General features: G+C 45.9%; 156 protein-coding genes, 5 tRNA genes, 3 rRNA genes, 2 pseudogenes, 2 CRISPR repeat arrays and 1 riboswitch (1 of these 169 cut by a window edge). Of the genes and pseudogenes, 89 read left to right on the forward strand and 77 right to left on the reverse strand.

Annotated features, from left to right (window positions below; translation table 11 throughout):
• The 4 genes from dnaA (at nt 1) to NQ542_RS00020 (ending at nt 8,486) form a co-directional block, all read left to right on the forward strand.
• The gene (dnaA, locus tag NQ542_RS00005) at nt 1-1,389 is read left to right on the forward strand and encodes a chromosomal replication initiator protein DnaA (RefSeq protein ID WP_005637083.1); all 1,389 of its coding nucleotides are present in this window, start codon (nt 1-3) and stop codon (nt 1,387-1,389) included.
• Between the two features lie 253 nt (nt 1,390-1,642).
• Nucleotides 1,643-4,186: an adenosylcobalamin-dependent ribonucleoside-diphosphate reductase gene (locus NQ542_RS00010; RefSeq protein ID WP_036724401.1), complete on the forward strand. Its 2,544-nt coding sequence runs from the start codon at nt 1,643-1,645 to the stop codon at nt 4,184-4,186.
• 105 nt (nt 4,187-4,291) lie between these two features.
• Complete coding sequence (locus NQ542_RS00015; protein ID WP_005637072.1) at nt 4,292-6,976, forward strand: 4-alpha-glucanotransferase; 2,685 nt, start codon at nt 4,292-4,294, stop codon at nt 6,974-6,976.
• Nucleotides 6,977-7,232: 256 nt separating this feature from the next.
• Nucleotides 7,233-8,486, forward strand: coding sequence for a DUF6383 domain-containing protein (locus NQ542_RS00020; protein ID WP_005637069.1), 1,254 nt, complete (start codon nt 7,233-7,235; stop codon nt 8,484-8,486).
• A gap of 94 nt (nt 8,487-8,580) precedes the next feature.
• On the opposite strand, the gene NQ542_RS00025 is transcribed toward NQ542_RS00020, so the two are convergent.
• Nucleotides 8,581-8,937, reverse strand: coding sequence for a bactofilin family protein (locus NQ542_RS00025; protein ID WP_005648064.1), 357 nt, complete (start codon nt 8,935-8,937; stop codon nt 8,581-8,583).
• Nucleotides 8,938-9,029: 92 nt separating this feature from the next.
• Between NQ542_RS00025 and folB the strand changes: the two genes are divergently transcribed.
• The 4 genes from folB to NQ542_RS00045 all read left to right on the forward strand — a co-directional run bounded on the left by folB (nt 9,030) and on the right by NQ542_RS00045 (nt 12,917).
• Complete coding sequence (gene folB / locus NQ542_RS00030; RefSeq protein WP_005637062.1) at nt 9,030-9,392, forward strand: dihydroneopterin aldolase; 363 nt, start codon at nt 9,030-9,032, stop codon at nt 9,390-9,392.
• A gap of 125 nt (nt 9,393-9,517) precedes the next feature.
• Nucleotides 9,518-10,963 (forward strand): monomeric [FeFe] hydrogenase, encoded by a 1,446-nt coding sequence (locus NQ542_RS00035; protein ID WP_005637059.1) that lies wholly within the window; start codon nt 9,518-9,520, stop codon nt 10,961-10,963.
• Nucleotides 10,964-10,969: 6 nt separating this feature from the next.
• Complete coding sequence (locus tag NQ542_RS00040) at nt 10,970-12,214, forward strand: PNGase F N-terminal domain-containing protein (RefSeq protein WP_005637057.1); 1,245 nt, start codon at nt 10,970-10,972, stop codon at nt 12,212-12,214.
• Between the two features lie 58 nt (nt 12,215-12,272).
• A complete protein-coding gene (locus tag NQ542_RS00045) occupies nt 12,273-12,917 on the forward strand; it encodes a MarC family protein (protein WP_005648061.1) in 645 nt (214 codons plus the stop codon).
• Nucleotides 12,918-13,241: 324 nt separating this feature from the next.
• On the opposite strand, the gene NQ542_RS00050 is transcribed toward NQ542_RS00045, so the two are convergent.
• The 4 genes from NQ542_RS00050 to NQ542_RS00065 form a co-directional block, all read right to left on the reverse strand.
• Nucleotides 13,242-14,306, reverse strand: a complete 1,065-nt coding sequence (locus tag NQ542_RS00050; RefSeq protein WP_005637051.1) for a glycosyltransferase family 2 protein — start codon at nt 14,304-14,306, stop codon at nt 13,242-13,244.
• Between the two features lie 23 nt (nt 14,307-14,329).
• Nucleotides 14,330-15,238, reverse strand: a complete 909-nt coding sequence (locus NQ542_RS00055; protein ID WP_005637050.1) for a lysophospholipid acyltransferase family protein — start codon at nt 15,236-15,238, stop codon at nt 14,330-14,332.
• A gap of 388 nt (nt 15,239-15,626) precedes the next feature.
• The gene (mtaB, locus tag NQ542_RS00060; protein ID WP_005637049.1) at nt 15,627-16,949 is read right to left on the reverse strand and encodes a tRNA (N(6)-L-threonylcarbamoyladenosine(37)-C(2))-methylthiotransferase MtaB; all 1,323 of its coding nucleotides are present in this window, start codon (nt 16,947-16,949) and stop codon (nt 15,627-15,629) included.
• Nucleotides 16,950-17,002: 53 nt separating this feature from the next.
• On the reverse strand, nt 17,003-18,202 hold the full coding sequence (locus NQ542_RS00065; protein ID WP_005637048.1) for an acyloxyacyl hydrolase: 1,200 nt from the start codon (nt 18,200-18,202) through the stop codon (nt 17,003-17,005).
• 152 nt (nt 18,203-18,354) lie between these two features.
• Between NQ542_RS00065 and NQ542_RS00070 the strand changes: the two genes are divergently transcribed.
• The 3 genes from NQ542_RS00070 to NQ542_RS00080 all read left to right on the forward strand — a co-directional run bounded on the left by NQ542_RS00070 (nt 18,355) and on the right by NQ542_RS00080 (nt 22,591).
• The gene (locus NQ542_RS00070; protein ID WP_005637047.1) at nt 18,355-20,019 is read left to right on the forward strand and encodes an AMP-binding protein; all 1,665 of its coding nucleotides are present in this window, start codon (nt 18,355-18,357) and stop codon (nt 20,017-20,019) included.
• A gap of 156 nt (nt 20,020-20,175) precedes the next feature.
• Nucleotides 20,176-20,406 carry a hypothetical protein gene (locus NQ542_RS00075; protein WP_005637046.1) on the forward strand — a complete coding sequence of 77 codons (231 nt, stop codon included), beginning with the start codon at nt 20,176-20,178 and terminating at the stop codon, nt 20,404-20,406.
• A gap of 85 nt (nt 20,407-20,491) precedes the next feature.
• Nucleotides 20,492-22,591 (forward strand): outer membrane beta-barrel family protein, encoded by a 2,100-nt coding sequence (locus NQ542_RS00080; RefSeq protein WP_005637045.1) that lies wholly within the window; start codon nt 20,492-20,494, stop codon nt 22,589-22,591.
• Between the two features lie 31 nt (nt 22,592-22,622).
• Here the strand turns inward: NQ542_RS00080 and NQ542_RS00085 are convergent, their stop codons facing one another.
• The 6 genes from NQ542_RS00085 to NQ542_RS00110 all read right to left on the reverse strand — a co-directional run bounded on the left by NQ542_RS00085 (nt 22,623) and on the right by NQ542_RS00110 (nt 28,768).
• The gene (locus NQ542_RS00085) at nt 22,623-23,588 is read right to left on the reverse strand and encodes a Rossmann-fold NAD(P)-binding domain-containing protein (protein ID WP_005648048.1); all 966 of its coding nucleotides are present in this window, start codon (nt 23,586-23,588) and stop codon (nt 22,623-22,625) included.
• 119 nt (nt 23,589-23,707) lie between these two features.
• Complete coding sequence (locus tag NQ542_RS00090; protein WP_005637043.1) at nt 23,708-24,952, reverse strand: glutamate-5-semialdehyde dehydrogenase; 1,245 nt, start codon at nt 24,950-24,952, stop codon at nt 23,708-23,710.
• 19 nt (nt 24,953-24,971) lie between these two features.
• The gene (proB, locus tag NQ542_RS00095) at nt 24,972-26,096 is read right to left on the reverse strand and encodes a glutamate 5-kinase (protein WP_005637042.1); all 1,125 of its coding nucleotides are present in this window, start codon (nt 26,094-26,096) and stop codon (nt 24,972-24,974) included.
• On the reverse strand, nt 26,074-27,744 hold the full coding sequence (locus NQ542_RS00100) for an AMP-binding protein (protein WP_005637041.1): 1,671 nt from the start codon (nt 27,742-27,744) through the stop codon (nt 26,074-26,076). The genes proB and NQ542_RS00100 overlap by 23 nt, the downstream gene beginning before the upstream one ends.
• Before the next feature lie 18 nt (nt 27,745-27,762).
• A complete protein-coding gene (locus NQ542_RS00105) occupies nt 27,763-28,317 on the reverse strand; it encodes a helix-turn-helix domain-containing protein (RefSeq protein ID WP_005637039.1) in 555 nt (184 codons plus the stop codon).
• A 262-nt stretch (nt 28,318-28,579) separates the two neighbouring features.
• Nucleotides 28,580-28,768, reverse strand: a complete 189-nt coding sequence (locus NQ542_RS00110) for a ferredoxin (RefSeq protein ID WP_005637036.1) — start codon at nt 28,766-28,768, stop codon at nt 28,580-28,582.
• Between the two features lie 196 nt (nt 28,769-28,964).
• Here NQ542_RS00110 and pruA point away from each other — a divergent pair, with 196 nt between their 5' ends.
• Together pruA and NQ542_RS00120 are read left to right on the forward strand one after the other, a co-directional pair.
• A complete protein-coding gene (gene pruA, locus NQ542_RS00115) occupies nt 28,965-30,596 on the forward strand; it encodes an L-glutamate gamma-semialdehyde dehydrogenase (protein WP_005637034.1) in 1,632 nt (543 codons plus the stop codon).
• Nucleotides 30,597-30,740: 144 nt separating this feature from the next.
• Entirely contained in the window at nt 30,741-31,919 is a 1,179-nt protein-coding gene (locus NQ542_RS00120) for a proline dehydrogenase family protein (RefSeq protein ID WP_005637033.1), read from the forward strand.
• Nucleotides 31,920-32,471: 552 nt separating this feature from the next.
• Here NQ542_RS00120 and proC read toward each other — a convergent pair.
• The gene (proC, locus tag NQ542_RS00125) at nt 32,472-33,278 is read right to left on the reverse strand and encodes a pyrroline-5-carboxylate reductase (RefSeq protein WP_005637029.1); all 807 of its coding nucleotides are present in this window, start codon (nt 33,276-33,278) and stop codon (nt 32,472-32,474) included.
• 134 nt (nt 33,279-33,412) lie between these two features.
• On the opposite strand from proC, the gene NQ542_RS00130 reads away from it, so the two are divergent.
• The gene (locus tag NQ542_RS00130; protein ID WP_005637027.1) at nt 33,413-34,630 is read left to right on the forward strand and encodes a C1 family peptidase; all 1,218 of its coding nucleotides are present in this window, start codon (nt 33,413-33,415) and stop codon (nt 34,628-34,630) included.
• Nucleotides 34,631-34,741: 111 nt separating this feature from the next.
• Here NQ542_RS00130 and NQ542_RS00135 read toward each other — a convergent pair whose 3' ends face one another.
• Nucleotides 34,742-35,311: a copper resistance protein NlpE gene (locus NQ542_RS00135; protein ID WP_005637025.1), complete on the reverse strand. Its 570-nt coding sequence runs from the start codon at nt 35,309-35,311 to the stop codon at nt 34,742-34,744.
• A gap of 87 nt (nt 35,312-35,398) precedes the next feature.
• On the reverse strand, nt 35,399-37,708 hold the full coding sequence (locus NQ542_RS00140) for a S9 family peptidase (protein WP_005637023.1): 2,310 nt from the start codon (nt 37,706-37,708) through the stop codon (nt 35,399-35,401).
• 144 nt (nt 37,709-37,852) lie between these two features.
• Here NQ542_RS00140 and NQ542_RS00145 point away from each other — a divergent pair, with 144 nt between their 5' ends.
• The 3 genes from NQ542_RS00145 to NQ542_RS00155 all read left to right on the forward strand — a co-directional run bounded on the left by NQ542_RS00145 (nt 37,853) and on the right by NQ542_RS00155 (nt 42,124).
• Complete coding sequence (locus NQ542_RS00145; protein WP_227945703.1) at nt 37,853-39,127, forward strand: hypothetical protein; 1,275 nt, start codon at nt 37,853-37,855, stop codon at nt 39,125-39,127.
• Nucleotides 39,128-39,256: 129 nt separating this feature from the next.
• Complete coding sequence (locus tag NQ542_RS00150) at nt 39,257-41,545, forward strand: alpha-L-rhamnosidase-related protein (RefSeq protein ID WP_005650410.1); 2,289 nt, start codon at nt 39,257-39,259, stop codon at nt 41,543-41,545.
• A gap of 72 nt (nt 41,546-41,617) precedes the next feature.
• A complete protein-coding gene (locus NQ542_RS00155) occupies nt 41,618-42,124 on the forward strand; it encodes an FKBP-type peptidyl-prolyl cis-trans isomerase (RefSeq protein WP_005637017.1) in 507 nt (168 codons plus the stop codon).
• A 147-nt stretch (nt 42,125-42,271) separates the two neighbouring features.
• On the opposite strand, the gene NQ542_RS00160 is transcribed toward NQ542_RS00155, so the two are convergent.
• The 5 genes from NQ542_RS00160 to argR form a co-directional block, all read right to left on the reverse strand.
• The gene (locus tag NQ542_RS00160; protein ID WP_005637015.1) at nt 42,272-43,399 is read right to left on the reverse strand and encodes an aspartate aminotransferase family protein; all 1,128 of its coding nucleotides are present in this window, start codon (nt 43,397-43,399) and stop codon (nt 42,272-42,274) included.
• Between the two features lie 178 nt (nt 43,400-43,577).
• Nucleotides 43,578-44,546: an N-acetyl-gamma-glutamyl-phosphate reductase gene (gene argC, locus NQ542_RS00165; protein WP_005637011.1), complete on the reverse strand. Its 969-nt coding sequence runs from the start codon at nt 44,544-44,546 to the stop codon at nt 43,578-43,580.
• Nucleotides 44,543-45,742 carry an argininosuccinate synthase gene (locus NQ542_RS00170; protein ID WP_005637008.1) on the reverse strand — a complete coding sequence of 400 codons (1,200 nt, stop codon included), beginning with the start codon at nt 45,740-45,742 and terminating at the stop codon, nt 44,543-44,545. Before NQ542_RS00170 ends, argC begins: the two co-directional genes overlap by 4 nt.
• 42 nt (nt 45,743-45,784) lie before the next feature.
• Nucleotides 45,785-46,366: a GNAT family N-acetyltransferase gene (locus NQ542_RS00175; RefSeq protein WP_005637006.1), complete on the reverse strand. Its 582-nt coding sequence runs from the start codon at nt 46,364-46,366 to the stop codon at nt 45,785-45,787.
• Between the two features lie 72 nt (nt 46,367-46,438).
• Nucleotides 46,439-46,882 carry an arginine repressor gene (gene argR / locus NQ542_RS00180; protein ID WP_005637004.1) on the reverse strand — a complete coding sequence of 148 codons (444 nt, stop codon included), beginning with the start codon at nt 46,880-46,882 and terminating at the stop codon, nt 46,439-46,441.
• Between the two features lie 182 nt (nt 46,883-47,064).
• Between argR and NQ542_RS00185 the strand changes: the two genes are divergently transcribed.
• On the forward strand, nt 47,065-47,862 hold the full coding sequence (locus NQ542_RS00185; RefSeq protein WP_005637001.1) for a M48 family metallopeptidase: 798 nt from the start codon (nt 47,065-47,067) through the stop codon (nt 47,860-47,862).
• Nucleotides 47,863-48,333: 471 nt separating this feature from the next.
• On the opposite strand, the gene NQ542_RS00190 is transcribed toward NQ542_RS00185, so the two are convergent.
• Nucleotides 48,334-50,127 carry a MutS family DNA mismatch repair protein gene (locus tag NQ542_RS00190; protein WP_036724263.1) on the reverse strand — a complete coding sequence of 598 codons (1,794 nt, stop codon included), beginning with the start codon at nt 50,125-50,127 and terminating at the stop codon, nt 48,334-48,336.
• Between the two features lie 155 nt (nt 50,128-50,282).
• Here NQ542_RS00190 and NQ542_RS00195 point away from each other — a divergent pair, with 155 nt between their 5' ends.
• The 3 genes from NQ542_RS00195 (at nt 50,283) to map (ending at nt 53,121) form a co-directional block, all read left to right on the forward strand.
• Entirely contained in the window at nt 50,283-51,143 is an 861-nt protein-coding gene (locus NQ542_RS00195; RefSeq protein ID WP_005636995.1) for a phospholipase A, read from the forward strand.
• A 73-nt stretch (nt 51,144-51,216) separates the two neighbouring features.
• Nucleotides 51,217-52,227: an AI-2E family transporter gene (locus tag NQ542_RS00200; RefSeq protein WP_005648014.1), complete on the forward strand. Its 1,011-nt coding sequence runs from the start codon at nt 51,217-51,219 to the stop codon at nt 52,225-52,227.
• Nucleotides 52,228-52,260: 33 nt separating this feature from the next.
• A complete protein-coding gene (gene map / locus NQ542_RS00205) occupies nt 52,261-53,121 on the forward strand; it encodes a type I methionyl aminopeptidase (RefSeq protein WP_005636990.1) in 861 nt (286 codons plus the stop codon).
• A 121-nt stretch (nt 53,122-53,242) separates the two neighbouring features.
• Here map and mscL read toward each other — a convergent pair whose 3' ends face one another.
• Both mscL and NQ542_RS00215 read right to left on the reverse strand, forming a co-directional pair.
• Nucleotides 53,243-53,665 (reverse strand): large-conductance mechanosensitive channel protein MscL, encoded by a 423-nt coding sequence (gene mscL / locus NQ542_RS00210; protein ID WP_005636988.1) that lies wholly within the window; start codon nt 53,663-53,665, stop codon nt 53,243-53,245.
• Nucleotides 53,666-53,737: 72 nt separating this feature from the next.
• Nucleotides 53,738-54,123 (reverse strand): annotated as a pseudogene (locus NQ542_RS00215) (hydroxylamine reductase); the annotation flags it as partial.
• Between the two features lie 574 nt (nt 54,124-54,697).
• Here NQ542_RS00215 and NQ542_RS00220 point away from each other — a divergent pair.
• The 5 genes from NQ542_RS00220 (at nt 54,698) to rrf (ending at nt 59,779) form a co-directional block, all read left to right on the forward strand.
• A 16S ribosomal RNA gene (locus NQ542_RS00220) occupies nt 54,698-56,228 on the forward strand.
• Nucleotides 56,229-56,383: 155 nt separating this feature from the next.
• A tRNA-Ile gene (locus tag NQ542_RS00225) sits at nt 56,384-56,460 on the forward strand.
• Between the two features lie 10 nt (nt 56,461-56,470).
• Nucleotides 56,471-56,544, forward strand: a tRNA-Ala gene (locus NQ542_RS00230).
• Nucleotides 56,545-56,693: 149 nt separating this feature from the next.
• Nucleotides 56,694-59,569 (forward strand): 23S ribosomal RNA (locus tag NQ542_RS00235).
• A gap of 99 nt (nt 59,570-59,668) precedes the next feature.
• Nucleotides 59,669-59,779, forward strand: a 5S ribosomal RNA gene (rrf, locus tag NQ542_RS00240).
• Together the 16S, 23S and 5S rRNA genes with 2 tRNA genes alongside form the textbook arrangement of a ribosomal RNA operon.
• A gap of 642 nt (nt 59,780-60,421) precedes the next feature.
• Here the strand turns inward: rrf and NQ542_RS00245 are convergent.
• The 3 genes and pseudogenes from NQ542_RS00245 to NQ542_RS00255 form a co-directional block, all read right to left on the reverse strand.
• Complete coding sequence (locus NQ542_RS00245) at nt 60,422-60,874, reverse strand: GNAT family N-acetyltransferase (RefSeq protein WP_227945712.1); 453 nt, start codon at nt 60,872-60,874, stop codon at nt 60,422-60,424.
• 138 nt (nt 60,875-61,012) lie between these two features.
• Nucleotides 61,013-61,366, reverse strand: a pseudogene (locus tag NQ542_RS00250) (GNAT family N-acetyltransferase); the annotation flags it as partial.
• A 23-nt stretch (nt 61,367-61,389) separates the two neighbouring features.
• A complete protein-coding gene (locus NQ542_RS00255) occupies nt 61,390-61,743 on the reverse strand; it encodes a nitrous oxide-stimulated promoter family protein (RefSeq protein ID WP_005641598.1) in 354 nt (117 codons plus the stop codon).
• 104 nt (nt 61,744-61,847) lie between these two features.
• Between NQ542_RS00255 and NQ542_RS00260 the strand changes: the two genes are divergently transcribed.
• Nucleotides 61,848-62,609: a hypothetical protein gene (locus NQ542_RS00260; protein ID WP_005641596.1), complete on the forward strand. Its 762-nt coding sequence runs from the start codon at nt 61,848-61,850 to the stop codon at nt 62,607-62,609.
• A gap of 3 nt (nt 62,610-62,612) precedes the next feature.
• Here NQ542_RS00260 and NQ542_RS00265 read toward each other — a convergent pair whose 3' ends face one another.
• Entirely contained in the window at nt 62,613-64,154 is a 1,542-nt protein-coding gene (locus tag NQ542_RS00265; RefSeq protein ID WP_005641594.1) for a family 43 glycosylhydrolase, read from the reverse strand.
• A 125-nt stretch (nt 64,155-64,279) separates the two neighbouring features.
• Between NQ542_RS00265 and NQ542_RS00270 the strand changes: the two genes are divergently transcribed.
• A complete protein-coding gene (locus NQ542_RS00270) occupies nt 64,280-65,914 on the forward strand; it encodes an RluA family pseudouridine synthase (RefSeq protein ID WP_005641592.1) in 1,635 nt (544 codons plus the stop codon).
• A gap of 149 nt (nt 65,915-66,063) precedes the next feature.
• On the opposite strand, the gene NQ542_RS00275 is transcribed toward NQ542_RS00270, so the two are convergent.
• The 3 genes from NQ542_RS00275 to NQ542_RS00285 form a co-directional block, all read right to left on the reverse strand.
• On the reverse strand, nt 66,064-66,900 hold the full coding sequence (locus tag NQ542_RS00275) for an SDR family NAD(P)-dependent oxidoreductase (RefSeq protein ID WP_005641589.1): 837 nt from the start codon (nt 66,898-66,900) through the stop codon (nt 66,064-66,066).
• An 88-nt stretch (nt 66,901-66,988) separates the two neighbouring features.
• Nucleotides 66,989-67,798 (reverse strand): TrmH family RNA methyltransferase, encoded by an 810-nt coding sequence (locus NQ542_RS00280; protein ID WP_005641587.1) that lies wholly within the window; start codon nt 67,796-67,798, stop codon nt 66,989-66,991.
• A gap of 12 nt (nt 67,799-67,810) precedes the next feature.
• Entirely contained in the window at nt 67,811-68,842 is a 1,032-nt protein-coding gene (locus tag NQ542_RS00285; protein ID WP_005641585.1) for an alcohol dehydrogenase, read from the reverse strand.
• Nucleotides 68,843-68,953: 111 nt separating this feature from the next.
• Here NQ542_RS00285 and NQ542_RS00290 point away from each other — a divergent pair, with 111 nt between their 5' ends.
• Nucleotides 68,954-69,982, forward strand: a complete 1,029-nt coding sequence (locus tag NQ542_RS00290) for an HU domain-containing protein (RefSeq protein WP_005641583.1) — start codon at nt 68,954-68,956, stop codon at nt 69,980-69,982.
• 99 nt (nt 69,983-70,081) lie between these two features.
• On the opposite strand, the gene NQ542_RS00295 is transcribed toward NQ542_RS00290, so the two are convergent.
• Both NQ542_RS00295 and NQ542_RS00300 read right to left on the reverse strand, forming a co-directional pair.
• Nucleotides 70,082-70,288 (reverse strand): type II toxin-antitoxin system antitoxin, encoded by a 207-nt coding sequence (locus tag NQ542_RS00295; RefSeq protein ID WP_005641581.1) that lies wholly within the window; start codon nt 70,286-70,288, stop codon nt 70,082-70,084.
• Nucleotides 70,289-70,309: 21 nt separating this feature from the next.
• Nucleotides 70,310-71,185, reverse strand: a complete 876-nt coding sequence (locus tag NQ542_RS00300; RefSeq protein ID WP_005641579.1) for an SPFH domain-containing protein — start codon at nt 71,183-71,185, stop codon at nt 70,310-70,312.
• Between the two features lie 134 nt (nt 71,186-71,319).
• On the opposite strand from NQ542_RS00300, the gene NQ542_RS00305 reads away from it, so the two are divergent.
• The 3 genes from NQ542_RS00305 to NQ542_RS00315 all read left to right on the forward strand — a co-directional run bounded on the left by NQ542_RS00305 (nt 71,320) and on the right by NQ542_RS00315 (nt 77,828).
• A complete protein-coding gene (locus NQ542_RS00305) occupies nt 71,320-73,323 on the forward strand; it encodes a tetratricopeptide repeat protein (protein ID WP_005641577.1) in 2,004 nt (667 codons plus the stop codon).
• A gap of 113 nt (nt 73,324-73,436) precedes the next feature.
• Nucleotides 73,437-76,619 carry a TonB-dependent receptor gene (locus NQ542_RS00310; protein ID WP_005641573.1) on the forward strand — a complete coding sequence of 1,061 codons (3,183 nt, stop codon included), beginning with the start codon at nt 73,437-73,439 and terminating at the stop codon, nt 76,617-76,619.
• A gap of 6 nt (nt 76,620-76,625) precedes the next feature.
• Complete coding sequence (locus NQ542_RS00315) at nt 76,626-77,828, forward strand: alkaline phosphatase family protein (protein ID WP_039850222.1); 1,203 nt, start codon at nt 76,626-76,628, stop codon at nt 77,826-77,828.
• 379 nt (nt 77,829-78,207) lie between these two features.
• Here NQ542_RS00315 and NQ542_RS00320 read toward each other — a convergent pair.
• Nucleotides 78,208-78,280 (reverse strand) — tRNA-Glu (locus NQ542_RS00320).
• 263 nt (nt 78,281-78,543) lie between these two features.
• Between NQ542_RS00320 and mutA the strand changes: the two genes are divergently transcribed.
• The 21 genes from mutA (at nt 78,544) to NQ542_RS00425 (ending at nt 105,978) form a co-directional block, all read left to right on the forward strand.
• Nucleotides 78,544-80,409: a methylmalonyl-CoA mutase small subunit gene (mutA, locus tag NQ542_RS00325; RefSeq protein WP_005641569.1), complete on the forward strand. Its 1,866-nt coding sequence runs from the start codon at nt 78,544-78,546 to the stop codon at nt 80,407-80,409.
• A gap of 95 nt (nt 80,410-80,504) precedes the next feature.
• Nucleotides 80,505-82,655: a methylmalonyl-CoA mutase gene (gene scpA / locus NQ542_RS00330; protein ID WP_036724666.1), complete on the forward strand. Its 2,151-nt coding sequence runs from the start codon at nt 80,505-80,507 to the stop codon at nt 82,653-82,655.
• 90 nt (nt 82,656-82,745) lie between these two features.
• On the forward strand, nt 82,746-83,045 hold the full coding sequence (locus NQ542_RS00335) for a hypothetical protein (RefSeq protein ID WP_005641564.1): 300 nt from the start codon (nt 82,746-82,748) through the stop codon (nt 83,043-83,045).
• A 257-nt stretch (nt 83,046-83,302) separates the two neighbouring features.
• Nucleotides 83,303-84,826, forward strand: a complete 1,524-nt coding sequence (locus NQ542_RS00340; RefSeq protein ID WP_005641563.1) for a S41 family peptidase — start codon at nt 83,303-83,305, stop codon at nt 84,824-84,826.
• Between the two features lie 139 nt (nt 84,827-84,965).
• Nucleotides 84,966-86,432: a glycosyltransferase family 2 protein gene (locus tag NQ542_RS00345; protein ID WP_005641559.1), complete on the forward strand. Its 1,467-nt coding sequence runs from the start codon at nt 84,966-84,968 to the stop codon at nt 86,430-86,432.
• Between the two features lie 100 nt (nt 86,433-86,532).
• Nucleotides 86,533-87,468 (forward strand): DUF4922 domain-containing protein, encoded by a 936-nt coding sequence (locus NQ542_RS00350; RefSeq protein ID WP_005651087.1) that lies wholly within the window; start codon nt 86,533-86,535, stop codon nt 87,466-87,468.
• Nucleotides 87,465-88,772: an MFS transporter gene (locus tag NQ542_RS00355; protein WP_005641554.1), complete on the forward strand. Its 1,308-nt coding sequence runs from the start codon at nt 87,465-87,467 to the stop codon at nt 88,770-88,772. The genes NQ542_RS00350 and NQ542_RS00355 overlap by 4 nt, the downstream gene beginning before the upstream one ends.
• Before the next feature lie 15 nt (nt 88,773-88,787).
• Nucleotides 88,788-89,639, forward strand: coding sequence for an ATPase (locus NQ542_RS00360; RefSeq protein WP_005641552.1), 852 nt, complete (start codon nt 88,788-88,790; stop codon nt 89,637-89,639).
• 29 nt (nt 89,640-89,668) lie between these two features.
• Complete coding sequence (locus tag NQ542_RS00365; RefSeq protein WP_005641550.1) at nt 89,669-90,949, forward strand: acetylxylan esterase; 1,281 nt, start codon at nt 89,669-89,671, stop codon at nt 90,947-90,949.
• A 30-nt stretch (nt 90,950-90,979) separates the two neighbouring features.
• Nucleotides 90,980-92,098, forward strand: a complete 1,119-nt coding sequence (locus NQ542_RS00370) for a lactonase family protein (protein WP_005651088.1) — start codon at nt 90,980-90,982, stop codon at nt 92,096-92,098.
• Between the two features lie 46 nt (nt 92,099-92,144).
• Nucleotides 92,145-92,960 carry an N-acetylmuramic acid 6-phosphate etherase gene (murQ, locus tag NQ542_RS00375; protein ID WP_005641542.1) on the forward strand — a complete coding sequence of 272 codons (816 nt, stop codon included), beginning with the start codon at nt 92,145-92,147 and terminating at the stop codon, nt 92,958-92,960.
• A 63-nt stretch (nt 92,961-93,023) separates the two neighbouring features.
• Nucleotides 93,024-93,220: riboswitch (cobalamin riboswitch) on the forward strand.
• Nucleotides 93,221-93,503: 283 nt separating this feature from the next.
• Nucleotides 93,504-94,259: a BFO_2992 family lipoprotein gene (locus NQ542_RS00380; protein WP_036724676.1), complete on the forward strand. Its 756-nt coding sequence runs from the start codon at nt 93,504-93,506 to the stop codon at nt 94,257-94,259.
• 31 nt (nt 94,260-94,290) lie between these two features.
• Nucleotides 94,291-94,857: a YIP1 family protein gene (locus tag NQ542_RS00385; RefSeq protein ID WP_005641535.1), complete on the forward strand. Its 567-nt coding sequence runs from the start codon at nt 94,291-94,293 to the stop codon at nt 94,855-94,857.
• A gap of 12 nt (nt 94,858-94,869) precedes the next feature.
• Nucleotides 94,870-95,331 carry an SsrA-binding protein gene (smpB, locus tag NQ542_RS00390; protein ID WP_005641532.1) on the forward strand — a complete coding sequence of 154 codons (462 nt, stop codon included), beginning with the start codon at nt 94,870-94,872 and terminating at the stop codon, nt 95,329-95,331.
• Nucleotides 95,332-95,340: 9 nt separating this feature from the next.
• A complete protein-coding gene (metH, locus tag NQ542_RS00395) occupies nt 95,341-99,036 on the forward strand; it encodes a methionine synthase (RefSeq protein ID WP_005641530.1) in 3,696 nt (1,231 codons plus the stop codon).
• Nucleotides 99,037-99,089: 53 nt separating this feature from the next.
• Complete coding sequence (locus tag NQ542_RS00400; RefSeq protein ID WP_370686446.1) at nt 99,090-100,070, forward strand: DUF3810 domain-containing protein; 981 nt, start codon at nt 99,090-99,092, stop codon at nt 100,068-100,070.
• 85 nt (nt 100,071-100,155) lie between these two features.
• Nucleotides 100,156-103,581, forward strand: coding sequence for an isoleucine--tRNA ligase (ileS, locus tag NQ542_RS00405; RefSeq protein WP_005641527.1), 3,426 nt, complete (start codon nt 100,156-100,158; stop codon nt 103,579-103,581).
• A gap of 140 nt (nt 103,582-103,721) precedes the next feature.
• On the forward strand, nt 103,722-104,102 hold the full coding sequence (locus NQ542_RS00410) for a TraR/DksA family transcriptional regulator (protein WP_005641525.1): 381 nt from the start codon (nt 103,722-103,724) through the stop codon (nt 104,100-104,102).
• Nucleotides 104,103-104,717, forward strand: coding sequence for a lipoprotein signal peptidase (locus NQ542_RS00415; RefSeq protein ID WP_005641523.1), 615 nt, complete (start codon nt 104,103-104,105; stop codon nt 104,715-104,717).
• Nucleotides 104,718-104,725: 8 nt separating this feature from the next.
• Nucleotides 104,726-105,535 carry a DUF4296 domain-containing protein gene (locus NQ542_RS00420; RefSeq protein WP_005641521.1) on the forward strand — a complete coding sequence of 270 codons (810 nt, stop codon included), beginning with the start codon at nt 104,726-104,728 and terminating at the stop codon, nt 105,533-105,535.
• A gap of 8 nt (nt 105,536-105,543) precedes the next feature.
• Nucleotides 105,544-105,978 (forward strand): hypothetical protein, encoded by a 435-nt coding sequence (locus tag NQ542_RS00425; RefSeq protein ID WP_005651096.1) that lies wholly within the window; start codon nt 105,544-105,546, stop codon nt 105,976-105,978.
• On the opposite strand, the gene NQ542_RS00430 is transcribed toward NQ542_RS00425, so the two are convergent.
• On the reverse strand, nt 105,898-106,668 hold the full coding sequence (locus NQ542_RS00430; RefSeq protein WP_005641520.1) for an RNA methyltransferase: 771 nt from the start codon (nt 106,666-106,668) through the stop codon (nt 105,898-105,900). The genes NQ542_RS00425 and NQ542_RS00430 overlap by 81 nt on opposite strands.
• A 141-nt stretch (nt 106,669-106,809) precedes the next feature.
• On the opposite strand from NQ542_RS00430, the gene tamL reads away from it, so the two are divergent.
• The 3 genes from tamL to speA all read left to right on the forward strand — a co-directional run bounded on the left by tamL (nt 106,810) and on the right by speA (nt 111,636).
• Nucleotides 106,810-109,158: a translocation and assembly module lipoprotein TamL gene (gene tamL, locus NQ542_RS00435; RefSeq protein WP_005641519.1), complete on the forward strand. Its 2,349-nt coding sequence runs from the start codon at nt 106,810-106,812 to the stop codon at nt 109,156-109,158.
• Between the two features lie 110 nt (nt 109,159-109,268).
• A tRNA-Arg gene (locus NQ542_RS00440) sits at nt 109,269-109,342 on the forward strand.
• 401 nt (nt 109,343-109,743) lie between these two features.
• Nucleotides 109,744-111,636 (forward strand): biosynthetic arginine decarboxylase, encoded by a 1,893-nt coding sequence (speA, locus tag NQ542_RS00445; RefSeq protein ID WP_005641518.1) that lies wholly within the window; start codon nt 109,744-109,746, stop codon nt 111,634-111,636.
• Here the strand turns inward: speA and dinB are convergent.
• Genes dinB through NQ542_RS00460 form a run of 3 tightly spaced genes read right to left on the reverse strand, consistent with a single transcriptional unit; the run spans nt 111,624 to nt 115,572 of the window.
• Nucleotides 111,624-112,718 carry a DNA polymerase IV gene (gene dinB / locus NQ542_RS00450; RefSeq protein ID WP_005641516.1) on the reverse strand — a complete coding sequence of 365 codons (1,095 nt, stop codon included), beginning with the start codon at nt 112,716-112,718 and terminating at the stop codon, nt 111,624-111,626. The genes speA and dinB overlap by 13 nt on opposite strands.
• A complete protein-coding gene (locus tag NQ542_RS00455) occupies nt 112,718-114,301 on the reverse strand; it encodes a YfcC family protein (protein WP_005641514.1) in 1,584 nt (527 codons plus the stop codon). The genes dinB and NQ542_RS00455 overlap by 1 nt, the downstream gene beginning before the upstream one ends.
• Complete coding sequence (locus tag NQ542_RS00460; protein ID WP_005641512.1) at nt 114,298-115,572, reverse strand: DNA recombination protein RmuC; 1,275 nt, start codon at nt 115,570-115,572, stop codon at nt 114,298-114,300. Before NQ542_RS00460 ends, NQ542_RS00455 begins: the two co-directional genes overlap by 4 nt.
• Nucleotides 115,573-115,732: 160 nt before the next feature.
• Between NQ542_RS00460 and tpx the strand changes: the two genes are divergently transcribed.
• Entirely contained in the window at nt 115,733-116,236 is a 504-nt protein-coding gene (tpx, locus tag NQ542_RS00465; RefSeq protein ID WP_005641510.1) for a thiol peroxidase, read from the forward strand.
• A 269-nt stretch (nt 116,237-116,505) separates the two neighbouring features.
• Here tpx and NQ542_RS00470 read toward each other — a convergent pair whose 3' ends face one another.
• Nucleotides 116,506-117,198, reverse strand: a complete 693-nt coding sequence (locus tag NQ542_RS00470) for a response regulator transcription factor (protein WP_005641507.1) — start codon at nt 117,196-117,198, stop codon at nt 116,506-116,508.
• On the reverse strand, nt 117,167-118,684 hold the full coding sequence (locus NQ542_RS00475) for a sensor histidine kinase (protein ID WP_005641505.1): 1,518 nt from the start codon (nt 118,682-118,684) through the stop codon (nt 117,167-117,169). Before NQ542_RS00475 ends, NQ542_RS00470 begins: the two co-directional genes overlap by 32 nt.
• Nucleotides 118,685-118,836: 152 nt before the next feature.
• Between NQ542_RS00475 and NQ542_RS00480 the strand changes: the two genes are divergently transcribed.
• The 4 genes from NQ542_RS00480 (at nt 118,837) to NQ542_RS00495 (ending at nt 126,255) form a co-directional block, all read left to right on the forward strand.
• Nucleotides 118,837-120,981, forward strand: a complete 2,145-nt coding sequence (locus NQ542_RS00480) for an outer membrane beta-barrel family protein (RefSeq protein ID WP_005651100.1) — start codon at nt 118,837-118,839, stop codon at nt 120,979-120,981.
• A gap of 300 nt (nt 120,982-121,281) precedes the next feature.
• A complete protein-coding gene (locus NQ542_RS00485; RefSeq protein WP_005641501.1) occupies nt 121,282-121,668 on the forward strand; it encodes an HU family DNA-binding protein in 387 nt (128 codons plus the stop codon).
• A gap of 158 nt (nt 121,669-121,826) precedes the next feature.
• Nucleotides 121,827-123,902 carry a BT4734/BF3469 family protein gene (locus NQ542_RS00490; RefSeq protein WP_036724679.1) on the forward strand — a complete coding sequence of 692 codons (2,076 nt, stop codon included), beginning with the start codon at nt 121,827-121,829 and terminating at the stop codon, nt 123,900-123,902.
• A 127-nt stretch (nt 123,903-124,029) separates the two neighbouring features.
• The gene (locus NQ542_RS00495; protein ID WP_005651105.1) at nt 124,030-126,255 is read left to right on the forward strand and encodes a CRISPR-associated helicase/endonuclease Cas3; all 2,226 of its coding nucleotides are present in this window, start codon (nt 124,030-124,032) and stop codon (nt 126,253-126,255) included.
• Nucleotides 126,256-126,378: 123 nt separating this feature from the next.
• Nucleotides 126,379-128,188: direct repeats of the CRISPR family, unit length 32 nt; unit sequence GTTTCAATCCACGTACCTATATAAGGTACGAC.
• A gap of 171 nt (nt 128,189-128,359) precedes the next feature.
• Here NQ542_RS00495 and cas2 read toward each other — a convergent pair.
• The 6 genes from cas2 to cas5c are packed head-to-tail and all read right to left on the reverse strand — an operon-like array spanning nt 128,360 to nt 133,668.
• Nucleotides 128,360-128,650, reverse strand: coding sequence for a CRISPR-associated endonuclease Cas2 (gene cas2 / locus NQ542_RS00500; protein WP_005651106.1), 291 nt, complete (start codon nt 128,648-128,650; stop codon nt 128,360-128,362).
• Between the two features lie 4 nt (nt 128,651-128,654).
• A complete protein-coding gene (cas1c, locus tag NQ542_RS00505; RefSeq protein ID WP_005641478.1) occupies nt 128,655-129,689 on the reverse strand; it encodes a type I-C CRISPR-associated endonuclease Cas1c in 1,035 nt (344 codons plus the stop codon).
• Nucleotides 129,690-129,692: 3 nt separating this feature from the next.
• On the reverse strand, nt 129,693-130,361 hold the full coding sequence (gene cas4 / locus NQ542_RS00510) for a CRISPR-associated protein Cas4 (RefSeq protein ID WP_005641476.1): 669 nt from the start codon (nt 130,359-130,361) through the stop codon (nt 129,693-129,695).
• On the reverse strand, nt 130,358-131,224 hold the full coding sequence (cas7c, locus tag NQ542_RS00515; RefSeq protein WP_005641474.1) for a type I-C CRISPR-associated protein Cas7/Csd2: 867 nt from the start codon (nt 131,222-131,224) through the stop codon (nt 130,358-130,360). The genes cas4 and cas7c overlap by 4 nt, the downstream gene beginning before the upstream one ends.
• 12 nt (nt 131,225-131,236) lie before the next feature.
• On the reverse strand, nt 131,237-132,991 hold the full coding sequence (cas8c, locus tag NQ542_RS00520) for a type I-C CRISPR-associated protein Cas8c/Csd1 (protein WP_005641472.1): 1,755 nt from the start codon (nt 132,989-132,991) through the stop codon (nt 131,237-131,239).
• Nucleotides 132,988-133,668: a type I-C CRISPR-associated protein Cas5c gene (cas5c, locus tag NQ542_RS00525; protein WP_005641470.1), complete on the reverse strand. Its 681-nt coding sequence runs from the start codon at nt 133,666-133,668 to the stop codon at nt 132,988-132,990. Before cas5c ends, cas8c begins: the two co-directional genes overlap by 4 nt.
• A gap of 200 nt (nt 133,669-133,868) precedes the next feature.
• Nucleotides 133,869-135,474: a CRISPR direct-repeat array (repeat unit 32 nt; unit sequence GTTTCAATCCACGCATCTGTAAAAGATGCGAC).
• A 263-nt stretch (nt 135,475-135,737) separates the two neighbouring features.
• Between cas5c and NQ542_RS00530 the strand changes: the two genes are divergently transcribed.
• A complete protein-coding gene (locus NQ542_RS00530; protein WP_005641456.1) occupies nt 135,738-137,033 on the forward strand; it encodes an MATE family efflux transporter in 1,296 nt (431 codons plus the stop codon).
• A gap of 527 nt (nt 137,034-137,560) precedes the next feature.
• On the opposite strand, the gene NQ542_RS00535 is transcribed toward NQ542_RS00530, so the two are convergent.
• The 7 genes from NQ542_RS00535 to NQ542_RS00565 form a co-directional block, all read right to left on the reverse strand.
• Entirely contained in the window at nt 137,561-139,267 is a 1,707-nt protein-coding gene (locus tag NQ542_RS00535; protein WP_005641449.1) for an acyl-CoA dehydrogenase family protein, read from the reverse strand.
• A 4-nt stretch (nt 139,268-139,271) separates the two neighbouring features.
• A complete protein-coding gene (locus tag NQ542_RS00540) occupies nt 139,272-140,291 on the reverse strand; it encodes an electron transfer flavoprotein subunit alpha/FixB family protein (protein WP_005641447.1) in 1,020 nt (339 codons plus the stop codon).
• Between the two features lie 48 nt (nt 140,292-140,339).
• Nucleotides 140,340-141,245 carry an electron transfer flavoprotein subunit beta/FixA family protein gene (locus NQ542_RS00545; RefSeq protein ID WP_005641445.1) on the reverse strand — a complete coding sequence of 302 codons (906 nt, stop codon included), beginning with the start codon at nt 141,243-141,245 and terminating at the stop codon, nt 140,340-140,342.
• Nucleotides 141,246-141,571: 326 nt separating this feature from the next.
• Nucleotides 141,572-144,424, reverse strand: coding sequence for an aminomethyl-transferring glycine dehydrogenase (gcvP, locus tag NQ542_RS00550; protein ID WP_005641440.1), 2,853 nt, complete (start codon nt 144,422-144,424; stop codon nt 141,572-141,574).
• Nucleotides 144,425-144,467: 43 nt separating this feature from the next.
• Nucleotides 144,468-145,106: an MBL fold metallo-hydrolase gene (locus tag NQ542_RS00555; protein ID WP_005641438.1), complete on the reverse strand. Its 639-nt coding sequence runs from the start codon at nt 145,104-145,106 to the stop codon at nt 144,468-144,470.
• A complete protein-coding gene (rsmG, locus tag NQ542_RS00560) occupies nt 145,103-145,774 on the reverse strand; it encodes a 16S rRNA (guanine(527)-N(7))-methyltransferase RsmG (RefSeq protein WP_005641436.1) in 672 nt (223 codons plus the stop codon). Before rsmG ends, NQ542_RS00555 begins: the two co-directional genes overlap by 4 nt.
• Before the next feature lie 37 nt (nt 145,775-145,811).
• Nucleotides 145,812-146,672, reverse strand: coding sequence for a DUF3298 and DUF4163 domain-containing protein (locus NQ542_RS00565; RefSeq protein ID WP_005641434.1), 861 nt, complete (start codon nt 146,670-146,672; stop codon nt 145,812-145,814).
• A gap of 443 nt (nt 146,673-147,115) precedes the next feature.
• Here NQ542_RS00565 and NQ542_RS00570 point away from each other — a divergent pair, with 443 nt between their 5' ends.
• From NQ542_RS00570 to NQ542_RS00585, 4 genes are all read left to right on the forward strand, one after another.
• Nucleotides 147,116-147,922, forward strand: coding sequence for an FAD:protein FMN transferase (locus tag NQ542_RS00570; RefSeq protein WP_005651120.1), 807 nt, complete (start codon nt 147,116-147,118; stop codon nt 147,920-147,922).
• Nucleotides 147,919-149,241, forward strand: a complete 1,323-nt coding sequence (locus NQ542_RS00575; RefSeq protein WP_005641430.1) for a Gfo/Idh/MocA family protein — start codon at nt 147,919-147,921, stop codon at nt 149,239-149,241. The genes NQ542_RS00570 and NQ542_RS00575 overlap by 4 nt, the downstream gene beginning before the upstream one ends.
• Before the next feature lie 2 nt (nt 149,242-149,243).
• The gene (locus tag NQ542_RS00580) at nt 149,244-149,474 is read left to right on the forward strand and encodes a hypothetical protein (RefSeq protein ID WP_005651122.1); all 231 of its coding nucleotides are present in this window, start codon (nt 149,244-149,246) and stop codon (nt 149,472-149,474) included.
• A 163-nt stretch (nt 149,475-149,637) separates the two neighbouring features.
• Complete coding sequence (locus NQ542_RS00585) at nt 149,638-151,656, forward strand: beta-L-arabinofuranosidase domain-containing protein (RefSeq protein WP_005641424.1); 2,019 nt, start codon at nt 149,638-149,640, stop codon at nt 151,654-151,656.
• A 30-nt stretch (nt 151,657-151,686) separates the two neighbouring features.
• Here NQ542_RS00585 and NQ542_RS00590 read toward each other — a convergent pair whose 3' ends face one another.
• From NQ542_RS00590 to NQ542_RS00625, 8 genes are all read right to left on the reverse strand, one after another.
• Nucleotides 151,687-155,640, reverse strand: coding sequence for a hybrid sensor histidine kinase/response regulator transcription factor (locus tag NQ542_RS00590; RefSeq protein WP_005641422.1), 3,954 nt, complete (start codon nt 155,638-155,640; stop codon nt 151,687-151,689).
• A 195-nt stretch (nt 155,641-155,835) separates the two neighbouring features.
• Nucleotides 155,836-157,875, reverse strand: coding sequence for a beta-L-arabinofuranosidase domain-containing protein (locus tag NQ542_RS00595; RefSeq protein WP_005641420.1), 2,040 nt, complete (start codon nt 157,873-157,875; stop codon nt 155,836-155,838).
• 20 nt (nt 157,876-157,895) lie between these two features.
• Nucleotides 157,896-159,749 carry a glycoside hydrolase family 127 protein gene (locus tag NQ542_RS00600; RefSeq protein WP_005641418.1) on the reverse strand — a complete coding sequence of 618 codons (1,854 nt, stop codon included), beginning with the start codon at nt 159,747-159,749 and terminating at the stop codon, nt 157,896-157,898.
• A gap of 17 nt (nt 159,750-159,766) precedes the next feature.
• The gene (locus NQ542_RS00605; RefSeq protein WP_005641416.1) at nt 159,767-161,323 is read right to left on the reverse strand and encodes an MGH1-like glycoside hydrolase domain-containing protein; all 1,557 of its coding nucleotides are present in this window, start codon (nt 161,321-161,323) and stop codon (nt 159,767-159,769) included.
• Nucleotides 161,324-161,387: 64 nt separating this feature from the next.
• Nucleotides 161,388-163,001 (reverse strand): RagB/SusD family nutrient uptake outer membrane protein, encoded by a 1,614-nt coding sequence (locus NQ542_RS00610; RefSeq protein ID WP_005641414.1) that lies wholly within the window; start codon nt 162,999-163,001, stop codon nt 161,388-161,390.
• A gap of 16 nt (nt 163,002-163,017) precedes the next feature.
• Nucleotides 163,018-166,245 carry a SusC/RagA family TonB-linked outer membrane protein gene (locus NQ542_RS00615; protein WP_005641412.1) on the reverse strand — a complete coding sequence of 1,076 codons (3,228 nt, stop codon included), beginning with the start codon at nt 166,243-166,245 and terminating at the stop codon, nt 163,018-163,020.
• A 141-nt stretch (nt 166,246-166,386) separates the two neighbouring features.
• The gene (locus tag NQ542_RS00620) at nt 166,387-167,358 is read right to left on the reverse strand and encodes a FecR family protein (RefSeq protein ID WP_005641410.1); all 972 of its coding nucleotides are present in this window, start codon (nt 167,356-167,358) and stop codon (nt 166,387-166,389) included.
• A gap of 130 nt (nt 167,359-167,488) precedes the next feature.
• On the reverse strand, nt 167,489-168,058 hold the full coding sequence (locus NQ542_RS00625; protein ID WP_005651130.1) for an RNA polymerase sigma-70 factor: 570 nt from the start codon (nt 168,056-168,058) through the stop codon (nt 167,489-167,491).
• Nucleotides 168,059-168,392: 334 nt separating this feature from the next.
• Here NQ542_RS00625 and NQ542_RS00630 point away from each other — a divergent pair, with 334 nt between their 5' ends.
• The 16 genes from NQ542_RS00630 (at nt 168,393) to rseP (ending at nt 193,622) form a co-directional block, all read left to right on the forward strand.
• On the forward strand, nt 168,393-168,944 hold the full coding sequence (locus tag NQ542_RS00630) for an RNA polymerase sigma-70 factor (protein ID WP_005641404.1): 552 nt from the start codon (nt 168,393-168,395) through the stop codon (nt 168,942-168,944).
• Between the two features lie 874 nt (nt 168,945-169,818).
• Nucleotides 169,819-171,564, forward strand: a complete 1,746-nt coding sequence (locus tag NQ542_RS00635) for a DUF6057 family protein (RefSeq protein WP_036724619.1) — start codon at nt 169,819-169,821, stop codon at nt 171,562-171,564.
• Between the two features lie 9 nt (nt 171,565-171,573).
• Nucleotides 171,574-173,028, forward strand: a complete 1,455-nt coding sequence (locus NQ542_RS00640) for a TolB family protein (protein ID WP_005641393.1) — start codon at nt 171,574-171,576, stop codon at nt 173,026-173,028.
• Between the two features lie 124 nt (nt 173,029-173,152).
• Complete coding sequence (locus NQ542_RS00645) at nt 173,153-174,148, forward strand: FecR family protein (RefSeq protein ID WP_005641389.1); 996 nt, start codon at nt 173,153-173,155, stop codon at nt 174,146-174,148.
• A gap of 96 nt (nt 174,149-174,244) precedes the next feature.
• Nucleotides 174,245-177,673: a TonB-dependent receptor gene (locus tag NQ542_RS00650; RefSeq protein ID WP_005641386.1), complete on the forward strand. Its 3,429-nt coding sequence runs from the start codon at nt 174,245-174,247 to the stop codon at nt 177,671-177,673.
• A gap of 6 nt (nt 177,674-177,679) precedes the next feature.
• A complete protein-coding gene (locus NQ542_RS00655; RefSeq protein WP_005641384.1) occupies nt 177,680-179,512 on the forward strand; it encodes a RagB/SusD family nutrient uptake outer membrane protein in 1,833 nt (610 codons plus the stop codon).
• Nucleotides 179,513-179,528: 16 nt separating this feature from the next.
• The gene (locus NQ542_RS00660) at nt 179,529-180,203 is read left to right on the forward strand and encodes a DUF3823 domain-containing protein (protein WP_005648397.1); all 675 of its coding nucleotides are present in this window, start codon (nt 179,529-179,531) and stop codon (nt 180,201-180,203) included.
• A gap of 200 nt (nt 180,204-180,403) precedes the next feature.
• Nucleotides 180,404-183,361: a glutaminase domain-containing protein gene (locus NQ542_RS00665; RefSeq protein ID WP_005641375.1), complete on the forward strand. Its 2,958-nt coding sequence runs from the start codon at nt 180,404-180,406 to the stop codon at nt 183,359-183,361.
• 36 nt (nt 183,362-183,397) lie between these two features.
• Nucleotides 183,398-185,209, forward strand: coding sequence for a glycoside hydrolase family 2 protein (locus NQ542_RS00670; RefSeq protein ID WP_005641372.1), 1,812 nt, complete (start codon nt 183,398-183,400; stop codon nt 185,207-185,209).
• A gap of 4 nt (nt 185,210-185,213) precedes the next feature.
• A complete protein-coding gene (locus NQ542_RS00675; RefSeq protein ID WP_005651134.1) occupies nt 185,214-187,067 on the forward strand; it encodes a glycoside hydrolase family 2 protein in 1,854 nt (617 codons plus the stop codon).
• A 598-nt stretch (nt 187,068-187,665) separates the two neighbouring features.
• On the forward strand, nt 187,666-188,268 hold the full coding sequence (locus NQ542_RS00680; RefSeq protein WP_005641367.1) for a DUF4290 domain-containing protein: 603 nt from the start codon (nt 187,666-187,668) through the stop codon (nt 188,266-188,268).
• A complete protein-coding gene (murA, locus tag NQ542_RS00685; RefSeq protein WP_005641366.1) occupies nt 188,265-189,569 on the forward strand; it encodes a UDP-N-acetylglucosamine 1-carboxyvinyltransferase in 1,305 nt (434 codons plus the stop codon). Before NQ542_RS00680 ends, murA begins: the two co-directional genes overlap by 4 nt.
• A gap of 11 nt (nt 189,570-189,580) precedes the next feature.
• Complete coding sequence (gene rimM / locus NQ542_RS00690) at nt 189,581-190,102, forward strand: ribosome maturation factor RimM (protein WP_005641365.1); 522 nt, start codon at nt 189,581-189,583, stop codon at nt 190,100-190,102.
• Nucleotides 190,103-190,117: 15 nt separating this feature from the next.
• On the forward strand, nt 190,118-190,990 hold the full coding sequence (locus NQ542_RS00695; RefSeq protein ID WP_005641364.1) for a M23 family metallopeptidase: 873 nt from the start codon (nt 190,118-190,120) through the stop codon (nt 190,988-190,990).
• 5 nt (nt 190,991-190,995) lie between these two features.
• Nucleotides 190,996-192,147: a 1-deoxy-D-xylulose-5-phosphate reductoisomerase gene (locus NQ542_RS00700; RefSeq protein ID WP_005641363.1), complete on the forward strand. Its 1,152-nt coding sequence runs from the start codon at nt 190,996-190,998 to the stop codon at nt 192,145-192,147.
• Nucleotides 192,148-192,287: 140 nt separating this feature from the next.
• A complete protein-coding gene (rseP, locus tag NQ542_RS00705) occupies nt 192,288-193,622 on the forward strand; it encodes an RIP metalloprotease RseP (protein WP_005641362.1) in 1,335 nt (444 codons plus the stop codon).
• Nucleotides 193,623-193,766: 144 nt separating this feature from the next.
• On the opposite strand, the gene bioD is transcribed toward rseP, so the two are convergent.
• The 12 genes from bioD to NQ542_RS00765 form a co-directional block, all read right to left on the reverse strand.
• Nucleotides 193,767-194,444, reverse strand: coding sequence for a dethiobiotin synthase (gene bioD / locus NQ542_RS00710; RefSeq protein ID WP_005641361.1), 678 nt, complete (start codon nt 194,442-194,444; stop codon nt 193,767-193,769).
• A gap of 8 nt (nt 194,445-194,452) precedes the next feature.
• Entirely contained in the window at nt 194,453-195,217 is a 765-nt protein-coding gene (gene bioC / locus NQ542_RS00715; RefSeq protein WP_005641360.1) for a malonyl-ACP O-methyltransferase BioC, read from the reverse strand.
• Nucleotides 195,205-195,870: a DUF452 family protein gene (locus NQ542_RS00720; RefSeq protein WP_005641359.1), complete on the reverse strand. Its 666-nt coding sequence runs from the start codon at nt 195,868-195,870 to the stop codon at nt 195,205-195,207. Before NQ542_RS00720 ends, bioC begins: the two co-directional genes overlap by 13 nt.
• Nucleotides 195,871-195,932: 62 nt before the next feature.
• Nucleotides 195,933-197,072, reverse strand: coding sequence for an 8-amino-7-oxononanoate synthase (locus NQ542_RS00725; protein ID WP_005641358.1), 1,140 nt, complete (start codon nt 197,070-197,072; stop codon nt 195,933-195,935).
• 1 nt (nt 197,073) lies between these two features.
• A complete protein-coding gene (gene bioA / locus NQ542_RS00730; RefSeq protein WP_005641357.1) occupies nt 197,074-198,354 on the reverse strand; it encodes an adenosylmethionine--8-amino-7-oxononanoate transaminase in 1,281 nt (426 codons plus the stop codon).
• Nucleotides 198,351-199,331: a biotin synthase BioB gene (gene bioB / locus NQ542_RS00735; RefSeq protein ID WP_005641356.1), complete on the reverse strand. Its 981-nt coding sequence runs from the start codon at nt 199,329-199,331 to the stop codon at nt 198,351-198,353. The genes bioA and bioB overlap by 4 nt, the downstream gene beginning before the upstream one ends.
• Nucleotides 199,328-199,756: a hypothetical protein gene (locus NQ542_RS00740; RefSeq protein ID WP_005641355.1), complete on the reverse strand. Its 429-nt coding sequence runs from the start codon at nt 199,754-199,756 to the stop codon at nt 199,328-199,330. Before NQ542_RS00740 ends, bioB begins: the two co-directional genes overlap by 4 nt.
• 4 nt (nt 199,757-199,760) lie before the next feature.
• Nucleotides 199,761-201,287 (reverse strand): peptide MFS transporter, encoded by a 1,527-nt coding sequence (locus tag NQ542_RS00745; RefSeq protein ID WP_005641353.1) that lies wholly within the window; start codon nt 201,285-201,287, stop codon nt 199,761-199,763.
• A 20-nt stretch (nt 201,288-201,307) separates the two neighbouring features.
• A complete protein-coding gene (locus NQ542_RS00750; protein WP_005641351.1) occupies nt 201,308-202,375 on the reverse strand; it encodes a DUF4831 family protein in 1,068 nt (355 codons plus the stop codon).
• A 294-nt stretch (nt 202,376-202,669) separates the two neighbouring features.
• Complete coding sequence (locus NQ542_RS00755; protein WP_005641347.1) at nt 202,670-204,205, reverse strand: tetratricopeptide repeat protein; 1,536 nt, start codon at nt 204,203-204,205, stop codon at nt 202,670-202,672.
• 748 nt (nt 204,206-204,953) lie between these two features.
• Nucleotides 204,954-206,465: a bifunctional ADP-dependent NAD(P)H-hydrate dehydratase/NAD(P)H-hydrate epimerase gene (locus NQ542_RS00760; RefSeq protein WP_005641343.1), complete on the reverse strand. Its 1,512-nt coding sequence runs from the start codon at nt 206,463-206,465 to the stop codon at nt 204,954-204,956.
• A gap of 181 nt (nt 206,466-206,646) precedes the next feature.
• Nucleotides 206,647-206,719, reverse strand: a tRNA-Gly gene (locus tag NQ542_RS00765).
• Nucleotides 206,720-206,796: 77 nt separating this feature from the next.
• Between NQ542_RS00765 and argB the strand changes: the two genes are divergently transcribed.
• The 4 genes from argB to NQ542_RS00785 all read left to right on the forward strand — a co-directional run bounded on the left by argB (nt 206,797) and on the right by NQ542_RS00785 (nt 212,535).
• Nucleotides 206,797-207,564, forward strand: coding sequence for an acetylglutamate kinase (argB, locus tag NQ542_RS00770; RefSeq protein ID WP_005641341.1), 768 nt, complete (start codon nt 206,797-206,799; stop codon nt 207,562-207,564).
• 263 nt (nt 207,565-207,827) lie between these two features.
• Nucleotides 207,828-209,297, forward strand: coding sequence for an ATP-binding cassette domain-containing protein (locus NQ542_RS00775; RefSeq protein WP_005641339.1), 1,470 nt, complete (start codon nt 207,828-207,830; stop codon nt 209,295-209,297).
• Between the two features lie 11 nt (nt 209,298-209,308).
• Nucleotides 209,309-211,060: a DUF6057 family protein gene (locus NQ542_RS00780; protein WP_005641338.1), complete on the forward strand. Its 1,752-nt coding sequence runs from the start codon at nt 209,309-209,311 to the stop codon at nt 211,058-211,060.
• A gap of 11 nt (nt 211,061-211,071) precedes the next feature.
• Complete coding sequence (locus tag NQ542_RS00785; RefSeq protein WP_005651162.1) at nt 211,072-212,535, forward strand: TolB family protein; 1,464 nt, start codon at nt 211,072-211,074, stop codon at nt 212,533-212,535.
• 88 nt (nt 212,536-212,623) lie between these two features.
• Here the strand turns inward: NQ542_RS00785 and NQ542_RS00790 are convergent, their stop codons facing one another.
• The 6 genes from NQ542_RS00790 to NQ542_RS00815 form a co-directional block, all read right to left on the reverse strand.
• Nucleotides 212,624-213,496 (reverse strand): hypothetical protein, encoded by an 873-nt coding sequence (locus tag NQ542_RS00790; RefSeq protein ID WP_005641333.1) that lies wholly within the window; start codon nt 213,494-213,496, stop codon nt 212,624-212,626.
• Nucleotides 213,497-213,525: 29 nt separating this feature from the next.
• Nucleotides 213,526-215,064 carry a RagB/SusD family nutrient uptake outer membrane protein gene (locus tag NQ542_RS00795; protein ID WP_005651166.1) on the reverse strand — a complete coding sequence of 513 codons (1,539 nt, stop codon included), beginning with the start codon at nt 215,062-215,064 and terminating at the stop codon, nt 213,526-213,528.
• 29 nt (nt 215,065-215,093) lie between these two features.
• On the reverse strand, nt 215,094-218,015 hold the full coding sequence (locus tag NQ542_RS00800) for a SusC/RagA family TonB-linked outer membrane protein (RefSeq protein ID WP_005641329.1): 2,922 nt from the start codon (nt 218,013-218,015) through the stop codon (nt 215,094-215,096).
• Between the two features lie 255 nt (nt 218,016-218,270).
• Nucleotides 218,271-219,416 carry an AAA family ATPase gene (locus tag NQ542_RS00805; RefSeq protein ID WP_005641327.1) on the reverse strand — a complete coding sequence of 382 codons (1,146 nt, stop codon included), beginning with the start codon at nt 219,414-219,416 and terminating at the stop codon, nt 218,271-218,273.
• Between the two features lie 219 nt (nt 219,417-219,635).
• Entirely contained in the window at nt 219,636-221,054 is a 1,419-nt protein-coding gene (locus tag NQ542_RS00810) for a RagB/SusD family nutrient uptake outer membrane protein (protein WP_005641325.1), read from the reverse strand.
• A 31-nt stretch (nt 221,055-221,085) separates the two neighbouring features.
• Nucleotides 221,086-223,899 carry a SusC/RagA family TonB-linked outer membrane protein gene (locus tag NQ542_RS00815; RefSeq protein ID WP_050760754.1) on the reverse strand — a complete coding sequence of 938 codons (2,814 nt, stop codon included), beginning with the start codon at nt 223,897-223,899 and terminating at the stop codon, nt 221,086-221,088.
• Between the two features lie 1,046 nt (nt 223,900-224,945).
• Here NQ542_RS00815 and NQ542_RS00820 point away from each other — a divergent pair.
• From NQ542_RS00820 to NQ542_RS00830, 3 genes are all read left to right on the forward strand, one after another.
• Complete coding sequence (locus NQ542_RS00820) at nt 224,946-228,128, forward strand: SusC/RagA family TonB-linked outer membrane protein (RefSeq protein ID WP_227945705.1); 3,183 nt, start codon at nt 224,946-224,948, stop codon at nt 228,126-228,128.
• Between the two features lie 21 nt (nt 228,129-228,149).
• Complete coding sequence (locus NQ542_RS00825) at nt 228,150-229,736, forward strand: RagB/SusD family nutrient uptake outer membrane protein (RefSeq protein WP_005641319.1); 1,587 nt, start codon at nt 228,150-228,152, stop codon at nt 229,734-229,736.
• A 214-nt stretch (nt 229,737-229,950) separates the two neighbouring features.
• A protein-coding gene (locus NQ542_RS00830) for a site-specific integrase (RefSeq protein ID WP_005651174.1) crosses the window boundary here: on the forward strand, nt 229,951-230,686 show its 5' portion. The gene runs 434 nt beyond the window's last position; only the first 736 of its 1,170 coding nucleotides appear in the window; it begins with the start codon at nt 229,951-229,953; its stop codon lies off the right edge, out of view.

Below are 230,686 nucleotides of genomic sequence, written 5' to 3' on the forward strand. Positions count from 1 at the left end.
ATGCAGACTGAATATCAAACTTTGTGGAATAAATGCCTCGCAGTCATTAAGGACATTGTCCCTGAGGCCGCTTTTAACACATGGTTCAAGCCTATCATACCATTATCATACGAGGATAATAAATTTACGATTCAAGTACCCAGCCAGTTCTTTTACGAGTATCTGGAAGAGAAGTATGTGAACGTATTGAAAGTTACTTTATATCGTGTGATAGGACAGGGTACGATATTGAACTATCGTATCAAAGTCGTTGATAAGGTAAAGGAAGATGGCATGATTACTTTACCTACCGGTAATGACGCTCCCCGTACCGGTAAGAAAAGTGCGGATATCCCTTCTCTATTCGAGTCTAAAGCTCGTCAGGATTGGGATTCTCATTTGAACCCTAAATACAACTTCGACAATTATTTTGAAGGGACAAGCAATCGTCTGGTCCGTTCTTCGAGCGAGGCTATCGCACAGGAACCGGGAAAGACCTTTAACCCGATGTTTGTATTCGGGGCGTCCGGTGTGGGAAAGACCCACTTATGCCATGCGATCGGTAACCGCATTCAGGAGATTCATCCGGAAAAGAAGGTGCTGTATATATCAGCTCACCTTTTTACCGTACAATATACGGAAGCCATCCGGAAAAATACGACGAATGATTTCATGTATTTTTATCAAGGCGTGGATGTGCTGATTCTGGACGATATCCAGGAACTGATCGGTAAAGATAAGACACAGAATACATTTTTCCATATATTCAATCACTTGCATCTGCTGGGCAAACAGTTGATCCTTACTTCCGATAAAGCTCCCGTCGATTTGCAGGGAATGGAGGAACGTTTGATTACCCGTTTGAAATGGGGGCTGACGGCAGAGCTGGATCGCCCGGATTTGGATTTGCGCAAGAAAATCCTGAAGAATAAGATCAGCCATGACGGTGTGGTGATTCCGGATGACGTGTTCAATTTTATTGCAAGCAACGTGACGGAGAATGTACGTGATGTGGAAGGTATCGTTGCGTCCTTGCTGGCTTATTCTACGGCGTTCAACCGGATGATCGACCTGCCATTGACCAAACAGGTGGTGAGCCGCGTCGTGAAACTGGAAAAGAAGCAGGTGTCTGTGGAATCGATTCAGGATGTAGTCTGTAAATACTATAATCTGGAACTGGCCGCTATCCAGACCAACTCACGCAAGCGGGAAATCGTGCAGGCACGTCAGGTTACGATGTACCTGGCGAAGAAGTATACCGACAGTTCTTTTTCTCATATCGGGAAGATCGTCGGGAAGCGTGACCATGCAACCGTCCTGCATGCCTGCAAGACGGTAAGGGACCAGATCGAAACGAATAAATCTTTCCGTTCTTCGGTAGAAGAGATCGAGGCTTTGCTCAAGGCTTGATTTGATGATATATTTATATGAAAGGATGCGCTTCCGGGTTGCGTCCTTTTTCTATTTTGAGAAAATCTTATTGTAGTGTCGGTTCTCTTTTTGGAAAACTTTTTGAACTGAAGGAAAAGGTAAATTGTTGATAAATAACACAGTTAGTCTGTGAAAGAGGAAACTTGTCAACAATGTATATTTTCTTTGTTGAATAATTTGGCTAATCCATAAACAATGCTTAAACTTGCACATCATTAAACTTAAAACAATCGTGAATCGTAAAACTTACACCTTCGATGAAGCGTTTAAAGCTTCACTGGACTACTTTACCGGTGACGAATTGGCCGCAAAAGTATGGGTAAATAAGTATGCCTTGAAGGATGCATTCGGAAATATCTATGAGGAGTCTCCCGTAGACATGCATCACCGCTTGGCAAGTGAAATTGCCCGTGTAGAAAAGAAGTATCCTAACCCTCTGTCGGAAGAGGAACTCTTTGCCCTGTTTGATCATTTCCGTTACATCGTGCCGCAAGGAAGCCCGATGACGGGAATTGGCAATGATTTTCAAATTGCCTCACTCTCTAACTGTTTTGTAATCGGATTGGATGGAGATGCCGATTCATATGGTGCGATTATTCGAATTGATGAGGAACAAGTGCAGTTGATGAAACGTCGTGGCGGTGTTGGTCACGATTTATCACATATTCGTCCGAAAGGATCTCCTGTTAAGAACTCGGCGTTGACATCGACCGGATTGGTTCCTTTTATGGAACGTTACTCAAATTCAACCCGCGAAGTGGCCCAGGACGGCCGTCGTGGTGCCTTGATGCTTAGTGTTTCCATCAAACATCCGGATTCGGAATCGTTTATCGATGCCAAGATGACGGAAGGGAAGGTGACGGGGGCTAACGTTTCTGTGAAGATCGATGATGAATTTATGCAGGCCGTAATCAACGGAACTCCTTATAAACAACAATATCCGATCGACTCGTCGGAACCTACCAATGTGAAGGAAATCAATGCGGCCGAACTTTGGAAGAAAATCATTCATAATGCATGGAAGTCGGCTGAACCCGGTGTGCTTTTCTGGGATACGATCTTGAGAGAGTCTGTTCCCGATTCGTATGCGGATCTCGGATTCCGTACGGTTTCGACCAACCCTTGCGGTGAGATCCCCTTGTGCCCGTATGATAGCTGCCGTCTGTTGGCAATCAACTTATATTCGTATGTTGTCAATCCTTTCACAAAAGAGGCTTATTTCGATTTTGACCTGTTCCGGAAGCATGTTATCCTAGCGCAACGTATCATGGATGATATCATCGACTTGGAATCAGAAAAGATTGAAAAGATTCTGGAGAAGATCGATGCCGATCCCGAATCATTGGAAGTAAAACAGAGCGAACGCCACCTGTGGGAGAAGATACAGAAGAAAACATTGCAGGGACGTCGTACAGGTGTGGGCATCACAGCCGAAGGCGATATGATTGCCGCCTTGGGATTGCGCTACGGCACGGAAGAAGCGACAGAGTTTGCCGAGAAGGTACAGAAGATGTTGGCTTTGGCAGCCTATCGTTCTTCTGTGGAAATGGCCAAAGAACGTGGTGCATTCGATATCTATGATGCAAAGCGCGAAGAAAAGAATCCGTTTATCAACCGTCTGCGTGAAGCCGATCCGGAGCTGTATGACGACATGGTGAAATACGGTCGCCGTAATATCGCCTGTCTGACGATAGCACCGACGGGAACGACCAGCTTGATGACGCAGACTACTTCGGGTATCGAACCGGTGTTCCTGCCCGTTTATCGCCGTCGCCGCAAGGTGAACCCGAACGATGCGGAAGCTCGTGTTGACTTTGTCGACGAAACAGGTGACGCATTCGAAGAATATATCGTATTCCATCATAAATTTGTAACTTGGATGTTGGCCAACGGCTTCTCTGCTTCCAAAAAATATACACAAGAAGAAGTAGAAGAACTGGTTGCCAAGTCTCCTTACTATAAAGCGACGTCAAACGATGTCGACTGGTTGCAGAAAGTCCGTATGCAGGGACGTATTCAGAAATGGGTGGACCACTCCATCAGCGTAACAATCAACCTGCCGGCCGATGTGACGGAAGACCTTGTGAACTCCCTGTATGTGGAAGCCTGGAAGTGCGGTTGTAAGGGCTGTACGGTTTACCGTGACGGTTCCCGCTCAGGTGTATTGTTGTCTACGGATAACAAGAAGAAGAAAAAAGAAGATTGCAACTGTATGGAGCCGCCGGTTATCGTGGCTACCCGTCCGCGCGAACTGGAAGCCGACGTGGTGAAATTCCAGAACAACCGTGAGAAGTGGATTGCATTTGTCGGTCTGCTGAATGGTCGCCCGTACGAAATCTTTACCGGTCTTGCCGATGACGATGAAGGTATCATGTTGCCGAAGAACGTTTCGAAGGGTAGCATTATCAAGAGCTATGACGAGGACGGCCAGAAGCATTACGACTTCCAGTTCAAGAATAAGCGTGGTTACAAGATGACGATCGAAGGTCTGGACGGCAAGTTCAATCCGGAATTCTGGAACTATGCCAAGCTGATCTCCGGTGTCTTGCGCTACGGTATGCCGATCGACCAGGTGATCAAGCTGGTTCAAGGTATGGAACTGAATAACGAATCTATCAACACTTGGAAGAACGGTGTGGAACGCGCTTTGAAGAAATACCTGCCGAACGGTACGGAGGCAAAAGGCCAGAAATGCCCGAATTGCGGACATGAGACACTTGTCTACCAGGAAGGTTGTCTGATCTGTACCAATTGCGGTGCTTCGAGATGCGGATGAAAAGATTTATGGTTTATGATTTATGATTTATCATTGACGCTAAATGATAAATCATAAATCGTGAATAATATCCCATGAATCATAAATCATAAATATAAAAGTACCATGAAAGTCACCTTTAATATCAACTTCCATACCGTTTGGGGGCAGAAGTTATGTGTTGTAGGGTCGATTCCTGAGCTGGGTTCCTGGGAACCTGCTTTGGCAAAAGAAATGAGTTATAAGGGAGATGGAAACTGGCAGCTTGAACTGGAAGTGACCTCTCCTGTCAAGGATATAGAATACAGATATTTCCTGAGTGTAAACGACAAGCAGATATTCGAGGAATGGGAAAAGAACCATCAGGTATTCTTTATCGGCCAGGCAGACCAATATACACTATATGATTATTGGCAGGTTCGTCCTGCTAATCTGGCCTTTTATTCCTCAGCATTTACTAAAAGTTTGTTTGCACATCCGTGTAATACGCATGAGCGGGTGGTGAAGAGCGGTAAGAGACTTACGATCAAGATCTCTGTTCCGCGTGTCGAAAAGAACCAGCGCGTGGCTATCACCGGAAATCAGGACTGTTTGGGCAATTGGCATCCTGATAAAGCGTTAATATTGAGTTGCGACACCTTTCCCGTCTGGCATATAGACTTGGATGCGGGGGAGATTTCCTATCCGTTGGAATATAAGTTTCTGATCTGCGATGATCAGCAGCAGCCTTTATATTGGGAAGAAGATGAGAACCGTGTCTTGAATCTGCCTTCGCAACAGGTGGGAGAGACGGTGATCGTTTCGGGCCTTTATTTTCGTGATAACCTGCCTTTATGGCGGTGTGCCGGTTCGGTGATCCCGGTCTTTTCCTTACGTTCGGAGAAGAGCTTCGGAGTCGGTGACCTGGGGGATTTGCGTATGTTGGTGGATTGGGCCAGGAAAACGTGTCAACGTATCATCCAGGTGCTTCCTATGAACGACACGACGACGACGCATACCCGTACCGATTCGTATCCTTATAGCGCCATTTCGATTTACGCCCTTCATCCGATGTATATCAGCCTGCCCGATCTGGGAGAGCTGGCAGATCCGGAAAAGGCGGCCTTTTTTGCCCGGAAACAGGCAGAGTTGAATGGACTGGATGCCGTCGATTACGAACAGACGGTTCGATATAAGCTGGAATATTGCCGGGAATACTTCAGGCAGGAGGGCGAGGCGATCTTGTCCACCTCTGAATATCGGGAGTTTTTCGCGCAAAACGAGTCCTGGCTGATGCCTTATGCCGCCTATTGCTACTTGCGTGACATGTACCGGACTTCCGACTTCACGCAATGGAAAGAGAACTCCGTATTCGATAAGAACACTATTCGTGAACTTTGTTCCGTGGGAGGCAAGGCATATCCGGAAATATCTTTCTTGTATTTCCTGCAATATGTCCTGCATACCCAGTTTAAGGGCGTTTCCGATTATGCCCGCAAGAACGGGATCGTGCTGAAAGGCGATTTGCCTATAGGAGTGAACCGTACGAGTGTCGAGGCATGGATGGAACCGAAATACTTTAATATGAACGGTCAGGCCGGTGCTCCGCCCGACGATTTCTCCGTAAATGGTCAGAACTGGGGGTTCCCGACCTATAATTGGGATATGATGGAGAAAGATAATTTCTCCTGGTGGAAGAAACGTTTCCGTAAATTGGAAGATTATTTCGATAGTTTCCGTATCGATCATATCTTAGGCTTTTTCCGTATCTGGGAAGTACCGTCGGAGTATGTTCAGGGACTTTGCGGGCATTTTAACCCTGCTTTGCCGCTTACCCCGAACGAAATCGAACAGTATGGCTTGGATTTCAATGAAGCGCGCCTGACTACCCCTCATATCAACCGCGAGTTCCTGCCCGAATTGTTTGGCGATCAGACGGAAGAAGTGATCGGTGCGTTCCTGGCCCAGTCATCATCGCGGCATTTCGTGTTGAAACCTTTCTGCGATACGCAACGCAAGGTGGAAGCTCTGTTTGCCGGAAAGACGGATGAGGCATCCCTTCGGATTAAGAAAGGACTGTTTGCCATAGCCAATGAAGTGCTGTTCCTGCGCGATCCGCGTGAGCCGGATAAATTCCACCCGCGCATTTCGGCTAGCCAGTCCTACTTGTATCGCGAGTTGAGCGCTTCTGACCAATATGCTTTTGACCAGTTATATTGGAACTTTTTCTATCACCGCCATAACGAGTTCTGGAAAGCGCAAGCCTTTAACCGCTTGACTCCGCTGGTAGGCAGTACGAACATGTTGGTTTGTGGCGAAGACTTAGGAATGATCCCGGAATCCGTCCCCGATGTGATGAACAAATTGCAGATATTCAGTCTGGAAATAGAACGTATGCCTAAGACTCCGCAACGTGAATTTTCGGACTTGTACAACCTGCCTTATCATTCGGTTTGTACGACATCCACCCACGATATGACACCGCTCCGTAGCTGGTGGAAAGAGGACCGTGCTAAGATACAGCGTTATTATAATAATGTTCTGGGATATGCCGGGGATGCGCCAGAGGAATGTACGGCAGATTTGGCGACGCAGATCGTTTCCAACCACCTGGCGACGGCTTCGATGCTGGCTATAATCCCTATACAGGACTGGTTTGCAATGGATGACTCCATCAAGCGGAAAGATTACGAAGCGGAACGCATCAACGTCCCGTCCGATTCAAACCATTATTGGCGATACAGGATGCACATCACGTTGGAGAAACTGATCGAGGCAGACTGCCTGAATAACAAGATTACGGAACTGATTAGGAATTCGGGAAGAAAATAAACAGCCAGTCGGTTCTACAGTCGCGGAGGAGCACGCTATTTTTTTAATAAAATAAGTAAATAGAGTGTTCCTCCGTTATTTTTTTATATATTTGCCTTATTGTAAGTTATAACAGTAGGTTTAAACGAAAAAGTGTCCGTGGCTCCCTTCATATGAAGGGGATAGCCGGCTTTTTTGTGGCGCCGGCTATCCATTCCTTATTATAAAATATACAATGGGTACGAACTGAAGATTACTAATTTAAACTTTATAATATATGGTGAACAAACTTTACTTTTATTGTCTTGCCCTATTTGTGGCACCGACTTTTTCAGCCTTCGGGCAAACTCAACCCTCGCAGGACGAGAATGGGTATTATTTAATAGAGAGTGCGGAACATCTGAAATGGTTCCGGGATCAGGTGAATGCTTCCGAGCACGAACAAGTGGACACCAACGGTGACGGTCAAATCAACATGGACGACGATACGGTTGTCCGGCTTAATGCCAAACTGACGGCCGACATCGATCTCGGTGGCGAATCTTGGACGCCGATCGGTGAGTATAACAACGGCGAGGAGCCTGATGAAGTCCGTTTCGGAGGCTACTTCGACGGGCAGGGACATGTCATCAAGGGACTGAACGTCCAGCCGATCGACGGGCGGCAGTCGTACGGGCTGTTCGGCTATGTCGCTTGGGGTGTGGTGAAGAACCTCGGCATAGTCGGCGGCACGGTCACTTCCAAAGCCGATGATGGGCAGGAATACACCGGTGCCATCAGCGGGATGCTCAGCTACGGACGTATTGAGAACTGCTTCAGCACTGCCACTGTCAGCGGGACGGCAGAGGGAAGCATTGGCGGATTGACCGGCGGTATGCGCAAGATCAGCAGCGTTTCGAACAGCTACAATGCCGGGACGGTCATCAATCCGGCAGGTATGGCAGGTGGCATTACCGGATACATAGGCAGCGATGCGAGCGTCTATAACTGTTACAATATGGGCAAGGTGACCGGTGGCGCGATTTCGGGTGATGATTACAGCGAAAGCACCCTCCGCTCAGGTGAGGAAGAACTGCCCTCCATCATTGACTGCTATTATCTGGAAGGTGCTGGCTCCGGCACGCTTGCCAAGGCACTTTCGGCTTCCGATTTCGTGACCACCATCAATGAAAAGCTCTTCACCGATCCGAATAACGGTGAGGATTTCCCCTGGGACGGCAAGGCGAACCTTGCAGGCGATAGGTTGTCTGTTCCGACATTCGACAGCAGTTCTGTCGTGGAAGTTCCTCTCGATGATGATCCGACGGCTATGGAAACCATCGCGAAGGGAGAAAGCCACATACAGGCGATCGATGGACGTATCTGTATCACGACATCCGAACCGATGAAAGTGCGAGTAGTCAATATTGCCGGGCAGACGGTTCGCACCGTTTCTCTATCGGATGGCTATAGCGAAATGACCGGTTTGGCTGAAGGCGTCTATATTGTCGTCTTGGAAGACGGGACATGCGTGAAAGTCTTGTTACGGTAAGGACGACTGTCAGATATAAAACAAGAAGTCACAGAATTGAAGGAGAAAACGCTCCTCCGGTTCTGTGACTTTATTATGAAAAAGGATTTTGTCGTTATTTTTCCCCTGACATCTTGCAAACCCCGTTGAAGCGGGCGTTCGGTTCGATCTCTAGCGTTTGGGCGAATATATCGCCTTTGATGACGGCGGTCGCTTTCAGGACAAGTTTGGCACTGACGTGTATGGAACCTTCCACTTCCCCTAATATTTCGGCATTTGTGGAAACGATGTTTCCCGTGACGTTCCCTTTCGGGCCGATCACGATCTTGCCGCTACAACTTACATCTCCTTCGATTTTTCCATCCAGGCGGAAGTCTGTTTCCGTCACGATGTCGCCTTTAACGGTCGTACCGGCGGCAAGGGTATTATGCAGGCCGCCATTCGTGTTTTCTTCTTTTTGCTTTATTCCCATCATATATGTAGTTAGTTGCTTATCGCAAATATAAGACTATTTTTTGGCAGAAAGGTTTACTTTATTTACATTTACAGATAAAATAACGAATTATGACAACAAAAATAGAACTGGAGAAAATGAGATTCTATGCCTACCACGGCGTAATGCCGCAGGAGACGAAGGTGGGGAACGATTTCGTTGTGGATCTGATTCTTACGGCTCCATTGGAACAGGCTGTGAAGAGTGACGAATTGGACGATACGATCAACTATGCGGCCGTCTATGCGGTTGTAAAAGAGCAGATGGATATCCCTTCCAAGCTGATAGAACATGCGGCAGGACGGATTTTGTATGCTCTGAAGGAGCGTTTCCCCCAGCTGGCAGCAGTCGAGTTGAAACTCTCTAAGCTGAATCCGCCCTTCGGAGGTGATGTCCATAGCGCATCGATCATCCTTGGTGAAACTTTCTCCTGAAATCAATCTTTTGCCGGGCTTAGTCCTTCGGCAAAAGATTTTTATAATTTAGCTGGTCCGTTATTTGGCGGGAGGGGCGTATGCTCCGTATCTTTGTAGCCTAAAGCACAAATAATATATTCACCATGGCATTTACCAACAACGTAATGATTGTCCGCCACGGATTGCTGGCGAAGTTAGTGAAACTTTGGAAGGAAAACCGTCTGCTCGAAGAGATAGACCGTCTGCCTATCGAGTTGAGTCCCCGTAAGTCGAAAGTCATCGGCCGTTGCTGTGTGCACAAGGAACGGGCTGTGTGGAAGTACAAGACATTGCCGCTGCTCGGATTCGATATGCAGGACGAGGTCGACGAGCTGACCCCTTTGTCTGAATACGCCAAACAAGCGTTGCTGCGTTCGGAAAACAAGAAAGAGAACCTGATGTGCGTGGTGGATGAAGCCTGTTCGTCCTGCGTACAGGTGAACTATGAGATTACGAACCTTTGCCGTGGCTGCGTGGCGCGCAGTTGTTATATGAACTGTCCGAAAGACGCGATCCGCTTCAAGAAGAACGGGCAGGCGGAGATCGACCATGATACCTGTATCAGTTGCGGCAAATGCCACCAGAACTGCCCCTATCATGCTATCGTGTATATCCCGATCCCTTGCGAGGAAGTTTGCCCGGTGAAGGCGATCAGCAAGGACGAGTACGGGGTGGAACATATCGACGAATCCAAATGTATCTATTGCGGCAAATGCGTGAACGCCTGTCCTTTTGGGGCGATATTCGAGATATCCCAGGTGTTTGACATCCTGCAACGCCTGCGCAACAAGGAACCGATGGTAGCCATTGTCGCCCCGTCCATCCTGGCCCAGTTTGCGGCTCCGGTGGAGAAGGTCTACGGTGCCATCAAGTCACTGGGCTTCCTTGAAGTTGTGGAAGTGGCGCAGGGAGCGATGGAGACGACCCGCCACGAAGCCGAAGAACTGAAAGAAAAGTTGGCGGAAGGCCAACCGTTTATGACGACCAGTTGTTGTCCGTCTTATATTCAGCTTGCCGAGAAACATATCCCGGACTTGAAAAAATATATTTCGACTACCGGTTCGCCGATGTACTACACCGCCCGGATCGTGAAGGAGAAATATCCGGATGCCAAGATCGTGTTCGTCGGCCCGTGCGTGGCGAAGCGGAAAGAAGTGAAGATGGACCCCTGTGTGGATTTTACGCTCACGTTCGAAGAGGTCGGTTCCGTGTTGGCCGGTATGGATATCAAGATCGAAGAGGCACAACCGTTCACCGTCTTGCGTAACTCCGTACGTGAGGCACATGGATTTGCACAAGCAGGCGGTGTGATCAATGCGGTGAAGGTCTACTTGAAAGAAGATCAGGATGCTAGCTTGAATACGATCCAGGTGGCCAACCTTACGAAGAAGAACGTCGCATTGTTGCGTGCATACGCTAAGACAGGCAAGGCTCCGGGACAATTTATCGAGGTGATGGCCTGTGAAGGCGGTTGTGTGACCGGTCCGTGTGTGCATGGCGACCGGTCTGCCGGGCAGAAACAGTTGCTTAAAGAGCTTACTAAATACTAAACGCAAATGATGAAGAAGATTGTTTTACTCTTTTCGCTGGCGGGAGCGTTATTGCTGACGGCATGCGGACCGCGGGAGATTCCTGCGAAAGGAGACTTTACCGTACGTGTGTTTGACGATACGCCCGTACGGTTTGCACCGGATATCTATCCGGAAGCCTATAATGCGCCGGGGGCGGACAGCATTTACCATCTGGTGAACGGGCGTATCATCCTGAAGAAAATAACGTTGCCCGAATACGAACGCAATGTGTCTGTCAAATTGAAGGTGACGATTGCCTCCAACGGCGACCGCTGGGATAAATCCGGTTCCTGTTTCGTCCTGCCGAAGGCTTCGGGCATCAACCTGCTGAACATCGCTAAGGGAGAAAAGCAGTTCCCGGAAGTGGATAGTACGAAGCTGGAACACATGGTCGGGATCGTTGCGGGCGAAGATTATAAACCGACGGTCGAACTGATGCGTTTCATGACACCTTTCGGGGTAGGACATTTCAGTGCCCCCGACGACAGTCTGACGCATAACCGTAAGCCGGTCTATATCGACCATTGGGAAGATAGCGTCAGCTGGGAACAGGATATAACCGACCTGTATCCGCTTTTGGAAGGAGGAGCCTATGTTGGCATCTTTATCGACACCTGGACGACGGAAGGCTATATCGCCAGTATGACGGTCGATGTGGATGAATCCGGCCTGGCTTATGATCCGCTGACCCGCCGCCATGTGGAGCCGTTGATGAATACGGTCTACTACGAGGGGCAGACCTATCCGGATATCTTTGCCCGTCGGGACGTGTCGACGGATTTCGAGATTCCCGCCGGTGTGCGTAATGTCCGGCTGAAATATATCGTGACCGGTCATGGTGGCCATTCCGGTGGTGATGAATTTGTCGAGAAACGCAATATCGTTTCGATCGATGGGAAAGAAGTGTTGAACTTCATCCCCTGGCGTTCGGATTGTGCCTCTTTCCGCCGTTTCAACCCGGCAACGGGCGTGTGGCTGAAAGAGCGCCTGGCTTCTTATATTGCCAAAGACGGTTATTCGGAAAAGAAAGTGGAAGAACCGTTAGGATCATCCGACCTGTCACGTTCCAACTGGTGTCCGGGTTCGGATGTGATGCCTGAAGAGATTCTTTTGACAGATATCGCGCCGGGCAAGCATACCTTCACGGTCAGCATTCCCGAAGCAGCAGAGATAGACGGGAACAAGCTGAACCATTGGCTCGTGTCTGCTTATTTAGTATGGGAAAAATAATGTGCCGATATTTTATTGGCACATTATTCTATTGACACATTATAAAAATAGTATTATTATGGATTCATTGTTACCTTTTTTTCTGTTATGTTTTACCTCGTTTTTTACGCTGACAAATCCGTTAGGGACGATGCCTGTCTTTCTGACCATGACGAATGGCATGAGTGAGGAACAGCGTCGTGCCATTGTCCGCCGCGCTACAATCGTATCGTTCCTGACGCTGATGGTTTTCACTTTCTCCGGGCAGTTCCTGTTCAAGTTTTTCGGTATTTCGACAAACGGGTTCCGTATTGCGGGGGGCATTATCATCTTCACGATCGGTTTCGACATGTTGCAGGCACGCTATGCGAAAGCCAAGCTGAAAGAGGAGGAGGTGAAGACATATGTGAACGACATTTCCATTACGCCCCTTGCCATCCCGATGCTCTGCGGGCCGGGTGCGATCGCCAATGCCTTGATGCTGATGGACGATGCCGTGACATTGGCAAAGAAATGCATCTTGATCGGGACGATCGGATTGATCTATTTTATCACCTACCTGATCCTCCGCGCTTCCACACGTCTGAACCGTTACATGGGCGAGACGGGCAATAACGTCATGATGCGCCTGATGGGATTGATTCTGATGGTGATCGCCGTAGAGTGTTTCGTGAGCGGTTTCAAGCCGATCATGATCGACATTTTGCAGCACTCGAACCTGTAAAAAAGACAAGGGAAGGCATTGCTTTCCCTTGCAACTCCGGTACAGTCCGGTAAAGTCCGGTAAAGAGTGTTGTTTTTTGTATCTACCTGTTTAATATGATGTTATGTTTTAAAAGAAGAGAAAGCGGACAAATGCGGACAGAACGGACACTTGGAAATTATGGACATCCGATTTGTAACAGACGTGCATCCCAAAAGTGGTTTTGGGAATGGATTTTAGAGGTTGTTTTTTGATTATTAGTGTTTTAGTAAAATGTCGGAATTTTTATATATCGGGTGTCCGTTCTGTCCGTACTTGTCCGTTTGCCTGCAAAATTCTCTCTGTTCATAGTTCCGTGAATCTCTTTTTCCCCTGTAAATAGAACGCTAAGATCAGGCTTCCTTTTCGCAGCTCCGGAATGCCGGAAAGTTTTGTTTTGGCGAGATTCTCACGGCGGACCGGTTCGTAAGACGGTTTTAGCTCGTGGAACGCCTTCCGGGCCTCATACACGGCACGGGCGTTCGGGTAATGGCCGGTCAGCAGAAACTTGGCAGCGGCGATATAGTCCAGCCAGAAACGTGCATGCATCACGTGCTTCAAATCCTTTTCCGGTAAGTTCTTATATAGCATCAGCAGGTTGTTTCGGAAGTTGAGGAACGTCTTGCGCGGACTCTCGACATTCAGCGTGGCGCCTCCCACGTGGTACACGACCGACGATGGCGTACAGACCAGCCGGTAGCCGCGCGAACGTAGCCGCCAGCACAGATCGATTTCTTCCTGGTGGGCAAAGAACCCGGCATCGAGGCCGCCCACCTCTTTGTAAGTGGCCGTACGGACGAACAGGCAGGCTCCCGTGGCCCAAAGCAGGTCGGCAGGCGTGTCATATTGTCCGGCATCTTTCTCGACGACATGCAGGACGCGTCCGCGGCAATACGGATAGCCGTACCGGTCCATATATCCCCCTGCCGCTCCGGCATACTCGAAGTATTCTTTATTCCGTTGGGCGCGTATCTTGGGCTGGACGCCGGCAATCGTTTTGTCGGCGTCCAGCGCGGCGATAGGTGCATCCAGCCATCCCGGAGTGACTTCGACATCGCTGTTGAGCAAGACTGTGTATTCGTGTCCGATATGCTTCAATGCCTGGTTATATCCTTCGGCAAAGCCGTAATTCTTGTCCAGCCGGATGATGCCGACCGTCGGAAACTTTGTTTTCAGCATCTCGATGGAATCGTCCGTAGAGCCGTTGTCGGCAACGATTACATCTGCCCATTCGCCGGGTGTGCAAGCGACAACGGAGGGCAGGAATTCTTCCATCAGCGCGCGGCCGTTCCAGTTTAGGATGACGACGGCAAGACGTTTGTCCGGTTGAAAGTTGAAAGTTGAAAGTTGAAAGTTTTCGTTTGTTTTCATATTGTGTGTGCTTTTTTTGTAATTTAACTTTCAACTCTCAACTCTCCACTTTCAACTCTCTTATGTTTCCATCTCTTATGCGTCCAAAGCCACCCCGACGGATTGCGCAAGATACATTTTTCCATCAAGCGGGCATATTGTTCGGTAATCCAGTTCTCAGGAGTCTCTTTGGGAGTCTCGGTCACCAGTTTCATATCTATGGTATAGTAGCCGCGTTTCACCTGCTTCGTGTCGAGGAATATGACCGGCAAATCCAGTTTGCGGGCAAGGCGTTCGGGGCCGGTCAGGATGGAGGAATCCTGGTTCAGGAAGTTCGTCCAGTAGTGCAGGTTGTTCCGGCTCGGTGTCTGGTCGGCGATAAAGATCACGACACAGCGGGTTTTGTCTTTCTTCAGGGTGATGACATCGCGCACGGTGTCCTGTTTTTTGATCCCGAAGGAACCGAATTTCGTACGCAGGTTAAAAAACAGGCGATCGAATGCCTGGTTGTTGAGGGGTCGGTATATCTGGTAGATGCGGGAATCCTTGAAACGGGAAGTCGAGCCGGAAAACCATTCCCAGTTGCCGTAATGTCCCATCAGGAGGATAAAACAGGTGTGCCCTTTCTCCATCAACGTGTCTACCAGTTCGGGATTTTTCAGGAAAGCCCGGCGTTGTAACTCTTCGAGGGAGATGTGGGCGAGCTTGATCGTCTCGACCACGTAGTCGGCGAAGTGATGATAGAACTCGCGTTCCAGCCGGCGCAGTTCGGTGTCCGATTTATCGGGAAAAGAGGCTTTCATATTTTGCCTGACGACTTTCACCCTGTATCTGACGACCTTATAGACCAGAACATAGAGGATATCCGATAATATATAAAGCGCCCACATCGGCAATAAGGCATGAACCTTTACCCAACTGTAGATAAGCGCATATTGTATTTTATTCCACATGATGGTTTTATTAGTTTTTATTTGTGTAAATGCTGATTTATCTGTTGCTTTTCTCTTGAAAGAAAAGTAACCAAAAGTTCAAGGCTAAAGTTGCTTCGCTACTCCGTTCCCTTCGTTCGCTGTCGCGTCTGAAACTCGCTTCGCTCAGACAGCAGACGTTCCGGGTGCTCACTACGGTCTCTGCGCTTAACGCTCACCGGCTTAGGCCGGAAATAGAGCCTGACGGCTCTTCGGGGATTGCCGATGCTACCTGCTCCTTTGCGATCCCACATTTGATGTGGGAACAGGCTTGTCCCCCGTGCTTGACACGGGGGTGCAGAAGTACTGTCGGTTAAGCCTTGATCTTTTGGCTACTTTTGGATCAAGCCAAAAGTAACGGATAAATCATTTATTCTATAATCTTTACTACTAACGCCGTTTTGTCCTCGTTCCAACCTTCCAGTATGACCTGCCGGGTTTCGTTGACCAACGAGTGGTCGTACGGGATCTCCACCTTGATATAATTCTCCGTGAAGCCGTGCATCATGCCTCCTTTGCGTGTTTGTTCAAACAAGACATTCGCCTTCTGGCCGATATGCGCTTCGTAGAAAGCATGGAGCTTACGGTCGGATATGTCCAGCAATTGCTGGCTGCGGGCATGCTTGGTTTTCGGGTCGACGACGTGGTCGATCTTGAGTGCCTGCGTACCCGGCCGTTCCGAATAGCTGAACACGTGCAGCTGGCTGATGTCCAAGCTTTCGATAAAGGTGCGGGCCTCCTCGAAACAGGTATCCGTTTCACCCCGCGTACCGACGATCACATCGACGCCGATAAAGGCGTGCGGCATGACCTCTTTGATCTTTTCGATCTTATGCCGGAACAGGATCGTGTCGTAACGGCGGCGCATCAGTTTCAGCACCTCGTCGCTTCCGCTCTGTAACGGAATATGAAAATGAGGAGCGAAACGTCTGCTGCATGCCACGAAATCGATCGCCTCGTCCGTGATCAGGTTCGGTTCGATGGAGGAGATACGGTAGCGTACGATCCCTTCCACCTCGTCGAGGGCGCGGATCAGGTCGATAAACGTCTCCCCGGTGCTCTTCCCGAAGTCGCCGATGTTGACGCCTGTCAGCACGATCTCTTTTCCCCCGTTTGAGGCGACCTCTTCGGCCTGCTTCACCATGCTGGCGATCGTCCCGTTGCGACTGCGTCCGCGGGCAAAGGGGATCGTGCAGTAGGAACAGAAATAATCGCATCCGTCCTGCACTTTCAGGAAATGGCGCGTACGGTCGTCTGCCGAGCAGGAAGGGGAGAAGGTACGGATATCTTTCGTCCGGGAAGCGATTATGGCGCCTCCCTCTTCTCTCTTTTTCAGATCGTCCAGATACATTAACAAATCCAGCTTCTGCTCGGCTCCCAAGACAAGGTCGACTCCTTCGATATGGGAAACCTCTTCCGGCTTTAACTGGGCGTAGCAACCGGTCACGACGATGAACGCCCCTGGGTGCTGTTTGCCGATCCGGCGGATCGCCTGGCGGCATTTCTTGTCGGCAAGTTCTGTCACGGAGCAGGTGTTGACAACGCAAATATCGGCCTTTTCACCCGGACGTGCTTTGCGTACGCCCTGTTCGGCAAGGACTTTCCCTATGGTCGAAGTTTCGGCGAAATTCAGCTTGCATCCTAAGGTATAGTATGCGGCTATCTTGTTCTCAAAAACAGTCTTATCAATCATTGTCTTTTAATTATCGCGCAAATTTACGGAAAATGTTTGGAGATAGTATATTCTTATCGTTTATTGTGGAACCGGTAACCTATCCCTAACATCAGGTTGTTGGGGTCTTTGAATTTGCTCAACTGGTATCCCACGTGCAGGAACAGGTTGCGTGTGACAGATGTTTTCAGTGCCAGGATTTGGTACATCCCTTGCGTATCGGTGCATTTGTGGTAAACATTGTAGCCTATGCCTACATTGATCGTGAAGATCGGCATGACCAGTTCGCCCCGTACGGATAGCCCGACTGCCAATTGTTCTTTGAATGGCGGACGGTAAAACCTGTGCTCGGCCTGGTCGTTGTAGTCGGCTTCGTATTCCTTGATGTTGGCACTTTCGTCGTATTGTACGTCGAGCGATGCTCCGGCACGGAAATATTGGTGGAAGTTATACATAGGATTGAAATTGAATCCTAATACGCCGAACGAGCCGGGGGCCAGGTAGGCTTCATCGGGCTTGATAACCCCTTTTCGTTTCGAGGCGCCGTATAAGACGATGTCGTAGCTGATGTGAGGTTTGATGCGTTGTGTGGTCCGCCTGCCTGTCATCACCGTCCCGGCATTTGCTCTGAAGGTGTGCACCAGACCTATCCTGCCTCCAACGGTATTGACGCCTGCGTTGGGGTACTGGGTGTTTCCGTTGGAGAAGTGGCTCAGGTCGATGCCTGTCGTCAGTTGCCATCCTGCCGCCAGTTGCCAGTTCAGCAAGAATCCCAAATTGATATAGGCATTGATCTTTGACCCCACAACATAATTATAGGCGTTGGTTCCTGGATGGTACTTTTTCCATCCGAAAGAGGCCCCGAAGTTCCATTCGTAATCCAGTGACAGGCGGGAGGAGAGCCGGGTTATGCGTGCTCCCTGGAATGCATATACTGCAACCGGAGTCCCGATCTCGGCCTTGTCAAAGAAAGAGTGGTATGAGACACCGATTCCCTGGTACGTGTGCGGGTATAATTTCCCGTAGCGCGAATCGGGATGAAACCGGAAAGAGTATTTCAGGTGTGCCGACACGGACTTACGCAAGGGTTGCCATGCAGCGTTCTCGCCGGCAAAGAACTCATTGGTGGGGATGAGGTAGACGGGACGGAAGTCGATACCGACCCCGTGTGTGAGCGGATGGCGGGAGACGGTGTCGTTCGCCCCTGTCTCTTGTGCACATATACGAGTGCATCCTAACACACATATTGTTATAAGTACTTTCCAGTTCTTCATGTCTCATCCGTTTATTCGGTTGCCAAAGATAGGTAAAAATTTAGTTTGTCAAACCTTTGGGTATTGTTGTACTGTTGGTTAAACTCTGGCTATCTGTTGTGTATTTGTCGGATAGTCTGTATTTTTGCGCGAATTATAATACAGTGTGCAGTATGATACAAGAGAATTTTATCAAGATATACGAGAAAAGTTTCAAGAAGAACTGGGAACTGCCCGCCTTGACGGATTACAGCAAAGGGACGACCTTTTCTTTCGCCGATGTGGCCAAAGAGATTGCCCGTATCCATATCCTATTTGAAGAATGTCAGATACGGCGGGGAGATAAGATTGCTCTGATCGGAAAAGACAGTGCCCGCTGGTGTATTGTTTATATGGCCGCTGTGACCTACGGAGCGATTATAGTACCTATCTTGCAGGACTTCAGTCCGAACGATGTGCATCATATTATCAATCACTCCGAGTCGGTTTTCCTTTTTGTCAGTGACCGTATCTGGGATACACTGGAAGAGGAAATGATCGAGGACGTGCGTGGTGTCTTTTCGCTGTCCGATTTCCGTTGCCTGCATCAGCGCGATGGTGAAAGCATTCAGAAGCTTTTGAAAGGCATGGATGAGAAGATGGCGGAAAAGTATCCGGACGGTTTCGGCAAGGATGATATCGAATATGCGGAACTGGACAATGACAAAGTGGTCCTGTTGAACTATACTTCCGGCACGACCGGTTTCAGTAAAGGGGTTATGCTTACCGGAAACAACCTGGCGGGGAATGTGATGTACGGCATCGAGCTTGGCGTATTGTACAGGGGGGAACGCGAACTCTGTTTTCTGCCGTTGGCACATGCTTATAGTTGTGCGTTCAATTTCCTGGTTCCGATGGCTGTCGGAGCGCATGTTTACCTGTTGGGGAAGGTTCCTTCTCCCAAAATCCTGTTGAAAGCCTTCGAGGAGGTGAAACCGAACCTGATCCTGACGGTCCCGTTGATCCTGGAGAAGATTTACAAGAAAATGATCCTGCCGCAGCTTAGCAAGACGACTATGAAGGTGGCGTTGAATATTCCATTGCTGGATTCCCGTATCTATGCACAGATACGGAAGAAACTGGTTGATGCCTTCGGCGGACGTTTTCGTGAAGTGATCGTGGGAGGAGCGGCCATGAATGAGGAGGTGACGAATTTCCTTTATAAGATCAAATTCCCGTTCACGATTGGTTATGGTATGACGGAATGTGGACCGCTGATCAGCTATGACCATAATGACGAGTATGTTCCCGGTTCATGCGGCCAGATATTGAAGGGCATCATGAAGGTGCGTATCGACTCGGAAGATCCTTATAATAAGGTAGGAGAAATTCAGGTGAGCGGCGAAAATGTGATGAAAGGTTATTATAAGAACGAGGAAGCGACTTCCAAGGTTTTTACGGAGGACGGCTGGTTGCGTACGGGTGACTTGGGGACGATCGACGCCGATAACCGTATTTATATCCGTGGCCGTAGCAAGACGATGATCTTGGGGGCGAGCGGACAGAACATTTATCCGGAAGAGATCGAATCGAAGCTGAACAACTTGCCGTTCGTAATGGAAAGCATCATAATAGAGAAGAACGGTAAGCTGGTAGGGCTTGTTTATCCGGATTACGATACGGTGGACAGCACGGGAATTTCGCATGAAGATCTTCCGATCATCATGGAGCAGAACCGGATCGAACTTAACAAACTTTTAGCACCTTACGAAGCTGTTTCCGCCCTGCAATTGTATCCGACAGAATTCGAAAAGACGCCTAAGAAAAGTATTAAGCGTTACTTGTATAGCAACTATTGATTAGTTTATATGGTCTGTAAATCAAATCGTTGAGGCTTGTGTATAAAATATTTTGAAAAAAAGCGCAATATGTTGTACAACATATTTGATTAATACATACATTTGCATCGTTTTAAGACAAGAAGATATTATAGACCGTTTAAATTAAAAAACAAAATGAAAAAGTTAGTTGCATTTGCTGCTGTTATCGCAGCTGTATCATTCGCATCTTGTGGCAACAAATCAGCAGAAAACACTGAAGTTGCAGAAACTGAAACAGAAGCTACAGTAGAAGAAGTTGTCGCTCCAGCTGAACAAGCTACAACAGAAGAAACTGCGGTTGCTGAAGGTGATTCAACTGCTGTTGAAGCTCCGGCTGCTGAAACTGAAGCTGCTCCTGCTGAATAATCATTCGGCAATCAGTGACGAGGACAGTCTGTATGCATGTAACATACAGACTTTTTTTGTTTTTAAACTTATGTGATTTATATATATGAAACGAACACTATTACTCCTTCCGGCTATTGCTTGCCTGAGCCTGTCTGTTTTCGCACAGGTTCCTGTAGATAAAACTGTCTCGTTGCAGAGTGTTGAAATCCAGGGAAAACGCTTTGGAGGCTTGACCGGTGGGGAAGTGAAACGCCTGCAGGTGGACAGCAACCTGAGTGGCCTGACGGGGACGACAGCCGACGTATTCCGCCTGTTGCCTTCCGTTGTGACCGATATCGAGGGAGGAATCACGTTCCGTGGTTCCAATAATCCCGGCTTGCTGATAAACGGAGTGCCCTACGGCTTGCTGGAAGAGTATAGCGGGGATATGCTGATCCAGCTTCCGGCACTGTTCTTCGACCGGGTGTCGATGACGTCGACTCCTTCCATCGGGCTTGTGCCGGATGGAGATGCAGGGATTCTGAACCTGTCATCTGCTGTTTATACGGCTGCTGATTCGCCTCTGGTCCTGACGTTGGGAGCCGGATTCCAGGAACGTTATAATGCCGGTGCGATCCTGAATTTGCATCCGGGCAAGTTTCATATTGTCGGAAAATATAATTATCGCCGGGAGTTCCGTAAGCGTACGTTCAGCAAGTCGACGACGAACAAAGGGGGGACAACCGTCATGAACAATAATGCGTCCGCCCGCCCCGATGTGCATCTCGCCGATCTGAGTGTCGGATATGACCTGACGGCAAACGACCTGATCACGGTTTACGGTCTGTATAACCTGATGGATTACAGCCGCTACGGGAAGATCCATAACAATAAGCTGGTGGACGGGAATCTGCAACCGGTGATGTTCCGCCACCGTTATAACGACCAACGGCAGGAAGCCTATGCCGCAGAGGCGCGTTGGAACCATACCTTCGACAATCCGAAGGATCGTCTGGACGTCGTGTTCAATTACAATAATTTCGGGTATGACGAAGATAACGAATACAAGAACGAGAAGCCGGAAACAGGCAAGATCATTGCCGAGGATAATTACTATGTCAATCAGGACAAGAATAATTATTACCTGTCTGTCCTCTACGGCAAACTCTTTGCCGATGACTGGCATTTGCGGGTAGGATACATCGGGCGTTTCAAGGATGAGAGCTATCACGCTTACGGGAACAAACTGGCTGCCGGAGAGTGGCAGTCCGACCCGCAGAAAGAAAATGAATATAACTTTAATCGCCGTACGAATTTGTTGCTGGCTGCTTTGGAAAAGAGATGGAGCAGTTTCTATGCCGAAGCCGGCGTGCAAGGCGAACTGAACTTGCAAAAGATAGATACGCGTTATCAGACCGACGATGTGCTTGAAAAGATACCGATGGTTAAGAGCACTTCTCGTTTCCATCTCTTCCCCCGTTTGAAGTTGGGCTACCGGGCGGATAAAGTCGGGGAGTTGGCTCTCAGCTATGTGCAACGCGTAATCCGTCCTTACGGCAGCTACCTGAATGTGTTCACCGACCGTAGCGACGCTACGCATGTCTGGAAGGGGAATCCTGATTTAAAAGACGAGATGATCCATTCGGTCGAGTTGTCTTATTCGTATGCTACTTCTGCTTTCTGGTTCTCACCGAGCCTGTATTACCGGAATAAGAAGAACCGCATCATGGACAAAGTCCTGGATGAAGGGGAAAACGGAACGATCTGGACAAAAGAGAATATCGGCCATAGCCAGACATTCGGTTTTGAACTGTCCGCAACCTGGCAACCGATCCGTATGCTGTCTCTCGGTTTGTCAGGCGATATCTATCGGGATGAGATCGACGGGCGCACGATCGGTTATGACCGGAAGAAGTCGATGGTCTGCGGCGATATCAAAGGCTCTGTCAACATCAGCATCACGCCGACAACGGAGTTGCAGCTCGATGGCTTTTACATCTCCGACCAGTTGACCCCGCAGGGAAAGATCAAGCACCGTTCCAGCGTCAATGCCGGTATCTCCCAATATTTCATGCACCGCAAGCTGCGTGCCAACCTGAGCATCAATAACATCTTCAACGGCCTCGAAGAAACAACGATCGTCGATACGAAAGACTTGCAAATGACCCAGGTCCGCAACCGTGACGCACAGGTGACGTGGGTGACGCTGACGTATAATCTGTGATATTTGCCAGGGGATTCTTTAGCCGGGGGGATTAATCCCCCGGCAAGAGTGAAGTCAATATCTTCTTCAGCACCGTTTGTGCTGAAATCTCGCGGTTGGCGGCTTCGGGGATCACGATGCTTTGGGGGCTTTCGATCACGTCGTCTGTCACGATCATATTGCGACGGACAGGCAGGCAGTGCATGAAGTAGGCATTGTTGGTCAACGCCATCTTTTCCGTGTCGACGGTCCAACTGCGGTCCGTGTTGAGAACCTTGCCGTAGTTGGGATCGGCATAGGCTGCCCAGTTCTTGGCGTAGATGAAGTCCGCGCCTTCGAACGCTTTCTTCTGGTCATATTCTACGCGAGCGTTGCCGACGAAGCGCGGGTCCAGTTCGTAGCCTTCCGGGTGGGTGATGACAAACTCGTAGTCCGTCGCATTCATCCATTCGGCGAAACTGTTAGGCACGGCTTGCGGCAGGGCTTTCGGATGTGGTGCCCAAGTCATGACGACTTTCGGACGGGCAGTCTTCTTATACTCCTCGATCGTGATCAGGTCGGCAAAACTCTGCAACGGATGGCGGGTAGCCGCTTCCATGCTGAATACCGGACGGCCGGAGTATTGGATGAACTGGTTCAATATCTTTTCGTTGTAATCATCTTCCTTGCTTTCGAAACGGGCGAATGAACGTATGCCGATCACGTCGCAATAGCAACCCATCACCGGAATAGCCTCCAGGAGGTGTTCGGGCTTGTCGCCATCCATGATCACGCCGCGTTCGGTTTCCAGTTTCCAGGCTCCCTGGTTCACGTCGAGCACCATCGTGTTCATACCTAAATTCATGGCAGCCTTCTGGGTGGAGAGGCGGGTACGGAGGCTGGAGTTGAAGAATATCATCAATAACGTCTTGTTCTTGCCCAGCCCGGTAAACTGGTAACGGTCTTTCTTAATCTCGAAAGCCTCGGCGAGTGCCTGCTTGAGGTTGCCCAAATCCTGTACACAAGTGAAGTTTCTCATATCATGTCTCATTTAAAATTGTTCTGCCTACAAAGATAAACAATGATTTCTGATTTATGGCAATACCGTTATATCTGTATTGTTAGTGTCATATGATAATACTAACACCGAGGCAGGGACTATTTTCGTATTTGTCCGTCTCCTTCGATGATATACTTGTAGGTCGTCAGTTCAGGCAACGCCATCGGGCCGCGGGCATGTAACTTCTGTGTGCTGATACCGATTTCCGCTCCGAAACCGAACTGTGCCCCGTCGGTGAAAGCCGTAGATACATTGGCGTAGACGCAGGCGGCATCGACCATTTGCTGGAAACGGCGGATGGCTTCTGTCGATTCACTGACGATGCTTTCGCTGTGTTTCGAGCTGTAGCGGGCGATATGTTGCAGGGCTTCATCCAAGGAGGAGACTGTACGGATCGCCATTTTGTAGTCTAAGAACTCGGTGCCGAAGCTGTCTGCCGTAGCCGGCTGAAGCAAAGCGGTAGGGTAGTGCCCTGAAAGAGCGGCAAAAGCGGGTTCGTCGGCATAGATAATGACGTTGCTACCGGACAGTTTTCCACACAAATAAGGGAGGTCACCTAATCGGTCGCGATGGACGATCAGACAATCCAAAGCGTTGCAGACGCTGACGCGGCGTGTCTTGGCATTGTTGACGATCTCGCGCCCTTTTTCTTTGTCTCCATCTTTGTCAAAATAGGTATGGCAGATACCGGCTCCCGTCTCAATGACCGGTACGCGGGCATGGTCGCGGACGTAATTGATCAGTGAACTGCTGCCCCGCGGAATGATAAGGTCCACCAGGCCGACGGCGTTCAACAGCTCGGTCGTCGCCTCGCGGTCGGGCGGCAGGAGTGTACAGACAGCCGGATCGACGCCTTGTCTTGTCAGTACGTCGTGGATAATCGCCACTAAGGCACGGTTGGAACTGTCGGCATCCGAACCTCCTTTCAACACGCAGGCATTCCCGCTCTTGAAACAAAGGGAGAAAACGTCGAAGGTGACATTCGGGCGTGCTTCGTAGATGACACCGATCACGCCGAAGGGAACGGTCATTTTGCGGATCACCATGCCGTTCGGGCGTGTTATTTCGCTTAACAGCTTCCCAAGAGGCGACGGTAGCGAGGCGACGTTCTTCATATCTCCTGCAATACCTGCGAGACGTTCTTCCGTCAGTTTCAAGCGGTCGTATTTCGGATTTGCCGGGTCCATACGCGACAAATCTTCGACATTGGCAGCCAAGACTTCGGCTTGGCGTGTCAGCAAAGCCGAAGCCGTGTCTATGAGGATGCGGTTGATGGTGGCATCGTCCAGCGTGACAAGCTGGCGCGAAGCGGCGAGGGTATGTTGCAATAATTCGTTAATCATGGTCGTATGCTCGTTGTTGTTAATCCAGATACAAATAATCGTAATGTACCAACGGTTTTTTATCCCGGCTGCCGATCAGTTCTCGTGCTTCCGTACTGTCGTAACCTGCGCATCCGACTCCTAACTGGACGCCTTCCTCGTTGATAACCTTGACGATATCGTCTTTCTCGAAGTCGCCGATGATCCGGGTGACGCCGACCAGCAGGATACTGGTCGCCTTCGGACCTAACAGTGCCTCTTCGGCCCCCCGGTTGATGTGTATCTCGCCTTTGGCGAAGCCTTCGGAGTGGGCGATCCATTTTTTTACGCTGCTGACAGGTTTGTTTGACGGGATGAAACGCGTGCAAACGGTCCGGCTGTCTTTGGCGAGCAGGTCTACCAGGATGTTGTCCTTCTTGCCGTTGGCAATGATCACCGTGATGCCTTCGTCGGCCACCTTCTGTGCAATGCTGCATTTGGTAAGCATGCCGCCACGACCGAATGACGACTTGCTGGTTTGTACATATTCCGACAGGTCTTCCTTGCTGCCGTCGATCTCGCGGATAACCGTGGAGGACGGATCGGATGGGTTGCCGTTATATATTCCGTCGATATTGCTAAGGATAATCAAAGCATCCATTCCCATCATGGTGGCGATCAGTCCGGAAAGCTCGTCATTGTCCGTGAACATCAATTCTGTAACCGATATCGTGTCGTTTTCGTTCACGATGGGAATCACTTTATTTTCGAGCATTACCTCCATACAATGTTTCTGGTTGAGGTAATGCGTGCGGCTGCCAAAGTTCTCTTTCGTGGTGAGCACCTGGCCACAGGTCATGCCATGTTCGCGGAACAGTTCGTAATACCGGTTGATCAGTTTGGCTTGCCCGACTGCGGAATACAGCTGGCGGGCAGAGACGGGATCCAGCTTTTTGCTGGCCTTTATCTCACTGCGTCCAGAAGCGACCGCACCGGAGGAAATAAGGACGACTTCCACGCCTTTCCGATGTAGTTTGGCCACCTGATCCACCAAGGCGGACATCCGGGTAATATCCAACGTGCCATCCTTGCGGGTGAGCACGTTGCTGCCTATCTTGACCGCAATACGGTTGAATTGCCAATCGATGATTGGCAATTGACCATTATTTTGTGTGTTTCTTTTCATTGTCGGTTGCTCGGATTTCGACTCGGCGTATTTTGCCGCTGATCGTCTTCGGCAGTTCGTCTACGAACTCGACGACGCGCGGGTATTTGTACGGAGCTGTCACTTTTTTGACATGGTCTTGTAATTCTTTGACCAAAGCGTCTCCGGCTTTATCCTTGTAGTCCTTTGCCAGAACGATGGTGGCTTTTACCACTTGTCCGCGGATTTCGTCTGGAACACCAGTGATGGCACATTCTACAACCGCCGGATGCGTCATCAGGGCGCTTTCTACTTCAAACGGGCCGATACGGTAGCCGGAACTTTTGATAACATCGTCGGCACGGCCCACGAACCAGAGGTAACCGTCTTCATCACGCCAGGCGACATCGCCCGTGTAATACAGGCCGTCGTGCCATGCTTCGCGTGTGCGTTCGGCATCCCGGTAATATTCCTTGAAAAGACCGATCGGTTTGCCATTTGTAGTGTGGATCACGATCTGTCCCTGTTCTCCATCTTCGGCACGGGTTCCGTCCGGGCGCAACAAGTCTACATCGTATTGCGGATTAGGGACACCCATCGATCCGGGTTTCGGTTCCATCCACGGGAAAGTGGCGACGGTCAAGGTTGTTTCCGTCTGTCCGAAACCTTCCATCAGCTTGATGCCGGTCAGTTTGTAGAACGTGTCGAATACGGCAGGGTTTAAGGCTTCGCCGGCAATGGTACAATATTGGAGGGACGACAGGTCGTATTTTGTCAGGTCTTCGCGTATCAGGAAACGGAAGATGGTAGGAGGTGCGCACAAAGATGTGATGCGGTAGTCCTGTATCATCTGTAACATATCGGCCGGTGTGAATTTCTCGTGGTCGTACACGAATACGGTTGCTCCGGCAATCCACTGTCCATACAGTTTTCCCCATACGGCTTTCCCCCAACCGGTGTCGGCAATCGTCAGGTGGAGGCTGTCTTTATGCAAGTTGTGCCAGAAACTTCCGGTCACGATATGCCCCAGCGGGTAGGTGAAATCGTGTGCCACCATCTTCGGGTTGCCGGTTGTACCGGAAGTAAAATACATCAGTGAAATGTCGTCGTTACTGTTCGGATGTTCCGGACGTACGAACGGAGCCGCGTTTTCGAGACCTTTGTGGAAGTCCTCGAAGCCTTCGGGGATTTCGGGACCTACCGAAACAACACTCTTTATAGAGGGTGAATCGGGCAGCGAGTCGATGATATGTTGGGTGATCACTTCCTCGCCCGCGCAGACGATCATCTTGATATCGGCGGCATTCGCACGATAGACGATATCTTTCTTTGTCAGCAGGTGGGTAGCCGGGATCACCACTGCTCCCAATTTATGCAACGCGATAATCGAGAACCAGAATTCATAACGGCGTTTCAGTATCAACATGACCATATCACCGTGGCCGATTCCCAGCGACTGGAAATAAGCGGCAGTCTGGTCGGTATATTTTTTCAGGTCGGCAAAGGTGAAGTCTATGTGTTCCCCTTGGTCGTTTGTCCAGCACAGCGCAATCTTATCGGGTTCTTCTTCCGCCCATGCATCTACTACGTCATATCCGAAGTTGAAGTTCTCCGGGACTTTTATCTTGAAATTCTTTATAAAATCTTCCTGCGACTCAAAGGTCGTCTTGTTTATGAATCTTTCTAACATGATGATTAAATTGTCAATTTATAGGATTATTGCCAGGAAACTGACCTTTTCTCCATCGAGTGCCTTCATTCCATGCGGCAGTTCGGAGTTGAAATAGATACTGTCGCCTTCTTCCAGTATCAGCTCTTTGTTGTTGATCTGTAATAACATGCGGCCTTTCAGTACCATATTATACTCTTGTCCGGGATGCGAGTTCAGATAAATCGGTGTCCCGTCTGGAGCCGGATGGACGGTAACCATGAACGGATCTGCTTTCCGACCGACAAACCCGGCGGCAAGCGACTGGTATTTGTATGCTTTAGTCCGTTCCACGGCAATACCTTTTCCTTTGCGAGTGATAAAGTAGCTGCTCATTTTAGGTTCATCACCGAACATAAGCGTGGTCAACTCAACCCCGTAAGCCTGTGAAATCTGATGTAATACACTTACTGAAATATCTACAGTACCGCTTTCCAGCTTCATATACTGTTCGGGAGTCAGGTTACAAACCTTGGCCATTTCTTCAGGCGTGATTTCCAATGCATCCCGAAGTCCGGCCAAACGCTCCGCAATTTGTTTTATCTGTTCGTTCATCTCCGTTGATTATTATATTTATGATGCTCCAAAGATAGGAATAAAAAGCAAAATGTCTAAGGAAAGAGGAATGTAATGTTATTTAGTTATTTTGAAAGGAAGTGCGGAAGATGTTTTTTTGTATTGGCTGCTTCCCGCTGAAGAAGTTATAGTTTCCTGCGGAGAGAACTACAGTTTCCAGCCGAGGAAACAAACGTTTCTTCCGGTAGAAAACTGTAGGTTGTTGAATAATAATTTATTAGATGCTGTATAAGAAAGCTTCTTAATCGTATTTGATGACGCTGACCGGGCAGCTTTCGGCGGCTTCTTTTATACCTTCTTCATAATCGTTGAAGTTTACTCCTTCATTTACACGTGAGCGGTCTGTAACCTGAAATACTTCGGGACAAATGCCTTCGCATGTGCCGCAAGCGATACAATCTTCTTCTATCCAAACACTCTTTATAGCCATATTTTTTACATTTAAGATGATTAATATGTTAAGATAACAGCTCTACGGCTTGAATTGTTGATGCTGGACGAGAATATCTTGGCCCCTTTGATTTAAATTTAATTTAACGCTCCTGTCTCTTATTTTAGAAAATTATTGATTATGTTTACAGCGCTGAAATAATCAGTCTTTGAACACTTAATAAATAAGAGATACTATGGACAACGCAATTTTTAGTTTCCCCAAGCCTATTAACGAGCCGGTAAAAGCATACGCTCCTGGTTCAAGTGAAAAATCATCCTTGAAAAAGGCTCTTGCGCAGCTCTCTTCTGAAGAATGGGATATACCATTGGTTATCGGAGGTAAAGAAATCCGTACAGGCAATACCGGCAAAGTCGTGATGCCGCATGATCACCACCATGTATTGGCCACTTATCATAAGGCCGGAGAGAAAGAAGTGCAGATGGCTATCGATGCAGCAATGAAGGCGCATAAGGAATGGTCTGAACTTCCTTGGGTAGAACGTGCTTCCGTCATGCTGCGTGTAGCAGAATTGCTTTCCACTAAATATCGTTATATATTGAACGCATCCGTCATGTTGGGACAAAGCAAGAATCCGTTCCAGGCAGAAATCGACGCTCCTTGCGAATTGATCGACTTCCTTCGTTTCAGTACTTTTTATGCCAGTCAGGTATATGCCGACCAGCCTTATTCGGAAACAGGTATCCTGAACCGGATGGAATATCGTGCTTTGGAAGGTTTCGTGTTTTCGCTCACGCCGTTCAACTTTACTTCCATTGCCTCTAACTTGAACATGGCGCCTGCCATGATGGGAAATGTGGCAGTCTGGAAACCGTCGACAACAGCTATCCATTCTAACTATTTCCTGATGAAAGTGTTCCGGGAAGCCGGTTTGCCCGACGGTGTTGTCAATTTTATTCCGGGGCAGGGAAGCGTGATCGGCAAAGTCATAACGGCCAGCCGTGATTTAGGCGGTTTCCATTTCACAGGTTCCACTTCAACCTTTAACACCCTTTGGCGTCAGATCGGTGAGAATTTAGGACATTATAAATCTTATCCGAAGATTGTCGGTGAAACAGGCGGCAAGAACTTCATCTTTGTCCATCCTTCTGCTCCGGCTTTGGAGGTGGCGACAGCTATTGTGCGCGGTGCGTTTGAGTATCAAGGACAGAAATGTTCGGCTGGTTCACGTGCCTATATCCCTGCTTCACTCTGGAAAGAAGTAAAGGACTATGTCGGCGATATGCTGAAAGAAATCAAAATGGGAGATGTCCAGGATTTCACGAATTTTGTCAATGCGGTTATCGATGAAGCTTCGTTCGACAATATCATGAGCTATATCGATTATGCAAAACAGTCTCCTGATGCGGAAATCGTTTTCGGTGGAAATGGAGATAAGTCCGTAGGTTACTTTGTTGAACCGACTGTCATCCGGACTACGGACCCGATGTTCAAGAGTATGGTGGAGGAGATCTTCGGTCCGGTTATCACGATCTATGTGTATGATGATAATAAATATGAAGAAACACTCGAACTCTGCGACCGTACATCTCCGTATGGTTTGACCGGTTCTATTTTTGCACGCGATCGTTATGCGATCGATATGGCATTCAATAAATTGCGTTATGCCGCGGGTAACTTCTATATCAACGACAAACCGACAGGTGCCGTCATTGCACAACAGCCGTTTGGCGGTTCGCGTGCTTCGGGTACGAATGATAAGGCCGGAGGGCCGTTGAACTTGATTCGCTGGACAAATGCCCGTTGTATCAAAGAGGCTTTGGTTCCGCCGACAAGCTATGGTTATCCGTTTCTTGGAGAAAAGTAATTAATTTTATCAATGAGCCGATAAATCAGGATGTGCCAATATGCCAATGAAAGAGTTTCTCTTATGAATTGGTGATTGGCACATTTTGTGAGACGGTATTCCTATTCATTTTAATGCGTTAACTGTCAACTAATATCAAATACCATGTTAGATTTTAATAATACCGAAATTGCTTTCTCTGCCAAATCGCAGTCTGAGCTGAAAAATGCTTATCTGCTGTTCAATACGATCAAATATCCGTGGCTGGTAAAGTGTGCCAGTGTAGTAAGTAATATTGCTTTGAATATTCATTTTCCGTTAGGATGGGCGGTCAAGCCGACTTTATACAAGCAATTTGTCGGAGGTGAAACTTTGCAGGACTGTACAAAGGCGATCGACCATCTGCGGAAATTCAATGTACGCTCCACCTTGGATTTTTCAGCCGAAGGAGAGCAAACGCCCGAAGGAATACAAGCTACTTTTGAGGAAACCATACGTTCGATTGATTTTGCAAAGGGAAATGATAATCTGGCCTATGCCGTATTCAAACCGTCCACCATCATAACGGACGAACTTCTTGCTAAGGTATCCGAAAAGCAAGAGGAATTGACCATCGAAGAAGTAAAAGCTTACCGGGAGTTCAAGGAACGCTTTATGGCTTTTTGCCAGCGTGCCTACGACAATGACGTACGCTTGATTGTGGATGCTGAAGACTATTGTTTTCAGGATGCCATCGACTCTTTGACCGATGAGGCCATGCGCAGGTATAATAAGAAACGTGCGATCGTATTTGCTACTTTGCAAATGTACCGCCATGACCGTATGCCGTATTTACGCCGTATTTTGGACGATGCGAAAGAGAAAGGATATATTGCCGGTGTGAAATTCGTACGTGGTGCCTATATGGAAGCCGAGCGTGCCAGGGCAGCTGCTTTGGGATATCCCGATCCGATCTGTAAGGATAAGCAGGCAACGGACGAGAACTTCGACGAGGCTGTCCGCTTCACAATGGATCATCTCGACTGTTTCGAAATGTTTATGGGGACGCATAATGAAGAGAGCAACTATAAATTGGCCAAGCTGATAGATGAAAAAGGCTTAAAGCGCGATGATCCCCGTATCTTCTTCGCGCAACTGTTAGGTATGAGTGACAATATTTCTTTCAACCTGGCTCATGAAGGTTATAACGTAACCAAATATGTACCGTATGCAAAAGTGCGGGATGTTTTGCCATACCTGATCCGCCGTGCCGAGGAAAACACTTCGGTTGCCGGGCAAACCAGCCGTGAACTTCGTATGCTGAAAGCAGAATTGGATCGCCGGAAAGCGGTCCGTGCTTTCTGATCGGATTTGAACTTTATCCGTTACTATTCTTTCAAGAGAAAAGTAACGGATAAATCGGCATTTGTGGTTCAAATTTGTCAACACTATAATGGATTTTAAAAAAACAACTATCATACCATCATGTTTCTTGTGTACAACTTGAATATCATGATATATAGATATGATAGTTTCCTTTTTAACTATCATGCAACTATCATAAATCAGTTGTTTAACCATCATTTTAGCCGTTTTACCCGAAACAGATACACTCCAAAAGTGTTAAAAACGGAATGTTTTCAGGAAAGCATAAGCCTTTTTTGCCGAAACACGTTACTTTTTTGTAAGAAAGACGTTAGATTTTTTCCTCAAAATGCCCGTATCAGGGCCGTTTACACCTCCATCTGAGCGGTCTTGAGATCCGGGTCTGTAGATGTCTGACACCCGGGTCTCGACAAAAAAATGTAACTATATTGCTGAAAATATGCTATATGTTACATGTGAAAAAGTTATTGTATTCATGATGGTATGACAGTTGTTTTCGTAATCAATAACACGTTTGCAGAATAAAAATCATCATTTGCTTGCCTTCAATCCCCGAATGACGGAAGAGGTGAAGCCGGAGAGTTCCATTTCGTTCAATCCCTTGATGGTGATACCTCCCGGAGTTGTTACCTTATCGATTTCCGTTTCAGGATTGCTTTTGTTTTCCAATAAGAGGTCGACAGCTCCTTTCACCGTATGGACAACGATTTCCTGTGCCTGCTTCGGGTAAAAACCTAATTCGACACCGCCTTCGATGGCTGCGCGGATATAGCGCAAGGCGAATGCGATCCCGCTGGAAGCCAAAGCGGTTCCGGCAGACATCAGGCGTTCTTCGACCAACATCGCGTTTCCCAATTCGTTGAAGATATTAATGATTAAGTCCGTTTGCTCTTTGGAAGCATTACGGGCTGCTACGAAAGTCATACTGCTAAGCACTTCGATTGCCGTATTCGGCATGATACGGAAAATAGTCGGGGTTGTCAGGCAATCGTCGAACCCCGTGTTTTTGGTCAGATAGGTGTTCAGCAGATCGAATGTGATACCTGCGGCAACGGAAACGATTATCTGTTTGTCATAGTCGAGTATGCCTTTGATCTGGTCGATAATTTCTTCTACGCGCCACGGTTTTACGGCAATGACGATGATGTCGGCGCCTTTGACCGCTTCTACATTGTCCAGCGAGAGGACGAAATCAGGGTTCGTATTCCTCATTTTCTCCAGAGTCGTATCTGATTGTGCCGTGCAAGTGATATCCGATGCTTTAAACATATGACCTTTTGCTAATCCTCGTGCTATGGCACCGCCGATATTTCCGGCGCCGATAATTGTGATCTTCATGTTTTCTTTATATTATAGTTATTATGTCTGACAAAGATACAGTTTAAATTGTCAATTGTCCATTGCCCATTGTCAATTTAATCGTATCTTTGCCCTTCAAAATTAATCTAATAACATAATATAAATAGATTTACATGAAAAAGACAATTATTGCGGTTGGTATGCTGTTCGCCATGACGATGTCTGCAACAATCCATGCACAAGAATCAGGGAAGAAGGAAAATGAAGAAGGGTTTGTTTTTACGACAGTGAAGGAGAATCCGATCACTTCGATTAAGAACCAGAATCGAGCCGGAACTTGTTGGTGTTATTCGACAATGGCATTCCTGGAATCTGAATTGCTTCGTATGGGAAAGGGTGAATACGATTTATCCGAAATGTTTACGGTTTACAATACTTATCTGGATCGTGCGGATGCAGCTGTGCGTACTCACGGGGACGTTTCTTTTTCACAAGGCGGTTCTTTCTATGACGTGATTTATGGAATGGAGGCTTTTGGCCTGGTTCCGGAAGAAGAAATGCGTCCGGGTGTGATGTATGGCGATACGTTGAGCAACCATACCGAACTTTCCGCCCTTGCAGATGCAATGGTCGCAGCTGTAGCCAAAGGCAAACTGCGTAAATTGCAATCAGATGAGAATAACGTCATGTTGTGGAAAAAAGCGGTTGCTGCCGTTCACGAAATTTATTTGGGTAAGGCTCCAGAGAAATTTACTTATAAAGGTAAAGAATATACTCCGCAGTCTTTCTATAAGTCAACCGGTTTGAATCCTTCCGACTATGTGTCTTTGACATCTTATACACATCGTCCGTTCTATACCCAATTTCCGATCGAAGTCCAGGATAACTGGCGTCATGGATTGTCTTACAACTTGCCTATCGACGAATTGATGGAAGTGTTCGACAATGCTATCAATACCGGCTATACGATTGCCTGGGGTTCTGACGTGAGCGAATCCGGCTTTACTCGTGATGGTGTAGCCGTTATGCCTGACAATGAAAAGGTTCAGGAACTGAGCGGTTCCGACATGGCCCACTGGTTGAAATTGAAACCGGAAGAAAAGAAACTGAATACAAAACCTCAACCACAGAAATGGTGCACGCAGGAAGAACGCCAGTTGGCTTATGACAACTACGAAACGACTGATGACCACGGTATGCAGATCTATGGTATCGCTAAAGACCAGGAAGGTAACGAATACTACATGGTGAAGAACTCTTGGGGTACTTCCAATAAGTATGAAGGCATCTGGTATGCATCCAAGGCATTTGTCCGTTACAAGACTATGAACATCGTTGTTCACAAAGATGCACTTCCTAAAGCGATCAAAGCGAAATTAGGAATCAAATGATTTATCCCTATTGCTATTCCAATTTACAAATCATAAACAGAAAAGAGGCCTCCAGGAGTCGGAGTGCCTCTTTTCTGTTTATATAAAAGATGTGCTGTGAAGATGTATCGATTATTGTACGAGCTTTAGCGTGTAATTAAGGTCGGAGGCGGCTTTTTGTAATTCCTGGTTCAGCATGGTCAGGCTATCCCCTTCTGCCTGGAAATAAAATACCATGCTGCCATCACTTGGGATCAGTTCATATATGACTGCGCTTGCATCAGCAGGAGTTCCTTTTTTCACTTGGCGTTTACCGGTAGAAGTGAATGTCTGGTCTTTGCCGTTTTCGGCTTCCAGATAAGTGGCGTCCAATTCATAAACGCCGTCATCACTATCTTGCTGATAGAACAATGTCAGGTCGTAAACGATACCAGGTCCATCGGCGGCAGGAATAGTCCCTTTATATTTTTTTTGTACGACTGCCCCCTTTTTCGGATCCAGTTTCAAGGAGTCGCGCATATTGACCGGCTTTGCCGGTTTAGCTTTTACAACTGGTAGCTCCGGCAGAGAAGGAGCATCGGGAGCCGCTTCGGCGACGGCAATACTTTCTTCTTCAACTAACACGGGAGTGTCTTTTGCTGCCTTTCCGTTACATGCAGCCAAAAATGCCAGTGCTGCTACTGCGATAAAATACTTTTTCATTTTGTACTTTTTATTTAGAGATTTAGTGACTTTTGGAGATATAACAAAAGACCCCCTGCCTTTTGTTTTTGCAGAGGGTCTTTTTAACTATCTACCGCCGGCGGGCAGATGGTCCAGCCAGTATTTGGCCATCGTCATTCGTAAGTGCAGGGTTGTGCCAGGACGTTCGTAAATGCCGTGGCTGCGCATCGGATAGCTTACTTGGCTGAACATCTTGCCATGTTTCACCAGCTCGTTGACCAGCATCTCGCAGTTCTGATAGTGGACGTTATCGTCGCCAGTACCGTGTATCAGGAGCAGGTTCCCTTTCAGTCCGGATGCGTATGTGATAGGAGAACCTTTTCGGTAACCTTCCGGATTGTTTTGGGGTGTGTTCATGTACCGTTCCTGATAAATCGTGTCGTAGGTGCGTTGGTCGGCAACGAAAGCGATGGCGATACCCGTATGGAAGACGTCCGGATAACGGAACATAGAGTTCAGTGTCTGGCTTCCGCCGCCGCTCCATCCGGTAATGCCGATACGGTCCGCGTCGATAAACGGGTAACGGCGTGCCATATCTTGGATGCCTCGTGCCTGGTCTTCGGATGCGAATGTGCCGACCTCGCCATAGATGCATTTACGCCATTCGCGGCCGCGCGGAGTGTTGGCTCCTCGGTTGTCGATGCTGACAACGATATATCCGAGGTTGGCGACATATTGGTTCCAGAGATCACCACCGCCCCATACATCCTGTACGGTCGAACTGGCCGGTTCGCCATAGACCTCTATGATGACGGGGTATTTCTTTGTCGGATCGAAGTTGACCGGTTTGATCATCCAAGCATCCAGTTCGAGATTGCCGGAGGTCACTTTGACGAACTCTTTCGGGTTCAGCCCCAGCGCAGCATATTGTTCGCGTGCCTTTGCATTGTCCTCTATCATCCTTACAGACTGATGCTTGGGGAAGGAAACCATGTCGATCATTGAAGGGGTTGCCGCATTGCTATAGGTATGGACCGCCCATTTTCCGGTAGGCGACATATTATAACGATGCTGTCCCGGCTGTCCTGCCGGACTGAGCCGTTTCACTTCTCCTTTTCCGAAAAGTTCGGCACTGTAGAGATAACGTTGGGTATAGTTTTCCGGTGAAGCGATAAAATATACCAGTCCCTTCTGAAGATCCGTCCCGACCGGCGATATATAGTCGAAGTCGCCTTTCGTAACCGGCTGTATCTCCTTCCCGTCCCGGCTGATGCGATAGAGGTGGCGCCATCCGTTGCGTTCGCTCTCCCAGGTGAACCAAGTATTGTCCTTCAGCCATTGGATATTGTCGTTCGTGTCCAGCCATGCTGCATCTGTGTCGGTGAAGATATTTTGAGGTGTAGGGCTACCGATGCGGGCGATCCATACTTTGTTCGTGTTCTGAGGACGGTTCATCTGCTGGATAAACAGTTCGTTGCTTCCGGGGATAAACTCCATACGGGGAATGTAGTTGTTTCGCGGATCGCCGGGAATCTCTATCCAGGTTGTCGCTCCCCCGGCTGCCGGAAGATAGCCCACTTTGACCGCCGAGTTCGTGCTGCCTGCCTTCGGATAAGGGAAATGCAAGATGGTTGGGTAGATGGAATCCACATTATTGATGATGTCGAACACCCCCGTTCCTTTTGTGTCGCTTTGCCAGTAGGCGATATATTGTCCGTCCGGGCTCCATCGGAAACCGTCGCGGCAGGCGAATTCTTCTTCATACACCCAGTCGAATGTACCGTTCACGATCGTCTGGCTCCCGTCATGGGTCAGCTGAGTGATCTGGCCGGAAGCGACATCTTCTACATATATATTATTGTTCGAAACGAAAGCCACACGTGTTCCGTCAGGCGAGAATTTTGCAAACATCATCGATGATTCGGGCAGTCCCTTCCCCAATTGGCGCAAAGTCCCGTCTTTCAGAGTCAGTACCCAGTAGTCACCCCTCGTGTCGTAACGCCATACCCGTTTTGTATTGTTATAGATTAAGACCTTCCCGTTGTCGGTGCTCCAAGAGATGCTGCGGATGGCAATTGGTTTCCCGGTTTCTTTGTTGATAAACATGGAAGAGGGAATGATGACTTCCCTCCGGTTGTCTTTGGCGCGGTAGGCGACAATGTCCATACCGCCTGTTTCAGCGTTTGGTTCCATCCGGCTGTATCGCTCGCCATCCTTCATCCACGTCATGGCGCCGATTCCTTTTGTCTGTATGAGCCGTCCGCCTATGATTTCTTCGAGGTGGAGTTTGCCCTTTGTGGCGGTCGTTTCGCCTTTCGCAAACGGATCGCCGTCTGTCTCTGTCCGGTTTTCCCACGGCATGATTACCTGTGCCATGCTTGCATTTCCGGCCAACAGGATGCATGCTACCGGAATAATGAGTTTGTTTAGTTTCATGTATATTGGTTTTTCTATGATTATTAGTGTGCAAAGAACGGAATGTTTTATAAGATAAGCAAAGGAAATGAAAAAAGTAAGTGGATGTTTTTAATAAATTGTTAAATTGCAGAACTTTTGATGAAAAAACAAAAAACGGTGATTATGTTAGAAAATATAAAAGAAAATATGTTGGGAGAAAAGCATGAATCTCTTTTGGATGAGAACAAAATGCTTCGTGAATTATTGAAGTCTGCGTTGGATGAAAATAAGAAATTTTGTGAGGATCTGGAATTAAAGCAGAAAGAAGTGGATTCTTACAAAAAAATGAATATTGAAGGGAAAGAAGAATATGGTAACTTAAGAAAGTTATATGATGGAGCGAAGGCAGAGAGAAATGAGTATTTTCGCATGTATTCGGAGCTCCTCAATGAAAATAAGGATTTGAAGAAGTCTTATGAGAATTTTGTGAAAGCGAAGAACGCTCAATATTTAAGGAAAAGAAAAACTTCATCTCAGAAGGATGTAGACGCTTTGAACCTGAAGTTGGAGAAAGCAAGGGCGTGTATTTCCGATTTGGAAGCAAAGAACGAGTTTTTTTATCAAGAGAGCATTCACCTTAAGAAGCGGCTTGACGTTTATTACTCCTTGCATGAAGGCAAAAACGATGTTTTCGATACCGTGACTGGCATTGTCGATGAACTTGAGAAAGCGTTCCGGGTCACTTTCGAATTTACCGAGCCAAGCCTGAAAGGCATGGCGGAGTTGTTTAGGAAAGAAAAGGCTAAAATGGAATACCAGTATGCTAATATCGAGTACGTGGATAAAATGTTTGACAAGATAATGAAAGCAGAGAAGAGCTTAAAGGAAAAAGAAGAAAAGTTTGAAACGAATAAAAAAATGGTAGAAGAACTTTATCCCCGATTCTACTATTTGATAAAGAATAAGAAATTAGTCTTAGAGCAGATCTCTAATTTGAAAAGATGGGAGGAAGAACTGAAAGATAATAAAATAAAGGATGCCTATGAAAGGCTGATGGAACAGGAATTCGAATACGAGCGGCGGAAAAGTCGGTTGCAGGAGAATGAGGCGTTGTTGAAACGTGAAGAGAGATGGTTGCATAGTGAGCTGGTTGGGATGAACAAGCAGAGAGATGAATTGATAAATGAAAATATCGAAATCCAGCGTCAACTCTATGCCGAGATCGAAAAGAACGAACAGGTCCTCTTCATCATCCGCTCTTTGAACAGCATGAACCCTTTATATGAAAAAATAACGAAGGAGCTGGTCGCTTCTGTTCGCGGTGAGAAAACCCGTCACATCGTTACCTCTTTCCTGAAGGGGGAAAGTATCTACGAGATTGCACAAAGAGAAGGTAAATCTGCCACTTCTGTACGTCGGATGGTTCTTTTGTCCCTAATGGTCAAAACGAGGAAATAGCTTGTGCAGCATTTATAAGCCAGCCTGTTTTTTGTGCATTTTTCAAAAGAAAAATGTCAGATATATGAGGGGATGAATCTCTTACTCGCTCTATCTTTATCCCCGAATTACGAAAAAAAGAAAAATACCATGAGTACATTACTGAACCGCCTTACCTTATTAGTCTCTTTCGCCTTTTCGGCTCTTTGCCTGCAGGCTGCCGACAAGAAACCTTTTGGGCTGATGACTGACCTGATTGAACATACCGGGCAGACGTGGCAGAACGGATACGCGTCGAATCTTCCGGTCTGGCAGCTCGAAGAGGCGATCGAACCGTTGCAATATGCCGCCATCCGTTCATCACATCCCGCCTTTTCTTGGATCGTACCGGGCGAAACCGGAGGAACACGACAAACCGCTTATCGCGTGATCGTGGCCGATAACCGTGAAGATGCTGCTTCTGGAAGAGGTAATCTGTGGGACAGCGGGGTGGTCGGGAGCGATCGGTCCGTAGCTGTCCGTTACGCCGGTGAAGCATTGGAACCGGGTAAATCCTATTTCTGGCGGGTAAAGACGGTGACCAATACCGAGGGGGAAAGCGAATGGTCCGAAGTGAAGGCTTTTCGCACTGCTGACCGCCTGTCCGAATATGAAACAGCCTACTACCCACAGGTGAAGACGATGGAGTTTCCGGTCGGAATAACGGAAATCCGTCCCGGTACGCGCCTTGTCGACTTCGGGAAAGATGCTTTCGGGCAGTTGGTGCTGACGTTGGCATCCGATGGTACGCGCGATTCGGTGGTCGTGCATTTAGGGGAATGTCTCGAAGGAGGACGCATCCTGCGTGATCCGGGTAAATCGACAATTCGTTATCGCCGCTATCCGCTGGCTTTGTTGAAGGGGACGAACACATACCGGATCAAGATCAAGAAAGATAAACGGAATACCGGATCGGCTGCCGTGTTGATGCCTGCTTATGTGGGAGAAGTCGTCCCTTTCCGCTATTGTGAGATCGAAGGCTATGAGGCTCCTCTGTCACCAGCCTCGGTTGTCCGCGAGACGGTGCATTATCCTTTTGACGAGACAGCTTCTTCTTTCCGTTGTTCCAACGATACGTTGAATCAGATCTGGGAATTGTGCAAATATTCTGTCCGCGCTACTTCATTCTCCGGGATTTATGTAGATGGCGACCGCGAACGTATTCCTTATGAGGCGGATGCCCTGATCAACCAGCTTTGCCATTATGGGGTGGACCGCGAATACGCGATTGCCCGCCGCTCGCATGAATACCTGCTGCAACATCCGACATGGCCGACCGAATGGATTTTGCAGGCGTTGTCGATAGCCTGGTACGATTATCTGTATACGGGCGATAGCCGTTCGCTCGAATCCAGTTACGAATTGCTGAAACCGCGTATCTTGATGGCTCTCCGCGAGAAGAACGGGTTGATCAGCACGACGACCGGATTGCAGACGGACGATTTCCTTCGTTCGATCCGTTTTAAGGGACAGATACGGGATATCGTGGACTGGCCGCATACCGGAATACTTGGTTTGGGAAAGAAGCAAGGGGGAGAAGACGACGGATTTGCTTTTACCGATTATAATGTAGTGACGAACGCCTGGCATTACGCGGCTTTGAAGCAGATGGAAGGTATTGCCGGTGCATTGGGTAAGCAGGATGATGTCGCTTTTTATGCATCCGAATCGGACGCTTTCAAAAAACGGTTCATCCGTTCGTTCTTTGATGTTCGCAAGGGGTATTTCACGGATGGTCTTGCTGCCGACACCGACCATGCTTCCCTACATGGCAATATGTTCCCGTTGGCGTTCGATCTGGTTCCGGCCGGAAAGAAGCAAAATGTCGTCGATTTTATCCAAACCCGCGGGATGGCTTGCAGCGTCTATGGCTCGCAATTCCTGATGGACGCCCTCTATGAAGCGAATGATGCCGAATATGCTTTGCATATGTTGACCAAGACGGACGACCGCAGTTGGTATAATATGATCCGTGTCGGCTCGACTATTTCGCTTGAAGCCTGGGACAACAAGTACAAGCCAAACCAAGACTGGAACCATGCCTGGGGAGCGGCTCCTGCCAATATCATCCCGCGTCGCCTGATGGGAGTGGAGCCTCTTACGCCCGGTTTCGGCACTGCCCGTATCAAACCGCAGCTTGCTTCGCTCGAATGGGCGGAGGCAACGATTCCGACGATCCGGGGGGCGATCCGTATGGAGGTGGAGAATAAGGCGGACGCCTATATTCTGAAGGTGACGATTCCTGCCAATATGGATGCTGAAGTGTATCTTCCGCTTCCGCGCGGTAAATACACCGTGACGAATAATGGTGCTCCGGTGAAAGTCTCCCGCGTGAAGGGCGAGCCGTTCCTTTATGCCGGGAAGATCGGTTCCGGCAGCTATACTTTTGTGGTGAATTGACCGTCCCGTTTGTACCGTATTGCTTTGTATGCTATCTTTGCGCCTTCAAAACAATAAAAGACTGAAGTACAAATGAAGAGATCTATTTATGCCGTAATCAGCCTGATGATGGCGATGGTAGTCGGGTTTACCGCCTGTGGGGATGATGACAAAGGCTTCTCTGCCGAACAGATTGCCTATTTCGAGAAGAACCTTGAGTTCATCCGCGAAAAGAAAGTATTGAAGGGAGACGATGGGGAGCTGCTTTACAAGCAGGTCGTTTTAGGCGGCGACACCGCCTTGTATCGTGTTTTGGGTAAGGAAGGAGAGGAAACGCAATGCCCGACGAGCCAGACTCCTGTAACAATGATCTTGAAAGGTGATTTTATCAGCGGCCAGAATTTCCAGAAGGAGATGACGATGACGCTTACTCCTGCTGGCGTTGTACCGGGGTTGGGAGCAATATTGTTGAATAATACTATTGGCGAACGGGTTGAGGCGATTATCCCAGCTAACTTGGGATATGGCTATTATGATTACAGAGGGATTCCTGCTGGTTCAACCTTGATCTTCACCTATACGATAGAGAAGTTCGATTGATTGGATGAAGAATGTAACTGCTGATTTATCAGTTATTGTCCTCCCAAAAAATCAAAGATCCACCAACCGGAAGCTCCGATGGTGGATCTTATTTATATAAAGAAACAATTAAGCTGTATAGCGATGGTTGGCAAACCGTCTTCTTTTTTAAGCATTCAGCACCTTGCGGAATCGTACGATGAATTCCTTTGCCTCGTCCATGCTCAGACAGAGTGGCGGCAACAGACGGATCGTGTTGGTTCCGGCTACTCCCGTAAATACCTTCTCTTCGAACAGCAACTTGCTGCGTACTTCCTTGATCGATTCTTCGAACTCGATACCGATCATCAGACCACGTCCGCGAATCTCTTTAATTCCCGGTAGCTTATGCAATTCATCCAACAGGTAAGCTCCTACTTCCCGCGCATTGTCGATCAGCTTTTCTTCTTCCATGATCTCCAGTACGGCAATGGCGGCCGCACAAGCTAAATGATTGCCTCCGAAAGTTGTGCCTAACATCCCGTATACTGGTTTGAACATCGGGCTGATCAGCAATCCGCTCATAGGGAAACCGTTGCCGATACCTTTTGCCACCGAAATCAGGTCCGGTTTGATTCCGGCATACTGGTGGGCGAAGAACTTACCGCTGCGTCCGTATCCCGACTGGATTTCATCAAGAATCAGGCAGGCTTCATATTTCGTACACAAGGCGCGCAGTTCCTGCATAAAGGAATCGGTTGGCAACTGGATGCCGCCCACGCCTTGAATACCTTCGATAATAACCGAAGAAACGTCCCCCTTCTGCAATTCGGCTTCTACTGCTGTCGCGTCATTCAGAGGTAGATAGGTTACGGCGAGATCCTCATTTACCGGAGCGATGATTTTCGGATTGTCTGTCACGCGTACGGCAGCAGACGTACGTCCGTGGAAGGCATGTTTGAAAGCAATCACACGTTTCTTTCCGTTGTGGAAAGAGGCTAATTTCAAAGCATTTTCATTGGCTTCGGCTCCTGAGTTGATCAAGAAGAGCGAATAGTCGTCATAACCGGATGCCTTACCCAATTTGTCTGCCAATTTCTGTTGGAGACTGTTGATGACGGAGTTGGAATAGAATCCTAACTTGTTTACTTGTTCGGTGATAGCCTTTACATAAGTAGGATGGCTATGGCCGACCGAGATTACGGCATGTCCGCCATACAGGTCGAGGTATTCGTTTCCCTCTGTATCCCATACATGACATCCCTTGCCTTTGACAATCTCTATATTGAATAATGGATATACGTCGAATAGATTCATAATGTAAAAATGTTTATAAATGATGATTTATCGGTTACTTTTGGATCAAGCCTTAACCGTCCGGTCTACTCCGGTTCTCTCTTTTGCCGTCTGCTGAAGCAGACGGCAAAAGAGAATCTGCGACATAAAGAGCAGCTTAGCCTGTTTGCTCACCGATAAATCATCATTTGTATATTAATTAAAACGCTGAAGGCTTCAGATGCAACCCTACCGTCTCTTCCAAGCCGAAGAGGAGGTTCATGTTGTGGACTGCTTGGCCGCTCGCTCCCTTCAGCAGGTTGTCTATCATCGAAACGATCAGCAGCTTGTCTTCCTGTTTCAACAGATAGATCAGGCACTTGTTCGTATTTACCACTTGTTTCAGATCCGGGTTCTTGTCGGTGATGAAAGTGAAAGAGTGATCAGCGTAGTATTCTTCATAAATACGCTTGATCTCATCCAGTCCGATTTTGCAATCCAGATAAGTCGTGGCAAAGATACCTCGTGAGAAATTACCTCTCACCGGGATAAAGTTGACCATACTGTTGAAGCTGTTCTGCAATTGCCGTAGACTCTGTCCGATTTCTGCCAGATGCTGATGCGTGAACGGTTTGTAAATCGAGATGTTATCATTTCGCCAGCTGAAATGAGAAGTGGACGACGGTTTGACTCCAGCTCCTGTCGATCCCGTGATTGCATTTACATGCAAATCCGAGTTCAGCATCAGATGCTTGGCCAGTGGTAAAACAGCTAATTGGATACAGGTGGCAAAACATCCGGGGTTTGCAATATGCTGTGCGTTGCAGATACGGCGTCGGTTCAGTTCGGGCAGGCCGTAGACGAAATCGTGTTCAGGGCTTTCGATGCGGTAGTCCATACTGAGATCGATGATCTTCACGTTTTCGGGTACGGTATGACTCTCCATGAACTTCTTCGTATCGCCGTGAGCGGTACAGAAGAAAAGGAGGTCGATCTGGTCCAGCGGCAGTTCATCGGTAAATATCAAATCTGTTTCGCCATACAGTCCGCTATGCACGTCCGTGATCTTGTTGCCGGCATTGCTCGTACTGTTCACAAATGTAATCTCGGCGTCCGGATGATTCAGCAGCAAGCGGATCAATTCGCCTGCCGTATATCCTGCTCCTCCAATAATCCCGACTTTGATCATATTTCTTCGTCCTTATGGTTGTTGTAATAAACACGCAGTGGAGTGGAAGTGACCTTGATGAAACCTTTTGCATCTTCGGCTGTCCAACCTTTCTGCATTTCTCCGTATTCTCCGAACTTGGTCTTTACCAGATCGTCTTTTGAATCGACGCCGACAGTCGAGAACGAAAGCGGGCGAAGTTCCAAAATGACAGTACCGTTCACATTGCGCTGTGATTCCTGCAACATGGCTTCAATGTCGCGCATAACCGGTTCGAGATACTGGCTTTCGTGGAGGAACATTCCATACCAGTTGGCAACCTGGTCTTTCCAGTATTGCTGCCATTTGCTAAGCGTATATTTTTCGAGGAAGCGATGAGCGCCGATAATCAGCATTGGAGCGGCTGCTTCAAATCCTACACGTCCTTTGATGCCGATGATCGTATCTCCCACATGCATGTCACGGCCGATACCGTATGCTGCACCGATTTCTTCCACCTTTTGGATGGCAGCGATTTTGTCTTCGAATACTTTACCGTTCACAGCATGGATTTCACCGTTTTTGAATTCAAGACGAAGTTCTTCGCTGCCAGTCTTTGTCACTTGTTTCAAATAAGCACTTTCCGGCAGACCTTGTGTGGAGTCGAGAATTTCGCCGCCGCAGATGGAAGTTCCCCACAAACCTACATTGTAGGAATATTTCAGTTTCGTGAAGTCTGCTTCGAAGCCATGTTCTTTCAGATAGTTGATTTCGTAGTCGCGGCTCAATGCCATATCGCGTGTCAGCGTGATGATCTCGACATTCGGAGCCAGCACCAAGAATGTCATGTCGAAGCGGATCTGGTCGTTTCCGGCTCCTGTGGAACCGTGGGCGATCGCATCAGCACCGATCTCGTTTGCATAGCGGGCGATTGCCAACGCCTGAAAAATACGTTCCGAACTGACGGAGATCGGATAAGTACCGTTACGGAGTACATTTCCGAAGACCATATATTTCAGGCTCTTTTCATAATATTCTTTTGTTACGTCAATTGTCACATATTTAGTTGCCCCTAACTTATAGGCGTTTTCTTCGTTTTGTTTCAACTGTTCTTCGCTGAAACCGCCTGTGTTGGCACAAGCTGCATACACTTCATATCCTTTTTCCTTGGCCAGATACATAACAGTAAAAGATGTATCCAATCCTCCGCTAAATGCGACTACTACTTTTTTCTTCATTTTGTATACCTGTATTGATCTTAATTTTTTAATTCTTAATTTTTAATTCTTAATTTCCCTCGCCTCTCTCTCGGCCCGATGAGGATCGTCCGGATCGAAGAGCATTCCGGTACAGATGCAGTAACGGCGGCCGGTACGTTCGAGGATATCGTGGTTGACACAGCCTTCGCAACCTCTCCAGAAAGCCTCGTCGTCCGTCAGGTCGGCAAAGGTAACCGGCACATATCCTAATTCCGTATTCATTTTCATGACGGCAGCACCCGAAGTCAGACTAAAAATCTTGGCGTGAGGCCAGCGCATACGGGCCAGCTGGAAGGTCATCTCCTTGATTCTTTTGGCAATGCCCAATCCTCGAAAGTCGGGATGCACGATCAGGCCGGAGGTGGTCACATATTGTTTGTTACCCCAAGACTCGATATAGCTGAAACCTGCAAATTTGTTACCTTCTAAAGCAATGACGGCTTTTCCTTCCTTCATCTTTTGGGCAACGTATTCATGTGTACGCTTGGCGATACCGGTTCCGCGCACTTTGGCGGCGGCTTCGATCGTGTCGAGGATGATATCTACATATTCCTCGTGACAGGCTTCAGCGATCATCACATCAATTTTTCTTTCTTGTTCCATTTTTATGTTTGTTCTTTTATCTTCTGTTGTTAGTGGGAACAAACGATCAGTTCCCTATACATTATATATATATTATATAAAATGAGCCAATGCTTTTACGATCTTGTCCCGGCTGATCCCTTCGCGCGGGATGATCAGGATCGTGTCGTCTCCGGCAATCGTGCCCAGTATTTCACAGGGCGCATGCGTATCGATATCCGAAGCAATCCCCATTGCATATCCCGGGCGGGTCTTGACAACGGCCAGATTACCCGAAAACTCGATGTTGGGATGATACTGCGTTTGCTCTTTCACTGGTTGCATAAGTGCTGAATAATCGGGCAGGCGATATACATAATTTCCGTCCCCGTCATGTACTTTGATGACTTTCAGTTGCTTTATGTCGCGTGACAGGGTCGCTTGGGTAACCTGGAATCCGCTATTTTCCAACTGTTTAAGCAGCTCTTCCTGATTTCCTATTTTCTCTGTCTGTATAATGCGGCAGATGGCATCCAATCGTTCTTTTTTTGTACTCATACTTGTATATTTATGCAACAAGGCTGCAAATATAAAGAGTATAATTGAATAATTATACAAGTGTGCCTTCTTTTTTTGTATAAATCTTCATATTCTTTATCTCTTGAGCAAAAAGCCTTTACGAATTGTTTATTATGAAGAGAAATCATAATTTTGCAAATAGTATAAATAAAGGATAAAAAATGAAGAAGATTACAAGTTTATTCGTCGCCATGTTGCTGTTGCTAAGCAGTTGCGGAAGTGTCCCGTTGACCGGAAGAAAGCAGGTTTTGCTTGTTTCGGATCAGGAAGTGCTGTCGTCCAGCCTGACCCAATATTCTGATTATATGAAATCGGCTAAGAAATCATCATCGAAAGACGGTGCCGCTATGGTGACACGTGTTGGTAAAAAGATAGCGGCCGCTACTGAACAATATCTGAGAAACAACGGGTTGGAGAGCGAAATCAAGAATTTTGCATGGGAGTTTAACTTGGTGAACGATCCGCAGGTCAACGCGTTTTGCATGCCGGGGGGTAAAATCGTTGTCTATGAAGGACTGATGCAGTTGGTTTCGTCGGACGATGAATTGGCCGTCGTGGTCGGTCATGAAGTGGCGCATGCCGTAGCCAAACACAGCAACGAGCGTATGAGTCAGCAGTTGATGGCACAATACGGTGCGCAGATATTGGGGCAGGCGTTAAGTAATAAGTCGGCTGCTGTCCAGAAGATCGGTGCTTCCGTTTATGGCTTGGGCGCTCAATACGGTGTTATGTTGCCATTCTCACGCAAACACGAATCCGAGGCGGATTATATGGGACTGGTCTTTATGGCAATGGCCGGCTATAATCCCGCAGTCGCCGTCAACTTCTGGCAAAAAATGTCAGCCGGCAAATCCGGCTCCACTCCTGAATTTATGAGCACGCACCCCAGTGATGCCACCCGTATTAATGAGATTAAGCAGCATTTACCGGAGATAGAGAAGTACAGGGTAAAGAAATGATTTGTCACCATGATATGTCTTGTCCTGATTTAGATTGGCCATGCCTCCCCGTTTTACCTCTATATATTTAAGAGAAAAACAAGGACACTACAATATTAATTAATCAACAAATACACAGGTATTAACAGCATTACTACCACTCCTTTGCTTTTCGCCCTTAGTCGAAAAGGTTTTTGACCAGTGTCGAAAGGGCTTTTGACCAAGGGCGAAAAGGTTTTCGACTAAAGGCAAAAGGTCTGTGGGCTGGCTGTTTGATAACAGTAGCATGGCAATTGTCTTTTAAATAGGACCTTCCGAGGCCGACTTTATCCCTGATGAAGGCAAACGCAAACGGTGAAGCCACTTTTACTACCAACATTCATCTGCCAAAAGTCCCAATAAGGGTTATTGTCTGTTTTGGTGACATGTCTTATCATTGTCTTTGTCCTGAATGATTAGGGTGGGCCATAAAATTTCTTCGGTATAGGCATGTTATACCGTTATCCCCATCTTCTTCATCAAGAAGCAGGCATTCATATTTTGGGCTATCCCTTCTCTGAGTTGGTAGGAAAATGTCAGTTCGTTGTCTTGGATATCGGCCTCAAAACGATAATTCTTGATCTGGTTCGGGAATTCCTTTTCAAGTTCGCCTAACGCCAGATCGTGTGTGGCAATGATACCGCAAGCCTGATTCGCTACCAGCTGTTTCATCAAAGCAAGGGAACCTTTTTGTTTGTCGATCGAATTGGTCCCTTTCAGGATTTCATCTAAAATGATGAATAGCTGTTCGCCCTGTTGCAAGCGATCGATAATCATCTTCAGCCGTTTCAGTTCGGCAAAGAAATAAGACTCATTGCTTGCAAGAGAATCGGAAGTACGCAGGCTGGTCACCATCCGGGCCGGATATAAAGTCAGAGACGCCGCACAAACCGGAGCACCGATACAGCCGAGCAGATAGTTGACGCCGATGGTACGCAGGTAAGTGCTTTTTCCTGCCATATTCGCTCCCGTAATAATCAGGAACCAGGGACTTTTCCGGATCTCGATGTCATTCTTTACGCATATGTCCCGGCGCAGTAACGGATGTCCGAGCGCTTTGCCTTCCATTTTGAAATATACGTCTGCTATCTCAGGATAAATGTATTCCGGGTGATTGAAGGCAAATCCACCCAGCGAACAGTAAGCATCGAACAAAGCCAATGCTTCGAACCAACGTTCCGTATCCTCTCCATGCTCTATCTTCCATTTTTCCAGCTTTATCGCCATGCGGGTATCGCGCAAAGTGAAAATATTCAGTATGACGCCGATTGCACTGAAACGTTGGTTCAGCGCACCGATATGTCCGGAGAGTTTTTTGATGATTGAAGAGGCCGTTTGCCCGTCGCTTGCAAACCGGTTGTGGATATCGGCGAGCTCGGCGGATTGAAAGTTTTCACCTTCGATACATTTGATCAGCTTGGAATAAGTCTGCAATATTTGCTCCATTCTGTCCAAAGAATTGTGTACCGTAGCGATCTGCTTCGCATTGAGATAAGCGATAATGAAAGACAATCCGAAGAACATGCCGGCTATCGATACCGGGAGCAGGTTCAGTGCACATCCTATCGCGACCAATACCCAGATGGAAGGGATCAGACAGATGAGCAGTTTCCATATTTTATTGTTGATCAAGCAGGGAGCCGCTTTACTCAATAGAGAAATAAGTTGTTGGTCGTCCTTGTTTCCCGGATGCAGAATGCCTGTCACATAGAAATGTTGCCGGAGCTGTGTGAACGATTCCAGTTCGCGGATCGCTTCCTGGCGTCTTAATATCATAGCCTTGTCGGTGAGTGGTTGCATAAACCAGCCGGCCAGCTTCTCTTTTCCCATAAAAGTAACCGTGCGGTTGACGGACTGGAAAAGCGAATGGTTTCCGAACAAATCCAGATCAAGGCTGAACGAATGTTCTGCGGAACTTTTTTCCGGTGCTCCGTCGAACGCACTGAAATCGTAATCCAACCCGTTCAGTTCGTTTTTGCACAGGTTCGCCAGTGCTTCGGCGTAACATTTCCGGGCGAAGAGCTTGGTGTGCCAGACCATTAGAGCGATAAACGGGATAGTAAACAAGACGGCGATCCCGGCCAGCACTTTCCAGTCTTCGGATTTGAAGAACCAGACCATGGCGATCAGACCGGCGACCAACAACAAACGGATGCTTCCGAGCAAATGAATTTTTTTCTTCAGGTTATCGGCCCTGCGGGTGTAAGCCGTGACAATATCTTGGTAATAGTTGTATATCTTTTCCATGCCTGCAAAGATAAATAAAAATGAACTAACCATTCTGTAATTGGTTTTATTTAAAAGAATGATAACGAAATGACCAATATAGGTGCTAAAGAGGCGAATTATCATTCATTGATTCGTATATCTTTGCTAAGGTTTTTATCGACTCAATAAACTTGATGCGTTTTATGAAAAGGATCGTGATGCTTCTGTTTCTGTCTGTGATGGTCTGTACCCTCTCGGCACAGGAAAAAAAAGGAGAAACTATCGGGGAAAGGATCGTGGCGAATGCTTATAACGCCGACAGTATCCGCGGCATTTTGGACAAGATGCCGTATTTCACCCTGTTCAAGGACAATTACTTCGTGGGAGGGACAACTCTCGGACATAAACCGACTGCCGCCAATTCGGACGTGAAGTTTCAGTTGAGTATCGCCCAACGACTGACAAAAAGCAAATTGCCGTTCGATACTTATCTGTTTATCCAGTACACTCAGAAGGCTTTTTGGAATGTCTTTCAGGAATCGTTGCCCATGAAGGATCTTAATTTTAATCCTGGTATCGGTCTGGGGCATCTGATCGTTTACCATAATAAATATATAGGTAAAGGGTATCTTATGCTCGAACATGAATCGAACGGGAAAGACAGCACCGCTTCCCGCAGTTGGAATAAAGTCACTTTTGCGGTTGCGATCACCCTTTCGCCGAATTGGGAGGCACAGTTCAAGACCTGGATACCGATTGTGGATGGTGAGAATAATAAAGACCTGCTGAAATATAACGGGATCTTTCAGGTCGCCGCCAATTACCGGACCGACAACCGCCGTTTTAATTGTGGTGTGATCCTGACGAAGCGTAAGACTTGGACCAGCTTTAACACACAGGTCGAATTGAGTTACAAATTTAACAATAATGAGAATCAATATTTCTTCCTGCAATATTACAATGGCTATGGGGAAAATCTATTGGAATATAATAAGTTCAAAAGCATGATAAGGATAGGCTTCGTTATCAAGCCTTCCGATTTCAGCCTGTATTGACAGAAGACGATAAACAACCGCTCTCCTGTATTGTTATTTATATATACATTGTATAATAATGCAAAATAACAAAATGAATGTAAAGGAACAATACTGGAAATACTCTCTGGTTACGATTATCGTAGTGCTGGGGACGATTCTTTTTGTGGAATTCATCCCTTTTCTGGGAGGTATCTTGGGCGCTTGTACCATTTATATATTGGTCAGGAAACAAATGTTGTATCTGACCGAAAAGAAACATTTGCGGCGTAGCTTCGTTGCTGTAATCCTGTTGCTGGAAACGATCCTCTGTTTTTTGATACCGCTTTCGCTGGCTGTCTGGTTATTTATCAACAAACTGCAAAATTTCAATCTGGACCCGACCCAATTGGTCAAGTCGGCGGAACATATTGCGAACCTGATCGAGCAACGGACCGGATACGACGTGCTCGATACCTCCAATATCATGTCTGCTGTCTCCATTCTCCCGAAGATAGGGCAGGTGTTGATGGGAGGAATCAGCGGTTTCGCCATCAATGTGGCCGTACTGGTGCTGATACTTTATTTCATGCTGATTGGTGGTGCCAAGATGGAAAAGTATGTCTACAGCATTTTGCCTTTTAGTGACGAGAATAAGAAAAACGTCTTGAACGAGATCAATATGATCGTCACCTCCAACGCAATCGGAATTCCGTTGCTGGCCATCATCCAAGGGCTGATCGCTTTGCTCGGATATTGGATATTCGATGTGCCGAGTCCTTTCCTTTTCGGCTTTCTGACCTGTTTTGCCACGATCATTCCGGTTGTGGGTACAGCGTTGGTCTGGTTGCCGCTGGCTCTTTATATGACGTTGACAGGAGATTGGGTGAATGCTGCCGGACTGACGGCTTATGCTTTGATTATCATTACGAATGTGGATAACCTGATTCGTTTTATCTTGCAGAAAAAAATGGCGGATACTCATCCGCTCATTACCATATTCGGTGTGATCATCGGCTTGTCTCTATTCGGTTTTATGGGGATTATCTTTGGGCCGCTCCTGATTTCGATCTTTATACTTTGTTTCAATATATTCAAGGAAAAGTATCTGGATAATGCCCGATAACTGCTACTTTTGTATGGATAAATAAACAAAGCCATGCATAGCAGAAGAATAAAAAACAATTGGCACATCATCAAAGGACAGCCTCTTACCGAATTAGACAAAAAAGTGCTTTACTATCAGAATAAAGGCCACCTGGTGCCGCCACGCAAACTGATCAAGACAGCAGAACAGATCGAAGGCATCCGCCGGAGCAGTGTGGTGAATACCGGGGTGCTCGATTTGGTTGCAAGAGAGATCAAGGCCGGTATGTCTACTGCCGAGATCGATAAGTTGGTATATGATTATACCGTTTCGCACGGGGCTATTCCGGCGCCTCTGAATTATGAAGGGTTTCCGAAAAGTGTCTGCACTTCTGTCAACGAGGTGGTCTGCCACGGTATTCCCAGTGAAGATGAGATATTGGAAGAGGGGGATATTATCAATGTAGATGTTTCGACTATCTTGGACGGGTATTACTCGGATGCTTCCCGTATGTTTATTATAGGTAAAACGACCCCTGAAAAGGAAAAGCTGGTGCGGGTGACGAAAGAGTGTCTTGAAATCGGTATGCAGGCGGCGAAACCGTTCGGTTTTGTCGGTGATATCGGCAATGCCATCCAACGCCATGCGGAGAAGAACGGGTATTCTGTCGTCCGTGATTTATGCGGTCATGGTGTCGGATTGGAGTTCCATGAAGAACCGGAGGTCTGCCATTTCGGACGAAAGGGGACAGGGATGCTTCTGGTTCCAGGTATGGTATTCACGATCGAACCGATGATCAACATGGGAACTTGGCAGGTCTTTATTGACGAAGAAGACGGATGGACAGTCGTTACCGAAGATGAACTGCCTTCCGCTCAATGGGAACATACGTTCCTGATGACGGAAACGGGGCTTGAGATATTATCTTATTGATTGATATAGGTTGGCGGAAGGAGATGTCGAAACAATATCCTGCTGACTAATCGACATGATTTAGGCACGGAATTTAATCCGTGCCTAAAAGAGCGTGATACAAAGGTGTTTTGATATCGTCTTATTTTTTGTCTTTCAACAAATCACGTATCTCGGTAAGCAACTGTATATCGGCTGGAGGAGGAGCCGGAGCTGCCGGTGCTTCTTCTTTTTTCTTGTTCAAGGCATTGATCCCTTTTACTAACATAAAAATAGAAAATGCGATAATGATGAAATCGAAAGTCACCTGCAAAAAGTTTCCATAGTTGATGGAAACAGCTGGCGAGACAACTTTGTCACCGTCCATTACAGCTTGTTTCAGTACGATCTTTAAATCGGTGAAGTTTACGCCTCCGATCAGCAGGCCGATGGCAGGCATGATAATGTCACCGACGACAGATGATACGATTTTACCAAAAGCACCGCCGATAATGATACCCACAGCCATGTCGATCACGTTGCCTCGCATGGCGAATTGTTTGAACTCTTGTAGAATCTTCTTCATAATTTAACCTTTTTATGTTATAACTACAAAAGTATACGTTTGGTTGTGGATATCCAAAACAATTTGAGAATCTTATGCTATGATGAACTGTTCTATATCTTTTTCCGGAGTTTGTATGGTGTCGATCCCGAAATTTTCGACCAGGACTTTGGCTACATTCCTTCCAACCCGAATACATCCTGTAGTTTCATGGCGGTCAATGCTAGTGAATAGCTGTCGTTGCATTGTCCGGTATCCAGTACGCGGGGAATGCCGTTGATATCTCCTAACGACAGTTTGTTGTATCGGTACTTGGCGAAACCTGCTGTCAGAATCACGCAGTCATCCGGCAATTGTTCGGCAAATTCGGTATAGTAGTTACGTTTTTTCATGCGCCCGTCGCATCCGGCCATGACGACAAACTTACGGATTGCCCCGCTTTTCACGGCATTGACGACTTTATCAGCTAATGCTAACTGGCCGGCAACTCTGAAAGGACTTTTACAGGGACAAATGGTGAATGATGCGGGAAAGTTGGTTGTGATAGAAGAACTTATGTATGCAATAGTTGAGGCAAATGGCAAAATAACTCAGCTGTTTATTTTCCTTTTTATCATGATAATATCCCAATATTTTTTCTTTCGTACCTTAAAATAGAGTATTATGTATCCAGAGCGTAACGAAAAAAAAGTTTTCAAACCATTTGGAAGTTTGTATTAGAAGAATTACTTTTGCACCCGCATTCGAGCGAGAAGGTCGGCAGTTAACATGATGATGGGGTAGTTTCAGTGATAGCGAGGATGAGGTTAGCTAGGCTAAGCGAATATCCGACCATCCGGGGGCTTTGAAAAAAAACTTTCAAAATTTTCCTTGAAAAGTTTGTCAGTTAGAAAAAAGTTCTTACCTTTGCAGCCGCAATCGAAACGATAGCGCAAGTTCTTTGAAAGCATTACATATCAACAAGTAGTACAAGAGACGTAGTAGGAATACTGACATACCGTCAAGACTACATAGACAGATAGAGATTCTGAGCAAAAGGTATAAACAAAATCAACAACGAAGAGTTTGATCCTGGCTCAGGATGAACGCTAGCGACAGGCTTAACACATGCAAGTCGAGGGGCAGCATGATTTGTAGCAATACAGATTGATGGCGACCGGCGCACGGGTGAGTAACGCGTATGCAACTTACCTATCAGAGGGGGATAGCCCGGCGAAAGTCGGATTAATACCCCATAAAACAGGGGTCCCGCATGGGAATATTTGTTAAAGATTCATCGCTGATAGATAGGCATGCGTTCCATTAGGCAGTTGGCGGGGTAACGGCCCACCAAACCGACGATGGATAGGGGTTCTGAGAGGAAGGTCCCCCACATTGGTACTGAGACACGGACCAAACTCCTACGGGAGGCAGCAGTGAGGAATATTGGTCAATGGCCGAGAGGCTGAACCAGCCAAGTCGCGTGAAGGAAGAAGGATCTATGGTTTGTAAACTTCTTTTATAGGGGAATAAAGTGGAGGACGTGTCCTTTTTTGTATGTACCCTATGAATAAGCATCGGCTAACTCCGTGCCAGCAGCCGCGGTAATACGGAGGATGCGAGCGTTATCCGGATTTATTGGGTTTAAAGGGTGCGTAGGTGGTGATTTAAGTCAGCGGTGAAAGTTTGTGGCTCAACCATAAAATTGCCGTTGAAACTGGGTTACTTGAGTGTGTTTGAGGTAGGCGGAATGCGTGGTGTAGCGGTGAAATGCATAGATATCACGCAGAACTCCGATTGCGAAGGCAGCTTACTAAACCATAACTGACACTGAAGCACGAAAGCGTGGGGATCAAACAGGATTAGATACCCTGGTAGTCCACGCAGTAAACGATGATTACTAGGAGTTTGCGATACAATGTAAGCTCTACAGCGAAAGCGTTAAGTAATCCACCTGGGGAGTACGCCGGCAACGGTGAAACTCAAAGGAATTGACGGGGGCCCGCACAAGCGGAGGAACATGTGGTTTAATTCGATGATACGCGAGGAACCTTACCCGGGTTTGAACGTAGTCTGACCGGAGTGGAAACACTCCTTCTAGCAATAGCAGATTACGAGGTGCTGCATGGTTGTCGTCAGCTCGTGCCGTGAGGTGTCGGCTTAAGTGCCATAACGAGCGCAACCCTTATCACTAGTTACTAACAGGTGAAGCTGAGGACTCTGGTGAGACTGCCAGCGTAAGCTGTGAGGAAGGTGGGGATGACGTCAAATCAGCACGGCCCTTACATCCGGGGCGACACACGTGTTACAATGGCATGGACAAAGGGCAGCTACCTGGCGACAGGATGCTAATCTCCAAACCATGTCTCAGTTCGGATCGGAGTCTGCAACTCGACTCCGTGAAGCTGGATTCGCTAGTAATCGCGCATCAGCCATGGCGCGGTGAATACGTTCCCGGGCCTTGTACACACCGCCCGTCAAGCCATGGGAGCCGGGGGTACCTGAAGTCCGTAACCGCAAGGATCGGCCTAGGGTAAAACTGGTGACTGGGGCTAAGTCGTAACAAGGTAGCCGTACCGGAAGGTGCGGCTGGAACACCTCCTTTCTGGAGCTGGAATCTCTAGATTAAGTCCGATGAGGTATGTAGCTCTCTGGTACTACGGTTGAATATGTATATATATATGATCTTAAACTGGAAAGACCAGTATATAGAGAGAAAGATGATGCTGAGATGAAAATTTCAGGCACATAACGGTTGACAGTCCTATAGCTCAGTTGGTTAGAGCGCTACACTGATAATGTAGAGGTCGGCAGTTCAACTCTGCCTGGGACTACCAGTTGAAAAACGGGGGATTAGCTCAGCTGGCTAGAGCATCTGCTTTGCACGCAGAGGGTCAACGGTTCGAATCCGTTATTCTCCACGATAAACTCCGTAAGGGGTAAAAAAAGATCTTTGACGTATTGGACAACTTCAAAAAAGTAAAGTAACAAAAAAATAGAGCAAGCTGAAGATATATCAATCCGACACGGGCTTCAATTTTAGCAATAAAAGGAAGCAGTGTCAGTGATAAAGAAAGTAAGCAAGGGCAGACGGTGGATGCCTTGGCTCTCGGAGGCGATGAAGGACGTGATAAGCTGCGATAAGCTTGGGGTAGGTGCAAATAACCTTTGATCCCAAGATTTCCGAATGGGGCAACCCGGCTGGTAGAAGGCCAGTCATTCCGTAAGGAAGGCGAACGTGGGGAACTGAAACATCTAAGTACCCATAGGAGAAGAAAACAAAAGTGATTCCGCAAGTAGTGGCGAGCGAACGCGGAACAGCCCAAACCGATGATGTTTAGGCATTGTCGGGGTAGTAGGACCACGTTGTGGCAAGAGATTAAGGAAGTAGAACGTTTTGGAACAAACGGCCGTAGACGGTGAAAGCCCAGTATACGACTCTTTAACGAAGCCTAGTGGAATCCTGAGTAGCGCGGAGCACGAGAAATTCTGTGTGAATCAGCGGGGCCCATCCCGTAAGGCTAAATACTCCCGAGAGACCGATAGCGAACCAGTACTGTGAAGGAAAGGTGAAAAGCACCTCGAACAGAGGAGTGAAATAGTCCCTGAAACCGTCTGCCTACAAGCGGTCGGAGCAACGTAAGTTGTGACGGCGTGCCTTTTGCATAATGAACCTACGAGTTACTTTCTCCGGCAAGGTTAAGGGCTTCAGGCCCGGAGCCGAAGCGAAAGCGAGTCTTAATAGGGCGTGATAGTCGGAGTGAGTAGACGCGAAACCAAGTGATCTACCCTTGGTCAGGATGAAGGTTGGGTAACACCAACTGGAGGTCCGAATGGGTATACGTTGAAAAGTGTTCCAATGAACTGAGGGTAGGGGTGAAAGGCTAATCAAACTTGGAGATAGCTCGTACTCCCCGAAATGCATTTAGGTGCAGCCTTTATTTAGTATAGCATGAGGTAGAGCGACTGATTGGATGCGAGGGCTTCACCGCCTATCAAGTCCAGATAAACTCCGAATGCGTGCTATATATTGATAAGGAGTGAGGGCGCGGGTGCTAAGGTCCGCGTCCGAGAGGAGAAGAATCCAGACCATCAGCTAAGGTCCCCAAATAACAGTTAAGTTGAACTAACGAAGTCGGACTGCAGAGACAGCTAGGATGTTGGCTTGGAAGCAGCCATTCATTTAAAGAGTGCGTAACAGCTCACTAGTCGAGGAGTCCGGCGTGGATAATACTCGGGCATAAACTGTTTACCGAAGCTATGGATGTAGAAATACATGGTAGGGGAGCATTCCAACGGCGTCGAAGGTGAAGGATGACCTTTGCTGGAGCTTTTGGAAACGCAAATGTAGGTATAAGTAACGATAAAGGAGGTGAGAAACCTCCTCGCCGAAAGACTAAGGTTTCCTGATCAACGTTAATCGGATCAGGGTAAGTCGGGACCTAAGGTTAAGCCGAACGGCGATACCGATGGAAGAATGGTTTAATATTCCCATACTACTTTATGGAGCGATGTGGAGACGGAGAAGTGAAAGTCCTGCCATCTGACGGAATAGGTGGTTGAAGAGTGTAGATGTAGATTCCTGTAGGCAAATCCGCAGGGAGAGTCGACCTTGACAGTATGCCGCGTGCTTGCACAAGGCAAAATGGACGTAATCAGGCTCCCAAGAAAATCCGCTAAGCATATTCATAAAGTACCCGTACCGTAAACGGACACACGTAGTTGGGTTGAAAATACTGAGGCGCTCGAGTGATTCACGGTTAAGGAACTAGGCAAATTGACCCTGTAACTTCGGGATAAAGGGTCCCTACTGAGAGGTAGGGCGCAGAGAATAGGTCCAGGCAACTGTTTAACAAAAACACATGGCTGTGCGAAATAGAAATATGAAGTATACAGCCTGACACCTGCCCGGTGCTGGAAGGTTAAGAGGAGAGCTCATCGCAAGAGAAGGCTTGAATTGAAGCCCCAGTAAACGGCGGCCGTAACTATAACGGTCCTAAGGTAGCGAAATTCCTTGTCGGGTAAGTTCCGACCTGCACGAATGGTGTAATGATCTGGACACTGTCTCAACCGTGAGCTCGGTGAAATTGTAGTATCGGTGAAGATGCCGATTACCCGCGATGGGACGAAAAGACCCCGTGAACCTTTACTATAGCTTTACATTGAATTTGGGCAATCGATGTGTAGGATAGGCCGGAGACCGTGAAGCAGGTACGCCAGTATTTGTGGAGTCGCCGTTGAAATACGGCCCTTTGGTTGTTTGAGTTCTAACCCGCAGAAGCGGGGACACTGTATGGTGGGTAGTTTGACTGGGGTGGTCGCCTCCAAAAGAGTAACGGAGGCTTCTAAAGGTACCCTCAGACCGATTGGTAACCGGTCGTAGAGTGTAATGGCATAAGGGTGCTTGACTGGGAGACAGACAAGTCGATCAGGTAGGAAACTAGAGCATAGTGATCCGGTGGTTCCGCATGGAAGGGCCATCGCTCAAAGGATAAAAGGTACTCCGGGGATAACAGGCTGATCGCTCCCAAGAGCTCATATCGACGGAGCGGTTTGGCACCTCGATGTCGGCTCGTCACATCCTGGGGCTGGAGAAGGTCCCAAGGGTTGGGCTGTTCGCCCATTAAAGTGGCACGCGAGCTGGGTTCAGAACGTCGTGAGACAGTTCGGTCTCTATCTATCGTGGGCGTAGGATATTTGAGGGGCTCTGACACTAGTACGAGAGGACCGTGTTGGACAGACCACTGGTTTACCGGTTGTACCGCCAGGTGCACCGCCGGGTATCTAAGTCTGGATTGGATAAGTGCTGAAAGCATCTAAGTACGAAGCCAGCCTCAAGATGAGATATCCCTAGAGGGTCGTTGTAGACTACGACGTAGATAGGCTACAGGTGTAAGGGCAGCAATGTCGAAGCCGAGTAGTACTAATAGCCCGAGACTTTCGATCATGTAAGGGTTGATATATCAGCAGATGGCTGATGCCATATGTTTCTATTAGTTACTTCAGGTAATGGGGTTGTCCAGTCAAAATCTTACAAAGAGGTATTAAGGTGGTTATAGCGTTGGGGATCCACCTCTTCCCATTCCGAACAGAGAAGTTAAGCCCAACCACGTCGATGGTACTGCGTAAAAGTGGGAGAGTAGATAGCCGCCGTTTTTTAGGAGTGAGAGCGAAAGTTCTCCGTGAAGGAAGCCGATTCAGTTTTGAGTCGGCTTTTTTCGTTTCCGACAGCCCATTCTTTAGAGATCGTGTTTTTGGATGGCGAGTTTGTCCTCCACGACGTTATGTTTGATTTGCATGTAATGCTCGTATTGTAATGTCCCAAGATCCGGCAGGTGCACGAATGGGGGGATAAATGATCCGACCGTTCAGTGGAGAAAGCCCGACTTGGATCAGAATTCTACACTGGGAGTATAGAGGACACGCGGTGTACGACAAGAGGCTTAAGGAAGGCCGTTCAATGAAGAGGTTTAACCAGCCTTACAAATGGAAGGCATATCGTCCGACAAGCAGGAATCCAGAATCCGGGATTCCGGAAGATGCATTCTAGGAGCGGGAGGGTCTGATAAAAAACGGGGCCTCTCAGTGTTGAGAGCCCCCGCATAAAAGATCTTATTAAGATAGCAAACGCTTCGATTAACAAATTCTTTTTTTGAAGTCATAGTCAAGGTTACATATTTTTTCTTAGTCAAGGACTTGGATGCACAAACGTAGGCATTCCTTTTTTACTATGCAAGTATTTGTTTGTTTATTTTTGAAACAATCGGATTTTACTGAATTGATTTTGTTACTACTTTGTTACTTGGACTTGGAAAGTTCTTTTCGTAAGTAGACCATATCCACTAGTTGCTTGCCGTCTTCGTATATAGGATGATCATAATTGTCGGTAAAGAAATCCTTGATACGATGCGAGTATTTGAATCCGTTCTGTGCATAGAAAGGGATGGTCAGCGGACTTTCACCTGTGCCGACAAGCAGAGTGTCATATTTCCCCGCATAATGTTCGGAGATAAATCGGATCAATCTTTTGCCATATCCCTGTTTCTGATATTGTGGATCGGTTGCGATATTTTTGAGTTCGATCGTTTTGCCACCTTCATCCGTGACAACACAAATAGTTTTTAGGATATTTTGATCGTACAAAGCAAACATTTCTCCCCGTTCGAGATAAAGGTCTATCATCGATTCCTGTTCATCGGCCAACAACAGAAGATCGAGGAAACGTTTCTTATGGCGGAAGATTTGCCGGATTTCGAAGGAACTGTCTGAAGCCTGCACGATTGTTTCATTGAGCGAAAGATGCAGGATCGGAAATGGATTGCCGTTTGGATCGGTTTCATCTCTTCCGACAATATCAAATCCTCTGTTCAGATAGAAAGAAGTAGCTTTTTCGTTTTGTTCGTTGACGTCTACTTTGAATATCTGTTTGTGGTGAATGACAAATTCGATTAACAGCTTGCCGTACCCTTTTCCTTGTTCTTCCGGATGGACGAAAAGCATTTCGATTAATTCGTCACTTAGCCCCATAAATGCAGCTATCCGGTTTTGTCCATTTCGGATGGTGTATAATTCGACAACCGGAATATATTTGTTCCGGATTAACGGCTTGAAGAACCGGATATCCTTTTCGGTCAGAAAACGGTGGGTGCTTCGAACGGAGGCCTCCCATACTTCTACCAATTCGTTTTTTAGCTTTTCTGATTCATCAGGACTAATTGCAGACCAATTTATTTTCTGTAGCATGGATTTTTAATAACAATGGATTTCTATTTATGAAAAAATTCTTGTAGCAGATGCCGGATAGCAGCTGTCGGATGATATAATATCATTCTGGGGCCAGTAAAACGCATGACCTCCTGCATTTTCTTGCGCCTATCCGGTTTGTAGCAATGAACAGGGCATAACCGGCATGTTGTTTTCTTCTCTCCGAAAGGACAATGAGACAGTCGTGCATGAGCATATTGCAAAAGTTCTTTACAATCCGGACATAAATCCGTGTGCTTTTCTTTCTGACGGCAATAGATACGGACCATCTGTGCGACGATCTCCTGTTCTTGTCGGATACGGGTTGATGGCATATTGAGTCTGTTCTTTTCTACAAATTTAGGCATAATCAACATTATCTTCCAAGTTTAAATACCAAATATGTGCGGGTTTGTTGTTTCTGCCATATATTTGTTGATCGGAAGAGTTTTTAATGTAGTTTTATAGGAAGAAGGGATATATGGAATATGCAGAATTGTTGAAACGGTTGACGGTGGATTGTAAGGATGACGGAAAACAGTTTCGGAAGAAAGACCGGATACATGAGATAAAAGCCTTGTTGGAAAATTCGGGTTATGAATTGTTGGGCGAGGGAAGTCTTTCTTTGCTGTATGGAAAGCCGATGGAAGAAGAAAATACTTACCGGACGCTTGTTTCATCCCATGTTGATTGCGTTTATAAAAATTGTTTTGCCAAAGACGAAGACGAACTTTGCTGGAAGGGCACGTTCGACAATAGTGCGACCAATGCTGCCGTGATCGACCTGATGTTGCGGGGCGAACTGGATGAATCCGTTCTGGTCGCTTTCACGGGAGATGAAGAGAAAGACTCGGCAGGAGCCATCGAAATCATGCAGATGTTAGGCCGAATGGAATGTCTGGTAGGTAAGGCTCTCGTGCTTGATGTCACGAATGAAGGTTGGGAAGATGAAGCTGCTTTCTCTATCGAAAACGATCATGGTTTTGATATAATAACCGGTTATCACATTGTCGAATTACTTCAAGCAAGCGGTACTTCGTGCGTGTTTGTACATGAAGCAGAACCCGATGAGACTTGGGAATACAGTAAAGGCTCCAGCTCAGATCTGCCGGGAATCCCGTGCCTAAGTCTGTGCTTGCCTGTCTGTGGAAATATGCATGGGGATGATGGAGTCTTGTTGCGCAAGTCATCTGTCATCCCCTATGAAGATATTCTGAGAAACCTGGCAAATGCCGGTTTCTAATTCTTACTGATAAGATAAAGAACAATATTCAAATACGGCAGGTGCCTTTTCGTCTCCTTCATGGTAAAGTCCCGGACGTGCCACCCGATCCCAGCGAATAAGTGAGCGTATGGCTTCTTCCGATAGACCGTGGTTCACCGGAGTCCATTGCTTGCCGTCTTTACTCCAGGCGAATTGATAGGGGAGTCCTTCTTTCACCTGCATGCGCAGATGCAATGCCATGCTGGGCAGTGGCAGATCGGCCAACTGTTGTTCCTTCCCTTCTCGAACCAACTTTATTTGCAATCGGTCGCCGACCGGGCCGTAAGCGATATAATAGCTATTATCCCCGTAAAGCGTGATCCCTTTCCAACTGCCATTTTGGTTTGTTATGCCGGCATCCAATGTGTAGCCCGAAGATGCAGGACGAAGGCAAAGTGCCTCTCCTGTCTTGCATTCCGGCTTGGGAGAACCACTCAGCCACAGTCTGCCCGCTTCGATTTTAGCTTGGACATTCGAGTACGGATAATTCCAACTCCATTCCGGGCGCAGATTCGGGTCGGCAAAATTGTCGAAGAAACCGGTTACCGGCTCTTGCACGCAATCGGCAAAAGGCATCGGTTGTACCAAGCGGGCATATTCGCCGGTAACGAAATAAGGCCAGTTGTCCTCTCCGAAACGCAACTCCTGGAGATGGGGCTGACGCCCTAGAAAGAAATCGCTGCCTTCCGAATAGGCGTGACATAGATAAAACATACGTCCGTCAGGCGTCGTCGTCAGTGTGCCATGACCGATAGATTGTATCTCGTCGCTCCCGTGCAGGATCGGATTTCCTTCATACTTTTCATAAGGCCCTTCGAGCTTCTTCGAGCGGGCGACAGCTACGGCATAGTCGCTATTGGGACCGCAACAACCATTAATCGCATAGATCAGATAGTAGTAACCGTTCTTTTTGAACCAGTGCTGTCCTTCCATCCCCACACGTTCGTCGTCTCGGAGCAGGCTGAACGGCTTGCCGGTCAATTTCAACCCGTCCGGAGTCAACTTGCTGGCGAGAAGTTCGATCGGCCGGTTGTCCAGTCCGTAGGCTTTCCAGCTGATGTATAAATCACCCTTGTCTTCGAGGATAAAAGCATCGATCGCTTCCGTTCCGAATTCGACAACCGGTCCGTGATCTTTGAATTTGCCTGTCGGAGAGTCGGAGGTGGCTACTCCGATGTAGGAAGTGTTGTTCGACTTCTTTCGTGCGGTATAGTATACATAAACCTTACCGTTATGATAATACCATTCCGGAGCCCAGAACGACGACTTGGTCCATTCCGGCTGCTGCTCGAATACGTGTCCGGTCTGTTTCCAGTTGACTAGGTCTTTAGATGTGAATACCGGATAGTAGGGAGCCCATTCGGAGGAAGTCCCCGTTGCATAATAAGTATCGTCGATCCTCAGGATGGACGGGTCGGCGACATCCCCGTGAATAACAGGATTGGTAAAATAGGTCTGTTTCTGAGCCATACTTGTGCCGGAATACAAGACGGAGCCTAACAAGGCGATGATGAGTCTGTTCATGGTCTGTTAAAACGCTAATTATTAATTGGTCTAAAATTGATGGTTACAAATCTACTGGATAAAACGGAGCTGTCCAAAAAAATCCTTTACTTTTGCCGGATAAAACGTTTTGATTCGGAAAAAGCATGAACAAACTTCACTATTTTGCAGATTCTATTTCTCTTCTCTCTCTGCCGGAAAAGTTTACCTATCCGTTCCATTATACCCCGCATCCCCTTTGTGTGGCGGCAGCGGGCGAGGTCGGGCGCTATTTGTCGACAAAGGGAGAATGGCAGGGAGAACTGCGGAAAGGGAAGATGTTTGGCGTTTTGATTGTCCGTACAGGAGAGGGGGAAGTCGGCTATCTGGCAGCCTTCTCTGGCATCCTGGCAGGGAAGAATCGACACACTTATTTCGTGCCTCCGGTTTATGACGTGCAAGAGCCAGATGGCTTTTTCAGAATCGAAGAAGAACAGATATCGGGAATCAACAGGCGGATCGAGGAGTTGCAGGCAGATGTGCGATATAAAGATTGCAAGCAACGGTTGGCTGACGAGACGATCCTTGCCGGACAGGTTTTGGATGATATACGGGGACGGATGAAAGCGGCTAAGGTTGAACGTGACCGGTTGCGTTCGACCGTCACACGGGTAGATTCGGAGCAGCTGATCCGTGAAAGCCAGTTCCAGAAAGCGGAACTGAAACGGCAGAAACAATATTGGAAAGATCACCTTGCCTCCCTCCAAGCGGAAGTAGAGGTGTTCGAGACGGAAATCGAACGCCTCAAAGCAGAACGCAAGACCCGTTCGGCTGCCCTTCAACAATGGCTTTTCAAACAATTCCGCATGTTGAACGCCCGCGGGGAGGAACGGGATTTGTGCAACTTGTTTAAAGATACCGTCCAAAAGACGCCACCGGCAGGTGCAGGTGAGTGTGCGGCTCCCAAGCTCCTGCAATATGCCTACCGGAACGGTTGGCAACCTCTTGCTATGGCTGAATTCTGGTGGGGAGATTCTCCGAAAAACGAGATCCGCCGTCATGGATATTATTATCCGGCCTGCAAAGGGAAATGCGGACCGATCCTGAAGCATATGCTACAAGGCCTACACGTCGAGGAAAACCCGTTGGAAACGGATATGCACCGGGATACGGAGTTGGAAATCATGTATGAAGACGAATGGTTGTCGGTAGTGAACAAACCGGCCGGCATGTTGTCAGTCCCCGGAAAATCGGATATCGATTCCGTCTACGGGCGAGTGCGACGGATGTATCCCGAAGCAACCGGACCGATGATCGTGCACCGACTTGACATGGCGACCTCCGGCCTGATCCTTATAGCCAAGACGAAAGAAGTGCACCAGAACTTGCAGGCACAGTTCAAGAACCGGACGGTGTGTAAACGATATGTTGCTTGGTTGGATGGCATTGTGGAGAAAAAAGAAGGTCATATTGAACTCCCCCTCCGCCCGGATCCGGAAGACCGGCCGCGGCAGGTGGTCGATGCGGTTCACGGAAAACCTGCCGTGACTGATTATACTGTGCTGCATTATGATTCGGGGCGTACTTTTATTTCTTTCATACCGAAAACCGGGCGCACACATCAGTTGCGTGTCCATTCGGCCCATCCGCTTGGCTTGAATGCCCCGATAGTAGGGGATGAGTTGTATGGCAGGAAGGCAGACCGCTTGTATCTGCATGCCGAATACTTGGGGTTTATTCATCCTGTCTCTGGAGTGTATATGGAAATAGAAAAGGAATCCGGCTTTGATGATCTTTTATAGTTGTGCCACGATTTCTTCATGCCGTTGGCACTGTTGTTTCCTCGGCATGGTACAGTCGTTTCATGCCGAGGAAACAACAGTTTCATGCTATGGTAACAGTTGTGCCATGTCTATGTAACGGTTGTGTCATGCCTATGGTATAGCTATTGTCACTCGATATAGATCATTTTCTTTGTCATCCCTCCGTCGATCGTTACGTTCTCGCCGTTCATAAAATCATTTTCCTCCTGGCAGATGAACAGGCACAAACGGGCGATGTCTTCCGGTTTACCTACTCGCCCCGACGGATGTTGGGCGTGATCTTCTGGGCGAAGCTGTTCGTAGTCGCGCGTCTCGATCCAGCCCGGCGAAATCGAGTTGACCGTGATATGCCATTGGGCAAGCGATAGTGCAAGGGCGTGTGTCAGCGAATAGATACCGCCTTTGGATGCCGCATAACCTTCGCTGCCGGGTTCGCTCATCAGATAGCGAGTGGAACAGATATTGACGATCCGTCCGAACGGATTGGGTGCCTCCTGTGATTGGCGGTGAATGGCCAATCTGCGGGAAGTGATGAAAACCGGACGCAAGTTCACGGATAATATCCGGTCGAAATCTTCCACACCGGTTTCCGTGATAGGGGAGAAACAACTGATTCCCGCATTGTTGATTATGATATCGATATCGCCCCATTCCTTGAAAATCTGCTGCATGCAGTTCTCTAGCGCTTCTTGGTCACTTACGTCAACATGGAAAAAAGAGGTTCCGGTCTGCAACGCTGTCTCTTTTCCCGCCGCTTCGTTACGGTCGCAGAACGCCACGCGGTGTCCGGCGGAACGGAAAGCTCTTACGATCGCTTTGCCTATACCTTCCGCACCTCCTGTTACAAAGACTCTCCTGGTTTTGTGGATAACGGTTGTTTTCCTACCATTGTACGGATGGTTCGTACGTCCCTCCTTGCGGGATTTATATTCTTCGTATTTCTTTTCCAGATAGTTGTCTGCCATGATCTTTCGCTTTTTAATAGGATGGCAAAAGTAATCATAATTGAATCTATTTACAATGGTTGTAGGTGAACGATATGCAATCGGGGAATTATTGTGGATTCGGAGCACGAAGTTGCCAAAATGCCACGGCCGCTGCGGCTGCCACATTAAGTGAATCGACACCGTGCGACATGGGGATGCGGACAACATAGTCGGCTGCGGCAATCGTTTCCTGCGAAAGTCCGTCCCCTTCAGTCCCCATCACGATTGCCAATCTGGGTTCGGTTGCCAAGACAGGATTATCGATGGAAATAGAATTGTCTGTGAGTGCCATGGCTGCCGTACGAAAACCCAGTCTTCCCAAGTCGCCAAGAGAACCGTCCATCCAAGTCCAGGGCACAAGAAAGACTGTCCCCATTGACACTCTGACTGCGCGACGGTTCAATGGGTCACAAGAGTTGCGTGTCAGTAATACGGCATCAATTCCAAGAGCCGCCGCCGAACGGAAAATAGCACCGATATTGGTTGTGTCGACAACCCCATCGATTACGACGATGCGTCGGGCCTTCTGGCATACATCTTCCATGCCGCGTGGCTCAGGACGACGCATGGCGCAAAGGACACCGCGTGTCAGGACATAGCCGGTCAATGTCGCAAGCAACTCCCTTTCTCCTGTATAGACAGGCACGTTGCTACAACGTTCAATGATATCGGAAGCATCTCCTGTGATATGCTTGTGCTCGCACAAAATGGCTAAAGGTTCGTAGCCGGCATCCAGAGCCCTCGTGATAACCTTTGGGCTTTCTACGATAAAAATACCTTTGTCTGGCTCGATACGATTGCGCAACTGAGCTTCGGTGAGTGTACAGAACATCTCGACTCCGGGATGAGATAAAGAAGATATTTCGATAACAGGCATTTGACAAGTCTTTTAATAAATAGCAATCTTGATTACACCGTCCAGTTTGTTTTCAAAAACTCGATAAGCCTCCTCGATCTCGTTCAATGCAAAGCGGTGGGTGATAAGGGGAGTGGTGTCTATCTTGCCTTCCTCAATCAGTTGGAGAATCTCAGCACAATCACAACCGTCTACTCCACCGGTTTTGAAAATCAGGTTCTTACCATACATGTCAGGCAGAGGGAAAAGTAGAGGTTTATCGTAAAGAGCCACGATTGTGACTGTCGCGTTTGGACGAGCGCATTCCCACGCCATCTGGAAACTGTCTTCGCTCCCTGCCACTTCCAGAACAACATCTGCTCCGCCGTGGTCACTGTTTTTGAGTACAAACTCCTTACAGTTATCAGGAGTCGTGATCAATACGTCAGGGTAATGTTCACGGATAAACCGAACCCTTTCAGGAGACTTTTCACAGACAATGATATGCTTCGGGTTCTTCAGCATCGAGCAGAGTAAAGTACAAATTCCGGTAGGCCCTGCACCGATGATGAGGACCGTGTCTTTCTCCGTAATTTCCGAGATGCGAGTAGCCCAAAAACCTGTGGCAAGTATGTCTCCGACAAACAGAGCCTGCTCGTCACTGACCGTGTCGGGAATGCGATTCAGTCCTTGATCGGCATAGGGTACTCTGACATATTCCGCCTGTCCTCCGTCGATACGGCAGCCTAAAGCCCAGCCACCGTTGAGGTCGGTACAATTATTGACATATCCGTGTTGGCAAAAGAAGCATTTTCCACAGAAAGTCTCGACGTTCACGGTTACTCTGTCTCCGGGTTTGACAGATGTGACACCTGTTCCCACTTCTTCGACGACACCTACCATTTCATGTCCGACGGTTGTTCCGGGTATTGCGCGGGGTACACTTCCGTGCTTGATATGCAGGTCACTGGTGCAGATACTACCCAGGGTCACACGCACGATCGCATCCCGTGCATCCGTAATTTTCGGTTTCGGTTTTTCTGTTAAACCAAATTTGCCTTTTTCAATATATGTATATGCAAGCATGATATGATCTTTATTGATTAATTGATTCTTTTCCTTACAAAGATACGAATTTCATCAATTGTAATCCTATAAATTTTTTGTCAATCCAGACAAAAGATTTACCTTTGTTGTATGCTTAGAATTGTAACACATATTGAACGTTTGCTTTTAGTGCATGATTGTGTGATTGTGCCGAAGTTCGGAGGTTTTGTTCTGCAGGCTGTTCCGGCCATGCAGCATAAGGAGGAACATACGTTTCGTCCTTTGAGAAAAGAGATCGGTTTCAATATGACGCTGCAACATAATGACGGGCTTTTGCCTGAATCGTATATGCAGATGCACGAGGTGAGCTATCGTCAGGCACAACTGATGCTGGAAGAAGATGTGGAGGATATAAAGAACATCCTGCAACAATATGGAAAGTTGTCGTTAGGGGTGTTAGGTTCGTTCAGCATAGGAGAAGAAGGACAGATGATTTTCCATCCGGGGGAAACCGATCTGTTCAGTGTCGGCTCGTATGGCTTGCCTGTTTTCCATTTCCCGGTTCTCGCTCCACTAGAGATGGAACGCGAAGAAGCGGTTCTTCTTGCATCCCAAAAAGAGAAGAAAGATACTCTTTATATTCCGATTAGCCGTAAACTTATCCGTACAGTGATGGCTTCGGCTGCTGCAGTGGCATTGTTCCTGTTGGTTTCTACTCCGGTTAGAGATGTTAACCAAGAGGCTTATACAGCCAGTTTTGTTCCGACGGGGATGGTTGTACAAAAGCCGGTTCTTCTTGAAGCGGTTTTGCCAGACAGTACTGTGGCGGAGGCAGATACGAAGCAAGAGTCATCGGAAGAGGTGATTGCGCGTGAAGTGAAAAAAGTTGTGTCTGTTCCGGCTCCGGAAAAGAAGGCGTTTGTGTCCAGGCCTGTAGTTGTCCAATCTAAAAAAATGTATCATATCGTAATCGCCAGTTTTCCATCAGAATCGCAAGCGGACGAATTTATTGCCGGTGTAGATCGTAACGAATGTAAGCATGTCAGCAAGGTTGTTCGTGACGGGAAGTATCGTATCTATGCGGATAAGTTTGATAATCGCGAAGCTGCGGAATCTTATATGGCAACTCTCCGTTCCAATCCGAAATATAAGGATGCGTGGTTATTTATTAGCCGTTGATTTATAATGAATAGAAAGAAATATCCTTCAGTTGAAAAGTTATTTTCTACCGAAGGATATTTAAAAAACGTCCGGACAGGTTTTCGTTATTATTGTTTTCTACTCTTTATTTTTCTCTTCAGATTTTAGTATTCGTTTCTTTTTGAGGCGCCCTGCCTTGCGTAGGGCTTGATCCAAAATGTATTGTATCTGGCCGTTTGTACTCCGAAATTCATCGGCAGCCCAGGCTTCGATCGCTTCCATCATTTCTGCGTCCACACGCAATATGAAACTCTTGGTCGCATTTCCATTTTCCTTTTTGGCCATATTTAATATTACTGTATTAAGTTACTGATATAAAGTACCTGTATTGACTACAGGTTGTGCGGACTCGTCTGCGCAAAGGACTACCAGCAGATTGCTGACCATTGCTGCTTTCCGTTCTTCATCCAGCTCGACAACACCGTCTTTCTCTAACTTTTCCAATGCCAGGTGAACCATGCTGACAGCTCCTTCTACGATCCGTTCGCGGGCAGAAATGATGGCGTCTGCCTGCTGGCGGCGTAACATCACGCTGGCGATTTCGGATGCATAAGCCAGATAGTTGATACGGGCTTCCACAATTTCGATTCCAGCGATGGCAAGACGGCTGTTGAGTTCGTCTTCTAGGCGTTGGGTTATTTCTCCGCTTTCATCGGAACGGAGTGTGACTTTATCAATCGTCTCATTTGTGTCGTAAGCATACATGCCTGCTACTTGCCGAAGAGCGGCATCGCTTTGTATTTGGACAAACTCTCGGATGTTTCCGGATATATCGAAACTGGCTTTGTAGGTGTCTTTTATTCTCCAGACGACCACGGCTCCGATCATGATCGGATTTCCGACTTTGTCGTTGACTTTGATCGGGTCGATGTTCAAGTTTAGGATGCGTAATGTTACGGTTGATTTCAGGAAAAGTGGGTTTACCCAATAGAAACCGTTACTAATGACCGTTCCGGCATATCTGCCGAAAAAAGTCAATACGCGCGAATTGTTTGGCTGGATGATCATAAATCCGGGTAACATGACAACAACGCATATCCCGCAGATGACACCGGCGATGATACTCGGTGTTTGTGGCAGCGATAGTAGATATATGGCTGTCCCTGTTAAAGCAAGCATGATAAGTATAGCCGTAAAACCGGATAATTTGATGCCGTCGAAGTTCTTTTCCTGTGTTTTCATAATGATCGTTATTTGATATTATTTTGATATCACAAAATAAGACAAAGTTTCGGACATATGCAAATAAATTATGGACTTTTTATGAGTAGATATATAAAATATTCTATAGCTTTGTCTACTTAAAAATTACACGATTGGAATTTCAGTTAGACACAGATAATAAGGAGTTTCAGGATGCCCTGCAACTGATCACTCATACACGTCAGTCCGTCTTCTTGACCGGGAAGGCCGGAACGGGTAAATCCACGTTCTTGAAATACATCTGCGCACATACGAAAAAGAAATATGTCGTATTGGCACCGACAGGGATAGCCGCGATTAACGCGGAAGGGGTGACGCTTCATTCTTTTTTTAAATTACCTTTTCGCCCGATGTTGCCCGATGATCCGGATTTGAGTCTGAAGAACGGACGGATCTTCGAGTTTTTCAAATACAGGAAAGAGCATCGGAAGTTGATTTCGGAAGTGGAATTGATCATTATAGACGAGATTTCGATGGTACGGGCAGATATCATCGATTGTGTCGACCGGATCTTGCGTGTCTTTTCCGGTAATATGCGTTTGCCGTTCGGAGGCAAGCAATTGCTGTTTGTCGGCGACGTCTTCCAATTGGAGCCGGTGGTCCCTGCCGACCAGAAAGAAATATTAAGTCTCTTCTATGCCAGTCCGTTTTTCTTTTCGGCCCGTGTCTTCAAAGATATAAATCTGGTCCCGATCGAATTGCAGAAAGTGTACCGGCAGACAGATCCTGTATTTATCAATATTTTGGATCGTATCCGTAGCAATATTGCCCGGAAACAGGAGTTGGATACTTTGAATGCTCGCTATTTCCCTGATTTTATACCTCGAAACGAGGATATGTACATCACGCTTGCCACCCGGCGGGATCAGGTGGATTTTATCAATGAACGGAAGTTGGGGGAATTGCCCGGTGAAGAGTTCGTTTCTCACGGCAAGATCGAAGGTGATTTTCCTGAGTCGTCTCTACCGACACAATTAAACCTATCCATCAAGGAGCAGGCCCAGGTTATTTTTATCGATAATGATTATGAACGTCGTTGGGTCAATGGTACGATCGGTATGGTGTCGGGGATCGACGAGAATGGGAATGTCTACGTCCTGTTAGAGGACGGGAGGGAATATCTGGTCGAGCCGACTTCTTGGCGCAACTATAAATATAAATACAACGAAAAGGAGAAAAAGGTCGAAGAAGAAATTGTCGGTACTTTCGAGCAGTTGCCGATTCGTCTTGCCTGGGCGATCACCGTGCATAAGAGCCAGGGGCTTACGTTCAGCCGTGTCGTGGTGGATTTGACAGGCGGCGTGTTTGCCGGTGGCCAGACATATGTCGCTTTAAGTCGTTGTACGTCTCTGGAAGGGCTGGTGCTGAAAAGCCGGATTTCTCCGCATGATATCTTTGTGCGGAAAGAGATCGTCCAGTTCAGCCAGATGTTTAATGACCGGCAGTTGATTGAAAAAAGTTTGCGTGAAAGTGAGGCGGAATTGTTGTATGCACGTGCCGCCCGTTGTTTTAAATCCGGCAATGTGAAAGAGATGGTTGAGGCTTTCGCTGCTGCTGTCAGTAAGCGGAATGAGCTGGAAAAGCCAGAAGTGCAACGGTTGCTCCGTATGAAATTGCAAACTATGAACACTCAACGGGCGCAGATCAAGAAACTCCGGGAGGAGATACACGCCCAGCGGGAGATTCAGAAAGAATATGCCCACGAATACTATTTGATGGGGAATGAATGTATTACGAAAGCGCACGATCCGAATGCAGCTATTCGCTCTTTCGACAAAGCGCTCAAGCTTTATCCTGAGTTTGTGGATGCTTGGGTACGTAAAGGAGTGACCCTTCTCGATATGGGTGACGGTTTCCAGGCGGTTACTTGCCTGAATGAAGCCGTGCGACTGAACCCGAAATCATTTAAAGCGCGTTATAATCGTGGAAAATCTTATCTTCAACTGAAATATTACGACGAGGCCGTTTCTGACTTTATGAAAGCTGTCGATCTGAAACCGAAGCACGCTGCAGCCCATGAATATCTTGCCGAAGCATTTCTGCATATAGGGGAGGAAGAGTTGGCTCGGCAGCATCAGGATATTGCCGATGACCTTCGTAATGGGAATGAAAATTAATAAGTTGTCATTAATTTTGTACAGAAATATAATAAAAGCGTGATAATAAGGTTGTATCTTTGTGATGCAATGTTAAATTTTGTAGAGGGTATTCATTAAAAACAAATTTCTGTATGAAAAAAGTTATCTGCTTTTTTGTATGTGTTTTGATATGCATAGGGTTCTCCGTAAAAGCTCAGGTGACAACTTCCGTACTGAGCGGAAAAATTATCGACGATCAAAATGAGTATGTGATAGGAGCTACGGTGGTAGCGGTACACGAACCATCCGGAACCATGTATGGTGCGGTAACGAATGTGGATGGCCGCTACACGATCCAGGGAATGCGTACCGGAGGACCCTATAAAGTGGAGATTTCCTATGTCGGTTATAAAAAGGCTGTTTTTACGGATATCAGGTTGGAATTGGGCAATACATATGTCCTGAATGCGACCTTGTATCCCAGTTCGGAGCAATTGGGAGAAGTGGTAGTCACAGCTGATGCAAAAGCGAATATCGGTGCATCCGAAAATTTTTCTACAGGAAGGATACAGGAGACTCCGACGGTCGACCGCAATATATATGATGTCGTAAAGAATATGCCGATGGCCATGACCTCCAAAAACGGAGGGATCACGTTTGCCGGCTCCAATAACCGTTATAACAGTTTCCAGATCGACGGTACGGTGAGCAATGATGTTTTCGGGCTGGCTCCGTCGGGTACAAACGGTGGTCAGACGAATGCCAATCCGATTTCGATGGATGCCATCCAGGAAATCCAAGTGGTGGTCGCTCCTTTCGATGTCCGCCAGAGCGGTTTTACCGGAGGTGGCATCAATGCTATTACCAAACAGGGAAACAACACATATCATGCATCGGTCTATTCCTATTTTACAAATGAAGGTCTCTACGGAAAATACAATGCTTATAAAGATAACATAAAGGATAAATTGACGGAACAGTCCACAAAAACTTTTGGCGGGACGTTGAGTGGTCCGATCATCAAAGACAAGCTGTTTTTCTTTGCCAATGCAGAAAACCGTAAGGAATCTTATCCCTCCCGTTTCTATGCCGGATATGACGAGAAAGGATTTTCCACCGATATGGCACAGAAAATCGCCGATAAGTATGAAGAATATACCGGAATCCGTGAGAGCTTCGGATCACGCGATGTAGATCAGAGGGCCTTTAATTTCTTAGGACGTATCGACTGGAATATCGACCGGAACAATAAACTGGCTTTCCGTTATCAGTATAATAACTCATACGATGACATTTTCAGCCCGTCAAGCACGACCTACTTCTTTAACGGGAGTGGTTACCGGATGAAAAATAAGACGAATTCGTTTGTGGCCGAGTGGAACTCCCATTGGAGCGATGTCTTGTATAACGAGTTCCGTGCAGGTGTTACGACAGTCCGGGATGAACGCCAGGTGGCTTATCAAGGGCCGAACGTAAAGATTAACGGTAGCGATAACAGCGGAACGAACAATACGACGGTCAACATCGGTACGGAGTATTCTTCAGGAGCAAACGCCCTGGATCAGGATATTTACACATTTGAGGACAATCTTTCCTGGTATAAGGGTAATCATACTTTTACCTTCGGTACGCACAATGAAATATTCCGGATGAAGAACCTCTTTATCCAGGTCGTTACCGGCTCATGGGAGTTCGGTTCGATGGACGCATTCTTGAATGACAGTCCTTCCAAATATGTATTCAAGTATACGGACCCCGATGTGACGGGCGGTAACTATCGCTATACACCTATTATTAAAGCCGGTCAGTTTGGCTTCTACGCACAGGACAAATGGGATGTTGCCGATAATTTCTCACTGACTTACGGTTTACGTTTTGATATCCCTTTGTTGTTTAATGATCCGACAGTCAATCATGAGTTCAATGAATATGCCGCAAGCAAAAATATTAAGGAAAGAGTAGGAGAAATGCCCGGCGCCAAAGTGATGGTATCTCCCCGTCTGGGATTCCGCTGGTATACGGACGATAGCCGGACCACCTTGATTCGTGGTGGACTGGGGTTGTTTACGGGGCGCGTTCCTTTTGTATGGCTTTCCAATGCTTATAATAATACCGGGGTTGAGCAGAAAGGTACGACTATCTTTGCTTCCGGTTCGACTTCCGCCCCTTCGTTGGGACAATATGCGGATGATCCGATCGGAGCCATGAATTCCCAAAAGGGAAATCCTGCGACCCCCGATATCGTGACCGTGTCCAAAGACTTTAAATATCCGCAGGTTTTCCGTGTGAACTTGGCATTGGAACGTGTCTTGCCCGGTGATGTGAAGATGACTTTGGAAGGGCTATATTCCAAAACATTCAATAACGTATATTTTGAGAACCTGGCATTATCGAGCAATGCCAAAGTCTATGCCGTTCCGGGTGTGGAAACTTCCGCCACTCCTTATTACTCCGTAGACAAGAAGTATTTCAGTATTACCAATCTGAAAAATACGAATATGGGATATACCTATTCTCTGTCCGCCTTGTTTGAAAAGAGTTTCTATTTCGGTTTGGACTTGGCTGCGTCTTATACGTTCGGGCATTCCAAATCGGTGTATGACGGAACCTCTTCTGTGGCTTATTCCAATTGGAAATATAATTATGCGGTAGATTCCAATAACCCTGGTCTGGCTTATTCCATGTTCGATATCCCTCACCGTGTGATGGTTTCTGTCGGTTATCGGACTCCCCGCTATGCCAAAGGCTTCATGGCAACTACCGTCTCTCTTGTCTATAACGGCTACGTGGGACAGCGTTACAGTCTGACGATGAACGAATCTTACTACGATGCCGAGAAAAAGAAAACGGTCTATATCGACTACAACGGTGACGGCTGGGGTGGAAACTCATTGCTTTATATCCCGACTGAAGACGAACTGCAGAAGATGGACTTCAAGACAGAAGAAGACCGTCGGAAGTTTGACGAATGGATCGAAGGCGACAGCTATGCAAAGAAACATCGTGGAGCGTACGCCATGCGTAACTCCAATTCGGCTCCGTGGGAAAACCGGGTCGACCTGCATGTGGCGCAGGATATCTTCGTGCTGAAAGACCGTGGCAGCAAATTCCAGGTGACATTCGACGTTACGAACTTTGCCAATATGTTGAATAAGAAATGGGGAACCACTTACACCGCAGCTTATAACGTAATGCCTTTGCAGGTAATCGGCAGTAAGAAGGGGGAAGATGGCAACTACACAAACACATATGCTTATAATTCGAGGAATACGATCACCAAGAATGATGTTTTGTCTCGCTGGCATGCCCAGATCGGTTTTAAATATATTTTCTAAACCTATATGTATAGATTTCAGACATTCATATTAGTAAGTCTCTTTTCGATAATCTGTTTGTCGATAGCCGGATGTACGGCTCACTCGAAGAAGGAACGCTACGTCGTAGTCCTGTCTATGGACGGTTTTCGTTCGGATTATCCGTCGCATGCACATACGCCGACGCTCGATTCATTGGCCTGCGTTGGGGTGAAGGCTGCTTTTCGTCCCAGCTTTCCGAGTGTGACTTTCCCGAACCATTACAGTATGGCGACAGGCTTGCATCCGGATCATCATGGATTGGTGAATAATTTCTTTTATGCCCCCGATCTGGATAGCGTCTATGTGATGGGAAATCCGAATCCAGCCTTTTTCGGAGGAGAGCCGATCTGGAACACGGCGGAAAAGCAGGGTGTCCGAACCGCCTCGTTCTATTGGGTCGGTAGTGAATATCCGATACAGGGATGCCGGCCTTCCATCTGGAAACCGTTCGATAAGAATGTTCCTTTTTCTGACAGGGCGGATTCGGTGATTGCTTGGTTGCAACTGCCGGAGGAAGTCCGCCCGCACCTGATCATGTGGTATATGGAAGAACCGGACGGAGTCGGGCATAGGGCAACCCCCGATTCGTCGGCAACCCTTTCAACGGTTGAACATTTGGACCGTATATTAGGTGACTTCTTTGCTGAAGCCCGTAGGCTGGATATCTTTGACCAGATTGATTTTATCGTCCTGTCTGATCATGGCATGGCAACTTATTATCCGGAGAATTATGTGAATCTGAACGATTATCTGCCTCGCGACAGTTTCGATTATGTTTTCGACGGAGTGCCGACTTTGCTTTATCCGAAACCGACTTATACAGATAGCGCTTATGCAATCCTGAAGCGTGTACCTCGTGTAACGGTTTGGAGAAAGAATGAGATTCCGGAAAAGTTCGTGTATGGAAAGAATCCGCGTATAGGCGATCTGTTCGTATTACCGGATATCGGGACGTATCTGCAATTCCGCCCCGAATCGTGTCCTGTATTCGCGGCTACACATGGATATGATAACTTTGCTCCGGAAATGGAGGCCATCTTTTATGCTGCAGGGCCTTCCTTCAAACAGAATGTCGAGCTGCCGGTGATGGCGAATGTCAATTTGTATCTGATAATTGCCCGCTTGCTGGATCTGCAGCCGGCTCCTAATGATGGAGATAGCGTGGTTGTTTCAACATTGTTCAGATAAGTATAATTTGCTTTCATCTGAGTGTAAGTCGGACTCGGAAGGCCACTATTTAAGTGGCAATAACCATACTTCTATTGCAAAACCGCTTAACCATAGACCTTTTGCCCTTAGTCGAATAGGTTTTCGCCCTTAGTCAAAAGCCCTTTCGACTAAGGGCGAAAACCTTTTTGCCTTTGGTCGAAAAGCAAAAGAGTAGTAGTCTTGGTTATAAATCTCAGTGTATATGTTTGTTAGTTTGGGTTGTTACGTCCTTATTTTTCACTAATATATAGTTGTGGATATAAAGCGGGAGGTGGCATGGTCAACTTGAATCAGGACGAGACACGTTTGTTCATAACCTGAAAAAGAAAAAGCCCGCAAATGAACTGCGAGCTTCTTGTAGTGCGTCCGGGGTTCGAACCCGAGTTTCCGCCGTGAGAGGGCGGCGTCCTAGACCACTAGACGAATGCACCGGGTAGTCTTTGTTTGACGTTGCGAAATTAGTAAATATTTTATTCCGATGTATCATTTGGAGAAATTTTTTTGAAGAAAATGTTTGTCTCCTGTCATTTTGGTATCCAAATTCTATGTGTCTCCACTAAAAGGCGTTAAAAGAGGTGTCAAATTCGTTTGTATTTCATTTGCGTTCAAGTTTATTTATTCTACCTTTGCCTTCTGTTATTGAACAATATACTATTGAACAATTACTAATACCAGTATTAAAATAACTAATATTATGGCAGAATTAAAAGAAAAACTTTTCTCAGAATTCGCACCTGTGTCTACTGAAGAGTGGATGGCGAAGATTACGGCCGACCTGAAAGGGGTTCCGTTTGAGAAAAAGCTTGTTTGGAAGACAGGCGAAGGATTTAATGTGAATCCTTTCTATCGTGCAGAAGACATCGAAGGTTTGAAGACTACCGAGTCTCTTCCCGGTGAATTCCCTTATGTTCGCGGAACAAAGAAGGACAACGATTGGAAGGTGCGCCAGAACATCGAAGTCACCTGTTTCAAAGGTGCTAATGAAAAAGCCCTTGACATCCTGAATAAGGGTGTGACGTCTCTTGGCTTCATCATTAAGGGAAGCGACGTAAACGCTGAAAACATTGCTACCTTACTTGACGGGATTTGTCCTGAGTGTGTGGAACTGAATTTCAATACTTGCAACTGCAAGGCTGAAATGCTGATCGGTATTCTCGCCGACTATTTCAAAGGCAAAGGCGCAGACCTGGAAAAATGCAAAGGGTCTGTAAACTACGACCCGTTCAAGAAACCTCTGGTAAAAGGTAAGGAAAATGAAAACTGGGTGGAAGCTGCTGCCGCTGTGCTCAAAGCGGGTGCTGCTCTGCCGGGTTACAAAGTATTGGCAGTGAATGCCTTCTACTTCAACAATGCAGGTGCTTATATCTCTCAGGAGTTGGGATATGCATTGGCTTGGGGAAACGAACTGCTGGCTAAGCTGACCGAGGCAGGCCTGGACGCTACGGAAGTGACCAAGAAGATCAAATTCAATTTCGGTATCAGCTCCAACTACTTCATGGAAATCGCCAAGTTCCGTGCCGCTCGTTGGCTGTGGGCAGAAATCGTTGCCGCCTACAACCCTGCTTGCCAGTGCGCTTGCAAGATGCATGTTCATGCACAGACTTCGGAATGGAACATGACGGTTTATGATGCTCACGTAAACTTGCTGCGTTCACAGACGGAAGCCATGTCTGCTGCTCTTGCCGGTGTCGATTCGATCACGGTTCGTCCGTTCGACAAGACTTATCAGACTCCGGACGACTTCTCCGAACGTATAGCCCGCAACCAGCAGTTGTTGTTGAAGGAAGAATGTCATTTGGATAAGGTTGTCGATCCTTCTGCCGGTTCTTATTATGTGGAAGTTTTGACAAACTCTCTGGCTGATGTAGCCTGGAAGTTGTTCTTGGAAGTGGAAGATAAAGGCGGTTTTGGTGCGGAAGTCGCTTCCGGCGAAATCCAGAAAGCAGTTAATGCATCCAACGAAGCCCGCAAGAAAGCAGTCGCTACCCGTCGTGAAATCCTGTTAGGAACCAACCAGTTCCCGAACTTCAACGAAGTGGCTGCCGAAAAGATCCAGAACGAAGCTGCCGGTTGCTGCTGTGGTGGTGGTCACAATTGCGGTGAAGCGACTATCACGGCTCTCGATTTCTCACGGGGTGCTTCGGAATTTGAAGCTTTGCGTCTGGCAACGGAAAAGAGCGGCAAGACTCCGAAAGTATTCATGCTGACGATCGGTAACCTGGCTATGCGCCTGGCTCGTTCTCAGTTCTCAAGCAACTTCTTTGCTTGTGCAGGATATAAGGTCATTGATAACTTAGGCTTCGATACGGTTGAAGCCGGTGTGGAAGCCGCTGTTGAGGCTGGTGCTGAAATCGTGGTTCTTTGCTCAAGCGATGATGAATATGCAGAATTGGCTCCTGCTGCTTACAAGGCTTTGGCCGGAAGAGCAGAATTTGTTGTAGCCGGTATGCCTGCTTGCATGGAAGATCTGAAAGCAGTAGGCATCGACCAATATGTAAATGTAAAGAGCAACGTGCTTGAGACATTGAAAGCTTTCAACGTAAAATTAGGAATTAATTGATTTATGATTTATGATTTATAATTTATGATTGGCAGTTCGTTGCCATGAATCATAAATCGCAAATCATAAATGGTGAATCTCAAATCATCAGAGATATGAGACCAAATTTTAAAAACATAGATATAAAGAATGCCGGTTTTGCAGCTACTAATGCTGCCGAATGGGCAAAAGCCAATGGCATCGAGGCCAATTGGAAAACCCCCGAGCACATCGAGGTGAAACCCGTATATACTAAAGAAGACCTGGAAGGTATGGAACATCTGAACTATGCTTCCGGTCTGCCTCCTTATTTGCGTGGTCCGTATAGCGGCATGTACGCTATGCGTCCCTGGACAATCCGCCAGTATGCAGGTTTCTCAACTGCTGAAGAGTCCAACGCATTCTACCGTCGTAACCTGGCTTCCGGCCAGAAAGGTCTGTCTGTCGCTTTCGACCTTCCGACGCACCGTGGTTATGATGCCGACAACGAACGTGTGGTAGGTGATGTCGGTAAAGCCGGTGTTTCTATCTGTTCGTTGGAAAACATGAAAGTTTTGTTCGATGGTATTCCTTTGAATAAGATGTCTGTATCCATGACAATGAACGGTGCCGTACTTCCTGTACTGGCATTCTATATCAATGCCGGTTTGGAACAGGGCGCCAAGTTGGAAGAGATGGCCGGTACGATCCAAAACGATATCCTGAAAGAATTCATGGTGCGTAACACTTATATCTACCCGCCTGAATTCTCCATGCGTATCATTGCCGATATCTTCGAATACACTTCTCAGAAGATGCCGAAGTTCAACTCCATCTCCATCTCCGGTTACCACATGCAGGAAGCAGGTGCGACGGCCGATATCGAAATGGCTTATACGCTTTGCGACGGTCTTGAATATCTTCGTGCCGGTGTGAATGCAGGTATCGATATCGATGCTTTCGCTCCGCGTCTGTCCTTCTTCTGGGCGATCGGTGTGAACCATTTCATGGAAATCGCCAAGATGCGTGCTGCACGTATGTTGTGGGCGAAGATCGTGAAGAGCTTCGGTGCCAAGAACCCGAAATCTCTGGCTTTGCGTACTCACTGCCAGACTTCTGGTTGGTCGTTGACCGAACAGGATCCGTTCAACAACGTTGGCCGTACTTGTATTGAAGCTATGGCTGCCGCTTTGGGGCACACGCAGTCTTTGCACACGAACGCATTGGACGAAGCGATCGCTTTGCCGACAGACTTCTCTGCACGTATCGCTCGTAACACTCAGATTTATATCCAGGAAGAAACAAAGATCTGTAAGGAAATCGACCCGTGGGCTGGTTCTTACTATGTGGAATCTCTGACGAACGAATTGGTTCATAAAGGCTGGGCTTTGATCCAGGAGATCGAAAGCATGGGTGGTATGGCGAAAGCTATCGAAACCGGTCTGCCCAAGATGCGCATCGAAGAAGCGGCTGCCCGTACGCAGGCTCGGATCGACTCCGGTATCCAGACAATCGTTGGTGTGAACAAATATCGTCTGCCGAAGGAAGATCCGATCGATATCCTTGAAATCGATAATACTGCCGTTCGTAACGAGCAGATCGAACTGCTGAAAGAACTGCGTGCCAACCGTGATGAAGAAGCCGTACAGAAAGCATTGGCCGACATCACGGAATGTGTTCGTACGAAGAAAGGCAACTTGCTGGAACTGGCTGTCAAGGCAGCCGGCTTGCGTGCATCACTGGGAGAAATCTCCGATGCTTGCGAAGTTGTAGTAGGTCGTTATAAAGCAATCATCAGAACTATATCAGGCGTGTATTCATCAGAAACTAAGAAAGATGCAGACTTCCAGAAGGCTTGTGAGCTGACTGCCGAGTTTGCCAAGAAAGAAGGTCGCCAGCCGCGTATCATGATCGCTAAGATGGGTCAGGACGGACACGACCGTGGTGCTAAAGTTGTAGCTACAGGTTATGCAGACTGTGGTTTCGACGTGGATATGGGACCGTTGTTCCAGACTCCGGCCGAAGCTGCCCGCCAGGCTGTAGAAAACGACGTTCACGTAATGGGTGTTTCTTCTTTGGCTGCCGGACACAAGACTTTGGTTCCGCAGGTGATCGAAGAACTGAAGAAGTTAGGACGCGAAGATATCATCGTGATAGCTGGTGGCGTTATTCCTGCACAGGATTATGACTTCCTGTACAAGGCAGGCGTTGCTGCCATCTTTGGTCCGGGTACTTCTGTGTCGAAGGCTGCCGTTCAGATCTTGGAAATCCTGTTAGGTGAAGAATAATAGCTGTAAATTTTTTATTATAATATAGTAGACTGCGTAGCTTTCGATGGAGAGTTACGCAGTTTTTTTATTACCATTATAAGTATTGATATGAACAAACAAGCAAAACTAAAACAAGATCAGGATGTGGCAAAAGATGATTTAACTATCATACTATCATATCCACATGTATATCGGTTTAAGCCAATATGTTATGGCATGATAGTTGCTGTTTTGAACTGCCATTCATCTGTCATAACCATCATGGAGAAAAACGATAATATCCTGTGTATCAATTATACGATAAAAACAGGGACCGTCCGGGAACAGGTGCAAAACCTGTTAAAGCGGCTTCTTTTTTCATCAAGACAGGCTTTTCTTTTGTCAAAAACAGCTTGCAAAGCCGCTTGAGACCCGGGTGTACCCACCACAGAGGCCCGGGTGTGGGAGAGGTGCAGACCCGGGTCTGCGCGAGGCCTTTGCGGGGGTGTGGGGATGTTTATCTGCTGTGTTGGATGCGTTTTTATGCCCTGTTTTTGCATCTTTTCCGGCGAAAAAGGTCGTTTTATATTTAAACGCCTCCGTTTTGTCGATGGTTATTATTTGAACATTCTTCTCGATTCGTTGCTTACTCATTAATAATGGTTATATTTGTGCCATAAGTAATAGTGAATAAAGCAAAAAAGGAAGAGTCGGATTTGGAAATCAGGAAAGAGATGGAGAGAAGGGTGTTGCAGGATAGGCCTATTCGCTTTGACTGGGTCATCAAACGTTTGTTGTACCGGAAGGCCAACTTCAATGTGCTCAATGGTTTTGCCGTCCTCGCGGGATTGCTGGCTATCCTTTTGCTTGTACCGTCTTGTACGACGGAGGATGAGGTTCCGGATCTCTCCGACGAGGGTACGAATGGTTGGATCTATAAGATTATGGCGGATTACTATTTGTGGAATGAGGATATGCCCGGCAAAGGAAATTTGAACTTCTCACAATCTCCAGATAAGTTCTTCGATTCATTGTTGTCTGATCAGGATGGCGTAAAATACGGAGACGGATGGCTCACTTTTTCCCGGATAGAGAAAAAGGAAGAGGAGACGAAATCTGTTTCGGAGTCCGATTCGTATGGTTTTGAGTTTGCATCATATAAAAACGGCAACCTTTATTATGCCTGGGTTTTATATGTCTTGCCTGGCTCTCCTGCTGCCGAGGCCGGATTGGAACGGGGGGACTGGATTATTGCCGTTGGTAGTGAGACTCCGAATGTGACGAACTTGTCTGCTTTTTATAGCGGAGGTGAAACTACTTTCTTATTGGCAGATGCGGTAAGAAAAGGCAATGAGGTCACTTTTTATAAAAGAAAAACTATTTCGGTTGCAGCTTCCCGTGCAGTGGAAGACACGCCTTTTCTGAAAGATTCTGTCTATACGGTGGGTGGCAAGAAGGTTGGTTATTTGGTTTACAACAGTTTTTCTTCCGGTCCGGACGATGAAAGTACAATCTATGACGACCGGATGAAACAGGTCTTTGCCGGGTTTAAGGTTGAAAATGTGGACGAGTTTATATTGGATTTGCGATATAATCAGGGAGGTTTGGTCACTTGTGCGCAGTTGATGACCTCTCTTCTGGCTCCGGCCGATGCTTTGGGTAAGACATTCTGTATTATGGAGCATAACGAAAAGCAATCAAAAAGTGATGAAACTTTGCTGTTGAGAAAAAATTCTGAAATAGGAAATGCTAATCTGGACTTGAAACGCATTTACGTGCTGACAGGAAGTGTGACCGCATCTGCTTCGGAAGCCGTGATCAATTGCCTGATCCCTTATCTTACCCGTAGTAACATTACGATCATAGGAGAAAAAACGATTGGCAAGCGGGTGGGCAGCAACACTTTCGGAACCAAAGAAAAATATGGCTGGCTGTTGCATCCGATTACATTACGCATTTATAATGCCGATCACGAAGCTGACTATGCAAATGGTTTTGAACCGGATGTGAAGATCGAGGAACTGGTTATAGGAAATGATTTGTTGCCCTTCGGAGATACGAACGAGAGGCTGCTGAGTGAGGCGCTTTCGCGGATAAGCGGATTGAAGAGCCTGCCGGTACATGCGGAAAGCGAAGGTCGTATTTTGCTCACCCCGTCATCTCTCGAAAGAAAACAAACGAAAGGTCTTATCTTCGAGGAGGGAAAATAAGGCCTCTTGTGCCGTCTATGCTTGAAGGTCTTCTGCCAGCTTGGTTTTATTTTTGATATACTTACAAAGATATTTTTCTCTTCCGGCAAAAGCTCATATTTTATCCTTATTTTTGTTTCCGGTATCAACTAATTACGTTATGAAAATGATAAATTGCTTCATTCCGTTCCTTTCTTTACCCCAGGCCAGGCAAACCGTAAGAGCGTTGGGGTTATGTGACCGGATAAAGAATATCTACTTGTTAGCGACGGAAAAGATTCCCGATGAGGTCGAGGGTTGTGAGATGCTGATGATCGATTCGCCCGCCAGTACCGCTACTTTTCGGACGATTGCTTTACATGCAGATACGGCCTATACATTGTTATATACCAAATATACGGCATTCGAGCCGGGGCAGTTCGCCTTCGAACGCCTGTTGGCTATTGCCGGCGATACGAATGCCGGAATGCTTTATGCGGATCGTTACCTGTTAAAAAACGGCAACAGCCAACAGGCTCCTGTCATAGACTATCAGAAAGGAAGCTTGCGTGATGATTTTGATTTCGGCTCCCTGCTGTTTTTCCGTTCGTCCGTTTTGAAGCAGGCGGTCCGGGCGATGGATGCTGATTACCGTTTTGCCGGGCTGTATGACCTTCGCCTTCGTGTCTCGGAGCTGGCCGAACTGGTTCATGTCAATGAATATTTGTACTCGGAAGTGGAGACGGATATCCGCAAGAGCGGAGAGAAGTTGTTCGATTATGTTGATCCGAAAAACCGGGCGGTGCAGATCGAGATGGAAGCTGTTTGTACGGCCTACCTGAAACGGGTCGGCGGTTATCTTGCCCCGGACTTTGAACCGGTCACCTTCGATGCTGGCGGTTTCGAGCAGGAAGCCTCCGTTATCATCCCGGTCCGCAACCGTATCCGTACGATAGAAGATGCTATCCGTTCCGTGCTGGCACAAAAAACGACCTTCCGCTTTAATCTGATTATTGTGGATAACCATTCGACAGACGGAACTTCCGAAGCGATCGAAAAATATACCGCAGACGGACGTGTGGTTCATTTGGTTCCGGAACGTTCCGATCTGGGGATCGGCGGTTGCTGGAACGTGGGTGTGCATCATCCGGCTTGTGGCAAGTTTGCCGTCCAGCTCGATAGCGACGATGTATATAGCGGTCCTGATACGTTGCAGAAGATCGTTGATGCTTTTTACGAACAGAACTGCGCGATGGTTGTCGGAACCTATCGGATGACCGATTTCAAGATGAACGAAATACCGCCCGGCATCATCGACCATCGGGAGTGGACGCTTGAAAACGGACGTAACAATGCGCTCCGCATCAACGGTCTGGGAGCTCCCCGTGCCTTTTATACACCTGTGCTCCGGAGGATCAACCTTCCGAATACAAGCTATGGAGAAGATTATGCTTTGGGGCTGCGAATCTCCCGCACCTGGCGTATCGGGCGCATCTATGATGTCCTTTACCTCTGCCGCCGCTGGGAAGACAATTCGGATGCCGCGCTCGATGTCGTGAAAATGAACGGACATAATACCTACAAAGACCGTATTCGTACTTGGGAATTGCAGGCGCGGATTGCCTTGAACGCTCATTCGCCCAAATGATTTCTTCTTGGTCTTTTGGCTGTTTGCTCACTATGGATTCTTTTTTCACTACATTTGTGTTGCGGGACAAGTTGCCGGCAACCATGAAAACACGAAGCTTATGAATGATTTGGAACGAGAAATAGAATTCCTGCTGATAGACCAAAAGCAGGATTGGAAACTGGCAAGGGAGAATTATGGTTCTTTGACCAATGTGCAGACGCGTTATTTCCAGGATGATTACAGGACAACGATTCTTCAATTTAATCCGGAACGGATTCGTTCTTCCGCAGCTAAGATCGACAAGGCATCCTTGCTGGCGCGCCCCTGTTTTTTCTGCCATCGGCCGGAAGAACAAAAGGGAGTGACGTATAATGATGCGTTTGAAATACTGGTTAATCCATATCCTATTTTCGAAGACCATCTGACCGTTCCCCTGCGTTGGCATGAAAAGCAACAGATAAAGCCTTATTACGAGGATATGCTGGACATCGTTTCGGATTTATCTGACTATGCCTTGTTCTATAATGGTCCGAAATGCGGTGCTTCCGCTCCGGATCATATGCATTTCCAAGCTGGAAAGAAAGAGGAGTTTCCGGTTGTGAGAAATTGGCCGAACTTCCCGAAACAGGTCGTTTGGGAAAGTGAACGGACTGGTTTCTATGCTTCAGTCGATCTCCTTCCGGTCTGTTTTATCCTAGTGTCGAGGGATAAGGGTGAGGCGGCGGCCGTTTTCGAGTTGTTATACGACATGATGCCGATGGGACCGGAGGATTACGAACCAATGATGAACCTGTTGGTCTGGAGGGAGGATGATGTTTGGATTACCTGTATCTTCCCCCGGCGGGAATTGCGTCCATCCTGCTATTATGCCGAGGGAGATGCCAATATTCTCATCAGCCCGGCGACGGTCGAGATGGCCGGTTTATTTGTCGTCCCTTTGGAAAAGGACTTTAAGAAAGTGACATTTGCAGACCTCGAAAAGGTCTGGGAAGAGGTAAGTATTACGGAGGATGAGGAGAATGAGCTCATCCGGAAAATAAGAGATGAAGCATGATATCATATAAGCCTATGTCTGATAAGCCATCTGTACGGTCTCCTTGGTTTTGGGTTCCTTCCCTGTATTTTGCGCAGGGAATACCTTATGTCGCGGTGATGATCGTCTCTGTCCTTATGTATAAGCGCCTGGGAGTTTCAAATACCGATATCGCCCTTTATACGAGTTGGCTGAATCTGCCCTGGGTGATCAAACCTTTTTGGAGTCCTTTTGTGGATTTGCTGAAGACTAAACGCTGGTGGGTGGCCACGATGCAGTTATTGATCGGGGCAGGACTTGCCGGAGTGGCGTTTACGATCCCGACGACGTTCTTTTTCCAGGCTTCATTGGCTGTATTCTGGTTGCTGGCTTTCAGTTCCGCCACACATGATATTGCGGCGGACGGCTTTTACATGCTGGCTCTCGATTCGCATGAACAGGCTTTCTTCGTCGGTATCCGGAGTACTTTTTACCGGATTGCGATTATTGCCGGACAGGGTGTGCTGGTCATGTTTGCCGGATTTCTGGAAAACAGTACGGGGAATATCCCGCTTGCCTGGTCTGTTACATTCTTTATTTTAGGCGGGCTGTTTTTGGCTTTGTTCCTGTATCACCGGTATATACTTCCTTTGCCGAAAGGGGATAAGCCATCGGCTACGGTGACTCCTTCCACAATCTTAAAAGAGTTTTTCGCGACTTTCGCCTCTTTTTTCAAAAAGAAACAAGCCTTTGTCGCGATCCTGTTTATGCTGTTGTACCGTTTTCCGGAAGCCCAGTTGACTAAATTGGTAACGCCTTTCCTGGTCGATCCCCGCGAAGTGGGTGGCTTGGGGCTTTCGACGGCTGAAATCGGACTGGTGTACGGGACGATCGGTACGATCGGTTTGACATTGGGCGGAATATTGGGAGGTATCGCCGCCTCGGCAGGAGGATTGAAGAAATGGATCTGGCCGATGGCGTTGGCAATTTCCCTTCCTGACGCTGTCTTTATTTATTTGAGCAGTGCGTTGCCTGATAATTTGTGGATAGTCAACATTTGCGTATTTATCGAACAGTTTGGATACGGCTTTGGCTTTACGGCCTATATGTTGTATCTGATTTATTATTCCGACGGAGAACATAAGACGGCACATTATGCGATCTGTACGGCTTTTATGGCTTTGGGCCTGATGCTTCCTGGAATGGCGGCCGGCTGGTTGCAGGAACAGATGGGTTACGAGAATTTCTTCTGGTGGGTGATGGGATGTTGCCTGGTGACGTTGCTTGTCACGGCCTGCCTGAAGATCGATCCCGAATTCGGGAAGAAGAAACAAGGAAATAACTAAATATATTTGCTTTGTATGGTGGCGAAAACGATATTGATAGCGGATGGCGGTTCCACGAAAACGGATTGGAGTATTGTGTCCGGCAATCGGGAGATAGACCGGATCAGGACAGGAGGAATTAATCCTTTTTTCCAGACGGAAGAGGAGATCTCGGCTGAGATAAGGGACAATCTGATTCCCCGGATAAGGGAGTCCGATTCTGTCGGGGCCGTTTACTTTTATGGTGCCGGATGTGCATTCACGGAAAAGAACGAGATTATACGCCGTTCTGTCACGCGCTATCTGCCGGTCCCGGTGGAGGTCGGCAGCGATTTGCTGGCAGCCGCCCGTGCCCTTTGTGGAGACAGCCCCGGCATTGCTTGTATTTTGGGGACCGGTTCCAACTCCTGTCTGTATGACGGAAAGGGTATTGTCAAGAGCATATCTCCGTTGGGCTTTGTCTTGGGAGATGAGGGGAGTGGCGCCGTACTTGGAAAATTGTTGGTTGGGGATGTGTTGAAGAACCAGTTGCCGGCAGCTTTGCAAGAGGCTTTTTGGGCGGAGTCCGGTTTGACACCGGCCATCATTATGGAAAAGGTTTATAAAGGGTCTTTCCCGAATCGTTTTTTGGCAAGCCTGTCTCCTTTTTTGCTCCGGCATATAGAAGAACCTGCAATACGTGATCTGGTGAACAATAGCTTCCGGGCGTTCTTTGCCCGCAATGTCATGCAGTATGATTACCGGGAGCATCCTGTCTATCTGACAGGCTCCATTGCTTGGTATTATCAGGATATATTGAAAGATGTTGCTCGTGAGTTCGAGCTTCGATTAGGAACGATCGTTCAAAGTCCGGTTCAAGGTCTGATCCACTATCACTGTGTTTTATAAATAATAAATTATCTAATTCGGTTTTTATCATGAAAAAATCTTTATTCTTATTGTGTTTGCTTCTGGGTATGTTGGGTAATTGTGCGTTGGTGTTGGCACAACCAGCCCAGAAGTTGGTCAATGTGGTGGTTTCGCCTGATCGTATCGATTGGAAATGCAAGGCGAAGGAAGAAGTCAAGTTTACGGTACAGGTTTTCAAGAATGAGAATTTGTTGAAAGATGTAGTTGTCGATTATGAGTTGGGACCGGAATATTTTCCGACGGTTGTAAAGAAAGACGTTCGTTTGGCGGATGGAAAAACGATACTGAAAGCGAAGATGAATGAACCCGGATTCTTGCGTTGCAGGGTGACGGCCAAAGTGGACGGACGGAAGTATGAAGGGATGGCGACAGTTGGCGTGGATGAAACGAGGATTCGGCCGACGACGGTCAATCCGGAAGATTTTGATGCTTTCTGGACCGGTGCGATCGCTGAAGCCCGTAAGCAGCCGCTAGATCCCAAGATGACTTTGTTGCCGGAAAGATGCACTTCTACGCAGAATGTCTATCATGTCAGTTTCCAGAATGAACGCCCCGGTTCCCGTATATATGGCATTCTGATTGTACCGAAGAAAACTGGTAAATATCCGGCGGTCCTCCAGGTTCCAGGAGCGGGCATACGTCCTTATAACGGATTCAATTTGGGAGAAGATATCATTACGTTGGAGATTGGAATACATGGTGTTCCTGTGACGATGCCGCAGGAAGTGTATAACAACTTGGCTGCTGGAGCATTGAACGGATATAATGCAATGAACAAGAATAATCGCGATACGCATTACTACAAACGGGTCTATCTCGGTTGCGTGCGGGCTGTGGACTTCCTCTATTCTTTGCCTGAGTTTGATGGAAATACAGTCGGTGTGACCGGTGGAAGCCAGGGAGGAGCCTTGTCTATTGTCACGGCCGGACTAGACCCGCGTATCAAGTTTCTTGCTGCTTTCTATCCGGCCTTGTGCGATTATGCCGGCTATCTGCATAAACGTGCGGGAGGCTGGCCGCATTACTACCGGAATGCGCAGCCTGTGGCAAACGAAGTGGAAACGCTCGCTTACTTTGATGTCGTGAATTTTGCCCGCCGGGTGAACGCTCCGGGCTGGTATAGCTGGGGATATAATGATGTGACTTGTCCTCCGACATCCATGTATTCGGCCTACAATGTTATTCCGGGAGTGAAGGACTTGCATCTTTACCTCGAAACCGGTCACTGGACATATCCGGAACAGCAGTCGGAACGTATTGAATGGTTGAAAGATAAATGCGGAAAGTAAATATGTTTCCCGGTTAATAATAATGCATGTATGTCGAATTTAAAGTATTTTTTAGCGGGGGTGTTAATTATGGCAATAACATCGTGTATGCAAAAGGATAGTGAATTGTTTTTGTTTGTCGGATCGTATGCGGGTGCTACAGACCCTGGTATAAATCTGTTTCGCTTCGATGTGGAGAAAGGGACGGCTGTGCCGGTGAAAAGCCTGTCGGGCATTCAAGATCCTTCTTATCTGACAGTGAGCCGGGATGGCAAGTTTGTCTATTCGGTAAGTGAAACTGCTGTGCCGGACGCAAAAGTATGTGCCTATTCGTTTGACAAGCAAACCGGGACGCTTTCTTTGCTGAACGAGCAGCATACGGATGGGAGCGCTCCCTGCTATATCTGGGTGGACAGTAAACACCGGATGGCTGTCACGGCCAACTACAACGGCGGAAGCATAAGTGTTTTCTCCATCTCGGCCGATGGAGCTTTGCTACCGGCTGAAGTATATGCGTATGAAGGAGGAAGACCGGGGGCCGAACGCCAGGCGGTCCCGCATCTGCATTGCGTGTACGCTTCTCCGGATGAGAACTATCTGTATGCCAACGATCTGGGAACGGACCGGATTTATAAATACGAGATCGTTGCTTCCGATAAAGGCTTGAGTTTGCGGGAAGGGACGCCTGCCTCTTTTAGTTTGCCGGTGGGAGAAGGTCCGCGCCATACGGTTTTTCATCCGAATGGGAAATGGGCTTACCTGATTAGCGAGCTTTCGGGCCGCGTCGCTCTCATGTATTACGACAAGGGCAACCTGACCCCGGTCCGGTTTGTAGAAGCCGATACGTTACATGTCTCCGGTAGTGCCGATATACACATCACACCGGACGGTCGTTTCCTATATGCCTCTAACCGTCTGAAAGGTGACGGTATCGCGATTTTTTCTATCGATCTGGAAAACGGGCAATTGACAAAGATTGGTTATCAGCTGACCGGTATTCATCCGCGTAATTTCGTCATCACCCCCAACGGCAAGTTCCTGCTTTGCGCTTGTCGGGATAGTCATATCGTGCAGGTTTACGAAATAGACAAGCAAAGCGGTTTGTTGAAAGATACGGGAAAAGACATCCGGGTTAGTAAGCCTGTTTGCTTGAAGTTTACCGACATGTAAATGTGATATTTTTAGTAGCTTTGCAACGTGTAAATTGTAATAAGCTATGTCATTCATTAAGATAACGGAACAGAATTCTCTCTATAACGACCTGGAACGGAAGTCCGTCCGGGACTTGCTTGAAGATATCAATACGGAAGATCAGAAAGTGGCGTTGGCTGTCCGAGAGACAATCCCCAAAATAGAAGAATTGGTTTTGCAGATCGTTCCCCGCATGAAGCAGGGCGGACGGATCTTTTATCTGGGAGCCGGAACCAGCGGGCGGTTGGGAGTTTTGGATGCTTCCGAAATCCCCCCGACGTTTGGGATGCCTTCCACACTGATTGTCGGCTTGATAGCTGGTGGCGATACTGCCCTCCGGAATCCTGTGGAGAATGCTGAAGACGATGAGGAACGCGGCTGGCAGGAATTGTTGGAGCACCGGGTTAATACGAAGGATACCGTGATCGGCATTGCTGCTTCCGGGACGACTCCCTATGTGATCGGTGCCCTTCGCAAAGCACGTGAACAGGGCATCCTGACTGCCTCCATTTCCAGCAATCCAGATTCACCGATGGCGATGGAGGCCGATATCGCAATCGAAATGATTGTCGGGCCGGAGTTTGTCACTGGCAGTTCCCGTATGAAATCCGGCACGGGGCAGAAAATGATCCTGAACATGATCTCCACCTCCGTTATGATCCGATTGGGTAGGGTTAAAGGAAACCGGATGGTCAATATGCAGCTCACCAATCAGAAACTTATAGACCGTGGAACCCGCATGGTTGCCGAGGAATTGAATCTTCCCTATAACCAATCCCGCCATCTGCTGTTGATGTACGGCTCCGTTCAGGAAGCTGTCGAGGCTTACCGCAAAGCTTAACGGGTCTGGAGTCGGTTTCAGCTTTTTTCTGTAAGAAGATGAGAAATATATGGAAAATATCTTTATATTTGTCCCATGCATTGTTCCTGCTTCGCAATCTGCGGAAAAGGATTAAAAGGGAATCGGGTGCAAATCCCGGACAGTCCCGCTGCTGTAAGCTTCAAAACGGATTGGGCAATTCTTTTATGCCACTGACGCGAGTTGGGAAGGCGCTCATACCGGAAGTAAGTCAGAAGACCTGCAACGCATATTTTTTCGACGGCTTCGAGGATAGGCCGGAAGAGAACTGTGAAGCCGTAGGCTTTTGCCTTTCTTTATTTCCGTTTCCCGTAGCTATTTACTTGTTTTTAATTATTTTGCCATAATAATTAGGAAAAGAGGCATGAATCTGTGGGTGGGATGAGCTCCGCCTCGATTCATGCTTTCCTTTTATGAGTGTGATTAATCTTCCGGCTTTTGTCGTATAAACCTTTTTTTCGTACCTTTGTGCGTTTCCTCCATAAAGAGAGGAAGATAAATACGACTTCAAATTTGTATATGGAAATGAGAAAAACAGTATTATATGGCGTTTTGGCCTTTTGTTTGGTTGTGTTGAATTCTTGTTTGGGAGACCCGGCCACCCAATTGACGATGGCAAACCAGGCAGGGGTAGTGGTGACCGGTTACGGACCTGGTAAGGCTATTTATACCAAGGGGGACGTAGTGGTCTCTTCGGAAGACTTCCAGAATGCCAATGTGGAAAACGGAGAATGTATTTTGTTTGATTATTCCATCGATTACGGGGTCGCAAACAATATGGGGGCAGGGACGGATACCAGTTATACCGAGGCTATTATTTATGAAAATACGATCTCGGAGGTTAATCGTTGGAACTTCTATAATACGTTGACCGATACCTCTATTGTTGCAAAGGACGAACTGTTGCTTTCTTCCCTCCAGGCGCGTTCCGCTTATATCAGAGGCAATTTGTTCCTGTTCACGGAGATAAGCAATCACCCGGCAAACCAAGTGGACAGTTTCTCTTTGTCCTATAATTCGGATAAATTGTTGGGAGACGATAATATTTATAGCCTCTACCTCCGCACGATCAGAATCAAGGCGGACACGACAAGAGGCGAGGCGATGATTATTCCTTGTGCGTTCAATATCGAAGATCTGGTGAAAAAGGCGGAAAAGAATCATTCGGATGAACTGAAGTTCCGGATTAACTATGCATATTCGTTCGGGAAGGATTCTGCATCGATAAACTGGAAAAGTTCCGACGTGTTTACAATAGACTTGACAGGAAAAGGCAAATAAAATGATAAATAGCAAACGAGCGTATTGAAAAATGTATAAAGAGATATTTAAATTGGTTGTAGCCATCATCTCCCAGCCGGGAAAGGCGTGGGATATTCTGACGAGAAAAGAAGAAAAGGACGATGAGTTTTTATCCCGGTTTGTGTATCCTCTCATCGGATTCGTTACGGTTGCTGCTTTTTTAGGCGTGCTGTTCACTCGGAAGGAGTTTGATGTCGAACTGGCGTTGAAGTCGTCTATCCGGACATTAGTCGCTGCGTTCGGCGGCTTTTATCTGGCTTCCTATTTGCTGAATGAGATTTGGCAGGGATGGTTCAAACGGGAGAAGGATATGAAACTGTGTCAACGCTTTGTCGGCTATTCGTCTTCGTTGATGTTTGCATTGAACATCGTGTTGATGTTACTTCCGGAGTTTTTCTTTTTGCGTATATTTGTGTTATATACATTTTATATCGTATGGGAAGGGGCCGGCCCTTATATGCAGGTGGAGGAGAAGATACGCCTGAAGTTTGTCGGGACCGCGACCGGTCTGATTTTGCTGACGCCCTGGTTGATCGAGGTAATTCTTTCCATGCTGATGCCCGGTTTACGTTTTTGATAGGAGAATAAGATGAAAGAGAAGATTAGTAATAACATACAGATAAAGAACAAGCGGGCGACTTTCGATTATGAGTTGCTCGACACGTTTACGGCAGGGATCGTGCTGACCGGTACGGAGATCAAATCGATACGCTTGGGAAAGGCGAGTCTGGTTGATACGTTTTGTATTGTGGAGAAGGGGGAATTGTGGGTGAAGAATATGTATGTGGCAGAATATTTCTACGGGACATACAATAACCATACGGCTCGCCGTGACCGCAAGCTGTTGCTGACTAAAAAGGAATTGCGGAAGATTGAAAGCGCTGCCCGCAATAATGGCTTTACAATTATTCCGACACGTCTTTTTATTAATGATAAAGGACTGGCCAAAGTCGTTGTGGCTATTGCCAAAGGTAAGAAGGAATATGACAAACGCGACTCTATCAAGGAACGGGACGACCGCCGGGAGATGGATCGTGCATTTAAACGGTAACGAACCTTTATGGATAAAGAAATATTTTTGAATCTCCTGAAAGAACGCATTTTGATTCTGGACGGAGGAATGGGTACGATGGTCCAGGGATTTAAACTGACCGAGAAAGATTATCGCGGAAAACAGTTTGCCGATTGGATGAGCGACCTGAAAGGAAATAACGACCTGTTATGTATCACCCGGCCGGATGTGATCAAATCGATCCACCGTCAGTATCTGGATGCCGGTGCCGATATTTTTGCTACCAACACTTTCAATGCAAATGCTATCTCGATGGAGGATTACGGCATGCAAGGGCAGGTGAGAAATATCAATTTGGCTGCCGGAAAATTGGCGCGTGAGGTGGCCGATGGCTTTATGAAGGAACATCCGGATCGCACGATCTTTGTAGCTGGTTCTGTCGGCCCAACTAATAAGACTGCTTCGATGAGCCCTGACGTGAGCGATCCGGCTTACCGTGCTGTCACCTACTTGGATTTGTATAGTGCCTATAAAGAACAGGTAGACGCTTTGGTAGACGGGGGCGTGGATATCGTTTTGTTTGAGACGACTTTCGACACGCTGAATGTGAAAGCCGGACTGGAAGCCGCCGAGGCTGTGTTGAAGGAAAAAGGCAAGGATTTACCAATTATGCTTTCTCTGACGTTATCTGCCCAGGGAGGACGTACGTTTTCGGGGCAGACATTGCTTGCGTTTTTGGCTTCCGTGCAACATACCAATATTGTTAGTGTCGGTCTGAACTGCTCTTTCGGTGCTGCCGATATGAAGCCTTTTCTGGCTGAATTGGCAAAACATGCTCCCTATTATATAAGTGCTTATCCGAACGCCGGTCTGCCGAACAGTTTCGGTTCCTATGATGAGACGCCGGAAAAGATGGCTGTTCATGTAAAATCTTTTATTGACGAAGGGCTGGTGAATATATTGGGAGGCTGTTGTGGTACGACGCCGGCCCATATTGCCAAATATCCCGAACTGGTGAAAGGGGCCAAGCCGCATGTACCGGCTCCGAGGCCCGATTGTCTTTGGTTGTCCGGTCTGGAGTTGCTGGAAGTAAAGCCGGAAAATAATTTCGTGAATGTCGGCGAACGATGCAATGTGGCTGGTTCACGTAAGTTCTTGCGCCTGATCAAGGAAGAAAATTATGAAGAGGCTTTGACAATTGCCCGCAAGCAGGTGGAAGACGGCGCGCAGGTGATCGATATCAATATGGATGACGGAATGTTGGATGCCGTGAAGGAGATGACGACTTTCTTGAACTTGATCGCATCCGAACCTGATATTTCCCGTGTTCCCGTGATGATCGACTCTTCTAAATGGGAGGTGATCGAAAAAGGTTTGATGTGCGTGCAGGGTAAAAGTATTGTGAATTCGATTTCTTTGAAAGAAGGAGAAGAGGTTTTCCTGCAACATGCCGCTCGCATCAAACAGTTGGGTGCAGCTACGGTCGTAATGGCTTTTGATGAAAAGGGGCAGGCAGACACGTTTGAACGGAAGATCGAGGTTTGCGGACGTGCTTACCGTCTCCTCCGGGAGAAAGTCGATTTCGATCCGAACGGAATTATTTTCGATCCGAATGTGCTGGCTATCGCTACCGGTATGGAAGAACATAACGGGTACGGACTTGACTTTATCCGTGCCGTGGAATGGATCAAGAAGAACCTGCCGGGGGCGAAGGTGAGCGGCGGTGTCAGCAATCTTTCCTTCTCTTTCCGTGGAAATAATTATGTGCGGGAGGCCATGCATTCCGTATTCCTGTATCATGCGATTAACAAAGGCATGGACATGGGGATCGTGAACCCGTCGTCGTCCGTACTCTATGAAGATATAGAACCTGCTTTCCGTATGTTGTTGGAAGACGTCATTCTGGCATGCCGTCCGGAAGCAGCTGAAGAACTGATTGCATATGCCCAGAACCTGCATGTAAAAGCGCAGGAGGGAGAAGGTGAAAAGCAGGAAGTCTGGCGTGAATATCCGTTGAAGGAACGTCTGGAAAACGCTCTGATAAAAGGAGTCGGCGATCATTTGGAAGAAGATTTAAAGGAAGCCTTGAAGGAATATCCGCGTGCGGTGGATATTATCGACGGACCGCTGATGGGTGGGATGAATAAGGTAGGCGAATTGTTTGGTGCTGGAAAAATGTTCCTACCGCAGGTTGTCAAGACTGCCCGTACGATGAAAAAGGCAGTCGCCATCTTGCAACCGGCGATCGAGGCAGAAAAGGTCTCTTCCGATTCTGCTAAGGCAGGAAAGGTTCTGTTTGCGACAGTGAAAGGTGACGTGCATGACATTGGAAAGAATATTGTTTCGATCGTCCTGGCTTGCAATAATTATGAGGTGATCGATTTGGGAGTGATGGTTCCGGCAGACGTGATTGTAAAAAAGGCAATTGAAGAAAAGCCCGACCTGGTCTGTCTTTCCGGTCTGATCACGCCTTCGCTCGAAGAGATGGTGCATGTGACGGACGAGATGCAGAAAGCCGGCCTGAGCATTCCCATAATGGTGGGCGGCGCCACGACTTCGAAGTTGCATACGGCCATTAAGATCGCTCCGCATTATGACTATCCGGTCATTCATGTGCTGGACGCCTCGCAAAACCCGTTGATTGCGGCCAAACTGTTGAACCCGGATACGCGCGATGCTTATATCGCCCAGCTGAACAGTGAGTATGAAGCTCTGCGTGCCTCTGTGAATAAGAAAAAAGAGATACTGGTCCCGTTGGCGGAAGCCCGGACGAATCGTCCGGTGATCGATTGGGCTTCTTATAACCCGGTTGTCCCGGCTCGGAACGGGGTACAGGTGATTCCTTCTATTCCTTTGGAAGAAATAATTCCATATATTCATTGGACCTTCTTTTTTAGTGCCTGGAAACTGAATGGGCGTTTCTCGGAAATTGCGCAGATCCACGGCTGTGACGCTTGTCGTGCCGCCTGGCTGGCCGAATTCTCGGAAGCGGACCGGACGAAGGCGTCGGAGGCTATGCAGTTATACAAGGATGCTGTTAAGTTGTTGGATCGCTTGGTTGAGATGAAAGCCGAGTATTGCAAGGCGGTTTATGGTTTCTTCCCGGCAAATGGTGATGGGGATAATATCCGTGTGGGTGAAGTCTTGCTTCCAGTTTTGCGTCAACAGGCGAAAAAAGAGGAAGGAATCTATAAGTCGTTAGCCGATTATGTGATGCCAGTATCGGAAGGGCGTACGGATTATGTCGGCGCTTTCGTGGTGACGGCCGGTACCGGCGCCGAATCTCTGAAAGAACGGTTCGAGCAGGAGGGAGATACCTATAATTCCATGTTGTTGCAAACCTTGACCGATCGTTTGGCCGAGGCTACGGCCGAATATCTCCATGAAAAGGTCCGTAAGGAATATTGGGGATATGCTCCGGATGAATCGCTTTCCATCTCCGACCTGTATAAAGTGAAATATCAGGGAATACGTCCGGCTATCGGTTATCCTTCATTGCCGGACCAGCTTTTGAACTACACGTTGGATAAGTTGTTAAATATGTCACAGATCGGTGTCCGGTTGACGGAAAACGGCGCTATGTATCCGACGGCGACGGTGAGCGGCATTTATATTGCACATCCGGATTCCCAATATTTCATGATTGGTAATATTGATGAAGAACAGATGAAAGATTATGCCTGTCGCCGGAATCTGTCGGAAGCGGAAGTGAAGAAGTTATTGAATAAAAACATTTCAAATTGAAATATATACGCTGGATAGTCTTGTCTCTCCTTCTGGCCGGTATCTGGTGCGCCATGCGTTCGCCGGATATGGGAGAGGCGTATGCCCGGAATGTATATCCTTATATATCGGGTGCTTTGTCCTGTTTTTCTTCTCTATTTTCTTTTTCGATAGGTGATTGCCTGATATACGGTAGTATGGCCGGTTTGCTTGCTTATCTGGTTTATGCCATTGTGAAGAAACGTTCCTGGCGGGCGACAGCCGGACGGATGATCGAATATTTGTTGTGGATATATGTCTGGTTTTATCTGGCTTGGGGATTGAATTATTTCAGGAAAGACTTTTTTACACGGACGGAAATCCCGTATGCGGCTTATTCAGCCGACGCTTTTCGTTCGTTCTTATCCACTTATACAGATTCGTTGAATGCGTCCTTTGTGCCTGTCGAAAAAATAGATAAGGCCCTCGTCGCAGAGGAAGTGAAAAAGGAATATCATGAAATTGCCGGGCGTTTCTCTTTAGTCAGTCCTGCCGGGTATTTGCATCCGAAGCCGATGTTAATGCCCTTTTTGATGAGTGGAGTGGGGGTATTGGGGTATATGGGACCGTTTTTTACCGAATATAATCTGAACCCTGATCTGCTCCCGGTCCAGTATCCGTTTACTTATGCACATGAAATGGCGCATGTGTTAGGAATATCCAGCGAGGCGGAAGCGAATTTGTATGGTTTTCTCGTCTGTTCCCGTTCCGGAGTGCCGGAAATCCGGTTTTCGGCTTATTTTGCTTTGTTGCCTTATGTGTTGAGCAATGCCTACGGCTTATTGTCGGAAGAGGAGTTTAATGAATGGAAAGAGACGATCTCCCCCGAGGTAAAAGATCTTTACAACCGGAAAGTCGCTTACTGGGAGAATTTGTACAGCCCGTTTATAGGCGAGATCCAGAGTACCGTTTACAACTGGTTCTTGAAAGGAAACAACATTCCCTCCGGCCGGAAGAATTATTCGGAAGTGGTGGCATTATTGATGGCGCTGGGAAATACGTCCGGAGAGATTTGAGTCCTTGCTGTTTCCATATTGCCTAATTCGAATTAAATCACTACCTTTGCGGCAATTTTTGAGAAGATAGATAAATATAACGCATATGAGTAAGAAATTTGCCGAATACTCGAAACTTGACTTGTCGAACGTCAATAAAGAGGTGCTGAAGAAATGGCAGGATGGCGACATCTTCCATAAGAGTCTTGAAATCCGCGAAGGACATCCCTCGTTTGTCTTTTATGAAGGTCCTCCTTCTGCAAACGGTATGCCCGGTATTCACCATGTGATTGCCCGTTCGATTAAGGATATTTTCTGCCGTTATAAGACCATGAAAGGATATCTTGTCAACCGTAAGGCGGGATGGGATACACACGGACTTCCAGTAGAGCTGGGAGTTGAAAAAACATTGGGTATCACCAAGGAAGATATCGGCAAAAAGATCTCTGTGGCCGAATATAATGCCGCCTGCCGCCGTGACGTGATGAAGTTTACGAAGGAATGGACGGATCTGACACAGAAGATGGGATATTGGGTCGACCTTGAAAACCCGTATATCACTTACGACAATCGTTATATCGAAACATTGTGGTACTTGCTGAAGGAACTGTATAAGAAAGGTTTGCTTTACAAAGGGTACACGATCCAGCCGTATTCGCCGGCCGCCGGAACGGGGCTTAGCTCGCACGAGTTGAACCAGCCGGGGTGTTATCGCGACGTGAAGGATACGACTTGTACGGCTCAGTTCCGCATTCTCGATCCGAAACCGGAGATGGCGGGATTTGGCGAACCGTTCTTCTTGGCATGGACCACTACTCCGTGGACTTTGCCTTCCAACACGGCTCTTTGTGTGGGTCCAAATTTCACTTATGTGGCTGTTCAGACCTATAATCCATATACAGGTATGCCGATGACGGCTGTTTTGGCTAAGGACTTGTTGAATGTGTATTTCAATCCGAAAGCCGCCGATCTGGCTCTGACCGATTATAAACCGGGCGATAAACTGGTGCCGTTCAAAGTGGTCGGCGAATGGAAAGGACCGGAACTGGCCGGCATGCATTACGAGCAGCTGATCCCGTGGGTCAATCCGGGAGAAGGTGCTTTCCGGGTAATCACCGGCGACTATGTGACGGTGGAAGATGGTACGGGTATCGTACATATCGCTCCGACTTTCGGTGCGGATGACGACCGTGTGGCAAAAGCAAGCGGCGTACCTCCTTTGATGATGATCGACAAAGATGGGAACCGCCGTCCGATGGTCGATATGACAGGTAAATTCTATCTGCTGGAAGACCTCGATCCCGAGTATGTTCAGGAGCATATGAATGCGGCCGACTACGACCCGTGGCAGGGCAAGTTCGTGAAGAACGCTTATGATGCGACCAAAGGCGAAAAAGACGAAACGCTGGATGTTGAAATCTGCATGATGCTGAAAGCACAGAACCGTGTGTTCCGCATCGAGAAGCATGTGCACAACTATCCGCATTGTTGGCGTACGGACAAGCCTGTGTTGTACTATCCGCTGGATAGCTGGTTTATCCGCACGACCGCTTGCCGCGAACGGATGATTGAACTGAACAATACGATCAACTGGAAACCGCAGAGCACCGGCACGGGACGTTTCGGCAAATGGTTGGAAAACCTTCAGGACTGGAACCTGAGCCGTAGTCGCTACTGGGGAACGCCGTTGCCTATCTGGCGTACCGAAGACGGGGCGGAAGAAATCTGCATCGGTTCGGTTGAAGAACTGTACAATGAAATTGAGAAATCCGTAAAAGCCGGGCTGATGGAGTCCAACCCGTATAAGGAATTGAAATTCCAGCCGGGCGAATATACGAAGGAGAACTACGAAAAGATCGACCTGCACCGTCCGTATGTGGATGATGTGATTCTGGTTTCCGAAAGCGGTAAGCCGATGAAGCGCGAGACCGACCTGATCGACGTATGGTTCGATTCCGGCGCGATGCCTTATGCTCAGATTCATTATCCGTTCGAGAACAAGGAAATCTTCGACGACCGCAAGGTTTATCCGGCCGATTTCATCGCCGAAGGCGTCGACCAAACACGCGGATGGTTCTTCACTTTGCATGCGATTGCTACGATGGTATTCGACAGCGTTTCGTATAAAGCTGTCGTTTCGAACGGATTGGTATTGGACAAGAATGGCAACAAAATGTCCAAACGTCTGGGTAATGCCGTCGATCCGTTCGCCACGATTGAGCAGTACGGTTCCGATCCTTTGCGCTGGTACATGATTACGAACGCCTCTCCGTGGGATAACATCAAGTTTGATATCGACGGTATCGAAGAAGTTCGCCGCAAGTTCTTCGGTACATTATATAATACATATTCGTTCTTCGCCTTGTATGCGAATGTGGACGGTTTCGATTATTCCGAACCGGATGTGGATTGGAAAGAACGTCCCGAAATCGACCGTTGGATTCTGTCGTTGCTGAATTCGTTGGTAAAGGATGTGGATGGATTCCTGGATACATACGAACCGACCCGTGCCGGACGTGCGATCTCTGATTTCGTAAACGATAACCTGAGTAACTGGTATGTGCGCCTGAACCGCCGCCGTTTCTGGGGTGGAGGTATGACGACCGACAAGTTGTCCGCTTACCAGACTTTGTACACTTGTCTGGAAACGGTCGCCAAGTTGATGGCTCCGATCGCGCCGTTCTATGCAGACCGGTTGTTCTGTGACCTGATCGCCGCTACCGGACGCGAAAAGGTTGAATCTGTCCACCTGTCCGAATTCCCGGTTTGCAATGAGGCAATGATCGACAAGGACCTGGAAGAACGTATGCAGATGGCTCAGGATGTGTCTTCTATGGTGCTGGCTTTGCGCCGTAAGGTGAACATCAAGGTGCGTCAGCCGCTTCAAACCATCATGGTCCCGGTTGTGGATGCCCACCAGCAGGAAAGCATCGAAGCCGTGAAAGCGCTGATCTTGAACGAGGTCAATGTGAAGGAACTGAAGTTTGTCGATAATGCCGCCGGTATTTTGGTGAAGAAGATCAAGCCGGACTTCAAGAAGCTGGGTCCGCGTTACGGCAAGATCATGAAGGCATTGGCCGCCGCTATCCAGGCGATGAGCCAGGACGAAATCAATGCGTTCGAGAAAGCCGGAACATTCACGCTGACCTTCGAAGGACAGGAGGCGATGATCGAACGTGCAGACGTCGAAATCATCTCCGAAGACATACCGGGCTGGTTGGTTGCGAACGAAGGCCGCTTGACGGTGGCGCTGGATATCACCGTGACGGAAAACCTCCGCAAGGAAGGGCTGGCGCGTGAGTTGGTAAACCGTATCCAGAACCTGCGTAAGAGCAGCGGTTACGACATTACTGACAAAATATCCGTCACTGTCCTTTCGAACGATGGGATGGACGAGGCGATCAAGGACTTCAATTCCTATATCGCAAACCAGGTGTTGGCTGTATCAGTGGAAATTACGGATGTGATCAGCGACGCGACCGAGATGGATTTCGAAGACTTCAAGCTTTCGGTCCGGATCGAAAAAGCATAAATATTCAATGAATAATGAATAATTAATAATGAACAATGGAAGAATTGCTTATATTTGTGGGCAAGAGAAAAGGAAATCTTTCTCATTGTTGAATTATTCATTATTCATTCTTGATTGTTAATTATTAATTTAAATGAACCATGGCAGAAAAGACAAGATATTCGGATGCCGAACTCGAGGAGTTCCGCGCCATAATATTGGAAAAGCTGGAAAAGGCGAAAAAAGATTATGACCTGTTGAGATCCGGTGTCACCAATTCTGACGGCAATGATGTCGCCGATACATCTCCTACGTTTAAAGTATTGGAGGAAGGTGCTGCGACTTTATCGAAGGAAGAGGCCGGTCGTTTGGCACAACGCCAGATGAAGTTTATCCAGAACTTGCAGGCGGCATTGATCCGGATTGAGAATAAGACATACGGTATTTGCCGCGAGACCGGTAAATTGATCCCGAAAGAAAGATTACGTGCAGTACCTCACGCTACGTTGAGTATCGAAGCTAAACAGGGAGGTGCCAAGTAAATGAGATATTCCAAAGGTTGGGGAGCAGCGTTGATTGTGATGCTGCTCCTTATTCTTGACCAGGCTCTTAAAATATGGATTAAAACTCACATGCAGCTGCATGAGAGTATCGAAATTACTCCGTGGTTTTATTTGTACTTCACCGAGAATCCGGGAATGGCTTTCGGGATAGAAGTGATCGGTAAGTTGTTTTTATCGGTATTCCGTATTATAGCTGTCGGCTTTATCGGTTATTACCTGTATAAGCTGGTGAAACAGAATTATGCCTTTGGCTTTATCGCCTGTATCTCGTTGATCTTTGCAGGGGCTATTGGGAACATCATCGACTCTATATTCTATGGGGTGGTGTTCGATCATAGTTTTGGACAGGTAGCCTCATTTATGCCGGAGGGTGGAGGCTATGCCAGTTGGTTGCACGGGAAAGTGGTCGATATGTTCTATTTTCCTTTGATACAGACGGTGTTGCCCGAATGGATTCCGGTGTGGGGAGGAGAGGAGTTCATCTTTTTCCGTCCGATCTTTAACTTGGCCGATTCGGCGATTTGCGTAGGCGTCTTTTTGTTGTTGCTGTTCTACCGTCATACATTGTCGACAAGTCTCTCAAAAGAAAAATAAAAGAATTGATGCGGAACAGGCTGCATAGATATAGATATAATGTCGTTTTGTTGCTGGCAACCTGGTTGGTTGCCTGTAGCAAAGTACCGGATGACATTCTTTCGGAAAAGAAAATGCAAGCTGTACAGGTGGATATGCAATTGGCAGAAGCTATGATTAACTTGGACAGCAAGGCGTTTTCCGATAATGCCCGTAAGGAGGCTCTATATCAGTCCATCTTCCGCAAATACGATATCACACAAGCCGAGTACGACAGTTCGCTCATTTGGTATGGACGGCATCTGGATATTTATATGAAGGTGTATGACCGTGTGCTGGCCGATTTGAATAAACGGCAGAAAGCGTTAGGCGACGTACAGGCTTTGGCTGCACCTGTTTCCAAACAGGATTCGGTGGATATCTGGCCTCGTCGCACCTCTTTAAGATTGGAGCCCGATGCTCTGTTTAACGGTGTGACGTTCGACATCAAACCGGAAACGAACTATTCGTCCGGCAGCACGTTTGTGTTGGGGATGAATGTCTGGGGTATCAATAAAGGGATGGTCTATAAACCGGAAATACGCATAAGTGCTGATCAGGGCGATACGATCGTGACTGTCAATGACAAGGTGCTTCGTGATGGTTATCATGAAACCGTTTTGAAGACAGTTCCGACTAAACAGGTCAAACGTGTGTACGGTTATATCTTTATGAACAATGCCGATTCTTCCTACTACAAAGTTTATTTGGACAGCTTGAACCTTATGAAATATAATTACGGTCGTCTGACCGATATGGCAAAAGATTCGTCTGCCGTAAAAATATCCACAGCGGAATAAAAAGTGTTATGCGCCGGATCGCTTCCCATTATATCTATTGGAGACAGTTCTACCGGCTGCACTATGTCGAGTTGAATGATAACGGCGTATTGGCCGGAATTTTCCCTTTGGAAGGGGAAATTGCGGGTACGGAGTTCTATGACGGCATCTTGATCCTTGTACCTATTCCCGCGCTTGACGCAGGGGTGCAGGAGAACAAGCGGTGTCATCAGGATTCTTATTCTGACACATCTTTTGTAATTCCGAGTCAAGCGCGGGAACAGGGCACTTTTGACATGCTGCCGGGAGAACAGTTGGCAGATGCCTTGGAACGTCAAGGTTTTACAGGTATTGCTGAAGCGGGTTCGCCTGTTTGTGTACTGTTATTGGGCGGCATTCCCCTGGCAACGGCGAAATTCGGCGCAGATGACAGCCGTAGCGATGGCTACATTCAAAGACTCTGATGTTTCTCTTTCGGGTGGAAAGCTTGGAATATAAAGTTTTTGATTAATCAACTTTTCTATTTGCGGACGTATTCCGTTCCCTTCGTTCCCCATCACGATGATTCCGTTTGCCGACAATTCCTTTGTGTACATGTTTTCTCCGTCGAGGAATGTACCGAACAACGGAATTTGTCTTGCCGCCTGGGCTTTCAGGTAGTCTTCCAGTTCCGTGTAATGGACTTTTACATGTGCCAGTGCGCCCATTGTGGCCTGCACAGTCTTCGGACTGAAGACATCTGCGGTGTCGGGGCTGCAAACGATATGTTCGATGCCGAACCAGTCGGCAAGGCGTATGATGGTTCCGAGATTTCCAGGGTCCTGTATGCCGTCTAAAGCTAAAACGAGCGAGGTAGAAGGATCGGCTTCGTCGAGCGACCAGTCCGGGCGCTTGAACACGGCAAGTACATCCTGCGGGTTTTTCAAGAAACTGGCTTTACGGATGTCATCCCCTTCCGCTTCCAATAGTTCTTTCGCCGGAATGTTTCCCTGCATCGCCATCCAGGATGGTTTGGCGAGAATCAGTTCGCATTCGAAAGCAAACATCATGTCGGCAACCAGTTTGTTTCCTTCGGCAACGAATGCATTCAGTTCGTTCCGATATTTCTTCATTTCCAATGAATGGATGTACTTTACTTTCCCCTTGCTTAGCATCTTTACTCTTTTTATGCGGCAAAGGTAATTGGTTTTTACGATTTATGATTTATGATTTGTGATTTATGTGTTGTTGATAAATCATAAATCATAAATCATAAACCACATTTTATTTTTACATTTGCGTGCGTAAAAACTTGAATGATGAAGGGAATCCAAACACTATATTTCATTTGTTTCCTATTGTTGTTAATCTCCTGTAGCTCGACAAAATATGTAGGCGAAGGAGAATACCTGTTGGACAAAGTGGAGATTGTGTCGGATGGCAAGACTTATAAAAACAGCGATTTGAAGCCTTATTTGCGCCAGCAACCCAACTTTAAAGCATTCGGGCTGATGAAATGGCAGTTGTTTGTGTACGATTGGTCGGGCCGGAACGAGAAGAAATGGATCAATAAACAGCTTCGCCGGATGGGAGAGGCTCCCGTCATTCTGGATACGACGCTGGTAACGCAGTCGGTTGACGAGTTGAAACGTTTCTTTATCAATAAAGGATATATGAATGCCGAAGTCTCGGCTTCTATTGATACTTCACGAGTCAAAAAGGCTGTCGTGACCTATAGGATCGTCCCTAACACTCCTTACCGGATTCATAATTATTCGATGGATTTGAGCGATCCTAAGATCGATAGCATTGCTAAGCTCAAACCGCCTCACCGTTCCGTGCTGGCTTCGGCTTTTCGTACTTATTCCGACGATTATACTTCTCTGATAAAAGACAGTGCCTTGTTTGACCGCGATGTGCTGGACAAGGAGAGGCAACGCATTACGACTTTGCTTCGTCGGCGTGGTTATTATGCTTTCAACCGGGATTACCTGTCTTATATTGCCGATAGCTCTTTGAATCGGAATATCGTAGATTTGGATATGCTTCTGAAACCGTACCGTTTGCAGAAGCCTGACGGGACGGTGGTCGACACGTTACATCGTCAGTATTACATTAAAGACGTTTCGATTGTGACCGATTATGACCCGTTGACGTTAGAGGAAAACAACGCTATGCCTTACGATACGGTTCGAACTGACGGTATTGATATCCTATACGGCAAGAACGGCAGAAGTATCCGTCCGGGAGTCTTGCGCAAGAGCAATTATATCATGCCGGGACGCTTGTATAACGAGCGGACGGTGGAGCAGACCTATTCTTCGTTTGCCACGCTGCGTGCTTTGCGTAATGTAAATATCCGTTTTTCGGAGGTCGAAGAGAACGACACGATGAAGCTTAATTGTACGATCTTGACTTCTCCCGCAAAACTGCAAGGTTTTGGGGTCGATCTGGAAGGGACGAATTCGGCAGGGGATTTTGGATTTGCTTCCAGTTTGAGTTATCAGCACCGAAACTTGTTCAAGGGCTCGGAGGTTTTTTCTGCTAAAGTACGCGGTGCATACGAGGCGTTGACCGGCAGCCAGTCGGAAGGAAACAACTTTTGGGAATTCGGTGCGGAAGCATCTGTTTTGTTTCCCCGTTTCCTGTTCCCCTTCTTGCATGAAAATTTCCGTCGTAAGATTCGTGCAACGACCGAACTGAAGGTGAACTACAGCATACAAACACGTCCGGAATTCAAAAGAGCCATCGTCTCTGCAGGATGGAATTATATCTGGCAGGAGCGGAGCAATATGCAGGCGCGCCATGTGTTCAAGTTGTTGGACATTGACTATGTGCACTTGCCGAAGATAAGTCAGTCGTTTAAAGATTCGTTGCCTGAATCTACTTTGCTTTACAATTTTACCGACCAGTTTATTGTCGGTTCCGGTTATACCTATTCTTTTAATAATTATGATCCTCAGAATCGTTTGAGGAATACGCATTCCGTTCGCTTCTCCTTCGAGATGGCAGGCAACTTGCTGTATGGGCTTTCCCGTCTGACTGGTGCGGATAAGGATGACGAAGGGCGCTATAAATTGTTTGGGATTAATTATGCCCAGTTTGTGAAAGGGGATATAGATTTCAGTAAAAGTATCGTGTTGGACAATCGTAACAAGTTGGCTTTCCACATTGGTATCGGAGTCGGTTATCCGTATGGTAACTCGAAGATGCTACCGTTCGAACGCAGCTATTTCTCTGGAGGTGCAAATAGTGTCCGCGGTTGGTCCGTACGTTCGCTCGGTCCCGGTAGCATGCCGCTCGATTCGGTCAAGTCCTTTGCCCAGCAGATCGGTGATATCCGTCTGGATCTGAATTTGGAATACCGAACGAAACTATTTTGGAAATTCGAGATGGCGGCCTTTATTGATGCCGGTAATATTTGGACTTTCCATAAGGATGAGAGCCGTCCGAACGGTAACTTCGATTTTTCCCGTTTCTACAAAGAGATTGCCGTCTCTTATGGATTAGGTCTCCGCCTCGATTTCGATTTCTTCCTGATCCGTTTCGATACCGGTATGAAAGCCTATAACCCGCAGGAAAGTGGCAGAAGGAAATGGGCTATCCTGCATCCGAACTTTGGCAGTAACTTCGCGTGGCATTTTGCGGTGGGATATCCGTTCTGATTTTATTTCCTTCTTTATGTAGTTCGACTACATATGAATTTAGGAGGAAAAATAACAAAAATATTTGCTTGTTAAAATAATATTACTACCTTTGCACCGCAAATAAGGATGGTTCCGTAGCTCAGCTGGATAGAGCAACGCCCTTCTAAGGCGTGGGTCGAGCGTTCGAATCGCTCCGGAATCACATGATTTGAAAAAAATACCTGGTAGATTAAACATTTACCGGGTATTTTTTTGTATACTCAGTTGTGTTTTGTATGGATTACTTTTTACCGGACATATGTCTCGCACAGGCAATGGCAGTGAAAACTGTTTCGTAGAGATTTAAGTTATTGAACAATCGGTCAGGTCGATACCTAGTCAAATAAGGTGATAGAAAATAGCCGTTTGCGGGTTGAAACGGAACGATTATCCCTGTTAAGATGTTTTTCTTGATCAAATCTGCTATAATTATATATCTATTGCTTATATTTACAACCTTTTTGATAGATAAGCTTGTCGATAAATATATTGACTTGTAACGTCTGAACAATATCTATTTATTTATTCCAAATACAAAAATGTATTTTTTGCACTGAAGAAGAAATGAGAAAATGGCGTATTGAAGACTCAGAAGAACTCTACAACATCACAGGTTGGGGGACTTCGTACTTTGGTATCAATGACAAAGGTCATGTAGTGGTAACTCCTCGTAAAGACGGCGCCGGTGTAGATCTGAGAGAGCTGGTCGACGAACTGCAATTACGGGATGTGGAGGCTCCTGTACTGATCCGTTTCCCAGATATTCTGGATAACCGTATTGAAAAGATCGCGAACTGTTTCAAGCAGGCTTCTGATGAATATGGTTATAAGGCGCAGAATTTCATTATCTATCCGATTAAAGTAAATCAGATGCGTCCGGTAGTGGAAGAGATTATCGGTCATGGCAAGAAGTTCAACTTAGGGTTGGAAGCCGGTTCAAAGCCGGAACTCCATGCGGTGATTGCGGTCAATACAGATTCGGATTCTTTGATTATCTGCAACGGTTACAAGGATGAGAGTTATATCGAACTAGCTTTGCTGGCACAGAAAATGGGTAAACGCATTTTTCTGGTTGTCGAAAAGATCAACGAACTGACTTTGATCGCCAAGATGGCCAAGCAGTTGAATGTCCGTCCGAATATCGGCATCCGTATTAAACTGGCATCTTCCGGCAGTGGTAAATGGGAAGAGAGCGGTGGCGATGCCAGCAAGTTCGGCTTGACGTCCAGCGAATTGCTGGAAGCACTTGATTTTCTGGAAAAGAAAGATTTGACAGATTGTCTGAAGCTGATTCATTTCCACATCGGCAGTCAGGTGACCAAGATACGCCGTATTAAAACGGCTTTGCGCGAAGCATCACAATTTTATGTACAACTGCATGCGATGGGCTTCAATATCGAGTTTGTGGATATTGGTGGCGGACTGGGAGTCGATTATGATGGTACTCGTTCTTCCAATAGCGAGAGCAGTGTCAATTATTCCATCCAGGAATATGTAAACGACTCTATTTCTACAATGGTCGATGCCAGTGACAAGAACGGTATCCCGCATCCGAACATCATAACGGAAAGCGGGCGTTCGTTGACTGCCCATCATTCCGTTTTGATATTTGAAGTGCTGGAAACAGCTACGCTTCCCGAAATGGATGAAGACTTCGAGGTGAGCGAATCTGATCACGAGCTTGTGCATGAACTGTATGAGATTTGGGATAAGCTGAACCAGAGCCGTATGCTGGAAGCCTGGCACGATGCGCAGCAGATACGTGAGGAAGCGTTGGATTTGTTCAGTCATGGTATTGTCGATTTGAAGACCCGTGCCCAAATCGAACGCTTGTATTGGTCTGTGACGCGCGAAATCAGCCAAATTGCTTCCGGGTTGAAACATGCACCGGATGAGTTTAGAAAGCTGGACAAACTATTGGCTGATAAGTATTTCTGTAATTTCTCGCTTTTCCAGTCCTTGCCTGACTCTTGGGCGATTGATCAGATTTTCCCGATCATGCCTATCCAGCGGTTGGATGAACGTCCGGACCGGACGGCGACTTTGCAGGACATAACCTGCGACTCGGATGGCAAGATTGCCAACTTTATTTCGACACGCAATGTTTCCCATGATCTACCGGTACATTCGCTGAAAGGAAAAGATGCTTATTATATCGGTGTCTTTCTGGTTGGGGCCTATCAGGAAATTCTGGGAGATATGCACAATCTTTTCGGTGATACGAATGCAGTGCATGTAACGGTAGATGAAAAAGGTTACAACATCGAGCAAGTCATCGACGGGGAAACGGTTGCCGAAGTGCTTGATTATGTCCAGTATAATCCTAAAAAGTTGGTGAGGACACTGGAAACTTGGGTGACTAAGTCTGTAAAGGAAGGTAAGATTTCGGTTGAAGAAGGTAAAGAGTTCCTTTCCAACTATCGTTCCGGCTTGTATGGATATACTTATTTAGAGTAATCCCAGTCGCTGAATTCAAAACTTAGTTGTTCCCAGCGGGCTTTCTCTTCGTTCTTCTCGTAAGGATTGGAGACCGAAAGCCCGATCAGGCGAATCGGGTGAGTCGTATATTCGATGTCTTTCAACAGTCCTTTGGCTAAAGGTAGTATTTCGGCTAAAGTCGTCAGTTCGTGGCTTTGGGTGATGCTTCTTGTCTTTTGGTTGAAATCATGGAATTTAATTTTTAAAGTAAGGGTATTTCCTTTGAAACCGGTTCGTTGCAGCCGTTCGATCAGTTCGGTCGCAACATGATATAATTCGATGATAACGGACGATTGCTGCGAAATGTCTTTTTCAAGCGTATGTTCACAGCCTACGGATTTGCGGATTCGGACGGCTTCGACAGGGCGTAAGTCTATCCCTCTTGAAAATTCATAATATAAAATTCCTGCTTTTCCGAATTGTCGGGTGAGCATTTCTTGTGAACAAGCTCTCAACTGTTCTCCGTTATGGATGCCTAATGAGTGCATCCGTTGGGCGGTGACCGGACCGATCCCCCAGAAGGATTCGATCGGCAGACGTTTGATGAATTCTTCCGCCTGGGACGGATGGATGGTGCACAGTCCGTCCGGCTTGCGGTAGTCAGAGGCGATTTTAGCCAAAAACTTATTATACGATACCCCAGCCGAGGCAATCAGATGCAGCTCCTCCCGGATTTTTTGCTTGATTGCTTTGGCTATGTCGACGGCAAGCGGGATGTTTTGTTTATTCTCGGTAACATCCAGAAACGCCTCGTCCAGTGAAAGTGGCTCGACAATGTCCGTATATTCGTGGAAGATTTCGTGTATCTGGCGGGACACCGCTTTATAGACATCCATCCGTCCGGAAACAAATGTGAGCTGAGGGCATAGGCGTTTAGCCCTTTGTGACGACATGGCGGAGCGTACGCCGAACTTCCGGGCTTCGTAGCTTGCTGCCGCTACGACACCCCGTTCCTCCGCGTGGCCGACTGCAAGCGGAATTCCGCGAAGTTCCGGATTATCCCGCTGTTCCACAGAAGCGTAGAATGCGTCCATGTCGATATGTATGATCTTCCGTTCCATTAAAATCCGTTCATCGGAACCAATACTGTCGGTATGAGTAACAGGAATCCGACTATTACCAGAAGCAATATGAATTTCCATGCCCAGCGAAACCATTTATCGTAGGGGATACGGCTGACACCCAGAACGGCGATCAACACTCCCGATGTCGGGGTGATCATATTGGTGAATCCGTCTCCGAACTGGAAGGCCATCACGGTCGCTTGCTTTGACAATCCGATCAAGTCGGAGAAAGGAGCCATGATCGGCATGGTCAGGGCTGCTTTGGCACTTCCGGAAGGAATGATCAGGTTGATCAAGGTCTGGATCACGTACATCATGCCGACGGTCGCCACTTGTCCGAGCCCTTCCATCCCTTTCGCCAGGTTGTAGAGAATGGTGTCGATGACAAGCCCTTCTTTCAGTATCACGATAATACCGCCTGCAAGGCCGACTACCAAAGCTGCGCTCATAATGTCCTTGCATCCGTCCAGAAACAGTTTGACCAGTTCGTTGGGAGTCCGGTTGTTGGCGATGCCGGCTGCCAGTCCGAGGGCGAAGAACAGGGTGGCTATCTCCATGATATACCAGCCATATCCCATCACTCCCGTTATCAGATAAAAAATCGTGAAGAAGAGGAGGTTCAGGATATAAAGATGGACTGTCTTGCGTAGGGCGAACAGGGAAGTCAAGATAAAAGCAGCTGTTAGAATGGGGAGGAGAGGCAGTCCTTTGATAACGCTGTTCCCGATTTGTAAAGTTGTTGCAGGATAATAAGCTGCGAAAATGATTTGTATGACTGCCAATGTGCCAAAACTGATCCAGGCGGTACGTGGTGTATGATAGCTTACATCCAGCGAGTTGTTATTGTGTAGGTCCCGCCAATACTGATCTTCTTCGTAGACTAACGAAGCTTTCGGGTTTTTCTTTACTTTAGCAGCATAACGCAGTATCCAGGAGAAACCGATCATATTGATGACAATCCAGCAAAATATCCGGTATTCGATTCCGGAAAAGAGCGGAATACCGGCCAGCCCTTGCGCAATGCCGATTGTAAATGGGTTCAGTATCGCACCGGCAAATCCTAATCCGGCGGCGACAAAGACCATGCAAACGCCTGTAATGGAGTCATACCCCATCGAGATCGCCATCGGGACAAGCACCAGGCAAAATGCGATGGTCTCTTCACTCATCCCGAAGACGGCCCCGAATATGCTGAATAGTAGCATGATGGATGTCAGTAAGAAATTCTCCACTCCGATCTTGCGCAGGAAACGGTTGTTCTCCATTTTACGGGCGCGGCCGAGGAAACTGACGGTTCCGATATCGAAAGCCTTACTGTCGTTGACGATCCAGAACGCCCCTCCGATAATCAGGATGAAGACGATGATATCTGCCTTGTCGACAAATCCTTTGTAAAAAGCCGAGAACACCTGCCAGGTTTGCGGAACATGTTCTACCGCTTCGTAGACAACCGTTTTTTCTCCGGCGGCATTGATACTCTCTTTGTATTGTCCGCCCGGAATGATCCAGGTGAGGGCGGCACAGAAAAGAATGATATAAAATATGATGGCGTATGTATGTGGAATCTGTCTCTTTTTCATAATCCGTTTTCGTTTTCTTCATCCGTTAATGGACCTATTTCGGGAAGGATGGCACGTGCCTCCCTGTCGCTGAGGGTGTCTACATCTTTCAGTTTGCGCTGGATCACGCGTGTGCGTGTCCCTAATACCTCTTCGATCTGTCCGCTGGCCGTCTGCAAGTTCTTCTGTGCTTTTTCCAGCATGCCACCTACCTTCTCGAATTCTTTCTTTACCGCCCCCAAGATGGTCCATACCTCGCCGGAGTGTTTCTGGATAGCGAGCGTGCGGAATCCCATTTGCAGGCTGTTCAGGATGGCGGCAAGCGTTGTCGGACCGGTGACGACCACTTTATAGTTGCGCTGTAGTTCTTCCAGCAGGGAAGAACGGCGTACGACCTCCGCATAGATTCCTTCGAAAGGCAGGAACATGATGCCGAAGTCGGTGGTGGCGGGGGGAGCCAGATACTTGTCGGAAATATCCTTTGCCATCTTTTTAATAGTTGTTTCCAATAGCTTTCCGGCTGCTTCTATAGCCTGTGTGTCGGCATGATCATATGCATCGAGCAGCTGTTCGTAGACGTCTTTGGGAAATTTTGCATCTATCGGCAGATAGACGAATTCGCGGACATCGTCACGCCCCGGAAGTTTGACGGCAAACTCCACGACGGCATCCGATCCTTTGCGGGTGTGCACATTCGCCTCGTATTGCTCCGGCGCCAGGATTTGTTCGAGAAGCATGCTTAATTGGATTTCCCCGATGTTGCCGCGTGTCTTCACATTGCTGAGGACACGTTTTAAACCACCTACGTCTTGTGCCAGCGTTTGCATTTCTCCAAGTCCTTTCTGTACGCTTTCCAGTTGTTCCGTCACAAGCCGGAATGATTGGCCGATCCGGTCATTCAGTGTCTTTTGCAATTTCTCGTCTACGGTCAGGCGGATTTCTTCCAACCGCTTTTCCGTATTGGCAACCAACAGGCGTTGTTGTTCGTCCAAGTTAGCGAACTTTTCGCGTTGCAAGGCATTGAAGGAAGTGATCCCCCGGTCGAAAGCATTCCGGAATTCGTTCATGGAGCGCGTCAGTTCTTCCCGGTTATCCCTGGCGACGATGCGGCCTTCTTCCCGGTTCAGACGAAAATCTTCCCGAAAGTTTTTTTCAATACGTTCAAATGAACGTTGCATTTCGTCGAGCAGCCGTTTCAATTCGCCTGCGATGTCCGAATGGTCTTTCCGGGGGCGGAAAAAGACCTGTAAAGCAATGATTACAACAAGTAAGCAAATAATCAACCCATCCATTTCTTTCTATTTTGGGTCAAAGATAGAAAAAGAGTTATCGAGAGCAGTAATTAAAAAGAGTTAAAAGGAAAAACATTATTCAGATTCCTTTGTTTAAGTTATACAAAGCAGCTTATATTTGTAAGCCGCTTTTGATAAAGAACATAAAATACAACAAAAGATGGCAAAGATAACATTTAAAGGTAATGAAGTCAATACGAACGGTTCATTGCCCGCAGTTGGAGCAGAGGCTCCTGATTTTAAGGGTGTAAAGAGCGATTTATCCGAATTGCATCTGAAAGATTTAAAAGGAAAGAAAGTCGTGATTAACGTGTTCCCAAGTTTGGACACTGCCGTGTGTGCCGCATCGGTAAGACGTTTTAATAAAGAAGCCGCTTCTCTTCCTAATACTGTGGTGCTTGCCGTATCAAAAGACTTGCCTTTTGCGCAAGGACGTTTCTGTACCACGGAAGGTATCGATAAAGTGATCCCACTTTCTGCATTCCGTTGTTCTTGTTTTGAAAACGGGTACGGGATGTTGATGGTCGATGGTCCGCTGAAGGGTTTGTTAGCCCGTGGCGTGATAGTTGTCGACGAAGCCGGTAAAGTTGTTTATGAGGAACTGGTTTCCGAAATAACGAACGAACCGAATTACGAAGCCGCAATCGCTTCGTTAAAAAACTAATAAAGTAGATTATTGTTTTTCATTGGTTAAAGTTAAGGGTTAGTGTAGAAGGCCGCCGGATGTGAATCCCGTGGCCTTCGTTTTTTATAATCCTGACCAGCTCATCGTTAATTTGGCAATTGTCTTATGGCTTAGTTTTGAAACAAAATCGGCGGAGGTATTGGTTTGGGTTACTATCATGGCTATGCATTCCCAATCTTTATCCGCTTACGACGCCTTTCAATCGAAGATTTGAGGAAAATAGAATATATGTACCAGTATCAAAGATATTAAAGTGGTTCACAGATTAACTTGTAACCGATTCCTCTTACGTTCAAGATCTTGATGCGAGAGTCTTTGTCCAATTTGTGGCGCAGCTTGGTGATGAAAACATGCAGGCTGCGTGCATTATAAAAGCTGTCGTCTCCCCATAGGCTCAGCAGAATGTCCTTGCTGTAGATCGGCTGGTTCTCGTTTTCGCATAGGCGTTTCAATATTTCGGATTCTTTGTAGGAGAGTTTGTCGCTTTCTCCGGCTATCAGCAAGGTCTGGACTTTCGGGTAGAAAGTGTAAAGCCCGATCTCGTAGAATTCGGTTCTTCCCTCCTCCTGTTTATATTTGATCAGGAGGGCTTTAGCGCGAACGACCAATTCACGCAGACTGAACGGTTTGCGAACATAGTCGTTGGCTCCTAATTCGAAGCCGAAGACGATGTCATCTGTTGAAGAACGGGCACTCAGGAAGAGTACAGGCACTTCTTTATTCTCCTTCCGTATCCGCCGGATCATTTCGAACCCGTCTATTTCCGGCATCATGACATCCGCGATAATCAGGTCGGGAGCATACTTGTAGAAACGATCGATCCCCTGCAGGCCGTTTCCTGCCGTTATGACTTGGAAGTCTTCTTCTTCCAGTGCATCTTTGATGATCATGGACAGGCTCGCTTCGTCTTCAACCAATAATATCGATTTCTTGTCTTTCATGTGTTTGCGGTAATGTGATTATGAAGCAACTTCCCTTTCCGGGCTGGCTTTCTACCCGGATCGTACCGTTGTGCATGTGTATCATTGTCTTGACATAAAACAGCCCGATGCCGTACCCTCTTACGGGAGGTCGCTTGCTGTTGGAAACCCGGTAGAATTTATCGAAGATATGTGCCAGGTGTTCTTCTTCTATTCCGATGCCGTTGTCGGTAATGCGGATGATGACCGAACCGTTGCGCTCTTCTGCCGTTATCTGGATGTGCGGACTATCACCGGAATATTTGATGGCATTGTCCAGAATGTTGCTCAAGATGTTGTAAAGATGTGTTCTGTCGGCTTCCAGTATAATCCTGTCCGGCATGGATTCCAGCCCGACATGAAAGGGTTTGGAGGATTTGATGCTCTGTTGTTCGACGATTTTATCGAGCAACCCGTTCAGGTCTACTCTTTCGTATTTAAGTTTGAAATCCTTTTTACGTTCCAGGCCGAGTGAAAGAATTTGCTCGACCATATTGCCGAGACGTAGCACTTCCTCGTGACAGATATGCAAGTATTTGTTTGTCTTTTCTTTGTTTCCGGTTATGTTGTAATGGATCATGGCTTCGATTGCTGCATAGGTGATTGCTATCGGGGTTTTCAATTCATGCGTGACATTGTGCGTAAAGTCATCTTTCAGTTGTTCCACTGTCTTTTGGTGGATCAGGAACCAGAACATATAAGCGAAAGAGAGGATCAGGATCAACAGGATCAGGAATGAAGAGAATAGGATGCCCGACATCATCCGGATCGTATCCCACCGGGTTGGTTCGGTATAAACCAGATAAGCCCTTTTATGATAGGTCGTGTATTCCCATTTGTGTAGGTCGTATTCTGTCTTGTCCAGGTCTGCCGGAACGGATGAGGCGATGATCGAACTGTCTTCCAGATTCCACATTTCGGTATGATGGCGAATATCCAGCCCCCTCTTTTGCAGGTGGGAGGACAGGATGCTGTCGAACTTTGCAAGGTCGACCGGTTTGACCGAATCGATCACTTCATGTAGAGCTTGCTGCATCTGTAAGCCTAACTCTCCTAACGACCTGAAATCGTTACCGACCTCCACTGCCGTGCTTTTTAGCATTTTACCCGCTTCGTTACGGAGTGTCTGGCTCCGGTATCGGGGATGATAGATATTCGTATCTAAAGGCTGCACGCTCAGTTCGGGAATAACCGAATCCTTGTCAGGAAACCGGGTACTGAGAGCCGCACCGCCTTTCGTATCGGCAATGGCGGATGTCTCTCTTTGCCTGTGCGTGACCCTGCTGAGGAAATCGGCCCGATTGAACAGTTCGATATGATCTGCATTTTTGATCGCCATCCGGATCTCTTCCTGGTTCTGCTTTTGCCGTGAGTGGTAGAGGCCGGTTATCCAGAATAGCTGATAGATGAAGAGGCCGGACAACGACAGGATGACCAGAACGATTACATATTTGAACGAAGATTTCATGTAAACAAATGTAGGGAAAGTTTATCTGATCCGGTTTATTTGGTAAGACTAAATAACATTCGTGCGGGGGGATGTTATATAGTCTTACCAAAAAGAGGCAAAGTTTGGAACTCTCGTTTCCGAATATAACCTTTACAAGAAAAAATAATACGATGAAGCATTTCTATCATTATTTGTTGACCGTTTTTCTGGCAGGGCAAGTACCTGGATGGGGGCAGAACGCAACGGAAAAGAAACACATCTTCGTGAACGACAGTATAACCGTAGATCTTCCGGAGGTGTTTGTAAAAGCGGAACGGCCGCTGGTGAAAGTGTCGGAAGGCAAGTTGCAGTACGACATTCCGAACCTGGTAAAAGATAAACCGGTCGATAACGCTTTTGATGTGATAGGCGAATTGCCCGGTATACAAAAAGATGGGGATAAGGTGTCGATTATCGGAACCCCTTCGACCTCGATCCTGATCAACGGACGCAAAAGTTCGATGACAGCGGAACAATTGGCTGGCTTATTGAAATCCACATCTTCATCCAAAGTAAAACAAATAGATGTGATGTATAGCACGCCTCCCCGGTTTGGCGTGAAAGGTGCATCCATCAATGTCGTAATAGAAAATGACAAATCTTTGAAAGACGTGCTGAAGGGGGAAATCTCTTTGACGGGTAAGCAAGGTTATTTCTTTTCTCCATCCGGTCAGGCGAACCTTTCGTATATCGGGAAGAATTACTCGGCTGATATCTCTTATTCGGCCGCTTATGATCATGGACGCCAGGAAGAGGAAATGATTGCCCGACCGACTGTAAACGATCGCCCGTACGATATTAGGCAGGATGACTGGTATAATAATGTAAGCCTTTCTCACAATATACGGGGAGCTTTCGATTTCGATTTGAAAAGTAAAGACCGCTTGTCACTTTCCTATACCGGCCGTTTTTACGACCCGGATAAAGTATCGAGAAGAGGCGCGTTGACCGAGTTTGTCGATATCCGGCGGGTAGAGACGGAGCTGGAATTGTCCGGCGCTTCGAATCTGCATAATGCCCGGATGGATTATATCGGTCATAAAGGGTTCAGAGCCGGGATGGATTATACTTTTTATAAGAATGACGACAAGCAACATTTGGTTAATGACTTTGAAAAAGAGGAAGAGCAGACAATCTCAACTCTGTCTTCCCAGCAGGTACAACGTGTTGATCTTTATATGAACGACAGTCGTAAATTGAAAAAAGAATGGATGTTGGATTACGGAGTAGATGCTTCTTTTTCCGATACCCGTAACGAGTCCGGTCAGTCGATCAATGGTGGGAATGCTCCTGAAGGAACTTTCCGCCTTAAACAAAAAGATTATTCAATGGGTGCTTTTGCCAGTTTTACGAAACAATTCGGGAAAAAGGTTTCATTGAATGCATCCCTTTCCTTGCAGTATTATAAAGCATCCGTCGATTCGGCAGGAAAGAAAAAGACATTATGGAACAGGGCCGGCCTTTTCCCTCAATTGAATTTTACTTACAAGGTGGCTCCGTCCGGTATGCTGATGTTTTCCTTTTCGAGTGATAAAACCTATCCGTCCTATTGGATGACTACTCCTACTACCTATTATATGAATGTCTACAGTTCTATAATCGGGAACCCGGACCTGAAGCCGCAGCTCTCTTATTCGATGCAACTGAATTATGTCCTGAAGAGCAAGTATGTATTCGGCTTATTTACAAATATACAGCCCGATAAAATACAACAGATGACGTACCAGCGCCACGATGAGTTGAGGTCCGTATTCCAGACAGTGAATATGGATATCTACAATATGTACGGAGCGGTCGCCGTCATCCCTTTCAGGCCTTTTGATTTTATGAGTTCCAGGCTGACGCTGATGGGCTGTGCCATTCATAACAAAGGGACGCTTTATGATGTCTTTTTCGACCGTAAAAAACTGTTTGGCCGGGCCGAATTGAACAATACCTTCTACCTGACCGAAGACCGGAACTTGTTGTTGGAGTTGCGGGGCTATTGTATATCTCCGGTCATACAGGGATTGTATGATGTCGATCTGATATACAACGTGTCGGCCGGTCTGACCTGGACATTCGCGAAAAAGAAGATGCGCCTGACGGTTCGGGGTAATGATTTGTTCGAGGGAGGCAATCCCGTTACCCGTGTGGATGAACAGGGGCAGAAAAGCCGCATGAAACTGTGGCAGGATAGCCGGAATGTGACACTGACATTACGGTATAGTTTCGGTGGCTACAAAGAGAAAAAGGCAAAAGAGGTAGACACTTCACGTTTGGGGACGGGGATTTGATATGCTTGCTGTCCAAATACCGGGATGAATCAACTGATGGCGGAAATGTTGGGAGGTATAGTAAATAAGTCTTGAAGAACAATTGTTTGTGTTATTATATTTTATACCTTTAGCGCTGACTTGCTAATGCTATCCTGTACCTCTTAGTTAGTTATCCTGTACACCCTGGTAAACCATCCTGTACATCTTGACCGATTATCCTGTACAGGCTGTTGTTACTGAGTGGTTACTAATAAGATATAGGATGGTAACCTTTGAGATAAATCGTGTTAATGTTAAATCTAATAGAAAGATAATAGTATGGCGGTAAGATACAAGCTGACAAAAATCAATGACAATATTACTGATAATAAGACGGTAAAGTATTCGGTAACGACGGTAAGCTATGACAATGTGAATTTGGATGCTTTAGCCGAGCAAATAGCCGGATCCAGTACATTTTCCTACGGCGAAGTGAAAGGACTTGTGGAAAATCTGACTATTCTGATTGCGGAAGCTCTGGAAGGCGGCAATACCGTGACGATCGACGGTTTGGGAACATTTTCCGTAACTGCCCGACCCAACCGTGAAGTGGAAGATCCGTTGAAAATCCGTGCCGAATCTATTAAGCTGAAAGGAATTGGCTTCAAACCCAGCCCGAAACTGAAGGAGAGGCTGAGAAGTATTGAGTTTACGAGGATGAAATAGGTTTTATACATAAAGTTTACGGGAAGTATTTGCCATTTGCAATCTTACCAGGTAATAATTTGTATAATAGTTTGTTATTCCATTGCAAATATCTTTTTGAGTTTGCAATGGAGTTTGTCATTAGTCATAAAACAAAAGTTGCACAAATGAGTCCGGATATGAAAATAACACAAGTGAAGAGTAATGGTAAGTCTTTGAAAAATATAGAGTTGCCAGATGTGATGACTGCGATAAGATCCGGCGAACAAGCCAGGGTGGTGAATGAACATCGGGGGATATTATCCTCTTCAATGCCTGGCGATCGGAACATTCATGCGACGGATATTCCTGTTTTGCTTTTTGCCGCCCGGTTCAGGAAAAAGGAAAGCAGGATAGAGTATCAGGTGTATAACGGGCTGGTGCTGATGGATGTCGGCAATCTGGCGGATAGGGAAGAGGCCGTGGAGGTGAAGCGACTCGCTTCCTTAGCCCCGCAGACAATGGCTGCCTTTGTCGGTTCGAGCGGGAAGAGCGTGAAAATACTGGTTCCTTTTGTGTTGCCCGACGGTTCCCTTCCGGAAAAGAGGGAGTTGGCCGAGTTGTTTCATGCGGTGGCCTACAGGCGTGCAGTGGCCTTTTATCAGGCTCATCTGCAACGTCATATAGAGATGGGGGAGGAGGCATCGTTGGAAAGAGGATGCCGCCATTCTTTTGATCCTGGTTTATATTATAATCCGTCGGCCACACCGTTGATTCAGGAGCAACCGATGCAGATGCCTGCCGAACCGACCTATCGGGAGGTGGTGGCCAAAGAGGAAGATCCGCTTTTGCGCATGATGCCCGGATATGACCGCAGTCGTATCGTTTCCCGTTTTTATAATGCCTGTATGTTGGACGCCCTCGAAAAGACGGGTGGCTTGGATGAAGGAAAAGAGGTCAGGCCTTTCCTGACAAGGTTGGCTGAAAATTGTTTTCGCTCCGGTATTCCGGAAGAGGATGTGGTTCGCTGGACAAAGATTAGCCGGAATCTCGAACTGTTTGAAGAGGAGATCCGGGAGACGGTTCACATGGTGTACCAACTGTCGAAGTGTTTCGGGAAGAAGCCGGTGATGCCTGCCGAGCAACTGCTTTCGATAAAGACGGACGAGTTTATGAAACGGCGGTATGAGTTCCGGCGGAATATGCTGGCAGGCGAAGTGGAGTTCCGGGCAAGAGGTTCGTACTATATCCATTTTGCCCCGGTTACCGAAACGGTTCTAAATAGCATCGGTCTGAATGCGCAGGCCGAAGGGCTGGCTCTTTGGGATCGCGATGTGAAGCGGTATGTTTATTCCGACAGGGTTCCGGTCTTTTATCCGTTGGAAGATTATCTGGAATATTTGCCGGAGTGGGACGGTAAGGATCATATACGTGCACTGGCCGATACGCTGCCGACCGCTAATGCCCAGTGGCGCAATCTGTTTTATATCTGGTTCCTGAGTATGACCGCCCACTGGTACAGGCGCGAGCATTTGCATGCAAACAGTTCGTTGCCTTTGCTGGTCGGTCCGCAGGGATGTGGCAAGTCCACCTGGTGTCGGAATTTGTTGCCGCCTTCGCTTCGTATGTATTATACGGATAGCATTGATTTCAGTAACAAACGGGATGCCGAACTGATGCTGACTCGTTTTGCCTTGATCAATATCGATGAATTCGATTCGGTCAGTTCCGCTTACCAGAGCTTTTTAAAGAATGTCTTGCAAAAGCCGGTTGTCAACGCTCGCCAGCCTTATAAGCGAAGTATTCAGGCATTGCACCGGTATGCCTCTTTTATCGCGACCTGCAACAATTACGATCTGTTGACCGATCCGACCGGAAGCCGGCGTTTTATCTGTATCGAGATATCCGGTACGATAGATAATTCAACGTCAATAAACTATGAACAGTTGTATGCCCAGGCAGTGGCTGCTTTAAAGAATGGCGAACGTTATTGGTTTACTTCCGAAGAGGAGTTCTCGACAACTCGTAACAATGAAGTATTCCAGCAACTGCCTGTCGAAGAACAGTTGTTTCTTCAGTACTTTCGTGCCGCCCGGCCGGGAGAGGAGAGTCTGGAATTATCCGCCATTGAAATTCTCCAGTATCTGCAAAGTGAAAGTGGCATTAAGTTGGGCAATAAACGGTTGACCTACTTCGGCCGCCTGCTCCAGAAGAATAAGATCCCTTCACGCCGCACGATGAAAGGAACTTGCTATTCGGTGGTGAAGGTGGGATAATGTAGGGTGGATAACAAATGTTATTGCAAATGAAAAAGAGTTTGCAATGAAGTAATAGATTGTTATATAGCTACTTATAGGTCGCTATTGCAAATGGCGAATGGATAGCAGAAAATTATTATATGAAATGATGAAAGAACAAGATTTTATAGCGCATGTCAGAGTAGAAGAGGATGCTTTCCGGATACAGACGGTGAAGGAACATTCAGTCGGTACGGCCACATTAAGCGAATCGTTTGCATCTGTTTTCGGGGCGGCGGCTTGGGGAAAGCAGAATGGCTGGTGGCATGATATGGGGAAATATACAAAGAATAGTTTTCAACCTTATATCCGTAACGCATCCGGCATGGCAGTGGAACAGAAAGTAGTGGATAAACCCGACCATTCCTCGGCTGGAGCGATTCTGGCGAGAGAAAAATTGCCGGGTTATTATCCTCCATTGGCTTATTGTATAGCCGGACATCATTCGGGATTGCTGGACTGGACTTCTTCCGGGGAGGCCAATTTGAATAGACGTCTGTCTAAAACAGATTGCTACCAGGAGATGCTGAAAGATGCACCGGAAGAGATGCAAGAGGTGGTTGCTTCGTTAGACCAGCCTTTGATTGATGATTTTGAGAAGGATATACATCAATGGATTCGCATGTTGTTCTCTTGCCTGGTTGATGCCGACTACTTGGATACGGAGCGGTTTATGCATCCGGAACAAGCAGCCAGGCGTGGGCAATATGATTCTATGGAAACGTTGAAGGATCGGTTTGATGTCTATATGGAATCGCTTACGGCAAATGCACCAGCATCTTTCATCAATGAGAAACGGGCGGCTATCCTGTCCCGTTGCCGGAAGATGGCCGAGAGCCTTCCCGGCTTTTTTAGCCTGACAGTTCCGACAGGTGGGGGAAAGACATTGGCGTCGATGGCTTGGGCACTCCTCCACGCCGTTCGTTACAAAAAAAAACGGATTATCATCGTTATTCCTTATACGAGTATTATTGTACAGACGGCTGCCGTGCTCCGGGATATTTTCGGAGCGGAGAATGTGGTGGAGCATCATAGTAATTTGCAACAGGATAGTAACGACGAACGGTCCCCTTCTTTGCTGGCAACGGAAAATTGGGATGCTCCGATCATTGTGACGACAAATGTGCAGTTCTTTGAATCGCTGTATGCTTGCCGCACTTCGCGATGCCGGAAATTGCATAATATCTGTAACTCTGTTGTTATTCTGGATGAGGCGCAGATGTTACCGGTTGAGTTTTTGCACCCCATACTGGATGTCTTGCAGAGCTTGCAAGCCTCTTTTAAAGCCAGTATTTTGTTTACTACGGCCACATTACCCGTTTTTTCCGGTCGGATCGGAACAGGACCGGGGGCTTTTGACGGACTGAAAACTCCCGTGACAGAAATTACTTCTGTGCATGATAATTTGTTTGAGGCTTTTAAACGGGTGGAGCTGCATTGGCCGGAACCAGGCACAACCACTAACTTCGATGAACTTGCCGACGAGCTGTCCGGGTATGATTGTGTGCTATGTATTGTAAATACCCGTAAGGACGCGCGCGAGCTTTACCGGCGGATGCCTGAAGGAACTTTACATTTGTCGCGTATGATGTGCTCCGCGCATATCATGGAAGTTATAAAATTGATCAAGCAGAAATTGAAGGACAATGAACCAGTCCGTGTGATAAGTACGCAGTTGGTTGAAGCCGGGGTAGATATTGATTTCCCTGTAGTATACCGTGCTTTTGCCGGTCTGGATTCAATCATACAGGCGGCAGGAAGATGTAACCGGGAAGGCAAATTGAATCATGTGGGTAAATTAGGTCAGGTTTTTGTCTTTAATTTGGAGAATACTCTTTTGCGTGGTTTGATGGGAAAGGGAGCGGCTGCTTTGCGGGAGATACTGTCTGTTTCCGATGGGAGCGACTTGTTTTCTCCGGAGTGTATGGCTCAATATTTCAGCTTATTCTATAGCAATTGTAACACCTTTGATAAGGCTAATATAAAAGGTCTGTTATATAAAGGTTTTGCAGAAATGCACTTTATGTTTGCAACTGCTGCAGAGAAGTTCCGGTTGATAGACGATAAAGACTCGGTATCCATCTTGGTCGGCTATGGTGATGGTGCAACCTTACTGGAGGAACTGAAGCGGATTGGCCCGGAATTTTGGTTGTTACGTAAGCTACAGCAGTATAGCGTATCCATTAGAAAATGGGATTTCGAACAGTTATGTAAACAGGGAACAGTGGGAGTGTATGCTGGGATTTTTATATTGGAAGATGGAAGGTGTTATGATGAACGGGCCGGATTGGTTTTGGACGGTGCTTGGGTAGAGGAACTACTGTTGATGTGATAGGTGTTACAGATTGAGTTGGTTATAATAGTGCGTTTGGATTGAAATGTGTCTGAATTACAACAATAACATTACCGTCGCATCCTTTACGGGTGCGACGGCTATGACACGTGTATCAACTTCTGGCCAATGCACGTACCTATATAAGGTACGACAGACTCCGAAGGACACGCGTACCGGTTGTCAACTGTTTCAATCCACGTACCTATATAAGGTACGACCAACAACCGACTATATGTTATAAAACATATAACGGTTTCAATCCACGTACCTATATAAGGTACGACAAACGGTAAGACCGTCCTTTAAATTACCGTCAGTTTCAATCCACGTACCTATATAAGGTACGACAATGATTCATTTGATGGCAATAGATGTACAATATAAGTTTCAATCCACGTACCTATATAAGGTACGACGCTTCCATATCCTCTAAAGGGGGTAAATTCAAAGTTTCAATCCACGTACCTATATAAGGTACGACAAAGCGGCATATTCAAGTATGTTTACCCGTTCCTGTTTCAATCCACGTACCTATATAAGGTACGACATATCACGCTTTCGACCTCCCTACTCTTTTCCATGTTTCAATCCACGTACCTATATAAGGTACGACAAAAGGCCTTGGGCTTTGATCGTATTTATATTCGTGTTTCAATCCACGTACCTATATAAGGTACGACATGAATTGGGAATAAGGAGTAAGAGACAAACAGGTTTCAATCCACGTACCTATATAAGGTACGACGCAGGCCCTATTATGGCTACTCCTACCGCTATGGTTTCAATCCACGTACCTATATAAGGTACGACTTTCTTTCCCTGCATTATCCTGTCTATCCTTTACAGTTTCAATCCACGTACCTATATAAGGTACGACTTGCAAACTTATTACGCTACTGTTATCACTGTCAAGTTTCAATCCACGTACCTATATAAGGTACGACATAGCATTAGCTCCAAGTGTTTTATCCGTCTCAAGTTTCAATCCACGTACCTATATAAGGTACGACCATTTTTCAGGATCATCTTCTCCTGCCACAATAGTTTCAATCCACGTACCTATATAAGGTACGACCGCACCTCTTTTTATTACACTTACATACAATCCTGTTTCAATCCACGTACCTATATAAGGTACGACGGAACGGTTTTTTGTGTTTTATTCCTGTTTTATCAGTTTCAATCCACGTACCTATATAAGGTACGACAAGGCCTTGGATTTTGATCGTATCTACATCCGTGTTTCAATCCACGTACCTATATAAGGTACGACTTAAAGGGGTCACAAAACTCATCCGTATAGTATTGTTTCAATCCACGTACCTATATAAGGTACGACCAATGGCGCGCTTTTGGCGTCTACCGGCTCCAATAGTTTCAATCCACGTACCTATATAAGGTACGACGTCGCCTGTGTGTCAGATAAAGAAACAGGATTTGTTTCAATCCACGTACCTATATAAGGTACGACTTTCATTTGTATGTTATCGTTCAAAATAACACCGTTTCAATCCACGTACCTATATAAGGTACGACCATGTTCCTTCATTATCATTTGAGCCGTACCTATCTGTTTCAATCCACGTACCTATATAAGGTACGACATCTGAACCTTATAAAAGTCAGACTGTGTTCTTGTTTCAATCCACGTACCTATATAAGGTACGACCTTCGCATTCGAGATCGAAGCGACGGTTATTAAGTTTCAATCCACGTACCTATATAAGGTACGACTATTAAGCGTATTCTTGGTATTGAAGTGCCGGATGTTTCAATCCACGTACCTATATAAGGTACGACAAAGCGGAGTATGGGTTCTGACGTCCAAATATCAGTTTCAATCCACGTACCTATATAAGGTACGACGTCACTTCAAATCTTCTATTTTTATGTCAACGGTTTCAATCCACGTACCTATATAAGGTACGACTGCATTACAAATAATGCAAACATTTACAGTCTGTTATCAATGCATTTATGCGATAATAAACTTTTTGGATTTTTTATTGATGAAATAAAACTAATAGGAGTGTTTAATAGGCTAATAATCAATGATTGCGAAAACTCCAGCTTTTTGTTAATGCTTAATGTTCGCAAACAGTTATATTATAAGTTCATCTTCTACATTATAGGATGTGACGACACCTATGTATTCAACTCTTTTAGAATAATTATTTCCCAAGAAATAGAAACGAATACTATCTTTTTTATGATCGATGATATCCGATAGTTTTAATCTTAACTCGGTAAATTGAGCAGGCGAGACAGAGCATTCAAAAACGGAATTTTGGACGCGTTGGCCATAATTCAGGCATTGACGTGCTACCTGACGTAACCTGCGCTGTCCGTCGGAAGTCATCGTTTCTACGTCATATGTAACTAGAACATACATGAACTTACTTCATTAAAAAGACCGGATAATTATCTAAATCGTTTCTCAAAAAACGAGCTAAAAGCATCGCCTGAATATATGGGATCAGTCCTATCGGTACGGATTCATTTAAGTAGGGGTGGATTATTGTCTCTTTTTTTCTCTTCTGCCAAGCGAGTAAGACTCCCTTTCTGATATCTTCATCCATTACAATCCCGTTATCTCCGTGTTCGACAAAACCTTTACCGGATATCTGTTTACGATTAATTAAGGACAAAACCAACCTGTCTGCCAGGTAGGCTCGTAACTCTTCCATCATATCTAACGCTAAACTCGCTCTTCCTGGTCGATCGGTATGTAAAAAGCCTACGTATGGATCAAGTCCTACTGTTTCCAATGCAGACTGTACCTCATGATTCAGCAATGTGTAAACGAATGACAATAGAGCATTTACTTTGTCTTTGGGCGGTCTTCTGTTCCTCCCGTTAAAAGGAAAATCCTCACATTGCGATATGATCATCTGGTTAAATACAGAGAAATAAGTTGTAGCGGCTTCTCCCTCTATACCTCTTAATGTATCGGAGGACTCAGCAACTAAAGCCTGATTCTTTGATCTCTTTAACTTTTCAGATACGGATAAAAACAAGGATAGCTGTTTGTCGGAAGAAATGTGATCTCTTTTGAAACGATCGATAACCGTCCGGGAATTTGCTATCTTTCCTGCAATAAAAAGCCGACTGATTTCCAGTGATTTATTTGCATCGTCGGCAATCCTGTATTGTGTTCTTCGTAAAAGGACATTTCCTTTTGTCGGACCGGAGACTCTACCTTGAAACTGTCCATTAGCACTTAAAAAACATAATCCTACATTTCTTTCAGCACACATCTTCATTAATGCCGGAGAAGCACCTATATATCCGAATGTGACAATACCTTCTATATTTAAAACCGGAATTCTGAATATATCTTTTTCCTTAACCCTAATTACAACGTTTTCTCCATCTTTAGTTAAATAGGCTTCAGGAGTAGTTACATACAATGTGTTCAATAATTTTCTCATATTTTAATCGTATAACTGGGACAGGTAAGTATTCACTTTCGGTGTTTTTGTCAGTACTTTAGGCATACATACGTCACATAAAGAACATGACTTGCAATGCGCTTTGTATATTGCCGGCGGAAGAACTTTTTGCTCGTATAGCTTGTGCATTTGGACACATTTATTTTCAACCAGTTTCCGTAATTCTTCAGTAAACTGGACCTCTTCTCGGTGGCGAGTTTCCCCATAATACAAAAAGCCTTTTTCTATGCTGACGTTATACATCTCTTCCAGGCAAATCGCTTGTGCGCATAGCTGGACTTCATCTATCTGATCTTTTTTAGGTTTGCCTCGTTTGTATTCGACCGGAATTAATTGCCAGAATCCCGGATATTTAGGATGTCTTATTGAATTTTGTCCGGAGGTGGAAGCGACCATCTCTACTACATCAGAGATACCATAAAGTCCCAGCCGTCTGGAGACAAGCGTTACGGATCTTAATGTTACTATGCCTTTATTGCGGTTCATCAAGGTAGGATCATCGACTTTTTGATGCATCCAGTTTCCTTCAATAGTGAGGTTGTTTTCCGCCCACTGTTGTTCGATATGTATAAGGGCCCATTGACGTTTACAGAAAGTTATGTGTTGGATTCCGGAAAGCATCAACAGGTCCTCATCTCCGTATTCTATCATATCATGTCCAGAACTTCTACACCTTCCGGTAGTTTATCCTTGTCGATGGTAACAATATAATCGTCGAACGAACGGGGTGGGCGTTGGTCATCCTTAAGTTGAACCTTCACTAAACCGAATAAAGAATGAGCTGAAGCATTACCTAATGCTGTACTGTGTTTGAATACGATCAATTTGCGGGCATTCATCATTCCTCTGGCTGCTGAATGGTCGTGATCGAACATGTTTTTCAATGAATCCCAGAATAAGTTCAGGTCATCTTCATTGAATCCGGTTTGTGCGGCTAAATGAGCGGAAATAAATCCGTTAGCTTTATATAGTCCGTAAGGAACTGTAAATTTACGTCCCATAGTGCGGTTATCTCCACTCTGTTTTTTAGCCTCATCCTCCGTAGCCACAGCCATACGGGTTATACTATGTTCGGCAGTAACAATCGGACTGATGGAACGGGCAAAAGTAAATTGGATAGGGCCACGAACCTGTCCGGCATTTTCGCCTGTACTTAGTACGGCTCCAAATGTCCTTATGTCATAAAAGTTTCTGCACATCCATTGCCGAGCAGCCTCTGTTTTATCTCCTTTCTCTTTTATATCTTTAACCCCTTCCTGTTTATGAGCGTCTGCGATCAGATTATTCAATACCGCTTTCTCTTTAATGAATATATCATACAGTCTTTCTCCTCCTTTTACTATTTGAACAAAGTTCCGGACTTTACGCTTCAGACAGACATCGGAAACCAGGCCTTCACCTGTTTCCGGATCAACTCTGGGTAAATTTCCGGCATCGGGATCACCGTTCGGATTACCATCCTGTACATCAAATAAATAAATGAAGTCGTAACGATTGTTTATTGCTGTTTCCATATTTGTATAGTATTAATTTTTTTCTTTATCTGTTGTTGTTTTATATAAATCTTCTCTTTGATGGTAATAACCGATTGCGAAACGCGATTGGTCGTCCATCGATAAATATTTAGGTAATCCGTTACTATCCAGGTTGGTGATAACACTTTGCAATAATTTTTCATAATAAACAGATTTCCCGGTATCAAATTTTGCAAGGTGATGTCTGGATAAAGACAACAAGCGGCCGAATACAGTTGTCGGGGTTGTCGACGCTGCACCGTAGTAACGCTCTTTGATCGTAGAATTTGCTCCTGGGATAGCATCACTCTGGATCTTTTCAAGGATAGCAAACAAGCGGCCACATAAGTACGCTTGGTTTTTATTTTCTAAATCTAATGCCATTTGAATTTCTTTAGGTGGATTATTATGATTTCTGAATTTTCTATTTAAGTAGGCTTTGAGTATAGCGGCTCTTATCGACGTTATATTCCGGTCTGCTTTGATTCGTATCAGACATTGCATCTGCAATGTGGTCGGGTAGGGTTGGTTATCCCATATGCTTTGACTTAAATCGCTGGCTAAGCAGGGAGGCAGATTTTCCATTTTATTTAAGGAAGCAACTTGGGTCAGTAAGTTGAATAAAGAAAAATAGGCTCTTTGATTCTTGCTTTTAATGATTTCCAAGTCCTTAAAATGTTGTCTGATGTGACTGGCAAATTCGCCTACTGTTCCTTGTCGCCAGAATCTAACGGAGATACGGGCGGCATTAGGAGATAAACCTAACACGTAAAAGGGAGTTTTGTCCTCGTCATTCAATACTCCCGAGAACGGGGACTTCAAGAAGTCTCTGATAACTTCCGTGTTTTTATCCGGATCATCTTTGGGAGGAGATGTAAATATGAAACAGAAACATTGCTCCAACTTTGTCGGTTTCTGAGACCAGAAAACAACGGATGTGTCATGCAAGCGATATTTGTTAGAGGAATCTTTTCCCAATAAAGAATTTAAAGCTGTGGTATAAGCAGCTTCCGCTTCTTTTGAAATGGGTGCGTTCATACCTTGCTCTTTATAATAAGAATCGTAACCCGATTTCTTTTGAAAGCCAACCAGTTTAGCTCCGCTCTTACCCCCGGGTATGGCTATGGCACTATTGAGTATGGCTATCGGAGCCTTTTTTCCGGTGATGAGGCATATCCCTGTAGGTTCATCTTTGTCTGAACAGTCTTCTATAGATGATGTTACATCCGGATTTGCAGCCACGATAGTATTGTTTCCTGCTACTTTAAAGGAGATGTTTGTCCCGTCTTTTTTGATACATTCTTCCCATAAAGGGTCCATTTTTATACGTTGAAGATTATCAGGATTATCGTAAAATTTGGCTACTGCTTGAATCTCTTCATTGGAAGGATACATTTCGGCAAGCCGCCTGACCTCCTGAACAAAGGTTTTATTTTGTTTAGCGGCATCGTCCAGTGCTTTTGGCATTCCTTTATCATCCGTATTTTTAGGTTGGGCTAACACATATCCGAAATGGTCCCAAAATACATTTGCCGTTTGCCAACTGTTGCTGCCGGTACGTCCTTTACTTTTGACGACCAGGTATTTTTTTGCTCGTTTCTGTTTTCCTACCCCCTCGGTGGTATCCTGTAGTTCTAAAAAATTCCCTTTTTTATCTATCAGAATAAGATAAGGTATTTCTTTCCATTCTAATCCATGGGGAGCAATAGTACTCCCCGGATCAGCAGCTTTACGCTGGTAGTATTCGTATAATGCTTGCAAAATCATCGGCGTACCTCCTCACTGTTAATGGATGGAACGATCAAGACTCCTTGTTTCATTATAGCCCTGAAGAACATTGGCTTTGGATCTTTTTCGTTTGTGAAATCCATATCATATAGCATATATCCAAAATCACGATCTTCGGGTATTCCGTTTCCTTTTACCGGATTTTCGATGTATGTGAAATCTGCGGAGAACTCACGGCAACCTAAATAGGGTTGATTGAAACATTGCCCCTTTTTAGCTCTACGTTCGAACATAGCATTATATTTGCCTGGATTTTCGTCAGAGGACTTTGATGGCACTTTCAACATATCTTCTTTCGCTCTATTTCTTATAGGTATAAATTCCAACTCTGCAAAAATTCTATAGCAAACATCTTTTAGTAACAAACTGGATTTTTGTTGCCGATTATCTTCGATGAATAATCCGGATGAACGGGGGCTCATTAAACTTCCAATCTCATTTCTTTTCATGGAAAACCATCTGATTGGATTTAATACTTCTATTCGAGTAATATTCCATTGTATGGCTGGTTTCCAAAATATAGATTCGAAAATAGCTCGGGCAGCAGATGGCGTTATTATGTCGTAGCTAACTCTTTCGACTTTCATCTCCGGACGGGTAAAGCAGGCCATGCTTCCTTTAACCTCAAGACAGTATTCTTTATTTGTATATATCATATGTTTAGGTTAACGTAATATAAGGTGTTTATGCTTTGAGTAATAAGGTATCTTTATAACTCTGTTCAACAAAGATATATTTTATTTTCTAACAAACAAATATTTTAATCCTGTAATCTTCTTGCAAAAAATATTATAAATAGTTGTCCCCGTAAAGGATGCGACATTAAAGACACGTTCAAACGCGCCTTTGAAGAGTGGTTTCAATCCACGCATCTGTAAAAGATGCGACTTATTAGTTGCATTATTACTGTTGTATTCTAAAACGGACGTTTCAATCCACGCATCTGTAAAAGATGCGACTGGCATTGCGAAAAAACTCCTGCACTCTGGTAAGTTTCAATCCACGCATCTGTAAAAGATGCGACTTGACGAGGACGGTAATGCTTATAAGGTTGATTTCGTTTCAATCCACGCATCTGTAAAAGATGCGACATTATGGGATTATTGTATTCCTTTTGAGGGCAATGTTTCAATCCACGCATCTGTAAAAGATGCGACGTAGACGCCAAAAGCGCGCCATTGCTGCACAAGTTTCAATCCACGCATCTGTAAAAGATGCGACTTGGTTTTGCCGGTGACTGTCCATGCTTGGTCGGGGTTTCAATCCACGCATCTGTAAAAGATGCGACATACGCTGAGCGTCATCATACTTTTGATCCTGTTGTTTCAATCCACGCATCTGTAAAAGATGCGACAAGCCAATTAAGCTCAATTTGAGCGTAAGAAGGAGTTTCAATCCACGCATCTGTAAAAGATGCGACTCGTTTTGATGTTAATGTTCGTTACGACGCCTTGTTTCAATCCACGCATCTGTAAAAGATGCGACACATAATACCCATTACTATGCTCTCCTCGTCACAGTTTCAATCCACGCATCTGTAAAAGATGCGACCGAATATAAGCGTTATATATAGCCTCATACGCACGGTTTCAATCCACGCATCTGTAAAAGATGCGACTTTTCAAATACTGTTCTCGACGGCGAAAGTAAGTTTCAATCCACGCATCTGTAAAAGATGCGACTCTCGGCAAGAGTCTTCGCATAAGCAGCACCTTGTTTCAATCCACGCATCTGTAAAAGATGCGACGATTGAATATAATATAAAATATTGATAATCATGGTTTCAATCCACGCATCTGTAAAAGATGCGACAGAGCCGTACTCGCCACACGCGAGATAGCGCAGCGTTTCAATCCACGCATCTGTAAAAGATGCGACGGCATTGCGAAAAAACTCCTGCGCTCTCGCAAGTTTCAATCCACGCATCTGTAAAAGATGCGACTATTGGTTCTGCCTACATTCGTGCTCGAAAGGATGTTTCAATCCACGCATCTGTAAAAGATGCGACTCCTATCTTCTCAAATGCAAGAGAGTCACATTTTGTTTCAATCCACGCATCTGTAAAAGATGCGACACTTTCTTTGAGTGTCTATGAGGATGAAAAGATGTTTCAATCCACGCATCTGTAAAAGATGCGACGTATATGCTTCTTATGTGTTTCGCAAAATCAAGTTTCAATCCACGCATCTGTAAAAGATGCGACATGGGACAAGACTTGAAATGTCGCAATGTCTTGGTTTCAATCCACGCATCTGTAAAAGATGCGACCCTGTGTTTGGGTTGGAAGTCCCTGTAAAAGATGTTTCAATCCACGCATCTGTAAAAGATGCGACTCAATGTGACAGATTCGGAAGGTGGCACTGTGGTTTCAATCCACGCATCTGTAAAAGATGCGACGATAGGCGATCTTGTCGGCAAATGATCGAGATTGTTTCAATCCACGCATCTGTAAAAGATGCGACTCCATGTTTGTGAAAAGCTTTATTGATGACACTTTTAAATTGTAATTTTGCGAATGATAAAGTAGAAAAGCAATAAATGTTCATATTCTCTAAATAAATCTATAAGTGTATGATTTATAGAGGATGCGAACATCCAACGTTTTTTACAATTACTTAGGGTTCGCGTTTTTGTTATTGAAACATAAGTGTAATCATGTTATTTCTAAAGTAATCTGTAACTTTGCTGACAAAGTTAGGAATAGTTTTTATAGATACGATAAATAATGAATAAAAAGATACTTCAGTTAGCGCTTCCTTCTATTGTATCCAATATAACGGTTCCTTTGTTGGGATTGGTCGATGTGGCGATTGTCGGACATTTGGGGGCCGCTTCCTATATCGGGGCGATTGCGGTAGGGGGGATGCTGTTCAATATTATTTACTGGTTGTTCGGTTTCTTGCGGATGGGAACGAGTGGGATGACTTCACAGGCTCTGGGGAGACGGGATCTCCTGGAAGTAACGAGGGTTTTGTTCCGGTCGGTCGGTGTCGGGATTCTGATTTCTCTGGCTCTGCTTCTGCTCCAGTATCCGATACGGGAAATAGCTTTCTTACTATTGGATACGACGGATGAGGTAGAACGGTTGGCTTCCTTATATTTCAATATTTGTATTTGGGGAGCGCCGGCTGTGTTGGGATTGTATGGTTTCTCCGGTTGGTTTATCGGAATGCAGAATTCCCGTTTCCCGATGTTTATTGCGATCACCCAGAATGTCGTGAATATCGTGGCGAGCCTGATCTTCGTCTTTGTGTTCGGCATGAAGGTGCAAGGGGTTGCGACGGGAACGCTGATCGCTCAATATGGAGGCTTCGGGATGGCTGTATTCCTGTGGTTCGTATTCTATCGGAAGCGGTTGAATATTCGTGTTTGCTGGCATGAGGCCATGGATAAGGTCGCTATGCGTCGTTTCTTCCAGGTGAATGGCGATATTTTCTTTCGTACGCTTTGTTTGGTGGCGGTTACTACATTTTTTACTTCTACGGGTGCGAGACAGGGCGATATCGTTTTGGCTGTTAATACATTGCTGATGCAGTTGTTTACGCTTTTCTCCTATATCATGGACGGTTTTGCCTATGCGGGCGAGGCTTTGGCGGGACGTTATATCGGTGCTCGGAACAAAACAGCCCTTAGTCGGATGATCCGTTTGCTGTTTGGCTGGGGGATTGGGTTGTCCCTTTCGTTTACCCTGCTTTATGGAGTAGGCGGGAAAGGTTTTCTCTCCCTCCTGACGAATGACTCTGTTGTCATACAAGAGGCCGGAACCTATTTCTATTGGGTGCTGGCTGTTCCGCTTGCCGGCTTTGCCGCCTTCTTGTGGGATGGTATCCTGATCGGTGCGACAGCTACCCGCCTGATGCTTTATTCGATGTTGGTCGCTTCCGGCACTTTCTTTTTGATCTATTACCTCTTTTTCGGAATGATGGGAAATCATGCATTGTGGATGGCATTTCTGATATATCTGTTGCTTCGTGGTAGTATGCAATGGGTATTATGGAATCACCACAATGAATTAGCGTAATCGGTCGTATGCCCATTGTGCCGGATTGTTTAATATATAATTGGATATATTATGATACGCTTTTTCATCCTGTATGATATGTTCATAATAATTACGTTGCCATAATTTTTGACCGTGTAGATTAATCATTTTTGTCGATTGATATTTAAAATATCCCACAATATGCCCCAGTGTCACCACGTAGGGGCGGGGTTCGCCCGCCCTAAATGCATCCCGATCGATTTTTATAATCGCATGGAAATGATTTGGCATAATAACATATTCGCAACATTCGATATTGGGGTATTTGTGTTCCAAATCCCAATAACATTGTTGGATTATTTCACCATATGGGTTTAATATCATTTATAACCCTTCCTGTGAATAATCATATCCTTTCAAACGGATACTGTGACGATGGTGGATGTCTGGATTGTACTGTTTCATAGTCGATGGTTGTCTTATTGGCTTAATACGAGTCTAAATATAAGGAAAAAGCCGGAAATCAAGAGAAGATATCCGGCTTTTATGAAATTAGATACGCTCTATTATTGTCTGTAGCTTGCTAATTCGTCGGCATTGAATTTCAAGATAAAGCTGCTGTGTTTTTCCACTTCCGCTTCGACATAATTCAAGTATACGACAGCTGATTTGGCAAACATTTCAGGAGTCTTTGTCGCGTCTTGGATCAGCAGGTGAGCCATGATGCAGTCGGCTGCCATTTCATAAAGGCGACGGGCAACAAAGTCCTGCAATTCCTGGTTCTGCGCTTCCTTCACCTTGTTCATGCAGGCTTCGAACTTATTGGCCATTTCAACCAGGCGGCCTTTCAGCGGTTCCATTTCAGGAGAACACGGGATTGTTTCGAATTCTCGGATGGTAGCCAGATAGGAACCGTTGGTCACGTAACGGATGGCTGCAACTGTCTGCAATTGCGTCGTTCCTTCGTAGATGGAGGTGATGCGGGCATCCCGGTAGATACGTTGACAAGCATATTCCAGCATGAAGCCTGAACCACCATGAATTTGGATACAGTCGTATGCGTTCTGGTTGGCATATTCGGAGTTCATACCTTTTGCCAGCGGGGTGAAAGAGTCGGCTAGTTTGGCATATTTTTTCTGTTCCTGACGTTCTTCCGGAGTCAGCTTGCGTTCACGGGCGATGTCGTCCAGTGCTTTGTAGATATCTACATAACGGGAAGTCTGATACAGTAAGGCACGGCCGGCATCCAGCTTCGCTTTCATGATAGACAGCATGTCGTAAACAGCCGGGAATTCGATAATTGCTTTGCCGAACTGTTTGCGTTCCTTTGCGTAAGCTAACCCTTCGTTGTAGGCGGCCTGGCTCAGACCGACAGACTGTGCGGCGATACCCAAACGGGCACCGTTCATCAGCGCCATCACATATTTGATCAAACCTAATTTGCGATCTCCGCAAAGTTCGGCTTTCGCATTCTTGTAAACCAGTTCGCAGGTAGGCGAACCGTGAATACCCAACTTGTTTTCAATACGGCGGACATCTACGCCACCCTGGCGTTTGTCATAGATGAACATAGACAGGCCACGCCCGTCTTTCGTCCCTTCTTCCGAACGGGCCAAGACCAGATGAAGGTCGGCGTCTCCGTTTGTGATGAAACGTTTCACACCGTTCAGACGCCAGCAATTTTCTTTTTCGTCGAAAGTCGCTTTCAGCATCACGGACTGCAAGTCGGAACCGGCATCCGGCTCTGTCAAGTCCATAGACATCGTTTCACCGGCGCAGATACGCGGAATGAAACGGCTGTGCTGGTCTTCGTTTCCGAATTCATATAATGTCTCGATACAATCTTGCAACGACCAGATGTTTCCGAATCCAGCATCGGCAGCGGCCACGATTTCGGCGCACATGGTGTACGGCGTGATCGGGAAGTTCAAACCGCCGAAACGGCGCGGCATCGTCATACCGTTCAGGCCGGCTTTCACCATTGCATCCAGATTCTGCTTGGTCCCGGAAGCGTATTCCACACGTCCGTTTGCGCAGTGGGGGCCTTCTTCGTCAACTCCTTCGGCATTGGGAGCGATGATCTCACCCGTGATTTCGCCTGTGATTTCAAGCACTTTGTCGAACGAGTCCATTGCATCGGCATAATCCTGCGGTGCATAGTCGAACTCTTCTTTATCTCTGTAATTGCGTTCTTTCAGTTCGCAAATACGTTCCATCATCGGATTGTTCAAGTGATACTTGAGTTCCGGAATGTCTGTATAATAATTTGCCATCTCTTTACTTGCTGTTCTGTTTGTAATACTTAATCATCTTCGGAATCACCTCCTCAACAGTGCCGTTGATCACGTAGTCGGCAATCGTGTTGATCGGAGCGTTCTCGTCGTTGTTGATAGAGATGATGATACCTGCATCCTGCATACCTGCGATATGCTGGATCTGTCCGGAGATACCGCAAGCGATATACAATTTCGGACGGACCGTCACACCTGTCTGGCCGATCTGGCGGTCATGGTCACAGAAACCGGCATCAACGGCTGCACGGCTGGCGCCTACTTCGGCATGAAGTTCCTTTGCCAGTTCGAACAACATATCGAAACTTTCCTTGGAACCCATTCCGTAACCGCCGGCTACTACGATCGGAGCACCTTTCAGGTTGTGTTTGGCCTTTTCTATGTGGCGGTCGATGACCTTTACGACATAATCCGTTTCCGGAACATATTTGGCGACGTCGTGTTTTACCACTTCGCCTTTATAACCGGCGTCCAGAATTTCTTTTTTCATCACACCTTCGCGAACAGTCGCCATCTGAGGACGGTGTTCCGGATTGATGATCGTCGCTACGATGTTACCACCGAAAGCGGGACGGATCTGGTATAACAGGTTTTCGTATGTTTTACCAGCTCTTTTGTCTTCGTGCGAGCCGATTTCGAGGGATGTACAGTCTGCTGTCAGACCGCTTGTCAGTGCAGAAGAAACACGGGGGCCTAAGTCACGGCCGATAACCGTTGCTCCCATCAGGCAGATCTGCGGTTTTTCTTCTTTGAACAGATTGATCAAAACAGAAGAATGAGGAAGGGAAGTGTACGGGAACAGACCGGGAGCGTCAAAAATATGCACCTTGTCCACGCCATAAGGCATCACCTGCTTTTCAATCCCTTCCAGTCCGGAACCGGCCACAATGGCTTCGAGTTGGCAGTTCAACTGGTTGGCTAACTTGCGACCTTTGGTCAGCAGTTCGAGGCTTACATCGGCAATCGTTGTACCTTCAAGCTCACAATATACAAATACATTATTCATATTGTTCAATCTTTTTTACCGTATGAATTGTCAATTATCAATTGTCAATTATCCGATAGTGTGGTTAGCTAACAGTTCAACAATCAAATCTTCCACATCCTTGTCTGAGCCGGTCAGCGTCTTGCTTTCCTTTGCCTGGAACACGATGTTCTGAATCGCTTTGACTTTTGTCGGCGAACCGGACAAACCGCATTGTGCGAGATCTCCGTTTACATCGGCAACACTCCATTCCGGAATATTCAGGTACGGGCGCTTTTCATACAGTTCGGGGTATGGCAGTGCCGATACGCCTTCCGGATGGCAGGCGGGAGCAGGAACTTTTTCCTGCGCGCCCAATGCCCGTTTGTATTTCATCACCAACTTGGCATTACGCGGACGGCAGGGGGCAGCCGAACCGTTGACCGTAATCACGATAGGCAGCGGACCTTCCACTGTTTCGACACCACCGTCGATATGCCGTTTCACTGTGATACTGCGATTCTTTTCGTCTACGTTCAGGATTTCTTCGGCATATGTGACCTGTGTTAATCCTAACTTTTCAGCGACTTGAGGACCTACCTGTGCTGTATCGCCGTCAATAGCCTGGCGTCCTCCGATGATAATATCGTAGTCACCTATTTTCTTGATTGCTGTGGCAAGCGCATAAGACGTTGCCAAAGTGTCGGCACCGGCAAATGCACGGTCGGTTAGCAGATAACCACCGTCTGCTCCCCGGTATAAACCTTCACGAATAATTTCAGCTGCACGCCCCGGACCCATTGTTAACAAGGTTACCGTAGTTCCCGGATAGGCGTCTTTCAAGCGGAGGGCTTGTTCTAATGCGTTCAGATCTTCCGGGTTGAAGATTGCGGGAAGTGCGGCTCGGTTGATAGTTCCGTCCTCTTTCATCGCATCCTTTCCCACATTGCGTGTGTCCGGAACCTGTTTCGCCAATACAATAATTTTTAAACTCATATTATAGGAATATTAGATTTCTATATTGGATATTTGTTCGAATTAACCTTCTGAATACTGACCTGCAAAAATAATCAAACATTCTTTATATCAAAGAACTTTCGTCTGGAATCTGCACACTTTAGGTTTTTTTGAGCATATCCTTTCTTTTTACTTACCACCTTACTAATCACCATAATTTAGGCACGGATTACACGGAAAACACGGAAAGAAAATAAATTTATCCGTGTCAATCCGTGAAATCCGTGCCTGAAAGATCGTGATAAAGGTGCTTTGGCACCGTTTTGTCAAGTCGAAATCGAGTAATAGGTTTGCGCCGGTTTATATTAAATTTCGCATGCACAAAGTGTTGGAATCAGGTTGCGGTCGCCATACGCATTGTCTACGCGGGCTACATTCACCCAGAATTTGCTGTCGTGCAACCATTCCAGCGGGAAGGCGGCCTTGCTGCGCGGATACTCGTGTTTCCATTCGTCGGCCGTTACTTCATATTCGGGATGAGGAGCGTTCTTTAATACGTTGTCTTCCTTTGAAGCCTTGCCTTCTTCCACTTCCTTGATTTCGTTCCAGATACATTCCAGCACCTCGACGAAACGATCCAGTTCGGCTTTGCTTTCGCTTTCGGTCGGTTCGACCATCAGAGTGCCGTGAACAGGGAAGGAAAGAGTTGGAGCGTGGTAGCCGAAGTCCATCAGGCGCTTGGCGATATCGCCTTCATCGATACCCGAACGTTCTTTTACCGTGCGGCATTCCAGGATCAGTTCGTGACCGACGCGACCTGTAGCACCTGTGTAAACGATTCCGTAAGTATCTTTGAATTTGGCTGCCAGATAATTCGCATTCAAGATCGCGGTCTTGGTGACCGTTTCCAACCCTTCTGTTCCCAACATGCGGATATAAGCATATGTGATCGGCAGAATGCCCGCGCTACCGTAAGGTGCGGCGGAGACTGTGTTCAGGTCGCTGCCCCATAATATCGGATGCTGTGGCAGGAACGGGACGAGATGTGCGGCAACGCAGATCGGACCGACACCGGGACCGCCTCCTCCGTGAGGAGAAGAAAAGGTCTTATGCAGGTTTAGGTGGCAGACGTCTGCACCGATAGTACCCGGATTGGTCAGACCGACTTGTGCATTCATGTTGGCGCCGTCCATATACAGCTGACCACCGCAAGCGTGAACAATGTCGCACATTTCCTTGATGTCCACCTCGAAGATACCGTGAGTAGACGGATAGGTGATCATGCTGGCTGCTAAGTTGTCCTTGTTGGCTTCGGCTTTAGCCCGGAAATCTTCCAAGTCGATATTTCCTTTGTCGTCACATTTCACCGTAACGGTCGTAAAACCGCATTGAACCGCACTTGCCGGGTTCGTACCGTGGGCAGAGGCAGGAAGCAGGACGATGTTGCGATGTCCCTGCCCGATGCTTTCCAGATAAGCCCGGATTACGCGCAGACCTGTATATTCGCCGGCTGCTCCGGAATTAGGTTGCAGCGTACAGCCTTTGAATCCGGTGATCTCACACAAGTAAGCCGATAAGTTTTCAATCAGTTCCGTGTAGCCTTCGACCTGGTCTTCCGGTGCATACGGATGTATATTCATGAATTCCGGACGGCTGAGTGGAAGCATGGTCGATGCCGGATTCAGTTTCATCGTACAAGAACCTAAAGAGATCATGGATTGGGCCAATGAAACATCCTTTCGTCCCAGGCGGGTGATATAACGCATCAGTTCCGTTTCGGTATGATATTTTTTGAATACGTCTTCTTGCAGGAATTCGGAAGTACGGGCGAATTTCGGATCGAAATAAGTTTTCTCAGGAACGGCTTCTTTCAGCATGTAGTCCTTTCCGGCTGCCCCTGCGAAGATATACAGCAATACGCCGATATCGGTCGGTCCGGTCGTTTCGTCCAAGCTGATGCCGATCTGTCCGGCATCGAAGTAACGCAAGTTCACCTTACATTCCAATGCGATCTCGCGGAGTGCATTGATGGATACATGTTCCGGCAACTGGATTTTCAGTGTGTCGAAATAGTTTTTGTTCAATTGTTTGTAGCCTAGTTTTTCCAACTCGCCTGTTAGGAAACCTGCAGAAGCGTGGATACGACCTGCGATGTTCTTCAAGCCTTCGGCACCGTGGTAAACGGCGTAGAAACCAGCCATCGTGGCTAGCAAGGCTTGGGCGGTACAGATATTGGAGGTCGCCTTTTCACGTTTGATATGTTGTTCGCGTGTTTGCAAAGCCAAGCGGTAAGCCGTGTGTCCATAGGCATCTTTGGAAATGCCGATGATACGTCCGGGGATGGAACGCTTGTATTCGTCTTTCGTGGCGAAGAATGCAGCGGACGGACCACCGTAGAACATCGGGATACCGAAACGTTGGCTGCTTCCGAACACGACATCTGCACCCCATTCTCCCGGAGGAGTCAGCAGGACAAGACTCATCAGGTCGGCAGCAACGGCGACACGTGCTCCACCGGCATTGGCACGTACGATGAATTCTTTATAATCTTCGATCGAACCGTCGGCATTCGGATACTGGACGATAGCCCCGAATACATCCGGTGTGAATTCAAATGTTTTGTAATCACCCACAACGACCTTGATGCCTTGCGGGATCATGCGAGTGTTGATAACGGCCAGTGTAGAGGCGAATACGTTTTCGTCGACAAACAACGTATTGGCTTCTGCTTTCACCTGTGCACGGCTACGGCTACCGTAGAACATGGTTGCCGCTTCGGCTGCTGCTGTCGCTTCGTCCAGCAGGGAACAGTTGGCTAGCGGCAGGCCGGTCAGTTCAGCGATAACAGTCTGGAAATTCAACAACGCTTCCAGACGTCCTTGTGAAACTTCTGCCTGGTACGGAGTGTAGGAAGTGTACCAAACCGGATTTTCAAATACGTTACGTTGGATAGGAGCCGGACATACTGTGTCATACCAACCCATTCCGATATAAGAAGTGAAGACTTCGTTTTTGGATGCCAACTCCGAGATGTGTTCTGCGAACTCACGTTCCGTCATGGGTTCGGGAAGGTTAAGCGGTTCTTTCAAACGGATGTCGGACGGGATGGTCTGATCGATCAGTTCGTCAACCGACTTGACGCCGATGGCTTGCAGCATGGAAGGAATGTCTTCTGCCGAGATACCAACGTGGCGGTTTACAAATTTATTTGTGTCCATAATATTGTGATTTATGATTTATGAATTAATTCTTAATTGTCAATTACAAATAGGGATTGTTGAACTTCTCATCGATGACTCTTGTTTCCGGTCCATGCCCCGGATAGATTACTGTCTCGTCGGGAAGTGAAAGGAGTTTGTCGTGGATGGCGGCAACCAATACCTCCTGGTTTCCACCCCAAAGGTCGGTACGGCCGATACTTCCGGCAAACAGTGCATCGCCGACGATCGCAAAGCCGTTCTTTTTGTTATAGAAAGCGATGCTGCCGGGTGAATGTCCGGGAACTGTCAGCACTTGAAGTTCGGATGTGCCGAACTTAATGATCTCGCCTCCTACGATATATTTTTCAACCGGGACGTTCTCGACATGCTGACGGAGTCCGAACAACTTGGCCTGTTCGTCCGGAGAGGGTAGTTTCTCGACATCCTGCTTGTTCGCTTCGGGTTTCAAACCGTATGTCTTATATATAAAACCGTTTCCAAATACGTGATCCACGTGCAGATGAGTACAGAGCAAATGCTTTAATGTCAACTTGTTTTCGAGGATAAAGTCGGTTAACTCCTTTTCTTCTTCCTTGCGACAGCAACCACAATCGATCAGTACGGCCTCGCGTGTATCATCATACAGCAGGAATGTGTTTTCCTGGAAATAATTGAACTCAAACGATTTTATTGTAATCATAACGGTACGTAAACAACTTTTTTAGTTTGGAAAAATTCTTCTTTAAAATGGTCACTCAGGTTGAGGCTGACAGCTTGCTTGTGGAATGGCAATATTTCATGCTGCAACTCTCCTCCTTTCAGACAAATCAAACCGTTAGGAAGTGCATTTTGTTGTTCCTTCTTTATATTCTTACGGGCGATTTTTACCAGATCGGCCAGTGGCATGACGGCACGACTCACGACAAAGTCGAATAATTGTTTTTCCTCTTCGGCACGACAATGGCGGAAAGTGACGTTTTTCAGACCGATCGCTTCGGCTACAGCTTGTCCGACCTTGATTTTTTTTCCGATACTGTCTACCAAATGAAACTGTACTTCAGGGAGCAGGATCGCAAGTGGTATGCCGGGAAAACCGCCTCCCGTACCGATATCCATAATTGTCGATCCTTCTCTGAATTTCAGCATTTTCAAGATACCTAACGAATGAAGTACGTGGTGCAGGTACAGGTTCTCTATATCTTTGCGTGAAATTACATTGATTTTGGAATTCCAGTCTGAATACAAATCAAACAGGGCGTCTATCTGTTGCTTTTGCGCATCGGTTAGCGTTGGAAAGTAAGACTTTAGAACCCCCAATTGACAATTGACAATTGACAATTGGGAGGATATTGTTGCACTGTTATCCATAAATTATATGTATGGGATTATTGTTATATTTTATTTGTCAATTGTCAATTAGTTTCGCAATTGGACTGTCTTTTTTCAATAGATATAGGATTTCCGCATAGGGTAAGAATACGTTTGTTTCCCTTACCACGTAAGCGGCGATCTCATATTCATTAAAGGTATACGTGATGCCGTCCTCGTCGACCAGGAAATTACCGTTCGGAAAAATTTCTTCGACACTGAAAAAACCGATGTTTTCCAAATCTTTCGGATTCTCCACCTTGTTTTGTTTGGCAATATGATCGATCAATATCTGTGCGAGGCTGTCCTGGAAGTTCTCGATGAAAATATCTTCTTCTGTGATTGCATTGCCTGTTTTCAAGTTGATCACGTGATTGTTGTAGGCATGCGAACCGTGTGCACCGCCTGTATAGTTTTCGAAACTTACAGTATAGCTCAGAATGTCATTCTGGTTGTAGACGATTTCATCCGATGACATTTCGAAATAAGAGAACCAGGCTCCGACCGGCAGATCGTCCTTCTTTTCCAACTCTGCCTTGAAATCGGCTTCCAGTTCTTTATAGTTGTTCAGATAGTCTTCCGTGTACTTGGCGACCGCCTCTTCTGGAGACAGGTTCTCATAATTCTCGCCGAAGTAGGAGAGGACAAAGTCATTCTGTATCTTTTTCAGAATCTCCTTATCGGAAAATTTGGCAGGATAGGTGAAGTTCAATTGCAAGTTGCAATTGGGATTATCGGGATTATTCAGCAGATGATAGGTCCTATCCACCCGGATAGAATCGAATTTAATATCATTATCGGCCGTTTGCTTCGTGTTAGTATTGCAACCGGTTACGAACATTCCTAAAAAGAAAAGCGCTATCAGGCTTTTACTAATTTGTGTACTCATCGGAATCATAGATTTTAGATAATACTTTTAGATGCAAATGTAAGCTATTATCTTGTAATAAACGAATGGCTGGTTTCTTTTTTCAGCCTCGGAGGCATCAAAAGGGTGAGGAGATAGCAGTGCTGGTGTTGTTTCCTGCCTATGTAACGGTCGTTCCCTACCTATGAAACTACTGTTTCCTGCCCATGAAACGGGAGTACCATGCCAGTGGAACTCTTGTGCCAATAAAATGTAACAGGCTTGGCACTGCGTTCTGGCTTATCATCCGGAAAAGGAATTCTGCTTGGCGAAGGTTGAGTTGTAATAAATGTTTTAAACGAAAATAAACGCTAATTAGGCAACCTTTTGAGAAAAAGGTTGCCTAATTCTATTTGTGAAACGAACAAATCCCCTATATTTGCAGAGTGTGTACGCACACCTCTTTGAACCATGTAAAAAATAACAGGTAACAAATGGCTTATTCTAACTATTATGCGGCTTCTGGGCTTTTCCATGGATCTATGTCGTCGGTAATGGGAACGCAGTTTGACATCTTGATGGTCGGCAGTGATCCCCGCCTTCTTGGTACGGTCTGGGAAAAGGTCGAATCGGAAGTGCAGCGATTAGATAAAATGCTGAACCGGTTCGATCCGGAGAGTGAGGTTTCATTTGTTAACCGGGAAGCCGGACACTATCCGGTGACGGTGGGGGAAGAGCTTTGGAATATATTGTTGAACTGCAAGCGTTACAATGAGCTGACGGAAGGATATTTCGATATAACTTTGCAGGGATTCGACCAGGTATTGCTGACGGAAGAAGATAAAAGCATTTTTTTCTTTTCTGAATCTTTACACATTGATCTCGGCGGGTACGGGAAAGGATATGCGCTTGCTAAAATACGGGAACTGTTGGAAGAAAACGGGATTGGTAAGGCGCTTGTCAATTTCGGAAATAGTTCGGTTCTGGCGGTCGGTACGCATCCGTGCGGCGAATATTGGCCGGTGGGTCTTGACAATCCGTTTACGAAAGAGCGGATTGCCGATTTGAAGTTGAGTGATAGTTCGTTATCGATATCGGGAAATATGCCTTCCCATCCGCGCCATATCGTGAACCCGCATACGGGAACATTCGTGGAGGATAAGAAAATGGTGTCGGTGGTGGCGAAAGATCCGGTGGTGGCGGAGATTCTGACAACTGCCTTTATGATCTGCGGCGACGAGCGTGTTCCGGTAATCGCGTCTCAATTTGATATTTATGAAAAACATGTATATAAGTTATGAAAAATGATGAGAATTCAGTCAATTTAAGCCGGCGGGACTTCTTTAAGGAGTTGGGAATGATTGGTGGAGGCGGTGTGCTGCTTTCCGCGTTTCCCTGGTTGCAGTCCTGTAGTGCCGACGATAAGGTGCAGATCGCAAAGGAGAAAGTGCGGATCGGATTTATTGGTACAGGTTCGCGCGGACAGTACCACTTGAATAACCTGAAGACGATTCCGTATGCCGATGTGGTTGCCTTGTGTGATAATTATCCTCCCCACCTGAAAGAGGCTTCGGCTCTCTATCCGAAAGCCAAGACATATGACGATTACCGGAAGCTTTTGGATGATAGAGATATACAAGCTGTCATGATCGCCACTCCGCTGTACGAACATGCGCATATCACAATAGACGCCTTGCATGCCGGAAAGCATGTCTTCTGCGAGAAATCGATGGCGATGACGTGTGCTGACTGTCTGGATATGTATAATGTGTTTAAGGAATCCGGCAAGGTGATGTTTATCGGCCAGCAGCGCTTGTATGATCCGAAATATATAAAGGCGATGGAAATGATCCATGCCGGCTTGTTGGGAGAGATAAATTCGATACGGGCGTATTGGTTCCGTAATAACGACTGGCGCCGTCCGGTCCCTTCTCCCGATTTGGAACGTAAGATCAACTGGCGTTTATATAAGGAATATTCATGCGGCTTGGTAACAGAATTGGCAACCCATCAGTTGCAGGTTGGAAACTGGGCGCTCCGGATGCTTCCCGAAAAGGTAGCCGGCATGGGAGATATCGTCTATTGGAAGGATGGTCGCGAAGTGTATGACAGTATCAATTTGATTTATCATTATCCGAATGGTGTGAAGATGACCTATGAGTCGATGATTGCCAACAAGTTTTATGGCCTTGAAGAAGAGATTATGGGAAGCAAGGGCACGATGGAACCGGAAAAAGGTAAATATTATTTTGAAGATGTCGAACCTGCTCCTGGTATCATGCAGTTGATCAACCAGATCGAACATAAGATCTTCGACAATGTTTCATTTGCCGGCCCGAGTTGGGTTCCTGAAACTGCATCGGTAAACAAGGGACATCTGATCATGGACAATGTCACAACGATCAGTGGACAGTCATCGGTAGGAGCTGCTGGCGACGGTTCTATCGAGTTGGTTACTGCTTTCTGCGAAGCGGCTATTACTGGAAAACCGGCTCCTAACCTGGTGGAAGAAGCTTACTATTCCTCTGTTTTGGGTTTGTTGGGCTTGCAGGCGATTGATGAAGGACGGGTGATTACTTTCCCGGATGAATATAAAATACCGTATCTAAATTTTGCATGATTATGAAAGAGATCGTATTATCTGTAAAGAGACAAAAAACGGAAATCAAGATATTCTGTGTCTGTATCGCGCTCGCTTATCTGATGAACATTATCTCAATCATAGCATACGGTACAAGCTGGTCCGAGCTTTGGACACAATCGTTGTGGATGCTACTCATTACGTGTGGCTTTTACGGATTGTCGGTTGTACTCCGTTTGCTGTATTATGGACTGAGCCAGTTGAGAAAGTGATTGTTGCTTTTCTTTAGAAAGATAAGTAACCAAAGAATTTAATATCGTTCTATTGTTTTTTCATCAGGAGAAAGTGATAGAACGATTTTTATATGTTTTTGATTGATTTCTTATCATGTTTTTCTGTCATAATCCTTTTCTTTGCCCAATAAATCTGATAAGCATGAAAAAGACGATTTTATTTTTCTCAATTCTGTTGGCGTCGTGTGCAGGTAAGCAGACGCAAGAGATCCGGACAATGGAACGTTTGTCCACTGCATCTCATAATGATTACTATGTAAGTAACCGGGCTCCGTTGCAACCGTTGCAATTTATTAAGCTGCCCGCCGGAAGTATCGAGCCAGAAGGCTGGATCAGGCGGCAGATCGAATTACAGAAGGATGGACTTTGTGGTCATTTGGGGGAGATTAGTGCCTGGCTGCAAAAGGAAAACAATGCCTGGTTGAAAAACGGAGGTGAATGGGGGTGGGAAGAAGTGCCCTACTGGTTGCGAGGGTATGGTAACATGGCGTATGCCTTGAGAGACGAGACTTTGTTGAAGGAAACGAAATTCTGGATAGAGGCCATCTTGTCAAGTCAGCGAGCGGATGGTAATTTCGGGCCGGTGCATTTGAATAACGGCAAGCAGGATTTTTGGCCGAACATGATCGTCCTTTGGATCATGCAATCTTATCATGAATATACGAACGATAACCGGGTGATTGACTTCATGACCCGCTATTGTCATTATCTGCAAACGGTTCCTGATGACGCTTTCCTGTCGAGTTATTGGGAAAATAGCCGCGGGGGGGATAATCTTTGGAGTGTGGTTTGGCTGTATAACCGCATGGGTGACGAGTCACTTCTTCGGTTGGCCGAAAAGATTCACAGGAATACGGCGGATTGGACAAAATCAACTCAGCTTCCTAACTGGCACAATGTGAATGTTGCCCAGTGTTTTCGCGAACCTGCCACTTATTTTCTGTTTACAAAAGATTCGGCGATGTTGGCTGCCAGCTATAATGTCCAGAGTTTGGTACGCCGTGCTTTCGGCCAAGTTCCTGGTGGAATGTTTGGGGCGGATGAGAATGCCCGTATCGGTTTCTTCGATCCTCGACAGGGTACGGAGACTTGTGGTTTTGTGGAGCAGATGGCTTCCGACGAGATCATGCTTTTGATCAGTGGCGATCCTTATTGGGCTGATCACCTCGAAGATGTTGCGTTCAACAGTTATCCAGCTTCTTTGATGCCTGATTACCGGGCGCTTCGTTATCTGACTTGTCCGAATATGGCGATCAGCGATTCTCGCAATCATCATCCGGGATTGGATAATTCCGGTCCGTTCTTGGCCATGAACCCGTTCAGCAGTCGTTGCTGTCAGCACAATCATGGTTTCGGTTGGCCTTATTATGTCGAACATTTGGTGTTGGCAACGCCGGATAACGGGGTAGCCGCCGTTTTATACAATTCTTGTAAGGCAAATGTAAAGGTGGGCGATGGAACGGAAATCACCTTACGCGAACAGACGAATTATCCGTTTGAGGAAATGACACGTTTTACGGTTGGAACGTCCGAAAACGTATCTTTCCCCTTCTATCTCCGCATCCCGTCCTGGTGTAAAAATGCTTCTGTCTTGATCAACGGAAAAAAACAGCAAACAAAGCTTGCTCCCGGAACATACGCTTGTATAGAACGGGAATGGAAAGATGGCGATGAGGTAGTCCTGAACCTTCCGATGGAATATGCCGTTCGTCAGTGGCAGGTAAATAAGAATAGTGTCAGTGTCGATTACGGTCCGCTAACCCTGTCCTTGAAAATAGAGGAAGAATACAAGCAAATGCCCAGCACCGAGACTGCTGTTTGGGATTCCAAATGGCAGGAAGGAGCGGATGCCTCCGCATGGCCGACATTCGAGATTCTGCCTGCAAGCCCGTGGAATTATGCCTTGAGAGTCCAGTCACCTATCACGTTGCAACGCAGAAACTGGCCGTCGGACAACAATCCTTTCACTCTCTCTTCCGTCCCGATGGAATTTAAGGCTCAGGGACGTTTGGTGCCGGAGTGGAAAATTGACGAATACGGATTATGCGGAGTCCTTCCATACGAAAACGCCCGCAAGTCCGACTGCCTGGATGAAATCACCTTGGTCCCTATGGGAGCGGCAAGGTTGAGGATTTCTGCTTTCCCAGTGGCAGAGCGGTGAGAATTAAAAAATAATGATCGGTCTCTATTTTTAATTCTCAATTTTTAAGTGCTTCATATATTCTGATGGAGTCTTTCCGTACTGCTTCTGGAAGCAGGTGGAGAAGTAGGCAGGTGACGAAAAGCCGACTTGGAAAGCGATCTCGCTGATGCGGTTCTCTCCGTTCTGCATCAGCAGGATCGCCTTCTTTAAGCGGGCAATGCGGATGAAGTCGTTAGGAGAAAGACCGGACAGACCCTTAACTTTGCGGTAGAGGCTGGAAGTGCTCATTCCCATCGTATCGGCAAGCATCTCAACGGAGAGTGCTTCATTGCTGAGGTGTTCTTCCAAATAATCGTTCAGTTTGCGAAGGAAAATATCATCCACCTGCGAAACGGCGAGAGAGGCTACCGGGGCGAACGGCTTCTCCAAATAGGTTTTGTTCAGTAGCTTACGGCTTTTCAAAAGGTTGCCCACTTGGGCCGTCAGCAGTTCGATAGAGAACGGTTTCTCCATATAGGCATCGGCTCCAGAGTTCAGTCCCTTCAGGCGTGATTGCAGGTTGTGTTGTGCTGTCAGCAGGATAAACGGGATATGGCTGACATTGACATCGTTTTTCATTTCGTTGCAAAGTTCGAAGCCGTCCATGATCGGCATCATGACATCGCTGATGATTAGGTTGACCGTGTTTTTACGGACCAGATCAAGAGCTACTTTCCCGTTTTCCGCTTCTAGCACTTGATATGTTTCCGCCAGTTCGCGGGCGATGAAATGGCGCATATCATTTTGGTCTTCGACAATTAAGATAACCGATTTGCCCGTTTCGGCCAATGTGACTATTTCCGCTTTCTCTTTTCCAGCAGTGGTCTGGAAACTGTCTTCCTGCTGTTCTGGGAGCATCAGGACAAACTGGTTCAAGCCGTCCGGCGTTTGTCGATAGAACAGTCTGCCGCAGTGGAATTCGGTCAAAGAGTGGGCCAGCGACAAACCGATACCGCTTCCTTGCTGGTTTTCTGTCTCTTTGAGGCGGTAGAACGGATTGAATATATTTTCGATTTCACTGTCGGGTATCAGATGCCCGTCGTTGGTGACGAGCAGGGTGAACATGCGCTCTTCACCTGAAGGAGGGAGTAATTCGAGCGATATCCGGCTGTCCGAGTACTTCAGTGCATTGCTGACCAGGTTGCTGACGATCTTCGAGAATGCTTCTCGGTCCAGACAGGCCTCGAAAGGTAGATCCGGCAGCTTGACTGTGAAATTCTTGTTTCCCTGTTCGAAAGCCGGACGGAACGGATGCAGGATCGTTTCCAGCCAGAGGACGACATCGGTCTTGACATAGTTCAGTTTGAACCCGCGGCTTTCCGTCTTGCGGAAGTCCAATAGTTGGTTACTTAGGTCTAACAGTCGCCCAGTGTTTTTCTCGATGATTCGTAGGTTCTCCTGTGTGGCGGGCGTTCCATCCCCTGAACGAAGGATTTTTTCCAGCGGGGCTTTTATCAGGGTAAGAGGTGTCCGTATTTCATGCGTGATAAAGGTAAAGAACTGTATTTTTGCATTATAAAGTTCTTTTTCCTTCTTACTTTCGAATATTTCACGGTTGATGCGGTGTTTTTCTTCCAGTTTGGCTTTTTTATAGTTATACCAGAGTACGATCAGCAGGCATAAGATCGTGAAATAAATGAGTAATGCCCATCCGGTAGCCCAGAATGGCGGTGTCACCGTGATCCGAAGAGTCGTCTCGTTATCTTGCCAAACCCCGCTGCTATTGGTCGATTTTACCCGGAAAACATAGTCGCCGGGTGACAGGTTGGCAAAGGTCACGTCTTTATTCTGCTTCATATAGATCCAGTCTTTGTCACTCCCTTCCAAACGGTAGGCATACTGGATCGCGTCTGGAGATGTATAGCTCAATGCCACATACGAAAGGGTAAAAGTGGAGCGGTTATGCGGAAGTTTCAATTCTCCGTTTTTCATAATCTGGTTGACATTATATTTAGGGGCACCGATGCGGTCGTCCTGCACATCTATGCGAGTGATACATACCGACGGTGAATAAACATCCTCTTTGAAATCGCGCGGATTAAAGGCGATCATTCCGTTTATCGTTCCCATATACATGGTCCCATCCGGCATCTTGTAGGCAGAACAATAGTTGAATTGCGTTTCGGGCAAGCCATCCGTGTACGAGAAAGTCTTCATCACATATGTTTCCGGGTTAAAACGAACCAGCCCGTTGGCCGTTGCAATCCAGAAAAGATGTTCGTCGTCTTCTAAAATACGGTGTACGATATTGCTGGGCAGTCCGTTTTCAACCGTGATGCGGTTGAATGAATCCGATATCTCGTTGTAGAGGGAGAAACCATAGGTCGTTGCCACCCAAATCCGTTTTTTCGAATCTTCGAATATGGATGTCACGTTGTTGTCGCCGATGGTCTGTGACCGCTCGCGGTTGGATGTATAGTGCGCTAACTTCTTGTCAGTTTTAGAATAGCGATAAGCGCCGGAGGTGGTCGCAACCCAGATATCCCCTTTGCTGTCTTTGTAGATTTGACGTACCATCGACTTAATCTCTGTTTTCCAAGGGGTGAAACATTCTTCTTTTTTATGGAAGAGGACAAGCCCTTCGGAGGTCCCGATCAGGATTTCGTCTTCGGAGAGTTTGCAAAAGCAGAGTATGAAGTCTGCCGGAAGCAGGTTGTCGGTATTGTTCCGGGTATATCGTTTGATGATTTTCCCGGAAGGGATGTCCAGAAGGTCGATTCCGGTGTTGAATGTCCCTACCCACAACCGGCTGCCGTCGGCAAGCAGGCCGTGGATATTGGTTGCCGAAAGCGGGTGGACTGGGTTGGTACGGGAGAAGTTCGTGATCTTGCCGGTAGTCGGGTTATAGCGGTTGATCCCGTTATCTTCCGTTCCTAACCAGAGGTTGCCGTATCGGTCCGGACAGATTTCACGTACGGCATTTCCCGGCATTCCCGGATGGGTTTTCCCTCCGATAAAATATTTAAACGGGACATATTCTTTGGGCAGGTAGTTGATTCCTCCGAAAAAGGTGGTAACCCATATCCCTCCTTCACGGTCTTTTGTGATCGAATAGGCTGCATTGTCGGAGATCGTATATTCGTTTGTCAACGATTTTTGCAGGTGCGTGATGCTCCGGTCTGCCATATTCAGGATGTAGACACCGGACTCGGATGCGATCCAGTACGTATTCTCACTACACTGCTTGATGTCGCGAACCTGTATATCTGGGATGACTGTTTCCGTTTTCCGGTTGTGCCGGTCGTAAAACTTGAGTCCTGCCCGGTCTGTCCCGACCAGTATTCCCCAATCCGGCACGAGGCAAAGCTTGGTGAGGTTGATCGGATTTTCTTTTTCCTTTTCAGTCAGTATCGGGATACGGGCGAATTTGTCTGCCTCCGGTTTGTAGAAAAACAGGTCGCTGCGTCCGGCGAGGATCGGCTCGCTCTCTTCGTTCATCGTGATGTCTATCATGCTTATCTGCTCCCCTTCGGGGTAGAAATGCGGACTGCTTTCGCCTGAAAGGGCATAGCGGGCGATCCGGTTGTAGCTCATCAGCCACAAATTCCCTTTTTTATCTTCTCTGATTTGTTGGAAATATTCTGGGGCGTTGTTGCTGTCGGAAAAGGTCAGGGGATGGAAAGCATCTGTTTGATAGTCGTAATAGCAGGTGTGGGAATAGGTGCAGACCCATATCCTACCGGTCGAATCTTCGAAAAGGCTGATGATCCTGTCGTTCGGCAGACTTTCCGGCTCGTACGAGTTGTAGCGGTATATCCGGAACTGATGTCCGTCGAAACGGTTCAATCCGTCGTCCGTCCCGAACCACATGAATCCTTTTTTATCCTGTAGGGCACAATAAACCGTGTTGTGCGACAATCCCTGTTTGTTGGTATAGTGGCGGAAATAAAGGTCGTGCGACCAGCCGGACCGGGGGAGGAGGAGCGAAAGCGTGCCCAGTAGAATGATAAGGAATGTTCTCATGCCCTGCGAGTGTTTTTTTTGTAAAGTACAAATGTAAAGGAATTTTGCAAAACACTCAATATCGAGGTACAAATTCGGTTTATGGGTGGTAGTAACTTGGCGTCGTAAATAGTTCAATGCGGCAAACGTAGGGGACTTTCGGTACGATCCGTCCCGCCCTGTCCGGACGGACGTGGGGCGGGATGGAGAGCCGGATCATCTTACCGGAAATTCCGTAATCCGGAGGGTCGTGCATCCGTAAGGGATCAGTTCGATCGTCTCCTCGTCGCCAAAGTCTTTGCCTTGCTGCGTGTAGTAGGGTACCGGACCTGCCGAGCCTCTGACTTGCGTCCAGCCGTTCAGTCGCATTGCCTTCGTTTTGATGCGTATGGGGGCGTTCTCGACATTCCATGGATAGGGGGTGGTAATGTCTGATTTTTCTACCGTGAAAGCATCCTTGATCCGGTCGGGCGAGAAGGAACGGGCCGGCAGGGCGTAGTTCCAGGGACTGTCAGACGTCACCTCGTAATACCATTTGCCGTACACGTCGGACTTATCGCTTTCAAACGCTTTCTTTTCCCATTTCTCGTTCATCTTCAGGGCATAGACCAGCGGTCCCCGTTCGACAACAGCGCTGTTTTCATACCAGCGGCTGACGGTCACCTCCATCGGCAGTTCGAGGGATAGGATATCGCCCTCTTTCCATTCCCGGTTGATACGTGTGACGGTTCCGGGATAGGCATCGACCGTCAGCGGTTTGCCGTTGAGCTTGACCACCGGTTGCTTGCACCAGCCCGGTATGCGCAGGTGGAAGGGGAAGAAGACCTTTTTCACTTTCTTGTCCGTAAACGAAACATGGTAGCGTACTGTCTCCTCGAAAGGATAGGCCGTTTCCTCTTTCAGGTTCACCTCGATTCCTCCTGCCACTCGTGCCGTTACTTGCGAGGGGGCGAAGAGCAGGGAGGCGAGTCCGTTGTCGGCAGTCGCGTACCAGAGGTTCTGGACGAATTTGGGCCAGCCTTGGTGAAGATTGGACGTGCAACAGGGATAGCCGGTCAGCTCGCCGAAAAGCAGGTCGGTGTCGTCGTGCGGGGTGGAGAACTCCCTCCACTCGCGGGTGACGGCGATCTGGTTGGTCTGCTGGTAATACTGGCGGGCGGAGTAGTCGTCGGTCACTTGAGTGGGCAAGGCGTTGTATGCCACGCGCTCCAGGTAGTCGGCCCATTGCATGTCCCCTGTGACCTCCAGTATCGTTTCCAGTGAGTACATCATCTCTACGGCGGTACAGAGCTCTGAGCCTGTCGTCGGTTTGCCGAAGCGCAGCAGTTCGTCTCCTCCCCAAAGGCCGGTAGGCAATCCGATGGTGTGACGGATGTCGTTGACCGCTTGGCGGGTGGCTTGGATTTGCTTGGAGTCTTTGCCTTGCTGGTAATAAACGATCGGTTCCTTGAAACCTTGTGCGAGGTTCACACAGTGCAGGCTGTGTTGGCGTCTGAGATGATTTTGATTTAAAAAGATATCTGTCCAGTTGAACGTCTGTTTATGGATTAACTCGCCTAAATCCAACAGGAATTTGTCGCCGGTGATGTTGTACAGCCAATAGACGACCATCAGGTTATCCCCTCCGCGCTGTTCGCCCCAGAAGGTCCATTTGCCTAACGGGTTTTTGGGCAGTTCGTCCAGTTGGTATCGGAAATATCGGGTCATGAAGTCGATCACGCGCCGGTCCTGCGTAGCCGTGTAGTATTGTTGCATGACTTTCAGCATGACCATTTTGGGCCACCAGTCTTGCGCGTTGTTGCGTTGCAGACCGGGTTCGTAGTCGCGGTCGGTATCGGGGCCGAAGTAGCCGTTGGGCTTTTGTGATGCCAAGGTCCATTCGATCCAAGGTTGTACCTTTTCGATCAGGGCTTGGTCGTTCAGGAGATAAGCCAACGGCAGAAGTCCGTCGATCCAGTACGGACCCCGTTCCCACACGTCACCGTCACCGCCGAGCCATCCGTTTCGGGGACCCATTACTTTCGTGTAGACCTTATCCAAGTGGCCGGTCATTCCGTCGCGCATACGGGTCAGTTGGTCGTGCATCCACCCTTCGGCGCGGATGGTTCCGAGAGGCAGTTGGATGTAGTCTTTTTGCAAGAGCGGGTGTCGGTTGTTCCGGTAACTTTCGGCTGCGGGTTCTTCGCCGGCGGCCGAGACAGTCGCCACCGTGAGGGTGGCGACTGCTGTCAGGAAAATTTTTTTCAATTTGTTCATGGTGATAGGATGATGTTATGTTATTCTTGATAATCGATCCATACTTTCATCTTGCCTGCTTTGCGGTTGTCCCAGGCATAGTAAGGAATGAAATGTAGTGTTTGTCCATTCGATATGGCTTTGATTGAGCGGATGCCACCCAGGTTGTCCGGTTCGTCTTTGACCTCGAATGAGGAGGTGGGCGTCAGTGCGAGGTCGGCAAAGTCTTTCGCGTTGTCCGTCTCTTCGAGGCAGTAGACCAGCGGTCCGCGTTGCAGGGCGCGCTTGCCCGTGTTTTGCCGCACGCGCGGGTCGGCTGATACTTTTTCGACCGGCATGTCCATGTTGAGCACGATCAAGTCGCCGGTTTTCCATTCCTTGATGACGGTATATCCCTTGTCGGTCGTACTGTCGACTTTGTTCCCGTTGACCGACAGGGTGTATGACTTGCACCATCCGGGGATACGGATGCGCAACTCCTTGCCGAGCGGTTGTTCGGAGGTGACGGTCAGCTTGACCAGCCCGTCCCAAGGGTAGTCCGTTTCTTGTTTCATGACGACCTTTTTCCCGTCGATCGTGACTTCGGTGGTGTTTCCGATGAAGAGGTTTACCCACAAGGCCTTGTCCGATGTCCCATAGATATAGTTCCCGATGGAAGGCAGGAAGCGCGAGATCTGGCTCGGACAGCAGGCGCACCCGTACCAGGCCTGGCGGTGATGGTCTCCGTTCGATTCCAGCGGATTGACGTAGAAGAAGCGGTCTCCAGCCAGTGAGACGCCAGCTAGCGCACCGTTGTACATGGAACGTTCCAGTACGTCTATGTATTTCGAATCGCCTGTGAACTGGTTCATGCGTTGGTTCCAGTAGACCATCCCGACGGAAGCGCATGTCTCGCAGTAGGCATCGAGGTTCGGCAGGTCATAGTCTTCGGTAAAGCCTTCGTTGTGCCGTGAAGAGCCGATCCCGCCGGTCACGTACATGTTACGTAGTACTACGTCGTCCCAGAGGCGGTTCAAAGCCTCGACATAAGCGGTGTCTTTTTTCAAGGCTGCCACATCGGCCATCCCGCAGTACAGGTACATGCAACGGACGGCATGCCCCGAAATGTCGGTCAGTTCTCTTACCGGGATAACATCCTGGTAGTAGGCTGGGTCCCATTTCCCTTCGCCACCCATGCTCCCGTGTCCGTGTCCGCGTTCTTCGAGCAGCCAGTTGGCGAAGTCGAGATATTTTTCCTGACCGGTTGTCCGGTATATTTTCACCAAAGCCAATTCGATCTCCTCATGTCCCGGCACCCAATGGCGCTTGCCGGGACCGAACAGTTCCATCATGTGGTCTGCCATACGGATGCTCACATCGAGCAGTTTCCGTTTTCCGGTTGCCTGGTAATAGGCGACGGCGGCTTCCATCATGTGGCCGGCACAATACATCTCGTGCTTGTCCATGTTGTTCCAACGTTTGTCTTGTCCGGTCAGTGTGTAGAATGTATTGATATATCCGTCCGGTTGTTGGGCTGCCGCGATCTTGTCGATCCATTCGTCCGCTTTCTTTTCCAGTTCGGGGTCCGGGTTGTTGATCAGGCTGTAGGCGATACCTTCCAACGCTTTATATACGTCCGAATCGTCGAAGAAGATACCGGAATGCTTCCCTGTCCCTCTGGCTGCATTTTCAAAATTTTGCATTCTTCCGGTTTGGTTCTCTATTTGGTCGATACAGACAGGGAGTGTAGCCGATGTGTGCTTGGCGAGACGTGGCGACCAGAAGTTGTCCCGGATGTGCACGTGCGAGAAGTCTATCTGGTCGATTATTTTCAAAGGCGGGGTTTCTATTTGGTCTTGTCCGCCGCATCCCCATAGTGCCATACAGGCAAAGAGTAGTACAAAATACTGTTTCATGGTTTTAAAATTTAATGTTATAATTTGCAACTTATTTTTGTCAAAGTAGGAGAGGTGGCTGTCTTTGTCCCGTTGATGAAAATCGACAGTCCGGCTCCTCGTTTATATTTATCACCTGTCTTATCATAAAGCACGCATATTGTTTTGCCACGATAAGTCAGATTGTCCAGGCAAAAGTAATCCCAATATCCTTCCGGTATCAACGGGTTGACATCGAGTTCCTCTTCTTCACTTGGCCGGATTCCGATTAACCCGTTGATGACGAGGTCGCAGAATAAAGAATGATTATAATCTTTTCCGCGTTCTTCGGGTTTTTGGTGACGTGTTGACAACATTGTCCTGGATATCCAATCGCCAGTAAAAGGATTCAGGTTTTCGTCAATCCATGGTGTTAGTATGCCATTCGCGTCTTTCTTATACAGGCTTCGTGCATAAATCGAGAATAAAGTTATGAAATCTCGTGAATCTACAAAAGATTGCGTTTGATTATTTAACAAATTAGCCAATCCGACCAATGTCATCGAGGTCGCGTATGGCCAAGAAGGACCGTTCCACTGGCATTCATGTCCTTCGTAAGCAACTTTGAATTGAGGATGGCATTGTTCGGCAGTTGTTGGCCCGTAAGGAGCGAAAAAATGTCGTGTGTTCATCAGGAATTTCCAGGCGACGGCATAGTCCGCGGAAGCCAGGTCGAATGCCCAAGGCGTATATCCGTGTAGTTCGCGTACGTCTTTTAAAGAAGCGTTTTTTTCAACAGACAGTACTTTTAGAAATTCCGCTTTGGGGTCCCATAAATATTTGAACATGTTTTCTTTGATCCGGCAGGCTTCGGTTTCGAGTGCTTGTGCTTGGTTGTCGTTTTTCCAATGTGCAATTTTGGATAAGGTGGCGGCTTCGGCTGCCATATATGAGTTGATGGTTACCCGAAAACCGTGTCCGCCGATCGAAATTTCCATGCCGTCTTCTCCGTCTTTTTGCCAGAACAATCCTTTTTCAGCTATGAATTTTTTTTTCTTCCACTCTGAATAGTTTTGTAAAAGTTCCGGATATAACTCTTTCAGCAATTGATAATTCCCCGTGATCTGACAATATTGGTAGATTGCATGGGCAACGGGAAAACTGTAGGAATGCGTGTCACCTCCTCCCTTCAGCCAATAGTACGCATAGTCTTTGAGGAAACCGGAATACTTCAGCCACCTGCCTTCCCGAAAGTGGAACCAGGCAGGGCAACAGATGCCGTTGTGCTTTCCGGCCCACGGGACATCCGGAAGGAATTCGGTTACGATGAACCCGTCCGGTGTCTTTTTCAAATGTTTCCGGAAAGTCCACCAGCGGAAATAATAGATTTCCTCTATGTTTTTGTCCGGACATTCGAATAGCGGTATATTGCCGGATAAGAATTCTTTTGCCTGTCCGTTTGAAATATGTTGCACATACAATTCCTTGTCTTGCATGTTGAACCGGTCGATATACGAGCCTATCATGGCGGGATCAAGGACCTGCCCTGTGGTTGTATATGGAAAAGCCGTGACTGTGAGAAGAAAGTATAGGAGAAGGATTACAAGTTTGTTCATAAGGACATTTTTTATTTGCAGGGAAGCTTGCTTCCCTGCGAGGTTTGTAAGTTGATTACGTTTGTTATTTATAATGGGGGTTTTGTTCCAAGTTGGGATTGGAGGTCAAAACTTTTTCGGGTATCGGGAAGACGGATCGGTAATCACCTTGTGGTTTATGCGAGAGCCAGCTTTTTTTCGTGTAAACACCGAATCGGATGGCGTCTCGTCTGCGGTGCATTTCCCATGCGAATTCCCAACCCAGTTCGTCATACATTCTACCGAATCGGATGAGGTCCGTGTTCCCTTTGTCTGTAACGGTGTAGTGTTCCACATAGCCATATTGATATGAACTGTTTTCTTGTAACTGTGCATCGGTTACTATCGCTAATTCGGGATTGTCTTTGAATGCCCGTTTGCGGACTTCCGTGACCAAGAGGCCGGCTCCTGGTTTTCCCGAACGCAATAAGCATTCCGCTTTCATCAGGAGTACTTCTGCGTATCGGAACAGAGGCACATCCGTTTCGGATGAGGATTGCTCGCCTTTTACGATTTCGAATTTGTTCATGCGAAAACCTTCCATCTCACTGGTGTAATTCCCGTCCGGAAGATCTTTCGTATAGACAAGCGGTTCTCCCATTTTGTCGTATGTCCCGTATAGAGGACTTCCGTCTGCAGCTCGTTGTTCGCCCATCAGCCAGCTATCGGCCAGACGGGAATCTTCGGGATCATACGTGTCGATGAATTGAGTGACCCCCATAGCTGAACCGCATCCCCAAGGAGTCGCTTCGGTTTCGTATTTCTTTTTCAGTTCCCCGTGCCAGGAAAACATGTGGATCGAATTACCCCCGGCGATATTTGCATCGAACGGGATGGTGAAAATGACCTCTTTGGATGTTTCCACGCCTGTAGAACGGAAGGGGGCTTTGTAGTTGTCGGACAATGCGAACCTGTTGCTGTTTATGATGTCGTCACACTGTTGGATACAGTCGTCCCAGTGTTCTTCGCCTGTATATACCTTGGCATTCAGGTATATGTTTGCCAACAGCGTCTTTGCCGCCCATTTGTTCATCCGTCCGTAAAAATTTCCGCCTTGTTCTTCACTTAAAGAAGGGATGATTTCTTTCAGTTCTTTTACTATGAAGTCGAAGATCTCTTTACGGTTACTTTTGGAGGGTAGTTCCATCGTGGTTGTCGTGACTAACGGAGCGTCTCCGAAATTGTCGCAGATTTGCCAATAATAATAGGCTCTCATGGCCCGTAATTCCGCTAATCCCATTGTTTTGTCCGCTTCGGAAGATGCCGGTAAAATACCGTTTTCTATTTGTTCTATCACTTTGTTGCATAATAAGGCGCCTTGATAGAAGTTGGACCATATTTCTGAGACGTGTCCTTGTTCGGAGTTCCATGTTTGGTAGTGCATACGTCGATAGACTCCGCCATCATCCCAGCCGGAAGCGTTAGGGGGCATGACGATGGCGTCGGCACTGACCTCTTGTGTCGTGAAATATCCTCCATGACTGGGGAAACTTCTGAGTTGGCTATATACGCTGGCAATAGATGGTGAGAAATCGTCGACTGTGTAATTGTAGGTTTGTTCGGTTATTTTGGAATATACTTTTTCATCCAAGTCATTGCTACAGGAAACGATTGTTCCGGAACAACATAACGCTAAAAAAAATTTTGTATAAGTATTCATGATAATTACGTTACGATTAAAATTTGACAGATATTCCTAATGTGTAAGTCCGTGTAGAAGGATAACGGTTCTTATTGTCGACTCCTGGTGCCAAGCCGCTTATGCTTACTTCCGGATCAATGCCGGAGTAGCCTGTGATAGTGGCGAGGTTGGAAATCGTGCCATAGATTCTCAAGCGTTTTATCCAAGAATTGAATTTGAATGTATATCCTAAGGTCACGTTGTCGATTTTCCAATAATTGCCTTTTTCGATATAATAGCTGACATATTGTAATTCTTGGTCGGCCGCTAAAGGAACTTTCCCGTATTTCGTATCGAATGCCGCATTCAGCACGTTCCCTCTTGACAACATGACCGGCGATTCATATTGCAGGCGTGGCATGTTCAGGATGTCGAAACCGAAAGCACCGCGCATGGTCATGTTGAAATCGAAGTTTTTCCAATTTAGGGTGTTGTTCCAGTTCAAGTAATGTTTAGGCAGGCCGTTCCCGATGATCTGTTTGTCTGTCGGTTGTAGTTGGGATATCGGTTTCGGACTGCCGTCGGCTCCTTCTATGATCCAGTGTCCGTTCTCATCGATATCGATACTTTTGTATCCCCAGAAATTACCAATCGGTTGTCCTTCCTGAATGCGGTGGGTTGTCGTTTGTAAGGGTTCTCCCGTAGAACCTTGATCCGAGTAACCGCTGGAGACAAACTGATCGTTGGAAAGTGACAAAAGTTCGTTTTTGTTTGTCGAGTAATTCATGGATGTCGTCCATTGGAAATCTTTTGTTTGGACAGGGATGACCGTGATACCGGCTTCTATTCCTTGGTTGCGCATCGATCCGGCGTTTGCTACCATACGGGAGAACAGGTAAGGAGGAGATGGCACGTCATAGTCCCATAACAAATCTTCTGTTTTGCGATTGTAGTAATCGATATTACCTGTGATGCGATCTTCCCAAAAACCGAAGTCGACACCGATGTTGATCTCTTTTTTCTTTTCCCATCTCAATTCGGGGTTCGCATTTGAATCCGGTCTGATGGTTTTGATCCATTGATTGTTATAATAAACATAAGTTCCGAAGTTCAGCGTGTTCAGTGACATATACGGATCACTTGGAACCGTTCCCGTGACACCATATCCGGCACGTAGTTTCAAGATGGACAAGACATCGGTGTCTTCCAGGAACTGTTCTCCTTTGATGTTCCATGCAGCAGAAACAGATGGGAAGTTGCCCCATTTGTGATCGGCTCCGAATTTGGTGGAACCTTCGTGACGGAGACTGGCTGCAAACATATATTTCCCTTTATAGCTGTAGTTCAGACGGCCGAAGTAACCGATCAGTTTGCTTTCATTGGCCGTCGAGTATTCCGTTCCGCGTCCGTCTTTCAGTGCCTGCCCTGTGCCCATATTATTATAGGTATAGTCATTGGAGGGAAAATTGAAATTCTGCATGTAAAAATTCTGGTAATGCGTCTTTTGCCAACTATATCCTCCTAAGAGTGTAAACGAATGGTCTTCAAAAATGGTTTTCCTCCATTGTACGGTCAGTTCCGACAAATCTTCATTTGAGCGCGTGGAACCACGGGAAGCATATCCGTTTTTGCCGTCTTTCCAAGTGGATTTGTGTTGCTGGGTCTCGTAATATCCTCTGACTTGGTTATAGGTATTGGAAGAAAACAGATATTTGATATCTAATCCTTCGATTGGTGTATAAGTGATATTGGCGAACATGCGCAGGTTGGTTGCTTGGTTTTCTCCTTCCACTTCGTTCAGGAGGGATACAGGGTTGAAGTATTCGTTTTTAGTGCTTTCCGAATAATTGCCGTTTTTGTCGTACACAGGAGTGGTCGGATTGTATATCAAAGCGTTTCTATATACTTCGCTGTTGTAGCCCCCACCATCGGAACCGGAAAAATAGGTTTGTTTGTAACCGCTCAGGCTTGCGTTCAGTTTCAATTTGTTATTGAACATGCGATGAGTGATTTCTACACGCGGGTAGAACATCTGGTTGTTTGTACGTTTGATCAGGCCGTTCAGACCACGGTATTCGAAGCTGGCCACATAATTGGTCGTACGGCTGCCACCGCGCAGGCTGATGTTGTAAATCTGTGTGAACGGTGTACGGGTCACTTCGTCCAGCCAGTCGGTTGATGCACCGTCGTCTTGGGCTCCCGGCCATCCTTCCTGTACGCGTCGGCGATATTCGTCTGCTTTCATGAACGGCAAGGTCTTTGTGATTTGCTGGGTGGAAAGATAAGCATTGACATCTACTTCCGTAGGCATTTCTCCATTGGCATTCTTGGTGGTAATCAATATGACGCCGTTTGTTCCTCTGGTTCCGTAGATCGCGGCGGCGGAACCGTCTTTCAGGACGTCGATCTGTTCGATGTCATCGGGTGAGACGGAGTTCAGGTCGCCGGGTATCCCGTCGATGAGCACCAAAGGGCTGGAGCTGGCTTTCAAGGTGGTGATTCCACGTAAGGCGATCTGCGAGGTGGAAGTCGGGTTGGCATCCGGCGTAATGATACTTAGGCCAGGAACTTTCCCTTTGATCAGTTGTGCGGCATCCGTAGTCGGTGTTTTTACGAAATTATCGGATTTGATTGTGGAAATGGAACTGGCCACTTCCCCTTTCTTTTGCGTACCGTATCCGACAACTACCACTTCATCGATCTTTTGGGTGTCTTCGATCAGTATGACGTCGGCCGTTTTGTTGTTATCGATAACGATTTCTTTTGTCAGGTAGCCGATGTAAGAAATTTGCAAGATGGCTTTTGGTGGAACTTCCAAGGTGTATTTCCCATTGATATCCGTGACTGTTCCGATAGAAGTCCCTTTTATGATCACGTTCGCACCAATGACGGGTTCTCCGTTGTTGTCGGTTACTGTACCTGTGATGGTCCGGCTTTGTTGGCCGATAAGAGATGTCCTGCCCTTATCGTTCTTTTTCAACAGGAGGATGTACCGGTTGTCGAATTCGTAGGTGATATCAGTATCTTTGAAAGCTTCTTCAAGATAGGATATCATTTTCCCGGATGTGTTTTGGACAGTAATGTAACGTTCTATGTCTACTTCACGACTTTTGAAAACGACCAGATAATCGGTTTGATTTTCAATTTGAGTGATCAACTGGCCGACTGATATCACGCTCTGTTCCAGTTTTATGATTGTGTTTTGTGTTTCCGAATTAAGCGCTATCGTCTGAAAAGTACAGGCGAAAAGCATGAAGGACGGTAACAAAGTTTTCATTTTCATATCTTTTCTAAGTAATAAAGTGAATACTAAATGAATTTTGTAGATAAAGGCTTGTCTGTTGATAACGGATGTTTCCGATATCAATCATTGTTTTTACAGATGTGTTTCCATAGGCATTTTTTTTAGATATTAAACATTCGATTAACTAAGTGTAATGATATTGTTTTCTTCATCCTTTTGTATCTTGAATTTGTGTATTTTTTGTAACATTCTGAGAATATCGTCGATGCTGTCTCGTTGTCGGAATTTTCCGGTATATTTCTCTTGATTGATGGACGGGTTTCTTATGATTATCCGGACATCATAATAGAGTTGCAATTTGTTCAGTATATCAACAAGCAACTCGTCTTTAAAACTGTAAATTCCTTCTTTCCATAAAAAATAGTCATGATGAGAAATCGTGTCCACCTTTATGGTTCCGTTTTTTATGCTTATTTGCTCGTTGGGGCTCAATATGATACTTTCATTTTCTTTCCCTGTAAAATAGATTTGGAGCGAACCTTCTATCAGGCTGGTTCTCACATCGTTGTTTTTTCGGTAGCTGCAAATGTTGAATTGTGTGCCCAATACTTTCGTTTCTATGCCTTGCGATGAGACGATGAACGGTTTGTGTTTGTCTTGAGCTACAATAAAGAATGCTTCTCCGTCTATGGCGACTCTTCGTTCTTTTTTGTCAAAAATGGCAGGATAGGTGAGAGTTGTGTGGGAGTTCAGCCATACAGTAGTTCCATCCTGAAGTGTCAGTTTGATGCGCTGTCCGGCAGGTACGTGCAGTTTGTTTTCGATATTCTCCTGTAAAATTTCGGAATGCTGGTTCACGCCGGCCTGATAAGCGAATATAATGAGTAAAGTGATGATAGCTGCATATTTGAATAGGTAGAATGAAATCTGTCGTATGTGTTTCGCTCTCATTTTACACAAGAACTGGGTGTAGCTGTCTCGAGTAGTCTTTTTCCCGCAGGCGGCATCGGAAAATGATAATAGTGCGTATGTATTTTTGAATTTGATGAATTGTTTTTTCAATTCGTTATCAGATTCAACCTGTTTTAAGAAATCCAGTCTTTCGTCTGCATTCAGTTCTTCTTGAAAATATTTTTCGATTTGTCTTTCCATGCGAATGAAATGTTACATGCTGTAAACACTTACTCCGGAAAAATGTACCAAAAGAAAATCATTTTTTTACGTTGGATTTCGGATTCATCGTCTCGTCCCCAGACTGTCACTCGTAAACATCTCCGCGATTCTATGTGCAATGAAAAAGGAAAAGCCATAAAGGAAGATAGTCCTTTAGTTCGTTCCTAAGCTTTTTATAGGCGATGCTGATTTGATTTCTGACCGTGTTGGTTGAGAGGTTTAGTTCGGTGGCGATCTGTTCTTGCTTTTTCCCTTCCAGTTTGTTCATGATAAAGATTTCCTTGCATTTGGTCGGCAGGCTGTCTAAGGCCCGGTTAATTAAATCTTCAATATCTTGGTCGGAGAAAATATGTTGCTCGAAGGCTTCTAAAGAATCTAAATTCATACGAAGGGTCATGTTATATTCTTCTTGCATATTGTTGATGGTTTCCAGGGCAATCGTTTTATGTCGCAGGTGGTTGAGGCATTTGTTCTTGATGATGGTGAACAGATAAGCGATCCGGATTGTTTGACAAGTAAACATTTCTCGTTTTTCCCAAAGTTCCGCGAACATGTCTTGCACGATATTTTCCGCATCTTGTTCCGATATCACATATTCTTGTGCAAAGCGTTTCATTTTTGGAAAGTAGGAAAGGTAGATGTTTTCGAATAAACGATCTTCTTTTTGTTGGGCGGACATTATTGTCATATATTTATTGTGGCCTTTCAAACAGCCGGAAAAGGCATAATTGTTAAAAAAGAAGTGGGCTGCTGTTCTTTTTCCTGTTAGGTGTCGCCAAACCCCTGTACACGCACGAACAAGCAACCCACTTGATATAGCAGGTCACCTGTGCCTTGCGTGTTGTTAAAAAATTGGCGACTTTAACAGAAAAAAGGCACTTCTGAAATATTCCTTATACAGTCTCTCCAGACATTGCAAATGTAGGTAAATTTTTTGTTTTCCGTGAAAAAGATTAAATAAGCTTCGTATATTTGTACCCGAATTGAAAATAAAAAAGAACGTCGGAATCCGGATGAATACGAATAGTGATGACATATTATTGCTGAAATTGATTAAACAAGGAGATCAGATCGCTTTTCGGCATTTGTTTTATCAGTATGCGGATTCTTTGGAACGTTTTATTACTTATTACATCCATGACCGGGAAAAATCGCAAGACTTGGTTCTGGATATTTTTACCTATATATGGGAAAACCGGCAGAACTTTGAGATAAAACTGACCTTGAAAGCCTATTTGTTCCAGGCGGCACGCAATAAGTCTTTTACCTATATCCGGGACAAGAAGATTCCGGTTTATCTGGAAGAAATGGAGGGTATGGAGATTGTGCAAAACTATGATTCGGAATTGGAGTTGCAGGAACTTCATCATCTGATAGAAGAAGCGGTGTCGCTTTTGCCGGATAAATGCCGTGAAATATTCCGGAAAAGCCGGGAGGAAAATTTGACCAATAAGGAAATAGCCGGACAGCTCCATATCTCGGAGAAGACGGTGGAGGGGCAAATCACGATTGCTTTAAAGAAAATCAGAATTCATTTGGGCGATTCTTATTCTTATTTGTGGTAAAAACGGGCTGGGCAACCGTACCAGAATCATAAAGCGTCCATCCGTTTTCGCCACCGACCCATACAGACTAATTACATACATGTTTTTGCAAAAACAACTATCATACTATCATATCCGCCTGTATATCGGTTTAAACCAATATGTTATGGTATGATAGTTGCCGTTTTGTACTATCTTCATCTATCATAACTATCATGGTGTAAAACGATAATGTCTTGTGTATCAATCATACGATAAAAACAGTGACCGTCCGGAAACAGGTGCAAAACATGTTAAAACGGCTTCTTTTTTCATCAAGACAGGCTTTTCTTTTGTCAAAAACCGTTTGCAAAACCGCTTGAGACCCGGGTGTACCCGCCACGGAGACCCGGGCGCGGGAGAGGTGCAGACCCGGGTCTGCACGAAGCCCAGACGGGTCTGCAGAGAAGTTTATCAGCCATGTTGGAGGTACTTTTATGCCTTGTTTTTGCATCTTATTCGGCGAAAAAGGTCGTTTTATATTTAAATGACCCCGTTTTGTCGATGGTTATTTTTGCATATATAAACATAAATATCATATTATCAGCTATATAAATGAATAGTCATGTAAAAAGTGTGATAGATGTATGATAGTAGAATGATAGTAAAAAACAGCAACTGTCATTTTTTAACGTATTGTGAAACAGTAGTTAACAACCGGATATGATAGTATGATAGTTGGTTTGCGAAATTTTCATAAAAGAAAAGATGTGGTTCCGGATAGCAACTTTTGGTGCGGTTGCCCTGTAAAAACGGGGATTCTTTTAGGGGAGAAAGTGCTTTTTGGAGTCTATATATCCAAGAGGGTGGTACAGAAGATGGATTCTTGGCTACCGCATGATATATAATAGATAAGATGATGAAGACTAAATCATTCTTTTTTTGGGGAACTGTTTGCTGCTGTCTGTTCTGCTTTTTGCAGATATGGTATCCGTTTTATTTTTATTATGTCGAACAATTGCAGGTTTTTCCTCTCACTTGGGCTTGTTTTGAGGAAACATGCCGACAACCTGGCGGGTTGGCTTGCTGGTTGGGTGGTTTCCTTTTGCAATTCTATCATCTTCCTTTGGGTGGTGCGTTGGTTTCGACCGGTTTGTTTTTGGGGATCGGTGTGCTGATGCAACGGATCTGCCGGCAAACGACATCGCCTGTCTTTTGTTATTTACCGGCTCTTTGCCCGATTCTGGCTTTGCTCCCTTTGCATGTCGATGTGAATTACCGGTTGCAGGGGACGGTTGCTTATTGTTGCATGCTTGGGGCTTTTGTACTCTATGTGCGTATTGTCGTACCGTGGAAACGGGTATTGGCGGGTTGGCTGTTGATGGCTGTTTTGTTTGTATTGGCAGGGCCGGTGGCAACCTTGTTCGTTGCCGGAGTCGTGGTCCGGGAGATGTTGGTGCGGGAGAAGGGATGGCAAGGATGTCTGGCACTTCCGTTCGGGATTGTCCTGATGCTTTGGTGGTCTTATCATTTCTTTTGGCAGCCGGAATACCGAATGATCGTTTTGCCGGATTTTTATTATGAGCCTTTGTTGAAGGCGAATAAGCTCTATTGGGCTTGGTTGGCTTTTCTTTCGGGGCTTTTAATGACTTGCTTCCCGATCGGAAAAGGCAGAGGCGTGTTGGATCGGACTGCTTGGTGGTGGACCACAGTCCAGCTGTTGCCTTTGGTTGCCTTTTTGGGGTGGATGAAAAAAAAAGAGAATTGTATTTGGTTGAAAAACATGGAGTTGTGTTATTATGTGCGGGGAGAACAATGGGATAAGGTCGTTGCCGGATATAAGGCGGCAGTATCGGACATGCGGACTTTGAGCTTGCTGAACTTGGCTTTGGCGTGCCAGGGCGAATTGGGAGATAAACTGTTCCATTATCCGCAGCAAGGCAAAGGCGGATTATTGCCAGAATGGAACAGTACGGTTCCGGGGGCAATCGTGTTGTCGGATATTTGCTACCAAATGGGGGATCTCTCTTCCGCTCAAAAGTTTGCATTTGAAGGATATGTCTCCTCTGTAGATGGAAACCCGCGTCTTTTGCAACGTTTGGTACAGACGAATATCCTGACCGGAGCTTATGCGGTAGCGGAAAAATACATCCGGATATTAGAGCAGACTTTGTTTTACAAAGAATGGGCTGCTGAATGGCGGAAGTATCTGTATCGGGATGATCTTGTGGAAGAAGAACCGTCGTTGGGCGGGAAAAGGCGGGCGTGGGGAAAAGGCGGACAGTATGCCGTGTCTGCAGATTTGTTGGAAGTGTGGGAACGGTTGGCAGTGAACAATCCGGACCGGTCGGTCGCTTTCCAATACTTGTTGAGTTTTCATTTGTTGGGCAAGACTTTGAATCGTTTTGACGAGTTGCATCGGAAGTATTACCGGACGAAGGTGTGGCCTTCCCTTTCCATCCACCAACAGGAAGCCGTGATAGCGCTTTATCAAAAGACTCCCCGATTGTGGCCCGAAAAAGGGGTCGGAATGAAAGTCGAGTTGCGCTACGGTGCGTTCGATCAGGATATGAACACGAAGCATGGCTATGTCAATTTTCGGGATGTCATGGCCGGTTCGTATGGAGATACCTATTGGTTTTATTTGATGTTTAAGAAATAAAGGTACGCGATGAAACGATTTTATTGCTTTTTGGTGGCGGCAATTTTGTTTTGTGCTTGTTCGGAGGATTGGAAAAATGGGAAACGGTTAGGTGAGAAGCCTGTTCTATTTCCTGATTATGCGCAAACCACTATCCCGTACAATATAGCTCCGTTGAACTTCACGGTCCGCGCGGACGGATGTCGTGTGTCGGTCTTGTTGGAAGCAGGAGTGGTAAAATTCAAGGTGGAGGCCCCCGACGGGAAAGTCAGGATTCCGGAAAAGAAATGGAAGAGGCTTTTGCAGGAGGCAAAAGATGATTCCGTTCGGGTTACGGTGGCGCGTAAGAAGGGCGATCGGTGGGAGATTTGGCAACCCGTATCGTTGAATGTGGCGGCAGATCCGGTTGATCCTTATTTGGTATATCGCTTGATAGAACCTGGCTATGCATTATGGAACAAAATGGGAATTTACCAACGTGGAATGGAGTCTTTTGATGAAACGACTGTTTATGAGAACAAGATGACGGACTATAATTGCGTGAATTGCCATTCTTTCTGCGGCCATGATCCGGACAAGATGCTGTTCCACTTGCGTGCCAAGTTGGCCGGGACTGTATTGGTTGATGGAGACGAGGTCGAGTTATTGGATACGAAAACAGATAAGACGATATCAGCTTTTACCTATCCTTATTGGCATCCTTCGGGTCGTTACATCGCTTTTTCCATCAATAGGACGACCCAGCAGTTGCATTCCACTCAGCGGACGGAGGTTTATGACACGGCATCGGATGTGATCGTTTACGATGTGGAGCGCCATACGTTTTTGTCTGTGCCCGGACTCGCTTCGCAGTCAAGTTTTGATACGTTTCCCTCTTTTTCTCCGGATGGTAAGAGTTTGTTTTATTGCACTGCTCCGGCTTGCTTGATGCCTGATTCCATTGGAAAATTGGCTTATAGCTTGTGCTGCATCTCGTTCGACCCTGAATCCGGAACGTTCGGTTCGCAGGTGGATACGCTGTTTGATGCTCGTGCGAATGGAAAAAGCGTTTCTTTTCCAAGAGTTTCTCCGGATGGTCGGTTCATGCTTTGTACTTTGTCTGGTTATGGCACTTTCCCGATCTGGCATAAGGATGCCGACCTGTATATGATCGACTTGAAGTCCGGAGTCGGTTCCTATCCGGAAACGCTCAACAGCAATGATACGGAAAGTTACCATTCGTGGTCGTCCAACGGAAGATGGGTTGTGTTCAGCAGCAGGCGTTTGGATGGATTGTACACGCGTCCTTTCATTGCGTATGTCGGGAAGGATGGCAAAACCGGTAAACCGTTTTTGCTCCCTCAAAAGGAGGCGGACTACTATGCCGGCTTGATGAAATCGTATAATATTCCCGAGTTTGTCACCGGTAAAGTGACTAATCGTTCTTATCAGATTCGCCGTTTGGCAGAACAGGGCGGAATATCCGTTTCTTGTTCAACTTTTTGATTTTTTTACAATAAGTCATTCTTCCTGTTTGCAGGATATTGTCATGGCTTGGAATCGGGGAATTGGAAAAAAATCGATTTGTTTTTAGGGGATGCCTTCATTTTTCGAGTCTCACGTTTCATAAATGGTACGAAGAGACAAAAATATACCGTGGGAAGTGATTATCCGGAAATTCAAGTGTGAGATTTCGGAGAAGGAACAGGCAGAATTGGATGTATGGCTTGCCGATGTGGAAAACCATGCCCGATTCCAAAGTTGGCAATCCCTTTGGTTGTCCATCATGGAAGAAAACATGCGGTATGTTTCCAATGTCGATGCCTTATGGAAAAGGATGGAGGAGCGTATGAGAAAGGCAGAGCCGCGAATGTTCAAGTTGTCTTTGCGTTCTTTTCGTTTGTATATTGCTGCGGTTGCGGTTTTATTTTTCCTGTTGTTCTCTTTTGCCGGTTATATGACGGCCGAATGGTACAAGGCAAGCGATGCCGTATTGGCTTATTCTTCCTTGAATGGAAAATCCCGGATATGTTTGCCGGACAGTACTTTCGTTTGGCTGAATGCCGGATCGACGTTAGAATATTTTGTTTCCCGTTGGACTAAAGAGCGTAACGTCCGTTTGGATGGAGAGGCTTATTTCGAGGTGGCGGCAGATCCGGACCGTCTTTTTGTAGTGGAAGGCGGCGGTGTGGTCGTAAAGGTGCACGGGACGGTTTTTAACATGAAGGCGCGGGAAAAGCAGGACCATGTGGATGTCAGCCTATTGTCAGGGTTGGTCGTTGTTGAAAATCACGGTGTGTCGAGAAGCCTGAATCCGGGCGAAACAGCCGTGTGTAAAAAAAGTGTTCCCAGCATAGAAAAGAAAACCACGGATGTTTCTATCTCTTGCCTTTGGGCAAAAGAATCCTTGCGTTTCGAGAAAAAGACGATTTATGAACTGACCGGATATCTGTCGGAATGGTATGGCATGGATATCCGTTTGGACCCGTCGTTGCCGACCGATCAAGCCTATACCTTTACGATCACACATGAATCGTTGGAGGAGGTGCTTTGCCTGATTGCGAAGATAACCCCGATAGAATATGTTTTTGATGAAGATAATACGGTGAGAATAACAAGAAAATAGTAACAATTAAATCAGGAATGCCTATGAAACACACGTAAAAAAGTAATTCGAAGTTGTAACAATTAAATCAGTAATTTATTAAATCTTAAAAAGGTTATGAAGAAACGAAAGTTCTTTAGTAACAGTGGCATTTTGAAATGGAAGATGCCATTATTGATAAGCATTTTATTTTGGATGAGTTTGTCCGGGACGGCCGAAGCGGAAGTTCAGCTTCGTTCCATCTCGCTCCGGTTGGAAAATGTTTCGTTGAGCGAGGCGCTTTCACGGATCGAAGAGGCAAGCGGTTATTCATTTTTCTATGATGAGAATAAGATTGATTTGTCTCGTCAAGTAAGCGTGAATGCTCAAAACAAGGCTGTTAAGGATATTTTGAAAAATATCCTGTTTTCGACGGGAATGACATTTGAAATATCGAACAACCAAATTGTCTTGGTTCCGGAAAAGAAAGCAGCCGCAAAGGAAGTTTCCGTGGCTGTCGTACAGCAACAAACACATATAGTAAAAGGGATCGTAGTCGACAATTTGGGTGAACCGGTACCGGGAGCCAATGTCGTTGAAAAAGGGACGACCAACGGTATCATTACAGATATGGATGGTGCTTTTTCCTTGACTGTGGCTCCTGATGCCGTGTTGGAAATTTCTTATATCGGTTATGTCACGCAGTCTGTTTCGGTCAAAGGAAAATCTACTTTGAATATAACTTTGCGTGAAGATTCGCAGGCGCTGGAAGAAGTGGTGGTGACCGGTTTCGGTCTGTCGCAGAAAAAGGCGACGCTGACGGGTGCCGTCACGGCCGTCGGTTCGGAAGACATCAGCCGTTCGGTTGCCTCCACGGCTTCGGGTGCACTGGTCGGTAAGATCGCCGGTTTGAACACGCGCCAGACGGATGGCCGTCCGGGGGCTACGACCAGTATCCAGATCCGTAACATGGGTGATCCGTTGTATGTGATCGACGGTGTGCAATCGGATGCAGGCCAATTCAATAATATCGACTTCAATGATATCGAGAGCATTTCTGTATTGAAAGATGCTTCTGCCGCTATTTACGGTGTGCGTGCGGCAAATGGTGTTGTTGTTGTCAATACGAAAAAAGGTAAACGGAACACTAAGAATACGGTTTCTCTGAACGCATACTACGGTTGGCAGAATCCGTCTACTTTCCCGAAACCGGCGGATGCGGCGACCTATATCACCAATTATATCCAGTCTGAAACGGTTCAAGGAAAGACCGACTATACATATAGTAAGGAAGACTATCAGAAATGGTTGGCGGGAAAAGAAAAAGGATATGTGCCGTTTGACTGGTATGACTTCATCTGGGAAACCAATCCTCAGTATTATCTGAATGCCAATATCTCCGGTGGTTCGGATAAGACGAACTATTATGTTTCTGTCGGTCACATGAGCCAAGACGCGATGATTGTAAATTATGGTGGATTTAAACGTACCAATGTTCAGATGAACATAGACACGCAAATTACTTCTCGTTTGAAAGTGGGAGCTTCCATGAATGGCCGTATAGAAGAAAGGAAAAATCCGGGTGTTCCGGAGGCAGATGATTATTGGATGCCTCGTTTTGGGACATATCGAAATTTGCCGACAAAGCGTCCTTTTGCAAATGACAATCCTAAATATCCGACATTGACTTCTTCTAATGCCGCGACGAATTTCGGATGGTTGAATTATGAATTGTCCGGAGAATATAAAGAAACTTGGCGTGTGGCGCAATTACAAGCCACGGCGGAATATGATATTTTCGATGGTTTGAAGGCAAAGGCTTTGGTCGGATATTATCTGGCATATCAGCAGATGAATAATCAGGAATATACGTATAAATTGTATGGCTATGATGAAGCGACGGATACTTATCCGGTGATTTTCGAGAATAATAATCCTTGGAGAGAAAGACGTGTGGGACACAACGAAGAATTGATGTCGAATATTCAACTGTCTTACAATAAAAGGTTTGGAGATCATAATGTGGCCGCTGTTGCCGGGGTTGAATCGATTAAGCGAGATACGCCGACTTCCTGGCTGCATGCTATTCCGACGGCTAATGCGTTACATCTGATTGATTATGAGACGATGGATACATATAATGATGAGGGTAATGAAACGGAGGCACGTTTGGGGTGGATGTTCCGTGGCAACTATGATTATGCCAATAAATATCTGGTTGAATTTTCGGCTCGTTATGATGGATCTTGGAAATTTCCGCCTGATCATCGTTGGGGATTCTTCCCTTCCGCTTCTGTCGGTTGGCGTATTTCGGAAGAAAATTTCTGGAAGGAATCCAAGCTATCGAATATTTTCAGCGATTTGAAAATCCGTGGATCATACGGTATGGTGGGTGACGATAACGTTTCCGGATATGCGGCGTTCGATTATATGAGCGGTTATAACTATAAGAATGGCGGTTCTGTTATTGATGGGAAATATACGATAGGTTCGGTTCCGCGCGGACTTCCGGTGACGACATTGTCTTGGATCAAGGCTAAAATTCTGGATGTCGGCTTTGATGTTGCTTTTTTGGATAATCGCTTGACGGGGCAGTTCGACTTTTTCCGCCGTCAGCGTGACGGGCTTCCTGCATCTCGTTATGATGTCCTGTTGCCATCGGAAGTCGGTTTCAGCCTACCGAAAGAAAACTTGAATTCGGATGTGCACATGGGGTATGATGCGGCTGTTCGGTGGACAGACCGGGTAGAGGACTTCACATATTCTATCGGCGGTAATATTACGTATTCCCGTTTCTATGATTGGGAACAGTATAAACCGCGTTTCTCCAATTCTTGGGATGTGTATCGCAATTCGTTGAACCATCGTTTCGGTTATCTGAACTGGGGATTGGAAGCAATCGGACAGTTCAATAGTTGGGAAGAGATCGCCACTTATCCGATCGACAATGACCGTCAGGGTAATAAGACGCTTCGTCCGGGTGACATCAAATATAAGGATGTGAATGGTGACGGTGTGATTAATAGTTTGGATGAACGTCCGATTGGATATCGGGAAGATTCCACTCCGATTCTTAATTTCGGTTTGAATTTTTCATTCGGTTGGAAAGGATTTGATTTGGCGTTCGATTTTACCGGTGGCGCGATGGGATCCTGGTATCAGCAATGGGAACAACGTAACCCGTTCCATGATGGTGGTAACAACCCGCAATATTATATGGAAGACACATGGCGTTTGTCTGATATTTGGGATGCAGACAGTGAATTGATACCGGGAAAATATCCGATGTTGTTGATTGGAAATAGTTCGCACAGTAATTATTGGAACAGTACCTTCTGGAAAAAGAATGTCCGGTATGTCAAATTACGTAATTTGGAGTTAGGATACACGCTCCCGAAACATATTGTGGAAAAAGCGTTGATCTCGGATCTGCGCTTTTATGTGGCGGGGACCAACTTGTTGACATTTACCAATGCTCCGGGTATTGATCCTGAATCGACGGAAGGAAATGGTTTGGGATATCCGACAACGCGTATTATAAATATTGGTGTAAACCTTAAATTTTAGGTAGAAATGAAGAAGATATATATAATGTCGGCCTTGGCAGTTTGTTTGTTCTCGGCAACGGCTTGTAGTGATTTTTTGGATCGTGAGCCAGATAAGATCATGACGGATGACCAGATTTTTGGTGATGCGGTGATGATTAAATCTGTTTTAGCGAATTATTATGGTCGCGTAACATGGGGACAACACATAAATGATAGCTATTCCATGACTTATATTGATGATGCGGCAAAAATGGATGGAGGACCGGATCAACGCTCTACGTTCGAAGATGATCTTTGGCGAGTGTATGATTATACGTTCATCCGTAATGTGAATCAGTTTTTAAAAGGGTTGCGTGAAACGGAAGTCCTGAAAGATTCTGAGAAAGCTCCATTAGAAGGGGAGGCGCGTTTTTTACGTGCTTGGTGTTATTTCAATATGTGCCGTGGTTTGGGCGGTATGCCGATAATCGGAGATGAGGTGTTTGACTATCAATCTGGTATGGATATAACTACGATGCAGTTTCCACGTTCGACGGAAGCAGAGATGTATGATTATATCATAAGTGAATGCCAGGCTGTTTATAATTTATTGCCGGCGGAGAAACAGATAAATTCTGCTCGTGCAAATAGGTGGACGGCTAAGATGTTGGAAGCGCGTGCCGCTGTCTATGCTGCTTCGATCGCTAATTATAATAATAAAATGTCAACTCCGATTAAAACAGAGGGAGGGGAAGTTGGGATTCCGGCTGATAAGGCATCTGATTATTATAAAACGGCTTTGGCTGCCGCAGAGAATGTGATTAAAGACAGTCCTTATATTCTGCAGGATCGGCGTCCGGACAATAAGGGATTAAACTTTTATGAGGCGACATCCGTAAAAGACAATAATACAGAAGTTATTTGGGCACGGGATTATAAATATCCGGGGCAGACTGTTGAGTTTACGAAATATAATATTCCTAAGTCTCATGCGGAGGATATTGACAATAGTTATGGCGGTCCTGTTTTAAATCTGGTTGAAGCCTATGAATTGCTTGATACGGATACCCCTGGGACGGATAGTAAGGTCGTGACTTCTGAAAATGGGACATTTAAGTTTTATGATTCGTCTGATGCTCCATTCAAAGACCGTGATCCTCGTTTATGGGGAACTATCCTTTATCCGGGTGCGGAATTGAAAAGTGTTCCGGTCGTATTGCAGGCAGGTCAGTTGGTAAAGAATAATGGAGAATGGGAGCTGATAGCTGGTGATTTGGACTCTAAAGACGCCAATGGAAATGCTTTGACTGCATTGAACGGTCCGAAAGAGTCTAATGAACAGTATGTTAATAAGACAGGTTTTTATTATCGTAAATTTATTGATGAAACTCCTGGAGCATCGACGCGTGGTCGTAATTCCGAAATGTGGATGCCTCGTTTCCGTATGTCTGAAGCCTATATGATTGCGGCCGAAGCGTCTTTCGAACTGGAAAACGGACGTGCAGCCGAATTTATCAATGCCGTGCGTAATCGTGCAGGTGTGAAGCCGTTGGAAACTGTTACATTTGAGAATATCGTGCATGAATATCGCGTTGAATTTGCTTTCGAAGACCATCGTTATTGGGATATGAAGCGTTGGCGTTTGGCTGATAAGGTCTGGAATGGAAACAACAATGATCCGCAGGCTCGTCACCGTCGCCTTTGGCCGTATCGTGTGGTTGCACCGGGTGACCCGAATGACGGCAAGTGGGTGTTTGTGGAAGACTTCTTGTTCATGTCTCCGAATGCACGTTATTTCCGGATGCAGAATTATTACAACTTCCTCGATTTGGGCTGGGTTAACAATAATCCTAAGTTGGTAAAGAACCCGTATCAATAATTAAAAATGCATGAGTATGAAGATTATATCTAATATTTTTTCGGTAATTTTACTGCTGGTATTGTTTTCCGGCTGTGGAAAAGATAATTTTGATGCGCCGGAATCCAAACTGGTTGGTAGAGTTACTTATCAGGGACAGGCTTTGAACTTGCGTGGAACCGGCGAAGCAGTCCAGTTGCAGTTGTATCAGGATGGTTATGAGAAGAATGATCCGATTTCTGTTTTTGTAGGACAAGATGGTACTTTCTCCGCTCTTTTGTTTGATGGTGAATATCGTTTGACGACAAGAGACGGGAACGGACCGTGGGTGAATAATCATGAGTCCGTAACCGTGAATTTGAAAGGACATACGGAAGTGAATCTGGAAGTTACTCCGTATTTTATGATTTCGAACGAACAATTGTCTGTTACGGGATCGGCAATGAACGCGTCGTTTATGATTAACAGGATTGTGCCGGATGCGAAGATCAGTCGGGTGATGTTGTTATTAAGCAAGACGCAATTTGCGGATGATGTCAACAACTTGTACCGTCAGGACTTCTCGGATGTCGTTCCCGGTAGCGTGAATCTTTCTGCCGATATTAGCGGTAATACCGAAATAGTAAAGGCAAAAGCCCTTTACGCTCGTGTCGGTGTTTTGGCTAACGGAGCGGATCAGGCTATCTATTCGCCAGTGGTTCGGTTGAAGTGATAAGGTTATTGCCGGATAGGATGCTTGAAAAACGGTTATCCTATCCGGTTTTGCGTATCAAGCTGATTTCATGTAGTTTTGATTGATATTTGAAAGTAAATGATTGATAATTGAAAATGTGATAGAAGGCGAAAGAATACCTTTGCACATGATTTATTATCAAGTCAGTTTGTGTTTAATTATATATATATTTATTAGAAATGAAGAAGGCCTTTCTGATACTATTGATTTGTTGCCAAGGGATACTGCTGAACGTGTCCTGCGGTTCAGGGAGTTTGTTTGAGCCGGATAAAAGGAACGCATTGCGCGCTCCTTCTTATCCGCTTATTTCCGTAGATCCATATACCAGCGTTTGGTCGTTTGCAGATGAATTGAATGCTGATGTGACCCGCCATTGGACCGGCAAGGAACAGGCCTTGTTGGGGGTAGTGGATGTGGATGGTGTTTCTTATCGTTTCATGGGAAAGGAAACACCGGAAGAGGGAGCATCGGTTCGTTTTGCGACTGCTGCCCGACAGTTGTCTGTGAATGTCCTTCCCACGCAAACTTATTATACATTTGAATGTGGTCCGGTTTTGCTCGATGTCGTTTTTACGGCTCCGTTATTGCTGGATGATTTGGATCGGATGTCCATGCCGGTCAATTATATTTCTTGGCAGGTTCGTTCGGCAGATCAAAAGAAGCATGAGGTACGGGTGAGTGTCGAAGCTTTTTCATCTTTGGCCGTCAACACGGAGGATCAGGCGGTCATGGTTGAGAGGGAGGTGGAAAACGGTATTTCTTATTTGAAGACAGGAACGGCTGAGCAGGCTGTTTTGTTACGCAAAGGGGATGATGTCCGTATTGACTGGGGTTATTTCTATTTGGCGGCACAAGTGGAAAAGGAGACGGTGATGGAGGTTGGCGATCGGAAACAACTTGTCTACAGCCATATTTTGGAGGCAGTGTCTTCTTCTCCGAAGGCCGGGTTCCTGATGGTGGGCTATGACGACTTGTATGCCATCCAGTATTTCAAGGATAACCGGATGGCGTATTGGAAACATAACGGTAAGAAAAATATCCGGCAGGCATTTGAAGAATCAGCGAAGGAATATCGTTCGGTTATGGAGCGCTGCCGTCATTTCGACACTCGTCTGATGGAAGACGCGGAAAAAGCCGGTGGAAAAGAATATGCAGAACTTTGTGCCATTGCTTACCGCCAGGCGGTGGCGGCCCACAAACTTATAGAAGATAAAGACGGGAATCTGTTGTTTCTTTCCAAGGAGAATTTTAGCAATGGTTCGATCGGTACGGTTGATGTGACGTATCCGTCTGCCCCCTTGTTCTTACTTTATAATCCGGAATTATTGAAAGGAATGCTGAATCCGATTTTCCATTACAGCGAAAGCGGACGATGGAACAAGCCTTTTGCCGCCCATGATGTCGGAACCTATCCTCATGCCAACGGGCAGACATATCCTTTCGATATGCCGGTCGAAGAATGTGGGAATATGTTGATTCTGACAACTGCCATCGCTCTGCGCGAAGGTAATGCGGATTATGCTCGTGAACATTGGAAGACGTTGGGTGTTTGGGCTAATTATTTGCTGAAAGAGGGACTTGATCCGGAAAATCAGTTGTGTACGGATGATTTTGCCGGACACCTGGCCCATAATGCAAACCTTTCGATAAAGGCGATCATAGGGATTGCCGGATATGGAAAGTTGGCCGAGATGTTGGGAGATAAGGAACAGGCTGTCAGGTATGTTTCAGCCGCTCGCGAGATGGCAGAGAAATGGGAGCGGATGGCTGATGATGGAGATCATTACCGGCTGACATTCGACCGGGAAAATACTTGGAGCCAGAAGTATAATCTGGTTTGGGATAGAGTTTTGGGCTTGCATATCTTTCCGGACAGGATCGCCCGGAAGGAGGTCGCTTTCTATTTGAGTCGGCAACAGCCGTTCGGCCTTCCGCTTGACAGCCGCAAGACCTATACCAAGATTGATTGGATTTTATGGACAGCGTGCTTGGCAGATACGCAGGAGGATTTCTCCCGTTTGTTATCACCCGCCTATAAATATGTGAATGAAACCGAACCTCGCGTACCCCTGACCGACTGGTATGAGGCTACCGACGGCCGGTCCATCAACATGCGTGCCCGTTCGGTAGTGGGGGGCTTTTTTATGAAGATGCTGGAAAAGCAGATGTATAAACCCTCTTTTCGTCCTGAGCCGGCGGAAGAACCAGTGGTGGAAGCCAAGAGCACTTATCGGAATCCGGTGATCGATTACAGTTTGCCTGATCCGACCATCATCAAAGCGGATGATGGCTATTTCTACTTGTATGCAACCGAAGATATCCGCAATACGCCGATCCATCGTTCACGCAACTTGGTGGACTGGGAGGAGATCGGAACGGCTTTCACGGAAGAAACACGTCCGACCTTCGAGCCGAAAGGAGGCTTATGGGCACCGGATATCAATTATATTAACGGACAATATGTATTGTATTATTCCATGTCCGTCTGGGGAGGTGAGTGGACCTGTGGGATCGGAGTTGCTACATCCGACAAACCGGAAGGGCCGTTCATTGACAAGGGACCGTTGTTCCGAAGCAAGACAATTCAAGTTCAAAATTCTATAGACCAATTTTTCATGGAGGATAACGGGAAAAAATACCTGTTTTGGGGTAGTTTCCGCGGTATCTATGGGATAGAGTTGTCGGGAGACGGCCTATCTGTTCGGGACGGAGCCAAAAAGAAACAGGTTGCCGGAACCGCCTACGAAGGTACTTACATCCATAAAAGGGGCGATTATTATTATTTGTTTGCCTCGATAGGGAGTTGTTGTGAGGGATTGAAAAGTACCTATACTACAGTTGTAGGCCGTTCTGACAGCCTGTTCGGCCCGTACACCGACAAACAGGGACGACCGATGATGGAAAATCATCACGAAGTTCTGATTCATGGAAATGATGCTTTTGTCGGTACAGGGCATAACTCGGAAATCGTTACGGACGACCGTGGGAACGACTGGGTTCTCTATCATGCCGTGAGCCGTGAACATCCTACCGGACGAGTCCTGATGTTGGATCGGATCCGTTGGAGAGATGGCTGGCCGGAAGTTGAAGGGGCAAGTCCTTCTTTAGAAGCGGAAGCTCCGGAGTTTATTAATTGAAAATTATAATCATTCACAAATCATAAAGTATAAATCATGAAAAAGACCTTATTTGTATGTTGTGCATTGGCACTGGCCTTGGGTGCACAGGCTCAATGGAAACCGGTAGGAGATAAGATCAAGACACCGTGGTCGGAACAGGTAAATCCGGCGAATGTCCTTCCTGAATATCCCCGTCCTCAGTTGGAACGTGGCGATTGGCAAAATCTGAACGGGGAATGGGAATATGCCATCAAACCGGTTGGCGATGTAGAACCGGCAACATTCGATGGTAAGATTTTGGTTCCTTTTGCTGTCGAATCCTCTCTGTCTGGCGTACAGAAAGAAGTTGGCGAAAACAGCGAATTATGGTATAAGCGTACTTTTTCCGTTCCTTCAGCCTGGAAAAATAAGGACATCATGTTAAATTTCGGTGCGGTGGATTGGAAAGCGGACGTGTTTGTAAACGACATCCTGATCGGTTCTCATAAAGGCGGTTTCACTCCGTTCTCCTTCAACATCACTCCGTATCTGACAGGAAAGAACAACCAGAAGCTGGTTGTCCGTGTATGGGATCCTAGTGATAAGGGATATCAACCGCGCGGTAAACAAACTTCCCGTCCGGAAGGCATTTGGTACACACCAGTAACCGGTATCTGGCAGACAGTATGGTTGGAACCGGTAGCTGCTGCCCATGTGACTTCGGTAAAGTCTATTTCCAATATTGACAATAATACGTTGAATGTGACGGTCGGAACTTCCTGCGACTGCAATTCCGGTATCGTAACCGTGAAATTGTTGGACAAAGGCCAGGTTGTGGCTTCCGCAAAAGGCGTTCAAGGAAAGGAATTGCGTTTGTCCGTACAAAACCCGACACTTTGGAGCCCGTCCAATCCTTATTTGTATGATATGACGGTTTCTTTGTCGAAAGACGGAAAGGTGCTGGATGAAGTAAAATCATATACGGCTTTCCGTAAGATTTCTTCTAAACGCGATGCTGCCGGCATTATGCGCATGCAGTTGAATAATCAGGATTTATTCCAGTTCGGCCCGCTGGACCAGGGATGGTGGCCTGACGGACTTTATACGGCTCCGACAGATGAAGCATTGTTGTTCGACATCAAGAAAACAAAAGATTGGGGCTTCAATATGATCCGTAAGCACGTGAAAGTGGAACCGGCACGCTGGTATTATCATTGCGATAAGGAAGGTATCTTGGTATGGCAGGATATGCCGAGCGGCGATCATGGCTCTTACATCTGGGATCACCATGTGTATAACGGTGGAAAAGACAATGAACGTACACCTGAATCCAAGGCCAACTATTATCGTGAATGGAAAGAGATCATGGACCTTTGCATATCCAATCCTTCCGTAGTCGTTTGGGTTCCTTTCAACGAAGCATGGGGACAGTTTGAAACGGAAAAAGCGGCTGAATGGACAAAGACTTACGATCCTTCCCGTCTGGTGAACCCGGCAAGCGGCGGCAACCATCGTCCTTGCGGTGATATCTTGGATCTGCATAACTATCCGGCTCCCGATATGTTCCTGTTCGATCCGAAACGTGTGAATGTGTTGGGTGAATACGGTGGAATCGGCCTTCCGGTAGAAAACCATTTGTGGTGGAACAAACGCAACTGGGGATATGTGCAGTTTAAGAACAGCGACGAAGTGACGGCTGAATATGTCAAATACGCCAATATCCTGAAAGATTATGTGAAACGTGGTTTCTCTGCCGCTGTCTATACGCAGACAACTGATGTGGAAGGTGAAGTGAACGGTCTGATGACATACGACCGCAAAGTGATCAAGATCGACGAAGCTGCTGTAAAGAAAGCCAATCAGTCAGTTATTAACGAATTAAAGTAAAAGCATGAAACGGATTAGCATAGCTTTTTTATCTCTTTTTCTGTGCGTGGCCTCTGTCTGGTCTATGCCGCGTCCCGAATATCCCCGTCCGCAGTTCGAGCGGGCGGGTTGGGTCAACCTGAATGGGGAATGGACCTGCTCGTTTGATTTCGGCGGTTCAGGAATGGAACGCGAGTTCTATAAATCGAAAGGTTTTGACAAGAAGATCACTGTTCCCTTCTGCCCGGAAAGTAAATTGTCCGGTATTGGATATACGGACTTTATCAATCATTTCTGGTATCAGCGTCCGATCACGATCCCGCAGGAATGGAACGGAAAGAACATTCTGCTTAATTTCGGTGCGGTCTACTATAAATCGGAAGTCTATATCGATGGTGTTTTGGCTAGCCGCCATTTCGGTGGGACTTCCTCGTTTGCCGTGGATATTACTTCTCTGGTAAAGTCAGGCCAGACACATAGTCTGGTTGTTTATGTGGAGAGCGACGTCCGTGGGGCCAAACAAGCAGCCGGCAAACAGAATCTGCAATACGCCTCTTATGGCTGCAACTACACCCGTACGACCGGTATCTGGCAGACGGTCTGGATGGAAGCGGTCCATCCGGAAGGATTGCAATCGGTTCAGCTTCTGACGGATATCGACCAGCAGCAATTGGTGGTCCGTCCTCGTTTCTATAAGGAAGCAGGTGGAAAATTGCAGGTGACATTGAAAGACAACGGCAAGGTGGTTGCCAGCCGGACGGTTTCGGCAAGCTCTCTGTCTTCTGTGGTTCTTCCAGTCAAGAAAATGAAGACCTGGAGTCCGGAAAGTCCTTTCCTCTATGATTTGGAGTACAAAGTATTGGATAAGAATGGAAATATAATTGATGAGGTCAATGGTTATGCCGGTATGCGCAAAGTGCATATCGAAGGCAATAAGATTTATCTGAACAATAAGCCTTACTACCAGCGCCTGGTGCTCGACCAAGGTTTCTATCCCGACGGCATCTGGACGGCTCCGAGTGACGAGGCGTTGAAACGGGATATCGAACTCTCTATGGAGGCAGGTTTCAATGGAGCACGCCTGCATCAGAAGGTTTTCGAAGAACGTTTCTATTATTGGGCGGATAAGATGGGTTATCTGACTTGGGGGGAAGCTTCCAGCTGGGGGATGGATTGTAACGATACGGAAACGGCTCGTAATTTCATTACCGAATGGAGTGAGATTGTGCAGCGCGACCGTAACCATCCGTCACTCCTGATCTGGACGCCGACCAACGAGGAGTTCTGGCCCGACCGTGTGCAATATCCGCGTTTGATGCACGACCTCTACAACCTGACGAAAATGATCGATCCGACGCGTCCTTTCCATGGGGCAAGCGGTGGAACGCATATCGCAACCGATATCTGGACCGTTCATAATTACGAACAGGACCCCGCCAAGTTGAAGGAGAAACTGTATAACGGTGGCAAACTGATGGAAGCTCCGAAATGGGAAATCCATCTGATGCCGATGAATATCGGTTACAACGGCCTGAAATATACCGACCAGTATGCTTTCCCGGAATACAAGAAGGACATGCCTTACTTGGTGGATGAGTTTGGCGGTATCAAATGGAATCCGTCGCAGCAGATGGAGAGCGCCCAGAATACATCCTGGGGATATGGCGAACCGCCTCGTTCCCTGGAAGAGTTCTATGCTCGTCTGGAAGGCCAGGTGGATGCTGTGCTCTCTCTCTCAAATGATATTTGGGGCTATTGCTATACGCAGCTTACGGATGTGGAACAGGAGCAAAACGGTATTTATTATTACGACCGTACCCCTAAGTTCGACATGAAGCGTATCCACGCCATTTTCAGTAAGACACCAGATTCAAAATAATAACGGACTAAAAATCAATTAGGGGGCAGGGAATATCCTTGTCCCCTAATTTTTTTTGTGCCTATTCGGAGCGTTGTTTCTCAAAGTGGTAAGGAAAATGCAAAATGATCCTATCCGGACTCTGCCCGTTCTCAAGAAGCAACTGATCCGGAACATACCATAAACTATCTCGGAAGTCATAGTAAACTAATTCAAGGCATATAGCATATTATTTATATGTAGTACTACTTGTCACGAATACGTAGTACTATCTATCATCAATTGGTAGTACTACATATGGGCAATTGGTGGTGACTGCCAATAGATACTTTGCTATATGTTATCATTTAGTTCTTGAGGTGTTTGGAGTTAGTTGATGGCATGAAACGAGTTAGTGTACCAGTTATCTGCAGACCGATGTCATTTTAGTCATTTGCCCAGCCATGTTTTGATACGTTTGTTCATTGGCTTTTCAAAATAGTAGTAGGAAAGCAAACATATTATAATCGGTTTTCTTTCTCCTTGGTTTTATAGGCTTTTCTTAACACTCTGCGGGGGAGGAGCCGTATTGTTTAAATCAATTATAATCTGTAACTTTGCCGGATAAACAGAATTTGTAATGAAATATAATACAGAAGAAAAGAAATTGGTTATGCCCGAATATGGACGCAATATACAGAATATGGTGGACTATTGCATTACCATTCAGGACAGGGAAGAACGTAAACGCTGTGCAGACACAATAATCAACATCATGGGAAACATGTTTCCCCATTTACGCGATGTAAACGACTTCAAACATATTCTCTGGGATCACCTGGCTATTATGGCCGACTTCAAATTGGATATCGATTATCCGTACGAGATCGTAAAGAAAGAAGACCTTTACTCACGTCCTCCGCGTATACCTTATAACAATTCGCGTATACGTTACCGTCATTACGGCAAGACGCTTGAGAAAATGATCCAGAAAGCAACCGAATTCGAACCGGGTGTGGAAAAGGACCAGTTGATTAAATTGCTGGCTACCCAAATGAAGAAATCGTTCCTTACCTGGAACAAGGAATCCGTAGACGATCGGAAGATATTCAAAGACCTCGACGAATTGTCGGAAGGTCAGATCATCTTGGATGAAGAGGTACATAAGCTGGCGGAAAGCCGTGATATACTCGCTCGCAACAATACGAACAACAAGAAAAACTATTCACGTAAAGGCCGATGAGTTCATTTGTCATAGAAGGCGGTTACCGGTTGTCCGGTGAGATTGTTCCGCAGGGCGCAAAGAATGAAGCCTTGCAGGTCATTTGTGCAACATTGCTTACGCCGGAAAAAGTGACAATCCATAATGTACCGGATATCCTGGATGTGAATAACCTGATACAACTCCTGCGCGACATGCAGGTGAAGGTGGAGCATCCGGCTGCCGATACCTATACATTTCAGGCCGATGCTGTCGACTTGAACTATCTGGAAACGGACGAGTTTTTGCGTAAAAGCGGTTCCTTGCGCGGTTCGGTGATGATAGTCGGTCCTCTGGTTGCCCGTTTTGGCAAGGCTTTGATCCCTAAGCCGGGAGGCGATAAGATCGGACGCCGTCGTCTGGATACTCACTTTGTCGGTATTCAGAAGCTGGGGGCTTGCTTCAGTTATGATCCTGACCGCCAGCTCTACGAAATAGAGGCGAAGAAGCTGAAAGGCGCCTATATGCTGCTTGATGAAGCTTCAGTGACCGGTACGGCCAATATCTTGATGGCGGCCGTGCTTGCAGAAGGAAAAACAACGATTTATAATGCCGCTTGCGAACCTTATCTGCAACAACTTTCTTCCATGCTGAATCGTATGGGAGCCCGTATTTCGGGTGTCGGCTCCAATTTGCTGACAATAGAAGGGGTTGAGGCGTTGGGTGGCACTACACATACGATCTTGCCGGATATGATCGAAGTAGGCAGTTTTATCGGAATGGCTGCTATGACCGGTTCCGACATCACGATCAAAAATACAGGCTATGATATGTTGGGGATTATTCCCGATTCATTCCGTCGTCTGGGAATTACGGTCGAACAAATCGGTGACGATATCCATGTCCCGACACACGATTCTTATCAGATCGAGACGTTTATCGACGGCTCTATTATGACGATTGCCGATGCTCCCTGGCCGGGACTGACGCCGGACTTGCTGAGTGTCTTCCTCGTTGTGGCGACGCAGGCTGTCGGCAGTGTGCTGATCCATCAGAAGATGTTCGAAAGCCGTCTCTTCTTTGTCGACAAACTGATCGACATGGGAGCGCAGATCATTCTTTGCGATCCGCACAGGGCGACTGTGATTGGGTTGGGCAATCGTTTCAAACTGCGTGGTTCCAATATGGTTTCTCCGGATATTCGTGCCGGCATTGCTTTGCTGATTGCGGCGATGAGTGCCGAAGGTACCAGCCATATCCATAATATCGACCAGATAGACCGTGGATATCAGAATATTGACAAACGGTTGAACGGCATCGGGGCGCGTATTACCCGACTTTAAACATTCTTGTCATGATTAAGAAAGAAGATGTTTTCAAGATAGGACAGTTTGCCAAACCTCACGGCATAAAGGGGGAGATCGCGCTGGTTACAAACAGCGATGTTTTTGACGATTCGGACGATCCGTATATTATATGTGAGATGGATGGGATCCTGGTCCCTTTTTTCATCGAGGAGTATCGCTATAAGACGGATACCGTTATCCTTCTGAAGTTGAAGAATGTGGACGATGAGAAAGCGGCCCGTGAATTTTCCAACCGCGAAGTCTTTTATTCGCTCGATGAAGTGGACAGGGATGACTTGGTGGGAGATATGACATGGGATAGCTTTATCGGTTATCGGGTCATAGACGAACATCATGGCGAAATTGGCGAGATTACTGATGTCGACGAGTCAACCATCAATGTCCTTTTGCAGATCGACCATAACGGTGAAGAACTGTTGTTGCCTGCCGCCGAGGAACTGATCTTGTCTGCCGATCATGAGAATAAGACGCTGGCCGTTTCCGTTCCGGAAGGTCTGTTGGATTTATGAAATTGACGAATACACATGGCACAAAAGCAAAGACGAACAAATAAGAAATCATTCTGGCACCGGATTAGGTTTAAATACAAACTGTCTTTCTTCAATGAAGGAACGCTGGAGGAAGTATGGTCTTTCCGGTTGTCACAGCTTTCCGCATTTGCGATGTTGGCCTTGTTTGCTTTCTTGCTGATCGCTTTTACTGCCTTTATCATTATTAAGACACCGATACGGAACTATCTGCCGGGTTATCTGGATGTGGAAGTTCGTAAGGAGATCATGCAGAATGCCTTGCGTGCCGATTCGTTGGAAAGGATGATCCAGATACAATCTCTTTATCTGAATAATGTGGCGGGTATTCTGTCGGGGACGATGCCGATCGATTCGATTCGAGAGATCGATTCGCTGGCACGAGTGAACCCTGACTATGAGATTCCTCAAACGAAGGAGGAAAAGAAGTTTGTAAAGGATTTTGAAGAGGCGGAGAAATACAACTTGGCAGTCTTGGACCCGAATCCGGTTCCTACTGACGGTGTCTTTTTCTACAAGCCTGTAGATGGAGTGGTTTCTTCTCATTATAATGCCAATATCCGGCATTATGGTGTCGACTTGGTTGCAGCCCCGAAGGAAAGCGTGCTGGCTACGTTGGATGGCACGGTGGTCTTTGCTGGCTTCGATCCGAACTCCGGGAATGTGATACAGGTGCAGCATAGGAATGGTTTTTTATCTATTTATAAACATAACGAATTATTGCTGAAAGAGGTGGGCGACCGCGTCGTCGCGGGAGAGGCCATTGCTCTGGTAGGCAATACGGGGAAATTGTCGACCGGTCCCCATCTCCATTTCGAGTTGTGGTATAAAGGTGGCCCAGTCAATCCCGAAGAATATATAGCATTTTAATACGCATGAAAAGAAACTTGGCCATATTAGGTTCTACAGGTTCTATCGGAACGCAGGCTTTGGAAGTAGTCAGCGAACATCCTGACCTTTTTGAAGTATATGCTCTTACTGCCAATAATCAGGTGGATCTGCTGATTAATCAGGCACGTAAATATATGCCTGAAGTGGTGGTAATCGCCAACGAGCAGAAATATCCCGAACTGAAGGAGGCATTGGAAGACCTTCCCATCAAGGTATGGGCGGGTTCGGATGCCATTGCCCAGGTCGTCCAGTCGGAACCGATCGATATGGTGCTGACGGCAATGGTGGGATATGCAGGACTGAAACCGACGATCGCAGCGATCAAAGCCGGTAAGGCGATCGCATTGGCAAACAAAGAGACGCTGGTGGTGGCCGGCGAACTGATCACGGCTTTGGCTGTCGAACACAAAGTGCCGATCCTGCCTGTAGACTCTGAACATTCTGCCATTTTCCAGTGTTTAGCGGGAGAGTGGGAGAACCCAGTGGAAAAGATATTGCTGACGGCTTCCGGCGGCCCTTTCCGTACCAAGACAATGGAGGAACTGGCAGTTGTGACCAAGGCACAGGCGTTGAAGCATCCCAACTGGAGTATGGGGGCGAAAATCACGATCGACTCGGCGTCGATGATGAACAAGGGGTTCGAGATGATAGAGGCGAAGTGGCTGTTCGGGGTTACGCCGGAACAGATACAGGTCGTGGTGCATCCGCAGTCGGTGATCCATTCGATGGTTCAGTTTGAAGATGGTGCGGTGATCGCCCAGTTGGGGATTCCCGACATGAAACTTCCGATCAGCTATGCTTTCTCATATCCCAAGCGGTTGCACAGTAAAGCACCCCGTTTGGACTTCACTCAATATGCGACGCTTACTTTCGAGGAGCCGGATATGGAACGTTTCCGTAACTTGGCGTTTGCGTTCGATGCAGTCAGGAAAGGTGGTAATATGCCTTGTATCTTGAATGCTGCCAACGAAGTAGTGGTCGCTGCTTTCCTGCGTGACGAGATCGGCTTCTTGCAGATGAGCGACGTGATTGAAAAAACAATGGCGAAAGCCACTTTCATCTCTGTCCCTACCTACGAAGATTATGTGGCGACGGATGCGGAGGCGAGAAAAATTGCGGAGCAATTTTTTAATTGATAGTTAGGAGAGAAAATATTATAAAGAAAGATAATAGATAATAATTAAGAACAAGACGATTGAGGATGGACAAGGGACAAGAAGAAGTATGAAGGTATTTAATTGTCAATTGTTCATTGTCAATTGTCAAGAGACAAAGTATGGAGACATTTTTAGTTAAGGCTCTACAGCTCATTTTGAGTTTATCGATATTGGTGTTGGTCCACGAATTCGGACATTTTATCTTTGCTCGTATCTTTAAGGTTCGGGTGGAGAAATTTTACCTTTTCTTTGACCCGTGGTTCTCGATTTTCAAGTTTAAGCCTAAAAACAGTGATACGGAGTATGGTGTCGGCTGGCTTCCTTTGGGAGGTTATTGCAAGATATCCGGTATGATCGATGAGAGTATGGACAAGGAGGCGATGGCACAGCCGCCGAAACCTTATGAGTTCCGTTCTAAGCCTGCCGGACAACGGTTGATGATCATGGTTGCCGGTGTGTTGTTTAACTTTTTGTTGGCGCTGTTTATTTATTCGATGGTGTTGTTCACTTGGGGGGATACGTTCCTGCCGTTGAAAAATGTGAAGGCGGGTATGGATTATAGTGAGACTTTCCATAACGTTGGATTCCAGGATGGCGATATCTTGCTGAAAGCGGACGATACGGAGTTGGAGCGTTTCGGAGAGGATTGTTTCCGCCGTGTACTCAATGCACAGACCGTAACGGTTTTGCGTGGTGGTGTTGAAACGGTAATTCCCATCCCTGAAGATATGGCACAGCGCGTTATGCGGGATAAGAAAGGATTTGCCTCCTATCGTTTCCCGATGGTCGTGCGCGAATTGGGTAAGACGGAAAGTGGCGAATCACCTGCCGCAGTTGCCGGTTTGCAACCGGGAGACAGTATCGTTTCTATTAATGGCATCGTAACCCCTTCTTTCTATGAGGTAGGTGAAGTGCTTGCACAAAATAAGGATAAGGATGTATTGGTCGGTTTTTATCGTGCCGGTATCCCGCAGACATTGACACTGCATACGGATACGGCTGGGAAAATGGGTATTTATTCTGTTTCGCCTTTTGATATGTATCAGACGGTGACTCGTAAATATGGTTTCTTCGAATCTTTCCCTGCCGGTGTTATGTTAGGTGTGAACACTCTGAAAGGGTATGTCAGCGACATGAAATATGTCTTTACGAAAGAAGGAGCTTCCAGCCTGGGAGGGTTCGGTACGATCGGCAGTCTGTTCCCGGCGGAATGGGATTGGCATTCGTTCTGGATGAAAACGGCTTTCCTTTCTATCATCCTCGCCTTTATGAATATTCTGCCGATTCCGGCTTTGGACGGCGGGCATGTGATGTTCCTGCTCTATGAAGTGATTGCACGCCGCAAGCCGAGTGACAAATTCCTCGAATATGCACAAGTTACCGGGATGTTCCTGTTGTTTGCTTTACTGATCTATGCGAACGGAAACGACATTTTCAGGTTCTTCTTCAAGTAGTGAAGTAAATGATATATGAATAAACAGCCGCTTATCATTCTTTTAACAGAGATGGATAAGCGGCTGTTCTTGTAAAGAGACGTCTGTTTAAGCTGAGGCATCATTCAAAACACCGGTGTTTTGAAAAGGAGGGGTAGAGGGAGCTTAGAACAGGCTGCTGATATCTATGTCTGCCACTCCTGCCGTTGCTTCCGGAAGTGTGATAAGGGCAGTTTCTGGAAATTCCTTTTCCAGATATTGGGTGAGGTATTCCAGGGTGTTGGCGGTTATCAGTTCGTCTGTAGGCGGATAAAGATTGTAAACAACCGTTCGGACCGGAATTCCGTATTGTTTGCAGGCGTAGAGACTTAATAATGTATGGTTGATGCTACCTAATTTGCCGGATGTCACCAGGATAACCGGGTATCCTTGCTCTTTTACATAATCGATGGCGAGCGAATGAAAATCGTTCGGAACCATCAATCCGCCCGCACCTTCCAGCAAGACGTACTCATATTTCTCTTGTAGGCGGCGGGTTGCCTCGGTGATGACAGAGAGATCGATTGTCTTCCCGTCTTTCTCCGCAGCCATGTGGGGAGAGCAGGGATAGGTGAAGATGTAAGGACAAGTTAATCCGGCTTTATCCTCTTCAGTGAAAGGAATTCCCTGTATTTTCCGGTGCATTTCGATATCTTCCGAGACTTCTGTGCAACCCGTTTGAATCATTTTCTGGGTGATGACTTTTTTCCCTTTTTCAGCCAATGCGCATGCAATCATGCCGGTGGCGAAAGTTTTACCGATATTGGTATCGATTCCTGTAATAAATAAGACTGTTCCTTTCATATCCTTTTTTATTTTTTGGTTGCTAATATATAAAACGGGCGGTATGTGAGTGTCACTTGGCCGTCGGTTGTCGCGAACTGTTCCACATATTGCCGGCAGAATGATTCCTGCTGGCCTTTTGTCCAACAGCCGTTTCCGGTCGCTGTGACGCCCGTTGCTTTGAGGTGTCTCAGTACGTCCAGTGGGGTTTTGAAGGTAAGGACGATCGTATCCTCTTCTTGATGCAGCAGATTGAAATCTGCTGTGGATAGCCATCCTACAAGTGTATCGGAGGTCGGGTACACAAGTCCTTTTCCTGTCAGTTTCTTGATCTCATACAGATTGCCGGGGACAAAAGTGCTGAACAGGAGTAATCCTTGCTGCATCAGCAGTCCCGACAGTTTATGGAGAAATGTTTCCGGTTCTTTCATCCACTGGAAAACAGAGGCGGATGCAATCAGGTCAAACTTGCCGGGAAAGGATAGTGTTTCGGCATCCCCAGCTATGAAGCGGGGAGGAGAACCAGGGAAGAGCTGCTCTATCTTTTCCTGGCAGTCCTCGCAAAGATCATTCAGTATCCATTCGTCAATATGGCATTGTTGTTTCAGCACTCCGGTGAATCCGCCCGTGCCACAGCCAATTTCCAGCATCCGTTTGTAACGGACATTCGCCTGATGAGGGAGGAGAGAAGCGAGTTTCCGACTGATACGGTGTTGGGCATCGGCATGGTTGTCGTAGCTGGACAAAGCACGTGTAAAGCGGATATGTATCTGTTTAGTTTCTATTGCTTCCATATTTCGTCCCATTGTTTCCATAAATAAAAAGGATAGTGTGGAGCTTCTATCTCGGTTATAGGACAACGGCCTTGCCAGAAGGCACGCAGATTCTCGGTAGGAAAGATCCGGTCTTTGGAGGAGATGAGAGCCTGTGTCCATCCGTTAAACAAGGCGGAAGCTGGTGAGGCTTTCTTTATTTCGGCGTACAGGTACTCCAATTCTTCCCGGATGTCGGCGAGCGGACGAGGCGGTATCTGCTCGTAGGCTTGCAGAATATCCCGTTTGCCGCACATGCGCCGGTTGAAGCGTCGCATGCCTTCTTCGGTTACGTTATCCAATGTTCCCCGGAAGATCGTTTCCGGGATACCCCACCGGTCATGAACGGGGCAGGGAGTCCCGTTGACGGCAATGGCTTCGGTGAAAGATACAGGCTTTTTACCAAACATGACCGAAGCAGCCCATACACCTAATGACCAAGCTACCAGTCGGATTTTCCGGTATCCGGAAAGGGCTTCTCCTTCAAAATCCATTCCCCGGTAGTCATAGCAAATCCAAAGATCCGTATCCGGTTCCGTTTCCAGCTGCCGGAATACTTCAGGAGAAGCTGCCCAGCCTGAAAAGATGAGAAGAAGTTGGCTGTTGCCTGTTTTTGTTTGTTTATATATGTTCATGCTTTTGATTTATGAATTTTGATTTATGAATGGTGAATTATATTTGTGTGTTTTGATATAAATCATAATTCATTAATCATAAATCGGATCTCCTCTTCAGTTATGTCGGCTGTTAATGAGAAGCGTATCCGCGCTGTCCCTTTGGGGACTGTGGGAGGGCGGACGGGGAGGCAGTAAAAGCCTTTCCGTTGCAGGTAGAGGCTTGTCTGGATACAGTCTTCGTTTTCTCCAATAATGAAGGGAATGATGTGGCTTGCCGATATTTCTCCCCCTTTCCCTTTCAAGGCCTCTGAAAGCAAGTGGCTGGTAACGGCCAGACGATGCCGTTCGTCGGTAAAGCTGGGAAGTCTCTCAAACAGAAACTTTGTCCAGGCGATTTGAGCAGGTGGGAGTGCCGTGCTGAATATCAGAGGGCGCATCGTATTGATCAGATATTCCCTAACCGTCTGGCTGCACAACAGATAGGCTCCCATTGATCCCAAAGCCTTTCCGAAGGTACCGACCAAGAGATCTATATCGCGGATGCAATCCTGCTCTTCGGCGACCCCCAAGCCGTTTTCCCCTCTTACACCGATAGCATGCGCCTCGTCTACATAAAGCCATACATTCGGATATCTTTTCTTTAAGGATACCAGCCGGCCGAGATCGGCGATATCTCCATCCATGCTGAAAATACTTTCCGTGACGATAATAATTTGCTCGTATGCATGTACGTATTTAGCCAATAGCTGTTCCAAATGCTCATAATCGTTGTGACGGTAACGTTGGTAAGGTGCGCCGCTCAGCAGAATCCCGTCGATGATACTCGCATGTACCAGTTTGTCCGCCAGGATCAACGACTGTTTATCCGTCAAGGCGGGAAGTATTCCGGTATTGGCATGGTAACCGCTGTTGAACAGCAGGGCGGCTTCGCGTCCGAAGCGGTTGGCCATCAGTTCTTCCAGCTCGGTATAGACCATGAAATTCCCAGTCAGTAACCGGGATGAAGAAGAAGAGAACGGCAGGCCGCTTTCCTGCAACTGTTCGATAAACTCGTCCCGCAGATCCTGCCGGGACGAGAGTCCGAGGTAGTCGTTGGAAGATAGGTTGAGCATTGTCTGCCCCTCTTTTTCGATCCATTTGCCACGATGGACGATATCAGGAAGACTGCGCAGATTACCGGAAGCCCTTAGTTTCTCCAATATGTCGTTATAATCTTTCATTTTATTTTGAATCTAATACGGTTAACAGCCCTTTTGTTAATTTAGACAATTCCTCTTTTTGAATGATAAAGGGTGGCATCAGGTAAACCAACTTACCGAACGGGCGGACCCAGATGCCCTTTTCGATAAAACGTTTTTGTAAGACGGCCATATTTACCGGTTCTTTCATCTCGATCACACCGATGGCTCCCAACACACGTACCTCTTGTACGTCGGGGAAAGATGAGGCAGGAGCCAGTTCTTCCCGAAGCTGTGACTCTATGGCCTTCACCTTTTCCTGCCATCCGCTTTCCAACAGGAGCGAGACCGATGCCGATGCGATTGCACAGGCCAACGGGTTTCCCATGAAAGTGGGCCCGTGCATGAAACACCCTGCCTCACCACTGCAAATCATATCGGCTACGGGTGTACTGGTGACGGTTGCCGACAGTGTCATGTAACCTCCCGTCAATGCCTTGCCGATGCACATGATGTCCGGTTCCACCCCGGCCCATTCCCAGGCGAAAAGCCGCCCGGTCCGTCCGAATCCCGTTGCGATTTCATCAAAGATCAGCAATACTTGATACCGGTCACACAGTTCACGTGCCGCTATCAGAAATGCGGGTGAATAAAAATACATACCGCCTGCCCCTTGAACGACAGGCTCGAGGATTAAGGCTGCGATCTCTCCTGCATGTTTCTCAAACAAGTCTTTTAAAGGTTCAATCGCCTTTTCGTCCCATTTTTCCTCGAATCTGACGGAAGGCTGGGGTATAAAGTATTGTACAGGCAGGCTTCCGGAAAAGATCCCATGCATGCCGGTAACCGGATCGCAGACAGACATTGCGTGCCAGGTATCTCCATGATAGCCGCTTCGGATGGTCGCGAAAGCATATTTTTTTTGTTTCCCTTGTGACTGCCAATATTGGATGGCCATCTTCATGGCGACTTCTACTGCAACGGAACCGCTGTCGGCAAAGAATATCTTTTGCATAGAAGGCGGCAGCAACGGGAACAACTTGGCTGCCAGTTCTACAGCCGGTTCGTGGGTAAAGCCTCCGAACATGATGTGGCTCATCTTGTTCAGCTGTGCCTTGGCCGCAGCATTCAACACCGGATGATTATAACCATGCACGGCCGCCCACCATGATGACATGCCGTCGATCAGTTTTCGGCCGTCTTTCAGGGTGATCGTAACCCCTTCTGCTCGTTCGACCGGATAGACCGGAAGCGGATCGATTGTCGATGTATACGGATGCCAGATGTGTTCCCGGTCAAAGTGTAGTAATTCTTCTGTCGTCATCTTTCCCAATCTGTATTTTCGGTTAATGAATATCCTTCGGAGGTGAAAAGAGCTTTGTCTTCCGCTACCCGGCTCCCGATCGTTGTCAGCAGGTCGCCGATGATCGCCGAATTGATACCTATATAAAGAGCCTTGCGCTGTATCTTTTCACTTAGTTGGGCCCGTCCGCCTGAGAAACGCAGGTAAGCATTCGGGTTGATGAAACGAAACAGGGCGATCGTGGTCAGGAACTCTTCATCCGTCAACGGTTGTGCCTTTTCCAACGGTGTGCCGGGTATTGGTTGCAGGAGGTTCAGCGGGATAGAGAGAATCCTTTCCTTTTGAAGCAATAAAGCCATCTCGATACGTTGCTCTACCGTTTCACCCATCCCGATTATCCCACCTGAACAGATACGGAAACCTATTTCCCGTGCCGTCCGGATCGTTTCTAGTTTCTGTTCCGGCGTGTGGGTCGTACAAAGGGTGCGGAAGTAGGAGGGGGCTGTTTCTATATTGCAATGGTAATTTTCCGTTCCGCTGTCGTAAAGGGCTTGCAGTTGCTCACGGTTTAGGAGTCCCATCGAGGCGCAACATTTGATATCGCAGGTTCGCTTGATACGGCGTACGGTCTCTGTAATCTTTACCATATCTTTGTCCGAAACCTTCTTACCGCTGGTGACAAGTGCAAAACGGCTGATTCCTTGCTTATGGTTATGTGTCGCATGGCGGATACATTCTTCTGCCGGCAACAGCGGGTAAAGCGTCACGTTTGTTTTATAATGTCCGGACTGTGCACACCATTTACAGTCTTCGCTGCAATTCCCGCTTTTGGCATTGATGATGGAACAAGTGTCGAACTTGTTTCCCATGAAGTGGCGGGTGATCTGATGAGCTGCTTCGTAGAGGGCTTCCTTATCCGGAACGGCAGCCAGTTCTTTTGCTTGTTCTTCGTTGATCATGCCACCGGAAAGAACGTGTTGTTTGAGTGTTTCAATCATGTATTTGGGTATTTGTATAAACGAAAATCGCGGAAGGCCTTCAGTTTATAACTGAGACCTTCCGCGATTTCGGAAATGTTATCTTTTATTATGTGTGCATACGATATGTGTGCATACGATGCCGCAGGTCGGTTTGCGATCTGGACAGGACATAAGGCTTGCAGGAGCAGGGACAGGGTGATGTCTTTTGAACAGTCTGGATGAGATGTATTCTCCTTTTCTTCAGTCTCCCCATCGTTTACCTTGTCGAAAGTGAGCACGGACGTATGTACGGAACCGTTTTTAGCCTGGAACCGTTCAGATACGTTTGCCGACAACTGCCCGATCGTAACGGCATGTTGTATACTGATGAAAGCAGCATACCTCTTCCGGCTCCATCTTCTGAAGCGGAGAGCAACAGGTTTGTATGTATACTGCTTCCTCATGGTCTTATGCTACCTTTTCTAATTTTTTCATGACAGAGAAAATGAATACGGCAGAAACGAGACATACGCCGACCAATACACCCCATACGATCCACAGAGGCATATCTCCCCAAATCCACGCTGCTACGGCTGTCAAATAGTTTCCGATAGCTGTTGCAACGAACCAACCTCCCATCATCATACCTTTGTATTTGGGAGGAGCCACCTTCGAAACAAAGGAAATACCCATAGGCGAAAGTAATAACTCACCGAATGTAAGAACCAAATAAGTGGAAATTAACCAATTGGGTGAAACGAAAGAGGCAGTACCGGCCTGGATTGCTTCGGATTGTGCTTCGGGAGTCAATAGGCCGAATGATGAAAACATCATTAAGATGAATCCGCATGCTGCCACCAGCATGCCGAGACCGATTTTACGCGGTGCCGACGGTTCTTTGCCTTTTCTGGATAATGCCCCGAAAATAGCCATGGAAACAGGAGTTAAAGCAACCACAAAGAATGGGTTGAATTGCTGGAAAATAGGAGCATCTACGGGAACCGAACCATTGAGTGAACTATAGCGGTATCCTAAGAATGCAAGTGCAAGTAGAATGACGATACCGGATATTGCTTTGCCTTTTCCTGTAGAAGACTGGAATAAGGAAAATAGACCATAGACGATAAAGATTATGGCAACCAGATTCCATACATCGAACATCATGCTTTCCAAGCCAGTTGAACTTTTGGCCGTGAACTCATCGGCAAAATAAGTCAGGGTAAGTCCGTTTTGGTGGAATGCCATCCAGAAAAAGATGACAACTGCAAACACTAAACACAGAGCTATGATACGGTCTTTTGTTTCTCTCGGAGAGAGTTCTTCCACTTTGGCCGTTTCCTTTCCTGCGCTTGTTTGTTTGATATTTCCTTCCACATGCTTGAATGTGCGGCGAGAGGAATAATAGATAGCCATGGATATGATCAGAGAAACGCAGGCCACTCCGAAAGCAAAATGATAAGAGTCGTTGACACTAACCCCTAAATTTTGCTGGGCGTATTCCATGATCTTTACGGCTGCTGTAGGAGCAAACAATGCACCGATATTGATCGCCATATAGAAGATACTGAAAGCGGAATCGCGTTTGGATGCATATTCGGGAGAGTCGTATAAGTTACCGACCATTACTTGCAAGTTCCCTTTGAATAGTCCGGTTCCCGTACTGATTACCAACAAGGCGGAAAACATACAGGCCAAAGCCAATGTCCCACTGCCTAATGGCAATGCGAGCAGAACATATCCGGCAAACATGGCGATGATACCGATTGTCACCATCTTGCCATACCCGAATTTATCAGCTAAGATACCGCCGATGAATGGTAAAAAATAGACTAAAGCAAGGAATGTGGAGTAGATCGTACCTGCCATACCTGGCGATAGACCAAAGTTTGCTTTTAAGAAAAGTACAAAAATTGCGAGCATGGTGTAATAACCAAAACGCTCGCCGGTGTTCGCTAAGGCTAACGCATATAAACCTTTAGGCTGTCCTTCAAACATAGAATTAATTTGTTAGATGATTATTGAATGATTTGTTTTATTGCACCTGTTTCCGGATAGAAATAAACTTTTACCGGAGCTTTTTTATCTTCAAACATGATGGGGGCAAGTCCTTCCCGTGTACCGAACTGGGTAATTTGTGCTTCGCCTTTATAAAGTGTTTTTTTGTTCATGCTGATTTCGATGCTGGCTTTACCTGGTACATTATATATAATGCCCTTCAGTGATTTTTCTTTCTTTTCAGCCTCTTTCGGGTCTAAAACAGGAGCGCGGTCGATGGCTTTTAAGTTCATATACACAGGTGCTCCGCCCAAATCGTCGGCATCTACGATTCCCAATTGGGGGGAGAAGCGGAATAATACTTCTTTATCGAGATTGTCGAAAGGTACAATAGTCACTTCGTAGTCACTGACTTCCTTTGCCCGGATACCTGTGAACAAGTTGGTTAGCGCTTTTTCCTGCTCTTCCAGTTGTTGGATGACCAGCTTCATCGCTTCGCCATCGGGTGGCAGGTTATCGGCATCACCCGTAAGAATGTTCATACGGCTCTCGCGGATACGGTAGATTTGTTTGGCTGCCACTTCTGCCTGCTTGGCTGTAGATCCTGCCATAAGCAACTCTTCTGACAAAACAGAGGCATCGGTTACTTTTGTCGGAGCCTGATTTTTCTTTCTTGCCGCTTCCAGTGCTGATTCATCGGGGGTATATTCGGCATTGATGGAACAAAGCAGTCCGTCTTCTGTCAAATAAGCATATGGGGCAACTGTTCCCGCTTTAAATTCAACGATGAATGTATTGTCTGCATCGGGTACACCTTTGTTGACCAAGCTGATCTTTCCTAATTCGTAATAGACCTTATCTTCTGTGATAGCGTCTTTTACTCCTAAATATTTTTCTGCGTATTTATAATAGGGACCTGCTTTGCAAGTTACTTTCGTAACTTCTGCATCTACAACCAGAGATGTTTTAGGAAGTGAATAAGTTATACCGAAATTATTTGCCTTGACGGCATTTTTCTTTACAACTTTAGTCTGAGCCATAATGGGTAAACTAAGGAGCAGACTGGCTATAATGATTAAATTCTTCATATTCTAATCTAAGTTTAATCTCTACTAAATGATTGTACAAAACTATGAAATATTTTGTTAGTAACCAACCGGAAAAGCCTCTTTTCCTCATTTATAGATCAGAGAAGAGATAAAGAACGGTCCCAAAGGCGGCGGAAAAGGAGATCGAGATATTAGGCTTGGTTAAATCACCGCCCGGGACTGTTCTTGTATATTAATTAAAATAAGATTTGTTTTAGTGATCGGCAAAGGTAAATTTCTCTTCATTATTAAGCACATATTTTTGTTGACAAAAATGTGACAAGTTGTACTTCCTTAGAAATCAGATATGAATTTGTCGAACTTTTCTGTGTTTTGAGGCTCTCCTGTGAACTTTTTATATAATCTTCTGCGACATTGAGACACCCCTGAACTTGTGATATGCATAATGAAGGCTATCTTTTTTATGGGTAATTGCATCTTTACTAAATAACAAATATGTATTTCTTCTATGGAGATTTGTGGGTAAAGTTTTATAAGTCGATTGGTGAAATCTGGATATGTTGCATCAATCAATTGATGTAGTTCTTCCCATTCATTTGGACCAAGTTGTATGTCATTCTCCCTATGAATCCTAATATATAAAGATGAGTTATGAAAATCTTTATCCAACAAAAGAAATGTTCCCTGTTTTTCGAAAATTTGCCTGTTTTCCATTTCAAGCATTAATTTTCTCGCTTCATATAGTTTCTTTTCGACTTCACCCATTTCTTCTTGTTTAGATCGGAGCATTTCTGTTAATTGAGAAATTTGTTTTTCATTGTCTTCTATGTATTGTTGACTGCGTTTGTATTGCTCTTCTTTTAAATGGGCAAATCTCTTTTTTCTATTTTGTTCTTTTTTGAAAAATATGAAACTTAAAATAAAGATGATACTGAAAACGATAATCACTTGATATATCAAAATCATTCTTTGGGTTGCTTCTTTTTCGTATTTATTTTTTTCATTAACAATCCTTTGGTAGTTAAACATACTTTGTGTTAGACGCGTATTTTCAAAATGTAAACTATCTACTATGGAATTGCGTGTTTGTTCATATAGATTGGAATATTTGATGAGATCGTTGATGTTTTTTTCTTTCTGAGCTATTTGAGCCAAGTGGTACAAACTACCAGCACGTGTATGAATATTGGAACTCTTTACACAATGATTAAGATAAAATTTAGCAGAATCTAACTGGTTGGTGGCAATGTGCAGTTCTCCTTTTGACAAATATAAGGAATAGAGTGTTTTTTCATTACCGATTAAAGGCTTTGCTTTTTCTATGCATTGATATGCTTTTTTATAGTCTTTAAGACTGAGATATAGATTCCCTAAATCGGTAAGGATAGAGGCTCTGTTTTTTATTGCAGAGTATGAAATTGCACGTTTATAATATATTATTGAACTATCTGGCTTTTGTGTCAAGGAATATATACGTGCAATGTTTCTTAGGGCAAAAGCAGTTTTTACCGAATCGGGCTCTAACTCCAAATATGACAGGGCCTTTTTATACATGGGTAACGCCATGTCGTTGATATCCTGGTGAGCATATAAAGTACCTAAGTTGTTATAAATGTTAATCAGGAGAGTATAATCTTTTGAATCTTCGCCTATCTCCAAAGCCTTTAAGTAATATTCTTGTGCCTGTAGAGCATCTTGTAAATCGGAATTTACACGCCCTAAGTAGTTTAAGGCGCTGTCCGGTTGTTTTTCGATGGTTTTCTCCGCTTCAAGTAGTATTGGAGTCTTTGGGGTATTATTGCAAGCACCCATGGTCAGGAACAAAACGAGGGCAACAAGCGATGTAATATGTAGTAAAAACTTATTCATTTCTCTTCCCTTTAGTTATGGATTCGAATATACTTGTTTTCGGGAAAAAAATGATTTATTTCCAATAAAATGTTTTAATCATTTTATTTATTTACTTCGATTTATAAGAAAAAAGCCTATTTTTTTTGCTGGTACAGTAGTTGATTCGTGAACCCCATCCCTGCAAATCACTCGATTATTTTATGCAAAAAACGGCTATAAAATAGGTAAAACCGGGTAGTTTTTATTGTCAGATAAGGGACTTTAGTTGCCGGACATCCCCATGTTGCCATCCTTAACACCCGGATGTACCGGCTCTCTACACCCGGATGTTAAGGATGGCAACATGGGGGTGTTTATAGAATTATGTGCTTGTCTTTGCTAAAAAAAGAGATAGCTTTTGTGGAATGAAGAACCGTATTTTGCCAATTTAATACCTATTATATTCGTTTTTACATTTGTTTATTCGATTATTTTATATGCTTTTTAAAAAGTAGAAGAAAGTAGTATATTGATTTCCAGTTACATAATAAATTTTATGTGTTTCAGACGTGATAGAGGAGTGATAAAGGAGTGATAGAGGAAAACGTCCTGTATCACTCCTCTGACGCTTGAATATGAATAGCTACAACCTTCGTAGTGATAGAGTGATAGAGGATTTTCAGGAAACTTCGTATGCCGATCACAATCTTCTTTGAAAACGGAGGGGGATACTTTGGGGGGCAAAATGTATGTGCCCCCCTTATTGAGTTAAATTAATGGGATCTTTTTATTTTATCTGCTTGAACGCTTTTCCCAGCATATCCGTGATGTCACTGGCGATCATGCTTTCTTCTGAACGGTAGACGGCAGCCAGGTCACCGGCTGTCCCGTGAAGGAAAACACCTGAAACGGCTGCCGTTTCGGGCTCTAATCCCTGTGCGAGCAATGCTAAGATGATACCTGTCAAAACGTCACCACTACCCGCCGTAGCCATACCCGGATTTCCACAATTGTTGAAATAAACGTTTCCGGTAGCCGTACAGATTGCTGTATAAGCCCCTTTCAAGACAACGCAAAGTTGATGATCGGTAGCGAAAGCTTGAGCCTTTTTCAACCGTTCGTATGAATTAGTGCTTTCACCCGCTATCCGGTCGAATTCTTTGGGATGCGGTGTCAGGATGCTGCGTGGAGGGATGCGTTTCAATAAATCTTTATTGGCTGCAATCAGGTTCAACGCGTCGGCATCGATCACAAGTGGCTTTTCTACTACTTGGAGTAGTTGTTCCAGAGCTTTGACGGAATCCGGATGTTGTCCCAGACCAGGCCCGATCGCGATTGAGGAGTAGGCTTTGATACCGGAAACAGAGCTGAAATGATCTTGATGTTGATCCAGATCAACCATCGCTTCTGGAAAGGCAGTCTGCAAAATCTGCTCGCCACGTCCGGGGATGTGGACGGTCAGTAAGCCTGCTCCACTTCTAAGGCAGGCTTTAGCGGATAGGAGGGCTGCTCCCATCTTTCCGTGGCTTCCGGCGATCAGAAGCGCATGGCCGAATGTCCCTTTATAGGCAAAGCGGTTACGGGGTTGGAAAACAGCAGCAATATCTTCTTCCGTCACCAATGTGAATTGTGTCGGGGTGCTGGCAATTATTTCCGGGTGTAACAGGATGTCCAGTACTTTCCATTCACCGACAAATTCTGCATTTTCGGGAAGTAGAAACGCTAATTTCGGAAAACCGAATGTCAGCGTCAGATCGGCATGGATAATAGCGTCCGGATCGTTCTTGCGGTTGTCTTCTCCGAACAGGCCGGAAGGAATGTCGATCGCAACGACGGTCGCATCCGACTGGTTGATATATCTTACCATCGCGGCAAATCCTCCGGTTAAGGGGCGATTCAGGCCGGAACCGAACAAGCCGTCTATCACGACATCCCGTTCTTCCAGTTCGGGCGGGACAAAATCGTCCACGACTTCCGTGAATTCGATCTTTTCCATGTGAAGCAACCGTTGCTTGTTCAGCTCACAGTCATCAGAAAGACGCATGGTTGGATTGAACAGATAAGTTTCCACCCGGTAACCGGCATCCGTCAGCATACGGGCGATTGCCAGCGCATCGGCTCCGTTGTTTCCTTGTCCGGCAAATACGATAATACGAGTTTGTTTGGAATAGCGGCGGCAAAATTCACTTGTAAATACGGTTGCCGCACGTTCTACCAAGTCGATAGAGCTGATCGGTTCGTTTTGAATGGTATATTTATCGAGCTCTCTGACTTTATCTGTTGAGAATATCTTTATCATAACTATCGGTTGTCTTTGTTTCTTTGTGCATACAAATGTAGGAATATTACTTTTCTTTTGAAAGAAAAGTTTTGCTTACTTTTGAGTCACTGGGATTTTGCTGTGCATGTAATTTGTTTTCATAAAAAAACACTCCCGATTATCTGTTAATGACATGATAATCAGAGAGTGTCTTCTTTTGAGCGGTAGGCGAGGCTCGAACTCGTGACCCTCAGCTTGGGAAGCTGATGCTCTACCAACTGAGCTACTACCGCGTTGGATGGTGCAAAAGTATACAAATCTTTTATTTTTTACTACCTTTGGCTCAAAAAAATTAGAATAATTTATAGGAATGGAAAAGCTAACGCTGATAAAGGTGGGAGGAAAGATTGTGGAAGAAGAGGAAACACTTCGCAATCTGTTGAATGATTTCTCGCAGGTAGAAGGATATAAAGTGCTGGTTCATGGGGGCGGACGTTCCGCTACGAAGCTGGCTGCACAATTGGGTATCGAGAGTAAGATGGTGGGCGGTCGCCGGATTACGGATGTTGACATGTTGAAGGTGGTTACAATGGTTTACGGGGGACTGGTCAATAAGAATATTGTCGCCGGCCTTCAGGCCTTAGGTATAAATGCGTTGGGACTGACCGGAGCGGATATGAATCTGATGCGGTCGGACAAACGTCCGGTGGGAGAGGTGGACTACGGTTTTGTCGGTGATGTGAAAGAGGTGAATGCGGATCTGCTGGCATCCCTGATTCATCAAGGTATTGTTCCGGTATTGGCTCCCCTTACACACGACAAACAAGGACATATGTTGAATACCAATGCTGATACGATCGCAGGAGAAGCCGCAAAAGCTCTGGCGAAACATTTTGAAGTGACTTTGATGTTCTGCTTTGAAAAGAAAGGTGTCTTGAAAGATGAGAACGATGATGAAAGTGTGATTCCCGAAATAGACCGTACGGCTTTCGAGCAGTATGTGGAAGCGGGTGTGATTCAAGGGGGAATGATCCCTAAGCTCGAAAATTCGTTTCAGGCGATCGATGCCGGGGTTAAGCAGGTGATTATCACGCAGGCTTCGGATATTCATTTGGGGAAAGGTACACGTGTCTTTTAATGTGTTACTAAATTTGTTGCTAATATTATGTTTTGCAACAAATTTGGGTTGTAAAATGATAATAAGTAAAATTGTTTCGTATATTTGTGGTGTAAATAGTTTAAGTGTATTTTTTAAGACGAACGTTGGGATACTGTACAGGTCTGTTTTTGGGTAACTAATTTGCGAAGGAATATATAACAATATACCTGTACAAAATAGAAGGGGGAGCTTGGGAGAGTTTCCCCTTTTCTGTTACCTTTGCTTCGTGTAATAAAAAGGCGATGGAAAATAGGAAAATAGTTGTGAATATTCGGAACGTCGTGACCCGTTTGCCGGAACTGCGTTTTGAAGAACCTCTCAATTGGATAATAGAAGAGGGACAACAATGGGGTGTTATCGGGCCGAACGGTGCGGGTAAAACATTGATTGCTGACGTCATGCAGCGTAAATTTGCATTGAAGGAAGGCGAAGTTGCTTTCGGATATGAGGGAAATGTCGGTACCCTGGTGAAAAGTATAGCATTTAAGGATATTTACTCCTTGGCCGATTGCCGTAATTCTTATTATCAGCAACGCTGGCATTCTACTGAAACGGATGAGGTCCCAACAATAGAAGATATATTAAAAGAAGATGCGGGATCGGAAGATTATCATAAAGTGTTATCTTTGTTCGGCATAGAAGAGCTTTTGCCAAAGAAACTGATCTTCCTGTCCAGTGGTGAGTTGAGGAAGTTTTTGATTGTTCGTACGTTATTGAAGCATCCTCGTGTCTTGATATTGGATAATCCGTTTATCGGATTGGATGCTCCTTCGAGGGGTGTTCTGGTGGAGATGTTGCAGCAAATAACGAAGTTGAAATGTGTGCAGGTGGTTTTACTGCTTTCTAATCCGGACGATATACCTGAAATGATTACACATGTCTTACCGGTCAAGCAACGCAAATGTCTTCCTGTTTACAGCCGAGAGGAATTCCTGAAGCAAACGGATCTGATAGCCGATTTATTCCCATTCGAAGGAAAGGAAGATTCCGTTCGGAGCGGGGCGTTTTCACTTCCGGTCGGGGAACAGAAAGAACCTTCCGCTCATCTCGTTACTTTCAGGATGGAACATGTTTCGATCAAGTATGGTAACCGTACGATTCTGAAAGATCTGGATTGGGAAGTGAGAAACGGGGAGAAATGGGCGTTGTTCGGTCCGAACGGGGCTGGCAAATCGACTTTGTTGAGTTTGATTTATGCCGATAATCCGCAGTCGTATGCCAATACGCTTTATCTTTTTGATCGTAAACGTGGTTCGGGGGAAAGTATCTGGGATATAAAGAAGCGTATCGGATATGTTTCCCCGGAAATGCATCTTTTCTATATGGAGAATGTGCCGGTATTGAATATCGTCAGTTCCGGATTTTTTGACTCGATCGGGTTGTTCAGGAAATGCACGGAGAGGCAGCAACAGGTAGCTTTGGCCTGGATGCGTGTATTCGGTATTGAAGAGTTGAAAGACCGTTCTTTTCTTACACTTTCTTCCGGTGAACAGAGGTTGGCGCTTTTAGCGCGTGCGTTTGTCAAAGATCCGGACCTGATTATCTTGGATGAACCGTTGCACGGATTGGATGTGAGCAATAAAAAGAAGGTGGCTGCCATTATCGAGCAGTTCTGTTCGCGTCCGGGAAAGACGTTGATTTATGTCACGCACTATCTGCATGAATTGCCAGCTTGTGTGGATAAACGTTTTGAATTGGTTAAACACGCTTAAGGATTTGTCAGATGAAATACAAACTTGTTGCCTTTTGGTTGATCGTTTTCGGAGCTTTGTTTGCTTTTTTGCAAATGTGTTTCGAGTATCATTTTTACTATATAGAACAGAGTCAGCTGTTTTTGTTTTCCGAGGCGTATATAAGGAATAAACTGCTTCTTCCGGGTGGCTTTTCCATGTTGGTGGCGGAATTCCTGGTGCAGTTTTTTATCCGTCCCTATGTTGGGGCGTTGGTTACTGCGGTCTTATTGACAGGTGTCGGGGTTTGTACGGCTGGTATTGTGAAACGGATCGCGCCTGTTTCGGGGCTTTTTATCCTTTATGTGCTACCGATGTTGGCTTTGCTGTTCATGCATTTCGACTTCAATTACAGGGTACAGGGCACTGTTTGCTACCTGATGATGATGGCTTTGCTCTGTGGGTATATGAGGATACGGAATGATCTTTTCCGTTTGGTGGCAGGTTGTGTGTTGGTTCCGGTCTTGTTTTGGTTGGCAGGATCGATTACCGTCTTGTTTGCCGGAATGGTTTGCCTGTTCGAAGGGTTGCGGAAGACGCCTAAATGGTATATCTCGTTGATCGGGGTTGCGGAAGTTTTGCTATTGGGTGTTGGAACGGTTTATTTCTCTTTGATGGGTGAATACCGATGGGTTTTTGGTCCGGATCTGTATTACCATTATACGCTCCATCCAAAAGAAATCATTTATTATTCTTGGATTTGCCTGCCTCTGGTCTTTCTTATCGCTTTCTTTGTCCGGAATAAGAATAGTTTGTCCGGGAAGAAATTGTTTGCGGGGATCAGTTGTATTGCTCAATTGGCTATGATTGCTGCCGTTCTGTGGTGGGGAATGCCCAAATATAGCGATGCAAAGACACTGAAGTTGAAAAAACTGGATTATTTTGCCCGAACGGAACAATGGGACAAGACGATAGAAGAATGTAAAGGGAAACTGACAAATTTCTTATATATGTGCCATCTGAATATGGCATTGGCCAATAAGGGAGAACTTTCGGATAAAATGTTCAACTTCGACCAGCGGGGACCTCAAGGGTTGCTTGTACAATGGAATAAATCGGAAAATATCTCTTGCATGCTCAGTGATATCTATTTTACGATGGGGGCAACCGCTTCATCGCAGGAAATGGCTTTTGAGGGGTATGTGAGTGCTATGGAGGATGGCAATCCTCGTATGTTGAAGAGACTGGTGCAGACAAATCTGATTTACGGTACGTATCCCGTAGCTGAAAAATATATCTCAATACTTGAGAAAACATATGCATACCGGGATTGGGCTCAATCACAGCGCAAATACCTTTATAATGACGAAGTTGTCGAAAGCGATCCCATATTAGGAACCCGTAGGCGGATGTTGCCGGATCGGAATTCATTGGCAATGATAAAGGGGTTGGCAGGAGATCTGGCGCTTTTCTTGGAAAAAGGACCTGCCAACTCTGCTGCTTTGCAGTATTTGGGTGCAATGTATTTATTGGCTAAGGATCTGGAAGGATTTAAAGCGCTGGTGGAAAAATATTACGGGACAGAGTTTTTGCCCGTATTGCCCGTGCATTTTCAGGAAGCCGTTATTGTGATGTCTGAAAAAGAACCGGATTACTGGAAACGTTTCAATGTCTCCGAAACAATTGTTGCCCGCTTCACCGACTATAAAAAGCAGGTGCTTGCGAACCGCAATAACAGTGCTATTGCCGGGCTGTTGAACCGGTCGTACGGAAATACCTACTGGTTTTACTTTATGTTTAAATGATGCGTAAGAAAATGGAAAGAAAGAATGTATATATATGTATGCTGGCGGCTTTGTTGTCTTGTTCCGACTCGGTGAAAGTGAGCCGTACATTAGACGCGATGCCTGCCATTTTTCCGGATTATAACGGTGTGGTTATTCCTCCTAATATGGCTCCTTTGAATTTTGCTTTGGATGATCAGGATGCCGGATCGCGTGCTGTTTTTTCTTTTGGTGGGCAACAATTCGAGGTGAAAGGAGAAAAGGGTAGCATTGTGATTCCTCCTTCCAAATGGAAGAATTTGCTGGAATCGGCTGCCGGTGACTCCATACAGGTGACGGTCCAAGTGAAACAAGGCAATGAATGGGTGGCCTATTCTCCTTTTACTATCCGGGTTGCTCCAGAAAAGGTAGACTCTTATTTGGCTTATCGTCTGATCGATCCGGGATATGAGTTGTGGAACAAGATGGGAATCTATCAAAGGGATTTGGAGAGTTATACGCAAATTCCTATTATTGAAAATAAGATGAGTGGAAACAACTGTGTGAATTGCCATTCGTTTTGCATGCAGGATCCGAATAAGATGCTGTTTCATATGCGCGAGACTTTTCCGGGGACGATCCTGGTCGATGGCGATAAGATTGAAAAGCTGAATACCAAGACGAAGGAAACGATTTCTCCTTTGGTTTACCCTTCCTGGCATCCTTCGGGCAAATATGTGGCTTTCTCTGTGAATACAACCAAGCAGGCATTTCATCTGAATGACAGGAATAGGGTGGAAGTATATGACGAGGCTTCCGATGTAGTGGTGTACGATGTGGAAAAACACGAGATCGTGACGGCTTCAAATATCTTTTCGAAAGATGCTTTTGAAACATTTCCGACTTTCTCTCCCGACGGAAAGACACTCTATTTCTGTACAGCAGAGGCTCGACCTATTCCGCAGGAGTACTCGGAAGTCAAATATAATTTATGTTCCGTCTCTTTTGATCCGGTGACACGTGCTTTCGGGGCGCAGGTCGATACGCTTTACAATGCGAAGAGCGGTGGGATGAGTGCTTCTTTTCCGCGCGTTTCGCCTGACGGACGTTACCTTTTGTATACATTATCCGGTTATGGAAACTTTTCGATCTGGCATAAAGATGCTGATTTATATATGGCGGACCTTCAGACAGGCACGAGCCGTCCGTTGGTGGAAGTGAATAGCGACGATGTGGAAAGCTATCATTCCTGGAGTAGCAACAGTCGTTGGTTCGTATTCAGTAGCAGGAGGATAGACGGTTTATATACACGCCCATATATTGCTTATGTCGATGAAGACGGCAAAGTTGGCAAGCCCTTCCTGTTGCCTCAGAAAGATGCCGGTTTCTATCAGTCCTTTATGAAATCTTTCAATATCCCGGAATTTATAACCGGAAAGGTAAAAGTACGAGGCCGGGTCTTGGCTATTAAGGCAAAAGAGGATAAGGGGACGGATGTCAGGCTTGCTCAGCAATAAGGTTGGATAGAAAGAAAAGAAATGGTGGTGTATCAAAAGAGCTGTAATCCTTTTTTGATACACCACCATAATAATAGGCAATTTCTTTTTATGGAAGAGTAATAAGAATAGAACCACCTTCTCCTGTGTAATCAAAACCTCCTTGCAAAGCTTCTATGTAATAGTAAGGAGCTAATTGGAAAGTCTTGTCATCTAGCTGTTTATTATTTGCCAAACTGATTCCTGCAAAATCACTTGGGTGGTGGGCATAAATTGCATTTGAGGCACTTCCGTCATAATTGATTCCGATAAAGAATTTATTATAATAAATAATGCCATCCTTAATCCAAAATTCGATATAATCGCATGAAGTTGAGGCTACAGCGTTTCCCCATCCGCCATCATCATTTTTCAAACCTTGTTCATATGGTTTCATTACACGATAACGGTCAAAGCCATCCGCTTTTTGAATTTCTACATTGTAAGGCTTTTCTGTAAAAGCCAAAACGTCAGCAAATGTACCTGTTCCCAAAGATACCCAGTTATAGTCTTTATTAACCGTAACTGAAACTGTGTTACTGCCACTTACAGGTTCATTTGTATTATCCAATGTTAGTGTGATATTCAATTCTTTGCCAATTTCCAAAGGAGATACGTTGACTGTGACTTTTGTCATATTTTCACCAGCAGCAAAAGTATAATCGGAAACAGTACAACCGGCTAAGGGGACTTCATCGACCGTAGCAGTCAATACAATGGTCCCACTTGATTCGCTGTCGGCATTTGCACGTACTAGATCTACTGTAAAGGTCGGATCAGCAGGTGAAACCGTGATATTAGCTAAAGAAGCATTTACAAAAACAGCTCTATTTGCTGCATCTGTATTATATAGAGCACATTCTTGTTCATTATCACAGGCTGCAAAGCCCAAGATAATTGATAGAAGAGTGGTTAATGTTGATAATTTTGAAATATATTTCATCGCTTTTATCTTTTAATCAATGAATAAATTTATTTAGTATCACCGACCGGATTTTGGTCTTTGGTCTGGTCTAGACTGGAATTTCCATCAAATTCAGTTTGAGGAATTGTCAATACCCACATATAGCTTTCCGGGTCATTTGCATTGCGATTAACAAGCAAAGCGTCAGTCGGCCAACCCATTTCTGCAGTTCGTTTGAATCCCTGTTTCAAACGACGAATGTCGTAGATACGACCAAATTCGCCCCAAAGTTCGATACGACGCTGTATAATGATTTCTTCCAATAATGAACCTGTATAATCAGAAGTCAATTTTCCCATAGATGTACCGGACTTTTGAGCACAGCTGTAAGACGCGTCACGCTTACTCATCAAATCCATTAAGTATTCGCGTGCACCAGCATCATTTCCTAAACGACATTCTGCTTCAGCAGCAATCAGGTACATTTCTTCTATACGCATCCAAACATAATCTCCCATCCAAGTTTGGATATCGGAAAACTTAAATTTTTCCTGCTGATAACCACCATCTTTATTGTTGGCATCTTTCGGGTTCCACCAGACCAACCGTTCGTCTTCCGTTCCCATTTTTCCATACAAATCTTTGTTGATCTGTTTGCGGGCTTTTGCTCCGTATTTATCGGCATCTGCATCCATGTGTGTGAACAAACCTGCATACATACCGCTTTGGTCAGATATGATTTCTGCCCCCCACATAACATTTGGTGCGCTTACGCTGTTCAAACCTTTAAATTCTGAAACTTTTGCAATCGTGCATTTGCTTACTGCAATAGCTTCTTCCGATGATTTTTTAGCGGTAGCCCAGTCTTCCATCACTAATGCGATACGAGCCTGCAAGCCTAATGCTGTGGCATAGTCGATATGTGAAATGTGTTTGCGGGTTGTACCGTTTAACCGTTCGACAGCTTTATTGATGTCATTCATAATCTGAGCATATGTCTCTTGCACTGTAGAACGTGGTTTTCCTTCTGTACCGGCGACTGTCGGCTCGACATATATAGGGCAACAAGGTTCACCCTCATGTCCTTTATAGGTCCGGGCAAAACTTTGCGCTAACATGAAATAGGAGTAAGCCCGTATTGCATAGGCCTGCCCCATGATATAGTTGACTTCCGTTTCTGTCCCTGCCATAGTTTCCTCTGCATCAAGTATATAATTAGCATTGGAAATCCAAGTATAATAGCAATTCCATAAATCATATGAGCGCCAAGTAGTAGCAGTATATCTGCTTTTTACGTTATATAAGCAATCATACCAGAACCAGCCGCTGCCCATTGCAGCCATGATCATATCTTCTCCCATCACATCGGCCATCAGATTGTAAGCACTGATACCGAAGCATTGGTGTGTATTATCTGTTGGAGACCATGCTGAATACATGGAACGGTAAAGACCGTTCAGTGGAACTAAAGCCGCATTGGCATTTGCTAATAGTCCGCTTCCGGACATTGAATCAGTCGGATTGGTATCAAGAGAACTTTCCAAGCATGACGATAGAGTCGTACAAGCCACCAGACCGACAATCATATATTTGAATATCTTTTTCATCTTGTATCTTATAAAATAATGATTTAACATTAGAAGTTAATTTCTACACCAAAAGAGTATGTTTTGTTTGGTGTATACGAATAATCGGTTTCACCCTTAAAATTGTATTGAGGGTCCATACCTTTCAAATGAGAAAATAACGCCAGGTTATCAATGGAACCGAATACACGGACATTTCCCAGTTTTGCTTTTCTCATCCAGTCTTTAGGCAAGGAATAGCCTAATGTGATATTTTTGATTGCAAAATAAGATGCATTGATTAAGAAACGATCTGTCGTTGTATAAGCACCGTTGATTTCCACACGAGGCACATCTGTAATATCGCCTGGTTTCTGCCAACGGCGTAGCTGATGTTTATTCCAGGTGTTCGTCGCATATTGGGCGTTCATGGAACCTGTATACAGACTGTCATATATTTTACCGCCAATCGAATAGGAGGTTAGGACTGACAAATCGAAGCCTTTGTAAGAAAAGTCTGTTCCAATACTTCCGTAAAGATCCGGAATACGGTTGCCTTGATAATATTTACTGGTTGATGCTTTTGAATAGTCATCGCTGATACGTTCGTTGATGATGTTTCCATTTTCATCCTTGTCGTATACCCAATAGAGTTGAGCGCCTGTAGCTGGATCTACTCCTGCTGATTTAGCCATATAGAACGTATTGATAGGCATGCCCTCTTTGATACTGTAAACTCCCTTGATGATTTCGGGTGCTGTATTAGTCAGCTTCAAGACTTTATTTTTTACAGTTGATCCCATCCAACTTATATTCCAGACGAAATCATCCGTTCTGATAGCAGTACCTCTTATTTCAAATTCGAAACCCGAGTTTCTCATGTCTCCGACATTGGCATTGTAGCCATTGAATCCGGTAGAAGTTGCCATCGGGTAACTTAACAACATATCGACAGTCTTACGATTGTAATATTCGGCATTGACGGATAGACGGCTTCCAAGGAAGGTCGCTTCGACACCAACATTCAAGTTTCCATTCTTTTCCCAAGACACTACCTGATTTTCCAATGAAGAAACCATACCTCCGATTTGGTTCGAATTCGGCCAATCTAAATCATACAAGCTTTGCCATAAGTAATAATTGCTTGTCTTATCTGAATTCAGGATATTATCATTACCTTGTTGTCCATAGCTTAATTTCAAAGACAGATTATCAATCCATTTAACATCTTCCATGAACGCTTCTTTGGAAATACGCCAGTTACCACCGATAGACCAGAATGTTCCCCAACGATGATCTTTATGAAAACGAGAAGATCCATCGGTACGCAAAGATGCAGAGAAATAATACTTTTCATCATAATTATAGTTGAAACGTCCTAACCACGATTCGATACGATATTTGTCCGTATAAGAATCGGCTGCATACAAAGTCGTTCCCGGACGCAGTTCAAGGATACCGTCTACCAGGTTTGTTTTTCCAGCCTTCAAATATTCGTGGCTGTAAGCATAAAATTCATGTCCAGCCAAAACATCAAAAGAATGTAATCCGAAAGAACGGTTCCATGACAACAGTTGGTTGAAAGTATAACTTTGCATGCGTGTGTTATATTTGGTCAATAAACCACCTGCTGTAGCCTGGTTTCCATGATACATATTCATATAGCTCATTCGTGATTGGTTGCGGTAATCAAGACCGAAATTCACATTCAGTTTAATTCCCTTGAAAACACCGAAATTATCTTTATCTGAACCAAAAGTCACTCCAGTGCGAAGGCTTGCCACATCATTCTTTTTATTTGATTTGTCGTCAGTCAAACCGCCGACTGGATTGTAATCCGTATAGCTTCCCGGACGTCCGTTTTCTCCATAATCCAATTGAGGTTTTCCATCTTCACCCAATACATTCTTTCCATCCAATCCCTTCACATAGACGGGAAATAACGGTGAAACGAACTGTGCTGAATACCATACATTTGATGTGGAAGATCCGTCATAGTCACTGTAATCCTGCACTGAATTAGACAAGGAGGCATTCATGTTGGCCTTAAACCAATCTGTAATATTAGAATTAACGTTTACACGAGCATTATAACGCTGAAAGCCTGTATTGATAAGAATGCCATCTTCATTCAGATAACCGAGAGAAAACATATATTTTGTTTTTTCAGAACCGCCGTTTACAGATAATTGGTGTTCTTGCCTGAATGCATTATCTCGTTGAACTGCATCCATCCATCGTTCATTCCAGGCTGAAACAGCATCAGCTTGTACCATTCCTGTTTCAGGATTGATCAAATTGTCCCATGTGTAATTCTTAAACGGGTTGTATAGTTCACCACCTAAATTGGCACTTAAACCGGCTCTTGCCATCTGTTGTGCTTGTTCCCATGAATAACCAGAGTTGAATACGTAACCATTACGAAGAGCTTCATAAGTTAATTGCACAAATTCTTTCTGATCGACCATATCATACGGTTGGATAGCACGTGATGCCCATCCTACAGTTGAACGCCATGTTACTTGAGCTTTTCCTTCTTTACCCTGTTTAGTTGTGATCATAACGACACCGTTCGCACCACGCGCACCATACAAAGCACCAGCAGAAGCGTCCTTCAATACAGTCATAGACTCGATATCAGACGGATTGATGGAACTTAAAGAACCATCGAAAGGAATACCATCGACAACATACAAAGGATCTTGTGATGCATTAATTGAACCATAACCACGGATTACAATGGAAGCATCTTCGCCAGGCTGTCCGGATCCTGAAGTTGTCAACAATCCTGTTGCCTGTCCTTCTAACCCTTTTGTTAAGTTCGTAATAGGACGGAGTTCTAATTTTTCATTACTGATCGTAGAGGCCGATCCCGTAAAAGAACTTTTTTTAGCGGTACCGTAAGCGACAACCATTACTTCGTCAAGCATCTGATTGTCCCCCTCCAATACTACATTTACTTTTGGCTTGATTCCAACCTCCTGAGACTTCATCCCCACGAAGGAAACTACCAGAGTCTTTGCAGAACTCAGTTAATGGTTATATTGTTGATTATTAAAGTGTTATTTGATTTATCTTTTAAATCATCATTCTCCTATAAAAGATAACATTCTAAATATAGAGCAAACTGATTTATTTGATTAACAATGTGTTAAAATGTTTAGTGAAAGTAGCAACCACATCCTTAACAGTTCTAAACTGTGCTGTAGTTCTACCTGTTTCCTCCTGATTTCTTGATGTAGATTAAACTATCTTGCAGGATTCTGATACACATTTTTAAGCCAATATTCAAAAGCCGGATCTTGGATTTCTATCGTATTGCCAGGCAATATATCGATCAAATCTTTTTCAAGTGTCGCTTTTTTCAAGTTTTTGATATTTGCTGAAGTTCCCAATTGATAGTGCTTCAAAATGTCTTTAGATGAGAAATTAACCACTCCATCGGCGACAGCTATCAAAAAGCTAATTTGACGGGAAGTCAAAGAATCTATTATATTGGTAAACAACAGGCTCAATTGACCGATCAAACTGTTGAACGCCTCATTGACAATAGCTTCCGAACACTCTTTTGATGTACGCAACCAAGTTTGCTGACTTAATTGCTGAGTATAATACGGATGGTTTTTCATTTTATCGGCAATCATACCAGATAATTCATCCGATATTTGCTTTCCGGTATCAGCAAACCGTTGGGAAATAAATGCAACCCAGTCTTTTCGTTCTATTTTTTGTAAGAATAAGATATCGCCAAATTTGTAAAAAGGCATACTGTAGTCATTGAAAATACTCAGTAACATATGACGTTTACTCCCATACAGGCAATAGCAAACAGATGTATGTGTCTGCCAATGAGCACGAAGTTTACGTTGAAAAGCAAGCGAATCTTCATATTCGTTGATATTTTGGAATTCATCAATGCAGACAATGATCTTTTTACCTTTATCTTTAGCGATCTGTTGTGGCAAATCTAATATCTCATCATAAGACAACCGGTTATCTTTAAAACCGATACCAAAAGATAATTCATAGCTCTGACTGCCTTCGGAAAGAGAAACAGTAGGTGCCATTCGGCTCAAATATTTTTTTACTCCTGCTACAAATTCCTCCCAAGCAGAGGTAGATACCCGCATTAAAGCATTAGCATAGGCCGTATAAAATTGTTCTTCCGTTCTACAATTAAAAATATCGACTTGACAGACCAGTGTATTCTTGTTCTCTTCTGATAAAAGTTTGGCACACTTATTTACCAAAGATGTTTTACCCCAGCGACGTGGAGATATAATAACGGTATTAATGAGATTCTTGAAGTTTTGTGTCAACAAAGCAACCTCATTTTTCCTGTCAGTAAAATTCAAGTCATCGGCAATACGTCCGTAAACAAATGGAGCCTCCATAGTATAATTTTTTATATCTAAACAAATGTAGCAACAATAGTTGGAAGGTGCAAATATGAAACTGGTTAATTTGAAATCGATTGATTTCAAATTAACCAGTTTCACGCACATTGACTAATAATAATGTAGGATATGGAGATACTTATATATAATAGTCACAAAAGAAAATAGGCTGTTATATAAGAATAACAGCCTATTTCTCATTTGAATATTATCCTGTTAGAAGTATCCTTCATTTTGTTTGATATTGGGATTTACATCTATTTCAGACTGTGGTATTGCCAAAATCGTGCGATAATCCTGATAACTCGGAGATATAAGATCGGTGTTGTTCAAGAAATGATATCCACCCTTACGAGTTACCGTAATCCCTAAACGCATGATGTCATAAAAACGATGACCTTCCATCACCAATTCTTTGCGTCTTTCTTTCAAGACCAATGCTTCGGTAGCAGTCACATCTGAAGCGGAAGGAATAGCACGTTTGATGATCGCATTCAAGTATTTATTTGCACTAGCCTGATCAGCAGAAGATTTTTTCAATGCAGCTTCAGCAGCAATCAAATAAATATCTGACAGACGGATTACACGAATATTGTTTACGGCCGTTTTACCATTGATCCCTGGATATTTGTTCATGTAAGTACGTCCTTCGACTGATGCTGCAGTTAGCAAATTACGACGGATGTCATCCGGGTTCTCGTTGATAAGATCTTCAAATTCTTTCGTGTTGGAAACAGCAGCATATCCTTTAGGATCGACTACATATCCAAACATTTCACGATCACCGGCATCCAAATCCGAAATTTCCAGATCGAATACGGATTCCGAAGAGTATCTTCCAGACCATGCTGCAACATAGTCTTCTGTTTTCAGCAAAGAATACGGAGAATTTTTGATTACATCTTCTGCATAAGAAAAAGCTTTATCCCAATCTCTTTTATATAGATTGACACGTGCCAGTAAACCTTTTACGGCCCAACTGTTGAAACGTCCGTCTTTTACTTCCGTCCCGATACATTTCAACGCTTCCTCCAAGTCGTTGATGACCATATCATACCCTTCTGCAACAGTTGAGCGACTGGGAAGATCATCTGCGCTCAAAACATTTTTTACCAATACTACACCCGGAGTAGCTCCATTTTCTACAAAATAAGGCTTTCCGTATGTAATCAGAAGGTTGAAGTGACATAAAGCACGAAGAGCTAAGGCTTCTCCTTTTGCATTATTAAGTTCATCTCCTGCAGGAAGGTCTCCTGTTTCAATTGCATTCAGCAATACATTCGCACGGTTGATAACGGCATACGGATAGCTCCATAAATTTTCCGGCGAGTTATTCTGACGGTGTATGAAACGATAATAAGTGTCGGTTCTTAACCCCCCGGAAGAGATTGTCTGTACGTCTTCACCCCCCACTTCGGCGCGTGATACAAAATCACAACCATAATAGTTGGCACTCTTTAAACTGTAGTATGTTCCGTTAAGTGCTGTTTCCACATCTTGTAAAGTCGTGATAGCATCTGTGCTGACCAATGAATCTGAAGGGAAAGTTTCCAGATATCCATCACAAGATGTAAATGTCACTGAAGCTATTGCTACAGCAGCAAATATAGATTTTATATTTAGTCTATTCATCATTGTTATTATTTATAGTAAAACGAATTCCGGATTACAATCCGATTTCAATACCAAATGTTACTGATTTCAAGTTCGGTAATGCCCAAGTGGCCACACCATTGACCGGCTGTTCCGGATCAATATTCTTATAGGCGGCCCATGTCAGCAGGTTGTTACCGGAAGCGAAGATTCTGACATTTCTCATTCCAGCAGCCTGCATCCATTTTGACGGCAAATTATAAGATAATGTTACAGTCTTCAGGCGGAGATGGTTTGAACTCTTCATATGACGGGAACTTCCGTAACGAGCATATTGATAGCTATTGATACGTCTCGGAACATCTGTAATGTCACCCGGTTTTTGCCATCTGTCCAACTGCTGGATACCAATGGATTGATATGCAGTTTCACCATCTGTATCTGTGTACAGCAGTGCAGGATCATCCATGATATGTCCACCTAAAGAGAATGAAAATAAGGCGCTTAAATCCAATCCCTTCCAAGAAAGGTTATTTCTCCATCCTCCGGTTACTTTAGGATCCGGTTTTCCGATAATAACACGTTGAGCCTGTGACGGATCTTTAGTCAATCCACGATTGATGGTTCCATCTTCGTTTTCAGTGTTCAATACCCACTGTTCTTCACCCGTTTGAGGATCAACGCCAGCCCATTCACGGCTCCACCAAGAATAATAAGATTCACCTTCTCTCAAGATGGAAGTTCCGCTAATGATGTCTTTTCCTCCATACAGTTTGCTGATCTTGTTTTTGTTATGAGATAGAACTATACCTGTAGACCATTTTACTGCTGTTTCATTGAATACGTCATAGTTCATATCCAATTCAATACCACGGTTATTCATGGCTCCTACGTTTTTCAATGTATTATTGAAACCAGTAGTCATTGAGACCGGAACATCTTGCAACAAGTCTTTTGTTTCACGATTATAGAAATCGAATGCTACACTTAAACGGCCGAACAGTCTGGCATCGAAACCGATATTGAAGTTCTCATTCTTTTCCCATCCCAGATCCGGATTAGGAATAGTCGTAGGAGCAGATCCCGGTTGATCCTGATAGTTAAAGCCATAACCGAACAAACTCAAATGTGAATAGAACTTAGAGGGTAAAGTACCATTTATACCATAAGAAACTCTTAGCTTCAAGTCATCAACATAAGTCAAATTTTTCATGAAAGCTTCCTGGCTCAATCTCCAAGCAGCAGAAACAGACCAGAAGTTACCCCAACGTGTGTTTGCTCCTAATCTTGAGCTACCATCACGGCGGTAATTTGCAGAAATGTAATATTTGTCGTCATAATCGTAATTTATACGAGAAAGCAAAGATAACAGATGATCTTCGCTATATCCGGATGAGGCTGTCATCGGTTCCGACGTATTACCAAGTTCTGGTAATTTATCGTGCGGATAGTTGGCGCCGACTGCTTGGACAAATTGTTCTTTTCTGTCGTCAACATCCCATCCGAGCAAAACATCCAGATTGTGCTTGTCGGCAAATGTGTTGGTATAATTCAATACCGTTGATGAATAGATGTTGTGGTGCTGATATGGATATTTGATCATCAAACCATTGTAAGCCTCACCGTTATTCGAATTCATCGGCCAGTAAGTTGTTGACTGGTTGTCGATAAAGTCATAGCTTATTGTTTCCTTGATTGTCAGCCCTTCGATTATTTTATAAGAAGCCCATAAGGAGTTGGTACTTCTAAGCACTTCGGATGTATTTTTATCCAATCCTTGATCCCTTAATGGGTTAGGCACATTTAATTGATCCAAGGGAAAACCTTCATAAAATGAACCGTCCTCATTATAAATAGGAAGGTTAGGGATTGCATACCAGTTTTTAACGAAATAGGCATTGGCATAAGCCGTTCCTTCCGAAGCCATTTCTGATTTTTGTTTTGAGAATGAGATATTAGCTCCCATCTGCATTTTCCCATCTTTTGATTTATGGGTTACGTTTACTCTACCGGTAAATCCTTCCATACCGGTGGTATTAATCATACCGTCTTCCGTTTTGTAGTTCAATGAAGCGAAGAAATTTGTCAGTTCACTACCTCCCTGTGCTGAAAACTCATAATTCTGGTTGAATGCACTTTTCTTGAATAATGCATCTTCCCAGTTTGAATAGTGATCTCTTAAAGGAGCGAAAGTATCTGCACCTTCTTGTGCGTAAGCTCTTGCTTCTTCTTCTGACATATCTTTGTATAAAATACCTTCATTGTAATATGCTTCATAGGTAAGTTCGTGCTGCTGTTCCCCTGAAACAGTTTCCCTGTTTTTAACAGCCCAGTCGGAAAAACCCCAGTTCGCTTTAAAATTGATCTGAGTTTTGCCTTCCTTACCTCTTTTCGTTGTAATAAGAATTACACCATTTGCAGCACGTGAACCATACAAAGAAGCAGCCGCAGCATCTTTCAAAACCGTGATATTTTCAATGTCGCTCGGATTGATTGAAGACATGATATTGAAAGCTTTTGAGTCATTACTTACTCCAGATACAGCAATATCTCCGGAAATAACCGGTACACCATCGATTACATAAAGAGGTTCATTTGTGGCGTTCATAGAACCTGTTCCACGAATACGAATGCTTAAACCTGCACCAGGCTGTCCACTGCTCGAATTTACGGTCAGACCAGTTGTTGCGCCTTGCAAGGCTTGTTCAAAAGATGTAACAGGTACATCTTTTAATACTTTTTCCGCATTTACTGATGAAGCGGCTCCGGTAAAAGATGATTTCTTAGCAGTACCATACGCAACAACCATCACTTCGTCAAGCATTTGGTTATCTGCTGCCAACACAACATGTAATGTCGGTTTGATGCCGATTTCCTGAGATTTCATACCTACAAAAGAAACTACCAGAGTCTTTGCAGAACTTGATAATCTATCAATTGGGTGATTATCAATATGTTATTTATTGTCTTTTAAAGACTGGTTGTGGAAGGACTATCAAATTGTTATCTTGTTAATGCTTAATATTAGCACATACCTGTTACTTTTAGACATTAGCGAGAATTCTTTTTACAAAATAAAGACTTAAGTTGTCTTTTGATGGAATAATTAGCCATTTATTAACATGTATATAAGAAAATGTAATTTGTAAATCTGTCATTTACATTAAGCAATGTGGAATAAATTTTATAAGAACAATGCAAAAATGTAATAATAATTTTTTAACAACTAGGTAAACTAATCGTTTCATGGGATCACATAATTAACAAAAGATTCATGTAAGTAAACGATATTTTAGATGATTTCATATAACAAAGTATCGCCTCCTTTAAAATTACTACTTATTACCTATACGTAAATACCGTTTTTGGACGTTATGTAGGGTACTATGTATTTGCGATAGGTAGTACTACATACGAATAATATGATGTATGTCTTGAATTAGTTTACTATGACTTTCGGAATAGTTTATGCTATGTTACGGATCAGTTATCCTAAGAGAGCAGGTAGATTCCGGGTAATGTGTCTACAGTCTTTAATTATTTTCTACCCTTGTAGACCCGAGGCGTTTTTTCACCCTTCAGAATTGTCCAAAAACGGTATTTAGGCGAGAGGTTAAAAATAGATAATTTTAAAGGAGGCGAAATCAAGGAGATTTCATGAGAGATCAATCTAAAATATCGATTTTAATTATTTTCATCCCCAGGCGTTTTTTTTTTGTCCAAAAAAGGCGAGAGGTTTTGAAGCACTTACTTCAGCAAATTTCCTGTTGTCAAAGGAGCGATTTCAAATAGATTTGTCCTATATTTTTTAGTTGTTATAATAAATTTATTATTACATTTGCCATCTCTTAGGAATATTTATACATTGCTTATATGTATAAAAACAGATAGTGCAAATTAGTTATTTATAAGTTAAACAAAAAAAGTGTGTCTATGAAAAGGTTAACTTTCCTTTTATTCTGCCTATTATTAGGTATTGGGATGGCCAACGCTCAGACGACGAAAGTAACAGGTACTGTTATTTCGGCGGAAGACAACGAGCCCATCATTGGTGCATCTATAGTTGTTAAAGGTACGACTATAGGTACAGTAACAGATTTTAACGGTGCATTTTCTCTGGATGTACCAAGTTCTGCAAAGACTCTGGTAGTTTCTTTTGTGGGTATGAAAGCCCAGGAAATTGGGGTTAAGCCGAAAGTAAATGTGGTGTTGGAGGGGGATAATCAAATGCTTGATGAAGTGATGATTGTCGCTTATGGTACTGCCAAGAAAAGTGCTTTTACAGGATCTGCTGCAACAATTAAAAGCGAGAAAATCACCTCTCGTCAAACTTCGAACGTTACGAATGCCTTGAGTGGGCAGGTCGCTGGTGTACAGACAACGAGTAGTAGTGGACAGCCGGGTAAAGATGCAGAGGTCCGGATTCGTGGTATCGGATCTATTTCTGCCAGCAATAAACCTTTATATGTAGTTGACGGTGTCCCCTATGACGGTGAGATTTCGGCGATCAGCACTTCTGATATCGAATCTATGACTGTATTGAAAGATGCTGCTTCTAATGCATTGTATGGTGCCCGTGGTGCTAATGGTGTAATTTTGATTACGACTAAAAAAGGTAAAAGTGGCGAAGCTCGTGTCAGTCTTGATGCAAAATGGGGTGTGAATAAACGAGGAGTACCTAATTATGAAACAATTAATGACCCTGCTAAATTTTATGAATTGAATTATTCTTCTATTTATAATGCAGACTTGAAAGGTTATGCCGCAGCTGGTGATCTGGCCGGTGCCAATGCATATGCTAATCAAGCTTTGCTTTCCGGAACTTATTTAGGATATCAAGTATATTCTGTTCCGACAGGAGAACTGTTGATCGGTATGGATGGAAAACTGAATCCGAAAGCTACGCTTGGTTATTCCGATGGAACCTATTATTATATTCCGGATAATTGGTCGGATGAAATTTTCGAAAATAATGTTCGCCAGGAATATAATTTAAGCGTTAGCGGTGCTTCTGACAAAATGAACTATTATATGTCTGCTGGTTATCTGGATGATCAGGGTATCGTCCCTAATTCAGGTTTTCAACGTTATTCAGCTCGTTTGAAAGCGGATTATCAAGTGAAACCGTGGTTGAAGTTGGGTGCTAATGTTTCATTTACTCACTATGATAGCCGTGAGCAGGATACAGAAGGCGGAACTTCAAATGCGAACATATTTTATGCCTCTAATATTATGGGGGCGATATATCCGATGTATATCCGTGATGCACAGGGAAATATAATGACTGATAACCGTGGCTTCCAACGTTATGATTATGGGAAGAAAGGACAAGATACGAATGGATCTCGTAATACTATCCCTAATGCTAACCCGTTGGCCAGCTATATGTTGGACAAGATGAAATATTCCGGAGACGTAGTTAGCGGCAAATGGTTTGCAGATGTTGATATCTGGGGTGGCATCAAGGCCAAGGTGAATATTGGAGTGGATGCCAATAACGTTCGGAATACCGATATGGTGAATCCGTTCTATGGACAATATTCGGAAACGACAGGTGTCGGTGGTTTGATTTCTGTTTCAACCCAACGTACATTCAGTGTTAATCAGCAGTATTTATTGACATACAATAAAACGTTTGATGATGTACACAATCTGGATGTTTTAGCCGGTCATGAAAATTATAACTATAAATACCAATATTTGTATGGCCAGCGTGAAAAACTGTATAACCCGAATGTCCCGGAATTGGATAATGGTATTTCAAATCAGTATAACTCATCTTATTCAAAAGATTATGCGACTGAAGGTTGGTTGTTCCGCGTTCAGTATGATTATGATGGGAAATATTTCGGTTCGGCTTCTTATCGTCGTGATGCTTCTTCTTGCTTCCATCCGGATAATCGTTGGGGTAACTTTTGGTCTGTCGGTGCAGGTTGGTTATTGAATAAAGAAGCTTTCCTGGAAAATCAAAGTTGGATTAATATGTTGAAGTTTAAAATCAGTTACGGTTTGCAGGGAAATGACAATTTGATGTATCAAGGTGGTTTGTATCGCAACTACTATCCGTATCAGGATCAGTTTACTTTGGCAAACAGTAATGGAGATTTCTCAACTTCTCTATATTATAAAGGAAATAAAGATATCACATGGGAAACTTCTCATAGTTTTAATACCGGTTTTGACTTTACGTTCTGGGGAGGCAAACTGAGTGGTTCTGCAGAGTACTTCTCTCGTAAGACTACGGATATGCTTTATTTCAAACCGGTTGCGGCTTCGATGGGATATTCCCGTTTTCCGGAAAATGTCGGTTCTATGGTGAACCGTGGTGTTGAAATCGATTTGAATTCGAATATTATCGAAACAAAAGATTTCTCATGGAGCGTAAATTTGAATTTGACTCATTTCAAAAACAAAGTGTTGGAGCTGGCGCCTGAGCTGAATGGCCAAATGATTGATGCAGGTCGTATCTATCGCGAAGATGAATCAATGTTTCAGCTTTATTTACCGAAGTATGCCGGTGTAAATCCTGAAACGGGAGAAAGCCAGTGGGCTTTGTTGAAGCCGGATGCTGAGGGCAACACGGTTACGACTTCTTATTCCACTGCTACAGAAAACCGTTTTGCGACAGGAGATATCCTTCCTAAAGTATATGGAGGATTCGGTACAAGTTTTACGGCATACGGTTTTGACTTGTCGCTCTCATTTGCCTATCAGCTAGGTGGCCGTATTTTAGACTACACATATCAGGAAATGATGAGCCCGGCTGCTACGGGTAGTGCTTTGCATAAAGACATGCTGAATGTATGGACTTCCGAGAACAAGAATACGGATGTTCCCCGTATGAATGTAAATGATAAATATACAAACCGGTTGTCCGATCGCTTTTTGACAAGCTCTGATTATCTGAGCCTTCAAAATATAACATTCGGCTATACTCTGCCGAAAAACCTGACTCGTAAATTACAGATTGAAGGCGTGCGTTTGTACTTTGTTGCAGATAACGTCGCCTTGTTGACTGCCCGCAAAGGGCTGGATCCGCGTCAAGGTTATGTCGCTTCTGATAATGTTTATTCGCCGATCCGTACAATTTCGGGTGGTATATCATTGAATTTCTAATCCGTTAAATTGTTTTTGAATATGAAATTAACAAACAAATATATGATGTTCGCAACAGCCGCCCTGCTGCTGGCATCTTGCGATTTGGATAAATATCCTGAAGGTCAATATGTTTCTGACAATCAGAAAGAAGAAACGATCAAGGACAGACCTAATTTGGTCACGGCCGAAGTAAATGCCATGGCTGCTAAATTGAATGCTTACGGAACGATTTCCGATGATGCGACAACCTATCATAATGATTATGGAGTCCCGGCTGTCTCTATGGCCTTGGAGTCTGGAGGACAGGATCTTGTAGCACTGGTTACAGGATATAACTGGTTCAATACTTCTCAGAATTATTCAGATCGTGTTTATGACAGTTCTACAGATGAACTGATTTGGAAAACTTTTTATAATCATCTGAAGGCCGCAAATAGTGTATTGAGCTTGATTGATCCTGCTACAGAAGATGCTTCTTTGAAAATCTATCGTGGTCAGGCTTTGGCAGCTCGTGCATATGACTATTTGAATCTGGTTCAGATTTATCAGTTTACTTATGCAGGTCATGAAAATGCTTTGGCTGTTCCCATTGTAACGGAAAAGATGTCTGACGAAGAAATGCAGAACAATCCGCGTGCTACTGTCCAGCAGGTATATGATCAGATTATGAGCGATTTGAATCAGGCAGCAGAATTGTTGGCCGGCTTTGATAATGGAGCGAATAAAGACCAATTGGATGAAGCGGTCGTATATGGCTTGCGTGCCCGTGCCAATCTGTTGATGCAGAAATGGGCTGATGCAGCAAAAGATGCAGAAAGAGCTATTGCCGGCGGAACACCGCAATCATTGGCAGAAGTATCTACTCCGACATTTAATTCTGCTACTGCAAATTCTTGGTTATGGGGTGTCATGATCACTCCGGATAATGATGTTGTACAAACCGGTATTATAAACTGGCCTTCTCATTTGTGTTCTTTTACGGGGAATGGATATACTTCAGGTGTTCCTGACGGATACAGAAAAGTGAATACGGATTTATATGACCAGATTCCGGATACTGATATTCGTAAACAATGGTTTTTGTCTCCGGATAACACATCTTCGTTGATAGACAACGAAACGATAGAAGGATCTTCTATTGTTGAGTATTTCGGTCTTGAACCATATGTAAATACTAAGTTCGGTGCTTATCAGAGTGTGTTTGGGAACACGACTAATGCTTCGGATTGGCCGTTGATGCGTGTGGAAGAAATGTATTTGATTAAAGCGGAAGCTGAAGCAATGAGTGGAAATCTGGCGGCAGGTAAATCTACATTGGAAAACTTCGTGCAAGCCTATCGCGACCCTTCTTTTGTTAGTAAAGCTACTTCGCCACAGCAATTTCAAGATGAAGTCTGGCTGCAGCGTCGTATGGAACTTTGGGGCGAAGGTCATTCCTTGTTCGACCTTTTACGCTTAAAGAAGCCGGTTATACGTAAAAATACGAATTATCATGCTTCCGTACAGTTTAATTTGGAGCCGGAATCCCAGATAATGATCTACCGTATTCCGCAATGTGAAATGGAGACCAATACAGGTATTTCTGATGCAGATAATAATCCGGCGGCTCCACAACCTGCTTTATAAAAGAAATAAGGTTTATATCCGGAAAAGGAATGAAGAGGCGTGTTCAAAAAACACGCCTCTTTTTTTGTCTCTGTCCGGGCTTTTGCAGGATAGCTTTGCAGATAGTTGTTCTTCTATTGAAACACGAAATATAACAAACTTTTAGTTTGTCTCATACGAAACAAAGAACTTATTATTGTTCCTTCGTGTTCTCATTCAGAAAATAATGTATATCATGGAAAAAGTTATTTACAATCTGGTGTTCAATCGGAAAAAGCGGTTGAATGCAGAAGGAAAGGCTTTGATTCAGGTAGAGGCTTACCTGAATAGGCAAAAGAAGTATTTCTCAACGAAAATCTATGTTAAGCCCACACAATGGGATAGCAAGAGAAAAGCTGTGAGGAACCATCCCAATATGGATGAACTCAATCAGTACATTGAGGATTATATTACTTATTTGGAACGGATCGAATTAGATATGGTCCAAAGCGGACGTCCGTTTTCTTTGAAGTATTTGAGGGAAAGGGGAGATTTTGAGTCTGTCTCTTCCTCTTTTGTCTCTTTTATGAAAAATGAGATCAATCATAGCAACTTAAGACTTTCCACATTGAAGAACCATTTATCCACTTTGCAGGTTTTGTGCCAGTATCAGCCACAAGTCTCTTTTGATGATCTTACCTTTAATTTCCTTTGTGGTTTTGAACATTTTCTTCTTGAGCAAAAGTACCACCGGAATACGATTGCCAAGCATATGAAGCATCTGAAAAGATATGTCAACCTGGCGATTAATAAGGATTTGTTTGAATTGCAGAAATATCCTTTTCGTAAGTATAAGATTAAATATATGGAGAGCAAGCGTGGCCATCTGACACCTGAGGAATTGGGAAGGTTGGAGAATATCGCTCCTAAATTGCAACGAACGCTCAGACGGACGCTCGATATGTTCCTTTTCAGCTGCTATACCGGGCTGC

Origin of the sequence: Parabacteroides merdae ATCC 43184 (assembly GCF_025151215.1) — a bacterium.
GTDB classification, from domain to species: Bacteria; Bacteroidota; Bacteroidia; order Bacteroidales; family Tannerellaceae; genus Parabacteroides; species Parabacteroides merdae.

Bases quoted from the DNA above. Each gene is read 5' to 3' on its own strand.
- dnaA (WP_005637083.1), top strand. From the start codon at position 1: ATGCAGACTGAATATCAAACTTTGTGGAATAAATGCCTCGCAGTCATT.
- NQ542_RS00015 (WP_005637072.1), top strand. From the start codon at position 4,292: ATGAAAGTCACCTTTAATATCAACTTCCATACCGTTTGGGGGCAGAAG.
- NQ542_RS00020 (WP_005637069.1), top strand. From the start codon at position 7,233: ATGGTGAACAAACTTTACTTTTATTGTCTTGCCCTATTTGTGGCACCG.
- NQ542_RS00025 (WP_005648064.1), bottom strand. From the start codon at position 8,937: ATGGGAATAAAGCAAAAAGAAGAAAACACGAATGGCGGCCTGCATAAT.
- folB (WP_005637062.1), top strand. From the start codon at position 9,030: ATGACAACAAAAATAGAACTGGAGAAAATGAGATTCTATGCCTACCAC.
- NQ542_RS00035 (WP_005637059.1), top strand. From the start codon at position 9,518: ATGGCATTTACCAACAACGTAATGATTGTCCGCCACGGATTGCTGGCG.
- NQ542_RS00040 (WP_005637057.1), top strand. From the start codon at position 10,970: ATGATGAAGAAGATTGTTTTACTCTTTTCGCTGGCGGGAGCGTTATTG.
- NQ542_RS00045 (WP_005648061.1), top strand. From the start codon at position 12,273: ATGGATTCATTGTTACCTTTTTTTCTGTTATGTTTTACCTCGTTTTTT.
- NQ542_RS00050 (WP_005637051.1), bottom strand. From the start codon at position 14,306: ATGAAAACAAACGAAAACTTTCAACTTTCAACTTTCAACTTTCAACCG.
- NQ542_RS00055 (WP_005637050.1), bottom strand. From the start codon at position 15,238: ATGTGGAATAAAATACAATATGCGCTTATCTACAGTTGGGTAAAGGTT.
- mtaB (WP_005637049.1), bottom strand. From the start codon at position 16,949: ATGATTGATAAGACTGTTTTTGAGAACAAGATAGCCGCATACTATACC.
- NQ542_RS00065 (WP_005637048.1), bottom strand. From the start codon at position 18,202: ATGAAGAACTGGAAAGTACTTATAACAATATGTGTGTTAGGATGCACT.
- NQ542_RS00070 (WP_005637047.1), top strand. From the start codon at position 18,355: ATGATACAAGAGAATTTTATCAAGATATACGAGAAAAGTTTCAAGAAG.
- NQ542_RS00075 (WP_005637046.1), top strand. From the start codon at position 20,176: ATGAAAAAGTTAGTTGCATTTGCTGCTGTTATCGCAGCTGTATCATTC.
- NQ542_RS00080 (WP_005637045.1), top strand. From the start codon at position 20,492: ATGAAACGAACACTATTACTCCTTCCGGCTATTGCTTGCCTGAGCCTG.
- NQ542_RS00085 (WP_005648048.1), bottom strand. From the start codon at position 23,588: ATGAGAAACTTCACTTGTGTACAGGATTTGGGCAACCTCAAGCAGGCA.
- NQ542_RS00090 (WP_005637043.1), bottom strand. From the start codon at position 24,952: ATGATTAACGAATTATTGCAACATACCCTCGCCGCTTCGCGCCAGCTT.
- proB (WP_005637042.1), bottom strand. From the start codon at position 26,096: ATGAAAAGAAACACACAAAATAATGGTCAATTGCCAATCATCGATTGG.
- NQ542_RS00100 (WP_005637041.1), bottom strand. From the start codon at position 27,744: ATGTTAGAAAGATTCATAAACAAGACGACCTTTGAGTCGCAGGAAGAT.
- NQ542_RS00105 (WP_005637039.1), bottom strand. From the start codon at position 28,317: ATGAACGAACAGATAAAACAAATTGCGGAGCGTTTGGCCGGACTTCGG.
- NQ542_RS00110 (WP_005637036.1), bottom strand. From the start codon at position 28,768: ATGGCTATAAAGAGTGTTTGGATAGAAGAAGATTGTATCGCTTGCGGC.
- pruA (WP_005637034.1), top strand. From the start codon at position 28,965: ATGGACAACGCAATTTTTAGTTTCCCCAAGCCTATTAACGAGCCGGTA.
- NQ542_RS00120 (WP_005637033.1), top strand. From the start codon at position 30,741: ATGTTAGATTTTAATAATACCGAAATTGCTTTCTCTGCCAAATCGCAG.
- proC (WP_005637029.1), bottom strand. From the start codon at position 33,278: ATGAAGATCACAATTATCGGCGCCGGAAATATCGGCGGTGCCATAGCA.
- NQ542_RS00130 (WP_005637027.1), top strand. From the start codon at position 33,413: ATGAAAAAGACAATTATTGCGGTTGGTATGCTGTTCGCCATGACGATG.
- NQ542_RS00135 (WP_005637025.1), bottom strand. From the start codon at position 35,311: ATGAAAAAGTATTTTATCGCAGTAGCAGCACTGGCATTTTTGGCTGCA.
- NQ542_RS00140 (WP_005637023.1), bottom strand. From the start codon at position 37,708: ATGAAACTAAACAAACTCATTATTCCGGTAGCATGCATCCTGTTGGCC.
- NQ542_RS00145 (WP_227945703.1), top strand. From the start codon at position 37,853: ATGTTAGAAAATATAAAAGAAAATATGTTGGGAGAAAAGCATGAATCT.
- NQ542_RS00150 (WP_005650410.1), top strand. From the start codon at position 39,257: ATGAGTACATTACTGAACCGCCTTACCTTATTAGTCTCTTTCGCCTTT.
- NQ542_RS00155 (WP_005637017.1), top strand. From the start codon at position 41,618: ATGAAGAGATCTATTTATGCCGTAATCAGCCTGATGATGGCGATGGTA.
- NQ542_RS00160 (WP_005637015.1), bottom strand. From the start codon at position 43,399: ATGAATCTATTCGACGTATATCCATTATTCAATATAGAGATTGTCAAA.
- argC (WP_005637011.1), bottom strand. From the start codon at position 44,546: ATGATCAAAGTCGGGATTATTGGAGGAGCAGGATATACGGCAGGCGAA.
- NQ542_RS00170 (WP_005637008.1), bottom strand. From the start codon at position 45,742: ATGAAGAAAAAAGTAGTAGTCGCATTTAGCGGAGGATTGGATACATCT.
- NQ542_RS00175 (WP_005637006.1), bottom strand. From the start codon at position 46,366: ATGGAACAAGAAAGAAAAATTGATGTGATGATCGCTGAAGCCTGTCAC.
- argR (WP_005637004.1), bottom strand. From the start codon at position 46,882: ATGAGTACAAAAAAAGAACGATTGGATGCCATCTGCCGCATTATACAG.
- NQ542_RS00185 (WP_005637001.1), top strand. From the start codon at position 47,065: ATGAAGAAGATTACAAGTTTATTCGTCGCCATGTTGCTGTTGCTAAGC.
- NQ542_RS00190 (WP_036724263.1), bottom strand. From the start codon at position 50,127: ATGGAAAAGATATACAACTATTACCAAGATATTGTCACGGCTTACACC.
- NQ542_RS00195 (WP_005636995.1), top strand. From the start codon at position 50,283: ATGCGTTTTATGAAAAGGATCGTGATGCTTCTGTTTCTGTCTGTGATG.
- NQ542_RS00200 (WP_005648014.1), top strand. From the start codon at position 51,217: ATGAATGTAAAGGAACAATACTGGAAATACTCTCTGGTTACGATTATC.
- map (WP_005636990.1), top strand. From the start codon at position 52,261: ATGCATAGCAGAAGAATAAAAAACAATTGGCACATCATCAAAGGACAG.
- mscL (WP_005636988.1), bottom strand. From the start codon at position 53,665: ATGAAGAAGATTCTACAAGAGTTCAAACAATTCGCCATGCGAGGCAAC.
- NQ542_RS00255 (WP_005641598.1), bottom strand. From the start codon at position 61,743: ATGTTGATTATGCCTAAATTTGTAGAAAAGAACAGACTCAATATGCCA.
- NQ542_RS00260 (WP_005641596.1), top strand. From the start codon at position 61,848: ATGGAATATGCAGAATTGTTGAAACGGTTGACGGTGGATTGTAAGGAT.
- NQ542_RS00265 (WP_005641594.1), bottom strand. From the start codon at position 64,154: ATGAACAGACTCATCATCGCCTTGTTAGGCTCCGTCTTGTATTCCGGC.
- NQ542_RS00270 (WP_005641592.1), top strand. From the start codon at position 64,280: ATGAACAAACTTCACTATTTTGCAGATTCTATTTCTCTTCTCTCTCTG.
- NQ542_RS00275 (WP_005641589.1), bottom strand. From the start codon at position 66,900: ATGGCAGACAACTATCTGGAAAAGAAATACGAAGAATATAAATCCCGC.
- NQ542_RS00280 (WP_005641587.1), bottom strand. From the start codon at position 67,798: ATGCCTGTTATCGAAATATCTTCTTTATCTCATCCCGGAGTCGAGATG.
- NQ542_RS00285 (WP_005641585.1), bottom strand. From the start codon at position 68,842: ATGCTTGCATATACATATATTGAAAAAGGCAAATTTGGTTTAACAGAA.
- NQ542_RS00290 (WP_005641583.1), top strand. From the start codon at position 68,954: ATGCTTAGAATTGTAACACATATTGAACGTTTGCTTTTAGTGCATGAT.
- NQ542_RS00295 (WP_005641581.1), bottom strand. From the start codon at position 70,288: ATGGCCAAAAAGGAAAATGGAAATGCGACCAAGAGTTTCATATTGCGT.
- NQ542_RS00300 (WP_005641579.1), bottom strand. From the start codon at position 71,185: ATGAAAACACAGGAAAAGAACTTCGACGGCATCAAATTATCCGGTTTT.
- NQ542_RS00310 (WP_005641573.1), top strand. From the start codon at position 73,437: ATGAAAAAAGTTATCTGCTTTTTTGTATGTGTTTTGATATGCATAGGG.
- NQ542_RS00315 (WP_039850222.1), top strand. From the start codon at position 76,626: ATGTATAGATTTCAGACATTCATATTAGTAAGTCTCTTTTCGATAATC.
- mutA (WP_005641569.1), top strand. From the start codon at position 78,544: ATGGCAGAATTAAAAGAAAAACTTTTCTCAGAATTCGCACCTGTGTCT.
- scpA (WP_036724666.1), top strand. From the start codon at position 80,505: ATGAGACCAAATTTTAAAAACATAGATATAAAGAATGCCGGTTTTGCA.
- NQ542_RS00335 (WP_005641564.1), top strand. From the start codon at position 82,746: ATGAACAAACAAGCAAAACTAAAACAAGATCAGGATGTGGCAAAAGAT.
- NQ542_RS00345 (WP_005641559.1), top strand. From the start codon at position 84,966: ATGAAAATGATAAATTGCTTCATTCCGTTCCTTTCTTTACCCCAGGCC.
- NQ542_RS00350 (WP_005651087.1), top strand. From the start codon at position 86,533: ATGAATGATTTGGAACGAGAAATAGAATTCCTGCTGATAGACCAAAAG.
- NQ542_RS00355 (WP_005641554.1), top strand. From the start codon at position 87,465: ATGATATCATATAAGCCTATGTCTGATAAGCCATCTGTACGGTCTCCT.
- NQ542_RS00360 (WP_005641552.1), top strand. From the start codon at position 88,788: ATGGTGGCGAAAACGATATTGATAGCGGATGGCGGTTCCACGAAAACG.
- NQ542_RS00365 (WP_005641550.1), top strand. From the start codon at position 89,669: ATGAAAAAATCTTTATTCTTATTGTGTTTGCTTCTGGGTATGTTGGGT.
- NQ542_RS00370 (WP_005651088.1), top strand. From the start codon at position 90,980: ATGTCGAATTTAAAGTATTTTTTAGCGGGGGTGTTAATTATGGCAATA.
- murQ (WP_005641542.1), top strand. From the start codon at position 92,145: ATGTCATTCATTAAGATAACGGAACAGAATTCTCTCTATAACGACCTG.
- NQ542_RS00380 (WP_036724676.1), top strand. From the start codon at position 93,504: ATGAGAAAAACAGTATTATATGGCGTTTTGGCCTTTTGTTTGGTTGTG.
- NQ542_RS00385 (WP_005641535.1), top strand. From the start codon at position 94,291: ATGTATAAAGAGATATTTAAATTGGTTGTAGCCATCATCTCCCAGCCG.
- smpB (WP_005641532.1), top strand. From the start codon at position 94,870: ATGAAAGAGAAGATTAGTAATAACATACAGATAAAGAACAAGCGGGCG.
- metH (WP_005641530.1), top strand. From the start codon at position 95,341: ATGGATAAAGAAATATTTTTGAATCTCCTGAAAGAACGCATTTTGATT.
- NQ542_RS00400 (WP_370686446.1), top strand. From the start codon at position 99,090: ATGCGTTCGCCGGATATGGGAGAGGCGTATGCCCGGAATGTATATCCT.
- ileS (WP_005641527.1), top strand. From the start codon at position 100,156: ATGAGTAAGAAATTTGCCGAATACTCGAAACTTGACTTGTCGAACGTC.
- NQ542_RS00410 (WP_005641525.1), top strand. From the start codon at position 103,722: ATGGCAGAAAAGACAAGATATTCGGATGCCGAACTCGAGGAGTTCCGC.
- NQ542_RS00415 (WP_005641523.1), top strand. From the start codon at position 104,103: ATGAGATATTCCAAAGGTTGGGGAGCAGCGTTGATTGTGATGCTGCTC.
- NQ542_RS00420 (WP_005641521.1), top strand. From the start codon at position 104,726: ATGCGGAACAGGCTGCATAGATATAGATATAATGTCGTTTTGTTGCTG.
- NQ542_RS00425 (WP_005651096.1), top strand. From the start codon at position 105,544: ATGCGCCGGATCGCTTCCCATTATATCTATTGGAGACAGTTCTACCGG.
- NQ542_RS00430 (WP_005641520.1), bottom strand. From the start codon at position 106,668: ATGCTAAGCAAGGGGAAAGTAAAGTACATCCATTCATTGGAAATGAAG.
- tamL (WP_005641519.1), top strand. From the start codon at position 106,810: ATGATGAAGGGAATCCAAACACTATATTTCATTTGTTTCCTATTGTTG.
- speA (WP_005641518.1), top strand. From the start codon at position 109,744: ATGAGAAAATGGCGTATTGAAGACTCAGAAGAACTCTACAACATCACA.
- dinB (WP_005641516.1), bottom strand. From the start codon at position 112,718: ATGGAACGGAAGATCATACATATCGACATGGACGCATTCTACGCTTCT.
- NQ542_RS00455 (WP_005641514.1), bottom strand. From the start codon at position 114,301: ATGAAAAAGAGACAGATTCCACATACATACGCCATCATATTTTATATC.
- NQ542_RS00460 (WP_005641512.1), bottom strand. From the start codon at position 115,572: ATGGATGGGTTGATTATTTGCTTACTTGTTGTAATCATTGCTTTACAG.
- tpx (WP_005641510.1), top strand. From the start codon at position 115,733: ATGGCAAAGATAACATTTAAAGGTAATGAAGTCAATACGAACGGTTCA.
- NQ542_RS00470 (WP_005641507.1), bottom strand. From the start codon at position 117,198: ATGAAAGACAAGAAATCGATATTATTGGTTGAAGACGAAGCGAGCCTG.
- NQ542_RS00475 (WP_005641505.1), bottom strand. From the start codon at position 118,684: ATGAAATCTTCGTTCAAATATGTAATCGTTCTGGTCATCCTGTCGTTG.
- NQ542_RS00480 (WP_005651100.1), top strand. From the start codon at position 118,837: ATGAAGCATTTCTATCATTATTTGTTGACCGTTTTTCTGGCAGGGCAA.
- NQ542_RS00485 (WP_005641501.1), top strand. From the start codon at position 121,282: ATGGCGGTAAGATACAAGCTGACAAAAATCAATGACAATATTACTGAT.
- NQ542_RS00490 (WP_036724679.1), top strand. From the start codon at position 121,827: ATGAAAATAACACAAGTGAAGAGTAATGGTAAGTCTTTGAAAAATATA.
- NQ542_RS00495 (WP_005651105.1), top strand. From the start codon at position 124,030: ATGATGAAAGAACAAGATTTTATAGCGCATGTCAGAGTAGAAGAGGAT.
- cas2 (WP_005651106.1), bottom strand. From the start codon at position 128,650: ATGTATGTTCTAGTTACATATGACGTAGAAACGATGACTTCCGACGGA.
- cas1c (WP_005641478.1), bottom strand. From the start codon at position 129,689: ATGAGAAAATTATTGAACACATTGTATGTAACTACTCCTGAAGCCTAT.
- cas4 (WP_005641476.1), bottom strand. From the start codon at position 130,361: ATGATAGAATACGGAGATGAGGACCTGTTGATGCTTTCCGGAATCCAA.
- cas7c (WP_005641474.1), bottom strand. From the start codon at position 131,224: ATGGAAACAGCAATAAACAATCGTTACGACTTCATTTATTTATTTGAT.
- cas8c (WP_005641472.1), bottom strand. From the start codon at position 132,991: ATGATTTTGCAAGCATTATACGAATACTACCAGCGTAAAGCTGCTGAT.
- cas5c (WP_005641470.1), bottom strand. From the start codon at position 133,668: ATGATATATACAAATAAAGAATACTGTCTTGAGGTTAAAGGAAGCATG.
- NQ542_RS00530 (WP_005641456.1), top strand. From the start codon at position 135,738: ATGAATAAAAAGATACTTCAGTTAGCGCTTCCTTCTATTGTATCCAAT.
- NQ542_RS00535 (WP_005641449.1), bottom strand. From the start codon at position 139,267: ATGGCAAATTATTATACAGACATTCCGGAACTCAAGTATCACTTGAAC.
- NQ542_RS00540 (WP_005641447.1), bottom strand. From the start codon at position 140,291: ATGAATAATGTATTTGTATATTGTGAGCTTGAAGGTACAACGATTGCC.
- NQ542_RS00545 (WP_005641445.1), bottom strand. From the start codon at position 141,245: ATGAGTTTAAAAATTATTGTATTGGCGAAACAGGTTCCGGACACACGC.
- gcvP (WP_005641440.1), bottom strand. From the start codon at position 144,424: ATGGACACAAATAAATTTGTAAACCGCCACGTTGGTATCTCGGCAGAA.
- NQ542_RS00555 (WP_005641438.1), bottom strand. From the start codon at position 145,106: ATGATTACAATAAAATCGTTTGAGTTCAATTATTTCCAGGAAAACACA.
- rsmG (WP_005641436.1), bottom strand. From the start codon at position 145,774: ATGGATAACAGTGCAACAATATCCTCCCAATTGTCAATTGTCAATTGT.
- NQ542_RS00565 (WP_005641434.1), bottom strand. From the start codon at position 146,672: ATGATTCCGATGAGTACACAAATTAGTAAAAGCCTGATAGCGCTTTTC.
- NQ542_RS00570 (WP_005651120.1), top strand. From the start codon at position 147,116: ATGGCTTATTCTAACTATTATGCGGCTTCTGGGCTTTTCCATGGATCT.
- NQ542_RS00575 (WP_005641430.1), top strand. From the start codon at position 147,919: ATGAAAAATGATGAGAATTCAGTCAATTTAAGCCGGCGGGACTTCTTT.
- NQ542_RS00580 (WP_005651122.1), top strand. From the start codon at position 149,244: ATGAAAGAGATCGTATTATCTGTAAAGAGACAAAAAACGGAAATCAAG.
- NQ542_RS00585 (WP_005641424.1), top strand. From the start codon at position 149,638: ATGAAAAAGACGATTTTATTTTTCTCAATTCTGTTGGCGTCGTGTGCA.
- NQ542_RS00590 (WP_005641422.1), bottom strand. From the start codon at position 155,640: ATGAGAACATTCCTTATCATTCTACTGGGCACGCTTTCGCTCCTCCTC.
- NQ542_RS00595 (WP_005641420.1), bottom strand. From the start codon at position 157,875: ATGAACAAATTGAAAAAAATTTTCCTGACAGCAGTCGCCACCCTCACG.
- NQ542_RS00600 (WP_005641418.1), bottom strand. From the start codon at position 159,749: ATGAAACAGTATTTTGTACTACTCTTTGCCTGTATGGCACTATGGGGA.
- NQ542_RS00605 (WP_005641416.1), bottom strand. From the start codon at position 161,323: ATGAACAAACTTGTAATCCTTCTCCTATACTTTCTTCTCACAGTCACG.
- NQ542_RS00610 (WP_005641414.1), bottom strand. From the start codon at position 163,001: ATGAATACTTATACAAAATTTTTTTTAGCGTTATGTTGTTCCGGAACA.
- NQ542_RS00615 (WP_005641412.1), bottom strand. From the start codon at position 166,245: ATGAAAATGAAAACTTTGTTACCGTCCTTCATGCTTTTCGCCTGTACT.
- NQ542_RS00620 (WP_005641410.1), bottom strand. From the start codon at position 167,358: ATGGAAAGACAAATCGAAAAATATTTTCAAGAAGAACTGAATGCAGAC.
- NQ542_RS00625 (WP_005651130.1), bottom strand. From the start codon at position 168,058: ATGTCCGCCCAACAAAAAGAAGATCGTTTATTCGAAAACATCTACCTT.
- NQ542_RS00630 (WP_005641404.1), top strand. From the start codon at position 168,393: ATGAATACGAATAGTGATGACATATTATTGCTGAAATTGATTAAACAA.
- NQ542_RS00635 (WP_036724619.1), top strand. From the start codon at position 169,819: ATGATGAAGACTAAATCATTCTTTTTTTGGGGAACTGTTTGCTGCTGT.
- NQ542_RS00640 (WP_005641393.1), top strand. From the start codon at position 171,574: ATGAAACGATTTTATTGCTTTTTGGTGGCGGCAATTTTGTTTTGTGCT.
- NQ542_RS00645 (WP_005641389.1), top strand. From the start codon at position 173,153: ATGGTACGAAGAGACAAAAATATACCGTGGGAAGTGATTATCCGGAAA.
- NQ542_RS00650 (WP_005641386.1), top strand. From the start codon at position 174,245: ATGAAGAAACGAAAGTTCTTTAGTAACAGTGGCATTTTGAAATGGAAG.
- NQ542_RS00655 (WP_005641384.1), top strand. From the start codon at position 177,680: ATGAAGAAGATATATATAATGTCGGCCTTGGCAGTTTGTTTGTTCTCG.
- NQ542_RS00660 (WP_005648397.1), top strand. From the start codon at position 179,529: ATGAAGATTATATCTAATATTTTTTCGGTAATTTTACTGCTGGTATTG.
- NQ542_RS00665 (WP_005641375.1), top strand. From the start codon at position 180,404: ATGAAGAAGGCCTTTCTGATACTATTGATTTGTTGCCAAGGGATACTG.
- NQ542_RS00670 (WP_005641372.1), top strand. From the start codon at position 183,398: ATGAAAAAGACCTTATTTGTATGTTGTGCATTGGCACTGGCCTTGGGT.
- NQ542_RS00675 (WP_005651134.1), top strand. From the start codon at position 185,214: ATGAAACGGATTAGCATAGCTTTTTTATCTCTTTTTCTGTGCGTGGCC.
- NQ542_RS00680 (WP_005641367.1), top strand. From the start codon at position 187,666: ATGAAATATAATACAGAAGAAAAGAAATTGGTTATGCCCGAATATGGA.
- murA (WP_005641366.1), top strand. From the start codon at position 188,265: ATGAGTTCATTTGTCATAGAAGGCGGTTACCGGTTGTCCGGTGAGATT.
- rimM (WP_005641365.1), top strand. From the start codon at position 189,581: ATGATTAAGAAAGAAGATGTTTTCAAGATAGGACAGTTTGCCAAACCT.
- NQ542_RS00695 (WP_005641364.1), top strand. From the start codon at position 190,118: ATGGCACAAAAGCAAAGACGAACAAATAAGAAATCATTCTGGCACCGG.
- NQ542_RS00700 (WP_005641363.1), top strand. From the start codon at position 190,996: ATGAAAAGAAACTTGGCCATATTAGGTTCTACAGGTTCTATCGGAACG.
- rseP (WP_005641362.1), top strand. From the start codon at position 192,288: ATGGAGACATTTTTAGTTAAGGCTCTACAGCTCATTTTGAGTTTATCG.
- bioD (WP_005641361.1), bottom strand. From the start codon at position 194,444: ATGAAAGGAACAGTCTTATTTATTACAGGAATCGATACCAATATCGGT.
- bioC (WP_005641360.1), bottom strand. From the start codon at position 195,217: ATGGAAGCAATAGAAACTAAACAGATACATATCCGCTTTACACGTGCT.
- NQ542_RS00720 (WP_005641359.1), bottom strand. From the start codon at position 195,870: ATGAACATATATAAACAAACAAAAACAGGCAACAGCCAACTTCTTCTC.
- NQ542_RS00725 (WP_005641358.1), bottom strand. From the start codon at position 197,072: ATGAAAGATTATAACGACATATTGGAGAAACTAAGGGCTTCCGGTAAT.
- bioA (WP_005641357.1), bottom strand. From the start codon at position 198,354: ATGACGACAGAAGAATTACTACACTTTGACCGGGAACACATCTGGCAT.
- bioB (WP_005641356.1), bottom strand. From the start codon at position 199,331: ATGATTGAAACACTCAAACAACACGTTCTTTCCGGTGGCATGATCAAC.
- NQ542_RS00740 (WP_005641355.1), bottom strand. From the start codon at position 199,756: ATGAGGAAGCAGTATACATACAAACCTGTTGCTCTCCGCTTCAGAAGA.
- NQ542_RS00745 (WP_005641353.1), bottom strand. From the start codon at position 201,287: ATGTTTGAAGGACAGCCTAAAGGTTTATATGCGTTAGCCTTAGCGAAC.
- NQ542_RS00750 (WP_005641351.1), bottom strand. From the start codon at position 202,375: ATGAAGAATTTAATCATTATAGCCAGTCTGCTCCTTAGTTTACCCATT.
- NQ542_RS00755 (WP_005641347.1), bottom strand. From the start codon at position 204,205: ATGAATAAGTTTTTACTACATATTACATCGCTTGTTGCCCTCGTTTTG.
- NQ542_RS00760 (WP_005641343.1), bottom strand. From the start codon at position 206,465: ATGATAAAGATATTCTCAACAGATAAAGTCAGAGAGCTCGATAAATAT.
- argB (WP_005641341.1), top strand. From the start codon at position 206,797: ATGGAAAAGCTAACGCTGATAAAGGTGGGAGGAAAGATTGTGGAAGAA.
- NQ542_RS00775 (WP_005641339.1), top strand. From the start codon at position 207,828: ATGGAAAATAGGAAAATAGTTGTGAATATTCGGAACGTCGTGACCCGT.
- NQ542_RS00780 (WP_005641338.1), top strand. From the start codon at position 209,309: ATGAAATACAAACTTGTTGCCTTTTGGTTGATCGTTTTCGGAGCTTTG.
- NQ542_RS00785 (WP_005651162.1), top strand. From the start codon at position 211,072: ATGGAAAGAAAGAATGTATATATATGTATGCTGGCGGCTTTGTTGTCT.
- NQ542_RS00790 (WP_005641333.1), bottom strand. From the start codon at position 213,496: ATGAAATATATTTCAAAATTATCAACATTAACCACTCTTCTATCAATT.
- NQ542_RS00795 (WP_005651166.1), bottom strand. From the start codon at position 215,064: ATGAAAAAGATATTCAAATATATGATTGTCGGTCTGGTGGCTTGTACG.
- NQ542_RS00800 (WP_005641329.1), bottom strand. From the start codon at position 218,015: ATGAAGTCTCAGGAGGTTGGAATCAAGCCAAAAGTAAATGTAGTATTG.
- NQ542_RS00805 (WP_005641327.1), bottom strand. From the start codon at position 219,416: ATGGAGGCTCCATTTGTTTACGGACGTATTGCCGATGACTTGAATTTT.
- NQ542_RS00810 (WP_005641325.1), bottom strand. From the start codon at position 221,054: ATGATGAATAGACTAAATATAAAATCTATATTTGCTGCTGTAGCAATA.
- NQ542_RS00815 (WP_050760754.1), bottom strand. From the start codon at position 223,899: ATGAAATCTCAGGAAATCGGCATCAAACCGACATTACATGTTGTGTTG.
- NQ542_RS00820 (WP_227945705.1), top strand. From the start codon at position 224,946: ATGAAAAGGTTAACTTTCCTTTTATTCTGCCTATTATTAGGTATTGGG.
- NQ542_RS00825 (WP_005641319.1), top strand. From the start codon at position 228,150: ATGAAATTAACAAACAAATATATGATGTTCGCAACAGCCGCCCTGCTG.